General features: G+C 67.1%; 184 protein-coding genes, 1 tRNA gene, 4 pseudogenes and 2 riboswitches (2 of these 191 running past the window's edge). Of the genes and pseudogenes, 107 read left to right on the forward strand and 82 right to left on the reverse strand.

What is annotated here, in order from left to right; translation table 11 throughout:
* A protein-coding gene (locus RND78_RS03830) for a glucan biosynthesis protein D (protein WP_312726211.1) crosses the window boundary here: on the reverse strand, positions 1 to 949 show its 5' portion. Its footprint begins 686 nt before the window's first position; 949 of the gene's 1,635 nt are visible here — the first part of the coding sequence; its start codon is at positions 947 to 949; its stop codon lies off the left edge, out of view.
* 230 nt (positions 950 to 1,179) lie between these two features.
* Between RND78_RS03830 and RND78_RS03835 the strand changes: the two genes are divergently transcribed.
* The gene (locus RND78_RS03835; RefSeq protein WP_312726213.1) at positions 1,180 to 1,563 is read left to right on the forward strand and encodes a glyoxalase superfamily protein; all 384 of its coding nucleotides are present in this window, start codon (positions 1,180 to 1,182) and stop codon (positions 1,561 to 1,563) included.
* 84 nt (positions 1,564 to 1,647) lie between these two features.
* Here RND78_RS03835 and RND78_RS03840 read toward each other — a convergent pair whose 3' ends face one another.
* Both RND78_RS03840 and RND78_RS03845 read right to left on the reverse strand, forming a co-directional pair.
* Positions 1,648 to 3,921, reverse strand: a complete 2,274-nt coding sequence (locus tag RND78_RS03840; protein ID WP_312726214.1) for an ATP-dependent DNA helicase — start codon at positions 3,919 to 3,921, stop codon at positions 1,648 to 1,650.
* Positions 3,918 to 5,579, reverse strand: a complete 1,662-nt coding sequence (locus RND78_RS03845; RefSeq protein WP_312726215.1) for a VRR-NUC domain-containing protein — start codon at positions 5,577 to 5,579, stop codon at positions 3,918 to 3,920. Before RND78_RS03845 ends, RND78_RS03840 begins: the two co-directional genes overlap by 4 nt.
* Before the next feature lie 182 nt (positions 5,580 to 5,761).
* On the opposite strand from RND78_RS03845, the gene RND78_RS03850 reads away from it, so the two are divergent.
* The 5 genes and pseudogenes from RND78_RS03850 to RND78_RS28165 all read left to right on the forward strand — a co-directional run.
* Positions 5,762 to 7,039: a glucarate dehydratase family protein gene (locus tag RND78_RS03850; RefSeq protein WP_312726217.1), complete on the forward strand. Its 1,278-nt coding sequence runs from the start codon at positions 5,762 to 5,764 to the stop codon at positions 7,037 to 7,039.
* A 144-nt stretch (positions 7,040 to 7,183) separates the two neighbouring features.
* Positions 7,184 to 9,463 (forward strand): beta-glucosidase BglX, encoded by a 2,280-nt coding sequence (bglX, locus tag RND78_RS03855; RefSeq protein WP_312726219.1) that lies wholly within the window; start codon positions 7,184 to 7,186, stop codon positions 9,461 to 9,463.
* A 280-nt stretch (positions 9,464 to 9,743) separates the two neighbouring features.
* A complete protein-coding gene (locus RND78_RS03860) occupies positions 9,744 to 10,493 on the forward strand; it encodes a carbon-nitrogen hydrolase family protein (protein ID WP_312726221.1) in 750 nt (249 codons plus the stop codon).
* A 198-nt stretch (positions 10,494 to 10,691) separates the two neighbouring features.
* A pseudogene (locus tag RND78_RS28160) lies at positions 10,692 to 11,831 on the forward strand (cache domain-containing protein); the annotation flags it as partial.
* A gap of 312 nt (positions 11,832 to 12,143) precedes the next feature.
* Positions 12,144 to 12,692: pseudogene (locus RND78_RS28165) on the forward strand (methyl-accepting chemotaxis protein); the annotation flags it as partial.
* A 266-nt stretch (positions 12,693 to 12,958) separates the two neighbouring features.
* Here RND78_RS28165 and RND78_RS03870 read toward each other — a convergent pair.
* From RND78_RS03870 to RND78_RS03880, 3 genes are all read right to left on the reverse strand, one after another.
* Entirely contained in the window at positions 12,959 to 14,932 is a 1,974-nt protein-coding gene (locus RND78_RS03870) for a choline BCCT transporter BetT (RefSeq protein WP_312726223.1), read from the reverse strand.
* 120 nt (positions 14,933 to 15,052) lie between these two features.
* On the reverse strand, positions 15,053 to 15,910 hold the full coding sequence (locus RND78_RS03875) for an AraC family transcriptional regulator (protein ID WP_312726225.1): 858 nt from the start codon (positions 15,908 to 15,910) through the stop codon (positions 15,053 to 15,055).
* A gap of 19 nt (positions 15,911 to 15,929) precedes the next feature.
* Positions 15,930 to 16,532: a LysE family translocator gene (locus RND78_RS03880; protein ID WP_312726227.1), complete on the reverse strand. Its 603-nt coding sequence runs from the start codon at positions 16,530 to 16,532 to the stop codon at positions 15,930 to 15,932.
* Between the two features lie 143 nt (positions 16,533 to 16,675).
* On the opposite strand from RND78_RS03880, the gene RND78_RS03885 reads away from it, so the two are divergent.
* The 6 genes from RND78_RS03885 to RND78_RS03910 all read left to right on the forward strand — a co-directional run bounded on the left by RND78_RS03885 (position 16,676) and on the right by RND78_RS03910 (position 24,093).
* Positions 16,676 to 17,713, forward strand: a complete 1,038-nt coding sequence (locus RND78_RS03885) for a LacI family DNA-binding transcriptional regulator (RefSeq protein WP_312726228.1) — start codon at positions 16,676 to 16,678, stop codon at positions 17,711 to 17,713.
* Between the two features lie 87 nt (positions 17,714 to 17,800).
* Positions 17,801 to 19,159: an MFS transporter gene (locus tag RND78_RS03890; RefSeq protein WP_312726230.1), complete on the forward strand. Its 1,359-nt coding sequence runs from the start codon at positions 17,801 to 17,803 to the stop codon at positions 19,157 to 19,159.
* 24 nt (positions 19,160 to 19,183) lie between these two features.
* Complete coding sequence (locus RND78_RS03895) at positions 19,184 to 20,335, forward strand: L-talarate/galactarate dehydratase (protein WP_312726232.1); 1,152 nt, start codon at positions 19,184 to 19,186, stop codon at positions 20,333 to 20,335.
* Between the two features lie 72 nt (positions 20,336 to 20,407).
* Complete coding sequence (locus tag RND78_RS03900) at positions 20,408 to 21,853, forward strand: HAMP domain-containing sensor histidine kinase (protein WP_312726233.1); 1,446 nt, start codon at positions 20,408 to 20,410, stop codon at positions 21,851 to 21,853.
* Positions 21,838 to 23,175 (forward strand): sigma-54 dependent transcriptional regulator, encoded by a 1,338-nt coding sequence (locus RND78_RS03905; RefSeq protein WP_312726235.1) that lies wholly within the window; start codon positions 21,838 to 21,840, stop codon positions 23,173 to 23,175. Before RND78_RS03900 ends, RND78_RS03905 begins: the two co-directional genes overlap by 16 nt.
* A gap of 153 nt (positions 23,176 to 23,328) precedes the next feature.
* Positions 23,329 to 24,093, forward strand: a complete 765-nt coding sequence (locus tag RND78_RS03910) for a hypothetical protein (RefSeq protein ID WP_312726236.1) — start codon at positions 23,329 to 23,331, stop codon at positions 24,091 to 24,093.
* On the opposite strand, the gene RND78_RS03915 is transcribed toward RND78_RS03910, so the two are convergent.
* Positions 24,094 to 25,314: a pyridoxal phosphate-dependent aminotransferase gene (locus RND78_RS03915; RefSeq protein WP_312726238.1), complete on the reverse strand. Its 1,221-nt coding sequence runs from the start codon at positions 25,312 to 25,314 to the stop codon at positions 24,094 to 24,096. It abuts the gene before it with no gap.
* Between the two features lie 160 nt (positions 25,315 to 25,474).
* Here RND78_RS03915 and zapE point away from each other — a divergent pair, with 160 nt between their 5' ends.
* A complete protein-coding gene (gene zapE / locus RND78_RS03920; RefSeq protein ID WP_312726239.1) occupies positions 25,475 to 26,575 on the forward strand; it encodes a cell division protein ZapE in 1,101 nt (366 codons plus the stop codon).
* Between the two features lie 46 nt (positions 26,576 to 26,621).
* Here the strand turns inward: zapE and RND78_RS03925 are convergent, their stop codons facing one another.
* Together RND78_RS03925 and RND78_RS03930 are read right to left on the reverse strand one after the other, a co-directional pair.
* Positions 26,622 to 27,551: a glycosyltransferase family 2 protein gene (locus tag RND78_RS03925; protein ID WP_312726551.1), complete on the reverse strand. Its 930-nt coding sequence runs from the start codon at positions 27,549 to 27,551 to the stop codon at positions 26,622 to 26,624.
* Positions 27,552 to 27,559: 8 nt separating this feature from the next.
* The gene (locus tag RND78_RS03930; RefSeq protein ID WP_312726240.1) at positions 27,560 to 27,940 is read right to left on the reverse strand and encodes a GtrA family protein; all 381 of its coding nucleotides are present in this window, start codon (positions 27,938 to 27,940) and stop codon (positions 27,560 to 27,562) included.
* A 209-nt stretch (positions 27,941 to 28,149) separates the two neighbouring features.
* On the opposite strand from RND78_RS03930, the gene RND78_RS03935 reads away from it, so the two are divergent.
* From RND78_RS03935 to RND78_RS03945, 3 genes and pseudogenes are all read left to right on the forward strand, one after another.
* Entirely contained in the window at positions 28,150 to 29,013 is an 864-nt protein-coding gene (locus RND78_RS03935) for an MBL fold metallo-hydrolase (RefSeq protein WP_312726242.1), read from the forward strand.
* Positions 29,014 to 29,402: 389 nt separating this feature from the next.
* Positions 29,403 to 29,534: pseudogene (locus RND78_RS03940) on the forward strand (general stress protein); the annotation flags it as partial.
* A 310-nt stretch (positions 29,535 to 29,844) separates the two neighbouring features.
* Complete coding sequence (locus tag RND78_RS03945; RefSeq protein ID WP_312726553.1) at positions 29,845 to 30,294, forward strand: DMT family transporter; 450 nt, start codon at positions 29,845 to 29,847, stop codon at positions 30,292 to 30,294.
* Positions 30,295 to 30,296: 2 nt separating this feature from the next.
* Here RND78_RS03945 and RND78_RS03950 read toward each other — a convergent pair whose 3' ends face one another.
* The 7 genes from RND78_RS03950 to RND78_RS03980 form a co-directional block, all read right to left on the reverse strand.
* Complete coding sequence (locus RND78_RS03950) at positions 30,297 to 32,783, reverse strand: sulfite reductase flavoprotein subunit alpha (RefSeq protein WP_312726554.1); 2,487 nt, start codon at positions 32,781 to 32,783, stop codon at positions 30,297 to 30,299.
* Positions 32,783 to 33,466, reverse strand: a complete 684-nt coding sequence (locus tag RND78_RS03955) for a Fe2+-dependent dioxygenase (RefSeq protein WP_312726244.1) — start codon at positions 33,464 to 33,466, stop codon at positions 32,783 to 32,785. Before RND78_RS03955 ends, RND78_RS03950 begins: the two co-directional genes overlap by 1 nt.
* Before the next feature lie 62 nt (positions 33,467 to 33,528).
* Positions 33,529 to 35,757 carry a TonB-dependent siderophore receptor gene (locus RND78_RS03960; protein ID WP_312726245.1) on the reverse strand — a complete coding sequence of 743 codons (2,229 nt, stop codon included), beginning with the start codon at positions 35,755 to 35,757 and terminating at the stop codon, positions 33,529 to 33,531.
* A gap of 179 nt (positions 35,758 to 35,936) precedes the next feature.
* Positions 35,937 to 37,100, reverse strand: a complete 1,164-nt coding sequence (locus RND78_RS03965) for a type III PLP-dependent enzyme (protein ID WP_295463322.1) — start codon at positions 37,098 to 37,100, stop codon at positions 35,937 to 35,939.
* An 826-nt stretch (positions 37,101 to 37,926) separates the two neighbouring features.
* The gene (gene amn / locus RND78_RS03970) at positions 37,927 to 39,399 is read right to left on the reverse strand and encodes an AMP nucleosidase (RefSeq protein WP_312726253.1); all 1,473 of its coding nucleotides are present in this window, start codon (positions 39,397 to 39,399) and stop codon (positions 37,927 to 37,929) included.
* Positions 39,400 to 39,470: 71 nt separating this feature from the next.
* Complete coding sequence (locus tag RND78_RS03975) at positions 39,471 to 41,216, reverse strand: ABC transporter transmembrane domain-containing protein (protein WP_312726255.1); 1,746 nt, start codon at positions 41,214 to 41,216, stop codon at positions 39,471 to 39,473.
* Positions 41,213 to 42,946: an ABC transporter transmembrane domain-containing protein gene (locus RND78_RS03980; protein WP_312726257.1), complete on the reverse strand. Its 1,734-nt coding sequence runs from the start codon at positions 42,944 to 42,946 to the stop codon at positions 41,213 to 41,215. Before RND78_RS03980 ends, RND78_RS03975 begins: the two co-directional genes overlap by 4 nt.
* A gap of 180 nt (positions 42,947 to 43,126) precedes the next feature.
* On the opposite strand from RND78_RS03980, the gene RND78_RS03985 reads away from it, so the two are divergent.
* The 4 genes from RND78_RS03985 (at position 43,127) to RND78_RS04000 (ending at position 46,602) form a co-directional block, all read left to right on the forward strand.
* Positions 43,127 to 43,924 carry a hydroxymethylpyrimidine/phosphomethylpyrimidine kinase gene (locus tag RND78_RS03985; RefSeq protein ID WP_312726259.1) on the forward strand — a complete coding sequence of 266 codons (798 nt, stop codon included), beginning with the start codon at positions 43,127 to 43,129 and terminating at the stop codon, positions 43,922 to 43,924.
* Positions 43,921 to 44,550 carry a thiamine phosphate synthase gene (thiE, locus tag RND78_RS03990; RefSeq protein WP_312726260.1) on the forward strand — a complete coding sequence of 210 codons (630 nt, stop codon included), beginning with the start codon at positions 43,921 to 43,923 and terminating at the stop codon, positions 44,548 to 44,550. The genes RND78_RS03985 and thiE overlap by 4 nt, the downstream gene beginning before the upstream one ends.
* 22 nt (positions 44,551 to 44,572) lie before the next feature.
* Positions 44,573 to 45,859, forward strand: coding sequence for a glutamate-1-semialdehyde 2,1-aminomutase (hemL, locus tag RND78_RS03995; RefSeq protein WP_312726263.1), 1,287 nt, complete (start codon positions 44,573 to 44,575; stop codon positions 45,857 to 45,859).
* A 197-nt stretch (positions 45,860 to 46,056) separates the two neighbouring features.
* Positions 46,057 to 46,602, forward strand: a complete 546-nt coding sequence (locus tag RND78_RS04000) for a tetratricopeptide repeat protein (RefSeq protein WP_312726265.1) — start codon at positions 46,057 to 46,059, stop codon at positions 46,600 to 46,602.
* A 43-nt stretch (positions 46,603 to 46,645) separates the two neighbouring features.
* Here the strand turns inward: RND78_RS04000 and RND78_RS04005 are convergent, their stop codons facing one another.
* Positions 46,646 to 46,981 (reverse strand): DUF1820 family protein, encoded by a 336-nt coding sequence (locus RND78_RS04005; RefSeq protein ID WP_058762196.1) that lies wholly within the window; start codon positions 46,979 to 46,981, stop codon positions 46,646 to 46,648.
* 204 nt (positions 46,982 to 47,185) lie between these two features.
* On the opposite strand from RND78_RS04005, the gene miaB reads away from it, so the two are divergent.
* The 5 genes from miaB (at position 47,186) to lnt (ending at position 52,757) form a co-directional block, all read left to right on the forward strand.
* Entirely contained in the window at positions 47,186 to 48,559 is a 1,374-nt protein-coding gene (miaB, locus tag RND78_RS04010; protein ID WP_312726556.1) for a tRNA (N6-isopentenyl adenosine(37)-C2)-methylthiotransferase MiaB, read from the forward strand.
* Positions 48,560 to 48,658: 99 nt separating this feature from the next.
* Positions 48,659 to 49,672: a PhoH family protein gene (locus RND78_RS04015; protein WP_312726267.1), complete on the forward strand. Its 1,014-nt coding sequence runs from the start codon at positions 48,659 to 48,661 to the stop codon at positions 49,670 to 49,672.
* Positions 49,662 to 50,117: an rRNA maturation RNase YbeY gene (ybeY, locus tag RND78_RS04020; protein ID WP_312726268.1), complete on the forward strand. Its 456-nt coding sequence runs from the start codon at positions 49,662 to 49,664 to the stop codon at positions 50,115 to 50,117. Before RND78_RS04015 ends, ybeY begins: the two co-directional genes overlap by 11 nt.
* 7 nt (positions 50,118 to 50,124) lie before the next feature.
* The gene (locus RND78_RS04025) at positions 50,125 to 50,961 is read left to right on the forward strand and encodes a transporter associated domain-containing protein (protein WP_312726270.1); all 837 of its coding nucleotides are present in this window, start codon (positions 50,125 to 50,127) and stop codon (positions 50,959 to 50,961) included.
* A gap of 248 nt (positions 50,962 to 51,209) precedes the next feature.
* A complete protein-coding gene (gene lnt / locus RND78_RS04030) occupies positions 51,210 to 52,757 on the forward strand; it encodes an apolipoprotein N-acyltransferase (protein ID WP_312726271.1) in 1,548 nt (515 codons plus the stop codon).
* Here lnt and RND78_RS04035 read toward each other — a convergent pair.
* Complete coding sequence (locus RND78_RS04035; protein WP_312726272.1) at positions 52,748 to 53,509, reverse strand: YdcF family protein; 762 nt, start codon at positions 53,507 to 53,509, stop codon at positions 52,748 to 52,750. The two genes, lnt and RND78_RS04035, sit on opposite strands and share 10 nt — an antisense overlap.
* A 478-nt stretch (positions 53,510 to 53,987) precedes the next feature.
* Here RND78_RS04035 and leuS point away from each other — a divergent pair, with 478 nt between their 5' ends.
* The 5 genes from leuS (at position 53,988) to RND78_RS04060 (ending at position 60,007) form a co-directional block, all read left to right on the forward strand.
* Entirely contained in the window at positions 53,988 to 56,651 is a 2,664-nt protein-coding gene (leuS, locus tag RND78_RS04040; RefSeq protein WP_312726274.1) for a leucine--tRNA ligase, read from the forward strand.
* A 25-nt stretch (positions 56,652 to 56,676) separates the two neighbouring features.
* Positions 56,677 to 57,291, forward strand: a complete 615-nt coding sequence (gene lptE / locus RND78_RS04045; protein ID WP_312726276.1) for an LPS assembly lipoprotein LptE — start codon at positions 56,677 to 56,679, stop codon at positions 57,289 to 57,291.
* Between the two features lie 48 nt (positions 57,292 to 57,339).
* Positions 57,340 to 58,380, forward strand: coding sequence for a DNA polymerase III subunit delta (gene holA, locus RND78_RS04050; RefSeq protein WP_312726278.1), 1,041 nt, complete (start codon positions 57,340 to 57,342; stop codon positions 58,378 to 58,380).
* 67 nt (positions 58,381 to 58,447) lie between these two features.
* A complete protein-coding gene (arfA, locus tag RND78_RS04055; protein ID WP_312726280.1) occupies positions 58,448 to 58,609 on the forward strand; it encodes an alternative ribosome rescue factor ArfA in 162 nt (53 codons plus the stop codon).
* Positions 58,610 to 58,684: 75 nt separating this feature from the next.
* On the forward strand, positions 58,685 to 60,007 hold the full coding sequence (locus RND78_RS04060) for a lytic murein transglycosylase (protein ID WP_312726282.1): 1,323 nt from the start codon (positions 58,685 to 58,687) through the stop codon (positions 60,005 to 60,007).
* 42 nt (positions 60,008 to 60,049) lie between these two features.
* Here the strand turns inward: RND78_RS04060 and RND78_RS04065 are convergent, their stop codons facing one another.
* On the reverse strand, positions 60,050 to 60,952 hold the full coding sequence (locus tag RND78_RS04065) for a LysR family transcriptional regulator (protein WP_312726283.1): 903 nt from the start codon (positions 60,950 to 60,952) through the stop codon (positions 60,050 to 60,052).
* A gap of 102 nt (positions 60,953 to 61,054) precedes the next feature.
* Between RND78_RS04065 and RND78_RS04070 the strand changes: the two genes are divergently transcribed.
* Together RND78_RS04070 and pgm are read left to right on the forward strand one after the other, a co-directional pair.
* The gene (locus RND78_RS04070; RefSeq protein WP_312726285.1) at positions 61,055 to 61,804 is read left to right on the forward strand and encodes a sulfite exporter TauE/SafE family protein; all 750 of its coding nucleotides are present in this window, start codon (positions 61,055 to 61,057) and stop codon (positions 61,802 to 61,804) included.
* Between the two features lie 163 nt (positions 61,805 to 61,967).
* Positions 61,968 to 63,632, forward strand: coding sequence for a phosphoglucomutase (alpha-D-glucose-1,6-bisphosphate-dependent) (pgm, locus tag RND78_RS04075; RefSeq protein ID WP_312726286.1), 1,665 nt, complete (start codon positions 61,968 to 61,970; stop codon positions 63,630 to 63,632).
* Between the two features lie 448 nt (positions 63,633 to 64,080).
* Here pgm and lipA read toward each other — a convergent pair whose 3' ends face one another.
* The 12 genes from lipA to RND78_RS04135 all read right to left on the reverse strand — a co-directional run bounded on the left by lipA (position 64,081) and on the right by RND78_RS04135 (position 75,240).
* The gene (gene lipA, locus RND78_RS04080) at positions 64,081 to 65,082 is read right to left on the reverse strand and encodes a lipoyl synthase (RefSeq protein WP_059229857.1); all 1,002 of its coding nucleotides are present in this window, start codon (positions 65,080 to 65,082) and stop codon (positions 64,081 to 64,083) included.
* A 1-nt stretch (position 65,083) separates the two neighbouring features.
* Positions 65,084 to 65,740 carry a lipoyl(octanoyl) transferase LipB gene (lipB, locus tag RND78_RS04085; protein WP_312726291.1) on the reverse strand — a complete coding sequence of 219 codons (657 nt, stop codon included), beginning with the start codon at positions 65,738 to 65,740 and terminating at the stop codon, positions 65,084 to 65,086.
* Positions 65,740 to 66,015 carry a DUF493 domain-containing protein gene (locus RND78_RS04090; protein ID WP_312726292.1) on the reverse strand — a complete coding sequence of 92 codons (276 nt, stop codon included), beginning with the start codon at positions 66,013 to 66,015 and terminating at the stop codon, positions 65,740 to 65,742. Before RND78_RS04090 ends, lipB begins: the two co-directional genes overlap by 1 nt.
* 72 nt (positions 66,016 to 66,087) lie before the next feature.
* Complete coding sequence (locus RND78_RS04095; protein ID WP_059229859.1) at positions 66,088 to 67,248, reverse strand: D-alanyl-D-alanine carboxypeptidase family protein; 1,161 nt, start codon at positions 67,246 to 67,248, stop codon at positions 66,088 to 66,090.
* Positions 67,249 to 67,374: 126 nt separating this feature from the next.
* A complete protein-coding gene (locus tag RND78_RS04100; RefSeq protein WP_312726557.1) occupies positions 67,375 to 68,367 on the reverse strand; it encodes a septal ring lytic transglycosylase RlpA family protein in 993 nt (330 codons plus the stop codon).
* Positions 68,367 to 69,389, reverse strand: coding sequence for a lytic murein transglycosylase B (gene mltB, locus RND78_RS04105; RefSeq protein ID WP_409457013.1), 1,023 nt, complete (start codon positions 69,387 to 69,389; stop codon positions 68,367 to 68,369). Before mltB ends, RND78_RS04100 begins: the two co-directional genes overlap by 1 nt.
* Positions 69,390 to 69,410: 21 nt before the next feature.
* Complete coding sequence (rodA, locus tag RND78_RS04110) at positions 69,411 to 70,514, reverse strand: rod shape-determining protein RodA (protein WP_312726560.1); 1,104 nt, start codon at positions 70,512 to 70,514, stop codon at positions 69,411 to 69,413.
* Between the two features lie 44 nt (positions 70,515 to 70,558).
* Positions 70,559 to 72,466, reverse strand: coding sequence for a penicillin-binding protein 2 (gene mrdA / locus RND78_RS04115; protein WP_312726294.1), 1,908 nt, complete (start codon positions 72,464 to 72,466; stop codon positions 70,559 to 70,561).
* A gap of 12 nt (positions 72,467 to 72,478) precedes the next feature.
* Complete coding sequence (gene rlmH, locus RND78_RS04120) at positions 72,479 to 72,946, reverse strand: 23S rRNA (pseudouridine(1915)-N(3))-methyltransferase RlmH (RefSeq protein ID WP_007159668.1); 468 nt, start codon at positions 72,944 to 72,946, stop codon at positions 72,479 to 72,481.
* A 5-nt stretch (positions 72,947 to 72,951) separates the two neighbouring features.
* Complete coding sequence (gene rsfS / locus RND78_RS04125) at positions 72,952 to 73,302, reverse strand: ribosome silencing factor (RefSeq protein ID WP_007159669.1); 351 nt, start codon at positions 73,300 to 73,302, stop codon at positions 72,952 to 72,954.
* Positions 73,303 to 73,312: 10 nt separating this feature from the next.
* On the reverse strand, positions 73,313 to 73,975 hold the full coding sequence (gene nadD / locus RND78_RS04130) for a nicotinate-nucleotide adenylyltransferase (protein WP_059229864.1): 663 nt from the start codon (positions 73,973 to 73,975) through the stop codon (positions 73,313 to 73,315).
* A complete protein-coding gene (locus RND78_RS04135; RefSeq protein WP_312726295.1) occupies positions 73,975 to 75,240 on the reverse strand; it encodes a glutamate-5-semialdehyde dehydrogenase in 1,266 nt (421 codons plus the stop codon). Before RND78_RS04135 ends, nadD begins: the two co-directional genes overlap by 1 nt.
* Positions 75,241 to 75,495: 255 nt before the next feature.
* On the opposite strand from RND78_RS04135, the gene RND78_RS04140 reads away from it, so the two are divergent.
* From RND78_RS04140 to RND78_RS04190, 11 genes are all read left to right on the forward strand, one after another.
* Complete coding sequence (locus tag RND78_RS04140; RefSeq protein ID WP_312726296.1) at positions 75,496 to 78,513, forward strand: cellulose synthase subunit BcsC-related outer membrane protein; 3,018 nt, start codon at positions 75,496 to 75,498, stop codon at positions 78,511 to 78,513.
* 365 nt (positions 78,514 to 78,878) lie between these two features.
* Complete coding sequence (locus tag RND78_RS04145) at positions 78,879 to 79,925, forward strand: cellulose synthase operon protein YhjQ/BcsQ (protein ID WP_312726297.1); 1,047 nt, start codon at positions 78,879 to 78,881, stop codon at positions 79,923 to 79,925.
* Positions 79,926 to 79,927: 2 nt separating this feature from the next.
* A complete protein-coding gene (gene bcsA / locus RND78_RS04150; protein WP_312726298.1) occupies positions 79,928 to 82,126 on the forward strand; it encodes a UDP-forming cellulose synthase catalytic subunit in 2,199 nt (732 codons plus the stop codon).
* Positions 82,123 to 84,351: a cellulose biosynthesis cyclic di-GMP-binding regulatory protein BcsB gene (bcsB, locus tag RND78_RS04155; protein WP_312726300.1), complete on the forward strand. Its 2,229-nt coding sequence runs from the start codon at positions 82,123 to 82,125 to the stop codon at positions 84,349 to 84,351. Before bcsA ends, bcsB begins: the two co-directional genes overlap by 4 nt.
* 3 nt (positions 84,352 to 84,354) lie before the next feature.
* Positions 84,355 to 88,137, forward strand: a complete 3,783-nt coding sequence (locus tag RND78_RS04160) for a cellulose synthase subunit BcsC-related outer membrane protein (RefSeq protein ID WP_312726302.1) — start codon at positions 84,355 to 84,357, stop codon at positions 88,135 to 88,137.
* A 14-nt stretch (positions 88,138 to 88,151) separates the two neighbouring features.
* Positions 88,152 to 88,817: an SGNH/GDSL hydrolase family protein gene (locus tag RND78_RS04165; protein WP_312726303.1), complete on the forward strand. Its 666-nt coding sequence runs from the start codon at positions 88,152 to 88,154 to the stop codon at positions 88,815 to 88,817.
* A complete protein-coding gene (locus RND78_RS04170) occupies positions 88,814 to 89,464 on the forward strand; it encodes an alginate O-acetyltransferase AlgF (protein ID WP_312726305.1) in 651 nt (216 codons plus the stop codon). The genes RND78_RS04165 and RND78_RS04170 overlap by 4 nt, the downstream gene beginning before the upstream one ends.
* A 13-nt stretch (positions 89,465 to 89,477) precedes the next feature.
* Positions 89,478 to 90,893 carry an MBOAT family O-acyltransferase gene (locus RND78_RS04175; protein WP_312726306.1) on the forward strand — a complete coding sequence of 472 codons (1,416 nt, stop codon included), beginning with the start codon at positions 89,478 to 89,480 and terminating at the stop codon, positions 90,891 to 90,893.
* A gap of 10 nt (positions 90,894 to 90,903) precedes the next feature.
* Entirely contained in the window at positions 90,904 to 92,049 is a 1,146-nt protein-coding gene (locus RND78_RS04180) for an alginate O-acetyltransferase AlgX-related protein (RefSeq protein ID WP_312726308.1), read from the forward strand.
* Positions 92,050 to 92,112: 63 nt separating this feature from the next.
* Positions 92,113 to 93,441 (forward strand): bifunctional DedA family/phosphatase PAP2 family protein, encoded by a 1,329-nt coding sequence (locus RND78_RS04185; RefSeq protein ID WP_312726310.1) that lies wholly within the window; start codon positions 92,113 to 92,115, stop codon positions 93,439 to 93,441.
* 101 nt (positions 93,442 to 93,542) lie between these two features.
* A complete protein-coding gene (locus tag RND78_RS04190) occupies positions 93,543 to 96,098 on the forward strand; it encodes an ATP-binding protein (RefSeq protein WP_312726311.1) in 2,556 nt (851 codons plus the stop codon).
* Between the two features lie 31 nt (positions 96,099 to 96,129).
* On the opposite strand, the gene bfr is transcribed toward RND78_RS04190, so the two are convergent.
* The 6 genes from bfr to RND78_RS04220 all read right to left on the reverse strand — a co-directional run bounded on the left by bfr (position 96,130) and on the right by RND78_RS04220 (position 101,076).
* A complete protein-coding gene (bfr, locus tag RND78_RS04195; protein ID WP_059229870.1) occupies positions 96,130 to 96,627 on the reverse strand; it encodes a bacterioferritin in 498 nt (165 codons plus the stop codon).
* 120 nt (positions 96,628 to 96,747) lie between these two features.
* Positions 96,748 to 97,638 (reverse strand): PA4780 family RIO1-like protein kinase, encoded by an 891-nt coding sequence (locus RND78_RS04200; protein WP_312726312.1) that lies wholly within the window; start codon positions 97,636 to 97,638, stop codon positions 96,748 to 96,750.
* A 149-nt stretch (positions 97,639 to 97,787) separates the two neighbouring features.
* On the reverse strand, positions 97,788 to 98,720 hold the full coding sequence (locus RND78_RS04205; protein ID WP_312726315.1) for a biotin-dependent carboxyltransferase family protein: 933 nt from the start codon (positions 98,718 to 98,720) through the stop codon (positions 97,788 to 97,790).
* A complete protein-coding gene (pxpB, locus tag RND78_RS04210) occupies positions 98,717 to 99,394 on the reverse strand; it encodes a 5-oxoprolinase subunit PxpB (protein WP_312726317.1) in 678 nt (225 codons plus the stop codon). Before pxpB ends, RND78_RS04205 begins: the two co-directional genes overlap by 4 nt.
* Positions 99,391 to 100,137 carry a 5-oxoprolinase subunit PxpA gene (locus RND78_RS04215; protein WP_312726318.1) on the reverse strand — a complete coding sequence of 249 codons (747 nt, stop codon included), beginning with the start codon at positions 100,135 to 100,137 and terminating at the stop codon, positions 99,391 to 99,393. The genes pxpB and RND78_RS04215 overlap by 4 nt, the downstream gene beginning before the upstream one ends.
* Positions 100,138 to 100,224: 87 nt before the next feature.
* The gene (locus tag RND78_RS04220) at positions 100,225 to 101,076 is read right to left on the reverse strand and encodes an urea carboxylase-associated family protein (RefSeq protein ID WP_312726320.1); all 852 of its coding nucleotides are present in this window, start codon (positions 101,074 to 101,076) and stop codon (positions 100,225 to 100,227) included.
* 104 nt (positions 101,077 to 101,180) lie between these two features.
* On the opposite strand from RND78_RS04220, the gene RND78_RS04225 reads away from it, so the two are divergent.
* The 4 genes from RND78_RS04225 to RND78_RS04240 all read left to right on the forward strand — a co-directional run bounded on the left by RND78_RS04225 (position 101,181) and on the right by RND78_RS04240 (position 104,734).
* Positions 101,181 to 102,533 carry an MATE family efflux transporter gene (locus RND78_RS04225; RefSeq protein WP_312726323.1) on the forward strand — a complete coding sequence of 451 codons (1,353 nt, stop codon included), beginning with the start codon at positions 101,181 to 101,183 and terminating at the stop codon, positions 102,531 to 102,533.
* Between the two features lie 64 nt (positions 102,534 to 102,597).
* Positions 102,598 to 102,735: a hypothetical protein gene (locus RND78_RS04230; RefSeq protein WP_312726325.1), complete on the forward strand. Its 138-nt coding sequence runs from the start codon at positions 102,598 to 102,600 to the stop codon at positions 102,733 to 102,735.
* Positions 102,736 to 102,855: 120 nt separating this feature from the next.
* Positions 102,856 to 103,404 (forward strand): hypothetical protein, encoded by a 549-nt coding sequence (locus RND78_RS04235; RefSeq protein WP_312726327.1) that lies wholly within the window; start codon positions 102,856 to 102,858, stop codon positions 103,402 to 103,404.
* 286 nt (positions 103,405 to 103,690) lie between these two features.
* A complete protein-coding gene (locus RND78_RS04240; protein WP_312726329.1) occupies positions 103,691 to 104,734 on the forward strand; it encodes an acyltransferase in 1,044 nt (347 codons plus the stop codon).
* 152 nt (positions 104,735 to 104,886) lie between these two features.
* On the opposite strand, the gene RND78_RS04245 is transcribed toward RND78_RS04240, so the two are convergent.
* The 6 genes from RND78_RS04245 to queA form a co-directional block, all read right to left on the reverse strand.
* Positions 104,887 to 105,414 carry a glycine zipper 2TM domain-containing protein gene (locus RND78_RS04245; protein ID WP_059229879.1) on the reverse strand — a complete coding sequence of 176 codons (528 nt, stop codon included), beginning with the start codon at positions 105,412 to 105,414 and terminating at the stop codon, positions 104,887 to 104,889.
* A gap of 59 nt (positions 105,415 to 105,473) precedes the next feature.
* Entirely contained in the window at positions 105,474 to 106,379 is a 906-nt protein-coding gene (gene secF / locus RND78_RS04250; RefSeq protein WP_312726333.1) for a protein translocase subunit SecF, read from the reverse strand.
* 10 nt (positions 106,380 to 106,389) lie between these two features.
* Complete coding sequence (secD, locus tag RND78_RS04255; protein WP_312726334.1) at positions 106,390 to 108,258, reverse strand: protein translocase subunit SecD; 1,869 nt, start codon at positions 108,256 to 108,258, stop codon at positions 106,390 to 106,392.
* 64 nt (positions 108,259 to 108,322) lie between these two features.
* Positions 108,323 to 108,667: a preprotein translocase subunit YajC gene (gene yajC, locus RND78_RS04260; protein ID WP_058762149.1), complete on the reverse strand. Its 345-nt coding sequence runs from the start codon at positions 108,665 to 108,667 to the stop codon at positions 108,323 to 108,325.
* Positions 108,668 to 108,815: 148 nt separating this feature from the next.
* A complete protein-coding gene (tgt, locus tag RND78_RS04265; RefSeq protein WP_312726561.1) occupies positions 108,816 to 109,934 on the reverse strand; it encodes a tRNA guanosine(34) transglycosylase Tgt in 1,119 nt (372 codons plus the stop codon).
* Between the two features lie 10 nt (positions 109,935 to 109,944).
* On the reverse strand, positions 109,945 to 110,988 hold the full coding sequence (gene queA, locus RND78_RS04270; RefSeq protein WP_312726336.1) for a tRNA preQ1(34) S-adenosylmethionine ribosyltransferase-isomerase QueA: 1,044 nt from the start codon (positions 110,986 to 110,988) through the stop codon (positions 109,945 to 109,947).
* A 106-nt stretch (positions 110,989 to 111,094) separates the two neighbouring features.
* On the opposite strand from queA, the gene RND78_RS04275 reads away from it, so the two are divergent.
* The 5 genes from RND78_RS04275 (at position 111,095) to RND78_RS04295 (ending at position 114,363) form a co-directional block, all read left to right on the forward strand.
* Positions 111,095 to 111,179 (forward strand) — tRNA-Leu (locus tag RND78_RS04275).
* A 91-nt stretch (positions 111,180 to 111,270) separates the two neighbouring features.
* Complete coding sequence (locus RND78_RS04280) at positions 111,271 to 112,335, forward strand: hypothetical protein (protein WP_312726338.1); 1,065 nt, start codon at positions 111,271 to 111,273, stop codon at positions 112,333 to 112,335.
* Between the two features lie 144 nt (positions 112,336 to 112,479).
* On the forward strand, positions 112,480 to 112,986 hold the full coding sequence (locus RND78_RS04285; RefSeq protein ID WP_312726340.1) for a helix-turn-helix domain-containing protein: 507 nt from the start codon (positions 112,480 to 112,482) through the stop codon (positions 112,984 to 112,986).
* 491 nt (positions 112,987 to 113,477) lie between these two features.
* Positions 113,478 to 113,945 (forward strand): hypothetical protein, encoded by a 468-nt coding sequence (locus RND78_RS04290; RefSeq protein ID WP_312726341.1) that lies wholly within the window; start codon positions 113,478 to 113,480, stop codon positions 113,943 to 113,945.
* A 100-nt stretch (positions 113,946 to 114,045) separates the two neighbouring features.
* Positions 114,046 to 114,363, forward strand: a complete 318-nt coding sequence (locus tag RND78_RS04295; protein WP_312726342.1) for a hypothetical protein — start codon at positions 114,046 to 114,048, stop codon at positions 114,361 to 114,363.
* A 154-nt stretch (positions 114,364 to 114,517) separates the two neighbouring features.
* Here RND78_RS04295 and lptG read toward each other — a convergent pair whose 3' ends face one another.
* On the reverse strand, positions 114,518 to 115,579 hold the full coding sequence (lptG, locus tag RND78_RS04300) for an LPS export ABC transporter permease LptG (RefSeq protein ID WP_312726343.1): 1,062 nt from the start codon (positions 115,577 to 115,579) through the stop codon (positions 114,518 to 114,520).
* Entirely contained in the window at positions 115,576 to 116,688 is a 1,113-nt protein-coding gene (lptF, locus tag RND78_RS04305) for an LPS export ABC transporter permease LptF (RefSeq protein WP_312726346.1), read from the reverse strand. Before lptF ends, lptG begins: the two co-directional genes overlap by 4 nt.
* Before the next feature lie 172 nt (positions 116,689 to 116,860).
* On the opposite strand from lptF, the gene RND78_RS04310 reads away from it, so the two are divergent.
* The 5 genes from RND78_RS04310 (at position 116,861) to RND78_RS04330 (ending at position 122,494) form a co-directional block, all read left to right on the forward strand.
* Positions 116,861 to 118,360, forward strand: a complete 1,500-nt coding sequence (locus tag RND78_RS04310; RefSeq protein ID WP_312726347.1) for a leucyl aminopeptidase — start codon at positions 116,861 to 116,863, stop codon at positions 118,358 to 118,360.
* Positions 118,361 to 118,430: 70 nt separating this feature from the next.
* Complete coding sequence (locus RND78_RS04315) at positions 118,431 to 118,859, forward strand: DNA polymerase III subunit chi (RefSeq protein ID WP_312726348.1); 429 nt, start codon at positions 118,431 to 118,433, stop codon at positions 118,857 to 118,859.
* A gap of 4 nt (positions 118,860 to 118,863) precedes the next feature.
* The gene (locus RND78_RS04320) at positions 118,864 to 119,226 is read left to right on the forward strand and encodes a hypothetical protein (RefSeq protein ID WP_058777833.1); all 363 of its coding nucleotides are present in this window, start codon (positions 118,864 to 118,866) and stop codon (positions 119,224 to 119,226) included.
* A gap of 86 nt (positions 119,227 to 119,312) precedes the next feature.
* Positions 119,313 to 122,144, forward strand: coding sequence for a valine--tRNA ligase (locus tag RND78_RS04325; protein ID WP_312726350.1), 2,832 nt, complete (start codon positions 119,313 to 119,315; stop codon positions 122,142 to 122,144).
* A gap of 53 nt (positions 122,145 to 122,197) precedes the next feature.
* Positions 122,198 to 122,494, forward strand: coding sequence for a winged helix-turn-helix domain-containing protein (locus RND78_RS04330; RefSeq protein ID WP_312726352.1), 297 nt, complete (start codon positions 122,198 to 122,200; stop codon positions 122,492 to 122,494).
* A gap of 3 nt (positions 122,495 to 122,497) precedes the next feature.
* Here RND78_RS04330 and RND78_RS04335 read toward each other — a convergent pair whose 3' ends face one another.
* Together RND78_RS04335 and purL are read right to left on the reverse strand one after the other, a co-directional pair.
* Positions 122,498 to 122,812: an NGG1p interacting factor NIF3 gene (locus RND78_RS04335; protein WP_312726354.1), complete on the reverse strand. Its 315-nt coding sequence runs from the start codon at positions 122,810 to 122,812 to the stop codon at positions 122,498 to 122,500.
* 167 nt (positions 122,813 to 122,979) lie between these two features.
* A complete protein-coding gene (purL, locus tag RND78_RS04340) occupies positions 122,980 to 126,879 on the reverse strand; it encodes a phosphoribosylformylglycinamidine synthase (protein WP_312726355.1) in 3,900 nt (1,299 codons plus the stop codon).
* Positions 126,880 to 127,194: 315 nt separating this feature from the next.
* Between purL and mltF the strand changes: the two genes are divergently transcribed.
* Complete coding sequence (gene mltF / locus RND78_RS04345) at positions 127,195 to 128,679, forward strand: membrane-bound lytic murein transglycosylase MltF (protein WP_312726357.1); 1,485 nt, start codon at positions 127,195 to 127,197, stop codon at positions 128,677 to 128,679.
* Positions 128,680 to 129,154: 475 nt separating this feature from the next.
* Here the strand turns inward: mltF and tcdA are convergent, their stop codons facing one another.
* Positions 129,155 to 129,940 (reverse strand): tRNA cyclic N6-threonylcarbamoyladenosine(37) synthase TcdA, encoded by a 786-nt coding sequence (gene tcdA, locus RND78_RS04350; RefSeq protein WP_058785050.1) that lies wholly within the window; start codon positions 129,938 to 129,940, stop codon positions 129,155 to 129,157.
* An 85-nt stretch (positions 129,941 to 130,025) separates the two neighbouring features.
* Here tcdA and dapE point away from each other — a divergent pair, with 85 nt between their 5' ends.
* The 3 genes from dapE to RND78_RS04365 are packed head-to-tail and all read left to right on the forward strand — an operon-like array spanning position 130,026 to position 132,366.
* Positions 130,026 to 131,168, forward strand: a complete 1,143-nt coding sequence (dapE, locus tag RND78_RS04355; protein WP_312726363.1) for a succinyl-diaminopimelate desuccinylase — start codon at positions 130,026 to 130,028, stop codon at positions 131,166 to 131,168.
* Positions 131,165 to 131,977, forward strand: a complete 813-nt coding sequence (locus RND78_RS04360) for a putative RNA methyltransferase (RefSeq protein ID WP_312726365.1) — start codon at positions 131,165 to 131,167, stop codon at positions 131,975 to 131,977. The genes dapE and RND78_RS04360 overlap by 4 nt, the downstream gene beginning before the upstream one ends.
* Positions 131,978 to 131,982: 5 nt before the next feature.
* Entirely contained in the window at positions 131,983 to 132,366 is a 384-nt protein-coding gene (locus RND78_RS04365) for a hypothetical protein (protein ID WP_312726367.1), read from the forward strand.
* Positions 132,367 to 132,607: 241 nt separating this feature from the next.
* Here RND78_RS04365 and RND78_RS04370 read toward each other — a convergent pair whose 3' ends face one another.
* On the reverse strand, positions 132,608 to 132,820 hold the full coding sequence (locus tag RND78_RS04370; RefSeq protein ID WP_312726369.1) for a cold-shock protein: 213 nt from the start codon (positions 132,818 to 132,820) through the stop codon (positions 132,608 to 132,610).
* Between the two features lie 368 nt (positions 132,821 to 133,188).
* Between RND78_RS04370 and plsB the strand changes: the two genes are divergently transcribed.
* On the forward strand, positions 133,189 to 135,699 hold the full coding sequence (gene plsB / locus RND78_RS04375) for a glycerol-3-phosphate 1-O-acyltransferase PlsB (protein WP_312726370.1): 2,511 nt from the start codon (positions 133,189 to 133,191) through the stop codon (positions 135,697 to 135,699).
* Between the two features lie 48 nt (positions 135,700 to 135,747).
* Entirely contained in the window at positions 135,748 to 136,227 is a 480-nt protein-coding gene (locus tag RND78_RS04380; protein WP_312726371.1) for a YbaY family lipoprotein, read from the forward strand.
* 117 nt (positions 136,228 to 136,344) lie between these two features.
* Here RND78_RS04380 and RND78_RS04385 read toward each other — a convergent pair whose 3' ends face one another.
* Complete coding sequence (locus tag RND78_RS04385; RefSeq protein ID WP_312726372.1) at positions 136,345 to 136,854, reverse strand: MarR family winged helix-turn-helix transcriptional regulator; 510 nt, start codon at positions 136,852 to 136,854, stop codon at positions 136,345 to 136,347.
* Positions 136,855 to 136,963: 109 nt separating this feature from the next.
* Here RND78_RS04385 and RND78_RS04390 point away from each other — a divergent pair, with 109 nt between their 5' ends.
* From RND78_RS04390 to RND78_RS04400, 3 genes are all read left to right on the forward strand, one after another.
* Entirely contained in the window at positions 136,964 to 137,878 is a 915-nt protein-coding gene (locus RND78_RS04390) for a DMT family transporter (protein ID WP_312726374.1), read from the forward strand.
* Between the two features lie 80 nt (positions 137,879 to 137,958).
* Positions 137,959 to 138,684, forward strand: coding sequence for an AraC family transcriptional regulator (locus RND78_RS04395; RefSeq protein WP_312726376.1), 726 nt, complete (start codon positions 137,959 to 137,961; stop codon positions 138,682 to 138,684).
* An 89-nt stretch (positions 138,685 to 138,773) separates the two neighbouring features.
* Positions 138,774 to 139,724, forward strand: a complete 951-nt coding sequence (locus tag RND78_RS04400) for a DMT family transporter (RefSeq protein ID WP_312726378.1) — start codon at positions 138,774 to 138,776, stop codon at positions 139,722 to 139,724.
* A gap of 10 nt (positions 139,725 to 139,734) precedes the next feature.
* Here the strand turns inward: RND78_RS04400 and RND78_RS04405 are convergent, their stop codons facing one another.
* The 3 genes from RND78_RS04405 to RND78_RS04415 form a co-directional block, all read right to left on the reverse strand.
* Entirely contained in the window at positions 139,735 to 141,024 is a 1,290-nt protein-coding gene (locus RND78_RS04405) for an Nramp family divalent metal transporter (RefSeq protein ID WP_312726380.1), read from the reverse strand.
* A 347-nt stretch (positions 141,025 to 141,371) separates the two neighbouring features.
* Complete coding sequence (gene ung, locus RND78_RS04410) at positions 141,372 to 142,064, reverse strand: uracil-DNA glycosylase (protein ID WP_312726382.1); 693 nt, start codon at positions 142,062 to 142,064, stop codon at positions 141,372 to 141,374.
* 65 nt (positions 142,065 to 142,129) lie between these two features.
* Positions 142,130 to 142,429 (reverse strand): hypothetical protein, encoded by a 300-nt coding sequence (locus RND78_RS04415; protein WP_312726383.1) that lies wholly within the window; start codon positions 142,427 to 142,429, stop codon positions 142,130 to 142,132.
* Positions 142,430 to 142,731: 302 nt separating this feature from the next.
* Positions 142,732 to 142,830: riboswitch (guanidine-I (ykkC/yxkD leader) on the forward strand.
* A 128-nt stretch (positions 142,831 to 142,958) separates the two neighbouring features.
* Between RND78_RS04415 and RND78_RS04420 the strand changes: the two genes are divergently transcribed.
* Both RND78_RS04420 and RND78_RS04425 read left to right on the forward strand, forming a co-directional pair.
* On the forward strand, positions 142,959 to 143,774 hold the full coding sequence (locus tag RND78_RS04420; protein WP_312726385.1) for an ABC transporter permease: 816 nt from the start codon (positions 142,959 to 142,961) through the stop codon (positions 143,772 to 143,774).
* Positions 143,771 to 144,580, forward strand: coding sequence for an ATP-binding cassette domain-containing protein (locus tag RND78_RS04425; RefSeq protein WP_312726386.1), 810 nt, complete (start codon positions 143,771 to 143,773; stop codon positions 144,578 to 144,580). The genes RND78_RS04420 and RND78_RS04425 overlap by 4 nt, the downstream gene beginning before the upstream one ends.
* A gap of 175 nt (positions 144,581 to 144,755) precedes the next feature.
* On the opposite strand, the gene RND78_RS04430 is transcribed toward RND78_RS04425, so the two are convergent.
* Entirely contained in the window at positions 144,756 to 145,688 is a 933-nt protein-coding gene (locus RND78_RS04430) for a hypothetical protein (protein WP_312726388.1), read from the reverse strand.
* Positions 145,685 to 146,707 carry an isopenicillin N synthase family dioxygenase gene (locus tag RND78_RS04435; protein ID WP_312726390.1) on the reverse strand — a complete coding sequence of 341 codons (1,023 nt, stop codon included), beginning with the start codon at positions 146,705 to 146,707 and terminating at the stop codon, positions 145,685 to 145,687. Before RND78_RS04435 ends, RND78_RS04430 begins: the two co-directional genes overlap by 4 nt.
* Positions 146,708 to 147,032: 325 nt before the next feature.
* Positions 147,033 to 147,132: riboswitch (guanidine-I (ykkC/yxkD leader) on the forward strand.
* Between the two features lie 71 nt (positions 147,133 to 147,203).
* Between RND78_RS04435 and RND78_RS04440 the strand changes: the two genes are divergently transcribed.
* The 5 genes from RND78_RS04440 to atzF all read left to right on the forward strand — a co-directional run bounded on the left by RND78_RS04440 (position 147,204) and on the right by atzF (position 155,306).
* Positions 147,204 to 148,268 carry a putative urea ABC transporter substrate-binding protein gene (locus RND78_RS04440; RefSeq protein WP_312726392.1) on the forward strand — a complete coding sequence of 355 codons (1,065 nt, stop codon included), beginning with the start codon at positions 147,204 to 147,206 and terminating at the stop codon, positions 148,266 to 148,268.
* A gap of 70 nt (positions 148,269 to 148,338) precedes the next feature.
* Positions 148,339 to 149,067: an urea amidolyase associated protein UAAP1 gene (locus RND78_RS04445; protein WP_312726393.1), complete on the forward strand. Its 729-nt coding sequence runs from the start codon at positions 148,339 to 148,341 to the stop codon at positions 149,065 to 149,067.
* A gap of 10 nt (positions 149,068 to 149,077) precedes the next feature.
* A complete protein-coding gene (locus RND78_RS04450) occupies positions 149,078 to 149,713 on the forward strand; it encodes an urea amidolyase associated protein UAAP2 (RefSeq protein ID WP_295517606.1) in 636 nt (211 codons plus the stop codon).
* 179 nt (positions 149,714 to 149,892) lie between these two features.
* Positions 149,893 to 153,492, forward strand: a complete 3,600-nt coding sequence (uca, locus tag RND78_RS04455; protein ID WP_312726399.1) for an urea carboxylase — start codon at positions 149,893 to 149,895, stop codon at positions 153,490 to 153,492.
* An 11-nt stretch (positions 153,493 to 153,503) separates the two neighbouring features.
* A complete protein-coding gene (atzF, locus tag RND78_RS04460; protein WP_312726401.1) occupies positions 153,504 to 155,306 on the forward strand; it encodes an allophanate hydrolase in 1,803 nt (600 codons plus the stop codon).
* Here the strand turns inward: atzF and RND78_RS04465 are convergent.
* Entirely contained in the window at positions 155,303 to 155,731 is a 429-nt protein-coding gene (locus RND78_RS04465) for an NUDIX hydrolase (RefSeq protein ID WP_312726403.1), read from the reverse strand. The genes atzF and RND78_RS04465 overlap by 4 nt on opposite strands.
* 253 nt (positions 155,732 to 155,984) lie before the next feature.
* Positions 155,985 to 157,106 carry a glycerophosphodiester phosphodiesterase gene (locus RND78_RS04470; RefSeq protein ID WP_059229917.1) on the reverse strand — a complete coding sequence of 374 codons (1,122 nt, stop codon included), beginning with the start codon at positions 157,104 to 157,106 and terminating at the stop codon, positions 155,985 to 155,987.
* Between the two features lie 285 nt (positions 157,107 to 157,391).
* On the opposite strand from RND78_RS04470, the gene RND78_RS04475 reads away from it, so the two are divergent.
* The 10 genes from RND78_RS04475 to RND78_RS04520 all read left to right on the forward strand — a co-directional run bounded on the left by RND78_RS04475 (position 157,392) and on the right by RND78_RS04520 (position 170,129).
* Positions 157,392 to 157,607, forward strand: coding sequence for a cysteine-rich CWC family protein (locus tag RND78_RS04475; protein ID WP_059229918.1), 216 nt, complete (start codon positions 157,392 to 157,394; stop codon positions 157,605 to 157,607).
* Positions 157,607 to 158,311 carry a 16S rRNA pseudouridine(516) synthase gene (locus RND78_RS04480; RefSeq protein ID WP_312726405.1) on the forward strand — a complete coding sequence of 235 codons (705 nt, stop codon included), beginning with the start codon at positions 157,607 to 157,609 and terminating at the stop codon, positions 158,309 to 158,311. Before RND78_RS04475 ends, RND78_RS04480 begins: the two co-directional genes overlap by 1 nt.
* A gap of 60 nt (positions 158,312 to 158,371) precedes the next feature.
* Positions 158,372 to 159,343 carry an aldo/keto reductase gene (locus RND78_RS04485; protein WP_312726407.1) on the forward strand — a complete coding sequence of 324 codons (972 nt, stop codon included), beginning with the start codon at positions 158,372 to 158,374 and terminating at the stop codon, positions 159,341 to 159,343.
* A gap of 68 nt (positions 159,344 to 159,411) precedes the next feature.
* The gene (rlmF, locus tag RND78_RS04490; protein WP_312726409.1) at positions 159,412 to 160,338 is read left to right on the forward strand and encodes a 23S rRNA (adenine(1618)-N(6))-methyltransferase RlmF; all 927 of its coding nucleotides are present in this window, start codon (positions 159,412 to 159,414) and stop codon (positions 160,336 to 160,338) included.
* 537 nt (positions 160,339 to 160,875) lie between these two features.
* Positions 160,876 to 162,522, forward strand: coding sequence for a malate dehydrogenase (quinone) (gene mqo / locus RND78_RS04495; RefSeq protein ID WP_059229922.1), 1,647 nt, complete (start codon positions 160,876 to 160,878; stop codon positions 162,520 to 162,522).
* Between the two features lie 256 nt (positions 162,523 to 162,778).
* The gene (locus RND78_RS04500; protein ID WP_312726412.1) at positions 162,779 to 165,418 is read left to right on the forward strand and encodes an MGH1-like glycoside hydrolase domain-containing protein; all 2,640 of its coding nucleotides are present in this window, start codon (positions 162,779 to 162,781) and stop codon (positions 165,416 to 165,418) included.
* Positions 165,419 to 165,536: 118 nt separating this feature from the next.
* Positions 165,537 to 166,919, forward strand: coding sequence for a diguanylate cyclase (locus tag RND78_RS04505; RefSeq protein WP_312726415.1), 1,383 nt, complete (start codon positions 165,537 to 165,539; stop codon positions 166,917 to 166,919).
* A gap of 175 nt (positions 166,920 to 167,094) precedes the next feature.
* Positions 167,095 to 167,514, forward strand: coding sequence for a hypothetical protein (locus RND78_RS04510; protein WP_312726416.1), 420 nt, complete (start codon positions 167,095 to 167,097; stop codon positions 167,512 to 167,514).
* Positions 167,515 to 168,099: 585 nt separating this feature from the next.
* Positions 168,100 to 169,911, forward strand: coding sequence for an ABC transporter ATP-binding protein (locus RND78_RS04515; RefSeq protein WP_312726417.1), 1,812 nt, complete (start codon positions 168,100 to 168,102; stop codon positions 169,909 to 169,911).
* A 65-nt stretch (positions 169,912 to 169,976) separates the two neighbouring features.
* The gene (locus RND78_RS04520; protein WP_312726418.1) at positions 169,977 to 170,129 is read left to right on the forward strand and encodes a hypothetical protein; all 153 of its coding nucleotides are present in this window, start codon (positions 169,977 to 169,979) and stop codon (positions 170,127 to 170,129) included.
* Between the two features lie 326 nt (positions 170,130 to 170,455).
* Here RND78_RS04520 and treA read toward each other — a convergent pair whose 3' ends face one another.
* The 3 genes from treA to RND78_RS04535 all read right to left on the reverse strand — a co-directional run bounded on the left by treA (position 170,456) and on the right by RND78_RS04535 (position 177,667).
* Complete coding sequence (gene treA, locus RND78_RS04525) at positions 170,456 to 172,102, reverse strand: alpha,alpha-trehalase TreA (RefSeq protein WP_312726419.1); 1,647 nt, start codon at positions 172,100 to 172,102, stop codon at positions 170,456 to 170,458.
* Between the two features lie 99 nt (positions 172,103 to 172,201).
* A complete protein-coding gene (locus tag RND78_RS04530; protein WP_312726420.1) occupies positions 172,202 to 174,115 on the reverse strand; it encodes a PAS domain-containing sensor histidine kinase in 1,914 nt (637 codons plus the stop codon).
* Positions 174,116 to 174,241: 126 nt separating this feature from the next.
* Positions 174,242 to 177,667: an AAA family ATPase gene (locus RND78_RS04535; RefSeq protein ID WP_312726421.1), complete on the reverse strand. Its 3,426-nt coding sequence runs from the start codon at positions 177,665 to 177,667 to the stop codon at positions 174,242 to 174,244.
* A gap of 172 nt (positions 177,668 to 177,839) precedes the next feature.
* Between RND78_RS04535 and RND78_RS04540 the strand changes: the two genes are divergently transcribed.
* Positions 177,840 to 177,977 carry a hypothetical protein gene (locus tag RND78_RS04540; RefSeq protein WP_312726423.1) on the forward strand — a complete coding sequence of 46 codons (138 nt, stop codon included), beginning with the start codon at positions 177,840 to 177,842 and terminating at the stop codon, positions 177,975 to 177,977.
* A 7-nt stretch (positions 177,978 to 177,984) separates the two neighbouring features.
* On the opposite strand, the gene RND78_RS04545 is transcribed toward RND78_RS04540, so the two are convergent.
* A complete protein-coding gene (locus RND78_RS04545) occupies positions 177,985 to 178,938 on the reverse strand; it encodes an SDR family NAD(P)-dependent oxidoreductase (RefSeq protein ID WP_312726424.1) in 954 nt (317 codons plus the stop codon).
* Between the two features lie 106 nt (positions 178,939 to 179,044).
* Between RND78_RS04545 and RND78_RS04550 the strand changes: the two genes are divergently transcribed.
* Positions 179,045 to 179,974, forward strand: a complete 930-nt coding sequence (locus tag RND78_RS04550; RefSeq protein WP_312726426.1) for an AraC family transcriptional regulator — start codon at positions 179,045 to 179,047, stop codon at positions 179,972 to 179,974.
* Here the strand turns inward: RND78_RS04550 and RND78_RS04555 are convergent.
* The 3 genes from RND78_RS04555 to RND78_RS04565 all read right to left on the reverse strand — a co-directional run bounded on the left by RND78_RS04555 (position 179,964) and on the right by RND78_RS04565 (position 183,338).
* Positions 179,964 to 181,139: a zinc-dependent alcohol dehydrogenase gene (locus RND78_RS04555; RefSeq protein WP_312726428.1), complete on the reverse strand. Its 1,176-nt coding sequence runs from the start codon at positions 181,137 to 181,139 to the stop codon at positions 179,964 to 179,966. The genes RND78_RS04550 and RND78_RS04555 overlap by 11 nt on opposite strands.
* Positions 181,139 to 181,978, reverse strand: coding sequence for an SRPBCC family protein (locus tag RND78_RS04560; protein WP_312726430.1), 840 nt, complete (start codon positions 181,976 to 181,978; stop codon positions 181,139 to 181,141). The genes RND78_RS04555 and RND78_RS04560 overlap by 1 nt, the downstream gene beginning before the upstream one ends.
* Before the next feature lie 154 nt (positions 181,979 to 182,132).
* Positions 182,133 to 183,338: an MFS transporter gene (locus RND78_RS04565; protein WP_312726431.1), complete on the reverse strand. Its 1,206-nt coding sequence runs from the start codon at positions 183,336 to 183,338 to the stop codon at positions 182,133 to 182,135.
* Between the two features lie 107 nt (positions 183,339 to 183,445).
* On the opposite strand from RND78_RS04565, the gene RND78_RS04570 reads away from it, so the two are divergent.
* On the forward strand, positions 183,446 to 184,360 hold the full coding sequence (locus tag RND78_RS04570; protein ID WP_312726433.1) for a LysR family transcriptional regulator: 915 nt from the start codon (positions 183,446 to 183,448) through the stop codon (positions 184,358 to 184,360).
* Positions 184,361 to 184,380: 20 nt separating this feature from the next.
* Here the strand turns inward: RND78_RS04570 and sbcD are convergent, their stop codons facing one another.
* The 3 genes from sbcD to RND78_RS04585 all read right to left on the reverse strand — a co-directional run bounded on the left by sbcD (position 184,381) and on the right by RND78_RS04585 (position 188,626).
* Entirely contained in the window at positions 184,381 to 185,679 is a 1,299-nt protein-coding gene (sbcD, locus tag RND78_RS04575; RefSeq protein WP_312726435.1) for an exonuclease subunit SbcD, read from the reverse strand.
* Between the two features lie 548 nt (positions 185,680 to 186,227).
* Positions 186,228 to 187,436, reverse strand: coding sequence for an MFS transporter (locus RND78_RS04580; protein WP_312726437.1), 1,209 nt, complete (start codon positions 187,434 to 187,436; stop codon positions 186,228 to 186,230).
* Positions 187,433 to 188,626, reverse strand: a complete 1,194-nt coding sequence (locus RND78_RS04585) for a serine hydrolase domain-containing protein (RefSeq protein ID WP_312726438.1) — start codon at positions 188,624 to 188,626, stop codon at positions 187,433 to 187,435. Before RND78_RS04585 ends, RND78_RS04580 begins: the two co-directional genes overlap by 4 nt.
* 121 nt (positions 188,627 to 188,747) lie before the next feature.
* On the opposite strand from RND78_RS04585, the gene RND78_RS04590 reads away from it, so the two are divergent.
* On the forward strand, positions 188,748 to 189,650 hold the full coding sequence (locus tag RND78_RS04590) for a LysR family transcriptional regulator (protein ID WP_312726440.1): 903 nt from the start codon (positions 188,748 to 188,750) through the stop codon (positions 189,648 to 189,650).
* Between the two features lie 22 nt (positions 189,651 to 189,672).
* Here the strand turns inward: RND78_RS04590 and RND78_RS04595 are convergent, their stop codons facing one another.
* Entirely contained in the window at positions 189,673 to 190,533 is an 861-nt protein-coding gene (locus tag RND78_RS04595) for a LysR family transcriptional regulator (protein WP_312726441.1), read from the reverse strand.
* A 97-nt stretch (positions 190,534 to 190,630) separates the two neighbouring features.
* On the opposite strand from RND78_RS04595, the gene RND78_RS04600 reads away from it, so the two are divergent.
* A complete protein-coding gene (locus tag RND78_RS04600; RefSeq protein ID WP_312726442.1) occupies positions 190,631 to 191,548 on the forward strand; it encodes a DMT family transporter in 918 nt (305 codons plus the stop codon).
* On the opposite strand, the gene RND78_RS04605 is transcribed toward RND78_RS04600, so the two are convergent.
* From RND78_RS04605 to RND78_RS04620, 4 genes are all read right to left on the reverse strand, one after another.
* On the reverse strand, positions 191,545 to 192,558 hold the full coding sequence (locus tag RND78_RS04605; RefSeq protein ID WP_312726444.1) for a GlxA family transcriptional regulator: 1,014 nt from the start codon (positions 192,556 to 192,558) through the stop codon (positions 191,545 to 191,547). The genes RND78_RS04600 and RND78_RS04605 overlap by 4 nt on opposite strands.
* Before the next feature lie 140 nt (positions 192,559 to 192,698).
* A complete protein-coding gene (locus tag RND78_RS04610) occupies positions 192,699 to 193,934 on the reverse strand; it encodes an aromatic ring-hydroxylating dioxygenase subunit alpha (protein ID WP_312726445.1) in 1,236 nt (411 codons plus the stop codon).
* A gap of 215 nt (positions 193,935 to 194,149) precedes the next feature.
* Positions 194,150 to 195,493 carry an MmgE/PrpD family protein gene (locus tag RND78_RS04615; RefSeq protein ID WP_312726446.1) on the reverse strand — a complete coding sequence of 448 codons (1,344 nt, stop codon included), beginning with the start codon at positions 195,491 to 195,493 and terminating at the stop codon, positions 194,150 to 194,152.
* Positions 195,494 to 195,603: 110 nt separating this feature from the next.
* The gene (locus RND78_RS04620) at positions 195,604 to 196,569 is read right to left on the reverse strand and encodes a LysR substrate-binding domain-containing protein (protein ID WP_312726448.1); all 966 of its coding nucleotides are present in this window, start codon (positions 196,567 to 196,569) and stop codon (positions 195,604 to 195,606) included.
* A 343-nt stretch (positions 196,570 to 196,912) separates the two neighbouring features.
* On the opposite strand from RND78_RS04620, the gene RND78_RS04625 reads away from it, so the two are divergent.
* From RND78_RS04625 to RND78_RS04670, 10 genes are all read left to right on the forward strand, one after another.
* Positions 196,913 to 197,947: a glycine betaine/L-proline ABC transporter ATP-binding protein gene (locus RND78_RS04625; RefSeq protein ID WP_312726449.1), complete on the forward strand. Its 1,035-nt coding sequence runs from the start codon at positions 196,913 to 196,915 to the stop codon at positions 197,945 to 197,947.
* A gap of 51 nt (positions 197,948 to 197,998) precedes the next feature.
* On the forward strand, positions 197,999 to 198,955 hold the full coding sequence (gene proW / locus RND78_RS04630; RefSeq protein ID WP_312726450.1) for a glycine betaine/L-proline ABC transporter permease ProW: 957 nt from the start codon (positions 197,999 to 198,001) through the stop codon (positions 198,953 to 198,955).
* Positions 198,956 to 199,002: 47 nt separating this feature from the next.
* Positions 199,003 to 200,028, forward strand: a complete 1,026-nt coding sequence (gene proX / locus RND78_RS04635; RefSeq protein ID WP_312726451.1) for a glycine betaine/L-proline ABC transporter substrate-binding protein ProX — start codon at positions 199,003 to 199,005, stop codon at positions 200,026 to 200,028.
* A gap of 188 nt (positions 200,029 to 200,216) precedes the next feature.
* Positions 200,217 to 201,533 (forward strand): FAD-binding oxidoreductase, encoded by a 1,317-nt coding sequence (locus RND78_RS04640; RefSeq protein ID WP_312726452.1) that lies wholly within the window; start codon positions 200,217 to 200,219, stop codon positions 201,531 to 201,533.
* 47 nt (positions 201,534 to 201,580) lie between these two features.
* Positions 201,581 to 202,483, forward strand: coding sequence for a dihydrodipicolinate synthase family protein (locus RND78_RS04645; protein WP_312726454.1), 903 nt, complete (start codon positions 201,581 to 201,583; stop codon positions 202,481 to 202,483).
* Positions 202,484 to 202,485: 2 nt separating this feature from the next.
* Positions 202,486 to 203,976, forward strand: a complete 1,491-nt coding sequence (locus RND78_RS04650) for an aldehyde dehydrogenase (RefSeq protein ID WP_312726456.1) — start codon at positions 202,486 to 202,488, stop codon at positions 203,974 to 203,976.
* A 515-nt stretch (positions 203,977 to 204,491) separates the two neighbouring features.
* Complete coding sequence (locus RND78_RS04655) at positions 204,492 to 205,946, forward strand: amino acid permease (RefSeq protein ID WP_312726457.1); 1,455 nt, start codon at positions 204,492 to 204,494, stop codon at positions 205,944 to 205,946.
* A gap of 45 nt (positions 205,947 to 205,991) precedes the next feature.
* Positions 205,992 to 206,912, forward strand: coding sequence for a GntR family transcriptional regulator (locus RND78_RS04660; RefSeq protein WP_312726458.1), 921 nt, complete (start codon positions 205,992 to 205,994; stop codon positions 206,910 to 206,912).
* 253 nt (positions 206,913 to 207,165) lie between these two features.
* Positions 207,166 to 208,173: a nucleoid-associated protein YejK gene (gene yejK, locus RND78_RS04665; protein ID WP_312726459.1), complete on the forward strand. Its 1,008-nt coding sequence runs from the start codon at positions 207,166 to 207,168 to the stop codon at positions 208,171 to 208,173.
* Positions 208,174 to 208,301: 128 nt separating this feature from the next.
* Positions 208,302 to 208,739, forward strand: coding sequence for a hypothetical protein (locus RND78_RS04670; RefSeq protein WP_312726460.1), 438 nt, complete (start codon positions 208,302 to 208,304; stop codon positions 208,737 to 208,739).
* Positions 208,740 to 208,774: 35 nt separating this feature from the next.
* Here RND78_RS04670 and RND78_RS04675 read toward each other — a convergent pair whose 3' ends face one another.
* Both RND78_RS04675 and RND78_RS04680 read right to left on the reverse strand, forming a co-directional pair.
* The gene (locus RND78_RS04675; RefSeq protein WP_312726462.1) at positions 208,775 to 209,737 is read right to left on the reverse strand and encodes a hypothetical protein; all 963 of its coding nucleotides are present in this window, start codon (positions 209,735 to 209,737) and stop codon (positions 208,775 to 208,777) included.
* 434 nt (positions 209,738 to 210,171) lie between these two features.
* On the reverse strand, positions 210,172 to 210,702 hold the full coding sequence (locus tag RND78_RS04680; RefSeq protein ID WP_312726463.1) for a dihydrofolate reductase: 531 nt from the start codon (positions 210,700 to 210,702) through the stop codon (positions 210,172 to 210,174).
* Between the two features lie 81 nt (positions 210,703 to 210,783).
* Between RND78_RS04680 and RND78_RS04685 the strand changes: the two genes are divergently transcribed.
* Both RND78_RS04685 and RND78_RS04690 read left to right on the forward strand, forming a co-directional pair.
* Positions 210,784 to 212,169, forward strand: a complete 1,386-nt coding sequence (locus tag RND78_RS04685) for a DUF2868 domain-containing protein (RefSeq protein WP_312726464.1) — start codon at positions 210,784 to 210,786, stop codon at positions 212,167 to 212,169.
* Entirely contained in the window at positions 212,166 to 213,542 is a 1,377-nt protein-coding gene (locus tag RND78_RS04690; protein ID WP_312726465.1) for a GTPase/DUF3482 domain-containing protein, read from the forward strand. The genes RND78_RS04685 and RND78_RS04690 overlap by 4 nt, the downstream gene beginning before the upstream one ends.
* Here RND78_RS04690 and RND78_RS04695 read toward each other — a convergent pair.
* The 4 genes from RND78_RS04695 to RND78_RS04710 form a co-directional block, all read right to left on the reverse strand.
* Positions 213,539 to 214,432 (reverse strand): proline iminopeptidase-family hydrolase, encoded by an 894-nt coding sequence (locus RND78_RS04695; protein ID WP_312726466.1) that lies wholly within the window; start codon positions 214,430 to 214,432, stop codon positions 213,539 to 213,541. The genes RND78_RS04690 and RND78_RS04695 overlap by 4 nt on opposite strands.
* A 928-nt stretch (positions 214,433 to 215,360) precedes the next feature.
* Positions 215,361 to 215,522, reverse strand: a complete 162-nt coding sequence (locus RND78_RS04700; protein WP_017640936.1) for a DUF2474 domain-containing protein — start codon at positions 215,520 to 215,522, stop codon at positions 215,361 to 215,363.
* The gene (gene cydB / locus RND78_RS04705) at positions 215,522 to 216,544 is read right to left on the reverse strand and encodes a cytochrome d ubiquinol oxidase subunit II (RefSeq protein ID WP_312726468.1); all 1,023 of its coding nucleotides are present in this window, start codon (positions 216,542 to 216,544) and stop codon (positions 215,522 to 215,524) included. The genes RND78_RS04700 and cydB overlap by 1 nt, the downstream gene beginning before the upstream one ends.
* Complete coding sequence (locus RND78_RS04710; RefSeq protein WP_312726470.1) at positions 216,541 to 217,986, reverse strand: cytochrome ubiquinol oxidase subunit I; 1,446 nt, start codon at positions 217,984 to 217,986, stop codon at positions 216,541 to 216,543. Before RND78_RS04710 ends, cydB begins: the two co-directional genes overlap by 4 nt.
* 295 nt (positions 217,987 to 218,281) lie before the next feature.
* On the opposite strand from RND78_RS04710, the gene RND78_RS04715 reads away from it, so the two are divergent.
* The 4 genes from RND78_RS04715 (at position 218,282) to RND78_RS04730 (ending at position 223,999) form a co-directional block, all read left to right on the forward strand.
* Positions 218,282 to 219,511: an MFS transporter gene (locus RND78_RS04715; protein ID WP_312726472.1), complete on the forward strand. Its 1,230-nt coding sequence runs from the start codon at positions 218,282 to 218,284 to the stop codon at positions 219,509 to 219,511.
* 132 nt (positions 219,512 to 219,643) lie between these two features.
* Positions 219,644 to 221,284 carry a methyl-accepting chemotaxis protein gene (locus RND78_RS04720; protein ID WP_312726474.1) on the forward strand — a complete coding sequence of 547 codons (1,641 nt, stop codon included), beginning with the start codon at positions 219,644 to 219,646 and terminating at the stop codon, positions 221,282 to 221,284.
* A gap of 89 nt (positions 221,285 to 221,373) precedes the next feature.
* The gene (locus RND78_RS04725) at positions 221,374 to 222,177 is read left to right on the forward strand and encodes an SDR family oxidoreductase (RefSeq protein WP_312726476.1); all 804 of its coding nucleotides are present in this window, start codon (positions 221,374 to 221,376) and stop codon (positions 222,175 to 222,177) included.
* Positions 222,170 to 223,999 (forward strand): glycoside hydrolase family 15 protein, encoded by a 1,830-nt coding sequence (locus RND78_RS04730; RefSeq protein WP_312726478.1) that lies wholly within the window; start codon positions 222,170 to 222,172, stop codon positions 223,997 to 223,999. Before RND78_RS04725 ends, RND78_RS04730 begins: the two co-directional genes overlap by 8 nt.
* Before the next feature lie 160 nt (positions 224,000 to 224,159).
* Here the strand turns inward: RND78_RS04730 and RND78_RS04735 are convergent.
* The 3 genes and pseudogenes from RND78_RS04735 to RND78_RS04745 form a co-directional block, all read right to left on the reverse strand.
* Positions 224,160 to 224,474: pseudogene (locus RND78_RS04735) on the reverse strand (DUF86 domain-containing protein); the annotation flags it as partial.
* A 25-nt stretch (positions 224,475 to 224,499) separates the two neighbouring features.
* Positions 224,500 to 224,790 (reverse strand): nucleotidyltransferase family protein, encoded by a 291-nt coding sequence (locus RND78_RS04740; RefSeq protein WP_312726480.1) that lies wholly within the window; start codon positions 224,788 to 224,790, stop codon positions 224,500 to 224,502.
* 90 nt (positions 224,791 to 224,880) lie between these two features.
* Positions 224,881 to 225,312 carry a response regulator gene (locus RND78_RS04745; protein WP_312726482.1) on the reverse strand — a complete coding sequence of 144 codons (432 nt, stop codon included), beginning with the start codon at positions 225,310 to 225,312 and terminating at the stop codon, positions 224,881 to 224,883.
* Between the two features lie 222 nt (positions 225,313 to 225,534).
* Here RND78_RS04745 and betT point away from each other — a divergent pair, with 222 nt between their 5' ends.
* Positions 225,535 to 227,499, forward strand: coding sequence for a choline BCCT transporter BetT (betT, locus tag RND78_RS04750; RefSeq protein WP_312726564.1), 1,965 nt, complete (start codon positions 225,535 to 225,537; stop codon positions 227,497 to 227,499).
* 128 nt (positions 227,500 to 227,627) lie between these two features.
* Positions 227,628 to 228,698, forward strand: a complete 1,071-nt coding sequence (locus RND78_RS04755) for an AbrB family transcriptional regulator (RefSeq protein ID WP_409457014.1) — start codon at positions 227,628 to 227,630, stop codon at positions 228,696 to 228,698.
* Positions 228,699 to 228,720: 22 nt separating this feature from the next.
* Here the strand turns inward: RND78_RS04755 and RND78_RS04760 are convergent, their stop codons facing one another.
* Positions 228,721 to 228,981, reverse strand: coding sequence for a hypothetical protein (locus RND78_RS04760; protein WP_312726484.1), 261 nt, complete (start codon positions 228,979 to 228,981; stop codon positions 228,721 to 228,723).
* A 199-nt stretch (positions 228,982 to 229,180) separates the two neighbouring features.
* On the opposite strand from RND78_RS04760, the gene RND78_RS04765 reads away from it, so the two are divergent.
* On the forward strand, positions 229,181 to 230,686 hold the 5' portion of the coding sequence (locus RND78_RS04765; protein ID WP_312726485.1) for a sensor domain-containing diguanylate cyclase. 24 nt of this gene lie beyond the right edge of the window; only the first 1,506 of its 1,530 coding nucleotides appear in the window; it begins with the start codon at positions 229,181 to 229,183; its stop codon lies beyond the right edge, outside the window.

Consider the following 230,686-nt stretch of genomic DNA (forward strand, 5'->3'; position numbering starts at 1 on the left):
GCTTGGGCGGGTTGTTCAGCGGACGGCAGATCCACTCGCCGTTGCCCTTCCACATGGACAGGCGATCCGAGTCGTGGATCTGCGGGTGGTAGGTGGTGCAGGTCTGGCGCTCGTAGGTGCCGCAACTGAACATGCTGGTCATGGGCGCGATGCCCAGCTGCTTGATGTCGCGGCGGGCGTTGACGTTGGCGTCCACTTCCATCACCACCCGGTCGTTCAGGCAGTCGATGTCGAAGCGATAGGCGCCGGTGGCGCTGGGCGAGTCCAGCAGCGCATAGACCACGAAGCGGGTGCTGTTCTTGTTCGGGGTGACGAACCAGAACTTGGTGAAGTCGGGGAATTCCTCGGGACGATCGGCATAGGTGTCGATCGCCAGGCCGCGGGCCGACAGGCCGTACTGGCGGGTCTTGTCCACCGCGCGGAAGTAACTGGCGCCGAGGAAGGAGACGATGTCGTACTGCGCCAGGTGCGGCGCCTTGAACAGCTTGAAGCCGGCGAAGCCCAGGTCGCCCTTGAGCTGGCTCTGGTCGACGTTGCTGTTGTTGTAGCTGAACAGCTCGGGACGAAAGTGGACTTCCTTGGCCTGCTTGGTCTTGGGGTCCACCGAGTACATGCGTACCGGCGTCTTGAAGCCCATGCCGACGTGGAAGAACTGCACGTCCAACTGCCCTTTGACGTCATGCCAGAGCGAATGCTGGGCATCGTAGCCAATGGCGTTGAACTGCTGGGGCGTCATGTTCGCCAGGGTGTCGGGCAGTTTCTGGGCGGTCGGCTGGTAGGCCTGGCCGGCCAGGTCCTTGGCGTGCTGCTTGAGCCAGTCGTAATCGAAGGCCTGGCCTTCGCCATCGGCCGGATTGGCGAAGGCCTGGAGGGCGAACAGCCCGGTGGAGGGAATGCCGGTGTAGGCCGCCAGGGCCAGGGACGCTTTGAGCAGGTGTCTACGCTGCATGGATCAACCTTGGTCACTAAGGATGAAAGATTCGGCCCAGCCGAACCGCCAGAGAGAAAAAAGAATGCACGATACCCCGATAGGTTCGCCATCGCACCGGTGAACTGCAGCCCAGCGCACGCTCTGAGCCGCCAGGACGGTAACCAAAGCTTTCCGGTTCACAGTTCGGCTTGCCGGCGGGCGTGAAACGCGGATGCTGGGCGCTTAGCAAACCCGCAGCGAGCCCTGCCATGTCCAGCACCACCATCGCCTTCGGGCAACCCAGCCCCATCCTGCGCATTTTCGATGACGAAAAGGCGCGCGAATTCTACTGCCGTTTCCTGGGTTTCCGCCTGGTCTGGGAGCATAGATTCGAGCCGGGGCTGCCGCTCTACGCCGAAGTCGAACGCCAGGGCCTGCGCCTGCACCTGTCTGGCCACCACGGCGACGCCTGCCCCGGGTCGACGGTCTTCGTCCGCATGACCGGCATCCGCGCCTTCCAGGCCGAACTGCTCGCCCAGAACTACGGCTTCGCCCGTCCCGGCCTCGAGGAGGTGCCCTGGGGTCTGGTGATGGAGGTCGCCGATCCCTTTGGCAATCGGCTGAGGTTTTGTGAGCAGGCCTCGGAGGCGTGAGCGGCTCCTCTGCGGATCGCGGCCATGGGCCGCTCCTACGGGTACGGACACCACCGTAGGAGCGGCCCATGGCCGCGATAGCCTTCAAGCCGGCGCAGGCTCGACCGTGGGCACCGCCCCCTCCTCCACCTGCCACCAGCTCGGCAGCAGCGCACGTACCTCGGGTTGGCTGAAGCGGTCGTCGATGAGATAGAGGCAGCCGCGGTCCTGCACGGTGCGGATCACCCGGCCGGCGGCCTGGATGACCTTTTGCAGGCCCGGATAGAGATAGGCGTAGCGATAGCCGTCGCCGAAGCGCTGTTGCAGGCGCTGGCGCAGCTGTTCGTTGACCGGATTGAGCTGGGGCAGCCCCAGGGTGGCGACGAAGGCGCCGATCAGGCGGTCGCCCGGCAGGTCGATGCCCTCGCCGAAGCTGCCGCCGAGCACGGCGAAACCGATGCCGCGGCCGTGGGCCTGGAAACGCTCGAGAAAGGCCTGGCGGGCGGCTTCGCCCATGCCGCGGGACTGACGCCACTGGGGGACGTCGGGCGCCAGCTCGGCGAGAGCCTCGGCCACTTGGTCGAGGTAATCGAAGCTGCTGAAGAAGGCCAGGTAGTTGCCCGGCCGCTGGCGATAGCGCGCCGCGATCAAGGCGGCGATGGGCGCGCGGGAGGCAGCGCGGTCGGCGTAGCGGGTGGAGAGTCGCACCAGGCGCACCTCCAACTGCTCGGCGGCGAAAGGCGAAGCCACGTCGACCCAGGCACTGCCGGCCGGCACCCCGAGCAGGTCGCGATGGAAATGCGCCGGCGTCAGGGTGGCGGAAAACAGGGTGCAGCTATGGGCCGCGGCCAGGCGCGGGCCAACGAAGGGCGCCGGCACCAGGTTGCGCAGGTTGAGTTGCGACTGCGCCTTGCCGCGGCCCTTGAGCAGGGTGACGTCGAACAGCGAGTGATCGCCGAAGGCCTCGCCCAGGCGCATGAATTGCAGCAGGTCGAAGAACAGCGTCTGCAGGTCCGGCGACGGCGGCTGGCCGGGTTCGCCGAAGTGCTCGGTGAGCAGACCCACCACCCGCTGCAGGGCGCTCAGGAAGGCCGCGGGCAATTCCGGCTGCACCTGGTAGTCGACCTGCTGCTCCTTGTGCAGGCAATTCCATTCGCGATTGAGCGCCTGCAGGCCCCTGACGATGGCCGGGGGCGCCACGGCCTTGCCGGCGGCCAGGCGACGCTGGTCGAGGCTGGCGCTGTACATGCCGCGGGCGCGGTCGAGCAGGTTGTGGGCCTCGTCCACCAGCACCCCGATCCGCCACTCCTGGGTCTGGGCCAGGGCGTGGAGCATGGCGCTGCCGTCGAAATAGTAGTTGTAGTCGCCCACCACCACGTCGCTCCAGCGCGCCAGCTCCTGGGCCAGGTAGTAGGGACAGACCTCGTGGGCCAGGGCCGTTTCCCGCACCCGCGCCCGGGTCAACTGAGCAGGCTCGGCCAGGGCGGCGGCACGAGCGGCCGGTAAGCGGTCGTAGAAGCCGCGGGCCAGCGGACAGGACTCGCCATGGCAGGCCAGCTCCGGGTGCTCGCAGGCCTTGTCCCGCGCCACCAGTTCCAGCACCCGCACCGGCGCGGCCAGGGATTCCAGGCCATGCAGGGCCAGGGCGCGGCCGGGAGTCTTGGCGGCCAGGAAGAACAGTCGGTCCAGCTTCTGCCGCGGCATGGCCTTGAGCAGCGGGAACAGGGTGCCCACCGTCTTGCCGATGCCGGTGGGCGCCTGGGCCAGCAGGCAGCAACCGACGCTGGCGGCCTTGTAGACGGCTTCGGCCAGCGGCCGCTGGCCGTGGCGAAAATCGGGATGGGGAAAGGCCAGGGTCGCCAGCGCCTGGTCCCGCGCGGCGCGATGGGCCAGTTCCTGGCGCGCCCAGGCGAGAAAGCGCGAGCACTGCAAGGTGAAGTGCGCGGCCAGATCCGCTGCCGTCCATTCCTCGGTGAAGACGGTTTCGGCGCCACTGCCAATGTCGAAATAGACCAGTGCCAGGGTCAGCCCGGGCAGCTCGCGGGTCTGGCAGAGCAGATGGCCATAGACCTTGGCCTGGGCCCAGTGCAACTGGCGATGGTTGCCCGGCTGGCGTTCCAGGCTGCCCCTGTGGGTCTTGATCTCTTCCAGGCGCGTGGCGGCGGCGTCGAAGCCATCGGCGCGGCCACGCACCTGCAGGTCCTCGAACTCGCCTTGCAGGCTGATCTCGCACTCGTAATCGGGTCCGCGCCGCGCCACCACCCGCTGGTGGCCCTCGATGCCTTCCAGGGCGGTGGGCGACGGGGTGAACCTGAGGTCCAGGTCCCCGGCCTTGGCAGTGAATTCGCAGAGGGCGCGAACGGCGATGCGATAGCTCATGCGAGGGTCGTGGCCGCCTGCCACTGCACGTGGCAGACGCTGACGGGGATGGCATGGGCGGCGAAGAAGTCCAGCCAGCGGCGCTGGTTGTCCTGCAGGCGGTCACCCGGCCCCTTGACCTCAATCATCCGGTAGCGCCCTTCCGCCGGCCAGAACTGGATCAGGTCGGGCAGGCCGCTGCGGTTGTTGTCCGGATCTTCCAGCAGCCGCTCGAAGCACAGGCGCAGATGCTGCGCCGGCAGGCAGGCCAGCGCCTGGTCGAGCAGCTCCGCACTCAGGATGCCCCAGGCGACGAAGGGCGAGGCCAGGCCACGCTTGCCGGCGAAGCGCTCGCGGATCACCGCCGGATAGGAGCCGTCGTCGAGCCGCGCCAGGCAGTCGGCGAAGGCCTCGGCGCGCCGCTCGCGAAAGCCCGGCAGGCGCAGGTCGGCTGGTTCGCGTTGATAGGGGTGGAAGAAGGCGCCGGGGATGGCCAGGAAGACCGCGTCCCAGCACAGCAGGCCGAACAGGCTGGTGAGCAGGGTGTTTTCCACGTAGTGCACCGGCGCCTCGTCGCGGCCCAGGTGCTCGCGCACCAGCCACTCGACGCGGCGCAGGCCATCGTTGACCAATTGGAAATCGAGGCGCTCCACCGGGCTGGCCGGGCGCCGCCGATTGGGCGGGCCACCCTGCTTGCGCACCAGTCGCGGCAGGATGCGCGCCACCTGCTGGCGCTCGGCGTCGTGTGCGGGAGCGGCAGCGATGGCTTCCGCCAGCGCCTGGGCGGCGGCCCAGTCCTCCAGCCGTTCCAGCATGCGCAGGGCGCGGATGCGCGACTCGGGGTGCGCCGAGGCGGCATAGAGGGCCTGAGCCTGGGCCAGCTCGCCCAGGCGCTCGTGGTGCTGCGCCAGTTCATGGAGCAGCTTGCCGCGGCGCAATTCCAGCCAGGTGTTGGCGAAGCGTTCGGCAGGCAGTAGCGGCAGCAACTCGGCGGCCGGCAGTCCATCGCGCAGGGCCTGGCGGCAGCGCTGGATATGCAGATAGGCATCCACCTCCTGGCGCTGGCCGAAGGCGCGGGATTCGGCGCTGAAGGCCACCGTCTCGTACTGGAAGATGCCCAGGTCGGCCAGCACGAAATCGGTCCAGTCCTGGTGCAGGTTGCCGAAGAACAGCAGGCGCAGACGGTCGCAGAGGTCCATCAGCGTCAGCCGCCAGACGCCCTCCGCCACCAACTCGGGCACCGGGCCGGCCCAGCCGCTGAAGGCCAGAGGGGTGGTCTGTTCAGCATCCAGGAGGGCCAGCCAGTCTTCCTTGCGACCGGCCTTGGGCAGGCGGTTGCCGAAACAGCCAAGCAGTTCCTCCTTGCGCAGCAGGGCGAAGAGTTCGATCAGGTGCAATTCGGGATCGGCCAGTAGCCAACCGAGGTCCACCAGGGGCAACGCGGCGGCACGCGGGCAGCCGATCTCGTTGTAGACCAGCTTGCTGGCACGGAACACCTCGCCCTTGCGCATCACCAGGCGCACCAGCAGCGCCCGGGAGGGCTGCGGCAGTTTGGCGAAGGCGGCGATGAAGCCTTGCTCGCGGTCGTCGAGCAGATCGGGATAGCGCAGGGCCACCCAGTCCAGTACCCGCTGGAAGTTGTGCAGATAGTAGAGCGGATCTTCGAGCGGAGCTTTCATGCGAAACGGGCAAGCAGGTAGGCGGCTGGCTATTTATCCAGCCCTGGCCGGAGCGAGCAAGTCCGATGCGATGCGCGGTCGTCCGCCTGGAACCGTGGCACTTCTTATGGTTGAAGATCCCGACCACTAGTCATACGATGACTGACAAAGACCACCACAACTATAAGTCCAGGAGTCTGAGCGTGAAGATCAAACGTATCACCGTCACCCCCATCGCCTTCCGCGATGCCCCGCTGCTCAACGCCAGCGGTATCCACGAACCCTATGCGCTGAGATCCATCATCGAGGTGGAAGGCGACAACGGCCACATCGGCCTCGGCGAGAGCTACGGCGACGCCCCCGTGCTGGCGGTGCTGAAGGCCATGGAAAGCAGCCTGGTCGGCCTCTCCGCCTGGGACCTCAACGGCCTGCGCGCCCGGGTAGTGGAAACCGTCGCGGGGCTCGCCGGTGGCGTGGTGGCCGGCGCCGAGCTGGCGCCCGGCTCCCATCCGAGCAAGCAGGTGGCCAATGCCTATTCCGCCTTCGAGGTAGCCTTTCTCGACCTGCAGGCGCGCTCCCTGGGCATTCCCCTGGTCGAACTACTCGGCGGCGCGGTCCGCCGCGAGGTGCCCTTCAGCGCCTACCTGTTCCTCAAGTACGCCGAACACATCGAGGCGCCCTACCCGCCTGACAGCTGGGGCGAAGCCATCAGCCCCGAGCAGGTGGTGGCCCAGGCGGCGCGGATGATCGAGGAGAACGGCTTCCAGAGCATCAAGCTCAAGGCCGGTACCCTGCTCGGCCCGGACCACGAAGCGGCCTGCATCAAGGCGCTGCGCCGGGCCTTCCCGGAAGCGCCGCTGCGCATCGACCCCAACGGCAACTGGTCGCTGGAGACGTCCCTGCGCATCGCCGAGGTGCTGAAGGACGATCTGCAGTACTACGAGGATCCGACCCCGGGCCTGGACGGCATGGCCGAATTGCACCGGCGCACCGGCATTCCCCTGGCCACCAACATGGTGGTCACCGATTTCGACGAATTCCGCCGCAGCGTGGCGCAGAACAGCGTGCAGATCGTGCTGGCCGACCACCACTACTGGGGCGGCCTCCGGGACACCCAGATCCTGGCGCGGATGTGCGATACCTTCGGTCTGGGCGTGTCCATGCATTCCAATTCGCACCTGGGCATCAGCCTCATGGCCATGACCCATGTAGCCGCCGCGGTGCCCAACCTCGCCTACGCCTGCGACACCCACTACCCCTGGCAGGAAGCGGACGAAGAAGTCATCCAGGGCGGCAAGCTACCGATCCGCAATGGCTGCGTGGCGATCAGCGATGCGCCCGGCCTGGGCGTGGAGCTGGATCAGGACCAGCTCGCCAAGCTGCACGAGCAGTTCCTCGCCATCGACATCCGCAGCCGCGACGACGTGCGCCAGATGCGCAAGTACCAGCCGGACTGGGAGACTCGCAAGCCACGCTTCTAGAGCGACTTCGCTACCCGCCCGGCCCCTAACGACCGGCCCCGCGCCGGCCGTCGACGGCTCTGGTGCCCCACCCTTCGCCCTGTACAATCGGCGGCGCACGCCGTGCCAAGACAACGAGAAAGACCTACAGGGAATCGGGGGAAGATGTTGAACGCACCACGCCTCACCGCACTCATGCTCGGCCTGGGACTGGCCGCCACCGTCACCTTCGTCGCGGCGCAGGACGCCGATCCGGCGCGCGCCTACGTCGACGCCCTGCTGGCGAAGATGACCCTGGAAGAGAAGATCGGCCAGCTCAACCTGGTGAGCGTCGGGCCGGACTATCCCAAGGAAGCCATCATGACGGACATCCGCGCCGGCAAGGTGGGCGCCATGTTCAACACCGTGACCCGTCCCGACATCCGCCAGATGCAGGACCAGGTCGCCCACAGCCGGCTGAAGATCCCGCTGTTCTATGCCTATGACGTCATCCACGGCATGCGCACCATCTTCCCCATCAACCTGGGTCTGGCCAGCACCTGGAATCTCGATGCCATCGCCACCAGTGCGCGCATCTCCGCGATCGAGGCGGCGGCCGATGGCCTCGACCTGACCTTTTCCCCTACCGTCGACGTCACCCGCGAACCCCGCTGGGGCCGTGCCTCGGAAACCTTCGGCGAAGACACCTGGCTGACCTCGCGCATCGGCGCCACCCTGGTGCACGCCTACCAGGGCAAGGACCTGCGCGCCCCTGACAGTCTCATGGCCAGCATCAAGCACTTCGGTGGCTACGGCGCCGTGGAAGCCGGCCGCGACTACAGCAACGTCGACATGAGTCCGCAGCGACTCATGCAGGACTACCTGCCGCCCTATCGCGCCGCCGCCGAGGCCGGTGCCGGGGCGGTGATGGTGGCGCTCAACAGCATCAACGGCGTCCCGGCCACGGCCAACCGCTGGCTGCTGCAGGATCTGCTGCGCAAGGACTGGAACTACCAGGGCCTGCTGATCAGCGACCATGGCGCCATCAACGAACTGGTGCTGCACGGCGTGGCCAAGGACACCCGCGACGCCGCCGAGCAGGCGCTCAAGGCCGGTGTCGAGCTGAACATGCACGACGACGTCTATGGCAAGCAGCTGCCCGCCCTGCTGGCGGCCGGCAAGGTGACCCAGGCGGAGATCGACCAGGCCGTGCGCGACATGCTGCTGACCAAGTACCGCCTGGGCCTGTTCGACGATCCCTATCGCCGGCTGCAGGGCCAGGACCCGGCGGACACCAACGCCGAATCGCGCCTGCACCGCGCCGAGGCACGCCAGGTGGCCCGCGAGAGCCTGGTGCTGCTGAAGAACGAGAAAGGCGTGCTGCCACTGCGCAAGGGCGCCACCCTGGCGGTGGTCGGTCCGCTGGCCGACAGCCCGCGCGACGTCATGGGCAACTGGTCTGCTGCCGGCGTGGCCGCCCAGGCCGTGTCCATCCGCCGCGGCCTGGAGAACGCCGTGGCCGGCAACGGCAAGGTGCTCTATGCCAAGGGCGCCAATCTGCTGGCCGATCGCGATGTGCTGGCCTATCTCAACTCCTATGAACCGGCGGTGGCGGTGGACGAACGCCGCCCGGCCGAGATGATCGCCGAGGCGGTGGCCGCCGCGCGCCAGGCCGACGTGGTGGTGGCCGTGGTCGGCGAGTCCCAGGGCATGGCTCACGAGGCTTCCAGTCGCGCCCGCATCAGCGTGCCCGACACCCAGCGCGAGCTGATCAAGGCGCTCAAGGCCACCGGCAAGCCGCTGGTGCTGGTCTTGATGAACGGCCGCCCGCTGGCCCTGGAATGGGAACAGGAGCAGGCCGATGCCCTGCTGGAAGCCTGGTTCCCCGGCACCGAAGGCGGCAACGCCGTGGCCGATGTCCTGTTCGGCGACTACAACCCCTCGGGCAAGCTGACCATGACCTTCCCCCGCGAAGTGGGCCAGGTGCCGCTGTACTACAACCACCTGAGCAGCGGTCGGCCCTTCGATGCGGCCAAGCCGAACAAGTACACCTCGCGCTACTTCGACATCGTCAACGGCCCGCTCTACCCCTTCGGCTACGGCCTGAGCTATACCTCCTTCGAGGTCTCGGCGCCGCAGCTGTCCAGCGCCACCCTGAAGAAGGGCGAGACCCTCACCGCCAAGGTCACGGTGAAGAACACCGGCGACCGCGCCGGCGCCACCGTCGTGCAGCTCTACCTGCACGACGTGACCGCCTCCCTGGCGCGACCGGTCAAGGAGCTCAAGGGCTTCCAGAAGGTGATGCTGCAACCGGGCGAGAGTCGCGAACTGGACTTCCCCATCACCGAGACGGACCTGCGCTTCTACAACAACGACCTCAAGCTGGTCTCGGAGCCGGGCGAGTTCAAGGTGATGGTCGGCCTGGATTCGGAGCGGGTACGTGAGGGGAGCTTCACGCTGTTGTAAGAACCTGTTCACGATCTGCTGCGCGTCGGCCAAACGGCGTTGAAAACGGCCTGGAAAGCCAGCCCCACCTGGGCGGCCCCGTCGCAATGCTCATTTACCACTCGTAAACCCGAGCGCGGGTCCGATCCGCTTCCTCAGCTGTTTTCGTGGGGCCGCCTAGGCCTTGTTTGTCTCCAGCTCGCGAGATCGTGAACAGGCTCTAAGCGGCAGGCCCAGCGCTTTTCCCCCTCTCCCTCAGGGAGAGGGCCGGGGTGAGGGAAGCCCGACCAGAGGAACCAAGATGCCCAGCCTCACCCTTGCCGCCGCCCAGTCCACCTCGGTTCCGGGCGATCTCGTTGCCAATCTACGCATTCACCGGGACTTCATCGCCGCGGCCGCGGAAGCCGGGGTCGACCTGTTGCTGTTTCCCGAGTTGTCGCTGACCGGCTACGAGCCAAGCTTGGCAACGGCGCTAGCGCTGGACCTCGCCGATGCCCGCCTGCTACCGCTGCGCGAGGCCTGCCGGCAGGCCGGGCTTACCGCCGTGGTCGGCGCGCCTGTCCAGGGCGAGGCGGGCCTGCACATCGGCGCCTTGATCCTGGGCGCCGATGGCAGTTGCCAGGTTCACACCAAGCAGTACCTGCATCCCGGCGAGTCACCGCCGTTCACGGCTGGTTCCGGTGGTGCCCTGCTGGAGCTGGGCGACCTGAAGGCCGCCCTGGCCATCTGCGCCGACAGCAACCATCGGGCCCATGCCGATGCCGCCCGCGCCCAGGGCGCCGACCTCTATCTGGCCTCGGCGGTGATCGGCCCGACCGGCTATCCCGCCGACAGCGCGCTGTTGGCCGGCCATGCCCGACGGCTGGGCATGCCCGTGCTCATGGCCAACCACGGCGCGCCCACCGGCGGCTATGCCTGTGTGGGCCGCAGTGCCTTCTGGCAGGCCGATGGCCAGTGTCTGGTCGCGGCGCCGGGAGATGGCACCTGCCTGGTGATCGTCCGCCGGGCAGCGGGTGACTGGCAGGGTGAAATCCGCGCCTTGCCGGCCTGATCGGCGCAGGAAAACCTCCTGACTGCAAAGCGGCCAGCTGGTCACGTCGCGACCGTCATGGCGATCTGATATCCCAATCCTTTCTGCGACTAAAGGTCACACATCGGACGCCGATAAGCCTCTAACATCCTCGTTTCAGACAATTCCAAAGGATGCTTCTCGCAGCGTGGACGACGCTGTATTCGAAGGAGCGGCACCATGGCCCTGGCCACTATCCGGACTCGTTACACACTGATCTTCCTCGGCTTCATCGGCGCGACCGTGCTCGCCACCATCGTCGGCATTCGCCTCTGGGTCACCCCGGACCTGGTCGCCGCGGGCGAGTCCGCCGTGCTGACGCGGGTCAATGAGATAGGGACGCGCATCTATCGCGAACTCAACCAGATCCAGGCGCAGCAGCGTGCCATCACCGAGACGGTCCCGCTGCTGGACAGCGCCACCATCGACAAGGTCCTGCCCGGCCTGGTGAACCAGTACGGCGACGCCAAGGTATTCGGCGGCGGCATCTGGCCGCTACCCAATCAGCGCGAGCAGGGCCGCGACAAGTTCAGCACCTTCTACCACCGCGATGCCAGCGGCAAGCTGATCGTCAATACCCATTGGAACTCGGCCGAGTCGCTCAACTACTGGGAACAGCCCTGGTTCCAGGCCGGTCTCAAGGCCACCGCCGGCCAGTGCGTCTGGGCCGCCGCCTACAAGGACGCCGCCAGCGCCCAGCCGCGCACCAACTGCGCCATGGCCATCCAGCGCGATGGCAAGGCCTACGGCGTGTCCACCATCGACCTCACCCTGGGCTTCTTCAACCCGCTGGTGGATGGGCTGCGCAAGGAGCTCGACGACACCGACATGATGATCGTCGAGGCCGATGGCAAGATCCTCAGCAACCTCACCGAGCTGGGCGATTCGCAGGTCCTGAACAACGTCTCGGCCTACGCCGCCCGTTCGCCTTTCGTCGCCGCCATCCAGCAGAATCTCGGCAAGCTGCGCGGCGATGCCCTGGTCCGGGACGCCTACATCGACGAGCATGGCACCCCGCACACCTTCTTCCTGCAACCCCTGGCCGGTACGCCCTGGCTGTTGGCCACGGCGCTGCCGACCGCCCTGCTGGGCGCCACCAACACCAGCATCCTCAAGACCCTGGCGGCCATCCAGCTGCCTCTGGTCCTGCTGCTGGTGGCGATCATGGTGCTGGCCCTGGGCAAGCTGATGGGCCGCCTGGGCGTATTGCAGCGCAACATCGAATCGCTGTCCGCCGGCGACGCCGACCTGACCCGCCGCGTGCCGGTGAACGGCAAGGACGAAGTGGATGCGGTGGCCAGTGCGGTGAATGGCTTCATCGCCTACCTGCAGCGGCTGATCGGTGAGGTCGGTGACGCCACCGATCGCATCGATACCGGCCTCAAGCAGCTCCATGGCCAGGCCCAGCAGAACGGGGCCATCCTCGCGCGCCACGCCAGCGAGACCGACCAGGCGGTGACCGCCATCACCGAGATGAGCGCCACCTCCGATTCCGTGGCGCGTAGCGCCGGCGATACCGCCGCCCTCACCCAGTCCGCCACCGGTCAAGCCGAGCGTTCCCGCGCGGTGGTGCAGCAGGCGTCCACCAGCGTGCTGGCCCTGGTCGAGCAGGTGGAAGATGCCACCCTCAAGGTGCAGGCCATGCAAAGCGATGCCCAACGCATCAATGACGTACTCGGCGTGATCGGCGAAATCGCCGGTCAGACCAACCTGCTGGCGCTCAACGCGGCCATCGAGGCGGCGCGCGCCGGCGAGCAGGGCCGTGGCTTCGCGGTGGTGGCCGACGAGGTCCGCGCCCTGGCCGGTCGTACCCAGCAGAGCACTGCCGAGATCAACGAGATGCTCAACCGGCTGCAGCAAGGGGTGAGTTCCGCCGTAGCAGCCATGGAAGTGACCAAGGCCAGCTGCCAGAGCACCGCCGAGCGGACCCGTGAGGTCACCAGCGGCCTGGACGAGATGACCGGTTCGGTGGTGCGCATCAGCGATCTCTCGACCCAGATCGCCGCGGCCGCCGAGGAGCAGAGCGCGGTGGCCGGCGAGATCAACCAGAACATGGTCGCCGTGCGCCATATCGTCGATGATCTGGTCACCAGCGGCCAGCGTACCGCTGAAAGCACCGCCGCGGTCCAGTCCTCCAACGAACAGCTGATCGCGGTTGTGCGGCGCTTCCGGGTGAAGTAACCCACCCTCCGCAACACGAGAAAGCCGGGCACTGCGCCCGGCTTTCTCGTTTCAGAACCTGTTCACGATCTCGCGAGCTAGAGACAAACAAGGCGCAACGACCAACGGCTGGCCCGTAGGGTGAGCGCCAGCGAATCAAATGCCTGAGGAAGCGGACCGGGCTCGCAAACGAGTTTACGAGTGGTAAATGAGCATTCCGACAGGGCTGGCCTCCAGGGCATTTTCAACGCAGTTTGACCGACGCGCAGTAGATCGTGGACAGGTTCTCAGCCCACCAGATGCAGGAAGTGCATATGGCGCTCGTACTGGTCGAGGATGTCGCCGATGACGTCCTCCCGCGACCAGCCCATGACGTCATGGTCCTGACCGCCCTCGCGCAGGTGTACCTGGGCGCGGAAGTACTTGCGCTCTTCCCCCGGTTCGCTGCCCATGACGAAACTGGGCATGGCGTAGGCGTGGGGGCGTACCTCGTAGACGAACTCCGGCTGCTCGGCTGGCCCGACGTGCAGCCGCACCCCGCCATCGTCACGGTCTTCCACGCCGCACTCATAACCCTGCTTGCGCCATTCCTCGGCCACCGCCAGGCACGCCGGCTTGGCCACCTCGCCGATGAAGCGCACCACGTGGCTGCGTCGTGGGAACATGGCCAGGCCGCGCAGCCGACGCTGCCAGCCACCGGGCGATCTCATGGTCGGGGGCGAGATGCTCAGCGCCTGATGACGAAGACCGCGCTTGGTGGCATCCAGCTTCAAGGCCTTGAGCAGGCCACGCATGCTGAACAACAGGGCGATGGTGAACGGCAGGGCGCTGGCGATGGTGGCGGTCTGTAGCGCCTTGAGGCCACCGGCCAAGAGCAATGCGATGGCCACCAGGCCCATACTGGATGCCCAGAACACCCGCTGCCAGACCGGCGTCTGGTCCTGGCCGCCCGAGGCCAGCATGTCCACGACCATGGCGCCCGAGTCGGCGGAGGTGACAAAGAACACCACCACCATGACGATGGCCACCATGGAGATCACGCTGTGCAACGGGAAGTGCTCCAGGAAGGCGAACAGCGCCAGGGAGCTGTCCTTGTTCACCGCGGCGGCGAGATCGGTGAGGCCATCGGTGAGGATCATGTGGATCGCCGTGTTGCCGAACACCGTCATCCACAGCAGGGTGAACCCGGCCGGCACCAGCAGTACGCCGGAGACGAATTCGCGGATGGTCCGCCCGCGGGAGATACGCGCGATGAACAGCCCGACGAAGGGCGACCAGGCCAGCCACCAGCCCCAGTAGAACAGCGTCCAGCCGCCGATCCAGTCGGTGGGTTGGTAGGCATTGAGGTTGAGGGTGCGGCTGACGATCTCGCTCAGGTAACCGCCGGTGTTCTGCACGAAGGTCTGCAGGATCAGCACGGTCGGGCCGAGCACGATCACCGAGACCATCAGCAACAGCGCCAACCCCAGGTTCAGCTCGGATAGACGGCGGACGCCTTTGTCCAGACCGGTCGCCACCGACAGGGTAGCCAAGGCGGTGGTCACGATGATCAGGCTGATCTGCACCGGCACCGAGATGGGCACACCGAACAGCGCATTGAGTCCGGTATTGATCTGGGCCACGCCAAAGCCAAGGGATGTCGCGACCCCCAGCACGGTACCGATGATGGCGAAGATGTCTACCGCATGGCCGATGGGGCCATGGATGCGTTCCCCGATCAATGGATAGAGCGCCGATCTCAGGGTCAGTGGCAGGCCATGTCGATAGCTGAAATAGGCCAGGATCAGGGCGACGATGGCGTAGATGGCCCAGGCGTGCAGCCCCCAGTGGAAGAAGGTGATGCGCATGGCCTCGCGCGCGGCGTCCACCGTCTGGCCGTCGGCATAGGGCGGATTGAGGAAGTGCATCACCGGCTCGGCGACGCCGAAGAACATCAGGCCGATGCCCATGCCGGCGGAAAACAGCATGGCGAACCAGGTGGTGTTGGCGTAGTCCGGCTCGCTGTGGTCCGGGCCCAGCTTGATGTCACCGTAGCGGCTGATGCCGAGGAAGACCACGGTGCCGAGGATGATGGCCACGGCGAGAATGTAGAACCAGCTGAGGTTGGTGATGATCCAGCCCTGGATGGCGGCGAACAACCACTGGGCGTTGGCCTGGAACAGGCTGGCGTAGAGCACCAGCGCCAAGAGCAGCAGGGTCGAGGTCCAGAACACGGGGGGACTGAAGGTGGGACGGGCGGCGGATTCTCCCTGGCCGGTCATGAAAAGGGCTCCTGTTCGTTAAGTGCGCACAGGTGGACTGCCCTCGGCCGTGATCGTTTCGCTGGCGACGCCGATTGAATGGCGCCTGTCGTTCTGCGCCCGCCGCTCGGAGAGCTGGCGCTAATCCCGGAGCGGCGCCTTCGCGCCAGAGAAGCCGGGGGCTGCGGCCAAGCCACGCAACCAGCGCGCCGGGGCGATGCCGAAGGCCTGGCGGAAATGTCTGGTCATATGACTCTGGTCATAGAAGCCCGCCGCCACGGCCGCCTGGGCCAAGTCCACGCCCAGGCGCACCTGCAGCCGGACCCGGTCGAGCCGGCGCAGGGTCAGGTAGCGGTGCGGACTGGTGCCGAAGTAGGCGCGGAAGTCGCGACTCAGGCTCCAGCGGTCGCGTCCGGCACAGCGGGCCAGGTCGTCGAGGGTAACGGGCTGGTCGAGGTGGTCCTCCAGGTATTCGCGGGCGCGCAGGGCGGCGGCGAAGTCGACCCGCCCGCGACTGGGCCAGGCCTGGCAGACCTCGGCCAGGGTACTCACCAGATCGAACAGCGCCGCATCACGCCCCAGGGCATCGGGACGTTCGTCCAACGCGGCGAACACCGCATCGGTGGCCCGGGCCAGGCGTGGATCCAGGGAGACTCCCTCGCGGTGGAAAGGCAAGGGCCGCCCGCCGAGGACGTCTTGCACCAGCGCCGGTGGCACATAGAGCATGCGATAGCGAAAGCCGCAGGCGGCGCCGGCGCGGCCGTCATGGACCTCATCCGGGTGGAAGACCATGGTCTCGCCCGGCAGGCTGTGGGTCTGGGCGCCACGATAGGAAAAGCTCTGTACCCCGGCCAGGGTGCGGCCGATGGCATAGGTAGCGTGGCGATGCGGGTCGAAGGCATGACCGCTGAAGAAGGCCTCGATGGATTCCAGCTCGGCGAACGCCGGGGCGTGGCGCACCCAGTCCGTGGCATAGGGCAGCTCGGTCGTGGTACTCATGGCATCTCCCTGTCGGCGCTCAGCCTAGCAGACCGCGCCAGGCATCGTGGAACAACAACAGGGCGCAGCCGACCAGGCTCAGCCCCAGCAGCCGATTCACCCAGCGCAGCCCGCGCCCCCGCACCAGGTAGCGTCCCAGTCCGGCGCCGAGCAGGGCATAACCGGCCGGCGCACCACAGGCCGCCACGGCCAGCGGCACCGAGCAGAGGGCGATCTTCATCCCGGTTATCTGGGCCGCCGGGAACATCACCGTGGCGATGGGCAGCACCGCCAGCCAGCCTTTGGGATTGAGCCCCTGGATCAGCAGGCCACGGGTGAAGGTCAGGCGCTCCGCCGATTCGCCCCGCCCTTCCGCGGCCGGCGGTGGAGCCTGGGCGATGCGATACCCCAGGTAGAGGCTGTAGCCGCCACCGAGCAGCGCCAACCAGGGCAGCAGCGCCCCGGAGATCAGCGCCGCGCCGGCATAGCCGAGCGCCAGGAACATCAGCAGCATGGCGCAGCCTACCCCGGCATAGAAACCCAGTGCCCGCCGAGCCTGGCCGCGCAGGCCGGCATCGAGGCCCAGGGCGTTGACCGGGCCAGGGCTGTACATGACGCTCAAGGCATAGAGAAAGATTTCCACGGGGCACCTGCCAGCAGTCGAAAGGAGTGCCCAGGCTAGCTAGGAGCCCCGGCCCTGGCTTGTACGTTCGTGGCTCCACTGCCTTGAGAGTCATCGTACGACTCGGCAGAATCGCGCTTCAGCCCCTGCCGTGGAGACCGTCCTTGTCCAGCGATGCTCGCAGTGCCCCGCCCTGGCGTGGCCGACCGGACGGCAAGCCGCCGACCCTGAAGGACGTGGCTCGCCTGGCCGGGGTCTCGCCGATCACCGTCTCGCGCACCCTCAACCAGCCGGAGATCGTCCGGCCGGCGCTGCGCCAGAAGGTCTTTCGCGCGGTGCGCGAGAGCGGCTACCAACCGGCCATGCTCACCACCGGCGCCGCGCCCCAGGACAGCCGGCTGGTCGCCATCCTGGTGCCCACCATCGTCAATTCTATCTTCGCCGACACCGTGCAGGCGCTCATGCAGACCCTGACCGAGGCCGGCCACCAGACCCTGCTGGGCCTGACCGACTATTCCGCCGAGCGCGAAGAGCGCTTGCTGGATGCCCTGCTGCGCCGCCGTCCCGACGCCATGGTGCTCACCGGCACCCTGCACACGGCCGCCAGCCGGCTGCGCCTGACCCAGGCCGGCATTCCACTGGTGGAGTGCTGGGACCAGGGCGAACGGCCGCTGGACATGCTGGTGGGCTTTTCCCACATGAAGGTCGGCGAGGCCATCGCCCGAGCGCTGCTGGCGCGCGGCTATCGCCACTTCGCCAGCCTGACCCTGGACGATCCCCGCGGGCGGCTGCGCCGCGATGCCTTGCGTGACGAACTGGCCCGCCAGGGAATAGCCGCGCCAGCCGACGTCAGCCTGCCGCCGCCAGCCACCCCGGCGCTGGGGCGCCAGGGCCTGGCCCGCCTGCTCGACGCCGGCGTCCGCCCCGAGGTGGTGGTCTGCAGCTCCGACACCCTCGCCCATGGGGTGCTTGCCGAAGCCCATGCCCGCGGCCTGCGGGTACCGGAGGAACTGGCCGTGATGGGCTTCGGCAACCTGGCCAGCGCCGCCCATCTGATCCCGGCGCTGAGCACCGTGGACGTGCGCGGCGCCGCGATGGGCGCCCAGGCCGCGGAGGCCCTGCTCGCCCGGCTGGCAGGCGCGGAGACCCAGCTGCGAAGGGATACCGGCTTCGAGCTGGTCATGCGCGAGAGCACGCGCTGACGCTTGAATGATTGCGTAATCAGCTTAGCGTCCTCCTGCAGGTGCCGGCCTCGCCGCCGGTCTTGCCCGCTGAAAAGGACAATAACAATGCGCACTCCTACCGACCCGTCGCGGCGTACCCACGTCCGCTATCTCGTCCTGGCGATGATCTTTCTGGTCACGGTATTCAACTACGTCGACCGCGCCACCCTCTCCATCGCCGCACCGGCCATGCGCCACGACCTCGGCTTCGACGCCGTGGCCATGGGCCTGGCCTTCTCGGCCTTCGGCTGGGCCTACACCGCCATGCAGATTCCCGGCGGCATCGTGCTCGACCGCTTCGGCTCGCAGCTGGTGCTGGGCGCCAGCCTCATCCTCTGGTCGGCGTTGACCTTCCTGCAGGGCTACGTCGGGCTGTTCTCCTCGGCCCTGCTGGCGCTGTTCGTGCTGCGCTTTCTGATGGGCGTGGCCGAGTCGCCGGCCTTCCCGGCCAACAACCGCCTCACGGTGATGTGGTTCCCGCGCCAGGAGCGTGGCCTGGCCACCGCCATCTTGCAGTCGGCGCAGTACTTCGCCCTGGCGGTGTTCACCCCGCTGATGGTGATCCTGCTCAACCAGTTCGGCTGGGAGCACGTGTTCTTCTGGACCGGCGGCGCCGGCATCCTCATCGGCCTGCTGTGGTTCGTCACCGTGCGGGAGCCCAGGCACGACAGGCGTGTCAGCCAGAGCGAGCTGGACCATATCGAGGCCGGCGGCGGCCTGCCCGACCTGGGCGACACCCGGGCGCCCTTCAGCTGGCGCACCCTCAAGGCCATCAGCGGCAACCGCATGATGCTCGGCATCTACCTGGGCCAGTTCTGCCTGACCACCATCACCTGGTTCTTTCTCACCTGGTTTCCCACCTACCTGGTCGAGGCCAAGGGGCTGACCCTGCTCAAGGTTGGCCTGATCGCCGCCATCCCGCCGGTGGCCGGCTGCCTGGGCGGCGTTCTCGGCGGACTCTGGTCGGACGGCATGCTGCGCCGCGGCTACAGCCTCACCGCCGCACGCAAGACGCCGATCATCGTCGGCCTGCTGCTCTCCAGCAGCATCGTGGTGGCCAACTACACCCAGTCCATCGCCCTGGTCACCCTGGTGATGTCCATCGCCTTCTTCGCCAAGGGCGTGGGCAACCTCGGCTGGTGCATCGTCGGTGACGTCTCGCCCAAGCGCGCCATGGGCGTGAGCGGCGCCCTCTTCAACTTCTGCGGCAACCTCGCCAGCATCGTCACCCCACTGGCCATCGGCCTGATGATCAACCAGCTCGGCTCCTTCGACGTGGCCCTCACCTACGTCGCCGCCATGGGCCTGCTCGGCGCCTTCTCCTACCTGGTCATCGTCGGCCCGCTCAAGCGCCTGGACCTGGGCGAGCTCAACGACGAGCCGCCCGCCCCCGCCGACGCCGCCCTGACCGCCACCCGTCCCTGATCCCGCACCCCGGAGACTCCCGCCATGACCGACACCTCCTACAGCGCCGACCAGGACCGCATCGCCTGGGTCCGCCTGGCTTCCGTGTTCCTGCCGCTGGCCACCCCCATCAGCGACGCCAAGGTGCTCACCGGCCGGCAGAAGCCGATGACCGAGATCGCCATCCTCTTCGTCGAGATCGAGACCCGCGACGGCCAGCGCGGCCTGGGCTTCAGCTACTCCAAGCGCGCCGGTGGCCCGGGCCAGTTCGCCCACGCCCAGGAAATCGCCCCGGTGCTGCTCGACGAGAATCCCAGCGACATCCAGAAGCTCTGGACCAAACTCTGCTGGGCCGGCGCCTCGGTGGGTCGCAGCGGCCTCGCCACCCAGGCCATCGGCGCCTTCGACGTGGCCCTCTGGGACCTCAAGGCGCGCCGCGCCAACCTCTCCCTGGCGCGCCTGCTGGGCGCCCAGCGCGACTCGGTGCGCTGCTACAACACCTCCGGCGGTTTCCTGCACACGCCACTGGAGCAGTTGCTGGTGAACACCGATCTTTCCCGCGAGAAAGGCATCGGCGGCATCAAGCTCAAGGTCGGCCAGCCCGACTGCGCCCTGGACCTGGAACGCGTCGCCCGCGTGCGCCGCCACCTGGGCGACAGCTTCCCGCTGATGGTCGACGCCAACCAGCAATGGGACAGACCCACCGCCCAGCGGATGTGCCGGCGCTTCGAGGAGTTCAACCTGATCTGGATCGAGGAGCCGCTGGACTGCTATGACGCCGAGGGCCACGCCGCCCTGGCCGCGGCCTTCGACACCCCCATCGCCACCGGCGAGATGCTCACCAGCATCGCCGAGCACCAGGAATTCATCCGCCTGCGCGGCGCCGATTTCCTGATGCCCGACGCGCCCCGGGTCGGTGGCATTACCCCCTTCCTCAAGGTGGCTGCCCTGGCCGAGCAGGCCGGCGTGATGCTGGCACCGCACTTCGCCATGGAGTTGCACGTTCACCTGGCCGCCACCTATCCCACCGAGCCCTGGGTGGAACACTTCGAATGGCTGGAGCCGCTGTTCAACGAACGCCTGGAAACCCGTGACGGGCGAATGCAGGTGCCGACCTGTCCGGGGCTCGGGCTATCCCTGAGCGAGCGGGTGCCCGGCTGGACGGCGCAGGAGGCGGAATTCGGCCGCCGCGCCTGACGTCCGCTCTGGCCCGCGAACTCCGCCCGGGTGTGGCACTCTATCCAGGCCAAGGCCTGGAAGAGAAACCCCATGTTCGGATCGCTGCGCAGTCGCCTGCTGGCCGTGTTGCTGTTGCTCGGCGGCATGGCCATCGGGGTCGGCTGGTTGATGATCCTGCTGCTGCGCCAGTCGGAAAGCGCCCAGCTCGGCCAGGCCAGGGTGGAAGCCGAGCAGGCCTGCCAGGCCATCGCCAGCAGCTATCGCTTCTACAGCAACGGCTGGTCCGGCCCCACCGCGGGTCTCAAGGAGCCGACGCTACGCCAAGGCCTGACCGGCGTGGCCGCCACCGCCCTGCTGCGCTATCGCGGCATGGCCGGCGGCCTCTGGCAGGAGCAAGCCGGCCCCCTGGCCGAAGCCAGTGCCTTCGAACTGTCCAGCGCCGAGCGCCAGCGCCTGGCCAGCCTCATCGCGGCGACCCTCGCCGACACGCGCAGCCTGACCGACCGCTTCAGCAGCGGCGGCACCACGACCCTGCTCGCCGCCTGTCCGCTGCCTGGCCCCATCGTCGATCTCGCCGCCTGGACCCTCACCCGCCTGACCTTTGCCGAGAGCAGTGGTCAGCGCCAACTCAAGCTGGGCCTTGGCCTGCTCCTGCTGGCCATGCTGGCGACCACCCTGCTGCTCGGCCGCCTCACCTGGCAGTGGTCGCGCCACGTCGCCCGCGTCGAGCGCGATCTCGGCGCCGCCGCCAGTCATGACCTGCCTACCCTCGCCCTCACCGGCGAACGGGAGCTGGACCGGGTGCTGGCCGCGCTCAACCAGGCCGGCCAGCGCCTGGCCCAGGCCCGCGACGAGGCCCAGCGGCTGACCACCCAGGTCCACGCCAGCGAGCGGCTGGCCGCCCTGGGCCGGGTGGCCGCCGGGGTCGCCCACGAGATCCGCAATCCCCTGGCCGCCATGCGCCTCAAGGCCGAGAACGCCCTGGCCGGCGATGGCGGGCGCCAGCAAAGAGCGCTGGACGCTATCCTCGCGCAGATCGCCCGGCTGGACGTCCTGCTGCGGCGCCTGCTCGACCTCACCCAGCCGCCGCAGCTACAGCCAACCACTGTCGAGCTGCCAGCCTTCTGCCACGAAGTCCTGGCCGACCATGAAGACCAGGCCAGCCAGCGCGGCCTTCGTCTGACCGCCCAGGTGGCGGTCGAGCAGGGCTATTTCGACCGCGACGCCCTGGCGCGTGCCTTGGACAACCTGCTGCTTAACGCTCTCCAGGCCGCCCCGGCCGACAGCGAGATCCGCCTCGACGCCAGCCGGCGCGGCGACTGGCTGGTGCTGGCGGTGGAAGACCAGGGCCAGGGCCCGCCTGCCGAGCTGCGCGCCCAGCTGTTCGAACCCTTCGTCACCGGCCGCGCCGAAGGTACCGGCCTGGGCCTGGCCCTGGTCCGCGAGACCGCCCGCGCCCACGGCGGCGAGGCGCGCCTGGCCGAACAACCCGCCCCCACCCGCTTCGAGATCCTGCTGCCATGCCAACCCTGCTGATCATCGACGACGACGCCGGCCTGCGCGACGCCCTGGCGGAAACCGCTGTGGACCAGGGCTACCGGGTGCTCCAGGCCGACCAGGGCGAGGCCGGACTGCGGCTGCTGCAGCAGGAAGCCGTCGACGCCGTGCTACTCGACCTGCGCATGCCCGGGCTGGATGGCCTGGAAGTGCTGGCGCGCATCCGCGAGCGGCCCGAACCGCCGCCGGTCACGGTACTCACCGCCTTCGCCAGCGCTGGCAACACCATCGAGGCCATGCGCCTGGGCGCCTTCGACCACCTCACCAAGCCCATCGGCCGCGAGGAACTGATCCGGGTGCTGGCCGGCATGGCCGCCCAGCGCGGCCCGGCCCCGGCGCCACCGGCGGCGGTCGAGGGCCATACCCTGGTGGGCGGCAGCGACGCCCTGCGCCAGGTGCAGAAGACCATCGGCCGCCTGGTGGACAGCGAGGCGACGGTACTGGTCACCGGCGAGACCGGCACCGGCAAGGAACTGGTGGCCCGCGCCATCCACGAGCACGGCAAGAGACGCGGCGCGCCCTTCGTGGCGGTCAACTGCGCGGCCATCCCGCCGGACCTGCTGGAAAGCGAACTCTTCGGCCATGTGCGCGGCGCCTTCAGTGGAGCAACCGCCAATCGTCTCGGTGCCTTTCGCGAGGCCCAGGGCGGGACCCTCTTCCTCGACGAGATCGGCGACATGCCGCTGCCGATGCAGGCCAAGATCCTGCGTGCCCTGCAGGAGCGCGAGGTGACCCCGGTGGGCGGCGCGCCGGTGCGCCTGGACGTGCGCCTGGTGGCCGCCACCCACCGCGACCTGGCGCAGCGTGTCGCCAGCGGCGACTTTCGCGAGGATCTCTTCTATCGCCTGCACGTGGTACCCATCCACCTGCCAGCCCTGCGTGAGCGCCGTGCCGACATCCTGCCGCTGGCCGAGCACTTCCTCGCGCCCAGCGGCCGGGTGTTGGCCGACGATGCCGCCGCCCTGCTGCTGCGCCACGCCTGGCCCGGCAACGTGCGCGAACTGCGCAACGTCATGCAGCGCGCCGCGGTCATGGCCCAGGGCGAGCGCATCGCCGCCGCCGACCTGGCCTTCCTGCAGGTCGAGGACCCGGAGGCCCCGGTCATCGACGCCAGCTGGCCCGAGGAAACCCTGGCCGAGGCCACGGCGCGCCTGGAGCGGCTGCTGATCGAGCGCGCCCTGCAGCGCAGTGGCGGCAACCGCGCCGAGGCGGCGCGCCGGCTGGGGATTCACCGCCAGTTGCTCTACACCAAGCTGAGCCGCCTGGGACTGGGTGGCGGTGAAGAAGACAGCCCCGCCTAGAGTGTCCGCTTTACCGACAGGGGTGTCCGCACGCCGGACGCAATGGCCGGTCAGCGCGGTCCATAAAAACAACAAGCCATTGATTTATAAGCAATAAAAAACTTGGCACAGGCCCTGCAATATCTTCAGCGTCAACCACCGCAGGAGTCATCCATGCCTACCAAGACCCAAACCCTTATGCTCGGGACCTTCGCCCTGCTGTCCGTCAGCGGCCTCGTCCTGGCCCAAACCGCACCCGCCGGCAGCACCGCCACCACCACCGCTGCCAGCGCCCAGATTCCCACCCAGCAGGGCCAGCTCAAGCAGTTCCTGCTCAATCCCCGGGGCGACATCGACGGCCTGATCCTGGCCGACGGCACCGAGGTCAACACCCCGCCGCACCTGTCCGAGCAACTGGCCGCCACCTTCAAGCCGGGTGACAGCATCAACGTCGCCGGCCTGCGCGCCGCCAGCCTGCCGTTGGTCCAGGCGGTGTCCCTGACCAACGTCCAGAGCGGCAAGACCGTTACCGACGAAGGCCCCGACCGTGCTGGCGGCCGCCGTCCGCCGGCTCCCCCGGCACCTGGCACCGAACGCGACGGCGATAGCCTTCAGGGCCAGATCGTCCAGCTGTTGCACGGCCCCCGTGGCGATGTGAACGGTGCCCTGCTGCAGGACGGCACCGCCCTGCGCCTGCCGCCCCACGAAGCGCTGCGCCTGCAAGCCCTGCTCAAGCCCGGCGCCAACATAGCCGCCCGTGGCGAGCTGGTCGCCAATGCCCAGGGGCGTGCCTTCCGGGTCAGCGCCCTCGGCGCCGACGCCAACTCGCTGCAGACCCTGGACACCCCGCCGCCCCCGCGTGGTCCCGGTCGCCTGCCGCCGCCCCCGCCCCCCGGCGTCCAGCCGGTCGCGCCGGGTGTGCAGCCGCCGGCCGGCTGATCAGGCCAGCAGCCGCTGGGTCGCCTGGGCGATCCGGTGGCAGGCCTCCTCCAGCACCTCACGCGAGGTGGCGTAGGACACCCGGAAGTAAGGCGCCAGGCCGAAGGCCGAGCCTGGCACCACCGCCACCCCGCCCTCGTCCATGAGGTAGCGGGCAAAGGCCGTATCGCTGTCGATCACCGCCCCGCCCGGCGTCCGCCGACCCAATATCCCCGCGCAACTGGCGTAGACATAGAAGGCCCCCTCGGGCCGCCGCGCCGACAGACCCGGCACCACATTCAAGGCATCCACCACCAGATCCCGCCGCTCACGGAACGACTCGCAGCGCGCGCGCACGATGTCCTGCGGCCCATCCAGGGCGGCGATGGCCGCCGCCTGGCTCACCGAGCAGGGGCAGGAGGTCACCTGGCTCTGCACGCTGGCCATGGCCTGGATCAGCGCCCGCGGCCCACCGGCATAGCCCAGCCGCCAACCGGTCATGGCATAGGCCTTGGAAACGCCGTTGATGGTCAAGGTCCGCTCGCGCAGCCGCGGCTCCAACGCCGCCGGGGTAACGAAGCGGAAGCCGTCGTAAAGGATGTGTTCGTACATGTCGTCCACCATCAGCCAGACCTGCGGATGGCGCAGCAGCACCTCCAGCAGCGGGCGATAGTGTTCCTCGCCATAGGCCGCCCCCGAGGGGTTGGACGGCGAGTTGAGCATCACCCAGCGGGTGCGCGGGGTGATGGCCGCCTCCAGGGCCGCGGCGGTCAGGCGGAAGCCGTCTTCCTCACGGCACGGCAGCACCACCGGCGTGCCGCCGAGGATGGTGACGATGTCGGCATAGGTCACCCAGAACGGCGCCGGGATGATCACCTCGTCGCCCGCGTTCAGGGTCGCCATCATGGCGTTGAAGATCACCTGCTTGGCACCGGCCGAGGCGGTCACCTCGTCCTGGGCGAATACCAGGTCGTTCTCCCGGGCGAACTTGCGGCGGATGGCCTCCTTGAGCGCCGGGCTGCCGTCGAGCACCGTGTACTTGGTCTGCCCGGCACGAATGGCCTGGATCGCCGCCTCCTTGATGTGCTCCGGCGTATCGAAATCCGGCTCGCCCGCGCCCAGCACCAGCAGGTCGGCGCCCTGGCGGCGCAGGGCATTGGCGCGCTCGGTGATCTTGAGGATCTCGGAGACGCCCACGGAGGCGAGGCATTGGGCGAGGTGCAGGGTGGAAGCGGCGGTCATGACGGGCTCCAGTCGGGATAGCGGAGGGCTGCCGGGCGCGTCCGGCAGCGGTCGCTTGGTACTATCGAACCGTCGCGGCTGGCCTTCAAACGCTATAAAGGACTCACATCATTCCGCCGAGGCATGGTCTGGGGTCAGCACGGACGCTAGAGTGGCGGCCATGTCGACTGCCCTTTCCCCCCTCGCTGCCTATCACCAGGCCCTGGCCCGTGGCGACCGGCTGCCCGATAGCGCCCAGGAAGCCGCCGCCCTGCAGCTGGAAGCCTGCCACGCCGCCCTGCTGGCGGGCCGTCCGGCACGCGGTCTCTATCTATGGGGGCCGGTCGGCCGTGGCAAGACCTGGCTGCTGGATCTGTTCCACGCCAGCCTGCCGGTCCCCGCCCGCCGCCAGCATTTCCACCACTTCATGCGTTGGGTGCACCAACGCCAGTTCCAGCTCACCGGCACCCGCGATCCCCTGCAGGTACTGGCCCGGGAACTGGCCGCCGAGGTGCGGGTACTGTGCTTCGACGAACTCTTCGTCAGCGACATCGGCGACGCCATCCTGGTGGGCGGCCTGTTGCGTGCCCTGCTCGACCAGGGCCTGGTGCTGGTGGTCACCTCCAACCAGCCGCCGGAGCAGCTCTATGCCGGCGGCTTCAACCGCGAACGCCTGCTGCCGGCCATCGCCGCGCTCCAGGCGCAGCTGGACGTACTGGAAGTGGACGGCGGCCAGGATCACCGCCTGCACGAGGGCGCAGCCGAACCGCGTTACTGGGTGGACGATCCCGCCGCCCTCGCCACGACCTTCTCCCGGCTCACCGCCGGAGAATCCGTCACCAGCGACCCCTTGCTGCTCGGCGGTCGTCCACTGCCGGTGATCGAGCGCGCACCTGGCGCGATCTGGCTGGACTTCGTCACCCTCTGCCAGGGCGCCTGGGCGACCACCGACTACATCGACCTCTGTACGGGCTTCCCCGCCCTGCTGCTGGACAGCGTGCCCTGCCTGTCGGGCGCCCCTCGCGACGGACGCATCGCCCGCGGCACCGAGGACGGCGTGGAACGGGTGGTCGCCGGTGACCGCGAACTGCCGCGCCTGGCGCCGCACGATGACGCCGTGCGCCGCTTCATCGCCCTGGTGGACGAAGCCTACGACCGCCGTCGACCGCTCTACCTGAACGCCGCCGTGCCGCTGGAGCGGCTGTACACCTGTGGCTTTCTGGAATTCCCCTTTCGCCGCACTCTGAGTCGGCTACGGGAGATGCAGCAGGCACGCTACTAGGTTCTGTACGAAAGGTGCCTGCGCTCGGCAACCTTTCGTACAGAACCTAAACATCACGCTTCCCGGAACGCTTGAGCACATAGCGCGGGCGGCGCTTGGTCTCGATGTAGATGCGGCCGATGTATTCGCCCAGCACCCCGATGCCGATCAGTTGCACGCCGCCGAAGAAGAGGATGGCGGTCATCAGCGAGGGATAGCCCGGCACCGGGTTGCCGAATACCAGCTTGCGGAACACCATGACCCCGGCATAGGCCAGGGACAGCAGGGCGACGCCGCCACCGAGATAGGTCCACAGCCTGAGCGGCACGGTACTGAAGGAGGTGAAGCCTTCCAAGGCCAGATTCCACAGCTTCCAGCCGTTGAACTTGCTGCTGCCGGCGCTGCGCGGGGCACGCTCGTACTCGACCACCCGGGTGTCGAAGCCGACCCAGGAGAGGATGCCCTTCATGAACAGGTTGCGCTCGGGCAGGTCCTTGATGGCGTCCACCACCTCGCGACTCATCAGCCGGAAATCACCGACGTTCTCTTCGATGGGGGTCTGGGCGATGCGATTGTGCAGGCGGTAGAAGCCCTCGGCGGTCAGCCGCTTGAGCGGGCTGTCGCTGCGCCGGTCGACGCGCTTGGCCAGTACCACGTCGGCGCCCTGCCGCCACTGCTCGAGCAGCCGCGGGATGACGTCCAGCGGGTCCTGCAGGTCGACGTCCAGGGGCACCACCACCTCGCCGCTGGCGTGCTCGATACCGGCGAACAGCGCAGCCTCCTTGCCGAAGTTGCGCGACAGCTGCAACACCACCACCCGCGGGTCTTCCCGGCGCAGGCGTTCCAAGATCCGCGCACTGCCGTCGCGGCTGCCATCGTCGACGAACAGCAGCTCCAGATCGTAGCGGGTCAGCTCGGGATGGTCGCAGACCGCCTGGTGGAAGAGCCCTATGGCCTGCTCTTCGTTGAACACCGGTACCACCAGGGACAGCTTCACGGTATCGCTCATCGGAACACCCACAGGGACGACAGCAGATAACTGAACACCGGTACCAAGGCCGTGGCGACCAGCAGCGCCCCGAGCGCCGGCAGGCCACAGGCGAGCAGCCCGGTCAGCAACAGGTTGTTGAGGCCGAAGCCGGCCAACGCCACCAGCAGGAAGCGCCAGAGCGAGCCGGTACGGGCGAAGGTCAGGTAGCGGTGCCCCAGGTAGGACGCGCAGAAGGCGATCGGAAAGGCGCCCAGGTTGGCGGAATAGGCCGGCCAACCCCAAAACCCTAGCAGTAAGCTAGCGACGGCCATGTGCACCCCGGTAGCCGCCGCACCGACCAAGACGAAACGCAAAGGCCTGGCCGCGGAGCTGGCCAGGGAACCGGATGAAGACACGCTCGACCTCTGGGCAGCGGCAATCGACCGGGGCACGTTACCGCGCAGTCGCCGAAACATCCTGTCGCATCCGTTGCAATTCCGTCATCTGGCGACGAACGGTCACGCGTGCTCAGCCACGCGGCCCTCGGGTGCGGCGACGGCGTATGCCAGCCTGGGCTGGGCCTCGTGGTAAGGTAGGCCATCCCCTTCGTCCACGAGGCCCGGTCATGACTCCGCGCATCGAACCCTTCTTCGACGCCACCACGTCCACCTTCACCTATGTGGTCTACGAGTCGCCTGGCAGCCGTTGCGCCATCGTCGACTCGGTGCTGGACTACGATCCGCATTCGGGCCGAACCGCCACCCTGTCGGCGGATCGCATCGCCCGCTTCGTCCGCGACCAGGGACTGACCGTGGAGTGGCTGCTGGAAACCCATGCCCATGCCGATCACCTTTCCGCCGCGCCCTACCTGCGTCGGCAACTGGGTGGCCGCATCGCCATCGGCGAAGGCATCCGCCGTGTCCAGGGCGCCTTCAAGGATGTCTTCAACCTGGAGCCGGAATTCCGCCTCGACGGCTCCCAGTTCGACCACCTGTTCCAGCCCGACGAGGTCTTCCACATCGGTGCGCTTGCCGCCCGCGCCCTGCACGTGCCCGGTCACACCCCGGCCGACATGGCCTACCAGGTGGAAGAAGACCACGTCTTCGTCGGCGACACCCTGTTCATGCCCGACGTCGGCTCGGCCCGCTGCGACTTCCCCGGTGGCAGCGCCCGCGACCTCTATCGCTCGATCCGCCGGCTGCTGGCGCTGCCGGAAGCCACGCGGCTCTATCTGTGCCACGACTATCCACCCGCCGGTCGCGAACCGCGCTACGAAACCACGGTGGGCGAAGAACGGACGCTCAACGTCCATGTCCGCGACGGGGTGGACGAAGAAGCCTTCGTCGCCCTGCGTACCCGCCGCGACGCCACCCTGGCCATGCCGACGCTGATCCTGCCAGCGATCCAGGTGAACATCCGCGCCGGCATCCTGCCGCCGGCCGAAGCCAATGGGCGGCGCTACCTGAAGATCCCCATCGACGGCTTCTGAGTTCTATACGTAAAGTGCCTGCGCTCGGTGATGCTTCGTTGAAAAACGCTTCGCCTGACCTTCGCTCGGCGACTTTTCGTAAGGAACTTCGCCCGCCACCCGTCGTACAAGGTAAAAGCCACAGGAGTTGGACGCAGCGGCGCCGCTGCGTCCAGGTTTCGTGGACCCGGACAGCCACCACGCGCCGTCCAGCCCAGCGGCCGGCTTGGACCGCCATTCGGACAAATCTAGATACGGGTCCGGCAGTGGCGGATGGCCAGCGACCACCCATCCCATCGCCGGGAAACCTTGCCGCGCTCGCCCCTCAATACCCAGGCAGGCAATGAGTTCTGCACTACATTCCCACCAGAGGTAGAGCGACCATGACCACCAAGCAATCGAATTCCAATCCCGGCAACTTCGCCAATGACCGCGAAAAGGCTTCCGAGACCGGGCGCAAGGGCGGCCAGAACAGCGGTGGCAATTTCGCCAATGATCGCGAGAAGGCGTCCGAAGCCGGTCGCAAGGGCGGCAGCCGCTAGCGGCTTGCCTACTCCGCTATGACGAAGGGCAGGATCATCCTGCCCTTCTTGCGTTTCCAGTCCCGATTACCGAGCTCCAGGCTCGGGAATCACCGAGATCAACAGCCCCAATAGCGCCCAGCCCAGGCGCTCGCAACGCCAGATCCAGCGTTGTAGCCGCAGATCCTAGCGGATCGGCCGGGCTTCGTGCGTCGGTGGCGCCATATTGGTCTCTCCCTGCCGACAGGGCTTGGAGCCTGACCGGGAGTCGCCGGTTCGACCGCTTCGCCGCCATCCGGGGCATACTGCGCGCCCTTTTTTAGCTGGAGTCCTGCCGATGCCCGTCTGGTGGCTACTCGTCCTGCCCTTCGTCGCCGGTGCCTGCCTGCCGCTGCAGGCCGGCATCAACGGTCAATTGGCCCGGCACCTCGGCAGCGTCTTCGCCGCGGCGTCCATTTCCTTCATGGTCGGCCTGCTCGCCCTGCTGGGCCTGACCTTCTGGCAGCGCGGCGTCCCCACCCTGGATGCCTTGCGCGAATTGCACTGGTGGCATTGGTGCGGCGGTCTGCTGGGCATGTTCTTCATCGCCATGGCCGCCTTCGCCGGTCCGCGCATCGGCGCCACCCTGTTCATGGCCCTGGTCATCGCCGGTCAGTTGGCCATGTCGCTGAGCCTGGATCACTTCGGCTGGGCCGGCTTTCGCCAGGACCCGGTCACCCTCGGCAAGCTGGCCGGTGTGGTGCTGATCGGCGCCGGCGTCTGGTGCATCGCCCGGGCCTAGACCTAGTACAGGTCGCGCCGGTAGCGATCTTCTTCTATCAATCGCTGGACCTCGGCCTCGCCGAGCAGCTCCTGCAGGATGGCATGGACGCTGTGCCCCAGGCCCGGCAGGCTGCCACAGACCATGATCACGGCATCGGCCGCCAGCCAGTCCAGTAGCAAGGTGCGCTGCGCCTGCAGTCGGTCCTGCACGTAGCCGTCGCCGTCCCGCGAGAACACCCGGTCCAGCCGGGCCAGCTCGCCCCGCGCCTGCCAGGCGGCCAGTTCCGCCCCATAGAAATCATCGTGCGCCGCCGTGCGCTCGCCGAACAGCAACCAGTTGCGCCGGTACCCGGCCGCGATGCGTGCGGCCAGCAGCGGGCGCACTCCGGCGAGTCCGGTACCCGCGGCGATCAGGATCAGGGGGCGCTCATCCAGCGGTGGTCTGAAGCCCGCATGAGCGCGCAGCCGCGCCTGCACCCGATCACCGGGCTGCAGTGTCGTGGTCAGCCAGCCGGAGGCGATGCCCAGGCGACCATCCGCCTTGCGCTCCTGACGCACCAATAGCCGCAGGTCACCTTCGTCGGGTAGCGAGGCGATGGAGTACTGGCGCAGGGCGAGCGGCACCAGGGCGTCGAGCAGTGCCTGGGCGTCCAGGCCAGACACTGCGGTCTGATCTTCCGGCAACAGGCGGGTTTCCAGGGCCGTCGCCAATCTGAGCGTCACACCGTCGCTCTCCACACCGCTGTCGGCGGCCAGGCCCAGGGGCTGCAGCCAGGCCGCCACGCGCTCGGCGCGCTGGCGTGGCGCGATCTCGAGGATATCGCCCGGTGCCCAGCTGCTCCCGGGCGGCGGCAGCAGCCGCAGCTCGAAGACCGGGTCAGCGGGGCTGCCGGCATTGAGCGGCTGCACCGCTGCCAGCTGCCAGGCCTGCAGTGGCCGCTCGACCGGTGGCTCGCCGGCTGCGGCGCCCAGGGCCTGGAGCTGACCCTGCCAGCCCGCAAGCGCCCGGGCATCGCCGTTGTCCACCTCCACGGCGGCGAACAGTGCCCGGGCGCCCTGCCCAGCGAGCCAGGCATCCAGGCGCCGGGCGAAGGCGCAGTAGGCCGGATAGCGGCGGTCGCCCAGGGCCAGCACGCCATAGTTCAAGTTCGGCAGCGCCACCTGGGTCAGCATGCGTCGCTCGAAGCCGCGCGCGGCATCCGGTGCCTCGCCGTCGCCGTGGGTGGCGACGACGAACAGCGCCCAGGTGGCCTCCTGCAGCCGCTCGACCGAGAGCCGCCCCAGCGCGATCACCTCGGCGCTCAGTCCCGCCGCCTGCAACTGGGTGGCGGCCTGCCAGGCCAGCGCCTCGCCCTGGCCACTCTGGCTGGCGTAGCCGATCAGCCAGTCGGCGGCGCCCGCCGGGGCGGGTGTCAGCCCGCTTTGCGCCTGGCGCGCCTGGCGGCGTTTGCGCCGGCGATCCAGATAGAGCCAGAGCCCGGTCACCATGAACAGCGGCATGGCCAGGCTGGCGAGCAGCAGGGCCACCCGTCCCGCCAGGCCGAAGTATTCGCCCGAATGCAGGGCATAGACGCTGAGCAGCAACCGAGCGCCCAGCGGCTGCTCGCGATAGCGGCGATGATCGAGCACCCGCCCCGCGCCGTCGAAGACGATGCGATTGAGGGCACGAACATGCTCGGCATCGTCGGGCAGGTACCAGAGGGTGGGATGGCTGACCTTGCGCGCCGGATTGGGCAGCAGCAGGCCGTAGCCCTCCACCCGTCCGCCGGTCTCCTGCCGAAAGCTCCGCCAGAGCGCGTCCAGGTCCACGTCCTGGCGCGCCACCACGCCGCTGATCTCGGGCTCCGGCGCCGCCCCCAGCAGCCGCTCGCTGGCCTGTCGATACCAGTCATAGGACCAGTAGAGACCGGTCAGCGCCGCCAGCAGATAGAGCAGCAGGCACCAGGTGCCGACCACGGCGTGCAGGTCCCAATAAAAACTGCGCCCACGGCGCGCCCAGTCCAGGGTCAGCCAGGTGCGCCAGCGCCTGACCTGGCGCGGCCAGCGCAGGTAGAGCCCCGACAGGCAGAGCACCAGCAGGATCAGGGTGGCGGCGCCGGTCAGGGCCTTGCCCACCGGCCCCAGGGCCAGGGAGCGGTGCAGGTCCAGGACCAGGCGAAAGAAGGCCTGGCCACGGGGCGAACTCAGCACCTCGCCCGTATAGCGATCGAACAGCTGCACCTCGCCACGACCCTGGCCACCCGCCGGCGCCAGGCCGAGCAGACCGTAGCCCTCCCCCGCCATGCTGGAGACGAAGCTCAGCTCACGGTCTGGAGGAACGAGGCGCTGACGCACCTCCGGCAGCGTCAGGGGGCGGCGGTCCGGAGTGGCGACGGTCGGCGGCGGATTGAGCAGTTGCAGCAGCTCCAGCTGAAAGCTGTAGAGCGCACCCGTCACGCCCAGCACGACCAGCACCAGGCCCGCCGCCAGCCCGAGCAGACTGTGCAGCTGGAACAGGCCGCGGCGGATCAGGGTTGGGCCCACTGACGCAGCAGGTTGTGATAGACGCCGGTCAGTTGCAGGCAAGCCTCGTGGCCCTGCCCCAGCTCGGCAGCGGCGCGCTGGATGCCCTGGTCGAGCTCGAACAGCTGGCTGCGCTGGCCCTCGTCGCGTACCAGGCTCTGGACCCAGAAGAAGGAACACAGCCGGGCACCACGGGTTACCGGCAGTACCCGGTGCAGGCTGCTGGCTGGATAAAGGATCAGATCGCCGGCCGCCAGCTTGACGCGATGGGCGCCATAGGTGTCTTCCACCACCAGCTCGCCACCGTCGTATTCATCCGGCTCGCAAAAGAACAGGGTGGCGGAGAGATCGGTACGCAGGTAGCCGCTGCCATCCGGCAGCGCACGCAGGGCATTGTCCACGTGCAGGCCGAAGGACTGGCCGCCACGGTAGAGATTGAACAGCGGCGGAAACACCCGTGCCGGCAGCGCCGCGGCGACGAACAGCGGATGCCGCGCCAGGGCCTGCTGGATCAGCTCGCCTACCACGCGCGCCGCCGGCTCGTCCGCCGGCAGTTGCAGGTTGTCCTTGGCCATGGCCGACTGGAAGCCGGCGGTATGCTTGCCATCGGCCCAGGCCGCAGCCTCCAGCCGCTCCCGGCAATCCCTTACCTGCTCGGGCGTCAGCACACCTGGAACGCTGATCATCATCGGTGGTTTTCTCCTCAAAGCCGAAAGCCCTGCGGCGGCAGGGCTTCGGAATACGCGTACGATTAAAAGCTGTAGGTCGCGGTCAGGATGGCGGCGCGGGCATCGCCGTATTCGATGAAGGAGGAGGAAGCCGCGGTCGTCCCGGTGGCGCTCGTCCCCAGCGAAGAACGCACCCGCTCCACGTACTCCTTGTCGAAGAGGTTGTTGACGTTGAGCTGCAGGTCCAGGTTGCGATTCACCCGATAGCCCAGCATCGCATTGTGCAGCCAGTACTGGTCGAGCTTGATCCCGTCGTCGTTCGAGGTGAGGTTACGCTCGCTGACATAGCGCGTGCCATAACCTACCCGCCAGCCGGCCGGCAACTCGTAGGTGGTCCACAGATTGAACGAGCGCGGCGGCGTGTTCGCCAGCGCCTGGCCTTCCCGCGCACGCCCGGCCGCGGTATCCGCCGCCTTGAGGGTTTCGCTGTCGAGGAAGGTGAAGTTGGCGTAGACGTTCCACTGCTGGGTGAGGCGCCCGGTCGCGCCCAGCTCGATGCCCTGCACCCGCTGCTCGCCCACCAGGGCGATGCTGTTGTCCGCCAGCGTTTCGCGGGCGTTGGTCTTCTCCACGCGGAACAGGGCGCCATCCAGCTCCAGGCGCCTGTCGAGGAATTCCCACTTGGTGCCCAGCTCCCAGGTCTTGTTCTTCTCCGGCTCGAGATCCTGGTTGGTCGCGCTCAGGCCGGCCCCCGTGGTGGTCAGGTTTTCCGCCGAGGGGTTGAAGGAGGTCCCGTAGGCGACATAGATCCGCCCGTTCGGTGCCGGCTTGAACACCAGGCCGGCGCGACCGCTCAGCTTGCCGTCGTCGGAACTCAGCTGGGTCTTGGCACCGCGCACGCCATTGCTGACCGGGGTGGAGTCGCTGTCGCCATCGAACCAGTCGTAGCGCAGGCCCAGGTTCACGTCCCAGTGGTCGTTCAGGGCGATGGTATCGAAGGCATAGACGGCCTTGTCGACCAAGGTGTTGCTGACCAGGGCGGTGGTCTGCTGGTTGGTGGGGCCAGCGTAGCGGCCCGGCGGATTGCTCAGCGAATAGCCACTGGCCGGGAACACCAGATTTTCGGTGTAGGTATCGCGATCGTAGTCCTCACGGGAGAACTCGGCGCCCAGCACGAAGGCGTGGCCCAGGCCGAGGGTATCGAAGTTGCCGGTCAGGTTGGTCTGGTTGGTCCACATCTCGGAGGTGATGTCCCGACCATAACCTTGTGGGCCGCCCGGAAGGTAGCGACCGCCGCCGATGAGTCTGAGCTGCGGGGCCGAAATCACGGTGTCCCGCTGGATGCGGCTGTAACGGGTCAGGTTCTGCAGACTCAGGTTGTCGTTGAAACGGTGCTCCAACTCCACGGTGAAGACATTGTTGTTGATGTCTTCGTGGTCGATGTTCGAGTAGCCGAAGTAGTCTTCATGGTCGACGCCAGCCAGGCGCTTGCCATTGAGCACCGGCACCCCATAGTCGGGCAGGTTGTTGTCGGTCTGGTGGAAATAGCTCAGGGTCAGGCGGGTATCGTCCGACAGGCCCAGGGCCAGCGACGGCGCGATGCCCCAGCGCTCGCGGTCGACCTTGTCGCGGCTGGGCACATCGTTCTCGTGGGCCATCAGGTTCAGGCGGAAGGCGCTGTCGGTCCCCACGCCCTGCAGCGGCTGGTTGGTATCCAGGGTCAGCCGGCGATAGCTGTCGGTGCCCAGACCCGCACCGATGCGGGTGAACTGGCGCTCCTGGGGCTTCTTGCTGATCAGGTTGATGGAGCCGCCGGTGGTGCCGGCGCCGCCGAACACCGAGTTGGGGCCCTTGATGACCTCCACCGACTCCAGGTTGAAGGTGTCGGTGCGGTTGTTCTGGGTGCTGTCGCGCAGGCCGTCGATCTGGATGTTCGAGTTGGCACTGAAGCCGCGGATGTTGATGCTGTCGCCGGAGCCACCGCCGCCCTCGCCGGCGTTGAAGGTGATGCCGGAGACGTTGGACAGCACCGATCTCAGGCTCAGCGCCTGCTGGTCCTGGATGACCTGCGCCGGCACCGTGTTAACCGTCTGCGGGGTGTCCAGCAGCGGCGCCGTGTACTTGCGCGAGGCCGACTGCTCCGTCTTGAAGCCCTCCTGCTGCGCCTGCCCCTCGATGGTCAGGCTCTCCAATTTGGTCACCGGTTCCTGGGCCTCCTGGGCCAGGGCCCCCAGGGAGAGGGACGCCACCGCGACACTGAAAGTGGAAACCAGCAAACGGCGCTGGGACAGCGAGGAAAGTTCCTTGGACATGATGGCGAGCCGCCTCCTTTTATGAATGCGGCGCGATTCTATTTGCAAATGATTATCAAATCTATAGCGAATGTAAATTATTCCTGACAGCGCCTGACGTACCGGATACGACCCTGCCAGGCGGGCATGAAAAAGCCCGCCTTCCTTGCGGGAGGCGGGCTTGGGTAAGACGCTCGGGCTTACAGGTAGAAGGACTTCAGCGGCGGGAAGCCGTTGAATTCCACCGCACTGTAGCTGGTGGTGTAGGCACCGGTGGACAGCCAGTAGAGGCGATCACCGCTGGCCAGGTTCAGCGGCAGGCCGTACTTGTACTGCTCGTACATGATGTCGGCGCTGTCGCAGGTCGGGCCGGCGATCACCACCTCTTCCATCTCGCCCTTCTTCTCGGTCCAGATGGGGAACTTGATGGACTCGTCCATGGTTTCGATCAGGCCGGAGAACTTGCCGACGTCGGTGTAGACCCAGCGCTCCACGGAGGTGCGCGACTTGCGCGCCACCAGCACCACTTCGCTGACCAGGATGCCAGCGTTGGCGATCAGCGAACGGCCCGGCTCCAGGATGATTTCCGGCAACTCGTCACCGAAGTCTTCCTTGAGGAAGCGGATGATCTCCTCGGCATAGGTCTCCAGGCTGTTGGTGCGCTGGATGTAGTTGGCCGGGAAGCCGCCGCCCATGTTGATCATCTTCAGGGTGATGCCGTCTTCTTCCTTGAGGCGCTGGAAGATCACCTTGACCTTGGCGATGGCGGCGTCCCAGACGTCGATGTCACGCTGCTGGCTGCCCACGTGGAAGGAGATGCCATAGGGATCCAAGCCCAGCTGCTTGGCCAGGATCAACAGGTCCAGGGCCATGTCCGGGTTGCAGCCGAACTTGCGCGACAGCGGCCAGTCGGCGGAATCGGAACCCTCGGTGAGGATACGCACATAGACCTTGGCGCCCGGGGCGGCCTTGGCGATGTTGCGCAGATCGGCCTCGGAGTCGGTGGCGAACAGCCGAATGCCCTTCTCGTAGAAGTAGCGGACGTCGCGGGCCTTCTTGATGGTGTTGCCGTAGCTGATGCGCTCCGGACCGACCCCGGCGGACATCACCTTGTCCAGCTCGTAGCGCGAGGCGATGTCGAAGTTCGAGCCCTTGTCGCGCAGCAACTCGGTGATCTCGATGGCCGGGTTGGCCTTGACCGCGTAGTAGATCTTGGCGAAGGGGAAGTTGTTCACCAGATCGTCATAGGCCCGCGAAATGGTGGCGGTATCGATGACGACGAAGGGGGTTTCCTGCTGGTCGGCGAAGGCCTTCATCTTCTGGAAGGTTTCGCGAGAATAGTAATCTTCGACCTTGATGGACATGCGTCGGACTCCCGATGGGCAGAACAAATTGAATGAGGGGGTGTTCTGAACGCCTAATCCGTTTCCCCACTTTGGTTCGCCTACTTCCCAAGGCACATCGCCGAAAGCAAAAAGGTCAACGCGTACTGGCGTTGACCTCGCTGTCTCGTCGTCGGTACTTGAGCCGGATGGATCGTTTCCAGCATGGACGTTCGGGCGCGAACTTTAGGGCCAGACGCCTCAGAGATCAATGTTAAATCCATGATCTTTACCGAACGGTGACGCCTGCGGACTCACCCCCCTCCTGCAACCGACCGGAGCAGGCGACAAGATGTTCCGATGGGTCGATGACAGGGGGTTTCCAAGCGGAGAATCAAGATGCCGGACAACGCCATCGGTGGGTCTTGACGGTGGAGTTGTGCTATCGCGGCCATGGGCCGCTCCTACAAAAGCATCACCCCCTGTAGGAGCGGCCCGTGGCCGCGATCAACAAAGTCCCCGGGAGTGCTGTGGGAGCGGCCGCACCGGCGGACCGCCATGGCCGCGATCAGTCCCTTGGCACCGTAGCATGGAAAACGGCGCAGTTTTTCCATGGAAGCATGGCTGCAAGGACGATCTTACTCCAGGGCCATCCGAGCGACGCTCGGCCTCCATTAGCACCGTAGCGTGGAAAACGGCGCAGCCTTTTCCACTGGGCATTCGTTGCCGGGGGCACCCTCACCCCCAGCCCTCTCCCAGAGGGAGAGGGGGTCATCCCAGCGACTATCGGCTTCCGTCGGTCCTGAATCATCGCTGTCCGTACGTAGGGTTGAGCACAGCGAAGCCCGACACGCCCACTATCGACGCCCTAGCGGAACGGCGGCTCGTCGAAGCTGCGCAGCTTGCGCGAGTGCAGGGAGTCGAGCTGGGTGCGCAACTGGTCCAGGGCAGCGATGCCAATGGCCAGGTGCTGGCTCACCGCACGCGCATAGAAGGCGTTGGCCGAGCCCGGCAGCTTGATCTCGCTGTGCAGGGGCTTGTCGGACACGCACAGCAAGGTGCCATAGGGCACCCGCAGGCGATAGCCCTGGGCGGCGATGGTGCCGCTCTCCATGTCCACCGCCACGGCGCGGGCCAGGTTGATCAGCGGGCGCTCCTGGGCCCAGCGCAGCTCCCAGTTGCGGTCGTCGTAGGTCAGCACGGTGCCGGTACGCAGGCGTCGCTTGAGCGCTTCGCCACGTTCGCCGGTCACGCTGGCGGCGGCTTCCTGCAGCGCCACCTGCACTTCGGCCAGGGCCGGGATGGGGATGTGCGGCGGTACCACGCGGTCGAGGATGCCGTCGCGCCTCATGTAGGCGTGGGCCAGCACGTAGTCGCCGATGGTCTGCGACTGCCGCAGGCCGCCACAGTGGCCGATCATCAGCCAGCAGTGCGGGCGCAGCACCGCCAGGTGGTCGGTGATGTTCTTGGCGTTGGACGGCCCGACGCCGATGTTGACCAGGGTGATGCCATGGCCATCGCTGGCGATCAGGTGGTAGGCCGGCATCTGGAAGCGGTGCCAGGCGATGGCGGCGATGACCGCCTGGGCCTCGCTGGGGTCCATATCGCGCTCGATGACCACGTTGCCCGGCAACACCAGGCGCACGAAGCGCGGATCGCTGCGCAGCTGCTCCAGGCCATGCTGGATGAACTGGTCGACGTAGCGATGATAGTTGGTCAGCAGGATCCAGGGCTGCACGTGGCGCCAGTCGCTGCCGGTGTAGTGGACGATGCGGCGCAGCGAGAAATCGGTGCGGGCGGCGTCGAACAGCGCCAGCGGCAGTGGATCGATACGCTCCCAGTCGTAGTGGCCGTCGGCGATGTCGTCGTGGGCGGCGGAGAGATCGGTGCTGGGAAAGACCCGCGCCAGCTCGGCGGCGGTCACGCCACTGCCGGCCAGTTCGTCGCCCTGCTCCACTACATAGGGATAGGGGATGTCCTGGCGACTGCGACCGATCTCGACCTGGACGTCGTAGTCGCGCATCAGGGGTTCGAGCTGCTCCAGCAGATAGCCGCGGAAGGCCGCCGGATGGGTGACCGTGGCCACGTAGGTACCGGGCAGCTGGATCTTGGCATAGGCGCGGGTGGTGGCCGGCGGCACGCCGGGTGCGCGATAGCGGATGCGGATCTCGGGATAGCGGAACAGCTCCCGCTCGGCCACGCTGGGTTCGACGCGATCCTTGAGATAGCGCTTGAGGGCCGCACCCAGGGCCTGGGTAGCTTCCTGGTGCAGCGCCGCGAGACGGTCGACCGCCTCGCTGGCCGTGGCAACGGTGGTGAAATCCTCGGGTACGGAGGTCATGCGGGTTTCCTTGTTGGGACGCAGGCTATAGCTGACACCCTAACACCCCCACGTGACAACGACTTAGGCCGCTAAAGGATCTTTTCCCCCTGGGCGTGCTGCTCCCACAGTCGGCGATAGTGCCCCTCGGGGCGTTGCAACAAATCCTCGTGACTGCCCTCCTCCACCTTGCGCCCATCGCGCAGCACCAGGATGCGGTCGGCGTGGCGGATGGTGGAGAGCCGGTGCGCCACCACGATCAGCGTGACCTGGCCGCGCAACTCGTCCAGCGCGCCCTGCAACCGCGCCTCGGTGGCGCTGTCGATGCTGGCGGTGGCCTCGTCGAGCAACAGCACCTTGGGTTCGCGCAGCAGCGCCCGGGCCAGGGCCAGCAGTTGCCGCTCGCCGGTGGACAGGGTGAAGCCGCGTTCGCCCAGCAGGGTGTCCAGGCCCTCGGGCAGGCGCGACACCAGATCGTCCAGGTGGGCGGCGGCCAGGGCCTCGCGCAAGCGCTCATCCGATACCTGGCTGCCCAGCAGGAGGTTGTCCCTCAGGCTGCTGGAGCGGATGAAGGGCTCCTGGGGCACGCTGGCCAGGGCCGCGCCCAGCACCTCCGGGGTCAGGCTGCCCAGTTCGCGACCGTCCAGGCAGAGGAGACCGCCAGTGACCGGCTGCAGCCCGGCGAGCAGATCGAGCAGGGTCGACTTGCCGCTGCCGGTGGGGCCGACGATGCCGAGGAAGGTAGCTGGAGGGATGTCCAGGTCGATGCCGTGCAGGGTGTCATGACCGGCACCCGCATGGCGGAAGCGCACGCCGTCGAGGTGGAAGTGCGCGGTCTCTATGGGCCGGTCGTCTTCGCCGCGCAGCGCCGGCTTTTCTTCCAGCAGGTGCAGCAAGCGGGTGCCGGCTACGGTGGCCTGCTGGAACAGGTTGAATCTCTGGGTGATGTCCATCAGCGGCTCGGTCACCCGCCCCAGGTAGGTGACGAAGGCATAGAGCACGCCGATCTGGGCGCCGCCCTCCAGATGCCCCATCCCGTAGACCAGCAGCAGTATCCCCAGCACCGCCACGCTGACCAGGTCCAGCGCCGAGCGCAACAACAGCCCGGAGACGCGGATGGTGCGCATGCGGGCGCCGTATTGGGCCTGGTTCAGCCGCTGGAAATCCGCGCGGAAGCGGTCGGTCTGGTTGAAGGCCTGCAGCAGGCCCATGCCGCCAATCGCCTCGCCCAACCGGGCGCTCTGCTCGGCGCGCAGCATCCTGACCTCCATGGCGGCGGCGCCGCTGTATCTCTGGTAGGCCCAGACGATCAGCATGGCCGCCGGGATGAGCAGCACGGCAATGGCCATCAGCCGCACGTCCAGCAATGCCATGGCCACCAGGATGCCGATCAGCAGCACGATGTTGCCGACCATGTTGCCGAGAAAGGCCACATAGAGTTCGCGCAGGGCATCGGTGTCGTTGGTCACCCGCGCCACCAGCTCGCCGGTGGCAGTGCGGTCATGGAAACTCTGCGGCAGGCTCAGCACATGGCGGAACAGCCGCCGCCGCTGCAAGAGCACCACGTCCATGGCGATCTCGGCGAATCTCAGCGATTGCAGGTAGCGGCCATAGGCGGCCAGGCCCTGGGAGACCACATAGGCCGCCACCAGGCCCACCAGCGGCCAGAGACGCAGGTCGTGGGGCACCAGGTAGTTGTCCAGATAGTGCTTGGTCAGCCAGGGCCCCAGCACATCGAACAGCGTCGCCAGGACCAGGATCGCCAGGGTACCGGCGAGCTTGCGTGGATTGGCCAGTACCGGCTTGAGCAGCAGCGAGAGCACACGCGTCCTGGTCATTGGCCGGCCTCCTCTGCCTGCTGCAGATTCCACAGTCGGGCATAGAGGCCGCCCGCGGCGAGCAATTCGGCATGGCGACCCCGCTCGACCAGGCTGCCCTGGTCGAGCACGATGATCTCGTCGGCCTGCTGGACGGCCGAGAGGCGGTGGCTGACGATCAGGGTGGTACGCCCCTGCAAGCCAGCGAGGGTGCGCAGCAGCCGGACTTCGGTGGCGGTATCCACCGCCGAGAGGGTGTCGTCCAGCAGCAGGATGGGCGCTGGCGACAGCAGCGCCCGGGCCAGGGCCACCCGCTGGCGCTGGCCACCCGAGAGGGTCAGGCCGCGCTCGCCCACCGGGGTGTCCAGGCCTTGCGGCAGGGCCGCCAGGTCCGTACCGAAGGCGGCGGCATCCAGGGCCTCGCGGATTTCGCCAGCGGTGGCATCGGGTCGGCTGAGGGCGACGTTCTCGCCCAGGGTGCGGGCGAAGAGGAAGGGGTCCTGGGGCACATAGGCGAACTGGGCGCGCAGGTCGGCCAGTCGATAGTCCTCCAGCGGCACCCCGCCCAGGCGGATGCAGCCCTGCTCCAGCGGGAACTGGCGCAGCAGCAGGCGCAGCAGGGTGCTCTTGCCGCTGCCGGTGGCGCCGACGATGCCCAGGGTATCGCCCGCGGGCAGGTCGATGACCACGTCCTGCAAGGCTGGCTGGCGTGCCTGGGGATAGGTGAAGGCCGGGATATAGACCGACAGATCGGCCTGGTCCGGCGGCGTCTGGGTACCCTCGTCGCGGATGCGCTCGGGCACCGCGAACACCTCTTCCAGTCGCCGCGCCCCGGCTTCGCCGCGTTGCAGCAGGTTGAAGCACCAGCCGATGGCGAACATCGGCCAGATCAGCTGCACCAGGTAGAGGCTGAAGCTGGTCAGCTGGCCGAGGGTGATGTGACCATCCAGATAGCGCCAGCTGCCCATGACCAGGGTCAGCAGGGTAGCGCAGCTCAGAGCGACGAAGATGATCGGCTCGTAGCGTGCCTCGGTGCGCTGCACCTGGTAGTCGGCCCTGGCCACGCTGCGGGCGCGGGCGTCGAAGTCGTCCAGTTCGGCCTCGATCAACGCGTGCTGGCGCAGCATGCGCAGGCCGCTGAGGGCCTCCTGGGTGCGGTCGTTGAGGGCGGAAAAGCCGGCCAGCGCCAGGCCGAAGCGCTGCTGCACCCGCCGCGCCACTCTATAGAAGCCCCAGGCCATGAAGGGAAAGGGCAACAGCGCCAGGGCCGCCAGAGGCGCATCGATGCCGATGAACATGGCCAGCAGCACCAGCAGCAGGGTCAGCATGCCGTCGAAACTGGCCAGCACTCCTTCGCCCGCGGCGGTTTCCACGGCGTCGATGTCCTGGGTAGCGCGGGCCAGCAGGTCACCGGTGCGACTGGACTGGAAGAAGCCGGGATCGAGACGTGCCAGCTTGGCGAAGAAGGCGTCACGCAGTTCCACGCCGACCTGGTAGGAGGTGCCGAACAACCGCACCCGCCATTGATAGCGGAGCACATAGAGGCCACAGCCGACCGCCACGATCAGGGCGACGCGCCAGAGCAGGCCGGTCTGATCCAGCTCGCCCGCGCGCAAGGCATCGATGGCCTTGCCGATCCACCAGGGCAGGGTCAGGTTGAGCAGGCCGACGCCCAGCAGGCAGAGGATGGCGGTCCCGTAGGCACGCCGTTGGCGGAGGAAGAAATCACGCAACAACCGCCACAACGCCATGAGAACCGCCTTTCCCGAGCAAAGCTGCAGTATATCGGCTACCCAACCGGCCGCGGAGTTCCTTCGTCCCGCGCCGGGTCCCATGTCAACGGGTGGCGCGGGGCGCAAGGTCGTTGTAGGGTGCCACTCCCTGCGCCGCCCGGCCGCTGCGCCTCCTTTCCTTTTGCTAGGCTGACGTCCATGACCCTCGAACCCCAACGTCCCGTCGTCCTCTGCCTGTCCGGCCACGATCCGAGTGGCGGCGCCGGGCTGCAGGCCGATATCGAAGCCCTGCTCGCCCAGGGTTGCCACGCGGCCCCGGCGGTCACTGCCCTGACCGTGCAGGACACCGTCGACGTCCAGGACTTCCGGGTACTGGATCGCGAGTGGGTACTGGCCCAGGCCCGGGCGATCATCGCCGATCTGCCGGTGGCGGCGGTCAAGCTGGGCATGCTCGGCTCGGTGGAGATGGTCGAGACGGTGCTGGAGATCATGGAAGCCCTGCCTGGCGTACCTCTGGTCTGCGATCCGGTGCTGCGTGCCGGCGGTGGCGGCGCCCTGGGCAAGGACGAAGTCGGCTACGCCATCCGCGAACGGCTGCTGCCGCGCGCCACCATCGCCACCCCCAATCTGCCGGAGGCGCGCATCCTCGCCGAGCTGCCCGAGGGCACCCCGGAGCAATGCGCCAAGCGCCTGCTCCCCTTCTGCGCGAATCTGCTGATCACTGGCGGCCACGGTGAAGAACACGAGGTGCACAACCGTCTCTATGACCGCGACGGTCGCTGCGAGACCCACGTCTGCCAGCGGCTGCCCGGCAGCTACCACGGCTCCGGCTGTACCCTGGCCAGTACCCTGGCCGGGCGCCTGGCCCTGGGCGAAGCCCTGCCCAGCGCCGTGCGCAGCGCCCTGGACTATACCTGGCGGACCCTGAGGGACGCCGAACGCCCCGGCCGCGGCCAATACGTGCCGCGCCGGCTGCCGCTGGATTTCTGCTCATGAGCACCTTGCGCGGCCTCTATGCCATCACCGACAGCGCCATGCTCGCCGAGGGTCGCCTGTTGCCCTATGTCGAAGCCGCCCTGCAAGGCGGAGCCCGGCTGGTGCAGTATCGCGACAAGTCGCAGGACGCCAGCCGCCGCCAGGACGAGGCCGCCGCCCTGGCCGCACTCTGCCGGCAGCATGGCGCCAGCCTGATCATCAATGACGACCTCGCCCTGGCCCGCCAGCTGGGCGTCGGCCTGCACCTGGGCCAGGGAGACGGCTCCCTGGCCGCGGCCCGCGCCGACCTGGGTGTGGACGCCATCATCGGCGGCACCTGTCACGCCAGCCTGGAACTCGCCGAGGGCGCGGCCCAGGCCGGTGCCAGCTACCTGGCCTTCGGCCGCTTCTTCGCCTCCAGCACCAAGCCGAATGCACCCCCGGCGCCCCTGGAATTGCTCGACCAGGCGCGCAGTCGCTTCACCTTGCCGCTCTGCGCCATCGGCGGCGTCACCCTGGACAACGCCCCGCGCCTGCTCGAGCGCGGCGTCGATCTGCTCGCCGTCGTCCACACCCTGTTCTCCGCCGCCAGCGCCGGCGAAGTGGAGCGCCGCGCGCGCGCCTTCGCCCAGCTGTTCACGGCCTGATCCCTCTTTCAAGGAGACCCCTATGTCCCGCTCCGCCCAACTCTTCGACCAAGCCCAGCGCCACATTCCCGGTGGCGTCAACTCACCAGTCCGCGCCTTCAAGAGCGTCGGCGGCACGCCGCTGTTCTTCAAGCACGCCCAGGGCGCCTACATCGTCGACGAGGATGACAAGCGCTATGTCGACTACGTCGGCTCCTGGGGACCGATGATCCTCGGCCACAGCCATCCGGACGTGCTCGACGCCGTGCGTCGGCAGCTGGAACACGGCCTCTCCTACGGCGCGCCGACCGCCCTGGAAACCACCATGGCCGAGCTCATCTGCGAGATCGTGCCGTCCATGGACATGGTGCGCATGGTCAGCTCCGGTACCGAGGCCACCATGAGCGCCATCCGCCTGGCGCGCGGCTACACCGGGCGCGACACCATCATCAAGTTCGAGGGCTGCTACCACGGCCACTCCGACAGCCTGCTGGTCAAGGCCGGCTCCGGCGCCCTGACCCTGGGCGTGCCCAGCTCCCCCGGCGTGCCGGCGGCCTTCGCCCAGCACACCCTGACCCTGGCCTACAACGACCTGGCCGAGGTCGAAGAGACACTGGCGAAGGTCGGCGACGAGATCGCCTGCATCATCGTCGAGCCGGTGGCCGGCAACATGAACTGCGTACCGCCCGCGCCGGGCTTTCTGGAAGGCCTGCGCCGCCTCTGCGACCAGTACGGCGCGGTATTGATCTTCGACGAGGTCATGACCGGCTTCCGTGTCGCCCTCGGCGGTGCCCAGGAGCACTACGGCATCCGCCCGGATATCTCCACCTTCGGCAAGATCGTCGGCGGCGGCATGCCGGTCGGCTGCTTCGGTGGCAAGCGCGAGATCATGGAAAAGATCGCCCCGCTCGGCCCGGTCTACCAGGCCGGCACCCTGTCGGGCAATCCACTGGCCATGGCCGCAGGTCTCACCACCCTGCAACTGATCCGCCGCCCCGGCTTCCACGCCGAGCTGACCGACTACACCACGCGCCTGCTGCAGGGCCTGCAGGATCGCGCCGATGCCGCCGGCGTGCCCTTCGTCACCACCCAGGCGGGCGGCATGTTCGGCCTGTACTTCAGCGGCGCCGAGGACATCGTCACCTTCAGCGACGTCATGGCCAGCGACAGCGACAGGTTCAAGCGCTTCTTCCACCTGATGCTGGACGGCGGCGTGTACCTGGCACCCAGCGCCTTCGAAGCCGGCTTCACCTCCATCGCCCATGGCGACGAGGAGCTGCGCATCACCCTGGATGCTGCCGAGCGTGCCTTCGCCACCTTCAAGGACTAGGTACCATCCGTCTCGGTTACGGAACCTCTCTGCTGCGCCGGCCTCACAATTAGTTGATAGGCCGGCGTCACAGATGAAAAAGTTCCACCGCAACGCGTAAAGGTTTTGAAAGCGTGCGGCGGCTTGACCCATAATGAGACGTCGGCGCGTTTCGCCGGCCGGGTTCTTAGAACCTGCCTCGATTGTGGAGGCGCTTCATGCACCGCGCTGGTCGTATCCTCTGCGCAGCCCTGTTTTTGCTGCCCCTGGCCTCCTGGGCCGGTGGCAACTCCCTGCTCGTCCCCAGCACCAGCCGGTGCAACCTGAATCTGGCCAACGAAGCCTTGGCGCAGGCGATCGCCCGTTGCCAACAGATCGCCCATGATGGTGACGCCCAGGCGCAGTACGAGCTCGGTGACTTCTACTACGAAGGCAAGCAGACGCCCAAGGATCTCAACCAGGCCCGCCAGTGGTTCGAACAGGCGTCGCTCAAGGGCAATGCCGATGCGCAGAATCGACTCGGCAACATGTTCTTCCGCGGCGAAGGCGTACCGCCGAACAACATCCAGGCCTATATCGTGCTGAAGATGGCTGCCATCAACGGCAACGACGAAGCCATGGACACCGCCGACCTGGTCAGTGCCCAGATGCGTCGCGACGAACTGGAGATGGCCACCCAGGTGCTGGGCCAGATCTTCCGCGACTACCTGCAGGACATGCAGACCGCCGGCAACCTGAATCCCTTCCAGCCGCCGCCGAACTAGCCTTCCTACGTAGCTCAGCCGACCCAGGCGGCCTCAGCAATCCCTAGCTCTTGTCGGGCATTGGCATGGGGAACGGCATGACGTTGGTGCCGCCCTTGGCCTCGCTGATCTTGGGCTGCCCCAGGCGCTCCACTTCATCGATGCGGATGATCGAGTGCATGGGCACGAAGCTGCGCACCACCCCTTCGAATTGCGCCTTGAGCTTTTCCTCGCTCGGGTCCACCACCACCTGGGTGCGCTCGCCGAACACCAATTCCTCGATTTCCAGGAAGCCCCAGAGATCGCTCTGGAAGATCTGCTTGGCGTAGATCTCGAAGACCTGGCCCTGGTTGACGAAGATGACCTTGTAGATGGCCGGCTTGCTGGGGGATGAGCTCATGGACGGGTGCAGGATTCACGAAAGAAAAGGGGCGGCGAGCATAGCACGGGCCTGCCCGGACGACAGCCGGGACGACCAGTTGCCGCGCGCCCTGCCCTCCCGCAATGCAGGCCAGCACCGCTGCACCCTTCCGGGCGGCTCTTCCCCGTCCGGAAGGCCATCATTATAATGCGCGGTCCACTCGCCACCGACTCCTCGCCGCGCATGTCCAAGAAGCTCTACATCGAAACCCATGGCTGCCAGATGAACGAATACGATTCGTCGCGCATGGTCGACCTGCTCGGCGAGCGTGAGCCTCTGGAAGTCACCCAGAATCCGGCCGAGGCCGACGTCATCCTGCTCAACACCTGCTCGATCCGTGAGAAGGCCCAGGAGAAGGTGTTCTCCCAGCTCGGCCGCTGGCGCGAACTCAAGCTGGAGAATCCCGACCTGGTGATCGGTGTCGGTGGCTGCGTGGCCAGTCAGGAAGGCGCTGCCATTCGCGACCGCGCGCCCTATGTCGACGTGGTCTTCGGGCCCCAGACCCTGCACCGGCTGCCGGAGATGATCGACGCCGCGCGCACCACCCGCGCGCCCCAGGTGGACATCTCCTTCCCCGAGATCGAGAAGTTCGACCGCCTGCCCGAGCCGCGCATCGACGGCCCCAGCGCCTTCGTCTCCATCATGGAAGGCTGCAGCAAGTACTGCACCTTCTGCGTGGTGCCCTACACCCGTGGCGAGGAAGTCAGCCGGCCACTGGACGACGTCCTGGCCGAGATCATCCACCTCGCCGAGCACGGCGTGCGCGAGGTGACCCTGCTGGGCCAGAACGTCAACGGCTATCGCGGCGCCACCGGCGACGGCCGCATCGCCGACTTCGCCGAACTGCTCTACGTGGTGGCCGCGGTGGACGGCATCGACCGCATCCGCTACACCACCTCGCACCCGCTGGAATTCTCCGACGCCCTGATCCAGGCCCACGCCGAGATCCCGGAACTGGTGAAATTCGTCCACCTGCCGGTGCAGGCCGGCTCGGATCGCATCCTGGCGGCCATGAAGCGCAACCACACGGCGCTGGAATACAAGTCGCGCATCCGCAAGCTCAAGGCGGCGGTGCCCGACATCTGCATCAGCTCGGACTTCATCGTCGGCTTCCCCGGCGAGACCGCGAAGGACTTCGAACAGACCATGAAGCTGATCGAGGACGTCGGTTTCGACTTCTCCTTCTCCTTCATCTACAGCGCCCGCCCCGGTACCCCGGCGGCAGACCTGGTCGACGACACCCCCGACGAGGTCAAGAAGCAGCGCCTGCAGATCCTGCAGACGCGCATCCACCAACAGGGCTTCGAGATCAGCCGGCGCATGGCCGGCAGCGTCCAGACCATCCTGGTCAGCGACTTCTCCAAGCGCGACCCGGGCATGCTGCAGGGCCGCACCGAGAACAACCGCATCGTCAACTTCCGTTGCAGCGATGCCAGCCTGATCGGCCAGTTCGTCCAGGTACACATCGACGAGGCCCTGCCGCACTCCCTGCGCGGCACCCTGCTGGCCCCTGTCGCCAGCGGTGCACGTCCGCCGGTCGCCGCCGCGCTGGCCTGATGGATGGTCGCACGCGCCCTTTGCCAAGGGCGCGACCCAGGTTACTCTCAAGCTACGTCAAGTTTTCGTAAAGCCAAGCCAAAGGGCCCCCAGCTCACCTTGAATACCCCCCAGACGCTCCAGCACTTCACCCTCGAACCCTTCGATGCCGACCGCTTCGCCAACCTGTGCGGCCAGCTCGACGAAAATCTGCGCCAGCTCGAAGGCCGTCTCGGCATCGAGATCCGCAACCGCGGCAACCAGTTCGAACTGGTCGGCGATCCCGAGCGCACCCGCGCCGCCCAGAACCTCCTGCAGCGCCTCTATCGCGAGACCGCCAGCGGCACCCCGGTGGCCCCGGAACTGGTGCACCTCTATCTGCAGGAATCCGGCCTGGAAGTCCTGCAGCAGGAGCATCGCGGCGGCGACACCAGCGTGGCCCTGCGCACCAAGAAGGGCATGATCCGCCCCCGCGGTGCCAACCAGCAGCGCTACGTCAAGTCGATCCTCGATCACGACATCAACTTCGGCATAGGCCCGGCCGGTACCGGCAAGACCTACCTGGCCGTGGCCTGTGCCGTGGACGCCCTGGAGCGCGAGCAGATCCGTCGCATCCTGCTGGTGCGCCCGGCGGTGGAGGCCGGCGAGAAGCTCGGCTTCCTGCCCGGCGACCTGGCGCAGAAGATCGACCCCTACCTGAGACCGCTGTACGACGCCCTCTACGAGATGCTGGGTTTCGAGCAGGTGGCCAAGCTCATCGAGCGCCAGGTCATCGAGGTCGCGCCGCTGGCCTACATGCGTGGCCGTACCCTCAACAATAGCTTCATCATTCTCGACGAAAGTCAGAACACCACCCTCGAGCAGATGAAGATGTTCCTGACCCGTATCGGTTTCGGCTCCACCGCCGTGATCACCGGTGACGTCACCCAGGTCGACCTGCCGCGCGGCACCAAGTCGGGCCTCAAGCACGTCATCGAGGTCCTGCGCGACGTCCCCGGCATCGGCTTCACCCACTTCGAGTCCAAGGACGTGGTGCGCCACCCGCTGGTGCAGCGCATCGTCGAGGCCTACGACCGCTTCGAGGCGCTGCAGGCTCAGCCGCGCGGCAACGCAGAGGATCGCCATGGCGATTGAACTGGACGTCCAGGTCGCCAGCGAGGCGGCCGACCTCCCCGAGGAGCCGGACTTACGCCGCTGGTGCGAACTGGCCCTGCGCGCCCGCCAGGGTGACTCGGAACTCACCATCCGCCTGGTGGACGAAGACGAGGGCCGCGAGCTGAACCGAACCTGGCGGCACAAGGACTACGCCACCAACGTGCTGTCCTTCCCGGCCGACGTGCCGGACGAATTTCTCGACATCCCCCTGCTCGGCGACCTGGTGATCTGCGCTCCCGTGGTCGCCCGCGAGGCCGCCGAGCAAGGCAAGCCTGCCGAAGCGCACTGGGCGCACCTGGTCATCCACGGCTGTCTGCACCTGCTCGGCTACGATCATCTGGAAGATGACGAAGCCGAGGAGATGGAAGAACTGGAACGCCAATTGCTCGCAGAACTGGGCTACCCCGATCCCTACGGTGAATGACACACACATGAACGAAGATCGATCAGGCAATGGGCATCGTTCCTGGCTGGAACGCATCGTCCAGGCCTTTGCCCATGAACCCAAGAGCCGCCAGGAACTGCTGGAACTGCTGCGCGAAGCCCACGAGAACAAGGTGCTCGACAGCGAGGCGCTATCCATCGTCGAGGGCGCCATCTCGGTGGCCGACCTGCAGGTGCGCGACATCATGGTGCCGCGCTCGCAGATCATCAGTATCCGCGCCCACCAGACCCCGGCGGAATTCCTGCCGGCAGTGATCGAGGCCGCCCACTCCCGCTACCCGGTGATCGGCGACGGCCCCGACGATGTGCTCGGCCTGCTGCTGGCCAAGGATCTGTTGCCGCTGCTGCTGGATCCGGAGCGCACCTTCGATCTCAAGGAAGTGCTGCGCCCGGCCACCTTCGTCCCCGAGTCCAAGCGCCTCAACGTGCTGCTGCGCGAATTCCGCTCCACCCACAGCCACATGGCCATCGTGGTGGACGAATACGGCGGCGTCGCCGGCCTGGTGACCATCGAGGACGTACTGGAGCAGATCGTCGGCGAGATCGAGGACGAGCACGACGTGGAGGAAGAGAGCTTCATCAAGTCGCTGCCCAATGGCGACTTCGTGGTCAAGGCGCTCACCCCCATCGAGACCCTCAACGAAACCCTGGAAACCCGCTTCGCCGACCCGGAGGCCGACACCGCTGGTGGCCTGGTGATGAATCGCCTGGGCCATCTGCCCAAGCGCAACGAGGAAACGGTGATCGACGACTTCCGCTTCCGCGTGCTCAACGCCGACGGCCGCCGCATCCATCTGCTGCGGGTCACCCCGGTCAATCGCTAGCACGGCGCCTACCCCCTCTCCCCTGGGGCGAGGGCAACACGCTATCGATCGCATCGCGGCCATGGGCCGCTCCTACAGGCACGGACATTACTGCAGGAGCGGCCGCATCGGCGGACCGCCATGGCCGCGATCGCTTTTCTCCCCCTCCCCCAACTGCGACCTGCCTCGCTCTCTCCCTCACGCGCCTTTGGCACTCCCCCGCGCCGACGAGTAAGCTTGCGCAGCCTCGATCGGACCAAGGATTTTCGATGCGCTGGATCTCTCAACCTGGCTGGAAGGGCAACCTTCTGGCGCTGTTCGCCGGTGCCCTCACGCCCCTGGCGCTGGCCCCCTTCAATATCTGGCCGCTGGCGCTGCTGTCCGCCGGTCTCTTTTACCTTGGCCTCAAGGGCCTCGGCGCCTGGCGCGCCTTCCTGCGGGGTTGGTGCTACGGGTTCGGCGCCTTCCTCGCCGGCACCAGCTGGATCTACGTCAGCATCCACACCTACGGCGCCGCCTCGACGCCCCTGGCACTGTTTCTCACCCTGGGCTTCAGCGCCGGCATCGCACTGTTCTTCGCCCTGCCCGCCTGGCTCTGGGCCCTGTGCCTGAGACGCAACCAGGCACCGCTGGGCGATGCCCTCACCTTCGCCGGTTTCTGGTTCGCCCTGGAACTGTTCCGCAGTTGGGCGCTGACCGGCTTCCCCTGGCTGTTCCTTGGCTACAGCCAGCTGACCGGTCCGCTGCAGGGCCTGGCCCCCCTCGGTGGCGTCTGGCTGATCTCGGCAGTGCTGGCCTTCACCGCAGCGCTGCTGGTCAACGCGCCCCGACTGATCCTGCGCCCGCTGGCCTTGATCGCAGCCCTGGTACTGGTCGCCCTGCCCTGGGTGGCCGGTGATGTCTTCAAAGGGCAGGTCTGGACGCACCCGGCCGGTGCACCGCTCAAGGTCGCCGGAGTCCAGGGCAACATCGCCCAGGAACTCAAGTGGAATCCCGACCATGCCCGCGCCACCCTGGCGCTCTATCGTGACCATACAGCCGAGCAGACCGATGCCGACCTGGTGGTCTGGCCGGAAAACGCCATCCCCGTGCTGCGTGAATACGTCGGTGACTTCCTCGCCGCCGAAGGCGCCCAGGTGGCGGCCCATGGCGGGGCCCTGGTGACCGGCCTGCCTGACCGCGAGCGCGATGCCAATGGTGATTCGCGCTACTTCAACAGCATCACCGCGGTCGGCAATGGCTCAGGTACCTACTACAAGCAGAAGCTGGTGCCCTTCGGCGAGTACGTACCCCTGCAGGACTACCTGCGCGGCCTGATCGGCTTCTTCGATCTGCCCATGTCCGACTTCGTCCGAGGCCCCGAGCACCAGCAGCCACTGCTGGTGAAGGGCTACCGCGTGGCGCCCTACATCTGCTACGAGGTGGTCTATCCGGAATTCGTCGCCGACCTGGCGACCCAGAGTCAGTTGCTGCTCACCATCAGCAACGACACCTGGTTCGGCAAGTCCATCGGTCCCAAGCAGCACCTACAGATGGCGCAGATGCGTGCACTGGAAAGCGGTCGCTGGCTGGTACGGGTCACCAACGACGGCATCACCGCCCTGGTCGACCCCTTCGGTCGGATCAGCCAGCAGATCCCGGCCTACCAGGTCGGCGTGCTGCAGGGCACCGTGGTGCCCATGGACGGCCTGACCCCCTACCTGCACTACCGCCTCTGGCCGCTGGCGATCTTCTCCGCCCTGGTGCTGCTGTGGGGTCTGGTGCTGCGTCGGCAGGACAGGGCCGAGCCGACGCCGCGGGTAGTCACTCAACGATAGGCCAGCGGATAGAGTAGTAGGCCGGCGGCTTCTTTGAGTAGTTTGTTGACCTGCTCAAGCGTACTGGCCTCCGGAAGCCACCCACCAAATGGCAGCGTTTCAGCCCCGGAGGTAAAGCCTATAGGAGCGGCCACAACCTCAAAACCTTGACGTTCGAAGCACCAGCGAGCACGTGCCATGTGGTACGCCTGAGTCACCAACACCACTTTTTGTACTCCGGCTGAATGCAACAGAGGAGCACTGAACGTGGCATTCTCCCAAGTAGTGCGACTGCTCCCCTCTTGCCAGCGAACCGGCACACCTAGGTCATGCTCCATTACCTCTACCATCAAAGTTGCCTCGCTTAGCGGCCGCCCATAGGGTGAGCCACCACTGATTAGCACTGGCAGGCCGCTAGCTTTGGACATTCGCGCTGCGTAGCGCAGTCGCTCTACAGCTTGAGGGCTGGCCGCATCCCCCTCCCACCCTGGATCTTCCGCCTCTCTTCCTCCACCAAGTACTACGATAGCTTGGACATTTTGAGACAGCTCTGGCCAGCGCGTCTGGGCCAACGGCGGATCACTCTCCAGTAGTCGCGCGAGTCCTTCTGCGACTACCGGAAGGCTACTACACCAGAAGCCAAGCAAACCAAGCAGGAAAAAGCTCAACCCTAAGCGGGGATAGCGTCGACGTAGCCACCAGCCCAACAAGATCAGCAAAAGCAAGCCAGCAGGTGGCAACAATAGATGCTTGAACAAATAGCGCAGTCCCATCAGGCCTCCACAAGTCATACGACCCGATAAGGCCGATAGGGCTCTAGTTTAGTGAAGGCACCTTACGGACAGAAGAAATCTCTTTCGGAGGGAACACGCTACCTAAGGCGCGTTGATGCCTAGTAAGCCATAGTTGTAGCAAGCGGTATTCATCCGTAGTGAGACCACTCAGCTCTACATCAACACATATCTCATCATAGAGACTTTCCTGGGTCGCGGCTTCATCCAGGGCCAGGGCCAGCCGTCGCTGCAGGCGTACGTCGACGGGCAGCTTTTCGGACTCGCGTCGAAACTTTCCCATGATGGCGATCATCCTCCCGGATAATTGAACGGACGTTTGATCAGCCTAGTACGGCCCTTCCAACCCTGCCTCCCCCGGAGTGCGAAGCAAGCGGCGGACTAGGACATTTCCCCGCGCTCGGGGGGTCATGTATGCTTGGCGGCTTGATCAAACGCCTCTGCAGCCCTCGACACGCCCATGCACGAACACTATCAGCCCCGCGAAATAGAAGCCGCCGCCCAGTCCTTCTGGGACCAGAATCTGTCCTTCAAGGCCACCATGCGCCCGGGCCAGGAGAAGTTCTACTGCCTGTCGATGTTCCCCTACCCCAGCGGCAAGCTGCACATGGGGCACGTGCGCAACTACACCATCGGCGACGTCATCGCGCGCTACCAGCGGATGCTGGGCAAGAACGTGCTGCAGCCCATGGGCTGGGATGCCTTCGGCATGCCCGCCGAGAACGCCGCCATGAAGAACGGCGTGGCCCCGGCCAAGTGGACCTACGAGAACATCGCCTACATGAAGTCCCAGCTGCAGAGCCTGGGCCTGGCGATCGACTGGTCCCGTGAGGTCACCACCTGCAAGCCCGACTACTATCGCTGGGAGCAGTGGCTGTTCACCCAGCTGTTCGAGAAGGGCATCATCTACCGCAAGAACGGCACGGTGAACTGGGATCCGGTGGACCAGACCGTACTGGCCAACGAGCAGGTCATCGACGGCCGCGGTTGGCGCAGTGGCGCGCTGATCGAGAAGCGCGAGATCCCCATGTACTACTTCCGCATCACCGACTATGCGGAAGAGCTGCTGAACTCCCTGGACCAGTTGCCCGGCTGGCCCGAGCAGGTCAAGACCATGCAGCGCAACTGGATCGGCAAGTCCCGCGGCATGGAGGTCCAGTTCCCCTATGACCAGGCGAGCATCGGCGCCGAAGGCACCCTGAAGGTCTTCACCACCCGCCCCGACACCCTGCTCGGCGCCACCTACGTCGCCGTGGCCGCGGAACATCCGCTGGCCACCCAGGCCGCCCAGGGCAATGCCGAGCTACAGGCCTTCATCGACGAGTGCAAGCGCGGCGGCGTCGCCGAAGCCGACATCGCCACGCAGGAGAAGAAGGGCCTGGATACCGGCCTGTTCGTCCGTCACCCGCTGACCGACGCTCAACTGCCGGTGTGGGTCGCCAACTATGTGCTGATGCACTACGGCGATGGCGCGGTCATGGCCGTGCCCGGTCACGACGAGCGTGATTTCGAATTCGCCAACAAGTACAACCTGCCCATCGTCCAGGTGGTGGATACCGCCGAGGCCACCCAGGTGCTGGCCAACCCGGACGACTTCAGCCCCGAGGAATACGAGCGCTACCAGTTCGACCCGGTGCAATGGAAGGACTGGTACGGCAGCAAGGACGGCTTCCTGATCAATTCCGGCGCCTACGACAGTCTCAGCTACGACGCCGCCTTCGACGCCATCGGCGCGGCCCTGCAGGCCAAGGGCCTGGGCCAGCCGCGTACCCAGTTCCGCCTGCGCGACTGGGGCATCAGCCGCCAGCGCTACTGGGGTTGCCCGATTCCGATCATCCACGGCGACGACGGCGTCGACATCCCGGTGCCGGCCGACCTATTGCCGGTGGTGCTGCCCGAGGACGTGGTGCCCGACGGCGCCGGCTCGCCCCTGGCGCGCATGCCGGAATTCTACGAGACCGTCGATCCGCGCAACGGCCAGCCGGCCCGCCGCGAGACCGACACCATGGACACCTTCGTCGAGAGTTCCTGGTACTTCGCCCGCTACGCCTCGCCGAACTTCACCGGTGGCATGCTGGACAAGGAAGAAGCCAACTATTGGCTGCCGGTCGACCAGTACATCGGTGGCATCGAGCATGCCATCCTGCACCTGCTCTACTCGCGCTTCTTCCACAAGCTGATGCGCGACCAGGGCCTGATCGACTCTGACGAGCCCTTCGAGAACCTGCTGACCCAGGGCATGGTGGTGGCCGAGACCTACTACCGGACCAACCCCAACGGCAGCAAGGACTGGTTCAACCCGGCCGATGTCGAGGTGGAACGCGATGCCAAGGCCAAGGTGATCGGCGCGCGGCTGAAGAGCGACGGCCAGCCGGTGGAAATCGGCGGCGTCGAGAAGATGTCCAAGTCGAAGAACAACGGCGTCGACCCCCAGGCGATGATCGACCAGTACGGCGCCGACACCTGCCGCCTGTTCATGATGTTCGCCTCGCCGCCCGACATGAGCCTGGAATGGTCCGATTCCGGTGTCGAGGGCGCCAGCCGCTTCCTGCGCCGCGTCTGGCGCCTGGCCCAGGCCCACGTCGCCCAGGGCCTGCCGAGCGCTGGCACCCTTGGCGAGCTGTCGCCGACCCAGAAGGAGGTGCGTCGCGCCATCCACCTGGCCATCCGTCAGGCCAGCCAGGATATCGGTCAGCACCACAAGTTCAACACCGCCATCGCCGCGGTCATGACCCTGATGAACGTGCTGGAAAAGGCCGCCCAGGACAGCGACACCGATCGCCGTCTGCTGCAGGAGGGCCTGGAGGCCGTCACCCTGCTGCTGGCCCCCATCACCCCGCACATCGCCCACGGTCTCTGGCAGCAGCTGGGCCACAGCGATGCGGTCATCGACGCCCGCTGGCCGCAGGTGGACGAAAGCGCCCTGGTGCAGGACAGCCTGCAGATCGTCATCCAGGTGAACGGCAAGCTGCGCGGCCAGATCGAAGTACCGGCCGACGCCAGCCGCGAGGCCATCGAGGCCGCCGCCCGTGCCAACGAGAACGTGGCACGCTTCACCGAGGGTCTGACCATCCGCAAGGTCGTCGTGGTCCCGGGTAAACTGGTCAACATCGTCGCCAACTAAGACACGCGAACGGAGCAGACAACAGATGAAGAAACGGATTCTCCCCGGCCTTGCGGTAGTCGGCCTGGCGACCCTACTGACTGCCTGCGGCTTCCAGCTGCGCGGCACCGGCGAAACGCGCCTGAGCATTACCGAACTGAACCTGACGGCCCGCGACGCCTATGGCCAGACCGTCAAGGAAGTACGCGACATGCTCGAGGATGCCCACGTCCGGGTCTCCTCCGGTGCACCCTACACCCTGGACCTGGGTGGCGAAGGCCAGAGCGAGCGTACCGCCAGCTACACCAGCGGCGCGCGTAGCGCCGAGGTCGAGCTGACCACCCGCCAGCCCTACACCATCGTTGGCAAGAACCAGGCCGTGCTGGTCAGTGACTACCTGGAAACCCAGCGCTACTACGTGACCGACCAGAACAACATCGTCGGTTCCGAGCAGCAGAAGGACCAGTTGCGCCGCGAGATGCGTCGCGAACTGGTACAGCAGCTGGCCGCTCGCCTGCAGGCCCTGACGCCGGAGCACCTGGACAAGCTGCAGCGCGATGCCGACGCCCGCGCTGCCGCCCAGGCCGAAGCCGAGCGCCGCGCCCGCGAATCCGCGCCGCCGCAGCAGTCGCCCATCGATATCCCCACCCCCGCGCGCTAAGCGCCGCGCCCGGAGCCGCCAGGCTCCGGGCTGCCGTCACGGCCCATCATGAAACTCAACGCCAACCAGCTGGGCAAGCAGCTCCAGGGCTCCCTGGCCGCCGTCTATGCCGTCAGCGGTGACGAACCCCTGCTCTGCCAGGAAGCCAGCGACGCCATCCGCGGTGCCGCTCGTGCCCAGGGCTTCGACGAGCGTGAGGTCTTCGACGTCGACGCCAGTTTCGACTGGGGCCGCCTCTACGAAGCCGGGGCCAGCCTGTCGCTGTTCGCCCAGAAACGCATCCTCGAACTGCGCCTGCCCACCGGCAAGCCGGGCGACAAGGGTTCCGCTGCCTTGCTCGACTACCTGGCCCGTCCCGCCGAGGACACCCTGCTGCTCATCAGCCTGCCGCGGCTCGATGCCGCCGCCCAGAAGACCAAATGGGCCAAGGCCCTGCTGGAGCACGACCAGGCGCAATTCGTGCAGATCTGGCCGGTGGAACTGGCGCAGTTGCCCCAGTGGATCAACCAGCGCCTGTCGCGCCTGGGCCTGGCCGCCACCCCCGAGGCCGTCGACCTGATCACCGAACGGGTAGAGGGCAACCTGCTGGCCGCCGCCCAGGAGATCGAGAAGCTGCGCCTGCTCACCGAGGGCTCCCAGGTGGATGCCGAGACGGTGCGCGCCTCGGTGGCCGACAGCGCCCGCTACGACGTCTTCGGCCTGCTGGACGCCGCCCTCGCCGGTGACGCGGCCCACGCCCTGCGCATTCTCGAAGGGCTGCGCGGCGAAGGCGTGGAAGCGGCCGTGGTGCTCTGGGCCCTGGCCCGAGAGATACGGCTGCTGGCCAACCTGGCGCAATTGCAGGAAAGCGGCACGCCGCTGGAGCGCGCCTTCACCCAGGTCAAGCCGCCGGTATGGGACAAGCGTCGTCCCCTGATGACCCGCGCCCTGCAGCGCCACGGCGCCCGCCGCCTGGAAGCCCTGCTGCGCGATGCCCAGGTCGCCGACGAACAGATCAAGGGCCAGGCGCCCGGTGACGTCTGGCTGACCCTGACCAGCCTCGCCCTGCAACTCGCCGGCAAGCGACTGGCCCTGGGCAAGCCCTTGTAACGGCTGGCCCTTGCACTACACTGGCGTGCCCCTAGGGGTAGTATCCATCCCACCGGAGCACGCATCCATGGCCAAGAAATACAGTCGCGGCCCCAACAAGGCCAAGGTCCTCGTCAGCGATCCCCGTTATCGCCCCCGCCAGGAAAAGCCCGCCAAGGGCAAAGGCAGCTACCGCCGCGAAGCCTTCTCGTTCAACGACGAGAAGGCTTCGGTCTTTCTGGCGGCCTGAAAAGGCGGCTACCAGACGCCGTGAGCCGGGGCGTGCTAAGGTGCCCCTTCCTGCCTAGACGTCCGGTGGAGACAGATGCAACTCGGGAAATCCCGCGGATTCAAGACTGGCGGCCTGCTCGCCGGTACCCTGGTCACCCTGCTGACCGCCGCCCTGGCCGCCTGCGCCCAGAACCAGTCCACGCCAGCTGCGACGCCCTCCTCTCCCGCTTCGCCCGCTCCTGCATCCGCCACGACGGCACCGGCCACGGCCGCCGAAGCCATGCCGCAGCCGGACGAAAGCTTCGAGCAATGGCGTAACCGCTTTCGCGCCCTGGCCCTAAGCCGGGGGATCTCGGCGAACATCTTCGACCAGGCCTTCGTCGGCGTCGAACCCGATCCGGCGGTGATCGCTGCCGATCGCAGCCAGCCGGAATTCACCAAGCCGGTGTGGGAATACCTGAACACCGCCGTCTCGCCGCTGCGGGTACGCAACGGCAAGAGCCTGATCATCCAGCAGGCTGGCCTGCTGGCTGCCCTGGAAGCCCGCTACGGCATCGAACCGGCGCGGCTGGTGGCCTTCTGGGGCATGGAAAGCAACTACGGCAACAACATGGGCAACAAGGGGGTGATCCGTTCGCTGGCCACCCTCGCCTACGAAGGTCGCCGTCCGGACTTCGCCCAGGATCAACTGATCGCCGCCCTCGGCATCCTGCAGCACGGCGACGTCACCGCCGACCGCATGATCGGCTCCTGGGCCGGCGCCATGGGCCAGACCCAGTTCATTCCCACCACCTACGACCAGTACGCGGTGGACTTCGATGGCGACGGTCGCCGCGACATCTGGGGCTCCACCGCCGACGCCCTGGCCTCCACCGCCAACTACCTCAAGGCCTCCGGCTGGCAGGATGGCAAGCCCTGGGGCTACGAGGTCCGGGTGCCGGCCAATTTCGACTACAGCCTGGCCGACATGAGCGTGCGCAAGACCCTGGCCGAATGGACCGCCCTCGGTATCCAGGGGCTCGACCTGCCGCAACCAGCCGCCCAACCGAGCGACAGCGCCTCGCTGCTGCTTCCTGCCGGGTATCGCGGCCCAGCCTTCCTGGTCTTCAACAACTTCCGTACCATCCTCAAGTACAACAACTCGACGTCCTACGCCCTGGGCGTGGCGCTGCTCTCGGAGCGCTATCGCGATGCCGGGCAGATCGCCGCCAGCTGGCCCACCGACGACCTGCCGTTGAGTCGCAGCGAGCGAGTCGAACTGCAACAACGCCTGGCTGCCCTCGGCCTGGATCCGGGCAGCGCCGACGGCATCATCGGCGCCAACACCCGCAAGGCCATCCGCGCCTACCAGCAATCCCAGGGCTGGCCTGCCGACGGCTATCCCAACCATCAGCTGCTGGAAAAATTGCGCGGCTGATACGTGGCGACGACCCGTCCTCGACCGAAGCCGGGTCGTCGCTCAGCCGTATCGCTCCGCCTCCCCCACCAGTACCTCCAGCAAGGCTTTCGCCGCTGGCGACAACTCGGCGAAATCCCGACAGCCCACCACCAGTTCGCGACGGGCCCAGCCATCGCCCAGCGGATGACTGGCCAACGCCAACCCCCGTCCTGCCCGGGCCAGGCTCGCAGCCGGCAGGATGGCGATGCCTAGCCCGCGGGCGACCAGGGTACAGGCCTGGACCGGACTCGGCACCCGAATACGGATCGCCAGCTCCCGCCCCCACTGGGCCGCCTGGGCTTCCACGTGCAACTGCAAGGCATTGCCGCGGGACAGGCCGACGAAGGGCTGCTCGAGCAGTCCGGCGAAGTCGACCGCCTCGCCGTCCGTGAACGGCAAGCTGCCCGGTGCCGCGACCAGCACCAGAGGATCATCCCGGAACGGCCGGACCTGCAGCCCTTCCACACCCGGCGCCGCAACGAAGATCCCCAGATCGGCACGACCTTCACGCAACGCCAGCACGATGCGCGGGCTGGGCAACTCCTCGACGTCCACGTCTACCCTGGGCTGCGCCTGGAGGAAACTGGCCAGGGGGTCATCGAGGTGCTCCATTACCGCCGCGCCGTTGCCCAGCAGGCGCACCCGCGTACGGCTGCCCGCCATCGCGCCGGCGAGATCCTGGTCCATCTCGTCCAAGCGCTGCAGGATCGCCCGGGCGTGGCGCTCCAGGGTCCGGGCGGCTGGCGTGGGGCGCACGCCCCGGGCATGCCGGATCAGCAGGGGCGTGCCCAGGCTATCTTCCAGAGCCCTGATGCGGGCACTGGCCGAGGGCAGTGCCAGGTGGGTCCGCTCGGCGCCCAGGGTGATGCTGCGCGCCTCCACGACATGGAGAAACAGACGCAGGTCGAGCAGGTCGTAGCGCATCGTTGGAAGCCTCTGTGCCGACCGTAGGCAGCCTTCGCCAATCCCGGCTTCTCACCCTTGGTCCCGGGCCGCATGGTAACGCCTCCAGCGAAGGAGAGGCTCATGACCCTGCTGCTCTGTATCCTGATCTTCGTGCTCGCGGGATTGACCAAGGGCGTGCTCGGCCTGGGCCTGCCCACCGTCGCCATGAGCCTGCTGGCGCTGCTGATGACGCCAGCCGAGGCCGCTGCCCTGCTGTTGATCCCCTCCTTGCTGACCAACGTCTGGCAGTTCTGTGCCGGTCCCTCCCCCTGGCAGACACTCAAGCGCTTGCTGCCGCTGCAACTGGCGCTGGTGCCGGGCACCCTGCTCAGCATCCCGCTGCTGACCCGGGGTGATGGCGCCGGACTCGCCGCCGGGCTGGGCGCGGTGCTGGTCGCCTATGGCCTGATCGGCTGGACGGGCTGGCGCCTGCCCGTACCGGGTCGCCATGAGGGCAGGCTCGGCCCGTTGGTAGGCTTCGTCACCGGCCTGATCACCGGCATGACCGGGGTCTTCGTACTGCCGGCGGTGCCCTATCTGCAAAGCCTGGCGCTGGCCAAGGAGCACCTGATCGAAGCCCTTGGCCTGACCTTCACCGTCGCCACCCTGGCCCTGCTGGTGGGCCTCTGGTGGCAGAACGGACTGGCGGTCGAGCAACTGGATGCCTCAAGCCTGTTGCTGCTACCGGCCCTCGCGGGCATGGATCTGGGCCAGCGCGTGCGCCAGCGACTCGACGAGCGCCTGTTCCGCCGCCTGTTCTTCGGGGGGTTGCTGCTGTTGGGCGCCTACGCCGTCCTGCACTATCTGCTGCGCTTGGGCTATCTTGGCTGAGCCCGTCATCACAGTGCGACCTGGCTCAGCCGGTGTAGGCTGCACCTTCGACGGGCACCACGGTCTATGGGCGTGGCTGACACCGTCACCGCACCGCGGTGACCACTCAGATCCGGCCCCGTGCCCGACCGCTGCCTCTTTCCGACGTATACAGGACGCTTTCATGACGCTCGCTCCCAATGCAGGACGCCTCCCCGACGAGAACACCCTGACCCACCTGCCGCGCCTGGTGGCGCGCTACTACAGCGATCGTCCCGATCCCAGCGATCCGGGTCAGCAGGTCGCCTTCGGCACCTCCGGGCATCGCGGCTCCTCGCTCAAGGGCAGCTTCAACGAGTGGCACATCCTCGCCATCACCCAGGCCATCTGCGAATACCGCCAGGCCCAGGGCGTCGACGGCCCGCTGTTCATGGGCATGGATACCCATGCCCTGTCCGAACCGGCCTTCATCTCCGCCCTGGAAGTCCTCGCCGCCAATGGCGTGGCAGTCCGCATCGACGCCGGTTGCGCCGAGACCCAGGGCGAACCGGGCTACACCCCCACCCCGGCGCTGTCCAACGCCATCCTCGAATACAACGCCGGCCGCCGCTCGGGCCTGGCCGACGGCATCGTCATCACCCCGTCGCACAACCCGCCGGCCGACGGTGGCTTCAAGTACAACCCCACCAACGGCGGCCCGGCCGATACCAACGTCACCAAGAGTATCCAGGATCGCGCCAATGCCCTGCTGGTGGCCGGACTGGAAGGCGTCAAGCGGATGGATTACCGCCAGGCACTCAAGGCGGCCACCACCCAGAGATTCGATTTCCTCGACAGCTACGTCGGCGGCCTGGGCCAGGTCATCGATCTGGACGCCATCCGCGGGTCCGGCCTGACCTTCGGCGTCGATCCCCTGGGCGGCGCCGGGGTGCACTACTGGCCGCGCATCGCCGAGCGCTACGGCCTGCCGCTGCAGGTGCTGTCGACCCGCGTCGACCCCACCTTCCGCTTCATGCGTCTGGACTGGGACGGCAAGATCCGCATGGACTGCAGCTCGCCCCATGCCATGGCCGGCCTGATCGAGAACAAGGACAGATTCGACGTCTCCTTCGCCTGCGACACCGACCATGACCGCCACGGCATCGTCGCCCGCTCCGTGGGCCTGCTCAATCCCAACCACTACCTGGCAGTAGCCATCGAATACCTCTTCACCCACCGTCCGCAGTGGAACCCACAGGCCGGCATCGGCAAGACCCTGGTGTCCTCCTCGATGATCGACCGTGTGGCCCAGGGCATCGGCCGCCAGGTGGTGGAGGTGCCGGTGGGCTTCAAGTGGTTCGTCGACGGCCTGCTGGACGGCAGCCTGGGTTTTGGCGGCGAGGAATCCGCAGGTGCCTCCTTCCTGCGCAAGGCCGGCGGCGCCTGGTCCACCGACAAGGACGGCCTCATCCTCGGCCTGCTGGCCGCGGAGATCACCGCCGTGACCGGCAAGGACCCGGGTGAGCGCTACCAGGCGCTGACCGAGCGCTTCGGTGCGCCGGTCTACCAGCGCATCGACGCCGCTGCCGACCGCGAGCAGAAGGCTCGGCTGAGCAAACTCTCCGCGGCCCAGGTCACGGCCAAGGAATTGGCCGGCCAGCCGATCACCGCCATCCTCACCGAGGCCCCCGGCAACGGCGCCGCCATCGGTGGCCTCAAGGTGGTCACCGAAAACGGCTGGTTCGCCGCCCGCCCCTCCGGCACCGAGGACGTCTACAAGATCTACGCCGAGAGCTTCGAGGGTGAAGCCCACCTGGGGCGTATCCAGGAAGAGGCCAAGGCGCTGGTGGACGGCGTGCTGCGCGGCTGATGGCGCGCACCCTCACCCCAACCCTCTCCCCAGGGAGAGGGAGCTGAAAGCAGATCGGTGGGGGCTTGCCGGCTTTGGAGCCTCCATGGAAAAAGGCAGCCATTGGGCTAATGCCAGTCAGGTTAAGCCTTGATCGCAGTCCACACTGAGCTTCCCGCTACCCTGATGACCACAAAAACGCCGTGTCCTCTTCGCAAGAACACGGCGTTTTTGTAACTGATCGGCATTGAGCCCATGCCAAGGAGCTCTACCTATCGCGGCCATGGGCCGCTCCTACAGGTTATCCGGCTGCTGTAGAAGCGGCCCATGGCCGCGATAGAAGGCCTAAAGCCAGATCCAGGCCCCACCCGCTAGCGCGCAGCCGCCAATGTCTTTCCAACCCGCTAAGCGAAGGCTTAACTGACTGGCATTAGCCACCAGGCTGCCCTTTTTCATGACGACGCGAGGATCAGCCGATCTTCTTCGCGCCATGCGCCTGCTGGTCGGCATGGTAGGACGACCGCACCAGCGGACCCGAGGCCACGTTCTTGAAGCCCATTCTGGCACCTTCCTCGGCAAACCAGGCGAAGGTATCCGGGTGGACGAAACGCTGCACCGGCAGGTGGTTGCGCGAGGGCTGCAGGTACTGGCCAAGGGTCAGCATGTCGATCTCGTGCTCGCGCATGCGCTGCATGACCTCGATGACTTCCTCGTCGGTCTCGCCCAGGCCCAGCATCAGGCCGGACTTGGTCGGCACGTGGGGCACGCGCTTCTTGAAGTTCTGCAGTAGGTCCAGCGACCACTCGAAGTCCGACCCCGGGCGGGCGGCCTTGTACAGGCGCGGCACGGTCTCCAGATTGTGGTTGAAGACATCCGGCGGCTCCTGCTCGGTGATGGCCAGGGCCACGTCCATGCGCCCGCGATAGTCCGGCACCAGGGTCTCCAGCTGGATGCCGGGGGTCAGCTTGCGGATCTCGCGCAGGCAGTCGACGAAGTGCTGGGCACCGCCGTCGCGCAGGTCGTCGCGGTCCACCGAGGTGATGACCACGTACTTCAGACCCAGGTCGGCGATGGCCACCGCCAGGTTCTTCGGCTCGTCCACGTCCAGCGGCTTCGGTCGGCCATGGCCGACGTCGCAGAAGGGGCAGCGGCGGGTGCAGATGTCACCCATGATCATGAAGGTGGCGGTGCCACCGGAGAAGCACTCGCCCAGGTTCGGGCAGGAGGCCTCTTCGCAGACACTGTGCAGCTTGTGCTTGCGCAGCAACTGCTTGATGCGCTCGACCTCGGGGGTGACCGGGATGCGCACGCGGATCCAGTCCGGCTTGCGCGGCAGCTCCTCGGTGGGAATGATCTTCACCGGGATGCGTGCGACCTTCTCGGCGCCACGCAACTTGACGCCGGCTTCCACCTTGTTCGGGCGGGCGGGCGGGGTGAGGGTCTGGACGCTGTCTTGTACTGTCGTGGTCATGTCAATCCGATTCCAGGGTGATCGGTTCGGGGTAGCCCAGGCGGACGCTCAGGTGACGCACCAGAGCCTCGCGGACCTCGTCGAAAGCTAGTGGCCCGGTCACCAGATCGCGTAGCTGGGTCATGGCCAGGCCGGCATAACCGCAGGGGTTGATCCGGCGGAACGGCGCCAGATCCATGTCAACGTTGAGCGCCAGGCCGTGGAAGGACCGGCCATTGCGAATGCGCAGCCCGAGGGAGGCGATCTTGGCGCCGTCCACGTAGACGCCCGGCGCATCGGCCCGGGCCTCCGCGCGCACGCCCCAGTCGGCGAGCAGGGCGATCAGGCTGTCTTCCATGGCGCTGACCAATTCTCGCACGCCCAGGCCCTTGCGGCGAACGTCCAGCAACACATAGGCGATGAGCTGACCCGGACCATGGTAGGTCACCTGGCCGCCGCGATCGACCTGTACCACCGGAATGTCACCCACGGCGAGCAGGTGCTCGGGCTTGCCAGCCTGGCCCTGGGTGAAGACCGCCGGGTGCTGCAGCAACCAGAGTTCGTCGGGCGTCTGAGTGCCGCGCTCGTCGGTGAAGCGCCGCATGGCCTCAAGGGTCGCCTCGTAGGGTCTCAGGCCCCAGCGGCGCACGCCCAGGCTCACCGGGGCGGGAGTCGTCATCAGATCACCATGTGCACGCGGCCGGTGGCGCGCAGATCCTGGTGGATGGCCTGCAACTGTTCCACGCCGGTGGCGGTGATGAGCACCTGCACGGACAGGAAGCGGCCATTGCGGCTGTCGCGGGTCACCAGGGTGCCGCGGTCGAGATCCGGCGCGTGGCGCTGCACGGTATCGAGCACCAGCTCGGCGAAATCGGCACCGGCATCGCCGATCACCTTGATCGGATAGCGCGGGCAGGGAAATTCGATCTTGGGGGGTTGAACGTCTTCGGTCATGCGGACTTCCAGGCCGACCGCTGTCGGCGGGGGTGAAAGGCCCGCGAGCGCGGGCCTTTCCAGGACGACGGATCAGTTGAACAATCCGTAGAAGAACAGGCGAATGCTATCCCACAGGCGACGGAAGAGGCCACCCTCCTCGACCGGCTGCAGGGCGACCAGGTCGGCGGTGTGCACCACCTTGTCATCCAGCTTCACCTCGACCTTGCCGATCACCTGGCCCTGGGCGATGGGCGCGATCAGCTGCGGATTGAGCACCATCTCGGCATGCAGCTTCTTGGCCTGGCCGCGCGGCAGGGTCATGGTCAGGTCGTTGGCCAGACCGGCCTGGACTTCCCGGGCGTCGCCCTTCCACACCGGTGCCTTGGCCAGTTCGGTGCCCTTCTTGTAGAAGGACTGGGTTTCGAAGAAGCGGAAGCCATAGGTCAGCAGCTTCTGGGTCTCGGCGGCGCGCGCCTGCTCGCTGTTGGTGCCGAACACCACGGCCACCAGGCGCATGCCGTCGCGCACGGCGGAAGCCACCAGGCAGTAGCCGGCTTCGTCGGTGTGGCCGGTCTTCAGGCCGTCCACGGTCTTGTCGCGCCACAGCAGCAGGTTGCGGTTGGGCTGCTTGATGTTGTTCCAGAAGAATTCCTTCTGGGAGTAGATGGCGTAGTGCTGGGCATCGGCGTTGATGATGGCGCGCGCCAGGATGGCCATGTCATGGGCCGAGGAATAGTGGTTCGGGTCCGGCAGGCCGGTGGCGTCCATGAAGTGGGTGTTCTGCATGCCCAGCTTCTGCGCGGTAGTGTTCATCATGTCGGCGAAGGCGTCTTCGCTGCCGGCGATGTGCTCGGCCAGGGCGACGCTGGCGTCGTTGCCGGACTGGATGATGATGCCATGCAGCAGGTCACCGACCGACACCTGGGTGCCGACCTTGATGAACATCCGCGAACCGCCGGTACGCCAGGCGTGCTCGCTGACGGTGACCATGTCGGATTCCTTGATGCGACCCCGGTTGATTTCCAGGGTGGCGATGTAGGCGGTCATCAGCTTGGTCAGGCTGGCCGGCGGCAGGCGCTGGTCGGAGTTGGATTCGGTGAGCACGGCGCCGCTGTTGGCGTCCATGAGAATCCAGGCCTTGGCTGCCAGCTGGGGCGCCGCCGGAATCATTGTCTCGGCCGCCCAGACGGCCGGGACACAGGCGATCGTTACGAGGAAGAGCAGGCGTCGAGCGAGTTTTGCGATTGTCATCCGAATCTCTGAAAGGTTGGAGTATGGCAGGAGCAGCGGACCCAGACCGCGCGACCCACGGCGATCCGCGCTAGGCGGATCACGCTGGCAGGGGCCGGCGACTGGGCGTCATGAAGCATCCTTGCTTCAATCCGGTTGCACGACAGATGCCTGGCCCAGGCGGGCCACGCGTACGCTGTTCTGGAGCTGGGCGACCTCAGCCGGCTGGACCGGTCCGAGCCGGACCCGATGCAAGGTCTGCTGATTGCGCACCGTCGAGCTGATGAACACCGGGGCACCGGTCAGGTCGCTGAGCTTGTCCTTGAGCAATTCCGCAGCGTCCGGATTGGCGAAGGCCGCCACCTGCAGATAGAGCCCAGCGGCTGGGGCAGAAACGTTTTTTTTTGCGTCGACGGCGGCCGGCGTCACCGGCTCGGCGTGCTGGTTGACCGGCGGGGTGTAGGTCTCGATGGCGCCGAAGGTCTGCACCTCGGTGGTCTTCTGGGCCACCGGCGCCTGGCGCGGCTGCGCCAGCACCATGGGTACCGCCTGGCCGCGCTGGGCCCAGTACTGTTGCGGATCTATGCCCTCGACGCTGACCCGCGCGGTGCCGATCTCGGCGTAGCCGAGCTTCTTGGCGGCGGCGAAGGACAGGTCGATGACCCGGTCGGAATAGAAGGGACCGCGGTCGTTGACGCGCAGGATCACGCTGCGGCCGTTGTCCAGGTTGGTGACCCGCACGTAGCTGGGCAGCGGCAGCGTCTTGTGCGCCGCGGTCATGCCGTAGAGGTCGTAGGTCTCGCCGTTGGCGGTGGCCTGGCCGTGGAACTTGGTGCCATACCAGGACGCGGTACCGGTCACGCGATAGTTGCGCGCATCGGTCAGCGGGAAATAGGTCTTGCCCAGCACGGTGTAGGGATTGTTCTTCAACGGCCCGTTGTACGGCATGGGCACGGCGTCGGGAATCTTGCTGACGTCCACGTCCCACCAGGGCGCGCCGTCACGATGGGGGCGCAGGTAGCCACCCGGCCCGGCGACGCCCTTGCTGGTTGGCTTGGGGGCCTGGCTGGAGCAGCTCACCAGCAGCAGGCCGAGCCCCAGGCAGCCGGCCAGGCGTGCCAGGACGACGGTCAGGCGCATCACGGCTTGGCACCCTCGGCGGCATGCCGCTCGGCGATGGCATTGGCCAGATCGGTCACGGCCATGGCGTACATGACGCTGCGGTTGTAACGGGTAATGGCGTAGAAATTGGGCAGGCCCATCCAGTACTCCGGTCCCTTGTCTCCGTCGAGGCGGAACGAGGTTACACGCAAATCGTCGCGCAGGGCAGGGTCCTGGGCATTCCAGCCCAGGGCACGCAGCTCGGCGACGCTCTTGACCGGCTCGATCCCGGGCACTACGCCCTCCTCCACCCGGCTGCCGCTGACCTGGGCACGGATCGCGGTGGGACCGCCGCCGGACCAGCCGTGGCGCTTGAAGTAGTTGGCCACGCTGCCGATGGCGTCGGTGGGATCGGACCAGATATTGATGTGGCCGTCGCCGTCGAAGTCCACTGCATAGGCGCGGAAGCTGCCGGGCATGAATTGCGGCAACCCCATGGCCCCGGCGTAGGAACCGGTCAGGCTGAGCGGGTCGACCTGCTGCTCACGGGCCAGCAGCAGGAACTCGCGCAGCTGGCTGCGAAAGAAGGGCGCACGGGGCGGATAGTCGAAGGCCAGGGTGGAGAGCGCATCCAGCACCCGATAGTTACCGGTGTTGCGGCCGTAGAAGGTTTCCACGCCGATGATGGCGACGATGAACTGGGCCGGCACGCCGAATTCGCGCTCGGCGCGCGCCAGGGCTTCCTCGTGGGCCTTCCAGAACTCCACACCCTGGGCGATGCGGCGATCGGTGATGAAGATGGGACGGTATTCGCTCCACGGCTTGACCCGCTCAGCCGGACGCGAGATGGCGTCGAGGATGGCCTGCTTGCGCTCGACCTCGCCAAACAGCGCCTGCAGCTGTTCCGGGGCGAAACCATAGCTCTGACTCATCTCGGCGATGAAGTCGCGCGCCAGCGGTGCCGTGTCGTAGTCTCCCGCGACGACGCCGGTCGTCACGCCCATCGCACCCGCCAGGCCGAAGCCCTGCAGGCAGCGACGCATCCATCCCATTATCGGCATCTAACCCTTCTTCATTACCTGTTAAACCTGGGCGATCCACTTGCGGTGCGTGTGGATCGACATCAAAACTCCGAACCCGGTGAGCAAGGTGACCACCGAGGTACCGCCATAACTGATGAACGGCAGCGGCACGCCCACGACGGGCAAGAGGCCGCTGACCATGCCGATGTTGACGAAGACATAGACGAAGAAGGTCATGGTCACGCCGCCGGCGAGCAACTTGCCGAACAACGTCTGGGCCTGCACCGTGATGGTGAGGCCGCGACCGATGAGCAGCAGATAGAGCACCAGCAGCAGGCAGACGCCGACCATGCCGAACTCTTCGCCGAGGACGGCAATGATAAAGTCCGTGTGACTTTCCGGCAAAAAATCCAGATGAGACTGGGTACCCAGCAGCCAACCCTTGCCGAACACCCCGCCCGAGCCGATGGCCGCCTTGGACTGGATGATGTTCCAACCGGCGCCCAGCGGGTCCATCTCCGGATCGAGGAAGGTCAGCACCCGGCGCTTCTGGTAGTCGTGCAGCACGAAGAACCACATGGCCACCGCCATGGGCACCGCGGCGCTCACCGCACCGATCAGCCAGCGCCACTGCAGGCCGCCGACGAACAGCACGAAGCCGCCCGAGGCCAGCACCAGCATGGCGGTACCGAGGTCGGGCTGGTCGAGGATCAGCACGAAGGGCACCACCACCAGCGACAGGCTGATCAGGCTGTGCTTGAAGTTCGGCGGCAGGCTGCGCTTGGACAGGTACCAGGCCATCATCATGGGCATCAGCAGCTTCATGAATTCCGACGGCTGGAAGCGGATCACCCCGGGGATGTTGATCCAGCGGGTCGCGCCCATGGCGTTGTGGCCCATGACGTCCACCACCACCAGCAGGGCCACGCCGACCACGTAGCCCAGCGGCACCCAGCGGGCCATGAAACGGGGTTCGAGCTGGGCGACGATGGCCATGGCCACCAGGCCGAGGCCGAAGGAGCTGGCCTGCTTGAACAGCAGGTCGAGGTTGCGGCCGCCCGCCGAATAGAGCACGAACAGCCCGGTCGCCCCCAACATCAGCAGCAGGATCAGCAAGGGGCCATCGATGTGCAGGCGTTGCAGCAGCGTGGCGCGCCGCTTCATCACGTCCCCTTCGGGGATGGTGCGATCGAAGTTGGGAGCGAGACTCATGGCTGCACCTTGGTCGCGGAGGCGGTGGCACCGGCGGTGCCGGGCTTGGCGTACTCGGCCTTGAGGTGACCCTGCTCGTCCAGCAACCAGGCGTCGAGCACCTGGCGCGCGACCGGGCCGGCCACGGCGCCACCCGATTCGCCGTTCTCCACCATGACCGCCACGGCGATCTGCGGATTGTCCACCGGGGCGAAAGCGACGAACAGGGCGTGGTCGCGGTGGCGTTCCTTGAGCGCGGCCGAGTTGTACTTCTCGTTCTGGCGAATGGCGACCACCTGAGCGGTACCACTCTTGCCGGCGATGCGGTACTGGGCGCCGACGTTGAGCTTGTGGGCGGTGCCGCGGGGATTCTGCACCACCATTTCCATGCCGTGGATGGCCCTATCCCAGTAGCTCGGGTCCTTGAGGTCGATGTCGGGCATGGGATTGCTGTCCACCGGCGGCTGGCCGTCCAGGGTCTTGGCCAGGTGCGGACGTATCCATTGGCCATGGTTGGCGATCAACGAGGTGACCTGGGCCAGTTGCAGCGGAGTCACCTGCATGTAGCCCTGGCCGATACCGAGGATCAGCGTCTCGCCGGGAAACCAGGCCTGGCGGCGGGTGGCGCGCTTCCACTGCCGGGAAGGCATGAGGCCCGGCGCCTCCTCGAACATGTCCAGGGCGACCTTCTGCCCGAGGCCGAACTTGCCCATGTATTCCGACAGGCGATCGATGCCGATCTTGTGGGCGAGGTCGTAGAAGTAGGTGTCGTTGGACCTCATCAAGGCCATGTCCATGTCCACGTAGCCGTCGCCGCCGTGGTTCCAGTTGCGGTACTTGTGATCGTAGTTGGGCAGCTCGTAGTAGCCCGGGTCGAAGACCTTCGCCTGGGGCGTAGTGGCGCCACTGTCCAGGCCGGCGATGGCCACCGCCGGCTTGATGGTCGAGCCGGGCGGATAGAGGCCGCGCAGCACCCGGTTGTAGAGCGGGCGATCAATGGAGTCGCGCAGCTCGGAATATTCCTTGAAGCTGATGCCGGTGACGAAGGGATTGGGGTCGTAGCTCGGCTGGCTGACCATGGCCAGCACCTCGCCGGTCCTGGGCTGGATGGCGACGATGGCGCCCCGGCGGCCGCCCAGGGCGGCCTCGGCGGCGGCCTGCAGGCGCGAATCTATGGTCAGGACGATGTCCTTGCCCGGCTTGGGATCGGTGCGGTTGAGCACCCGCAGCACCCGCCCACGGGCGTTGGTCTCGACCTCTTCGTAGCCCACCTCGCCGTGCAGCTCGGGCTCGTAGAAGCGCTCCACGCCGGTCTTGCCGATGTGGTGGGTGCCGCTGTAGTTCACCGGATCCAGGCGCTTGAGTTCCTGCTCGTTGATCCGGCCGACGTAGCCCACCGAATGGGCGAAGTGCTCGCCCATGGGATAGTGGCGCACCAGCTGCGCGGTCACCTCGACCCCGGGCAGGCGGAACTGGTTGACGGCGATCTTGGCGATCTGCTCCTCGGTCAGTTCGAACAGCACCGGCACCGGCTCGAAGGGGCGCCGGCCCTGCTTCATGCGCTTCTCGAACAGCTCGCGGTCTTCCTCGGTCAGCCCCAGCACCTGCACCAGGGTGTCCAGGGTCTGGCGCCAGTCGTCGGCGCGCTCGCGGGTGATGGTCAGGCTGAAGCTGGGCCGGTTGTCGGCGATGATGATGCCGTTGCGGTCGTAGATCAGCCCGCGGGTGGGCGGGATCGGCTGAACGTGGACGCGGTTGTTTTCCGACAGGGTCGAATGGTAGTCGTGCTGGATGACCTGCAGGTAGTACATGCGCGCCACCAATACGCAGGCGAGCACGAGAAACACCGCCGCACCGACCGTCACGCGGGCGCGGACGAGCTGGGCGTCTTTCTCGTGGTCCTTGAGGCGTATGGGTTGCGACATCGCAGGTATGGACTATTTGTGATACGGATGGCCGGCCAGCACGGTCCAGGCGCGATAGAGCTGCTCGCCGACGAGGATGCGCACCAGCGGATGCGGCAGGGTCAACGGCGACAGCGACCAGCGCTGCTCACTGCGCGCCTGCACCTCGGGGGCGAGACCCTCGGGGCCGCCGACCATGAGGTTGACGGTGCGGGCTTCCAGGCGCCACTGCTGGAGTGTTTCAGCCAGTTGCTCGGTGCTCCAGGGCTTGCCGGTGACCTCCAGGGTCACCACGCGCTCGCCCGGCTGCACCTTGGCCAGCATGGCCTCACCCTCCTGGCGGATCAGCCGGGCGACGTCGGCGTTCTTGCCGCGGGTCTGCAACGGGATCTCGACGAGCTCCAGCGGCAGCTCCGGCGGCAGGCGCTTGACGTACTCGTGCCAGCCCTCCTCGACCCAGCGCGGCATGCGCGAGCCGACGGCGATGAGACGCAGGCGCACGGGCGTTATTCGCCGTGAGCGGCGCGGCTCTGCTCGGCACCGCGCCAGAGGCGCTCGAGGTCATAGAACTCGCGGGTGGTCGGCAGCATGACATGGACGACCACGTCGCCCAGATCCAGCAGGGCCCATTCGCCGCCTTCCAGGCCTTCGCTGCCCAGCGGGCGCACGCCCTGCTGCTTGACCTTCTCCAGCACGTTGTCGGCCAGCGACTTGACGTGGCGGCTGGAAGTGCCGCTGGCGATGACCATGATGTCGGTCACGCTGGTCTTCTCGCGCACGTCCAGGGAGATGATGTCCTGGGCCTTCATGTCTTCCAGGGCGGCGATGGCCACCTGGACGAGTTGTTCGCTTTGCATGGTGTAGCTCTTACCTCGGTTCGGAGGACGCCGGATAGAGTCCGTGCGTCCGGATGTAGTCAAGCACGGCATCGGGCACCAGGAAGCGGATGGACTTCCCGGTGGCCAGGAGGCCGCGGATCTGGGTAGCGGACACCGCGAGCGGGTTCTGCCAGATGAAGGTGATCTGCCCGCCCGGCCCCTTGAGGGCCTGGGGATCGGGCTGACTGCGCGCCGCCAGGAAATCTCGCAGTTCCTGACAGGGCTCGCTGTCGGCATCGGGCCGTTGCAGGACCAGGATGTGACACAGCTCCAGCAGCTCACGCCAGCGATGCCAGGTCGGCAAGCCGCAAAAGGCATCCCAACCGAGCATGAGCAGCAGCTGCACCTCATCGCCGAGTTCGGCGCGCAGGCTTTCCAGGGTCTCTATGGTATAGGAGTGGCGCGTCCGGCGCAGTTCCCGGTCATCGACCACCAGCGGCGCGCTGTCCGCCACCGCCAGCCGGACCATCGCCAGCCGGTCCTCGGCCGCGACGCTGGGCGCCTCGCGATGCGGCGGCCGGGCACTGGGAATCAGCCGCAGTTCGTCCAGCGCCAGAGCCTCGGCCACCTCCAGCGCAGCGCGCAGGTGGCCGATGTGCACGGGATCGAAGGTACCGCCGAACAGACCGATGCGGGTGGGCAGGCTGCTCATCAGCTACGGACGTGACCGTCGCCGAAGACCACGTACTTCTCGCTGGTCAGCCCTTCCAGGCCCACCGGCCCACGGGCGTGCAGCTTGTCGGTGGAGATGCCGATCTCGGCGCCGAGGCCGTATTCGAAGCCGTCGGCGAAGCGGGTAGAGGCATTGACCATCACCGACGCCGAGTCGACCTCGGTGAGGAAGCGTCGGGCATCGCTGAAGTTCTCGGTGACGATGGCGTCGGTGTGCTGCGAGCCATAGGCGTTGATGTGCTCGATGGCCGCCTCGAGGCCATCCACTACCCGGATGGACAGGATCGGCGCGTTGTACTCGGTGCGCCAATCCTCCTCGGTGGCGAGCAGGACGTCAGCACCGAGCAGCGCCCGGGTCCGTTCGCAACCGCGCAGTTCCACCTGCTTGTCGCGATAGATGGCGGCCAGGGGCGGCAGCACCCGCTCGGCGATGGCGGCATGCACCAGCAACGTCTCCATGGTGTTGCAGGGTGCGTAGCGCTGGGTCTTGGCGTTGTCGGCGATGCGGATGGCCTTGTCGACGTCGGCGGCGCGGTCGATATAGACGTGGCAGATACCGTCCAGGTGCTTGATCACCGGGACGCGGGCATCGCGGCTGATGCGTTCGATCAGGCTCTTGCCACCGCGCGGCACGATGACGTCCACGTATTCCGGCATGGTGATCAGCGCACCGACAGCGGCCCGGTCGGTGGTCTCCACCACCTGGACCAGTTCGGCCGGCAGATCGGCTTCGGCCAGGCCAGCCTGGATGCAGGCCGCGATGGCCTGGTTGGAATGGATGGCCTCGGAGCCGCCGCGCAGGATGGTGGCGTTGCCGGATTTCAGGCAGAGGCTGGCGGCATCGATGGTCACGTTGGGCCGCGACTCGTAGATGATGCCGATGACGCCCAGCGGTACGCGCATCTTGCCCAGCTGGATGCCCGAGGGCACGTATCTCATGTCGCGGATCTCGCCGATGGGATCGGGCAGCGTCGCGACCTGGCGCAGGCCCTCGATCATGTCGTCGATACGCTTGGGCGTCAGCGCCAGGCGATCGAGCATGGCCGGCTCCAGGCCATTGGCCCGGGCGGCACTCAGATCCTGCTCGTTGGCGGCGCTCAATTCGGCGCGACGGGCGTCCAGGGCAGCGGCGGCGGCCAGCAGGGCACGGTTCTTCTGGGCGGTGCTGGCCCGGGCGGCAACCCGCGACGCGGCACGCGCTGCCTGGCCAAGACGGGTCATGTAGGCGGAGACGGACTCGGTCATGGTCGGCGGCCTGCGAAAGACGATGGGAAAGCTGTGCAGTATAGCGTCGCCACGTCCCGGGCGGCCAGCGCGGAGGGCCCTTGGATATGGTATTGCGATTTCGATTCGGTTGACTCGCCACGGCCTGTCGGGAATCATCCGCGGCTAGATTTGCCGTTCAGCTTGCGTTCAGCTATTCCCCAGTAGCCGGAACCGTTCCAGCCCTGCGTCGACCGGGCGCTGCAGCGACGCCCAATAGCCTTCACGGAAAGAACCATGCCCAAGCACCTCACACTGTCCCTCGGCTTGCTCGCCCTGCTGATCCACGCCGAAGCCACCTGGGCAGCCGCTGCCGATGTGCCGCCGACCGCCGCTGCCGTGCAGGCCCTGGAAGCCCAGTTGAAGAAGACGCCCCAGGACCCGGATGCCCTGGGCAAGTTGGGCAGCGCCCGCCTGGCGCAGAAGCGCTATGCCGATGCCGAGCGCCTGCTCACCCAGGCCGTCCAGAAAGGCGGCAAGACCTGGCAGCCGGCCCTGGACGAGGCCCGCTACCACCACCTGCTGGAGCGCGCCCATGCCGCCGAGGCCAAGCGCGACCTGGACGAGGCACGCGACTTCAGCGTCGAGGCCATTCGCCTCAAGCCCGAGGCGGTCGAGGCGCAGCTGTTCCTCGCCGGGATCCAGAGCCAGAAGCGCCAATGGGACCTGGCCGAGGCCACCTATCGCCAGGTGCTGATGCGCGAACCGGCCAACGTCGACGCCTACTACGGTCGCATCGCCGCGCTCAACGAGTTGGGTCGCACCGAAGAGGCCATGCAGCTGACCAAGAACCTGCAGCCGAGCGCCCAGACCCAGGTCAAGGGCCTGGATCGCCTGCGCGCCGGCCAGGCCATGCAGGAGGCCGAGGCCGCCGAGGCCCGCGGCGACCTGCAGGGCGCCTCGCGCCTACTGGAACAGGCACGCAAGGAAGCGCCGGACGACCCCTGGCTGCGCCTCGCCCAGGCCCGCCTGGAGGTTCGCCAGGGCCGTCCGCGCGCTGCGCGCGACCTGGTGGACAGCCTGGTCAAGGATGGCGCCCAGCGCCCCGAGGTACTCTACGCCAGCGCCCTGCTGTCCAACGAGCTGGGTGAATACCAGCGGGCCATGCAGACCCTGATGCGCATCCCCCAGGCGCAGCGTTCGCCCGACATGAACGCCCTAGCCGCGCGCATCACCTTCAACGAACAGCTGGCCGAAACCTTGGCCCTGGCCAAGCAGGGTCGGCGCGAAGAGGCCCGCAGCCTGATGCAGCGTCTGGAAGCCCGCGCCGGTCGCAACCCCGACCTGATCGGCGACCTGGCCGAGGCCTTCGCCACCGCTGGCGATCCCGAACACGGCCTGGAACTGCTCAAGCCGCTGATCAGCGGCGATACCCGTCCGGCTCCGGCCATGCAGCTGCACTACGCCAGCATCCAGCTGCAGATGAATCAGGACCAGACCGTGGGCAACGTGCTGCGCGACCTGCAGGGCGTGGTCCTCGACAGCGGCGAGAAGCAGCAGTACGACGACCTGCTCGCCCGCTACCGCATCCGCCAGGCCGACCGCCTCACCGATCAGGGCAAACTGGCCGCCGCCTACGACACCCTGGCCCCGGCACTCAAGGCCCGGCCCGACGACAAGGCCGCCCAGGCGGCGCTGGCGCGCATGTACCTGGCCAGCGGCGACACCCAGAAGGCCCGTCAGCTCTATCGCGACGTCTTGAGCGACAACCCCAAGGACGCCGAACTCTACCTGGGTGCCGCCGAGATCGCCGCCAAGTCGCAGGACAGCGTCACCGCGCGCCAGTACCTGGACCGGGCGGTCAAGCTCGGCCAGAGCGATCCGCAGGTGCTGCGCCGCGCCGCTCTGCTCTATCGCGACATCGGCATGGCCGGCACCGCGACCAGCCTGCTGGAGCAGGTGGTCCAGGTGGAGCGCAAGGATCGTGAGTCCGCCGCCCGTGCCGCCGGCGCCAGCGACAACCCCTTTGCCGCCCTGCCCGGCCAGACCCGCAGCGATGACGCCCTGACCGCCGTCCCGGCCGCCGTTGGTGGCAATGCAGGTAGCGCCGACTACGCCTGGAGCGATCCGCTGCAGGCCCAGAAGGCCGCCGACAACCCCTTCAGCGATCTGTCCGTGGTGCCCACCAGCAGCCTGTCGAGCAGCCTGGCCACCGAGCAGATCCTCGGCCAGCTGCAGCGCGAGCGCAGCATCCGCATCACCCAGGGCCTGAACGTGCGCAGCTACGACCCCAGTGGCAGCTCGCGCCAGACCACCGTCAGCGCGCCCCTGGAAATTTCCTTCCCGGCTGGCGACCAGCGCCTGGCCGTGCGCGTCACCCCGACCCGCATCAACGACAGCAGCAGCGACGGCAGCCAGAAGGAAAACGGCGTAGCGGCGTCCATCGCCGTGGAAGACGCCGGTCGCGGCCTGAAGGGCGACATCGGCGTCTCGCCGGTGGGCCTGAGATACAGCACCGTGGTCGGCGGCGCGACCCTGGAGCGGCCGCTCGGCAGCCTGAGCGAGAACCTGCTCTATGCCCTGAGCGTATCGCGTCGTTCGGTGACGGATTCGCTGGCCTCCTACGGCGGCATCCGCGATCCACGCACCGGCCAGGAGTGGGGTGGCGTCACCGCCAACGGCGGCCTGGCCCGCCTGCGTTATGATGACGGCCGCTACGGCTCCTACATCTACGGCGCGGCCCATCGCCTGACCGGCCACGACGTCAAGGACAACGACCGCTTCGAGATCGGCACCGGCGTCTACTACTACCTGCGCAACGGTCCGGACAGCCTGTTCACCGTGGGCCTGTCGGCCACGGCGATCGGCTACGACAACAACCAGAACCACCTGACCTACGGCCACGGCGGCTACTTCAGCCCGCAGCGCTACTTCGCCATCGGCGTACCCCTGGTGTGGGCGCAGCGCGGCGATCTCTGGGCCTACCAAGTGCAGGGCATGCTGGGCGTGCAGACCATTCGCCAGGACGCTGCCGATCGCTACCCCGACGATGCGGCGCTGCAGGCCGCGGCGGAAGCCGCGGGCGAAGGCCAGTACGGCAGCAAGAGCAAGACCGGTGTGGCCTACAGCCTTTCGGCCAATGGCGAGTACCGCCTCAGCGGGCAGTTCGCCCTGGGCGGACGCCTGGGCATGGACAACGCCCAGGACGAGCGCGACGTCAACGGCAACCTCTACCTGCGCTACTTCTTCGAAGAGCAGGAGGGCCGACCGCAACTCTTGCGTCCGCAACCCTACCGGTCGCGCGACGAAGAGTAAGGACAAAGGCCCGCGCAAGCGGGCTTTTTTCTTACCCCTTGGCACCGCACCTATCGCTGCGGAAACGACCGCCCATCCCCGCGTTCGTCGCCCCTGCAACCGCCGCCTCTGCAAACCGCGCCTTTCGTCCGAACCGCAGCGGTGGTGGCGTTGACGCCCCCGCTATGCCCACTAACCATTCCTATCGAAACGGCTGAACGAGGCGTTGTTCCGTTCGCTCCGCTTCGATGCCCGTATAAGCATATTTCATTGGTAGGTCACGAAGTCCGCGTGACAGTATTCGCAAAAATGACACCTAGTGGCGTTTAGCCATTAATTTGACGCCAAACAGCTGCCCCAGACCCCTCGACCTTCCGGAATCAGCCATGGTCCGTTCGCTGGATATTGCCAATCTGTTCCGCTCCTTCGGCGGTGATCCGCAGCGCTACCAGGAGTTCGAGGCGCCGGAAGCGCAGCTGCATGAGACGGTCCCGCCGGCTGCACCGCTGCCGCAGCTGGCCGCACGCGCACCGGTCATCGCGATTGCCGAGCCGGCCATTCAGGCGGAGCCGGGCGAATTACCACCGCTGTCGCGGGAGCTGGCGCAGTTGCACAACAGCCGCCAGGCCAGCCAGGCCGTCGCCGCCCTGGATCAGGCCCTGCATCGGACCCTGCCAGCGCTGAGCGGTCCAGTGCTGGCGCTGACCTCGGCCCGGGGCGGGACCGGAAAGACAGTCATCGCGGCCGGCTTGGCCCAGGCGCTGAGCCGCAGCGGCCAGCCGGTGCTGCTGGTGGAGCTGGACAGTCAGAACGTACTCTCTTCGCTGTTGCTGCAGGAAGCCTCGTCCACCACCGGCTCGACCAGGGCACCGCTCTCCATCTGTCTGGCGGTGGACGACCGCCTGCGCCTGACGCCCTTCGGCACCCCCGACGACCTCGACCTGCAGGCCCTGGAGCAGGCGCTGACCACCGACGGCCAGTGGCTGAGCCGACGCCTGCAGGCGCTCGAGGTGCCGGCCGACACCCTGGTGATCCTCGATTGCCCCACGGGCTCGACGCCCCTGAGTCGCCAGGCCCTGGCCCTGGCCACCCGGGTTCTCGGGGTGACGACCGCGGATGCGACCGGCTATGCCAGTCTGCCGCGTCTCGAACGCCAATGGCAGCGTTGCGCCGCTCAGGTCAAGCCGCTGCATCTGCTCAACCGGGTCGACCCTGACCGCCCCCTGAGTCAAGACATCGCCGCCATCGTGGCACACGCCTGGGGCGAGCGCCTGCTGGGCGTATTGCCGGAAAGTCCCGAACTGGAGCAGGCCCTGGCGCTAGGCCAGGGCCTGGCCAGCGTCCAGGACGCCTGGGCGCGCAGCCTCGCCGAACTGGGTCAGGAGTTGCTCGACGAGCTTCGACCGGCCGTCCGTCACGCAGCGCATTCCTAATTATGAGCTTTCTCGACCGGCTGGAGCAGGTTCGCCAGCGCCGCACGGCGCGCGGTGCCGACGCCCCGTACGAGCTGCCCGCGGCGCCGCTGTGGCTGCAACTGCTGGCCTGGACCGCCGCCGCGCTGCTGGGCGCCCTGCTGGTGAGCGTGCCCCTGGCGCTGGCAGAGCAGGCGCTGTTCGCCAGCGGCTGCTTCGTCGCCGCCCTGCTGCTGCGCCGGCTACCCGGACGCCTGCCGGTGATCCTGCTGGTGATGCTGTCGCTGCTGGCCTCGCTGCGTTATCTCTACTGGCGCCTTACGTCCACCCTGGGCTTCGAGACGCCGCTGGAGATGCTGCTCGGCTACGGACTGGTGGCCGCCGAACTCTATGCCCTGGCAGTGCTGGTGTTCGGCTATCTGCAGACAATCTGGCCGTTGCGGCGGTCACCGCTGCCGATGCCGGACGACCCCGCGCAATGGCCGACGGTGGATGTCTTCATCCCCACCTACAACGAAGCCCTGAGCATCGTGAAGCTGTCGATCCTGGCGGCCCAGGCCATCGACTGGCCGCGCGACAAACTACGCGTGCACGTGCTCGACGACGGCCGCCGCGAGGACTTTCGCCACTTCTGCGCCACTGCCGGCGTCTCCTACCTGGTGCGCGAGAACAATGAGCATGCCAAAGCTGGCAATCTCAATGCGGCGCTCAAGGTGACCGACGGCGAATACATCGCCATCTTCGATGCCGACCACGTGCCGACCCGCTCCTTCCTGCAGGTCTGCCTGGGCTGGTTCCTGCGGGATCCGCAGCTGGCCATGCTGCAGACCCCACACTTCTTCTTTTCCCCGGATCCCTTCGAGAAGAACCTCAAGACCTTCCGTACCGTGCCCAACGAGGGGGAGCTGTTCTACGGCCTGGTGCAGGACGGCAACGACCTGTGGAACGCCACCTTCTTCTGCGGCTCCTGCGCGGTGATCCGGCGCTCGATGCTGGAGGAGATCGGCGGGGTGGCCACCGAGACGGTGACCGAGGACGCCCATACCGCGCTCAAGCTCAATCGGCTGGGCTACAACACCGCCTATCTCGGCATTCCGCAGGCGGCCGGCCTCGCCACCGAGAGCCTGTCGCGCCACATCGCCCAGCGCATTCGCTGGGCCCGCGGCATGGCGCAGATCTTCCGCACGGACAACCCGCTGCTGGGCAAGGGCCTCACCTTCGGCCAGCGCCTCTGTTACCTGAATGCCATGCTGCACTTCTTCTACGGGCTGCCACGGCTGGTGTTCCTCACCGCGCCGCTGGCCTACCTGCTGTTCAGCGCCCAGATCTTCCACGCCTCGGCGCTGCTGATCACCTGCTACGTACTGCCCCATGTGCTGCACTCGAACCTGACCAACTCGCGCATCCAGGGCCAGTTCCGCTATTCGTTCTGGAACGAGGTGTACGAGACGGTACTGGCCTGGTACATCCTGCGACCCACGTTGCTGGCGCTGATCAACCCGCGGCTGGGCACGTTCAACGTGACCGACAAGGGCGGCATCATCGCCCGCGACTACTTCGACTGGGAGCTGGGGCGGCCCTACATCGTCCTGCTGCTGCTCAACCTGCTCGGCCTGGTGGTCGGTATCGGGCGGCTGTTCCTCGGCGACCCCGAGGCGGTGACCACGGTCGCCATCAACCTGGCCTGGACGCTGTACAACCTGGTGATCGCCAGCGCCGCCGTGGCGGTGGCCAGCGAGACCCGCCAGGTGCGCGCCGAGCCCCGGGTGAGCGCGACCCTGCCGGTCGAGCTGATCCTCGCCGACGGTACCCGCCTGCCCTGCACCACCCAGGACTTTTCCCAGAGCGGTCTGGGCCTGCGCCTGCCCGAGGGCGTCCAGGTCGCCGAAGGCAGTCCGGTGCACATCGAGCTCACCCGCAACGGCCAGGCGCGCCGCTTCCCCGCCATCGTGGTCTTCAGCCGCAACAACACCGTGGGTACCCGTTTCGCCGACCTCAGCGTCACCGAGCAGCGCGAGCTGGTCCGCATGACCTTTTCCCGTGCCGACCTCTGGGCCGAGGCCTGGGGTAACCACCAGCCGGATTCGCTGCTGGGCTCCTTGCGCGGCGTCGGCCTGATCGGCCTGCGTGGCGTTACCGAACTCAATCGCAACCTCTGGCGCACGAGCCGACGCCTCTGGCGCCAGACGCCCTCCTCTTCCGCCCCCTTGGACCGCCCATGACCGTGTCGCTTCGTCTCCTTCCGCTCCTGCTCACCGCCCTGGGCGCCGCGCCCGCCGTCGCCCTGGACCAGGCCACGCCGCCGGTGGCCATGGCCGGCACCGGTTACGACAACAGCTTCAAGCAACTGGGCGCCGTCTATCCCTTCAACCTGCGGGGGATCGACGGTCGCGACGGGGTCAGCTTCGATATCCGCGCCGACGAAATCGTCAGCGCAGCCAAGGTGACGCTGAACTACACCTATTCGCCGGCGCTGCTGCCGGATCTGTCCCAGCTCAACGTCCTGGTCAACGACGAGGTGGCCGCCAGCATCCCGCTGCCGAAGGAGACCGCCGGCATCCCGCAGACGCGCACGGTGGACATTCCGCCGCGCCTGATCACCGAATTCAATCGCCTGAGCATCCAGCTGGTCGGCCACTACACCATGCAGTGCGAGGATCCGCTGCACTCCAGCCTGTGGGCCAAGGTGAGCAATGCCAGCCGCCTGGAAGTCCAGGTCACCCGCCTGGATCTGACACCGGACCTGGCGCGCCTGCCGCAACCCTTCTTCGACCGCCGCGATGCCCGCCCCCTGGAGTTGCCCTTCGTGATCGCCGGGACGCCGGACGATGGCACCCTGGAAGCCGCCGGCACCCTGTCCTCCTGGTTCAGCGCCCTGGCCAGCTATCGCGGCGCCCGCTTCCCCAGCAGCCAGACCGCGCTGCCGGCCAAGGGTAATGCGGTGGTACTGGTGACCAGCGAAGAACGCGCCAAGACCCTCGGCCTGAGCCTGCCGGCCCCGACGGGGGCGCGGGTGGACATCCTGGTCAACCCCTTCGATCCCCAGGGCCAGTTGCTGGTGATCTCCGGTCGCGACGCCGGCGAACTCAAGCGCGCGGCGGCCGCCGTGGCCCTCGGCCACCAGACGCTGTCCGGTCCGGGCATGGCCATCGATGGCCTGCAGACCCTGCAGCCGCGCCAGCCCTACGATGCCCCCAACTGGCTGCCGAGCGATCGTCCGGTGCGCCTGGGCGAACTGGCGACGCCCAAGCAGCTGGCCGTCTCCGGCTACGATCCGGGTACCGTGACCGTCCCGCTGCGCCTGCCGCCGGACCTGTTCCTCTGGCGCAACGACGGCCTGCCGCTGCACCTCAAGTACCGCTATACGCCGCAGCCGGTGTCGACCAATTCCTCGCTGCTGGTGAGTTTCAACGACCGGTTCGTCCAATCCATCCCGCTGCCCGGCCAAGAGCGCCTGGACAGCGGCCTGCTGGCGCTGATCAAGAACGAGGAACTGCCCCGCGAGGCCGACATTCGCCTGCCCCTGGACGGCGAAGCGCTACAGGCTCGACTACAGTTCCGCTTCATGTACGACTACCTCAAGCAAGGCGAATGCCGCGACGTCATCATCGACAACATGCGCGGCACCCTCGAACCGGACTCCACCCTGGACCTGTCCGGCTATCGACATTTCATCGCCCTGCCCAACCTCGGCGTGTTCAAGGACAGTGGCTTCCCCTTCACCCGCCTGGCGGACCTCAGCGAGACCGCGGTGATCCTGCCGGATGCGCCCACGCCGGCGGAGATCGATGCCTATCTGAACGTGCTCGGTCGCTTCGGCACCTCCACCGGCTATCCCGCCACCGCTGTCACGGTGGCGCGTGCCGCGGCGGTCGATCGACTGGCGGACAAGGACCTGCTGCTGATCGCCAGCGGCACCGACCAGCCGTTGCTGCAACGCTGGGCCGCTCAGTTGCCCGCTGGCTTCGACGGCACCCAGCAACGCTTCGAGGTATCCGATCTGGCCTTCCGCCTGCGCCAATGGTTCAGCTCCGACCGCGAGGCCAGCCTGCAGCGCAGCCGCGCGGCGCTGAGCGCCAGCGGTGGCCTGGCCGGTGCCTACGTGGCCGGCTTCGAATCGCCACTCAAGAGCGGTCGCAGCGTCGTCGCCCTGGTCGCCGCACGCCCCGAGGGGCTGGCGGACATCAGCCGCGCCCTCACCACCCGGGAGGACTACGCCCAGGCCCTGCAAGGCAGTCTGGCCACGGTACGCGGCGAGCAGGTGGAAAGCCTGGTGGCCGACGAGACCTATCACGTCGGCAGTCTCGGCCCGCTGCTCTATGCCCGCTGGCAACTGGCACGCCATCCGCTGCTGATGCTGCTGCTGAGCGCCGTGGGCGTGGCCCTGCTCGCCGGACTGGTCTACGCCGCCCTGCGCGCCCGTGCCCGCCGCCGTCTGGAGCGCTAGCGCATGACCCGCGTACCGCTGCTCGCCACCCTCCTGACCGGCGCCCTGACCCCGGCGCTGGCCCTGGCGCTCGACGAGCCCCAGGCCCTGCTCATCGAACAGGGCCACTTCTGGCAGGCGCGCAAGAACGCATCCCGTGCCCAGGAGACCTGGAACAAGCTGCTTGAGCTGGACGCCCGGCAACCCGAGGCGCTCTACGGTCTCGGGCTGATCGAGGTGCAGGCCGGGCGACTGCCGGCGGCCCAGGGCTATCTGCGCCGCCTTCAGGCCATCACGCCCCTGCCGCAACAGGCCTTGCAACTGGAGCAGGACATCGCCCTGGCCAGCGGCGACAACCCGCAGCGCCTGGTGGACGCACGCCAGTTCGTCAGTGAAGAGAAACCGGTGCAGGCGCTGCCGCTGTACCGTCAGCTGTTCGGCGGGCGGCTGCCCCAGGGCGATCTGGCCAAGGAGTACTACGACATCCTCGCCTACACGCCCAACGGCTGGCAGGAGGCCGGACCGGGCATTGAGCGGTTGCGCAAGCTCGACCCCGACGATCCGGCGCTGATGCTGATCCAGGCCAAGCACCTGGCCCGTTTCCCGGCCAGTCGCAGCCAGGGCATCCAGGCCCTGGCCAGGCTGAGCACGCGCAAGGACGTCGGCGGCGAGGCCAGCGAGTACTGGCGCCAGGCGCTGGTCTGGAGCGGTCCGCCGGGGCCGGCGGAGGCACCGCTGTTCGAAGCCTATCTGCGCCAGCATCCGGATGACGCCGAGTTGCGCGCACAACTGGAGAAGGGGCGCGCCCTGAGCCGCAGCGGCGGACTGGACCCGACACTGGCGCGCGGCATCGAAGCCCTGCGCCGCGGCGATCTGGGCGCAGCCGAGAGTGCCTTCCAGGCGCGTCTCAAGCTGGCGCCGAACGATCCCAACGCCCTCGGTGGCCTGGGTATCGTCCGCCAGCGGCAGGAGCGCTTCGGTGACGCCCAGGAGCTGCTGACCCGTGCCAGTCGCCAGCCCGGGGGTACACGCTGGCAGGCCCCCCTGGCGGAAGTCCGCTACTGGGCACTGCTCGCCCAGGCCCGTAGCGCCCAGCAGGCCAATGACTTCAGCACCGCGCGAGAACGCGCGGAGCAGGCCCTGCGCCTCGATACCAAGCGACCGGAAGCGCCCCTGGCCCTGGCCGGCGTGCAGGCCCAGACCGGCCAATTGGCCGCTGCCGAAGCCGGCTATCGCCGCGTGCTGCAGCAGGACCCCCGCAATCTCGAAGCCCGGCGCGGTTTCATCGACCTGCTCGCCGACAGCGATCGCCCGGCTGAAGCCTTGCGGTTGCTGGACGGCCTCACCCCGGCCGAGCAGGCCAAGCTCGGCAACCTCGAGCGCCTGCAGGCCATCCGCGCCCTGCAGGAAGCTAAGCTGGCCGAGGGTCGTGGCGATCTTGCCGGCGCCCGTCGCGCCCTGGAGAACGCCCGCCGCGCCAACCCGGACGACGTCTGGACCCTGCTCGCCCTGGCTCGGCTCCAGCAGCGCCAGGGCCAGACCCTGGCCGCGCGCCAGACCCTGGACAGCGGGCTGGCCAAGGACCCACAGCGCCCCGAGGCGCTCTATATACGAGCGCTGTTCGCCCTGGAGCAGAACGATCCGGCAGCCGCCCGCGACTATCTGCGCCGTATTCCACCGGCTCAGCGCAGCGCAGCCATGAACACCCTGGCGGCCGATCTCGACTTCGACGCCCAGGTCAGTGCCGCCCGCGACCTGGCCCGCCGGGGCCAGCAGCACGCCGCACGCCGTCAGTTGGCGGAACTGGAATCCCGCGCCGGTCAGCGCGCCGGGGCCCTGGGCGGGCTGGCCGCTGCCTACGCGGAAGCCGGTGACGCCGAGCATGGCCTGCGCCTGCTGCGCGATGTCCTGGCCCGCGAGCGCACGCCCGATCCGGCCCTGCGACTGCAGTATGGCGAGGTGCTGCTGCGCAGCGGCGCCGACGACGAGGTGAACGCCCTGCTGCACGATCTGCAGGACCAGCGCCTCAGCGCAGCCCAGCGCCAGCTCTACGATGACCTACTCTACCGCTACCGCGTCCGCCAGGCCGATCGCCTGCGCGAACGCGGTGACCTGGTCACCGCTTACGACACCCTGGCCCCGGCCCTGGCCCAGCGGCCGGACGATGCGCTGGTCAACACCGCCCTGGCCCGCCTGTACCTGGCCAATGGCGACGCCGCCAAGGCCCTGCAACTCTATGAACCGCTGCTGCGTCGCGATCCCGCCAATCCCCGGCTGCAGCTGGGCGCAGCCGACGCGGCGATCCGCGCGCACCAGGCGGCCTACGCCAAACGCGCGCTCGACCAGGCGGTGAGGCTGGCCGCCGACGATGTCGGGGTGCTGACCGACGCCGCCGGCCTCTACCGGGCGCTCGGTCGCGACGGTCGCGCCACCGAACTGCTGCGCCAGGTGGTCGCCGTGCAGCGTCGTGATGCCGAAACCGCGCGGCCGCTGGCCAGCGCCCCGGCCAACCCCTTCGGTCCGCGGCGCGGCAGCGCCACCTTGGCCAGCCAGGCCATCCCGCCGACCGCCGATCAGTTGCTGGCGGCGGCCAAGGCGGCCCCGGCGGCGGACGTTGCGGTCACGACGAACGATAGCGCCGCCGAGCGTGCCCTCGACGACCTGCTGCAGACCCGTAGCGCCCGGGTCACTCAGGGCCTGACCGTGCGCAGCAACGACAACGAAAGCGGCCTCGGCAAGCTCACCGACGTGGAGGCACCGCTGGAGATCGACTTCCCGCTGGGCGACGTACGCCTGGCGGTCCGGGTGACCCCGGTCAGCCTGACCGCCGGCAGTGTCGGCAGCGCTGCCCGCAATCGCTTCGGCGGCGGTCCGGCGGCCAGCGCGGCGGCGCCCTCGGCCTCACCCGGTAGCCAGAGCGACAGCGGCGTGGGCCTGGCGGTGGCCTTCAGCGATCCGCAACGCGGGCTCAAGGCCGACGTCGGCACCACCCCGCTGGGGTTCCTCCATTCCACCCCGGTGGGCGGGGTGAGCCTGGAGCGGCCCCTGACCGACAACACCCGCTACACCCTGTCGGCCTCGCGGCGCGCGGTGATCGACAGCCTGACCTCCTTCGCCGGCAGCGAAGACGCCCGCACCGGCCAGCAATGGGGCGGCGTGACCGCCAACGGCTTCCGCGGCCAGCTCGGCTACGACGACAGTCAGTTCGGCGCCTATGCGTATGCCTCCTGGTATCGCCTGCTGGGCAACGAGGTCGCCGACAACAGCCGTACCGAGTTGGGCACCGGGCTGTACCGCTATCTGATCAACAGCGAAGACAGCCGCCTGACCCTGGGCCTGTCCCTCACCGGCATCGCCTACGACAACAACCAGGCCTTCTTCACCTACGGCCATGGCGGCTACTTCAGCCCGCAGCGCTTCTATGCCCTGGGCGTGCCCCTGACCTGGTCGCAGCGGACCGACCGCTGGACCTGGCAACTGCGGGGTGCGGTGGGCGTGCAGCGCATCGCCCAGGATGGCGCCGACTTCTACCCGACCGATGCCCGCCTGCAGGCGGCCGCGAGCCAGGCCCTGGGCGCTCCGGCGGTCTACGGCGGCCAGAGCAAGACCAGCCTCGGCTACAGCCTCTATGGCGCCACCGAGTACCAGCTCGGCCGCCAGCTGTTCGTCGGCGGCAACCTCGGCGTCGACAACGGCCGCGACTACCAGCAGCTCAATGGCGGCGTCTATCTGCGCTACACGCTCGAACCCCAGGACCGGTCACTCGCCCTGCCGGTCAGCCCCTATCGTTCCCCCTACGACAACTGATTCACGGAGCTCCCATGGCAGCCAGCCTCCTTACCGGCCTCACCATTCTCATGATCGGCGACAGCCATCTGGCCACCCCCGACTACCTGATCGGCGCCCTGCAGGACAGCCTGGTGCAGCAGGGTGCCAAGGTGCACACCCTGGGTATCTGCGGCACCAACGCCGGCGACTGGCTCAAGGTCACCCCGGGCACCTGCGGCGGTGCCGAGCGGCGCAACGGCGACAAGGCCGTGGTGCTCGGTGGCAAGGCCGCCACCCAGCCGATCAACGAACTGATCGCCGCCGACAAGCCCGACCTGGTGCTGATCGTCATGGGTGACACCATGGCCAGCTACACCAATCCCAGCTTTCCCAAGACCTGGGTCTGGCAGCAGACCACCAGCCTGACCAAAGCCATCGCCGCGACCAAGACCCACTGCGCCTGGGTCGGTCCGGCCTGGGGCACCGAGGGTGGCAAGTACGGCAAGACCTTCGAGCGGGTCAAGCTGATGTCGAGTTTTCTCGCCAGCAACGTCGCCCCTTGCAGCTACATCGATTCCCTGAGCTTCGCCAAACCCGGCCAGTGGGCCACCATCGACGGCCAGCACCTCACCGGTCCGGGCTACAAGGCCTGGAGCGCGTCCATCGTCGACGCCCTGAACAAGCTGTCCGCCGACAAGCTCAAGGGAGCCGCCCAGTGAAGGCCCTGCTGCTGTTCGGCCTGTTGGCGACCGGGTTCGCCCAAGCCGAGGTATCCCTTTACCCCACCGGCCCCAGCGAAGACTCCGCCTTCCTCAGATTCGTCAACGCCGGCAGCGAGCCCCTGACCCTGCTGGCCTCCGGCTCTGCCGCGCGGCTGCAGGTGGAGGCCGCCAAGCCAGTGTCCGACTACCTGACCGTCCCGGCCACCAAGGCCATCAAGGGCGAACTGGTCCAGGGCACGGCCAAGGTCCCGCTGGAGCTGACCGTCGCTGCCGGCGAATTCGCCACCCTGGTGGTACTGCCCGGCTCGCCGCTGGTGCAGCGCGTAGTGCGAGAGCAGCCCGACGACTTCAATGCGCTCAAGGCCTCGCTGGCCTTCTACAGCCTGGACCCGCACTGCGCGACACCCGGGCTACAGGCCGCCGGTCGTAATGCCGACATCTTCAAGGACGTGGCCGACGGCACCCTGCAGCGCCGCAGCCTCAACGCCGTGGCGCTCAAGGTGCAGCTGACCTGCGCCGGCCAGGCCACGGGTGAACCCCTGGACCTGGGCGAACTCAAGGCCGGCGAGCGCTACAGCGTGCTGCTGTTGCCCGGTGCCAAGGGCCCACGACTGCTCGCCGCCCAGGACAGCATCGCCCGCTAAGGACAGCTTCTCGATGGTCTTCGCCTCTCTGGAATTCCTCACCCTCTTCCTGCCGCTGTTTCTGCTGGTCTACGCCCTGGCGCGGCCCGGCGGGCGCAACGGGGTACTGCTGGTAGGCAGCTGGCTGTTCTATGGCTGGCTGAGTCCACTGTTCCTGCTGCTGCACATGGCCCTGGCGCTGCTGGCCTGGGTCGGCGGCTTGCTGGTGGACCGGGCGCAAGAGAGCTCGAAGACCCGGCTACGACTGCTCGCCGGGTTGATCGTGATCAACCTGGCAGTGCTGTGCTGGTACAAGTACGCCAACATCGTCGCCGCCACCTGGAGCCAGGTGCTGGTAACCGCCGGCGCCCTGCCGCTGGACTGGCAGAAGGTCGCCTTGCCGGCCGGGCTGTCCTTCATCGTGCTGCAGGCCATCTCCTACTTGGTGGACGTCCATCGCCACGTGGTGCCGGTGGAGCGCAGCTTCGTCAACTACGCCACCTACATCTCCATGTTCGGCCACTCCATCGCCGGACCGATCATCCGCTACGACTGGGTCCGCCGCGAACTCAACCAGCGCTGGTTCAATCGCGAGAACTTCGCCCTCGGCGCCCGCCGCTTCATGATCGGCCTGTGCATGAAGGTGCTGGTGGCCGACACCCTGTCGCCGCTGGTGGACGTCGCCTTCCATCTCGACCAGCCGTCCTTCGTCGACGCCTGGATCGGCTGCCTGGCCTATTCGCTGCAGCTGTTCTTCGACTTCGCCGGCTACAGCGCCATGGCCATCGGCCTGGGCCTGATGCTGGGCTTCCACTTCCCGGCGAACTTCAACCGGCCCTATCTGGCCCGCAGCATCCAGGACTTCTGGCGGCGCTGGCACCTGTCGCTGTCCAGTTGGCTGCGCGACTACCTCTATATCTCCCTGGGCGGCAACCGCGGCGGTCGCTGGCGGACCTATCGCAATCTCTTCCTGACCATGGCCATCGCCGGCCTCTGGCACGGTGGCGACAGCTGGAACTACCTGCTCTGGGGCATGCTGCACGGCCTGGCGTTGTGCCTGGACCGGCTCTGGGACGAACTTGGCGGCCGCCCGCTGCCGCGCCCCCTGGCCCACGGCCTGACGCTGCTGTTCGTGGCGCTGGCCTGGACGCTGTTCCGCGCGCCGGACTTCGCCACGGCGCTGACGATGTACGCCGGCCAGTTCGGCCTGCACGGTTTCGCCCTGGGCGATGCCCTGGCGGCCACCTTGAGACCGGTGCACGGCCTGGCCGCCCTCCTCGGCGTGGTCTGCGTCGTCGCCCCGCTGTGGCAGCCGCGGATCGAAGCGCGATTGCCCGGCAGTGCCCTGCTCCGCGGCCTCGGCGCCGGCTGGCCGGTGGCCGGCTTCCTGCTCTGCTTCGCGCTGATCGCCAGCCGCGAAGCCGTGCCCTTCCTCTACTTCCAATTCTGAGGCCGCCGTCATGAGCGCTCCCGCCCTGCCGCCCTCGCCCGCGCCCAAGCCGCCCAGCGCCACCAGCACCCGCCTGGCGCCCCTGGCAGGGATGGTCTTCGCCCTGTTCCTGGCCATCGGCCTCGCCTCCTGCGCCTGGGCCCTGTTCACCGACCGGCTCTCGCTGTGGCCCGAGCACCTGGATCGCCACGCCCTGCTCGAAGGCGAGATCACCCACCACATCGCCAAGGAACTGGCCAAGGCACCGCTGCCCGAGGTCGCTGCCCGCCTGGAACGGGGCGCCAGTTGGCTGCTGCTCGGCGACACCGGTCCGCGGGTGCGCCAGGGCTGCCCTGGCTGGTTGTTCCTCGCCGAGGAATTCGAAGTCCACCGTCATGCCCAGGCCAACGCCCAGGCGCGCGCCCGGACCGTGACCGAGCTGCAGCGTCAGCTCGCCGCCCGCCACATTCGCCTGCTGGTCGCCGTGGTGCCGGACAAGAGCCGCATCGCCGCCGACCAGCTGTGCGGCCTGCGCCGGCCGGCCGCCTTCGCCAGCCGCATCAGCGACTGGACCCGCCTGCTCGCCGCAGCCCAGGTGCCGGTGCTCGACCTCACCCCGGTGCTCACGCCGCTCGGCAGCGGCGCCTTCCTGCGCACCGACACCCACTGGAACGAAGCGGGTGCCGACGCCGCTGCCCACGCCTTGGCTGCGCAGATACAGGCCCTACCCTTCCAGGCCACGCCGGCCCGGGAGTTCAGCCGCACCCCCTTGCCTCCGGCACCGCGCCCCGGCGACCTGGTGCGGCTGGCCGGATTGGACTGGCTACCACCCCGCCTGCAGCCGCTGCCCGAGTTGCTGTCCCTGACCCAGGTGGACAGCCGCGCCGCGGCCACCGCCAGCGACGACCTCTTCGGCGATGGCGACCTGCCCAACCTGGCGCTGGTCGGCACCTCCTTCTCGCGCAATTCCAATTTCCTGCCCTTCCTCGAACAGGCCCTGGGCGCCAGTATCGGCCGCTTCGCCAAGGACGGCGGGCACTTCGCCGGTGCCGCCCGCGACTACTTCGCCAGTCCCGCGTTTCGACAAACCCCGCCACAGTTATTGGTCTGGGAAATTCCCGAACGCGATTTACAATCCCCCGGCCCCGAGGCGTTACGTCTCGATCCGCGTCCTTGAGGCAACCAAAGGCAACTCCTGCCGGTCTGAGGACGCGAACCCCGGACCCCAGGAAGCCTTTCGATGACGGAACTGCTCGCCGGCCTGACCCAGTGGATCAACCAGCATCATCAATGGCTGGGCACGGCCATCTTCATCATCTCCTTTCTCGAGTGCCTGGCCCTGGCCGGCCTGGTGGTGCCCGGCACGGTGGTGCTCTTCGCCGTGGCCATCGCCGCCGGTAATGGTGCGCTGGGGCTGTTCGACACCCTGCTGCTGGGCTTCCTCGGCGGTATCCTCGGCGATGCCGTCTCCTATTTCATCGGCCGCCGCTTCCACCAGGGCATCCGCGCCCTGCCGGGCCTACGCACCCATCCGGAGTGGATCGGCTCGGCCGAAGGCTTCATCCACAGGTATGGCGTGGCCAGCCTGCTGGTCGGGCGTTTCATCGGTCCGCTACGGCCGCTGCTGCCGCTGATCGCCGGCATGCTCGACATGCCGCTGGTGAAGTTCGTCAGCGTCAGCCTGGTGGCTGCCGCCGGCTGGTCCATCGCCTACCTCGGCCCGGGCTGGGTGACCGGCGCCGCCTTCCGCCTGCCCCTGCCGGACGGCTTCTGGCAGCAGGCGGGCATCATCCTCGGCGGCGTCGCGGTGCTGGTGGCGGTCATCGCCCACGGCGCCTGGCGCGAGCGCGCCGGCACCACCCTGCTCAGCGGTGCCCTCTGCCTGGCCGGCCTGCTGGCGCTGCTGTTCGGCTGGCACCAGTTGCGCGCCTTCGACGAAGGCCTGATGGCACTGGTCCAGGAGCACCGCGAGAGCTGGCTCAATGGGGTCGCCGTGGTCATCACCCGGCTGGGCGACTTCCGTACCCAACTGATCGCCGCCGCGCTGCTGATCCTGGTGCTCGCCGCCTTCCGCCAGTGGCGCCCGCTGCTGTTCGCCCTGGGCACCACCCTGGGGACCGCGCTGGCCAACGGTCAGTTGAAGAACCTGCTGGCCCGCGCCCGACCGGACGTCCTCGCCGAGCCCCTGACCACCTACAGCCTGCCCAGCGGCCACAGTTCGGCCTCCTTCGCCTTCTTCCTCACCCTGGGCATCCTCGTCGGCCGTCGCTACGGACCGCGCGGGCGCCTGGCCTGGCTGGTGATCGTCACCCTGCCAGCGGTGCTCATCGCCCTGAGCCGTGTCTATCTGGGCGTGCACTGGCCCACCGACATCCTCGCCGGGGCCCTGCTCGCCGGTGGTTTCTGCGGTCTGAGCCTGGCGGTGCTGCAGAAGACCGGCGGCAATCGCCTGGAGCCCGTGCCCTCCCGTTTCTGGCTGGTGCTGCTGCCATTGATCCTGCTGCTCTTCGTGTTCGCCGCCGGCTGGGCGCTGCCGGACGCCATCGAGCGCTACGCCCCGAGAGCCTGAACACGCCCGGGCCGCTAAAAAAATGCGGACCGCTGCTGCAGTTGCGCTGCGCCCGTGGTCAGAACGCCTGGAAAGAGAGCCGTATCAGGGGAGTGGGAGAGATGGCAACGCAGCTTGCCGACTGGAACGAGGTGGACTTTCTCGCCGGAGGCGGCGAGATGGGCGCACGACTGCGCACCTACGACTGGTCCGAATCGCCCCTGGGACCGCCGTCCCTGTGGCCGCAATCCCTCAGGTCCGCGCTGAGCATCTGCCTCAACTCGAGCTTTCCCACGGCCATCTACTGGGGCCCCGACCTCCTACTGCTGTACAACGATGCCTGGGCACCCATCCCCGCCGAGCGCCACCCCTGGGCGCTCGGTCGTCCGGCGCGAGAGGTCTGGCAGGATATCTGGCCAGTGGTCGGGCCGCAGTTCGCCCAGGTGATGACCACAGGCCAAGGCTTTTCCGTCTTCGACCAGATGTTGCCGATGGCGCGCCAAGGTGTGGTCAGCGAGACCTACTGGAACTACAGCTTCACCGCGATCCGTGGCGAAGGGGGCGAGATCGCCGGCATCTTCAACCAGGGCCACGAGACCACCCAACGGATCCTCGACGAACGCCACCGCGCTGCCGAGGCCGCACGCCAGCGACGCATGTTCGAGCAGGCACCCGGCTTCGTCGCCATCGTCCGCGGTCCGGAACATGTCTTCGACTTCGTCAACGTCGCCTATCGCCGGCTGTTCGGCGAACGTACCTTCGAAGGGCATGCGGTCCGCCAGGTCTTTCCCGAATTGCGTGACCAGGGTTACTTCGAGTGGCTCGATCAGGTCTACCGTAGCGGTCGACGCTTCGTCGCCGAGCGCACCCCGCTGCGGCTGGAGCGCGTAGGCGAACCGGCGCGGACCCTCTACTTGGATTTCATCTACGAGCCCCTGACAGACGAGGCCGGCCAGGTGATCGGCATCTTCTGCCAGGGACAGGACGTCACCGAGGCCCACCTGGCCCAGGCCGCGCTGGAGGCCAGCGAGCGGCGGTTCCGCACCGCCCTGGAGATCGAGACGGTGGGCGCCCTCTGCTTCGATCCCGCCGGCCGCCTGATCGATGCCAACGACGCCTTCCTGCGCATGAGCGGTCACGATCACGACGACCTGCGCGCCGGCCGCATCGCCTGGCCCGCCCCCTACCTGCGCCGCGATGGTGACCAGCTGCCACCCGCGGAGCGTAGTTACCAACGACGCGACGGCACCACCGGCTGGGCACTGGTCGCGGCCAAGCGCCTGCCCGATGGCAGCGCCTTCGAATTCATCGTCGACATCAGTGATCGCAAGCACGCCGAGGCGGAGCTGCGCGAAGAGACCCGGACCCTAGAAGCGCTCAAGCGCATCGATACCGAACTGGCCGCGCAACTCGATCTCGCCCACCTGGTGCAGACGGTGACCGACGCGGGCGTCGAACTCACCGGGGCGGGTGTCGGCGCCTATTTCAACCACCAGGCCGATGAGAACTGCAGCGGCCTGCAACGTCTCACCCTGTCGGGTGCCGAACGCGCGTCTTTCGAACGTCTCGATCAGTCCCATGCCAGGGCACTGTTCGCACCTACGGTGCGTGACGAGGGCGTGGTGCGCTGCGACGACCTCGCCAGCGACTCCTACCGTGCAGCATCGGCACCCCCGCCCGGCTTGCCGCCCGTGCGCAGCTACCTCGCGGTCGCCGTGGTGGCACGCAACGGCAACGTGCTCGGCGGACTGTTCTTCGGCCATCCCGAACCGGCGCGCTTCACGCCGCGTCATGAACGCCTGATGGCGGCGCTCGCCGCCCGCGCGGCCATCGCCATCGAGCAGGCGCAACTGTTCCAGGCGGTGCGCACCGCCAACGAGACCCTCGAACAGCGGGTCGCCGAGCGCACCGCCGAGTTGACCCAGGCCCAACAAGCCCTGCACCAGGCCCAGAAGATGGAAGCCATCGGCCAATTGACCGGCGGCATCGCCCATGACTTCAACAACCTGCTGGCCGGCATCATCGGCAGCCTGGAGCTGATTGAGCGTCGCCTGCAGCAGCATCGCACCGATCAGCTCGACCGTCTGCTCAGCGGTGCCCAGGCCTACGCCGAACGCGCCGCCTCCCTGACCCAGCGCCTGCTGGCCTTCTCCCGACGGCAGACGCTGGAGGCCAGGTCCACCGACGTCAACGAGCTGATGCTGGCCATGGAGGAGCTGATCCGCCGTAGCGTCGGGCCGGCCATAGATGTCCAGGCACTTCCGGCGTCCGACCTGTGGCCTTCGGTGATCGATGCGGTGCAATTGGAGAGCGCTCTGCTCAACCTGGCGATCAACGCCCGGGATGCCATGCCCCAGGGCGGGCAGCTACTGCTGGCCACGGCCAACCTGCCGCAGAGCGCCCCGGAACGGCCAGAGGGCTTGCCAGCAGGGGATTATGTAAGGGTACAGGTGAGAGATACCGGTACGGGCATACCAGCGGAAATCCGCGAAAGGATCTTCGACCCCTTCTTCACCACCAAGCCGCCGGGTCAGGGCACGGGGCTGGGGTTATCGATGGTGCACGGCTTCGTGCACCAGTCGGGCGGCCAGATCCAGGTGGACACCACACCCGGCGTCGGCACCTGCATCTCGCTCTATCTGCCGCGGGCTCCCGAAGAAGCCGGCAACGAGGCCTGACCGACGTCCACTGGACGCCGGTGAGCCGGTCTCACAGACCGGTGCCGTGGGGCGTGGAGCCGCCCTTCATCTGCGACTGCAGGTAGTTCTGCAGACCGATCTTGTCGATCAGGCCGAGTTGCTGTTCCAGCCAGTAGGCGTGGTCTTCCTCGGTGTCCTCCAGCTGGACGACCAGGATCTCGCGGGTCACGAAGTCCTTGTGCTGATTGCACAGCGCCACGCCCTGGGCCAGGGCCTCGCGCACCTCGTACTCCAGCGCCAGGTCCGCGCGCAGCATGTCGGGCACGGTCTGGCCGACGGTGATGGCGTTGGGCCGCATGTCCGGGGTGCCCTCGAGGAAGAGGATACGGCGCAGCAGGGCATCGGCGTGCTGGGTTTCCTCCTCCATCTCGTGGCCGATCCGTTCGTACAGCCGCATCAGGCCCCAGTCCTCGTACATCCGCGAGTGGATGAAGTACTGGTCACGCGCTGCCAGCTCGCCACGCAGCAGCTGGTTGAGGTAGTTGATGACGTCCGGATGGCCTTGCATGAAAAGAGTCCTGTGCTGTTCAGTCGCCAGTTTAGCGCGCCACTCCCGAACAGGCGCCGTTCATCGCCCGACCACTGGGGCCGTTCGTCTCATCGCAGCGCTAATCGTTCTGCTTAACGCTCAGCTTAACCAGGGTGGCGGCGGCTCCTCACGCCCGCTGGGCTCATCCTGTTCGCGGCGTGCGGCCTGGCGGCGTTCCTCGTCACGCCGGGCGGCCTCGATCTCGCGCATCACCGCGCGGACATCGGCCTGGCCTTCGCGCTCGGCGAATTCACCGGTCAGTTGCGAATGGACGAACAACTCACCCTTCTCGTAGAGCGCCCACATCTCCGGTGCATAGCGCGTCTCGCGCAATTCAGGGGCGAAGCGGCCGAAGTACTGCGCCATGTTCTCCACGTCACGGGCCAGCAGGCGAAAGGCGTGGTTGTTGCCGGCCGCATCCACCGCCTGGGGCAGGTCGATGATCACCGGGCCGTCCTCGGCCAGCAGCACGTTGAATTCGGACAGGTCGCCGTGGACCAGGCCGGCGCAGAGCATGCGCACGATCTGGCCAATCATGAGGTCATGGTAGCGGCGCGCTTCCTCGGCGCTCAGGGTCACGTCGTTGAGGCGCGGCGCGGCTTCGCCATTGCCGTCGGTGACCAGGTCCATCAGCAGCACGCCGTCGAGGAAATCGTGGGGCTTGGGCACCCGTACACCGGCATCGGCCAGCCGATAGAGCGCCGTCACCTCGGCGTTCTGCCAATTGTCCTCGCGCTCGCGGCGACCGAACTTGGAGCCCTTGGCCATGGCGCGGTTTTCCCGGCTGCCACGGACCTTGCGTCCCTCCTGATATTGCGCGGCCTGGCGGAAGCTGCGCTTGTCGGCTTCCTTGTAGACCTTGGCGCAGCGTACCTGGCTGCCACAACGCACGACGTAGACCGCCGCTTCCTTGCCACTCATCAGGGGCCGTATCACCTCATCGACCAAGCCATCCTCGATCAACGGCTCGATGCGTTTGGGAGTTTTCATTACCGGTTCCAGCTCCTTCTTTTCGGTCGTCACAGGGGACGTGTGAGGCAAGTTTCAAGCCAGCCGCCGAGAAAGGGAAGTTCGGCGTCGCCTTGAGCGTGCGACTCACCGTAGCGGCCAAGATTCCTCGGGCATGACCGACTGCCCCCTCAACCCGCGAAGAAGAGGAGAAACCGACGCCATTCGGCCTGGGCCTCGGCCAGTTCCACCGGGGCGAAACGCACCTCCTGGTGGGCCGGACACTGCGCCAGGCGCCCGAGGTCCAGCGGATGGACGAAGCCCAACAGCGGATAGCCGCCCATGGTCTGCCGATCGGCCATGAGCACGATGGGCTGGCCATCGGGCGGCACCTGAATGGCGCCGCTCACCACGCCCAGCGACCACTGCCGGCGCGGCGGGGACAGGGGCGTGGCGCCGGCCAGACGGATGCCCATGCGGTCGGACTGGGGGCTGAGCCGCCAAGGCTGCGCGCAGAACGCCTCCCGCTGCGCCGCGCCGAAGGCCTCGGCATCACCGCCGAAGATCACCCGCAACGTCGGGCTCTGCCGGTAGTCCGGCACGAAGCGCCAGGCCGGCCCGCAACGACGCTCATGCAGGTCGCTCATCGCGGCGCACGCCAGCCGCTGCCCCGCTACCAGCGGCGTGCCCCGGCCATCCAGGCCGCCCAGGCCCTCACGCCGGTTGCTTGCCACGCTGCCAAGGGTCGGCGGCGCCTGGAAGCCGCCGCCCGCGGCGGCCAGGTAGGCCCGTTGGCCGGCTTGCGCGAAACCCAGGTGCAGGCGCGCTCCGGCACGGACCGGAAAGCACGACCAGGGCGGCAAGGACTCGTCGTCCAGCCGGGCGTCCAGGAGCGCGCCGGTGAGGGCTAGCCAGGTGTCGGTCCGGATCTCGAATTCCGCACCGCCCAGGGCGATCTCCAGCAGCGGTGCGGCGACCGGATTACCCACCAGGCGATTGGCCCAGCGCGCGGCCTGGCCGTCCATGGGCCCCGACGGTGCCACGCCCAGGTGCTGCCAGCCCTGGCGACCCAGGTCCTGCAGCAGGGTCAGGGGACCGGGCTTGATGACCTGCAGGCCGCTCATGGCTGGCCTCCCTGGGCACGAAAGGTCGCTTCATCGACCGGCACGAAACGTACCCGGTCACCGGGAGCCAGCAGACAGGGCGGCTCGGCCTGGGCGTCGAAGACGGTCCATAGGCAGCGGCCGATGAGATTCCAGCCACCCGGCGAGGCCTGGGGATAGACGGCGGTCTGGCGCTCGGCGATGGCCAGGCTGCCGGCCGGTACGGCGGTACGCGGCGTACTCCGCCGGGGCAGCGCCAGGCGTTCGTCCAGCTCGCCGAGAAAGGCGAAGCCCGGCATGAAGCCGATGGCCCCCACCTGGTAGTCGCGCCCACTGTGCCGGGCGATGACGTCGGCTTCGCTCAGGCCGCAACGCTCGGCTACCTCGGCCAGGTCAGGACCGGCGTAGAGGGTCGGCACCTGGTGCAGACGTCCACCCGCGGCGGTATCCACCACACCTGGCCAGTCGGCCAGCAGCGGCTGCAACCCGGCCTGCAACTCGTCCAGGGTCAGGCGCAGCGGGTCGTAGTGCACCAGCAGGCTGGTCCAACCCGCTACCAGGTCGGTCACCGCCGCACCGAAAACGCTACGGATACCCGCGCCGAGGCGGGCGATGCGCAACGGCAGCTCGGCATCCGGGCGCTCCGCGAGTTCGATCAGCAGGGCCGCCACGCCGAAGGGCTTGAGGACGATCATAGGGCGTCCAGCGCCACGCGCAGGCGCCGCAGGACCGCCAGGGACTCGGCGTTGTCGCCGTGCACACAGAGACTATCGGCCTGCAGGCGCATGGGCTGGCCGTCGAAGCCGGGGAAGTCGTCGCCACGGGCGATGGCGATGGCCTGGGCGAGGATACGTTCGGGATCGTGGTGGACGGCACCGACCTGGCCACGCGGCGCCAGGGAGCCGTCGGCCAGGTAGGCGCGGTCGGCGAAGGCCTCCAGCAACAGCGGCACACCGGCCGCCTCGGCGAGGCGGTGCTCACGGGCATTGTCGGCCTTGGCCAGCACCATCAGCGGCAGGCCCTGGCGGTAGCGGGCGCAGGCGCGCAGTGCGGCGGCGAGCAGGGCATCGTCCTTGACCAGGGCGTTGTAGAGGGCGCCATGGGGCTTGACGTATTCGACCCGCACGCCAGCGGCACGGCAGAAGGCATCCAGCGCGCCGATCTGGTAGAGGATCATGGCCTCCACCTCGTCAGGGGTGCAGGCCATGGGGCGGCGACCGAAACCCACCAGATCGGGATAGGCCGGATGGGCGCCGATCTGCACGCCATTGGCCACCGCCAGGGTCACGGCGCGCTGCATGGTCAGGGGATCGGCGGCGTGAAAACCGCAGGCCAGGTTGGCCTGGTCGACCAGGGGAATGGCATGGGCATCGTCGCCCAGGGTCCAGGCACCGTAACTTTCACCGGAATCGCAATTGAGCAGCAGGCGAGCGGGCATGACAGGGTCCTCGAAGGCAGTGGCCTGAGTGTCGGAAAGAACGACCACCGCTGTCCAACGAAAAACGCCTGCCCGCGCCGATAGCCGCTATCGCTCCCAGGCCGGCTTGACCACCTCCAGCCCATGGTTGCCCCGATAGGGTGCCCGCTCCGGCGAGCGCCAGCCGTCGAGCAACTCGGGCGCGAGGCGATAGACCTCCACCCCGAGCGGCCGGCAGACCGACAACGGGTCCTGTTTTTCCGGTCCCCAGAGCGCCACCGACAGATCGCCGCCCGGACAGGTGGAGAGCGCGCAGAGCACGTCGATCTCGGCGAAGAATTCCAGGTAGTCGCCGACCTGGGCCGGACAGGCCTTCATGAAGTACATGCCGTCCTCGTTCAACCCGGTGACCTGGAAGATGTTCAGCACATCGTGCACATCGAACTCGGTCAGCCCATGAGGCAGCACCGCACGGGTCAGATTGGAATGGCAGTGGTGGTGGAAGTCCTCGCCGGTCAGCAGCTTGTTGACGTAGGGATCGCAGCGGGTGCCCAGCAGATCGTGGATGCGCCCGCCGTGCTCGTCGGTACCATAGTTGGCCAGGGTGTCGTCGGTGATGGTCAACAGCGGCCGCAGGAACGGCAGGTTGGACCACAGCCGGTCGTGGGTGGAGACGTGCGCGCCTTGCAGCTGCCGGGTGCGCGCCGCCCAGAAGCGCTCGCGGGGATCCAGGGCATTCCAGACGTTGAAATCGCCCACCTGGGGCCCGTGCGGCGCAGTGACGCGGAACACGTGGCCGGCCGGGACCTGCCAGGCGCGCCCGGTACGGATCGGCACCTCGAACGCCTCGACCAGGGTGCGGCCTTCCGGCTGGTTGCGGATGCGATCATAGAAGGCCTTGTCGACATCGAAGGCGGTACCGGGTGATGGCTGATAGGCGGCGGGGTAGTGCTTGAACATGGCAGAGCTCCGGCTGGGGTAACGAATCTTTCCAGTATGCAAGGAGAGGACCGCCCGTGGCGCCTGCCCTACAATGACGGCTTTGCGGCCGCTGCGAATCGCCCATGACCACCCTGCTCGCCGACTGGCGCCACCCCGTCCTGCACCGTCGCGTCTGGGCGCTGGCCGCACCGATGATCCTGTCCAACCTCAGCGTGCCGCTGGTTACCCTGGTCGACAGCGCCATCGCCGGCCACCTGCCGGAAGCCCGCCAGCTAGCCGCGGTGGCCATGGGTGGAGCCTTCTACACCGCGCTGCTGGGCATCCTCGGTTTCCTGCGCATGGGTACCACCGGCTTCGCCGCCCAGGCCAGCGGCCGGCGCGATGGCGCCGCCCTGCGCCAGATCCTCCTGCAGGCCGGCCTGCTGGGCCTGGGCTTGTCGCTGGTCCTGCTGCTGGTCGCCAGCCTCGCACTCGATCCCCTGCTCGCCTGGCTCGGCCTGGATCCCGCCTTCGCCGAACTGGCCGCGCGCTTCCTGCACCTGCGCCTGCTCGGCCTGCCCGCCGCCCTGCTCAGCTACGCCGTGATCGGCTGGCTGCTCGGCACCCAGGATGCACGCACGCCGCTGGTGCTGCTGCTCACCACCAACGCCCTGAATCTGCTGCTGGTGACCGCCTTCGTGCTCGGTCTCGGCGCCGGGGTGCAGGGCATCGCCCTGGCCTCGGTCCTGGCGGAATGGAGCGGCGTGCTGCTCGGCCTCTGGCTGGTGCTCCGCCGCCTGCGCCTGTGGCCGGGCCGGATCGACCGCCCGGCGCTGCGTCGCCTCTCCAGCTGGCGCCCGCTACTGGCGGTCAATCGCGACATTTTCATCCGCTCCCTGGCGCTGCAAGCGGTGTTCCTGCTGTTCGCCGCTCAAGGGGCCCAGCTGGGCGAGACCACCGTCGCCGCCAATGCCCTGCTGCTGAACGGCCTGCTGGTCACTGCCTTCGCCCTGGACGGCCTCGCCCATGCGGTGGAGGCCCTGGCCGGTCATGCCCTGGGGGCGCGCGAGGGTGCCACCCTGCGCCGGGTGCTGGTGATCGCCGGTGGCTGGTCGCTGCTGGCCAGCCTGGTGTTCGCCGTCGCCTTCGCCCTCGGCGGCGATCTGTTCGTCGCCCTGCAGAGCGACATCGCCGCGGTGCGCCAGGAAGCCCATCACTACCTACCCTATCTGGCCCTGCTGCCGCTGATCGCCATGGTCAGCTACCTGCTGGACGGTCTTTTCATCGGTGCCACCCGCGCCCGGGAGATGCGCAACTCGATGCTGCTGGCGCTGCTGCTCGCCCTCCCCCTCGGCTGGCTGCTGCGCGGACTCGGCAATCATGGCCTGTGGCTGGCCTTCCTTACCTTCATGGCCTTGCGCGGCGTGATCTCGGCGCTCCTGGCCTGGCGCCTGGCCCGGCGCGAAGGCTGGTTGACCGATGCCCCCGGCAACTGAACTGGCGGAACCGACCGGGTAGCGCGCCCCTCAAAGCCGGGAACCCCCTGCCGAGAGTCCTGCCATGAGCGAAGACACCCAAGACCAGCAGCCGCTGGACACCCCGGTCGAGCCGGACGACGTCCCCGAGCACCAGAAGCCGGAGAACCTGGACAAGCTCAAGGATTATGGCCGGGAGCAGATCCCGCCCGGCGTCGCCTGACGCCAACCCTGAACCTCTCGACAAAAGCCACCTACGAGGGTGGCAAAGCCTTGGCGGAGCTTCTAGCATCGGCCGGGATAAGTCGGCCCCTGGGCCTTCGTGAAGGGAATCGAAGTCACCATGCCCGTCAGGTCCAGCCTGTCGCCCCTCCTTGCGCTCGTCACAGTCACTCTGCTGATGCTCGTCGCGCCCTGCGTGCGGGCCGTCGACGGCTACGCGGGCATCGCCTTCGGCACCGATCAGAAGACTTTCCTCGCCAAGCGCCTGTGCAACTTCCAGCCACGCAAGAGCGACGTGAATGGCGTCGACTACCTCGGCTGCGACGACCTTGCCTTCGCGGGCGAGAAGGTCGAGGCCGGTGCCTTCTTCATCGATGGCAAGTTCCTGCGCTTCTCCATCGTCACGCCGCTGGCCCAGTCCTTCCTGATCGCCGAGGGCCTCACCCAGAAGTACGGCAAGCCTTCGTCCCAGTCATCCGCCGAGGCTTTCGAGCAGCTGTCCCACGATGCCGACGCCCAGGCCTACCTGGCCTTCGATCACGACACTGTCTTCTACAAGTTCAGCGCCCGTGCCGCCCGCAAGAAACAGGTCCTGCTGATCTATACCTCGCCTCGCTACGAACAACTGCTCAAGGAGAAGCAACTGCAGTTGCTCAAGCAATCTCTCTAAACATTCGGTAACAGCTCGTCGGACAATGGGGCTCTTAGCCATCAAAGTGTCGTCCGGTTCACGTCCAGCAGGAAACAAGCCATGAACAATGGCAGATAGCCACGGTCAGAACGCGGGCAAGGAGCCCCATCCTGTCACCGGCTACTTACGGACGTCGTTCCTCCGGGAGTCCTACCATGATCGAACCTGTCGCAATGCGCGCCCCTGGCGCCGCAGCGATCACGCTTTCGTTTGCACCAGCGCTTGGCTCCAGCGGCACAGGTTCTCTTTTGAAAAGGATCATTCAATGAACACTCGCAATCTCTGGGTCGACTATGCCAAGGCCATTGGCATCATCCTGGTGGTCTATGGCCACGTCGTGCGCGGTCTGCTCAACGCCGGCATCCTGCAGGATGCCGAATTCCACGGTCTGGTGGACAGTGTCATCTACAGTTTCCACATGCCGCTGTTCTTCTTCCTGTCCGGACTGTTCTTCTACAACTCCTTCGTCAAGCGCGGTACCGGCGGACTGCTGGTGAACAAGATCGACACCATCGTCTATCCGTTCTTGGTCTGGTCGCTGCTGCAAGGCTCGGTGGAAGCGCTGATGTCGCGCTACACCAATGGCGGCGGCGTGAGCTTCAGCGAGGTGCTGACGGTCTGGGAGCCCCGCCAGCAGTTCTGGTTCCTCTATGCGCTGTTCCTGGTGTTCTGCCTGGCCATGCTCGCCTACCGCTGGGCCAAGCCCATGGCCTTCTTCGCCGTGTTCGCCTTCGGTGCCCTGGTCTATCTGTTCCAGAACGCCGGCCCGGAAGACTTCTTCTTCACCTTCACCGCGCAGAACTTCGTCTTCTTCGCCTTCGGTGTCTGGTTCAACAACTTCAAGCAGGCCATCGAGGAACAGGCGGGCCGCGTGATGCTGGGCTCGGGCCTGCTGTTCGTCGTGCTGGAATACTGGTTCCACGGCCTGCTGGGCCTGGTCTATACCGACCGTGGTCTGGCGACCCTGGTACTGGCGCTCAACGGCATCATCTTCGTCTGCGCCACCTGCATGGTGTTGGCGCAGCGTCCGATGCAGTGGCTGCTGACCCTGGGTACCCTGTCCATGCCCATCTACGTCATGCACGTACTCAGCGGCAGCGGGGCGCGCATCATCCTGAGCAAGGGCCTGCACATCAACGACGGCATGCTGCACATCGTGGCCGGCTGCGCCTTCGGCATCCTGGTGCCGGTCGCCGTCGCCAAGTTCCTGGAAGCGCGCCACATCAACGGGCTGTTCGAGGCGCCGGCGTGGATCTCCGCCCGGCGGTGGCTTCGGCCCAAAGCTGAAACGCCCCGTCCCGCCGTCTGAATGAGGGACCCGGCCAGGGCGCCCTGCGCTCCTGGCCAGAGCCGAGAACCTCTCCGGTCACTGCGCAAGACCCAATAAAAAACCCGCTACCAGTCACCTGGTAGCGGGTTTTTTATTGGCTGAAGCCCTGGAGCTTCAGCCGCCAAGGCGAATCACTGGCTGGCGAGTACCTGACCGTTCTTGACTTCCAGTTGCTTGCCGGGCTCGTGGTCCATGCGGACCTGGCCGATCTTGCCATCCAGCAGATACTTCACGTCATAGCCAACCACCTTGTCGCTGCTGTCGGTGACCGTGTTGCAGCGGGTCTGGGTGGTGGTATAGGTATCGCGGTTCTGCATGTATTCCTGACCCTTGTTGCCAGCGTAACCACCGCCGACCGCACCGGCGATGGTTGCCAGGGTCTTGCCGCTGCCGTTGCCGACCTGGTTGCCCAGCAGGCCACCCACTACCGCACCTACGGCGGTACCGGCGATCTGGTGCTGGTCCTGGACCGGGCGACGGTGGGTCACCGTCACGTCCTTGCAGACCTCGCGGGGCGTCTTGACCGTTTCCTTCACCGGCTGGACGGCGACGACCTCGGCGTACTGAGGCCCGCGGTCGACGAAACTGTAAGCCACCGCGCCACCCGCAGTGGCGACGACGACACCCAGAACCGTACCTACGAGCATCGACTTGTTCACTACAACCTCCTGACTACTCTGTCATAGCGGGCACCTGGCCCTTTGCCATGCCTTGGACATCAGGGACGCTCGTCGAGTTCCTTGGCTTGCGGCGGGATCAGGTCTTCGCTCTTCAAGTCCAGCCAGATCAGCACCACGTTGGCGATATAGATCGACGAGTAGGTACCGGCCAGTACGCCGATGAACAACGCCAGGGAGAAGCCGAACAGGTTGTCGCCGCCAAAGAACAGCAGCGCCGCCACGGCCAGCAGGGTCGAGATCGAGGTCGCCAGGGTGCGCAGCAGGGTCTGGGTGGTCGAGACGTTGATGTTCTCGATCAGACTGGCCTTGCGCAGCACCCGGAAGTTTTCCCGCACCCGGTCGAACACCACGATGGTGTCGTTGAGCGAGTAGCCGATGATGGCCAGGACCGCCGCCAGCACCGTCAGGTCGAAGGTGATCTGGAAGAACGACAGCAGACCCAGGGTCACCACCACGTCGTGCACCAGCGAAACGATGGCGCCCACGGCGAACTTCCACTGGAAGCGGAAGGCCACGTAGACCAGCACACCGCCCAGGGCCAGCAGCATGCCCAGGCCGCCCTGGTCACGCAGCTCCGCGCCCACCTGCGGACCGACGAACTCGGTACGGGTCAGGGAGAAGCCATCGGTGCTCGCCTGCTTCAGCGCGGTGGTCACCTTCTGGCCCAGCTGGGGATCGTCGCCGGGCATCCGCACCAGGACATCGGTGGTGGCGCCGAAGCTCTGCACCACGGCCTCTTCGAAGCCGGCACCCTGCAGTTCCTGGCGGATCTTGCCGAGATCGGCGGGCTGCTCGTAGCGCAGCTCGATCAGGGTACCGCCGGTGAAGTCCAGGCCGAAGTTAAGCCCCTTGTAGAACCAGCTGAACAATGCCAGGACGGTCAGGAGCGCGGTGATGGCGAACGCGATGTTGCGTACGCCCATGAAGTTGATGGTCTTTTTCATCGCCGCGTCCTCAAATCCACAGCTTCTTGACGTTCCGGCCGCCATAAATCAGGTTGACCATGGCACGGGTCACGAAGATGGCGGTGAACAGGGAGGTGAAGATACCCAGCGACATGGTCACGGCGAAGCCCTTGACCGGCCCGGTACCCATGGCGAACAGGATGGCGCCCACCAGCAGGGTCGTCAGGTTGGAGTCCAGGATCGCCGTGAAGGCGCGACTGAAGCCCTCATGGATGGCGCGCTGGATCGGCATGCCGTTGGCGATCTCTTCGCGGATCCGCGAGAAGATCAGCACGTTGGCGTCCACCGCCTGGCCCATGGTCAGGACGATACCGGCGATACCCGGCAGGGTCAGGGTGGCATGCAGGATGGACATCAAGGCCATCAGCAAGACCATGTTGAAGCCCAGGGCGATGGTCGCCAGCAGCCCGAAGAAGCGGTAGATGGCGATCAGGAACAGCGAGACGAAGGCCATGCCCCACAGCGAGGCATCAATGCCCTTCTCGATGTTGTCGGCGCCCAGGCTCGGGCCGAGGGTGCGTTCTTCGGCGAAGTACATGGGTGCGGCCAGGCCACCGGCACGCAGCAGCAGCGCCAGTTCCGAGGCCTCGCCCGAGCCGTTCAGGCCGGTGATGCGGAAGCTGTTGCCCAGGGCCGACTGAATGGTCGCCAGGCTGATGATGCGCCGCTCCTCCTCGAAGCCGGGTACCGCCACTTCCTTCTGTACGCCATCGACAGTCTGGGTGGTGTAGCGGGTGACCGGACGCTGCTCGATGAACACCACGGCCATGCTGCGGCCGACGTTGCTGCGGGTAGCGCGGTTGATCAGATCGCCACCGTGACCATCCAGGCGGATGTTGACCTGGGGCCGGCCGTTCTCGTCGAAGCTGGCCGAGGCGTCGGTGACCTGGTCACCGGTGATGATGACGTTACGCTCCAGTGGCACCGCCGGACGACCCGGCTCGCGGAACTCGAAGCTCTCGGTGGAGGCCCGCGGGGTGTCGGCCGTGGCGGCCAGGCGGAACTCCAGGTTGGCGGTCTTGCCGAGGATGCGCTTGGCTTCGGCGGTGTCCTGCACGCCCGGCAGCTCGACCACGATGCGGTCGGCGCCCTGGCGCTGCACCAGTGGCTCGGCCACGCCCAGTTCGTTGACCCGGTTGCGCACCGTGGTCAGGTTCTGGGTGACGGCATAGTTGCGGATCTCGCGCAGCTTGGCCTCGGTCAGCTGCAGGCGCAGCACCTGCAGGTCACCACGGGTGTCGGTGGTCAGGTCGAAATCGGTGTAGTTCTTGCGGATCAGGCTCTGCGCCTGCTGCAGGTCGGCGGCGTCGGTGAAGCCGAGCTGCAGGGCACCGTTCTGGTCGGGCATGCTGCGATAGCGCACCTTCTCGCGACGCAGCAGGGTCTTGACCTCGTTGTCATAGACCTTCAACCGTGCATCCACGGCCTTGTCCATGTCCACCGCCAGCAGGAAGTGCACCCCGCCGGAAAGGTCCAGGCCCAGCTTCATCGGGCTGGCGCCCAGCTTGCGTAGCCACTGCGGCGTGGTGGGGGCCAGGTTCAGCGCCACCACGAAGTCGTCGCCGAGGGTGCGGCGGACCACTTCCTGGGCCGGCAACTGGTCGTCGGCACGCATCAGGCGGACCAGCAAGCGGCTGCCGTTCTCGTTGACGTCACTGGCCTTCACGGCGAGTTGCGCCTGCGCCAGGGCCGCGTTCACCCGCTGCACATCGGCAGGGGTGACCGCACGTTCGGTGCTGGAAGCGCTGATCTGCAGGGCCGGATCGTCGGGGTACAGATTAGGGACCGAGTAGATGAAGCCCACGACCAGTACGGCCAGGATCAGCAGGTACTTCCAGAGGGGATATTTATTGAGCATGACACCGCCCGAGATAAAGGCGGGGCGCCTTGCGCGCCCCGGTGTTAGCTAGAGTGAGGAAGGCTCAGAGTGCCTTCAGGGTGCCCTTGGGCAGGGTCGCGGCGATGGCGCCCTTCTGGAACTTGAGTTCGACGTTGTCGGACACTTCCAGCACCACGAAATCGTCGGTGACCTTGTTGATGCGGCCGGCAATGCCACCGGTGGTCACCACTTCGTCGCCCTTCTGCAGGCCGCCGAGCAGGTTCTTGTGATCCTTGGTGCGTTTGGCCTGGGGACGCCAGATCAGGAAATAGAAGATCACCACGAAGCCGATCAGGAAGATGAACTGAATGTATTCACCCCCCGGTGCGGCGTTGGCGGCCGGCGCGGCAGCTTCCTGGGCCTGGGCCGTGGAAATCAGAAAACTCATTGCACTACTCCTTGCAGAGTTGGATGACGGAAAGAGAAGACATGCCGGCGGTCGCTCGCGACCACCTCGACGAGCCTGGGGCCGCGGTTCACGACCGCGGCAGACGGCGGACTAGCGCCGTCTCGCTGCAACGATCGGACAGGGGCTTTCAGCTGCCGAGCGGCGGTGTAGGCAGGCCGCGCCGAGCATAGAAGGCGTCCACAAAGTCGGCCAATTTACCCTCTTGGATAGCCTGGCGCAAACCGGCCATCACGCGCTGGTAATACCGCAGGTTGTGGATCGTATTCAGCATACTCCCCAGCATTTCCCCGCATTTATCCAGATGGTGCAGATAGGCCCGGGAGAAATGTTTGCAGGTGTAACAGTCGCAGGTCGGATCCAGCGCCGTCTCGTCGTGGCGATGCACGGCGTTGCGGATCTTCAGCACGCCGGTATCGATGAACAGGTGGCCGTTGCGCGCATTGCGGGTGGGCATCACGCAGTCGAACATGTCGACGCCACGGCGTACCCCTTCCACCAGGTCTTCCGGCTTGCCGACGCCCATCAGATAGCGCGGCTTGTCGGCGGGCAGGTGCGGCGGCAAGAAGTCCAGCACCCGAATCATCTCTTCCTTGGGCTCGCCCACCGACAGCCCGCCAATGGCGTAGCCGTCGAAGCCGATTTGCTCCAGACCGTCCAGGGATCTCAGGCGCAGTTCCTCGTGCATGCCGCCCTGGACGATGCCGAACAGCGCCGAGGGATTGTCGCCGTGGGCTTCGCGGGAGCGCTTGGCCCAGCGCAGCGACAGCTCCATGGAACGACGCGCGGTATCGAAGTCGGCCGGGTAGGGGGTGCATTCGTCGAAGATCATCACGATGTCCGAGCCCAGGGCGCGCTGCACGGCCATGGATTCCTCGGGCCCCATGAAGACCTTGGCGCCGTGCACCGGCGAGGCAAAGTAGACACCCTCCTCCTTGATCTTGCGCAGCGCACCCAGGCTGAACACCTGGAAGCCGCCGGAATCGGTGAGGATCGGCCCCTGCCACTGCATGAAGTCGTGCAGGTCGCCGTGGCGCTGGATCACCTCGGTCCCCGGCCGCAGCCAGAGGTGGAAGGTGTTGCCGAGGATGATCTGGGCGCCGATGTCGGCGACGCTGTCCGGCAGCATGCCCTTGACCGTGCCGTAGGTACCGACCGGCATGAAGGCCGGGGTCTCGACCACGCCGCGCGGGAAGGTCAGGCGACCGCGACGGGCCTTGCCCTCGGTGGCCAGCAATTCGAAATTCATGAAACTCATATCAGCTCTCCGGGCCCTGGGCCCCGGGATTGCGGGTGATGAACATGGCGTCGCCATAACTGAAGAAACGGTAGCCCTCGGCCACGGCGGTCGCATAGGCGGCCATGGTCTCGCGGTAACCGGCGAAGGCCGACACCAGCATCAGCAGGGTCGATTCGGGCAGGTGGAAATTAGTCACCAGCGCATCGACCACATGGAAGGGTCGACCGGGATAGAGAAAGATGTCCGTCTCGCCGGCGAAGGCCTTGAGCTCGCCGGTGCGGGCCGCGCTTTCCAGCGACCGCACGCTGGTGGTGCCAACGGCGATCACCCGGCCGCCGCGTGCCCGGCAGCCAGCCACGGCGTCGACCACGGACTGATCGACCTGCAGCCATTCGCGATGCATGTGGTGGTCTTCGATGCGTTCCACCCGTACTGGCTGGAAGGTGCCGGCGCCCACGTGCAGGGTGACGAAAGCGGTAGCCACGCCCTTGGCGCGGATGGCGTCCAACAGCGGCTCGTCGAAGTGCAGCCCGGCAGTGGGCGCCGCCACGGCGCCGGCATTGCGCGCATAGACGGTCTGATAGCGCTCGCGATCCTCGGCCTCGTCGGGCCGGTCGATGTAGGGCGGCAGCGGCATGTGGCCGACCCGCTCCAGCAGCGGCAGCACCGCTTCGGCGAATTTCAACTCGAACAAGGCATCGTGCCGCGCGACCATCTCGGCCTCGGCACCGCCGTCGATGAGAATCCGGCTGCCCGGTTTGGGCGACTTGCTGGAACGCACATGGGCCAGCACCCGCTCCTCGTCCAGCACCCGCTCCACCAGGATCTCCAGCTTGCCGCCACTGGCCTTCTGGCCAAACAGCCGCGCCGGAATCACCCGGGTGTCGTTGAACACCATCAGGTCGCCCGGCTGCAGATAGCCCAGCAGATCGGAGAAGTGGCGATGACCTAACTCACCGCTGGGGCCGTCGAGCACCAGCAATCGACTGCCGCGGCGCTCGGCCAGCGGATGACGGGCGATGAGGGATTCGGGAAGGTCGAAATGGAAGTCGGCGACGTGCATGGCAGGTAGATCTCGAAAGGCCGCACAGCTTACCGGAAGCGGCCTTTTTCACCAACGCACTTTGGATTGACCGGGCCTCCCCGCGTCCCTATACTCCGCCGCCATTGCCCCGGTGGCGGAACCGGTAGACGCGGCGGATTCAAAATCCGTTTCCGAAAGGAGTGGGAGTTCGAGTCTCCCCCGGGGCACCAAGCGTTATCTTCCGTGATCATCATGGAAGCCAAGAAACCGCCCTTCGAGGCGGTTTTTTTGTGTCTAGCTAATCCCGGAAATGCCTAGGCGTTGCCATTTGTGCTGGTAGAATGCCCTCACTGGATATTCAAACAGCTTGGGGCCGCGCAGTCGATGGTAAGCGACCGAGAAGAACAATCACTGACCCGATTCGGGCGTATAGCGCTGAGCCAAGTCCTATGTGACTGGTCAGAGAGCAACCCGTATAACCCGCGCCTGCTCGGTGAACAGGTTTCAAAGGTTATTAGGAGTCTCGGATTAGCCGAACACCATCTCAATACGGCCCTCCTCACCGCCTTCGCAGAAGGCAAAGCACTACCCGACGTTCAATTCACTTACGGCGCATTAGCTGACTACTTCGCATCATCTAGCGTAAGTAGTGGCGCTTCTATCCTCGACTCACGTGGGCAAGCTTACGAACCTGCCAATGCCTTGATATCTAGGAAATGGATAGATCGCATAACCGAGGAAGCTACAAACCGGGCTAGCTTCGCAGTTGGGCTTGCCACCGCTGCTGGAGCCAGCACTGTAGCGACCACAGTAAACGCCCCCTACCCAACCCTCTTGCAAAGACAAAGTACGCCGTCAGGAAGCGAGGATGGCTTTCTCTATATCGGGCAGCAACTAGGACGTCAGCAGGGCGAAAAGTCCGCTGCAGAACAGCTCGATGATGCACGGATCGAGGCTTCTCGGTTACGCGAAGAATTGGCAAGAGAACGCGCAAGGAAAGTCACCTATGAGGCTACATTGCAACAAGCAAGGCACGATGTAGACGAGGCGAGACATGAAGCACAGGAGGCACGTAGGGCACAGCAAAAGGCTGAAGAAGTCGTTGCCGAGCATGCGGGGGTCATTGCGTTCATGGACGAGAACAATCCGCTATCTCCACCGGAAGGTCGGCGGATAGTCAACCTATGGGACGATGAAACTGAAGGCGGCACTCGTGATCCGGTTTATGAAAGCGGGATAGGCGTTAGAGAGATCGTTGCCAGGTGGTTCAAACGTAATTATCCAGACGCGCCTGATATCGCGATAAAACGATGCACCTGGGCGCTCACATGGCCTGCTCGGAAAAGAGGAGGCGCAGTCTCCAAGCTTTCAAAAGAAAAGGGGTAACACCTTCCACGCCAAGCACCGCAAGGCATCTGGCTCTTATCCACAGCCTGGTGTCACACCTTTCTTGCAACGTGCCACCTATTATAACTTTGTCCGTCCTACGACCATCTAGCCATACCCAAAGCGCCCATGGAGGCAAACGGCATGGCCACAAAACAATCTCACCGCTTCATCCGCCTTCCCCAGGTCCAGAAGCTGACTAGCCTCAGCCAAGCTGAGATCTACGAGCGCATGAAAATGCGTACCTTTCCTGCCACCGTTAGGCCTAACCACGGGCGTACCGTATGGTCGGAGTCTGAGGTGACCAAGTGGGTAGAAGCCTGCATCGCCGAAGCAGGGGAAGTCGCTGTCTTAATGGACAAAATGAAGGGCTGTCCCCAAGAGAGCAACCTACAAGATAGTAGCGTTCAGATTACCGCTGCCCAGGCTCAGCGGGCGAGGCTCTACGCTCAGCTACAGCTTGGGCCCGTGAGTACCATTGAGGCGCGACGCGACCTCAACATCATGGCGCCCGCCGCTCGGATCAAAGAGCTGCGTGAGTCTGGTGTACCTGTACTAACCCACCTGCAACCTTTGCACGACGAGCAGGGACGCCACCATAGGCGCGTAGCAATCTACTACTTGGCCGATAGTGGCCAGGAGGTTGCGTGATTCCCTTGCAGCCCTTCGAATTCCTCGCCGCTTTTTATCCGCTATTACAGTCGCCAGACCTAATGGCTACCCACCACCCGCCCAACCACTTTTCACGGCCGCAAAATTAAAAGCTTTGTGATCGCAATCCGCGAAATAAAAATGACCAGCGAGGCCAGAGAGAAGAACCAAATGAGCACCGTAGCAACACACTGGCAACAGTCATTAAACTTTCTGGCCCGCTGGTCCAATTTTTCAGGCGTATTCTTGGTCATTACGCCTGTTTCATCACGAGGAAAAAAGCTTTTTGAAATCGCTACTGCTTGGCCTCGCGCTACTGCTGGCGGGTTGCAGCCATTAAAGCGATGCCGGCCCGATCTGCGAGCCCAGTCCGCTGAGCGGTGAGGACTGCAAGAATCGGCAGCCGGTCGGCAACTATCTGATGGACGAGTATCGGGAATGGGAACGCTACCAGTAGGCTGGTGCTTTCGATCCCCTATCGAGAGCTGGGTATGAGGCGAACCGCGCCGCTGTTGATCGTCCTGCTGCTTGGGCTACAGGGCTGTGCCGGGCAGAGACCGGTCGGCTTGGCCGATCAGGGTGGCGAGTGGGGCCGCTCGCCCAGCTGGCTGCTGCAAGCGCGACTACACAGTGCACTCTACGGTTGCGAATTGCTGGTACTGAACGGCAACAACGCCCGGCTCGCTGGCGAACAGGCACGGCTGCCAGGCTTTCGCCAGCAACTGAGCGACTGCCAGGTCAACGCCAACGGGGCTGGGCGGGAAGCGGTCGAGAAATTGCCCCAGGGCCAGGATCGCGTGCTGCGCAATGCGCAAAAGCGCTATCTGCTGACTTGGCAGACTTATCTCGACAGTCTCACCATCGAGCACCCCGCCGACCTGCAGCTCAAGCAGACCTACCAGGCCGCGCGGGCGCAGCTGCTGGAGACGGCGACAGACGAGGGATGGCGCTCGCCCTGAATGCCGGAGTCGACCGTGAACTCAGCTGACAATCGGCAGCTGAATATCCGGGGCAAAGCGTGCAATAGTAAGGTTTCGCTACGGACGTGAGACATTGCGCATGGAAACGCTTGCCCCCTGCTCCCAGGTTGCGGTCAATGACCTGGAAACCGCTCAGTCTCCCGCCCGCTTTTCCCCGGACTTCATCGATCGCCTGCTCTCGCGCTGCGAGACGCGCATAGGCGAGATGGAGGACTTTCCCGACATGAGCCCCGACCTGCGCCTGATTCACATGCAGAATGTCGATCTGCTGGTGCGTACGGTGACGGGTGAGTGCCGCCACCGAGACCAGATCCGCCGGGTCCAGCGGATCCTGGCCTTCTGCGCGGAGCATGCCAACTGGCTGCAGCCCACGTCAGGGGCCCAGGGTGCCGCCTAGCGCACGACATCAGACGGCCTGGAGCACGCCCTACACCACTGGAAGATGGGTGCTCCAGGGACCGCGGGACGCGTGCCATACCTGCCCATGATCGGAGCCTTCCGCACACTGCACGCGCCCGCCTGAAGGCCACGTGCAGTGTCGTCGTGCGCGCTTAGCCGGCCCTGCGCAGCAAGAACAGCCCGGCCAGGGCGCAGAGCAGCGCCGGCGCCAGCACGGCTACCAGCGGCGAGAAGCCGAACACCAGGCTGGAGGGGCCCAGCAGGTCCTGGAAGATACGCAGGGCGAAACCGATGATCACCCCGGTGAAGATGCGCTGCCCCAGGGTCACCGAACGCAACGGGCCGAAGATGAAGGAGATGGCCATCAGCACCAGGGCGGCGGTCACCAGCGGCTGGAAGATCTTCGACCAGAAGGCCAGCCAGTAGCTCTTGTTGCTCAAGCCCTGATCGGCCAGGTAGTGGATGTACCACCACAGCCCGGAGATCGACAGCGCATCCGGCTCCATGATCACGGTGTCGAGCACCTGCGGGGTCAGCTCGACGTTCCAGATCACCGTGGGTTCCTGGCGGACGCTGGTCTGGCGGTCACCGAAGTCGGTGATGCTGACGTTCTCCAGCTCCCAGTGATCGCCGCGATAGATACCGCGCTGGGCGAAGCTGGATTGCAGCAGGTGGCGCTTGTCGTCGAATTCGTAGCGCGTCACGCCCAGCAGCAGGCCGTTGGGCTGCACGGCGTTGATGTGGATGTATTCGTGCCCCTGGCGGTGCCACAAACCGTGACGAGAGCTCTGCGCCTTGCCGGCGCCCTGGGCCAGGGCGCGACCGCTCTGGGCCAGGTTTTCCGACCAGGGCGCCACGTACTCGCCGATGAGGATGCCGGCGATGAGCAGCACGAACATCGGCTTCATCACCGCCCAGACGATGCGACCGAGGGAAACGCCGGCGGCCCGCATCACGATCAGCTCGCTGCTGCTGGCCAGGGTGCCCAGGCCGATCAGGCAGCCGATCAATGCGGCCATCGGCAGCATCTCGTAGGCCCGGCGCGGCGTGGTGAGAAGGACGAACTTGAGCGCCTCGGCGACACCGTAGTTGTCATCGAAGTCGCCGAGCTGGTCGATGAAGGCGAACAGCAGGGCCAGGCCGACGATCACCCCCAGCACCGCGAGGATGCTGACGAAGACGGTCCGCCCTATGTAGCCGTCGAGCTTGTTCATGCCGGCACCCCCACCTTGTTACCACGCAACCGCGCCTTGAGCGGTTCCCAGAAGGACAGCAGCAGGCCGAGCACCAGGAACAGCAGGTGCACGCCCCAGAGGCCGATGGCCGGCGGCAGACGCCCCTTGTCCAGGGCGCCACGGGCAGCGATCAGCAGCGACAGATAGGCCATGTACAGCAGGATCGCCGGCAGCAGCTTGAGGAAACGACCCTGGCGCGGATTGACCTTGGCCAGGGGCACGGCGATGAGGGTGACGATGAACACCAGGATCGGCAGGGACAGTCGCCATTGCAGCTCGCCGCGGTATTGCAGGTCGTTGCTGCGCAGGAGTTCACCGGTGGTGACGGCATCCCGCTCGCTGATGTCCTCGCTCACCGCGGGCTTGGGCAGCAGCACCCCGTAGGTGTCGTACTGCACCGCCCGGTAGTCGGCCTGCCCGGGCACGCCGTCGTAGCGGAAGCCATTCTGCAGGATCAGGTAGCGACTGCCGTCGGGGTGGATTTCCTGACGCCCGGTGTCGGCTACCAGCACGCCCACGCCACGGTCCTTGCCACCCACGGTGGAGGTGTTGCGCTCGGAAATGAAGACGCCGCCCAACTGGCTGCGATCCGCCGACAGGCGCTCGGTGTAGGTGACCCGGGAGTTGTCCCGCAGCGACTGGAAGCGCCCGGGCTCCAGGGTATCGAATTCGGTCATGGCATCCTGCTGGTTGAGGATGGCGGTGACCTTCTGCACGCCCAGGGGCGCCAGCGACAGGCTCAGCCAGGCCACCACCAGGGCGACCACCGCGGCCGGTGCCATGCTGTAGGCCAGCAGCCGCCGCGGACTCAGGCCAGTGGCGGTGAGCACGGTCATCTCGCTGTCCAGGTACAGCCGCCCATAGGCCAGCAGGAAGCCAAGGAACAGGCCCAGCGGCAGGATCAGCTGGAGGAAGCCGGGAATACGGTAGGCCATGATCAGCAGCAGCACCCCGGGGTCCAGCAGGCCTTGTGCCGCCTGGGCCAGGTACTTAATGAAACGGCCGCTCATGATGATCACCAGCAGCACGGCACTGACCGCACCGAGGGTGGTGAGAACTTCTCGAGACAGATAGCGGAAGACGATCAAACAGGATTCTCCAGGGTTGTCAGGCTCTGGCGCGAACGCTCACACTAGCTCGGCTACACGGCTTGCGTTGCAAGGCCCACCCGTTGAAGGCCGATCGCCGGGAAAAGGCCCTGGCGAAAGCCCCGCATTATATCCTGCGAACTCATGTGTTTGTCTTGGGGAGCTTCTCCTAATGGAATTCGTCGTCAAAAACGCTCGTCCGGAAACCCTGAAAACCGCCACCCTGGTCGTGGCCGTCGGTGAAGGCGGCGCGCTCGACGCTGCGGCCAGCGCCGTCGACGCTGCCACCTCCGGCGCCCTGAGCGCGGCGGTCAAGCGCGGCGACATCGCCGGCAAGGCCGGCCAGACCCTGCTGCTCACCAATCTGCCCGGCATCAAGGCCGAGCGTGTGCTGCTGGTCGGCAGCGGGGCCGCCGAAGGGCTGTCCGACCGTCAGTACCGCAAGCTGGCCAGCGGCGCCCTGGGCGTGCTCAAGAGCCTCGGCGGCAGCGACGCCGCCCTCGCCCTGGGCGATGTGCCGGTGAAGAACCGCGACGGCTACGGTCGCCTGCGCCTGCTGGCCGAGACCCTGGCCGATGGTGACTACGTCTTCGACCGCTTCAAGAGCAAGAAGGCCGATCCGCGGCCGCTGAAGAAGCTGACCCTGGTCACCACCAAGGCCTCCCAGGCAGACGCCGAGCGCGCCCTGGCCCACGCCCTGGCGATCACCCACGGCACCGCCTACGCCAAGGACTTCGGCAACCTGCCGCCGAACGTCTGCAACCCCATCTACGTGGCCGATCAGGCCAAGGCCCTGGGCAAGCAGTTCAAGGACGCCGGTCTCTCCGTCGAGGTACTCGACGAGAAGAAGATGCGCGAATTGGGCATGGGCTCCTTCCTCGCCGTGGCCCAGGGCAGCGCCCAGCCGCCGCGCCTGGTGGTACTGCAGTACAAGGGCGGCGCCAAGAATGCCCAGCCCTACACCCTGGTCGGCAAGGGCATCACCTTCGACACCGGCGGCATCAGCATCAAGCCGGCCGCCGGCATGGACGAGATGAAGTACGACATGTGCGGCGCTGCCAGCGTCCTGGGCACCTTCCGCGCCCTGGTCGAACTCAAGCCGGCGATCAACGTGGTGGGCCTGCTGGCCCTGGCCGAGAACATGCCCAGCGGCACCGCCACCCGTCCGGGTGACATCGTCACCAGCATGAGCGGCCAGACCATCGAGATCCTCAACACCGACGCCGAAGGCCGTCTGGTGCTGTGCGACACCCTGACCTATGCCGAGCGCTTCCAGCCCAAGGCGGTGATCGACATCGCCACCCTCACCGGCGCCTGTATCACCGCCCTGGGTTCGCTGGTCTCCGGTCTGATGGGCAACGACGAGGCCCTGATCGCCCAGGTGAAGAGCGCCGGTGACCAGGCCGACGACCGCGTCTGGCAACTGCCGCTGCACGACGAGTACCAGGAGCAGTTGGACAGCCCCTTCGCCGACATGGCCAACATCGGCGGGCCCAAGGCGGGCACCATCACCGCCGGTTGCTTCCTGGCGCGCTATGCCAAGGCCTATCCCTGGGTGCACCTGGACGTGGCCGGCACCGCCTGGATCAGCGGCGGCAAGGACAAGGCCGCCACCGGTCGTCCTGTCCCGCTGCTGGTGCAGTATCTGCTCGACCGCAGTAACGAGGCCTAAGCCTCCGTCCAAGGCCGCGACGCCCCTATGTCGCGGCCTTGCCGTTTTCCTCTCCTCCGCGTGACCCTCCATGACCCGTGTCGATTTCTACGTCCTGCCTTCCACCGATCCCGCGGCGCGGCTGGCCTTCGCTTGCCGGCTGGTGGACAAGGCCTGGAAACAGGGGATGCCGGTCTATGTGCACTGCGCCGACGCCGAGCAGCGCCAGCGCCTGGACGAGCAACTGTGGGCCTTCCGCCCGGACAGCTTCGTTCCCCACGATCTGGCGGAGAACGCCAGCGACAGCCCAGTAGTGCTCGGCCTGGACACGCCCGCGGCTCAGACTGGCGAGCTGCTGATCAACCTCAGCCTGGCCCCACCGCCCTGCCATGCGGGTTTCGCCCGGATCGCCGAAGTGGTCGTCGAAGCCCCCGAAGTCCGCCAGGCGATGCGCGAAGGTTTTCGCTTCTACCGCAAGCTTGGCTATGCTCTACAGGACCATCAGCTGTCACGTGTCTGATTTCATGACCAGCACCAAGCCCCCCGCGCACGTCCTGCAAGACCTCGAAGCCATCCGCCAGGTGCTCGACAAGAGCCGCAACGCGGTCACCCCGAGCAGCGCCGACGGCATTCCCATCCTTTCCGACGTCATCGCCCCCAGCGCCGAACGCCTCAAGGCCATCCCGCCCCTGCTCGACCAGATCGTGCCGGACGCCATCGAGGACGTGATCCCCCAGGAACCGCGGGACGACCTGGCCCGCGTCCGGCTGCGCCAGGAGGCACCGGCCATTCTCCAGGAACTGCTGGACGAAGAGCTGCCGCGCCTGGAGGCCGAACTTCAGCGCCGACTGGCGCAGCGCCTGGACGAACTGCTGCAGCGTCCCTGACCCGGGGCGCCAAGGCGCCCTGCCGTCGGCGGGCGGGAATCGCTATACTCGGAGGCTTTCCTCTTCCAGCGACAAAAGCCCCCTCCATGGACAAGACCTACCAGCCGCACGCCATCGAAACCTCCTGGTACCAGACCTGGGAACGCCAGGGCTACTTCGCGCCCCAGGGGTCGGGCGAGCCCTACACCATCATGATCCCGCCGCCGAACGTCACCGGCAGCCTGCACATGGGCCATGGCTTCAACAACGCCATCATGGATGCGCTGATCCGTTTCCGCCGCATGCAGGGTCGCAATACCCTCTGGCAACCGGGCACCGACCACGCCGGCATCGCCACCCAGATGCTGGTGGAGCGCCGCATCGGTGCCGAGGGGCTGTCGCGCCACGACCTGGGCAGGGAGAAATTCCTGGAGAAGGTCTGGGAATGGAAGAACGAATCCGGTGGCAACATCAGCCGGCAGATCCGCCGCCTGGGCTCCTCGGTGGACTGGTCGCGCGAGCGCTTCACCATGGACGACGGCCTCTCCGAGGCGGTCAAGGAAGCCTTCGTGCGCCTGCACGAGGACGGCCTGATCTATCGCGGCAAGCGCCTGGTCAACTGGGACACCAAGTTGCATACCGCCATTTCCGACCTGGAAGTGGAAAGCCATGACGAGAAGGGCCACCTCTGGCACCTGCGCTATCCGCTGGCGGACGGCGCCCGTACCGCCGAGGGCGCGGATCACCTGGTGGTCGCCACCACCCGTCCCGAGACCCTGCTGGGCGACGCCGCCGTGGCCGTGCATCCGGAAGACCCGCGCTACAAGGACCTGATCGGCCAGTACGTCGAGCTGCCCCTGGTAGGCCGTCGCATTCCCATCGTCGGCGACGACTACTGCGACCCCGAATTCGGCACCGGTTGCGTCAAGATCACCCCGGCCCACGATTTCAACGACTATGAAGTCGGCAAGCGGCACAACCTGCCGCTGATCAATGTCTTCGATGCCGACGCGGCCATCCTGCCCGGTGCCCAGGTGTTCAACCTGGACGGCAGCGTCAACGGCATGTTCGACGCCACCCTCCCCGCCGCCTACGCCGGCCTGGACCGCTTCGAGGCGCGCAAGCGCATCGTCGCCGACCTGGAAGCCGCGGGCCGCCTGGAAAAGATCGACGACCACGCCCTCAAGGTGCCCAAGGGCGACCGTTCCGGCACCGTGATCGAGCCCTGGCTAACCGACCAGTGGTACGTCTCCACCAAGCCCCTGGCCGAGAAGGCCATCGCCGTGGTCGAGAGCGGCGAGGTGCAGTTCGTGCCCAAGCAGTACGAGAACATGTACTTCAGCTGGATGCGCGACATCCAGGACTGGTGCATCAGCCGCCAGCTCTGGTGGGGCCATCGCATTCCGGCTTGGTACGACCAGGCCGGCAACGTCTATGTCGGCCGTGACGAGGCCGAGGTGCGCGCCAAGCACCACCTGGGTGACATCGCCCTGCGCCAGGACGATGACGTGCTGGACACCTGGTTCAGCTCCGGGCTGTGGACCTTCTCCACCCTGGGCTGGCCCGAGCAGACCGAGGCCCTGAAGACCTTCCACCCCACCGACGTGCTGGTCACCGGCTTCGACATCATCTTCTTCTGGGTCGCCCGGATGATCATGCTGTCCACCCATCTGACCGGGCAGATCCCGTTCAAGACCGTCTACGTCCACGGCCTGGTGCGTGACGGCCAGGGCCAGAAGATGTCCAAGTCCAAGGGCAACGTGCTCGATCCGCTGGACATCGTCGACGGCATCGACCTGGACACCCTGCTGCAGAAGCGCACCAGCGGCCTGATGCAGCCCAAGCTGGCCGAGAAGATCGCCAAGCAGACCCGCGCCGAGTTTCCGGACGGTATCGCCAGCTACGGCACCGACGCCCTGAGATTCACCTTCTGCTCCCTGGCCACCACCGGCCGCGACATCAAGTTCGACATGGGTCGCGTCGAGGGCTATCGCAACTTCTGCAACAAGCTGTGGAACGCGGCGAACTTCGTCATGGAGAACGTCGAGGGCCAGGACACCGGGGTCAACGACGAACCCGTCGAGCTGTCCTCGGTGGATCGCTGGATCATCTCCCAACTGCAGCGCACCGAGGCCGAGGTGACCCGCCAGCTCGACGCCTTCCGCTTCGACCTGGCCACCCAGGCGCTCTATGAATTCGTCTGGGACGAGTACTGCGCCTGGTACCTGGAACTGGTCAAGCCGGTGCTGTGGGACGAGAACGCTTCCCTGGAGCGTCAGCGCGGCACCCGTCGGACCCTGGCGCGCGTGCTGGAAGTGGTGCTGCGCCTGGCGCATCCCTTCATGCCCTTCATCACCGAGGAAATCTGGCAGCGCCTCAAGGCACCGGCCGGCGTCCAGGGCGAGACCCTGATGCTGCAACCCTGGCCGGTGGCCAACGAGGCGCGCATCGACGCCGCCGCCGAAGGCGACATCGAGTGGGTCAAGGCACTGATGCTGGGCGTGCGGCAGATCCGCGGCGAGATGAAGATCTCCATGGCCAAGCGCATCGATATCATCGTCGCCAACGCCAGTGCCGAGGACCAGCGCCGCCTGGCCGACTTCGAGCCGCTGTTGAACAAGCTGGCCAAGCTGGAATCGGTCCGCGTCCTGACCGCCGGCGAGGAAGCGCCGATGTCCGCCACCACCCTGGTCGGCGAGATGGAAGTGCTGGTACCCATGGCCGGCCTGATCGACAAGGACGCGGAGCTTACGCGCCTGGACAAGGAGATCGGCCGCCTGGAAGGCGAGGTCAAGCGCGTCGGTGGCAAGCTGGCCAATGAAGGCTTCGTCGCCAAGGCCCCGGCCGAGGTGCTGGAGAAGGAGCGTGCCAAACTGGCAGAGGCCGAACAGGCCCTGGCCAAGCTGGTGGAGCAGCGGCAGCGCATCGCCACCCTCTGATGCCCCTAAAGCCCACCCTCGCGGTGGGCTTTTTATTACCCAGGACGACTCTCATGGATGTGAGCAAGACCAAGACCAGCTTCTATCGCCGTCTCTATGTGGCCTGGCTGGTGGCCAGCGGCACCGCCACCAGCGTGCCGGCTTTGATGGCTGCCACCGGCATGCCGCGGCGTACCGCCCAGGACACCCTGCTGGCCCTGGCCGATCTGGATATCGACTGCCAGTTCGTGCAGGGCGAAGGCGCCCGCAACAACGCCGGTGGCTACGAGATCCGTGACTGGGGCGCGGTGGATCCGCGCTGGGTCGAGCGTGAGTTGCCGCGGATCAGGACGGTTCTGGGTTATCCCTGACGACTAGAAATCCAGCACCTGCACCACGTCATAGGCCGGCGTCTCATAGGGATGCGCGCCCTTGAGCGCCGCCACCGCCTGGCGGGCGATCTGTTCGTCGGCCAGCACCAGCTCCACACGCCATTCCTCCAGCTGTTCGAGACTGCCCTGCTCGCCCAGGTGCGGCTGGCTGCCAGGCAAAGGGCGGAACTGGCCGACGCCCTGGACCTGCCAACAACAGCTGTCGTACAGACCGATGCGACCGCCGCCCACGGCGAAGATCGCCTGCTTGACGGCTTCCAGGTGGGAGTCGGGGACGTAGAAACAGAGTTTGAGCATGGTGACGCTCTCCGGCTGGGCGGCCCTCACCCCAGCCCTCTCCCTGAGGGAGAGGGGGTAAGAGCGCAGCGGCGGATGCCGGGTGGCTCGCCGTCGGTTTGGAAGAGAGCCTATGAGCCAGGCTCACCCGACCGCAGGTCGAGCCAGCCTGGCCAGACGCCGAACCCTCAGTCCACCCAGACCCGCGCATTGCGGAACAGGCGCATCCAGCCGCCATCCTCCCCCTGCCAGTCGGCGGGGATCCAGGAGTTCTGCACGGCGCGGAAGCAGCGCTCGGGGTGCGGCATCATCAGCAGCACGCGACCGTCCTGGCTGGACAGCCCGGTGATGCCCAGCGGCGAGCCGTTAGGGTTGGCCGGGTAGGTCTCGGTGACCTTGCTGTGGCCGTCGACGTAGCGCAGCGCCACGGTGCCGGAGACATCGGCGGCGATCAGCGCTTCCTGGCTCGGGTACTCGGCGAAGCCTTCGCCGTGGGCGATGGCGATGGGCAGCCGCGATCCGGCCATGCCGGCCAGGAACAGCGAAGGCGAATCCTGCACCTGGACCATGGCCACCCGCGCCTCGAACTGCTCGGAGCGGTTGCGCACGAAACGCGGCCAGAATTCGCTGCCGGGCACCAGCTCGCGCAGGTTGGCGACCATCTGGCAACCGTTGCACACACCCAGGGTGAAGGTGTCGGTGCGCTCGAAGAACTGCTGGAAGCCATCGCGGGCACGGGCGTTGAACAGGATGGACTTGGCCCAGCCACCGCCAGCGCCGAGAACGTCGCCATAGGAGAAGCCGCCACAGGCCACCACGCCCTTGAAGTCCGCCAGGTCGATGCGGCCGGAGAGGATGTCGCTCATGTGCACATCGATGGCGGCGAAGCCGGCGCGATCGAAGGCCGCGCCCATCTCGACCTGGCCGTTGACGCCCTGCTCGCGCAGGATGGCGACCTGGGGCCGCACGCCTTTCTTGATGTAGGGCGCGCAGATGTCCTCGTTGGGATCGTAGGACAGCTTGGCCGACAGGCCCGGATGATCCTCCTCCAGCAGGGCGTCGAATTCCTGCTGGGCGCACTCGGCGTTGTCACGCAGGCGCTGGATCTGGAAGCTGGTCTCGCTCCAGACGCGCTGCAGCAGGCGCCGCTCGGCCCGGTAGAGGTGCTCGTCGTGGTAGTGGATGTTGATCTCGTAGCCGTTGACCGGGTTGCCGATCACCGCCACGCAGTCTTCCAGGCCGGCGGCGCTGAACTGGGCCAGCACCTCGTGGGTGAAGTCCTGGGGCACCTGGATGACGGCACCCAGCTCTTCGGCGAACAGGGCACGGGTCAGCTCGTCACGGTCGGCGGCCAGGGCGTCCAGGCGCAGGGCCAGGCCGCAGTGACCGGCGAAGGCCATTTCCACCAGGGTGGTGATGAGGCCGCCGTCGGAGCGGTCGTGGTAGGCCAGCAGCAGGCCGTCCTGGTTGAGGCCCTGGATCACGGCGAAGAAGGCCTTGAGGTCTTCGGCTTCGTCGACATCGGGAGCCGCCTGGCCGAGCTTGCCGTGGGTCTGGGCGAGGATGGAGCCGCCGAGGCGATTCTGGCCGCGGCCCAGGTCGACGAGGATCAGGTCGGTCTGGCCCTTGTCCAGGCGCAGCTGGGGGGTCAGGGTGCGGCGGATATCCTGCACCGGAGCGAAGCCGGTGATCACCAGCGACAGCGGTGCGGTGACGCTCTTGTCTTCGCCGCCGTCCTGCCAGCGGGTCTTCATGGACATGGAGTCCTTGCCCACCGGGATGGTGATGCCCAGCTGCGGGCACAGTTCCATGCCCACCGCCTTGACGGTCTCATAGAGCCGCGCGTCTTCGCCCGGGTGCCCGGCGGCGGCCATCCAGTTGGCGGAGAGCTTGATGTCGCCGAGCGTCTCGATGCGCGCGGCGGCCAGGTTGGTGATGGTCTCGCCGATGGCCATGCGGCCGGAAGCGGGTGCGTCGAGCAGCGCCAGCGGGGTGCGCTCGCCCATGGCCATGGCTTCGCCGGTATAGACGTCGAAGCTGGTGGCGGTGACGGCGCAGTCCGCCACCGGGACCTGCCAGGGACCGACCATCTGGTCGCGGGCCACCAGGCCGGTGATGGTGCGGTCGCCGATGGTGATCAGGAAGCTCTTGCTGGCCACGGCCGGGTGACGCAGGACGCGTTCCACCGACTCGGTCAGGTCGAGGCCGGCGCCGTCGAAGGTATCGCCCAGCTCGGCTTCACGGGTCACGCTGCGGTGCATGCGCGGCGGCTTGCCCAGCAGGACGTCCAGCGGCATGTCCACGGCGTTGTTGCCGAAGTGGCTGTCGGCCACGGTCAGCTGGCGCTCCTCAATGGCCTCGCCGACCACGGCGAAGGGGCAGCGCTCGCGTTCGCAGATGGCCTTGAAGGTCTCGAAGTTCTCGGCGTCCACCGAGAGCACGTAGCGCTCCTGGGACTCGTTGCACCAGATCTCCAGCGGGCTCATGCCCGGCTCGTCGTTGGGCACGTTGCGCAATTCGAAACGGCCACCGCGCCCGGCATCGTTGACCAGCTCGGGGAAGGCGTTGGACAGGCCACCCGCACCCACGTCGTGGATGAAGGTGATGGGATTGTGCTCACCCAGTTGCCAGCAGCGGTCGATGACTTCCTGGCAGCGGCGCTCCATTTCCGGGTTCTCGCGCTGCACCGAGGCGAAATCCAGGTCGGCGGAGCTGGCGCCGGTGGACATGGACGAGGCCGCGCCACCGCCCAGGCCAATCAGCATGGCCGGGCCGCCCAGCACGATGAGCTTGCCACCCACCGAGATGTCGCCCTTCTGTACGTGGTCGGCGCGGATGTTGCCCAGGCCGCCGGCGAGCATGATCGGCTTGTGGTAGCCGCGCACCTCGGGACCACGGGGGGTCTCGACCTGCTGCTCGAAGGTACGGAAGTAACCGGCCAGGGCCGGACGGCCGAATTCGTTGTTGAAGGCGGCGCCGCCCAGCGGGCCCTCGATCATGATGTCCAGCGGGGTGACGATGCGCTCGGGCTTGCCGTAGGGCTGCTCCCAGGGCTGTTCGAAACCGGGGATGTTCAGGTTGGAGACGGTGAAGCCGGTCAGACCCGCCTTGGGCTTGGAACCGCGACCGGTGGCACCTTCGTCGCGGATCTCGCCGCCGGAACCGGTGGAGGCGCCGGGGAAGGGGGCGATGGCGGTCGGGTGGTTGTGGGTCTCCACCTTCATCAGGATATGCACGGGCTGGCTATGCGCGCCGTACTCGCGGGACTCGGCGTCGGGGTAGAAGCGCCCGGCGGTGAAGCCTTCCATGACCGCGGCGTTGTCCTTGTAGGCGGACAGCACGCCCGTACGGGTCATCTCGTAGGTGTTCTTGATCATGCCGAACAGGGACTTCTCCTGGCTTTCGCCGTCGATGTCCCAGCTGGCATTGAAGATCTTGTGTCGGCAGTGCTCGGAGTTGGCCTGGGCGAACATCATGAGCTCGATGTCATGGGGATTGCGCCCCAGGGCGGTGAAGCTCTGCACCAAATAGTCGATCTCGTCCTCGGCCAGGGCCAGGCCCAGCGCCAGGTTGGCCTGTTCCAAGGCAGCGTGACCGCCGCCGAGCACGTCCACCGCGGTGAGCGGCTTGGGCGTGGCATGGCTGAAGATGTCGGCGGCGGCGTCCAGGGTCGGCAGCACCCGCTGGGTCATGCGGTCGTGCAGGGCCGCGGCCAGCTGCCCGTGGGCAGCGGCGTCCAGCTCGCCGGCGACGTAGTAGGCCACACCGCGCTCCAGGCGCTCGATCGACGCCAGGCCACAGTTGTGGGCGATGTCGGTGGCCTTGCTCGACCAGGGCGAAATGGTGCCCAGGCGCGGGACGATAAGGAATAGCGCGCCGCTGGGTTCCTGCTGGGGGACGCTGGGGCCGTATTGCAGCAGTCGGCCGAGGATGCCCTCTTCCTCCGCGCTCAGGGTGCCGGCGACTTCGGCGAAATGAACGAACTCGGCATAGAGCCCGGAAACACCGGGAACCAGGCGAGTCAGCTGGTCGAGAAGTTTGCCGTGACGGAACGAAGAAAGAGCGGGAGCGCCGCGCAGGATCAGCATCGGGGACAGCCTCGGGGCCAAGTCACTTTGGGGCCGTGCATTCTAGCCTAAAGGCGCGCTCGGGACACCTTCCGGCGACGAGGGTTCATCCAGCCTTACCACCAGTCTTGTATGTATAAAATGGGCGCTTTGCCAGTTCTCGCGTATACTGCGCGCCGATACGGCCTGCCGCGCCCATGGACGCGGCCTCCCATTGGGCTCAGGATAGAGCCTTTGGCCGGACCGGTGGCGCGGAGCGTCCCGACGATAACGAAAGGCCCCAGGAGGGCCGAACGATAGCGCGTCAGCAAGGCGCCAGTGCCGTTTTGATGCCGTATGGCCGAGCTAGCCCATTTGAATAGAGCCTTCAAGCGATTCGCCTGGCTTACCCTGCCCTTCCTCGCCCTGCTCATGAGTTGCGGGGAAGCGGACGTGCCCGCGCCGCCCAAGCCGACCGCCCTCGAGCAGGTCCAGCAGGCGGGCGTGCTGCGCGTGGTGACGCGCAACAGTCCGGCGACCTACTTCCAGGACCGTAACGGCGAGACCGGCTTCGAGTACGAACTGGTCAAGGGCTTCGCCGAATCGCTCAAAGTGCGCCTGGAAATCAGCACCGCCGACAACCTCGATGACCTCTTCAACCGCCTGACCGCACCGGACGGCCCGGTCATCGCCGCCGCCGGCCTCACGCCCTCCACCAATCGCCAGGGCCTGAAATTCTCCCGCAGCTATCTCGACGTGGTGCCCCAGGTCATCTACCGCAACGGCACCGTCCGCCCCAGCACGCCCAAGGACTTGGTCGGCAAGCGCATCCTGGTGCTCAAGGGCAGCAGCCAGGCACAGCAGCTCAGGGCGCTGCAGGCCCAGGTGCCGGAGCTCACCTTCGACGAATCCGACCAGGTGGAGGTCAGCGACCTGCTGCGCATGGTCGATGAAGGCCAGATCGACCTGACCCTGGTGGATTCCAACGAACTGGCCATGAACCAGGTGTACTTCCCCAACGTGCGGGTGGCCTTCGACCTGGGCGACAACCAGGGCCAGGCCTGGGCGCTGCAACCCGGGGAGGACAACAGCCTGCTCGATGCGGTCAACGCCTACCTCGACAAGGTCCGCCGCGACGGTACCCTGCAGCAGCTCAAGGAGCGCTACTACGGTCACGTCGACGTACTCGGCTACGTGGGTGCCTACACCTTCGCCCAGCACCTGCAGGAGCGCCTGCCCAAGTACGAGAAGCACTTCCGCAAGGTGGCACAGAAGCACCAGTTGGACTGGCGCCTGCTCGCCGCCATGGGCTACCAGGAATCGCTGTGGACGCCGGACGCCACCTCCAAGACCGGGGTGCGCGGGCTGATGATGCTGACCAACAACACCGCCCAGGCGATGGGTGTGTCCAACCGCCTGGACCCCGAGCAGAGCATCACCGGCGGCGCCAAGTATTTCGACCAGATCCGCGACGAGTTGCCCGACAGCATCCACGAACCGGATCGCACCTGGTTCGCCCTGGCTACCTACAACATCGGCATCGCCCACATCCTCGATGCCCGCCGGCTGGCCGAATCCCAGGGCCTGGACCCGGATCGCTGGCTGGACGTGAAGAAGATGCTGCCGCGCCTGGCGCAGAAGCAGTGGTACAGCAAGACCCGCTACGGCTACGCCCGCGGCGGCGAGACGGTGGAGTTCGTGCAGAACGTGCGCCGTTATTACGACATCCTCACTTGGACCACCCAGCCGCAGATGGAAGGCCAGCAACTGGCCAAGACGGGCCTGCACGTTCCCGCCGTGTCCGACGCCCGCCCTGTCCAGGAAGCGCCGCAGGACATGTAGCCTGAGGCGTGCCGTTGTTCAGCCGATGCGCCAGTACCACCCCCTATCCCTCGGAGAGAGGGCTGGGGTGAGGGTCGGGCCAAGCCTCGTAGCGTGGAAAACCGCGCCAGCGTTTTCCACTGGCACTCCGACACCTTCCCGCGTGGACAAGGCTGCGCCGTTGTCCACCCTACACACCATGCGGCCCCCTCTCCCCACGGGAGAGGGCTGGGGTGAGGGTCGAGCCAAGCCCCGTAGCGTGGAAAACCGCGCCAGCGTTTTCCACTGGCACCCGGCACCCGCCCGCGCGGACAAGGCTGCGCCGTTGTCCACCCTACACACCATGCGGCCCCCTCTCCCCACGGGAGAGGGCTGGGGTGAGGGTCGAGCCAAGCCTCGTAGCGTGGAAAACCACGGCAGCGTTTTCCACTGGCACCCGGCACCCGCCCGCGCGGACAAGGCTGCGCCGTTGTCCACCCTACAGGTACCTTGAGCGCTAGCCCTTGGGCTTCTGGATCAGCTTGTCCACGGCGCGCGCCGCAGCCACCATGCCGAAGGTGGCGGTGACCATCATCACCGCGCCGAAACCACCGGCGCAGTCCAGACGGACACCTTCGCCGACGAAGCTCTTCTGCTGGCAGACGCTGCCGTCCGGCTTGGGATAGCGCAGCTGTTCGGTGGAGAAGACGCAGGGCACGCTGTAGTGGCGACTGGGATTGCGCGAGAAGCCGTAGTCGCGGCGCAGCAGCGAGCGTACCCGCGAGGCCAGGGGGTCGTTGTAGGTGCGATTGAGGTCCACCACCTGGATCTGGGTAGGATCGATCTGCCCACCGGCGCCGCCGGTGGTGACGATGGCGATCTTGCGCCTCTTGCACCAGGCGATCAGCGCCGCCTTGGAGGCCACGCTGTCGATGCAGTCCAGCACCAGGTCGAGCTCTTCGGTGATGTAGTCGGCCATGGTCTCGCGGGTAACGAAGTCCGCCACCGCCTTGACCGCGCAGGCCGGGTTGATGGCCTGGATGCGCTCGGCCATCACCGTGACCTTGGGCCTCCCCACCTGGCCCTCCAAAGCATGCACCTGGCGATTGGTGTTGCTGACGCAGACATCGTCCAGATCGAACAGGCTGATGCGGCCGACGCCACTGCGGGCCAGGGCCTCGGCGGCCCAGGAACCCACCCCGCCGATGCCGACCACGGCGACGTGGCTGGCGGCCAGGCGCTCGACGGCCTCCTGCCCATAGAGCCGGGCGATCCCGCCGAAGCGTTGTTCATCGAACGTCATGAAGGCTTTCCACAAAAGCCACAGTATAGGTTTTCCTTTACCATACCGCTCCCCCTTGAACCCTAGCCGCCTCCCGGGACCCGCCATGACCACCGTCCTTACCCCCACCCTGGAACTCGCCTGCGACCTCATCGGCCGAGCCTCGGTCACGCCGCTGGACGAAGGCTGCCAGGCGCTGATGATGCAGCGCCTGGAGCGGCTGGGCTTCGCCCTCGAGCCCCTGCGTATCGAAGAGGTCGACAATTTCTGGGCACGCCGTGGCGGCGAGGGTCCGGTGCTGTGCTTCGCCGGCCATACCGACGTGGTACCCACCGGCCCGCTGGAGGCCTGGCAGCAGGCGCCCTTCAATGCCCACGTGGATGCCGACGGCATGCTGCGCGGCCGCGGCGCCGCCGACATGAAGGGCAGCCTGGCGAGCATGATCATCGCCGTGGAGCGCTTCGTCGCCGACCATCCCGACCACCGTGGCGCCATCGCCTTCCTCATCACCAGCGACGAGGAAGGCCCGGCCCTGCACGGCACTCGCGCCGTGGTGGAGCGCCTGCGCGAACGGGGCGAGCGGCTGGACTGGTGCATCGTCGGCGAACCCTCCAGCACCCGGCTGCTGGGTGACGTGGTCAAGAACGGGCGTCGCGGCTCGCTCAACGGCCGCCTGACCGTACGCGGCAAGCAGGGGCACGTGGCCTATCCGCACCTGGCGCGCAACCCCATCCACCTGGCGGCCCAGGCCCTGGCGGATCTCGCCGCCGAGCAATGGGATGAGGGCAATGCCTTCTTCCCGCCCACCAGCTTCCAGATTTCCAACCTCAATTCCGGCACCGGCGCCGGCAATGTGGTGCCGGGCGAGTTGCAGGCGCTGTTCAACTTCCGTTTCTCCACCGAATCCACCGTGGAAGGCCTGCAGGCACGCGTAGAGGCCATCCTCGACCGCCACGGGCTTGATTGGCACCTCGACTGGTCGCTCTCCGGCCTGCCCTTCCTCACCGAGCCGGGTGACCTGCTCGACGCCGTCGCGGCCAGCGTGGAAGCCGTCACCGGCTATCGTCCCGAGGCCTCCACCAGCGGCGGCACCTCGGACGGCCGCTTCATCGCCACCCTGGGCGCTCAGGTGGTGGAGCTGGGACCAGTCAACGCCACCATTCACCAGGTGGACGAACACGTCCTGGCCAGCGACCTGGATCTGCTGACCGAGGTGTACTACGGCACCCTGGTGCGGTTGCTGGCATGAAGCTGATCTGTCCGCTCTGCCAGGCGCCGCTGGCCGACGTCGACGGCGGCGTCGGCTGCCCCGCCGGCCATCGTTTCGACCGCGCCCGCCAGGGCTATCTGAACCTGCTGCCAGTGCAGCACAAGAAAAGCCTGGACCCGGGTGACAACGCCGCCATGGTCGAGGCGCGCCGACGCTTCCTCGACGCCGGCCACTACGCGCCGCTGGCCGAGCGCCTGGCGCAACTGGCCGCCGAGCGCGCGCCCCAGCGCTGGATCGACGTGGGCTGCGGCGAAGGCTTCTATACCGAACGCCTGGCCCAGGCCCTGCCTGCGGCCGACGGCTACGCCCTGGACATCTCCCGCGAGGCGGTGCGCCGCGCCTGCCGGCGTACCCCGGCGCTGACCTGGCTGGTGGCGAGCATGGCGCGTCTGCCGCTGGCGGACGCCAGTTGCCAGTTGCTGGCCAGTGTCTTCAGCCCCATCGACTGGCGCGAGGCCCAGCGCGTGCTGGCACCGGGTGGCGGTATCCTGCGACTGGGCCCCGCCAGTGCCCATCTGCTGGAGTTGCGCCAGCGGCTCTACGACGAGGTGCGCGACTATGCCGAGGACAAGCACCTCCAGGATCTGCCACCGGGGCTGGAACTGGCCCACAGCGAGGGGCTCGAATTCGTGCTGCCGCTAGCCGAGCGCCAGACCCGCGAAGACCTCCTGGCCATGACGCCCCACGGCTGGCGGGTCAATGCCGAGCGCCGCGAGCGCGTGCTGGCTGAGCCCTTCGAGGTGCGAGTAGCCGTGCGTTACGATTGGATCGTCAAATCCGGAGCCTAAGTCCCATGCGCCAGCCCGATATCGAAATCTACCTCAAGGACGTCGACCGGGACGCCGTCTCGACCTGGCTCGAACAGGTGTTCGCCATGCCCTGCGAATGGCAGGCCCGCGGGCAGACCTTCAAGTGCACCCTGCGCTATGGCGGCGAGTCCATTCCAGTCACCTGGCTGCCGAAGGCGGTGGGCAAGTGGCACAGCCTGCTGCTGGAAAGCGACGTCTCGCCCTGGGTGGACGATCTGGCTTGCGCGCGCGATGCCCAGGCGGCGCTGCAGGTGCAGGTGCGTTGCGCCCCGAGTGGCTGGAGCGAAGAGGAAGACGAGGAAGCCGCGGATCATTGGCTGAAGGTCACGGACGCCGGTGTCGAGGAGATCGTCTGGCGGACCGAATGACCAGAGTCCATTCAAAGTCTGCTGCGCGTCGGCCAAACGGCGTTGAAAAGACCTTGGAAGGCCAGCCCCACCTGAGCGGCCTGTCGCAATGCTCATTTACCACTCGTAAACTCGAGCGCGAGCCCGGTCCGCTTCCTCAGGTCTTTTCGTGGGGCCGCCTAGGCATTGTTTGGCTCTAGCTCGCGAGACCTTGAACAGACTCTAAAATCGCGAGGAGTCTGGCGCTCATCGCGAGACGGGCTCAGAGTCGGGCGACGTCTTCGGCCTGCAAGCCCTTCTGGCCCTCGACCACCGAGAATTCCACCTGCTGGCCTTCGGTCAAGGAGCGATGTCCTTCTCCGCGGATGGCGCGGTAGTGGACGAACACATCCGCACCGCCCTCGCGCTGAATGAATCCGTAGCCCTTGGCGTCATTGAACCACTTGACGGTCCCGGTTTCGCGTTGCTCACCCATCACATCTCTCCGAAGCTTTCTGGATTTCCTATCCCTGGTCGCCCAAGTGCGGGCAACCGGGTTGCCTTGTTGTGTCGGTACGGACTGCGTGCCGGCAACGCCACCCGCGGGCAGCCCTGCCAAGCATCGGCAAAAACCTGCCGATGCCTTATGAAGCATGGCTTGCCCGGCAAAAGCAACGTTCTTTACGCAAAGTGCCATCATGGCTGGAAGCCGCGCCAGTGCCGGGTTTCCGTCGACTCGCAAGGCAATTTCCCAGCACGGGTGACAAGATCGCGGCTGGCAGGTCGAAGTCTGCACAAGACGGGTGGTTTTACGCCCGCCAGGCCTTCCGGCACACTGCCGCCTCGTCAATCCGGTAGCCCTTCATGACTCGTTCGCCGCTGCGTCTCCTGGCCTTTTCGCTGCTCAAGCGCCTGCTCTACCTCTGGGTTCGCTCCGAGACCACCCAGGCCGCCAGCCTGCTCAGCCGCATCGATCCGACCAAACCGGTGCTCTATGTGCTGCCCGAAGCCTCGCTGAGCGACCTGGCGGTGCTCGACCGGGAGTGCCGCAAGGCCGGCCTGCCCCGCCCGCTACGGCCGCTGGTGTTGGGCGCCCGTACCGAACCCCTCGCCTACTTCAATGCCGTCGGCAAGCCGGACTGGCGCGGACGGCCGGCGCGACGCTCGGTGCCGCCCACCCTGCGCCGGGTGGTGGCGGCAGTGACCGAGCAGCAGCTGGACGACGTCCAGCTGGTTCCGGTCAGCGTCTTCTGGGGCCAGTCGCCGGATCGCGAGACCAGCCCCTGGAAGCTGCTCTGGGCGGACAACTGGGTGGTGACCGGACGGCTGCGCAAGGCCGCGCGCATCCTGGTGCTGGGCCGGCTGACCCGGGTGCAGTTCTCCAAGCCGCTGTCGCTCGGCGAACTGGCCGCGCAACGCCCCGACCCGCAGCGCCTGGAGCGGCTGGTGATGCGCCGCCTGCGCATCCACTTCCGCAACGTGCGCCAGGCGGTGATCGGCCCCGACCTCTCGCACCGGCGTACCCTGTTGCGCGGCCTGCTGCGGGCGCCCCAGGTCCGCGCGACCATCGCCCGGGAGATCGCCCAGCGCAAGGCCACACCCGGGCGCATCGAAGACGAGGCGGCGCACTATGCCCGGGAAATCGCCTCGGACTTCTCCTATCCGGTGGTGCGCTGCCTGGACGTCGGCCTGCGCTGGTTCTGGAACAGCATCTACCAGGGCGTGACGGTCAGCCACATCGAGCGCATCCAGGAGATGGCGCCAGGCCATACCGTGGTGTACGTGCCCTGCCACCGCAGCCACATCGACTACCTGCTGCTGTCCTACCTGCTGTTCCAGAATGGCCTGACCCCGCCGCACATCGCCGCCGGCATCAACCTGGACATGCCCGTGGTGGGCAACATCCTCAGACGTGGCGGTGCCTTCTTCATGAGGCGCAGCTTCAAGGGCAACGCCCTCTATGCAGCGGTGTTCAACGAATACCTGCATAGCCTGTTCAGCCGCGGCTTCTCCACCGAGTACTTCGTCGAAGGTGGCCGTTCGCGTACCGGGCGGACCCTGCAACCCCGTACCGGCATGCTGGCCATGACCCTGCGCAGCTTCCTGCGCGATTCGCGCCGCCCCATCGTCTTCGTCCCGGTGTACATCGGCTACGAGAAGGTCTTCGAGGGCCGTACCTACCTGGGCGAGTTGCGTGGCGCCGCCAAGAAGAAGGAGTCCATCTTCGATCTGGTCAAGGTCTTCGGTGCCCTGCGCCAGCGCTTCGGCCGGGTCTGGGTCAACTTCGGCGAACCCATCCCGCTGCAGAGCTTTCTCGATGCCCGTCGCCCCGGCTGGCGCGACGAACCTCTCGACGAAGATCTGAAACCCAGCTGGTTCAACCCGGTCACCCATGAACTGGGCGAGCGGATCGTCCGGCGCATCAATGCCGCCGCGGCCGTCACCCCGGTCAACCTGGTGGCCCTGGCGCTGCTGTCGACCAACCGCCAGGCGCTGGACGAAGGCGCCCTGGTGCGCGCCATCGACCTCTACCTGGACCTGTTGAGGCGGGTGCCCTACTCCACCAGCGTCACCCTGCCGGAGGGCGACGGCCAGTCGATGATCGAAGAGGTCCGCGCCCTGGGCTTCCTTTCCGAGCAGCAGGACGCCCTGGGCCGCATCCTCTACCTGGACGAGCAGAACGCGGTCCTGATGACCTACTACCGCAACAACGTCCTGCACCTCTTCGCCATTCCGGCGCTGATCGCCAGCTTCTTCCAGAATACCGGGCGGATGACCCGCGAGCTGATCCATAGATTCGCCCTGGCGCTCTATCCCTACCTGCAGGCCGAGCTGTTCATCCACTGGGAGCGCGAGGAGCTGCCCCTGGTGGTGGACGGCTGGCTGGAAGCCATGGTGGAGCGCGGTCTGCTGCGCCTGGAGGATGACGTCTTCGTGCGTGCGGCGCCCAGTTCGCGGCAGTTCGTCCGTCTCACCCTGTTGGCGCGGGCCATCCTACAGACCCTGCAGCGCTACTACATGACCACCGCGCTGATCCTCAACCATGGCCAGAACAGCCTGACCGCGCCGCAACTGGAAGAACTCTGTACGGTGATGGCCCAACGGCTGTCGGTGCTGCATGGCCTCAATGCACCGGAGTTCTTCGACAAGTCGCTGTTCCGCCACTTCATCCAGACGCTGCTGGCCGAAGGGGTGTTGCGCAAGGCCGACGACGGCACCCTGGGCCATCATGAGCTGCTCGGCGAACTGGCCGAGGGCGCGGGCAAACGGGTGCTGCCGGCGGAGATCCGCCTGTCGATCCGCCAGGTGGCGCTGGATCGCCCCGACGCCCCGGACTTGCCGGAGAGTGAATCGCCGCCCGCGGCGGGCAACTAAGCCGGCGCGGATGGGTCACAGCAGTCGATTTCAGTCCAGGATCTACCCATGAAAAGAATCGCCACCCTGCTCGCCACCTCGCTGCTGCTCAGCGCCTGTAGCGGGCTGCGCCCCGGCCCTTCCACGCCGCCGCCAGCCGGCCAGCCGCTGCCGCCCACCGAGCAGCCGCAGACCACCACCCCTGGCACGCCGGCCCAGCCGAGCATGACCAGCCTCAGCGGCCAGGCCACCTTCACTGCCAACGAGCCGGTACCGCCTACCGCCAAGCTCACCGTCAGCCTCTACGGCGCCAGCGCGGGCGACACCCCAGCCGGTCGCCTGGCCCAGCGCACCCTGTTCGTCAAACAGCCCGGCCAGGTGCCCTTCCGCCTCGACTACGCGCCCTCGCGGGTCAAGAGTGGCGAGCGCTACCTGCTCAGCGGCCGTATCCTACTCGGCGGTCGCCCGCTGTACCTGACCCAGGAGCCGGTGGTGGTCGACCTGAACGACGCGGGCGAGGTGGAGTTGCCGCTGCAGCCGGTGCGTTAGGACTGCCTCCATCGCTCATGGGCGGCATGGCCAACGGATTGGCATCGCTCTGGACGGTCAGCCGCTGTAGTAGAACGTACCGACAACCCCGAGCGGTGTGCTTGCCGCACTGTCGGATTAGGTTTCTCTGGCAGCCAAGTGCTCGACCTCGGCTGCCACCGGACACCTCGAGCCACAGGCGGACTCATCGCAGAAGCGGCAGAGATGATCGGCCTGCTGCGCGCCGGTCGTCAGCGCGGCCAGCATGGCTGCCAAGGCCTGTTGCAAGGCGTCCCGCTGGGTCTTGGGTACGGCATCCAGCGCCCGCGTCAATACCGCCGTTCGCGCCGCGACCAGCCGCTCGCGTTGCGCCTCGCCCGCCGAAGTCAGGCTTGCCTGGACTTCACGACGATCTTGCCCAGGTTGGCGACTGACCAAGCCCGCGCCGACCAGGGCATCGAGCGTCCTCACCATGACCGAATGACTGAGACCGGCAATGGCCGCCAGCTCACGGATCGTCAGGCCGGGATACTGAGCCAGGGCATTAAGCACGGTACAGCCGGCGCTGCTGACGCCACCGGCCCGCTGTAAAGCCTCTGTCTGGGCATCGGCCAAGGCTAGGGCGCAGGCGCCCAGAAGATTTTCCAATTGCACTTCGTTCATGATTTTAATATATGCATTCTGAATACATTTAAAAATGAGTGATTACCCAGCAGATTCACCCCTATGACGCTTCAGCTTGCGGAGCCTAGCCTAAATGACAACTACCCAAGCGATCCCCTTCGGGCGCGACCGCAGCCTGGCGATCCTAGCCATGATAGGTTCGGCAGCCTGCTGGGGGCTGGCCACCGTCGCCAGCCGCGACCTGCTGGAACAGGTGCCCTCCTCGACCCTGCTACCGATCCAATTGGTAGCCAGTCTGCTCTTTCTGGCCATTCTCGCATCGCGCGAGAGCCGCCAACCGGCATCATGGCCGCTCTTGCTGCGTACCGCCTGGCCAGGCGTGCTCGAACCAGGGCTGGCTTATGGGATAGGGCTCGCCGGTCTCTCCCTGACCAGCGCCGGCCATGCCGCGGTGATAGGTTCGGCCGAACCCATGTTCATCGTCCTGCTGGGCTGGCTGCTGCTGGGGCAGCGTCCTCGGCGACGCCTGCTCGCTTGCCTGCTGGCCACCGTGATCGGCTTGTTGCTGATCGGCATCTGCGGTAACGAGACCGGGAACTCGGCGACCTCGCTCCAGGGCGATCTGCTGATCGTGCTGGGAACGCTGTTCGCCGCCGGCTACGTCATCGCCTCGTCGCGCCTGGCAAGCCACTATCCACCCGCCAGCCTGGCGTTGGTGCAACAAGGCGCTGGGCTGTTGTTCATCCTGACGCTGCAGGGGGGCATGGTTGCCGCGGGGTTGGCTACCCCACACTGGGAAGCGCTGGACAAGGCCGTGATCGCCGAGGCGGCGCTGTCCGGGGTGCTGCAATACGCCCTGCCCTTCTGGCTCTACCTCCTGGGCCTGCGCCACCTGAGCGCCGCCAGCGCCGGTCTCTATCTTGCCCTCATTCCGGTATTCGGCCTGGTCGCCGCCTTTCTCTGGCTGGATGAACGACCAACGATGGGCATGCTCCTTGGTGCCGTCCTCATCCTGGCATCCATCGCGGTCGCGAGGCGACATACCTGATTCCCCTGCTACGCCTCGCCCTGGGTTCCGTGCGAAGATCCCGGCTCTTGTGCCCCCGTACCCTTCTCCCGAGGTGACTCGTGACTCCACGCCTCGCCATCAAGCGCTATGAGGGCGACCACCAGCCCCACGCCCATGCCTTCGCCCAGTTGGTGCTGCCCATTCAGGGTGGCATGGAGCTGGAGTTGGAAGGCCGCAACGGGGCACGGCTGCATACCGGGCTGGCCGCCCTGGTGGCGCCCGACTGCGGTCATGCGCAGCGCTCAGCGCCGGACAGCCGTTTTCTGGTGATCGACTGCTCCGCCGACTGGCTGCCGGCCCAGACCCTGGACCAGGCGCTGCGCCAACCCGGCCTGCCGATTCCACCGGCGGCGCGGCAGCTGATCGCCTTTGCCGAGCTGACGCCAGCGCAGACTCTGGCCCAGCAGGCCCATGAACTCACCCGGCTACTGCTGACCACCCTCACCGCGCCCACCGAGGCCTCAGCCTTCGCGCGCCTGCTAGCGCGGGTGGAAGCCCAACCGGCCGGTGACTGGAGCAATGCGGACATGGCCCGCCTGGCTGGGGTCGGTCTGACGCGACTGCACCTGCTGTTCCACGAGCGCTTCGGCCAGACACCCCAGGCCTGGCTGACCGATCTGCGCCTGCGCCAGGCCCAGCGCTGGCTGGGAGACAGTCGCCTGCCCATCGCCGAGATCGCCCTGCGCGTCGGCTTTTCCGATCAGGCCGCCCTCACCAGGGCCATGACTCGCCGACAGGGCATCAGCCCCGCCGCCTGGCGGCGCAGCCAGCGCACGCTGGGGTGACGCACGCCGGGTAAAAAGCGCCGTAGCCTCAGGCAAGACCCGTCAGCACCTCCGTCGTCAGACTGATCGCGAATCGGTGGAGGCGACAGATGAACGAACGAGCGCTATCGGCAACGGGAATCGGCTATGGGGTCGCGGCAGGCCTGTGCTGGGGGGTGATCTTTCTCGCCCCGGCGCTGGTGCCCGATCTCAGCGGCGCCCAGTTCGCCGTGCTGCGCTTTCTCTGCTACGGCGGGGTCTCCCTGGTGCTGCTCCTGCCGCGCTGGCAGCGGCTGCGAAGCCGGCTCACCCGCGCGGACGGACGACGCCTGTTCTGGCTGAGCCTGATCGGCAACCTGGGCTACTACGCCCTGGTCGGCGCCGGGGTGCAGCAGGCTGGCATCGCCGCGACCACCCTGATCGTCGGCCTGATTCCGCTGCTGGTGGCCCTGGCTGGGCGCGCTGACGCCGGGGCCGTGGGTGTCGATCGCCTCTGGCCATCGTTGGCCTGCGCCCTGCTCGGGGTGGGGCTGATCAGCTACGAGGCGCTGACCGCCACGGCCCTGGGTGCCCAACCGGTCCTGGGTCTGCTCTGCGCCTGCGGCGCCCTGCTGGCCTGGAGTTGGTTCGCGGTAGTCAATACCCGTCACCTGACCGTGACCGCCATCGGCAGCCACGACTGGGCCCTGCTGCTGGGCGGAGTGACCGGCCTCCAGGCGCTGCTGGCCGCGCCCTTCCTGCTGGGGCCGGACCTGCTGGTACGGGCGCCGCAGGACTGGGTGCAGCCGCTGGTGGTAGCCGCCGGCGTGGCGCTGCTCGCCTCGGTGGTCGGTGGCTTCTGCTGGAACCAGGCCAGTCGCCGCCTGCCGCTGACCCTGAGCGGCCAGGCCATCGTCATCGAAACGCTGTCTTCGCTACTCTACGGCTTTCTCTGGCAGTGGCGGTTGCCGACGCTGCTGGAAGCCCTGGCCATCGGTCTGCTGGTCGTGGGGGTGGTCTGGTGCCTGAGGTGCCACCAGCAGCCTGTCCCGGCCAGCGCGCCAGCCGGGTCGGCCTGCTAGCAGCGCAGCCCTAGAACAGCCGGGCGATCTCGTTCAGGCTGAGGACGATGAACAGCGCCGCGGCCAGGCCCAACAGGCCATTGGACAACCAACCCGAACGCCACTCCCGGGGTACCCGCTTGGAGTTGAGCAGCCAGATCAGGGTCAGCGCCAGGAAGGGCATGAAGAAGGCGCCGAAGGCCCCGTAGGCGATGATCAATCCAAAGGGCCGGCCGAGCAGCAGCAGGACCATCGGCGGAAAGGTCAGCCAGAGCACATAGAAGCGGAAGGCAGGGGTCTTCTCCAGGTCGTCCCGGCTGCCGTTGCCGCCAGTGGCCTGGCGGACGAAGTCGGCGAACAGCAGGGACACGCCGTGCCACACCCCCAGGATCGAGGAGAAGGTGGTCGCCGCGAAGCCGATCAGGAAGACGGTTGAGACCACCGGGCCGAAGCGCTGCTCCAGCACCTCGTCCAGGTCGAGCAGGCCGCGATCACCGCTGGAAAGGGTGATCTGTGCGGTGTACAGCAACTCGGCGCCGACGATCAGCATGGAGATGACGAAGATGCCGGTGGCGATGTAGGCCACCTGGTTGTCCAGGCGCATCACGCCCATCCAGGCCGGGGTGCGCCAGCCCTTGGCGTTCACCCAGTAGCCATAGGCGGCCATGGTGATGGTGCCGCCGACCCCGCCGATGAGGCCCAGGGTGTAGATCGCCGAGCCCTCGGGGATGGTCGGCACCAGACCGGTGACGGCATGGCCGAGGTTGGGCACCACCAGGATGGCCAGGCCCACCACCACCACGAACATCACGCCGATGAAGAACTTCATCGCCGCCTCGAACACGGCATAGCGATTGAGCAGCACGAAGACCGCCCCGGCGACCCCCGACAGCGCGCCCCAGGCCCAGAACGGCAGCACATCGGGGAACAAGGCGGCCAGCGGCAGGGCGGTGGCGCTCATGGCGGTGCCGCCGTAGACGAAGCCCCACAGCACGATGTAGATGCCGAAGTACCAGTAGGTCCAGATGCCCAGGGAGCGCCAGCCTTCGAGCATGGTCGAGCCGGTGGCCAGGTGGTAGCGCGCGGAGCCCTCGGCCAGGGCGATCTTGACGATGCAGCCCACCACCGCGGCCCAGAGCAGCGCATAGCCGAAGCGCGAGCCGGCGATGAGGGTGGCCACCAGGTCGCCGGCACCCACGCCGGTCACGGCGACCACGATGCCGGGGCCGACCAGCTTCCAGCGTGCCAGGGTGCCGCTCGGCGGCTGGGCGGAATCGGTCGCCGAGGGGGCGGGCGCGACCTTGTTGTTGTTCTCGGCCATGAGCTCTCTCCGGTGCGGGGACATGCCCCTCGACTGTCCCGGATGACCGGTCGGTCAACAAGCACCAGAGGATTACAAGGTGTAAGAGCCTGTTCAAAGTCTGCTGCGCGTCGGCCAAACGGCGTTGAAAATGCCCTGGCTCGCCAGCCCTACCTAGGCGGCCCCGTCGGAGTGCTCATTTACCACTCGTAAACCCGAGCGCGGGTCCGATCCGCTTCCTCAGATGTTTGATTCGCTAGCGCTCACCCTTCGGGCCAGCCGTTGGCTGTTACTCCCGATGGTCGTTGCGCCTTGTTTGGCTCTAGCTCGCGAGATTCTTAACCGGCTGTAAGCACTCTAGGGCGCTCCTAGGCGAGCGGCGGCAGCGCCCAGTCGATGGGCGTGAGGCCAGCGTTGCGCAGGAATTCGTTGGTCCGGCCGAAATGGCCGTTGCCGAGGAAGCCGCGGTGGGCCGACAGCGGCGACGGATGCGCCGACTTGAGGATCAGGTGCTTCTGCGGATCGATGAGATTCTGCTTGCTCTGGGCGTGACTGCCCCAGAGCAGGAATACCAGGTTCTCCCGTTCGGTGCTGACCACCTCGATGATGCGGTCGGTGAAACGCTGCCAGCCGGCCTTGGCGTGGGAACCGGCGTTGGCCTGCTCCACGGTCAGCGAGGTGTTGAGCAGCAGCACGCCCTGTTCCGCCCAGTGCTGCAGATAGCCATGGTTGGGGATGGGCAGGTTCAGGTCGCGCTTGAGTTCCTTGAAGATGTTCTGCAGCGAGGGCGGCGCCGGTACGCCGGGCTGCACCGAGAAGCACAGGCCATGGGCCTGGCCCGGACCGTGATAGGGGTCCTGGCCGAGGATGACCACCTTCACCTGGTCCAGCGGCGTGGTGTTGAGGGCGTTGAAGATCAGCGGACCGGGCGGATAGATGACCTTGCCGGCCGCCTTCTCGCGCCGCAGGAAATCCCCCAGCTGGCGCATGTAGGGCTGCTCGAATTCGTCGCGCAACGCGGCTTTCCATTGGGGGTCGAGCTTGATGCGATCGTCGTCCACGCTTCGGCTTCCTGTTCAAGACCAGGGCAGCACCCTAGAAAAGCCGGATGCCCCTGTCAAACCCGCTACCAGCGCGGACCGGGGCGCGGCCCCCAGCCAGGCGGACCATAGCCCGGACGCGGTCCCCAGCCCGGCGGACCCCAACCGGGGCCGGGCCCCCAGTGCGGCGGGGGTAGCGGTACCGGGCGATAGTAGTAGCCGTAGCCATAGGGCCGCACGATGACCGCTGGCGGCGGATAGGCCGGCGTGCCGTAGAAGACCGCCGCGGGCGGTGCCGGACGGGCGTAATAGCGGGGGGACGTGTCGTAGACGGTGCAGCCGGTGAGGGTCAGGGCACAGAGCGACGCCAAGAGGAAATGGCGCATGGGAGATCTCCAGAACGGCCCGGATGGGCCTGGGGAAAGCTTAAGCGGTGCCCACCGCTCGCGCTCGATTATCGCGCGTTCATTCAGCCGGGATTAAGAGACGCCAGGCGCCCTCACGGCGCTCCATTCGACCCGCACCCCTTACGCCCTCTAGCGGTGCACGCAGCGCTCGGGTCGCACTAAAGTCAGGCTCGCTCGACCCGGGCAACGGCGGGAATCCAGGCCTGGCGCCCTGGCACGTATCTGGCTAGCCCCTTGGCGTGCAGGAGCGCCGGCTCGACCGGTTTGGTGCACCACAATCGGCAATGGACGACTAGGGTTCCGGCTCGCCTGGCGAGTGACTGGTCCGAGAGTCGTCGACCTCCAGCGAGGTTACACGGCGGGACAAAAGCCCGGGAGACGCAGCGTCAGACGCTGGCTCCTGTCTTTCGTCTCTCACCTCCCGGAGGCCTGTCATGTATCCATCCTCGCTCCTGATCCTCCCTACCGACTCGGCGCCCCCGCTCTGGCGATCCAGCGAGGTTCGCCCATGCGCCTGATCAATCGCCAGCCCGGTCGCGGCGGTCGCCTGTTCCTGGTGCTGCTGCCCTTCGCCCTGCTCCTGCTGCTGTACCTGACCAGCTCGGCCGAACGCCTGGTAGAGAATCCCAACGACAAGCTGCTGCCCAGCTTCGGCCAGATGGCCGAGGCCGTCGACCGCCTGGCCTTCACCGCGGACAAGCGCTCGGGCGACTACCTGTTCTGGCAGGACACTCTCTCCAGCTTGCAACGCCTGGGCCTCGGCCTGGGTATCGCCGCCCTGGTGGGCCTGGCCCTGGGCATCGCCGCGGGCAGCGTGCCCCTGCTGGGCGCGCCGCTGTCGCCGCTGCTGACGGTGCTGGCGATGATCCCGCCGCTGGCGATCCTGCCGATCCTGTTCATCGTGCTCGGCCTGGGCGAGTTGTCCAAGGTGCTGCTGATCGCCATCGGCGTCACCCCCTGCATCGCCCGCGACCTGGAGCAGCGCGCCCGGGAGATCCCCCGCGAACTGCTGATCAAGGCCCAGACCCTGGGCGCCAACTCCTGGACGCTGATCCTGCGCCTGGTGCTGCCGCAGCTGTTGCCGCGGCTGCTGACCTCCCTGCGGCTGATGCTCGGCTCGGCCTGGCTGTTCCTGATCGCCGCCGAGGCCATCGCCAGCACCGACGGCCTTGGCTATCGCATCTTCCTGGTGCGCCGCTATCTGGCGATGGACGTCATCCTGCCCTACGTGGCCTGGATCACCCTGCTGGCCTGGCTGATGGACCTAAGTCTGCGCAGCCTGACCCGGCGCGCCTTTCCCTGGCACGAAGGAGGCAAGGCATGAACGGCGTCCCGGCTGTTCCCATCGCCGCCCCGGCCTTCATCGAGGCCCGCAACGTCTGGCAGGAATACGGCGACCAGGTGGTGCTCGAACGCCTCGACCTGCAGGTGGCCGAGGGCGAGTTCTGCACCCTGGTCGGCGCCTCCGGCTGCGGCAAGTCCACCTTCCTGCGGCTGCTGCTGGGCCAGGAGCGCCCCAGTCGCGGCAGCCTGCGCCTGGCCGGTGAGGCGCTGCCGGCCGAGCCCGACCCGAGCCGCGGGGTGGTGTTCCAGCGCTACTCGGTGTTCCCCCACCTGAGCGTGCTGGACAACGTCGCCCTCGGCCTGGAACTGCCCCGCTCACCGCTGCTGGGCCGGCTGTTCGGCCAGGCGCGGCGCGAGGCGCGCGAGCGCGCGGCGGCGCTGCTGGTCAAGGTCGGTCTCGGTCATGCCCTGGAGCGCTATCCCAGCGCCCTCTCCGGCGGCATGCAGCAACGCCTGGCCATCGCCCAGGCACTGATCATGCAGCCACGGATGCTGCTGCTCGACGAACCCTTCGGCGCCCTCGACCCGGGCATCCGCAAGGACATGCACGCCCTGCTGCTGGAGTTGTGGCAGGAAACGCGGCTGACGGTGTTCATGGTGACCCATGATCTCGCCGAGGGCTTCAGCCTCGGCACCCGGCTGCTGGTGTTCGACAAGATCCGCCACGATCCCCAGGCGCCCGGCGCCTATGGCGCGCGGATCACCTACGACATCCCGCTCAACGCCGAACGCCGGGCGGCGCGCCCGGAGTTGCCGGCGCACCTGGCGGAGCGACTGGCGCGCTGAGAACCTGTTCACGATCTGCTGCGCGTCGGCCAAACGGCGTTGAAAATGCCTTCGGAATGCTCATTTACCACTCGTAAATTCCGCTTCCTCAGGCATTTTCGCCTTGTTTGGCTCTAGCTCGCGAGATCGTGAAGAGGTTCTGAGGACGCCGGGGCGCCAGGCCCCGGCGTTCGCCTCAGGTGAGGATCTCCAGATCCCGGGCCAGGGTTTCCCGCTCGGCCACGAACCAGACCTGCGCCGCCGCGGAACAGGGCGTAGCGACCTCGGCGTGCCAGTCCGGCTCCAGGGTGTCGACTTCGAAGGTGCGCTCGATCAGGCACCCTTCGGTGTTGATCAGCCGCTGCCGCAGGTGGCCGGCGGCGTCCCAGGCGAAGCCGTCCAGCGCCACCGACCGCCCCAGTCGCGCCGGCAGGGTGGACAGAGCCACCCGATAGCCGCCCTGCCCATCGGCCAGCGCCAGGGAGGTCTCGACATCGAACAGTCGGGCCAGCTCGGCGGGGTCGCCCTGGGCCTGGGCCACCCGCTCGCGCAGGCCGAGGGGCGACTCGGCCAGTGGCTGGGGGCGTCCGCGGACCCAGCCGAGCCGGTCGCCGCAGAGGATCAGACCGCCGCCCCGGCCCAGCAGGCGACCGCTCTCGACCTCCCGCTCTTCCCACAGGCGCAGGCCGATCAGCGGGCCACCCCCGGCCTGCAGGCGCCAGTCTTCGACGTAGGCGCCACTGGGGGCGAATTCCATCAGGCAGTTACCGATGCGCTGCAGCCGCGCCGGCTCCGGCCAGCGGTTGTGGACGTGCAGGGAGACACCTCCGTGCCAGCTGAGCTGACCGTCCACCCAATGGCTGTCGGCCATCCAGCCTTCCTGGTTGGCCAACTGGCGCAGCTCCTCGGTACGGTAGTCCGCCCAGGCTTTCAGCGGCGGCGATGGCGCATCCGGCAGGCGCAGGTCGAGGGTGAAGCTGCGACTCTGCAGCCAATGCACCTGGGTGCGCGTATCGCTGCGGCCGTCGGCGAAGGTGATGCTGCGCCGGCGGAAGTGGCCGAGTATCCAGGCGGGCACGCCGTCTGCGGGCTGCTGCGGATGACGGCGGGCCAGTTCGAGCAGGTTCATGCGGGCACCTCCTGCCCGGGGCCGAAGCTGGCCAGGCCCAGGCTGCCCTCGGGAAGCGTCAGGCTGCCCTCGGCCAGACGCCGTTGCAGGTAGGCGAAGGTCTGGGCGGTCTGGGCGAACAGGTGGTCGCCGCAGATCACCGGCTCATAGTGGCGCCCCTGCCGAGCCGGCAGGCCCGGCAGGGGCGCGATGCGGGTGGGATAGTCGCAGGCGCAGAACAGCGGAAAGGCATAGCGCTCCTCGCTGACCTTGCGCACCCGGTGGGCGGTGGCCAGGAACTGGCCGTTGCTGAGCACCTCCAGCATGTCGCCGATGTTGACCACCAGGGCGTCGGCGATCAGCGGCACCTCGATCCAGTCGCCCTCGCCATTGCGCACCTGCAGGCCCGGCGCGGTGGGCAGCAGCAAGGTGAAGCATTCGTAGTCGGTATGGGCACCGATGCCGGGTCGATCCGCCTGGGGATCGGGGTCCAGCGGATAGTGGATCAGCCGCAACTGGCTGGTGGGCTGGCGGGTGACGGCGGCGAAGGTGTCCTCGGCGAGCCCCAGCGCCAGGGCGAAGCCGCGGAACAATCGATCGCCCAGGGCCAGGGCGGCGCGGTAGTAGGCGCCCACCGCCTGGCGGAACGCCGGGTCGTCCGGCCAGAGCGTCGGTCCGAGCAGCGGATAGCGCTGCGGCCCGTCGGTGTAGTCGTAGTTGACGTCGTAGGCTTCCTTGAGATCGCGACTGCCCCCGGCGAAGCGCTCTTCGCCTTCGGGGACGTAGCCGCTGTGGTTGCTCGACTGGCCGATATAGAAGCGTAGCTTTTCTTCCAGCGGGCGGGCGAAGAAGTGTTGCGCCTGCTCGATCAGCCCGGCGCGCAACTCGGTCGAAAGGCCGTGACCGACGATCTGCAGGAAGCCCACCTCGCGGGCGGCGCGGCCGAGTTCGACGGCCACGCGCTGGCGCTCGGCCAGGTCGCGGGAGGCAAGGCCAGCGATATCGATGAGGGGAATGGACGTGAACGGGGTATGCGCCATGGCAACCCTCCCGGGCTGACGAGGTTACCTGGTCGTCCAGACGAGCAGCGCGGCGGGTCGTCCCGCGAGCGACCGCCAGGCCGCCCCTGCCCACATAGTGCAGCGATTTCCATGCCAGGCGTCGAGCGGCCTGCCGTGGGCCCTTTCCGCCCCGCATCGGTGCAACGGGCGCCCAATGCGCGCCAAGACAAGACATCCCTGTCCCTGCTTGTGGCGCTATGGCCCAGGGACAGCGCGACTCGGGCGGCTGGCACGCTATTCGCTTCGGTCAGCCTCGTGCAGGACCTGACCGGGCCCATCCCGGTAAAGCGGCACCACAATCAGGTAAATGGATGGCTAGGGTTCCGATCCGCGCGAGCGGGTGTCTGGTCCGAGAGCCATCGACCTCCAGCGAGGTTACACGGCGGGACAAAAGCCCGGGAGAACGCGACTTGCGAAGTAGTTCGTCAAGTGCCGCGGCTCCTGTGCCTCATCCGACCCTGAACTGGAGGTTTCCATGCGTAAGCCCCTGCTCTCCCTCGCTGTCGCCGGCCTCGCCCTGGCCCTGAGCTGCTCCGCCCTGGCGGAGAAGAAAGACAAATTCAGCGTCTGCTGGACGCTCTACGCCGGCTGGATGCCCTGGGGCTACGCCAGCTCCGCCGGCATCATCGACAAATGGGCGAAGAAGTACGGCATCGACGTCGAGGTCGTGCAGCTCAACGACTACGTCGAATCCATCAACCAGTACACCGCCGGCCAGTTCGATGGCTGCGCCATGACCAACATGGACGCCCTGACCATTCCCGCCGCCGGTGGGGTGGACTCCACGGCGCTGATCGTCGGCGACTACTCCAACGGCAACGACGGCCTGCTGATCAAGGGTGAAGGCAAGACCCTGGCCGACCTCAAGGGGCAGACGGTCAACCTGGTGGAGCTCTCGGTCTCCCACTATTTCCTCGCCCGCGCCCTGGAAAAGGCCGGTCTCAGCGAGCGTGACGTCAAGGTGGTCAACACCTCGGACGCCGACATCGTCGCCGCCTACGCCACGCCCGATGTGAAGGCCGCGGCCACCTGGAATCCGATGCTGGCGGAGATCCGCAGCCAGCCGGGCAGCACCCAGGTGTTCGATTCCTCGCAGATTCCCGGCGAGATCCTCGACATGCTGGTGGTCAACACCCAGACCCTCAAGGACAACCCGGCGCTGGGCAAGGTACTGGTCGGCGCCTGGTTCGAGATCCTCGGCCTGATGCAGTCCGGCACCCCCGCGGCCACCGAGGCCCTGACCAGCATGGCCAAGGCCTCCGGCACCGATCTCGCCGGCTATCAAGCGCAGCTGGCCACTACCAAGCTGTTCTATACGCCCCAGGAGGCGCTGGCCTTCGCCACCAGCCCCAGCCTGCCGGAGACCATGACCCGGGTCGCCCGCTTCAGCTTCGAGCACGGCATCCTCGGCGAAGGCGCGCGCAGCCCCGAGGCCATCGGCATGAGCTTCGCCAAGGGCGTGGTCACCGGCGACAGCGGCAATCTCAAGCTGCGCTTCGACCCCAGCTACGTCCAGCTGGCCGCCGACGGCAAGCTCTGACCCCTCCCTTCCCGAGTCGCGCGGACCGCAGCGGGCGGTCCGCGCCCCGCCACGAGCCGCGAGACCTGCCATGACCGCTTCTCTGAACCTGAGCCCCACCCTCTACGACGAAATCCTCCCCGGCGGCGGCCACACCTCCTTCGTGCTGCGCCGTGGCCAGTTGCTGCGCCTGACCGACCTGGAGGGTGGCGCCAACGTCAGCCTGCTGCTGTTCAACGCCCTGGACAAGAGCGAGCGCCTGAACCTGCCGGACACCCTCAAGTGCCAGCACACCGCCCGCCTCACCGCCGGCCACTGCCTCTATTCGGACATGGGCCGCGTGCTCGCCGCCCTCACCGCCGACACCTGCGGCTGGCACGACAGCTTCGGCGGCGTCCTCGATGCCGCCGAAGTCCGGGAAAAATACGGCCAGGGCCGCTACCAGGAGTTGCGCAACGGCTTCTTCCGCAACGGCACCGACAACCTGCTGGTGGAGCTGGGCAAGCATGACCTGGGCCTGGCCGACCTGCTGATGACCGTCAACCTGTTCAGCCGGGTCGACGTGGACGCCACCGGCGCCTTCCGCTTCCACCCGGAGAATTCCCAGGCCGGCGACTACGTCGAGCTCTATGCGCCCATGGACACCCTGGTGGTGCTCACCGCCCTGCAGCACCCGCTGGACCCCAATCCGGTCTATGCACCCAAGCCGGTGCGCCTGAGCTGGCAGAAGGTCGCCAGCGACGGCATCACCCTGCTCTGCCGCAGCTCGCGCCCGGAGAACGGCCGCGGCTTCCACAACACCGAACGCCAGTACCTCTGAGGGCCGCGCCATGAGCCTGATCGAAAGCGAGCTGCATCCCGACACCGCCGTCTTCCGCCACACCATCCCGGCCGGCGAGCCCTACCTGTTCGAGGTCAAGGCCGGCCAGACCCTGCGCCTGCACGACCTGGAGGGCAACCAGGCCATCGACACCCTGTTCTTCGCCGCCCAGGACCCGCGCGAGCGCTTCGACCCCCAGCGCACCCTGCGCCGGCAGAATCGCGTCTACCTCACCACCGGCACGGTGCTCTACTCCAACCGCGGCAATGCCCTGCTGACCATCGTCGCCGACACCTGCGGGCGCCACGACACCCTCGGCGGCGCCTGTGCCCAGGAGAGCAACACGGTGCGCTATGCCCTGGACAAGCGCCACATGCACAGCTGCCGCGACAACTTCCTGCGCGCCGCCCTGCACGATGGCCGGCTCGGCAAGCGCGACCTGGGCGCCAACATCAACTTCTTCATGAACGTGCCGGTCACCCCCGAGGGCGGCCTGACCTTCGAGGACGGCCTCTCCGCCCCCGGCAAGTACGTGGAGCTGCGCGCCGAGACCGACGTCATCGTGCTGATCTCCAACTGCCCGCAACTCAACAACCCCTGCAACGGCTGGAATCCCACCCCGGCGGAGGTGCTGATATGGAACTGAACCGCGCCCAGCGTCTCTGGCGGTGGCTGCGGCCGTGGCTGTATCGCTTCTGCGAACTGCGCGCCGCGCGCTATCCCACGCCGCGCAAGCCCTAGTCCGCCGCCATCGCACGCCTCCCGGGGACGACCTCGGGAGCCTTCATCCGGCGGGACGGCCCGTCACCTTCGAGGACGCCTCGAATGTTCACCACCTTGCTCATCGCCAACCGTGGCGCCATCGGCTGCCGTATCCAGCGCACCCTGCGCGAACTGGGCGTCGCTTCCGTCGCCGTCTACAGCGAGGCCGACCGCGCCAGCCGCCACGTCAGCGGCGCCGACCAGGCCTTCAGCCTCGGCGAAGGCGCGGCCACCGCCACCTACCTGGACACCGCCAAGCTGCTCGACGTGGCCCGCCAAAGCGGCGCCCAGGCCATCCACCCCGGCTATGGCTTTCTCTCCGAGAACGCCGCCTTCGCCGAGGCCTGCGAAGCCGCCGGCATCGCCTTCGTCGGCCCCACCCCGGAGCAGTTGCGGACTTTCGGCCTCAAGCACACCGCCCGCGCCCTGGCCCGTGCCCAGGGCGTACCCTTGCTGGAAGGTACCGAGTTGATGGAAGACCTGGCCGCGGCGCTCAATGCCGCCGAGCGGATCGGCTATCCGGTGATGCTCAAGAGCACCGCGGGTGGCGGTGGCATCGGCATGCGCGTCTGCCGCTCGGCCAGCGACCTGACCGAGGCCTTCGAGACGGTGCGCCGCCTGGGTCAGAACAACTTCAGCGACGCCGGCGTCTTCCTCGAGAAGTACATCGAGCGGGCGCGACACTTGGAGGTGCAGGTGTTCGGCGATGGCCAGGGCGAGGTGCTCGCCCTGGGCGTGCGCGACTGCTCGGTGCAGCGGCGCAACCAGAAGGTGCTGGAGGAAACCCCCGCGCCCAACCTGCCCGCCGGCATGGCCGAGGCCCTCTGCGCCGCCGCCCTGGACCTTGCCCGCGCGGTGCGCTATCGCAGCGCCGGTACCGTGGAATTCGTCTACGACAGCGGCGCCGACCGCTTTTATTTCCTGGAAGTGAACACCCGCCTGCAGGTCGAGCATGGCGTCACCGAGCAGGTCTGGGGCGTCGACCTGGTGCGCTGGATGATCGAACTGGCCGCCGGCGACCTGCCGCCGCTGGCCGATCTCGCCCACACTCTGGTGCCACAAGGGCATGCCATCCAGGCGCGGCTCTACGCCGAAGACCCGGGCCGCGATTTCCAGCCCAGTCCCGGTCTGCTCACCCAGGTCGACTTCCCACCGGCGGATGGCCGCGCGCTGCGCCTGGACACCTGGGTCGAAGCCGGCTGCGAGATCCCGCCCTATTTCGATCCCCTGGTGGCCAAGCTGATCGCCTGGGCTCCGGACCGTGAGAACGCCCGCCAGCGCCTCGACCAGGCACTGGCCGAGACCCGCCTCTACGGCGTGGAAACCAATCGCGACTACCTACGGCAGATTCTCGCCGCCGCGCCCTTCGCCGCGGGCCAGCCCTGGACCCGCTGCCTGGAGGACCTCGTCTACCAGGCCACCACTCTGGAGGTGCTCAGCGCCGGCACCCAGACCACGGTACAGGACGCTCCCGGGCGGCTCGGCTACTGGTCGGTGGGCATTCCCCCTTCCGGCCCAATGGACGACCGCGCCCTGCGCCTGGGCAATCGCCTATTGGGCAATGACGAGCGTGCCGCCGCCCTGGAAATCACCCTGGTCGGCCCGATCCTCAAATTCAACACCGACGCCGTGGTGGCGATCACCGGAGCGCCCCTGGCGATCCTGCTGGATGACCAGCCCCAGGCCATGGATAGCGTCTTCCGCGTGCCGGCCGGCGCCGTACTGCAACTGGGCGCCGTCACCGGTGCCGGCGCGCGCAGTTACCTCTGCCTCAGAGGCGGGCTGGACCTGCCCGCCTACCTGGGCAGCCGCAGCACCTTCACCCTCGGCCAGTTCGGCGGCCACGGCGGCCGCGCCCTGCGCGCCGGCGACGTGCTGCACCTACATCCTCTAAGCGATCCGGCGGTCGGGGCCCGCCTGCCGAAGGCCCTGGCCACCCGGCTGCCCGCTACCCGCACGCTGCGCGTCATCTACGGCCCCCATGGCGCTCCGGATTACTTCAGCCGGGCCTATCTGGAACTGTTCCTCGCCACCGACTGGGAGGTGCACTTCAATTCCAGCCGCACTGGCGTGCGCCTGATCGGTCCCAAGCCGGAATGGACCCGTGAAGACGGCGGCGAAGCCGGTCTGCACCCCTCCAACATTCACGACAATCCCTATGCGGTCGGCGCCGTGGACTTCACCGGCGACATGCCGGTCATCCTTGGTCCGGACGGGCCCAGCCTGGGCGGCTTCGTCTGCCCGGTCACGGTGATCGAGGCCGACCTCTGGCAGTTGGGCCAGCTCAAGGCCGGCGACCGGGTGCGCTTCCTGCCGGTTGACCCGGCGACCGCCCGCCGCCTGCAGCAGGACCGCCTGGTCGAGGAACGCACGCTGCAACCTGTGGCGGCGACCACCGTGATCCCGCACCTGGGCGACCCGGTGGTGCTGGACCTCGGCAGCGGCGCCGAGCGGCTGGTGGCCCGGCTCTCCGGCGACACCCACCTGCTGCTGGAAATCGGCCCACCCGAGCTGGACCTGGCCCTGCGCTTTCGCGGCCACGGCCTGATGCAGGCCCTGGCCGCCCTGGCGCTGCCCGGCCTGTGCGAACTCACCCCCGGCATCCGCTCGCTGCAGGTGCACTACCAGCCCGAGGCGCTGCCCCTGGCCGAGCTGCTGGCGGCGGTCACCCGCTGCTGGCAGGCGCTGGGCGATGCCCAGGATCTGCGGGTGCCCTCGCGCATCGTCCACCTGCCGCTGTCCTGGGACGATCCGGCCTGTCGCCTGGCCATCGAGAAGTACGCCACCACGGTGCGCAAGGATGCCCCCTGGTGCCCGAGCAACCTGGAGTTCATCCGTCGCGTGAACGACCTGGACTCCCTGGAGGCGGTCAAGCGCATCGTCTTCGACGCCAGCTACCTGGTGATGGGCCTGGGCGACGTCTACCTCGGCGCCCCGGTGGCTACCCCCCTCGATCCGCGCCATCGCCTGGTCACCACCAAGTACAACCCGGCGCGCACCTGGACCGCGGAAAACTCGGTGGGCATCGGCGGCGCCTACCTCTGCGTCTATGGCATGGAGGGTCCGGGCGGCTACCAATTCGTCGGGCGCACCCTGCAGATGTGGAATCGCTATCGCGAGGTGGCCGCCTTCCACGGCCAGCCCTATCTGCTGCGCTTCTTCGACCAGATCCGTTTTTATGAGGTCTCGGCGGACGAACTGCTGCGCATCCGCGCCGACTTCCCCCTCGGCCGCGTGCCCCTGCGCATCGAAGAGAGCGAGCTGTCGCTGGCCGACTACCAGGCCTTCCTGGCCCGCGAAGCCGAGGGTATCGCCAGCTTCCGCACACGCCAGCAAAGCGCCTTCGCTGCCGAGCGGCAACGCTGGATCGACTCCGGCCAGGCGCATTTCGACAGCCAGGAGGCTCCGGTCGAGCCTACCGCGGAAGCGCCCCTCGCCACCGGCCAGTTGGCACTGGAAAGCCCGGTGGCCGGCAATCTCTGGCAGGCCCAGGTCCGGCCTGGCGATCTCGTCGAAGCCGGCCAGCCACTGCTCATCCTGGAATCCATGAAGATGGAAATTCCGCTGCTCGCCCCTTGCCGCGGGCGCATCGCCGACCTCCACGTCCAGCCCGGCTCGCCGGTCCGCGCCGGCCAGCGCCTGCTGGTGATCGACAAGCCTTGAAGGAAGCCACCATGACATTCGATCTGCGTCTCGACACCCTGCGCGCGGCCTACGCCGCCGGCACCCTCACCCCACGCGCCCTCATCGCCGCGCTGCGCGACAAGGCCGCCCAGCTCGACCCTGAGTACCACCTGTTCATCCATCTGCTGACGGCAGCCGAGCTGGAGCCCTACCTGGCCGCCCTGGACGACCGCGATCCAGCCGGGCTGCCACTCTACGGCATCCCCTTCGCGCTCAAGGACAACATCGACCTGGCCGGCATCCCCACCACGGCCGCCTGCCCGGCCTATGCCTATGTGCCCGAGCGCTCCGCGACCCTGGTGGAGCAACTGGTAGCGCTGGGCGCCGTGCCCCTGGGCAAGTGCAATCTCGACCAATTCGCCACCGGCCTCAACGGCACCCGCTCGCCCTATGGCGCCTGCCGCAATAGCGTCCATCCGGACTACCCGTCCGGCGGTTCCAGCGCCGGTTCGGCCCTGGCCGTGGCCCTGGGCGTCGCCAGCTTCGCCCTCGGCACCGACACCGCCGGCTCCGGGCGCGTTCCGGCGGCGCTGAACAACCTGGTCGGTCTCAAGGGCAGCAAGGGCCTGCTCTCCATCGCCGGGGTGGTGCCCGCCTGCCAGACCCTGGACTGCGTGACCTTCTTCACCGCCACCGCCGCCGAGGCCAGCGAGCTGCTGGCCCTCACCGCCCGCCTCGATCCGCGCGATCCCTATAGCCGCGCCAATCCACAGTGGAACGACGCCAGCGCCTTCGGCCGTCCGCGGCCTTTCCGCTTCGGCGTACCGACCCAGTTGGAATTCCTCGGCTGCCCGGAAAGCCCGGCGCTATTCGCGGCGGCCCAGGCGCGCCTGGAAGCCCTGGGTGGCGAAGCCGTGCCGCTGGATCTCGCCCCCTTCCTGGAGGCCGCCCGCCTGCTCTACGAAGGCCCCTGGGTGGCCGAGCGCTACAGCGTGGCCGGCGCCCTGATCGAGGCCGACCCGGACGCGGTGCTGCCGGTGATCCGCGCCGTGCTGGAAAAGGCTCCCAGCGCCACGGCAGTGGATGCCTTCCGCGCCGGCTATCGCCTACAGGCCTTGAAAGCCCAATGCGACGCCCTGCTGGCCGAGCTGGATTGCGTCCTCACCCCCACCTATCCGCGCCCGGTCACCCTGGCTGAACTGGCCGCCGAACCGGTCGCCCGCAACGCCGACCTGGGCTACTACACCAACTTCATGAATCTGCTGGACTACGCCGCCGTGGCCGTGCCGGCGGGCGTCATGGCCAACGGCCTGCCCTGGGGCGTGACGCTGTTCGGCCGGGTCTTCACCGATCAGTACCTGCTGAGCCTGGCGGCGGCGCTGCAGGAGGCCCAAGGACTGCCCCTGGTGGGCGGTACACTGCCAAGCGCCACCCTGCCGACCCGCTCCGCCCGCCATGACCGCGCGCGCCTGGTGGTCTGCGGCGCCCATCTGCAAGGCTTGCCGCTCAACGGCCAGCTCCTCGCCCGCGGCGCCCGGCGCCTGGCCCTGACCCGGAGCGCTCCGCGCTATCGCCTCTACGCCCTGGCCGGCGGACCGCCGCTACGCCCGGGCATGGTCCGGGTCGCCGAAGATGGCGCGGCCATCGAGGTGGAGGTCTGGGAATTACCCAGCAGCGAGCTGGGCAGCTTCCTCACCGGCATCCCCGCCCCGCTCGGCCTGGGCAAGGTGGAACTGGCCGACGGCAGCTGGGAAACCGGCTTCATCTGCGAGCCCTATGGCCTAGAAGGCGCCGAAGACATCACCGCCCATGGCGGCTGGCGCCGCTGGCTCGCGGCGCGGGCGAAGGTCTAGAACAGCTCACGCTCGGCGAGGTAGTCCCGCAGTCGCGTCTGCAGATGGGGCACACCCTGGGGATGGGCGAGGAAGTCGGCGAGACTCATCAGCCGCCAGTGCTGGCCCTCATCGCCGAAGCGAATGGCGGCGATGTCGGCCGGGTACAGCTCACCGGCGAATAGCCAGCTGGGCAGGTAGCCAGGCAGACGCGGTGGATAACAGCGGCCCCAGGTCAACCGTGACTCCTCCAGCACCAGGCCGAATTCCTCTTCCAGCTCGCGCAGGACGCAGGCCTCCGGGGTCTCGCCGTCTTCGCGACCGCCCCCGGGCAGGTCCCAGAGGCCCGGCCAGGGAATGTCCGGCTTGTCGTCGCGCTGATAGACCAGTACCTGGTCGTCGCAGAGCAGCGCCAGCTTGGCACCATTGAAAGGTTCGATGGGCATGGCAGAACATCCAATGAAGACGGAAAGACCTTAGAGCCTGTTCAAAGTCTGCTGCGCGTCGGCCAAACTGCGTTAAAAATGGCTTGGAAGGCCAGCCCCGCCTGGGCAGCCCCGTCGCAATGCTCATTTACCACGCATAAACCCGAGCGCGGGCCCGATCCGCTTCCTCAGCTATTTTCGCGGGCCCGCCTAGGCCTTGTTTGTCTCTAGCTCGCGAGACTCTGAACAGGCTCTTGGACATCCCCGTCCGGGCTCAATAACCGAGTTGCTTGAGCAGCGCACCCGGCTCCTGCTTGACCGGCCGCTGGTAGAACTTCAGCAGTTCGGCACTGCGGTTGGTGAAGAAGCCATCCACACCACGCGGCGCCAGGCGGGCGTAGTCCACCGCCGAATCCACGGTATAGGCGTGCACCAGCAGGCCGCGCTCGTGAGCCACGTCGTTCATCCAGGGCTTGACCAGGTCAGCGTAGCTCTGGTCGCCGCCTTCCTCCAGCGCCGCCGACGGGCCGATGCCGATGGCGCCATGGGCCTTGGCCCATTCCACCCAGGCGGTGAAGTCACCCTCGGAGCGTACCTGCTGCTTGGCATAGTAGGCCGCCTTGCTAGCCTCGCCCGACTCGGCGTAGCTCGGCCCGGGCTTGGCCGGGATGTAGTCGTCGCCCAGCCACAGCAGCAGGATCTTCGGCGTCGTCGGCATCTCCTTCTGCAACAGCTCAAGGCTGCTCTTCTCGAAGGTCTGCAGGATCACCCGCCCAGGCATGGCCGCTACGCCCGTGGCGCCGGCCTTGGGTTGGCCGAGCCAGCCGCGCTGTGCCAGCTTGGCCTTGAGATCGCGCTCGATACCGGGGAACAGCTTGGGCTGCTTGGTCTCGATGTAGAGACCCGGCTTGTTGCGCCCGCCCTCGGCGATATCGATGACCTCGTCGAGGGTGAGGATCTTGAGTCCGGCGAATGTCGGGCGGGCACGGTCCGGATGGGCCTGGTTGAACCAGCTGCCGGCATCCAGCGACTTGAGCTCGGCCAGGGTGAATTGGCTGACCGGCGCCTTGGCGCGATCCGGGAAGCGCTTGGCGACGTCCGTGGTGCGCTCGAGGGTGTCGTCGTGCAGGGCGATGAGCTGGCCGTCCTTGGTGCGCTGCAGATCGAGTTCGAGATAGTCCGCGCCCAGTTCCCGCGCCACCAGGTAGGCCGGAGCGGTGGACTCGGGGGCATCGAAGGACGCGCCGCGATGGGCGATCACCGCCGGCCAGGGAATGCCGGCCTGGCGGGCCAGGGTCTGGCCGACGTCGGCCTCGGTGGCCAGGGCCAGTTGGCTGACCAGCAGGGTGCCGGGAATGAGGGTACGGATCAGGGTGCGCAGTGCCGTTATTGTCATGGGTTCCTCAGTGGTCCGATGATCGGAGCTAGGTCCTGTACGAAAACTGCCTGCGCTCGGTGATGCTTCGTTGAAAAAGGCCTCGGAATGCTCATTTACCACTCGTAAACTCCGCTTCCTCAGCCTTTTTCGCCTCGCCTGACCTTCGCTCGGCGACTTTTCGTACAGAACCTTGGATGCAGCTTGCACTCCGGATGCGACAGTACGCAGACATCCGGCGCAGGAGACGTTATCCAGGTCGCAATTTCCGGTACTCTGCCGCCCGCTTCGCCCGACGAGATCACCATGACTGCAGCGCCCACGCCCTTCGATCCCACCCGCTGCCCCCTGTGCGGCGGTACGAATCGCTGCGTGCTGGCCGCGGGCGGCGAGATCCAGGATTGCTGGTGCCTGCAGGCACCGGTCGATCCGGCGGCCTTGGCGCGCCTGCCCGACGACGAGCGCCATCAACGCTGCCTGTGCCCGGCCTGCGCGGCGGGAGTCAGGCCCGAGAACGGCTGATGCGCCTGGATCGCTGGCTGGGCAATAGACCCGAGCTGGGTCGCCAACTGGCCCGCCGCCTGCTCGCGGAAGGCCGGATAAGGATCAACGGCGCCACCACCCTGCAGGCCGCGCGCGAGGTGTTCGCCTTCGACCGCATCGAGGCCGACGACCGCCTGCTGCAGGACGGCCCCGGCGGTCGCTACCTGATGCTGCACAAGCCGCGCGGCTGCGTCAGCGCCACCGTCGACGCCCGCCATGCCACGGTATTGGACTGCCTAGCGGCGGAGGAGCGCGCCGACCTGCACCTGGCCGGCCGGCTGGACTTCAACACCACCGGCCTGCTGCTGCTGACCAACGACGGCCAGTGGTCGCGTGGCCTGAGTCATCCGCGCCACAAGCAGACCAAGCGCTATCTCGTCACCACCGCCGAGGTTATCCCGCCGCAGCTGGTCGCGGCCTTCGCCGAAGGGCTGTACTTCGCCTACGAAGACCTCACCACCCAGCCCGCCCAGCTGGAGCTGCTGGGCGAGCGCAGCGCCTACCTGACCCTGGTCGAGGGCCGCTATCACCAGGTCAAGCGCATGTTCGGCCGCTTCGGCATCGAGGTCATCGCCCTGCACCGCGACCGTATCGGCGCCCTGGCCCTGGATCCGGCGCTGGCCGAAGGCAGCTATCGCTCTCTGACGGCCGACGAGGTGGCCCTGCTACGTCCGGCGGACTAGGGGAACAGGACCTCGGGAGCGTCGGTCGGGATGCAGACACGCACCATCCGGAGACTTCCCATGCGTATCGACATCCCCTCCCTGGGTTTCGGCGGCGCCCCCCTGGGCAACATGTTCCGCGAGGTGAGCGAGGCCGACGCCCGAGCGACCCTCGCAGCCGCCTGGGACGCCGGCATCCGCCTCTATGACACCTCGCCGCACTATGGCGCCGGCCTGTCCGAGCGCCGTTTCGCCGAAGTGCTGGCCGACAAGCCACGCGACGACTTCGTCCTCTGCAGCAAGGTCGGCCGCCTGCTGGAACCCGCCGATCAGCCGGAAAACGCCCCGCCGTTCGTCAACGAACTGCCCTTCAAGCGCGTGCTCGACTATTCCGCCGACGGCGCCCGCCGCTCCATCGAAGCCAGTCTGGAACGGCTCAAGACCGACCGCCTCGACCTGGTCTGGATTCACGATCTCTCGGAAGACCAGCACGGTCCGGCCTGGCGCGACTACTTCGCCCAGGCCATGCAGGGCGCGGCCAAGGCCCTCACCGAAATGCGCGAAGAAGGCCTGATCATGGGCTGGGGCCTGGGCGTCAACCTGGTGGAGCCTTGCCGCCTCGCCCTGGAGCAAAGCGATCCCGACGCCTTCCTGTTGGCTGGTCGCTATTCGCTGCTGGACCACCGCGAAGCCCTGGACACCCTCTTCCCGGAATGCGAGCGCCGCGGCGTGGGCATCGTGGTGGGCGGGCCCTTCAATTCCGGCCTGCTCGCCGGCGGCAAGCACTACAACTATGCCGAAGCGGAGCCGGCATTGCGCCGCAAGGTCGAGCTGATCGAGGGTGTCTGTCGCGATCACGGGGTGGACATCCGCGCCGCGGCCCTGCAGTTCTGCCTCGCCCATCCCACTGTGGCCGCCACCATCCCTGGCAGCAGCAAGCCGGAGCGGGCGCGGCAGAACGCCGAACTGCTACGCGCGCCCATTCCCGCCGCCTTCTGGCGTAACCTGCGCGAGATCGGTGTGCTGCCGGAAGATGCCCCGACGCCGGCGTGAGTCCCCCCGTGAGTCCAGGGGCGCGGCTGTGCTAGGCTGCCGCCCCCTTTTCCACCCTGCCCGTCGCCATGACCTCGCCCCGTCGTCCCCTGCCTGGCCGCACCGCGCCCCTGCATCCCCGCAATCGCCATCAGGGCAGCTACGACTTTCCGGCGCTGATGCGGGAGAGTCCCGCGCTCAAGCCGTTCGTGGCGCCGACGCCACGGGGCAATCTGTCCATCGACTTCACCGATCCCCAGGCAGTTCGCGCGCTCAATCGGGCGCTGCTGGCACTGCATCATGGCGTGCGTGACTGGGACATCCCTGCCGACTTCCTCTGCCCGCCGATTCCCGGCCGGGCGGACTACCTGCACCACCTGGCCGACCTGCTGGCCGAGGGCAATGGCGGCCAGCTTCCGCGCGGCGCAGCGGTCCGGCTGCTGGATGTGGGCACCGGTGCCAATGGCGTCTATCCGCTGATCGGCTTCAAGGAATACGGCTGGCACTTCGTTGGCAGCGACATCGCCCCTGCGGCGCTGGCCGCCTTCGGGCGCACCCTCGCTGCCAATCCGGATTGCGCTGCCGCCATCGAATTGCGCCTGCAGCCCGATCCCCAGGCGATCTTCGCTGGCATCCTGCAGCCCGGCGAGCGCTACGCCGCCACCCTGTGCAATCCGCCCTTCCACGCCAGCCCCGACGATGCCGTGCGCGGTAGCAAACGCAAATGGAAGAACCTCGGCAAGACCACCGGCAAGCAGGCGCCCCTGCTCAACTTCGGCGGCCAGGCGGCCGAACTCTGGTGCCCCGGTGGCGAGGCGGCCTTCATCGAGCGGATGATCCACGAGAGTCGCACCTTCGCCAGCCAGGTCGGCTGGTTCACCTGCCTGGTCTCCAGGGCCAGCAACCTGCCCCTGCTACAGGCGGCGCTGCGGCGCGAGCAGGCCAGTCAGATTCGGGTGGTGTCCATGGCCCAGGGCCAGAAGCAAAGCCGTTTCCTGGCCTGGCGCTTCGTCTGAAGCGCCCCTTGGATCCTTCGAGCGGAGGCCCGCTGACGGATATCAATACCCTGAAAAGACCGGGAAGCGACCCTTCGGCGGCTTTCCGGCCAGTTTCGTCGGCGTGCGGCGGCCCAGGAAAGGCCAGGCATCCAGCCAGCGAAGCGCCAGCATCGGCCGTGCGAACGCCCTTGGAAAGCGCCCTTCGGATCGGAAGCGATCCGGATTAGACCAAAGGCTAATAGCCAAATACGATTTATTCCGGGCTAGGCACGCGACACCCTTCCCTTTAAAATACCCGGCAACAAAAACGCATGCGCACGCAGCCGCTCCCGAGACCTTCGTCTTCGGTAAGCCGCCGCCTGAGCGCGTATCGCGTTTTTGCTCCGACCCTTCCGGTGACTCACGAGAGAAGGGCGGGGGGAGGGACAAGAACCTGCCCTTGCGTGTTCCGGCTGCATTCTGCCTTGCCCAGCGCACATCCACCCATGTGCCATGGTGCCGCACCGCACCGAAACTCGATAAGCAGACCCCAGCTTCTATCGATTGAGAGACCACATGTTGAAGAAAATGACTGGCGCGCTGCTCGGCGTGGCTATCGCTTCCGCCCTGGGCACCGCCCACGCGGACGACGTCAAGAAAGTCGACGTCCTGCTGATCGGCGGCGGCATCATGAGCAACACCCTGGGCATCTGGCTGAACGAGCTGGAGCCGAGCTGGACCATGGAAATGGTCGAGCGCCTGGACCAGGTCGCCGAAGAAAGCTCCAACGGCTGGAACAACGCCGGTACTGGCCACTCCGCCCTGGCCGAGCTGAACTACACCCCCGAAGACAAGGACGGCAAGGTCAGCATCTCCAAGGCCATCGAGATCAACGAGGCCTTCCAGGTGTCCCGCCAGTTCTGGTCCTGGCAGGTGAAGAACGGCGTCCTCAAGGACCCGAAGAGCTTCATCAACAGCACCCCGCATATGAGCTTCGTCTGGGGTGACGACAACATCGCCTTCCTCAAGAAGCGCTACGAAGCCCTCAAGGCCAGCCCGCTGTTCTCCGGCATGCAGTATTCCGAGGACCCGGCGCAGATCAAGCAGTGGGTCCCGCTGATGATGGAAGGCCGTGATCCCCAGCAGAAGGTCGCCGCCACCTGGAGCCCGCTGGGCACCGACGTGAACTTTGGCGAGATCACCCGCCAGTTCGCCGGCTACCTGCAGACCAAGCCCAACTTCAAGCTGAACCTGTCCAGCGAAGTCGAGAACATCACCCGCAATGCCGATGGCAGCTGGCGCGTTGAGTACAAGAACCTCAAGGACGGCAAGAAGACCGAGACCGACGCCAAGTTCGTCTTCATCGGCGCCGGCGGCGGTGCCCTGCACCTGCTGCAGAAGTCCGGCATCCCCGAAGCCAACGACTACGCCGGCTTCCCGGTGGGCGGTTCCTTCCTGGTCACCGACAATCCCGCGATCGCCCAGCAGCACCTGGCCAAGGCCTATGGCAAGGCCTCGGTCGGCGCGCCGCCGATGTCGGTCCCGCACCTGGACACCCGCATGCTCGATGGCAAGCGTGTGATCCTGTTCGGGCCCTTCGCCACCTTCTCCACCAAGTTCCTCAAGCAGGGCTCCTACCTCGACCTGCTGACCAGCACCAACACCCACAACGCCTGGCCGATGGTCCGCGTGGGCGTGGCCGAGTACCCGCTGGTGGAATACCTCGCCGGCCAGCTGATGCTGTCTGATGACGACCGCCTGGCGGCGCTGCGCGAATACTTCCCCAATGCCAAGAAGGAAGACTGGCGCCTGTGGCAGGCCGGTCAGCGTGTGCAGATCATCAAGCGTGACGCCGACAAGGGTGGCGTGCTGAAGCTGGGCACCGAGATCGTCGCGGCCAAGGACGGCAGCATCGCCGGCCTGCTGGGCGCCTCCCCGGGTGCCTCGACCGCCGCGCCCATCATGCTGAGCGTGCTGGAGAAGGTGTTCAAGGACAAGGTCGCCACACCCGAGTGGCAGGCCAAGCTGCACCAGATCGTGCCCAGCTACGGCACCAAGCTGAACAGCGATCCCGCGCGCGTGCAGCAGGAGTGGAACTACACCGCCGAGGTGCTGCAACTGGCTACCCCGCCGGTCGCCACCGCTGCCCAGAACGCCGATGCCAAGGCCACTGCCGGTGCCGCTCCGCGCGCGGAAAAGGCCGCCAACGACATGGCCCTCTGATCGCCTGTCGACCCGGCTCCCCCGCCGGGTCGCGTCGGACGCACGAGCCTCACCCCGATCCGGGCGTGGGGCTTTTTTTCGCCCCGGATCGGTCGCTGGGTACGCCAGGCGCAGTGCTGTGACGGAAACCGCAAGGACGTGAATTTTTCAGCGCCATCAGGCACTAAAAGTGCAACGACGCGCCAGCGAGAGCCTTTGCACGCCACAATGGTGTTCTATTCTCGAGCCCTAACCGTTACCTGACTCTGGAGACACGATGACGGCACATCCCGCCCCGGGCATCCTGCATACCCGTGAAGGCCAGCGCCTGGCCGACAGCGACGCCGCCGCCTGGCGCCAATGGGGGCCCTACCTGAGCGAACGCCAGTGGGCCACGGTCCGTGAAGACTACAGCGCCGACGGCGATGCCTGGCGCTACTTTCCCCACGATCATGCCCGCAGCCGTGCCTATCGCTGGGGCGAGGACGGTCTCGCCGGCTTCTGCGATCAGGCCCAACAATGGTGCCTGGGCATCGCCCTATGGAACGAACGCGACCCCTTCCTCAAGGAACGCCTGTTCGGCCTGACCAACGCCGAAGGCAACCACGGCGAGGACGTCAAGGAGCTCTACTTCTACCTCGACGGCGTGCCGAGCCATGCCTACCAGAAGATGCTCTACAAGTATCCCCATGCGGCCTTCCCCTATGCCCAACTGGTGGAAGAGAACGCCCGGCGCGGCCTGGAGGATCGCGAATACGAGATCCTCGATACCGGCGTCTTCGAGCAGGACCGCTACTTCGACGTCACCGTCGAGTACGCCAAGCACACCCCCGACGATATCCTCATGCGGGTGACGGTGGAGAACCGCGGCGCCGAACGGGCCCGCCTCCATGTGCTGCCGCAGGTTTGGTCGCGCAACACCTGGACCTGGACCGGCACCCCGCCGCGCTCCATGCTCAGCCTGGAAGGCGAGCAGGTCCGCGCCAGCTACTTCGACCGGCCCGATCTGGTCATCAGCGCCTGGGGCCCGCAGGACGTCGAGTGGCTGTTCTGCAACAACGAAACCAACCTGCCCCGCCTCACCGGCGAGCCCGCCGAGGGCCCCTTCAAGGACGGCATCAACGACTACGTGGTCAAGGGCGCCCGGGAAGCGGTCCGCCGTGACTTCGGCAGCAAGGCCGCAGCCCATTTCGCCGTGGAACTGGACGGCGGCGCCACGGCGGTGGTCTACCTGCGCCTGGCGCCCACCAGCGCCCTCGCGGTGGATGCCGAGGCGATCTTCGCCGAGCGCATCGCCGAGGCCGATGCCTTCTACGCCGCCCTGCAGGAAAAGATCGCCGACGCCGATGCCCGCCTGGTGCAGCGCCAGGCCCTGGCCGGCCTGCTGTGGTCCAAGCAGCTCTACTATTTCGAGGTCAACCGCTGGCTCAACGGCGATCCCGCACAGCCCACCCCGCCGAAGCAGCGCGAGAGCATCCGCAACGGCCATTGGCGGCACCTGCTCAACTTCGACATCGTCTCCATGCCGGACAAATGGGAATACCCCTGGTACGCCTCCTGGGACCTGGCCTTCCAGGCGGTGGCCTATGCCCTGATCGATCCCGGCTTCGCCAAGCAGCAACTGCTGCTGCTGGTGAAGGACAGGTTCATGCACCCCAACGGCCAGTTGCCGGCCTACGAGTGGAATTTCGAGGACGCCAACCCCCCCGTACACGCCTGGGCCACCTGGCACGTCTACCTGCAGGACAAATCCCTCACCGGCGTCGGCGACCGCGTCTTCCTCGAGCGGGTCTTCCATAAGCTACTGCTGAACTTTTCCTGGTGGATCAACCGCAAGGACGCCGAAGGTCGCAACATCTTCCAGGGCGGCTTCCTCGGCCTGGACAACATCGCCCTCTTCGACCGTTCCGCACCGCTGCCCCCGGGCTATCACCTGGACCAAGCCGACGGCACCGCCTGGATGGCCGCCTATGCCCTCGACCTGATGCGCATCGCCCTGGAGCTGGCCAAGGAAAACCCGGTCTACGTCGACCTCGGCATCAAGTTCTTCGAGCACTTCCTGCACATCGCCAACGCCATCAACCACAGCGACAACCGTGAGGACGGCCTCTGGGACGAGCAAGACGAATTCTTCTACGACGTCCTGCACAAGCCGGATGGCAGCGCCGAACCACTGCGCCTGAGGTCCATCGTCGGTCTCATCCCCCTGTTCGCCGTGCAGGTCCTGGAACAGCGCGAACACGAGGGCCTGCCCGGCCTGGGCGGGCGCCTGCGCGGCTTCCTGCGGCAGCGCCCGGATCTCGCCCGCCTGGTCTCCCGCTGGACCGAGCCCGGCCAGGGCAATAGATTCCTGCTGTCGCTGCTGCGCGGCCATCGCACCAAGCTGCTGCTCAAGCGCATGCTGGACGACGATGAATTCCTCTCGGACTACGGCATCCGCTCCCTGTCCAAGGCCCATGAGCAGCAGCCCTTCGAGATGCGCCAGGCCGACGGCAACCTGCTCAGCGCCCGTTACCAGCCGGCCGAGTCGGATTCGCGCCTGTACGGCGGCAACTCCAACTGGCGCGGTCCGCTGTGGATGCCGATCAACTACATGCTCATCGAGTCGCTGCACGAGTTCCACCGCTACTACGCCGACAACTTCTCGGTGGAGTACCCCAGCGGCTCGGGCTATCTGGCCAATCTGGAAGAGGTCGCCGAGGGTCTCAGCGGGCGCCTGACCCGACTCTTCCTCAAGGAGGCCGACGGCAAGCGGCCGAGCATGGTGGACTATCCGCAGTTGCAGAACGACCCGCGCGACCGTGACCTGGTCCTGTTCCACGAATACTTCCATGGAGAGAACGGGCGAGGCCTGGGCGCCTCGCACCAGACCGGCTGGAGCGCCCTGGTCGCGCTCCTGCTGCAACCGCGGCGATAGAAGGGCCCGGCGGGCTCGCCGTTGCGCAGATCTCGCTACGATTTGCGCAACGGGTGCGGCTTTCCTGGCCGGGCATGGGTACTATGCTCCAGACAGGACACCGTTCTCGCGAGCTCGCATGACCCCATTCGACGACGCCCGACGTCTCCACGCCCTGAGTGAGCTGCGGATTCTCGACAGTGGCGCGGAGTCCGCCTACGAGGATCTCGTGGCCTTGGCTTGCCAGCTCACCCGGGCACCGGTGGCCTTCGTCACCCTGGCCGATCGGGAACGGCTCTGGTTCAAGGCCTGCCAGGGCCTGGTGATGAACGAGGTTCCAGCCGAGTCTTCACTGTGTCACCTGGCGATCCTCACGCCTCGCCAGCCCTTCATCGTGGAAGACCTGCGCAGCGATCCCCGTGTCGCCCACCTCGCGGTGGCGCCAGGGATGGAGAGGATGCGGGCCTACCTGGGGGTACCCCTGCTCGCCCCCCAGGGCATCGCCCTCGGCACGCTCTGCGTACTGGACGACCGGGTACGGCGCTTCGAGACCGACCAGATCGAGAGCCTGCAGCGCCTGGCACGGCAAATCATGCTATTGCTGCAGCAGCGGGAAACCCTGAATCGGCTGGAAGAGCTGGATATCAATTTTTCCGCCTTCATGAACAATGGCCCCTTCGTCGCCTACATCAAGGATCGCGACTGGCACTACTCCTATGTCAACGAACCTTGCCTGCAACAGCTGGGGCTGACGCGCGACGACATTCTCGGCAAGGACGACTTCGCCCTCTGGCCGGAGGCCGCGCCCCGCCTGCGCGAGATGGACGAACAGGTGATGCGCGAACTCAAGCCGAGCCGGCAGATCGAGCGCCTCGTCACCCCGGATGGCCGCTGCTTCTTCTGGCAGTCCTACAAGTTTCCTCTGGCAACGCGCCACGGCATCGCCCTGGCCGGCCTCTCGGTGGACGTCACCGAACATATCGAGCAGCAGCACCTGCTGGAAGCCTCCCAGCAGCAATTGCTAGACATGATGCAGGCCGCCGAGCAGCGGAGCGTCACGGATGCCTTGACCGGCCTTTACAATCGTCGCGCCTTCGACCTGCACCTGGCGGAACAGCTCCAGCGCGCTGAGGAAGGTGCCCTGCCCCTGTCCATGCTGTTGATCGACGTGGATCACTTCAAGGCCTACAACGACGCCCATGGGCACCAGGCAGGTGACACTGCCCTGCAGGACATCAGCCGCCTGCTGCTGCAGAGTTGCCGGGATGGCGACGCCAGCTTCCGCTACGGCGGCGAGGAATTCGCCATCCTGCTACCGGGTGCCGATGGCGTGGCTGCCCAGCAGGTGGCCGAGCGTTGTCGCCTGGTGGTGGCTCAGCATCCCTGGCCACGCCGCCCGATCACTCTGAGTCTTGGCGTGGCGACCCATCAACCTGGCATGACCGCCTACGACCTCACCGAGGCAGCCGACCAGGCGCTTTACGCGGCCAAGGCCGCGGGGCGCAATCGAGTGGCTGGCTGAGTGTCACGGCACCCCTTGGTAGTGATTCTGTACCGCGCCAGTCTTGCCATCCAAAAACCAGAGGCCCTCCGGTGACTGCTTGACCACGTCGCATTCCCGCGCATATCCAGGCGAATCTATGCAGACTTGTCCGTCGGCTACCTGCCAACGCTCAACGAACCGCCGTGCGCCCAGGATGAAGACATTGGTGCCATCGGCATTGAAGGTCTGGGTGACGGTTTCTCCCCGCTGGTTTCGCCTACTCAGGGTTTTCCCGATGATGGCGGCCCGAATGCCCGCATCGTCCAGCGTCCCGGCGTTAGGCGGCGGTTACTGCGCTGGGCGCGCATTGACGGCGCAGGCCGCAGTCAACAGGAGAGCCAGGACGAGCGAAAGGGTCGATAGCGGGCGCCTGGCGAAGATCTCCAAGGAAGAGTCCGCACTGTGCTGCCTGGTCCAGGCATCGCGCATCCTCCAAATGAAGGATGCGCGACAGCAGAAAACAAAAAACCCGCCGAAGCGGGTTCTCTGTTGCGACCATCCCAACGTCCTGTCAGGCGCCATCCTGGCCTGGTCATCATCCTTGACCTCTGAGCTGCACATCCTGCGCGGCTGATGGAGGTAGATTACGCAGTCCACGCCGGAGCGAATAGGGCCAGGTGACACCACCTCGTGTAAGCCTTTCGCTATTCCATCGCGCAAGCCAAGGAACGGCGGAACGCCAGGCAACAAAAAACCCGCCGAAGCGGGTTCTCTGTTGCGACCATCCCAACGTCCTGTCAGGCGCCATCCTGGCCTGGTCATCGTCCTTGACCTCTGAGCTGCGCGTCCTGCGCGGCTGATGGAGGTAGACTACGCAGTCCGCACCGGAGCGAATAGGGTCAGGTGACAGCACCTCGTGTAAGCCTTTCGCTATTCCATCGTGCAAGCCAAGGAACGGCGGAACGCCAGGCAACAAAAAACCCGCCGAAGCGGGTTCTCTGTTGACCATCCCAACATCCTGTCAGGAGCCGTCCTGGCCTGGTCATCGTCCTTGACCTCTGAGCTGCGCTTCCTGCGCGGCTGATGGGAGTAGATTACGCAGCCCGCTCCGGGGCGAATAGGGCCAGGTGATAGCAGTCCATGTAAGCCTTTTGCCATACCGCCGGGAACGTCGTGCCCGGCACCCCCACTAACGCTGACCTCCTTCGAAGATCTCCGCATGGCCCTGTCCACCTCCTTCGCCATCGTCCAACTGCAGATGCGCCGCGCGGCCCGCCTGGTCTGGAGCACCTCGCCCGTCCTGCTGATCGGGCTGGTACTGGCCACCCTGGTGGCGGGTCTGCTGCCGGCGCTGGCGGCCTGGCTGGGGCAGCGCATCGTCGATGCGGTAGTGGCGGCCATGCGGCTACACGCCGAGCAAGGCCAGGCTCCGCTCTGGCCAGTACTGAAGTTCGTCCTGGCCGAGGCCGGGGTGCTGGCGGCCCTCGCCGCGGCGCAACGACTCCTGTCGGTGCAGCAATCCTTGTTGCGGGTGCGCCTGGGGCAAACGGTCAACCTGCTGATCCTGGAAAAGGCCCAGACCCTGTCGCTGGCGCAGTTCGAGGATGCCGACTTCTACGACAAGCTGGTGCGGGCGCGGCGCGAGGCCTCGGTACGGCCACTGGCCCTGGTGACCAAGTCCCTGACCTTGCTGCAGAACCTCATCTCCCTGGTGAGCTTCGCCGTGCTGCTGGTGCACTTCTCGCCGTGGGCCTTGCTCCTGCTGGTGGTGGGTGCCCTGCCGGTGTTCCTCGCCGAGGCGCGCTTCTCGGGTGATGCCTTCCGCCTGTTCAGTCGCCGCGCGCCCGAGACCCGCCGCCAGACCTACCTGGAAACGCTGCTCTCCCATGAAGCCTATATCAAGGAGGTCAAGCTGTTCGGCCTCGCACCGCTGCTGCTGGAGCGCTATCGCAGCACCTTCGCCAAGCTCTATGCCGAGGACCGGCGTCTCACCCTGAGGCGCGACGGCTGGGGCTTCGTCTTCGGCCTGCTGGGCACCCTGGCCTTCTACGTCGCCTATGCCTGGGTGGTGCTGGACACCGTGCGCGGTCGCCTGAGCCTGGGCCAGATGACCCTCTACCTCACCCTGTTCCGCCAGGGCCAGGCAGCGGTCAGCGCCAGCCTTACCGCCCTCGGCGGGCTCTACGAGGATAGCCTCTACCTGAGCAATCTCTACGACTACCTTGGCCAGCCGACTACCGCCGAGGGAGGCAGCCTGACCGCGGGCAGCCAGCCCGGCGACGGCCTAAGATTCGAGGGGGTCGGCTTCACCTACCCGGGCGCCACGACAGCGACTCTGAAGGACATCAGCTTTCACCTGGCACCGGGCCAGAGCCTGGCGCTGGTGGGCGCCAACGGCTCGGGCAAGACCACCCTGATCAAGCTGCTGACTCGCCTCCATGCGCCGACCCAGGGGCGCATCCTGCTCGATGGCAGCGACCTGCAGGACTGGCAGCCGGCGGCCCTGCACCGGCGCATCGGGGTGATCTTCCAGGACTTCATCCGCTACCAGCTGACCGCCGGGGAAAACCTGGGCGTGGGTGATACGGCCGCCTTCGCCGACGAGGCACGCTGGCACAAGGCGGCGGCCCAGGGGCTGGCCGACGAGGTCATCGCCGGCTTGCGCGAGGGCTACCAGACGCAACTCGGCCGCTGGTTCATGGGTGGGCAGGAGCTGTCCGGCGGGCAGTGGCAGAAGATTGCCCTGTCGCGGGCCTATATGCGTGAGGAGGCCGACATCCTGGTGCTGGACGAACCCACCGCCGCGCTGGATGCCGCCGCCGAAGCGGTGATCTTCGAACGCTTCCGCGCCCAGGCGCAGCAGCGCATGACCCTGCTGATCTCACACCGTTTCTCCAGCGTGCGCAACGCCGACCAGATCCTGGTACTGGAAGACGGCGAGATCCGCGAGCGAGGGGATCACGAGCAGTTGCTGGCCGGTGGTGGCCGCTATGCCCAGCTGTTCGACCTGCAGGCGCGGGGCTATCGCTGATCGCCGGTGGCGAACTTCGCATGGAGGTCCCTGCCCAACGCTTAACAACCATTCGCGGAGGCCACATGAACGATCAGATCAAGGAAAACCCCGACGACCTGGACATCGATCCGGACATCGCACCCGATCCCGAAGAGCCCGTAGGCGAGGATCCGGCAGACAAGCCGGTCGAGGAGCGCCTGCCGCAGAAGAATCCACGCAATCCGGAGTACAGCTGATGAACGTCATCATGCCGCTGCCAGAGGATGAAGATCCCGACGGCCTGCACCCGGCGGAGCTGCCCGCCGACGAAGACGATGCGCCACCGGTGGATCCGCTGTGATCCAGGGATACCCAGTTCGATCTGCACGCAGCTTGGTTTCCCTCACCCCAGCCCTCTCCCAAGGGGAGAAGGGGCGGATTCTGTGGCAGCAATGACCCTGCACCCAGGGTCAGCTACGAAAAGCTGATCGGTGGGTTACGGGACAAGACTGAGCACCGCAGAACCAACCGTACTCACCACCCCCTCACGAAAAGGTCCGCCATAGCGGACCTTTTCCTTGGCTCACTGCGCGCCGGATTGCGGCTTGCCGTAGAGTTCGAGCAGCTTGAGCGTCACGCCATTGGTCCAGCCGAAGCCGTCCTGCAGTTCGTACTCGCCGCCGCCACCGCCTGAGCCACCGGTAAGGTCGTACTTCTCCACCAGCTTCTGCTCGCGGGCATAGAGGTTCTGCACCTGGGTGAGGAAGCGGGTGCCGATGTCCTCGGCCAGCTTGTTCTGCCGGTAGCGACGCAGGCCGTCGACGGCAACCCATTGCAGCGGTGCCCAGCCGTTGGGTTCGTCCCACTGCTGGCCGGTCTTGACCGTGGTGGTGGCGATGCCGCCCGGACGCAGCAACTGGTTCGCGACCGTGGCCGCGGTCTGGTCGGCGCTGCTCTGGCTGGCGAGACCGACGAACAGCGGGAACAGGGCGGCAGCGGTGACCTTGTCGGTACGGCGTTTGGCCTGCCAGTCGAAGTCGGTGTAGTAGCCGGCCGGATTCCACAGGTAGCGGTCGATGGCCTGTTGGCGGGTCCTGGCCTTCTGGCTGTAGGCCTGGACGCAGCTGGCTTCGCCGGTCTTCTCGCAGGCCTTGGCGATGGTCTGTTCCAGGTGATACAGCAGGCTGTTCAGGTCCACCGGGGCGATGGCGGTGGTGCGGATGGTCGCCAGGGTCTTGCCGTCGCCGAGCCAGCGCGAGGAGAAGTCCCAGCCGCTCTCGGCGCCGGCGCGCAGGTCGCGATAGACCTCGCCAGCGGGACGGCCCCTGGCCTGGGCAGCGGTGGCCAGGTCTTCCATGTAGGACTCCTGGCGCGGCGTGTCGCTGGCGTCCCAGTAGCGATTGAGCAGGGTGCCATCGGCCAGCTTGACCACGTGGGCATTGGCCTGGCCAGCCTGGAGCCCCTGGGCGCCGGCCATCCAGTAGGCGTATTCCTTCTGTAGCTGCGGCAGGTAGCGGCGATAGGCCGAGTCACCTTCCAGGCTGGCCTGGAGGTCGACCATGTAGGCGAAGAACGGCGGTTGCGAGCGGCTCAGGTAGTAGCTGCGATTGCCGTTGGGGATGTGGCCGTACACATCGATCTCGTTGGCGAAGTTGTCCACCATGTCGCGGACCAGGTCGGTGCGACCATCCTTGGCCAGGCCCAGCAGGGTGAAGTAGGAATCCCAGTAGTAGACCTCGCGGAAGCGACCGCCAGGGACCACGTAGGGTTTGGGCAACGGCAGCAGGCTGCTGTAGGCCGGCACCTCTTCGTAGTGGCGGGTGAGCACCGGCCAGAGGTCCTTCACGTGGGTGGGCAGGTCCGCGCCGGCCTTGGGTGGGTCGGCCTTGATCGGCGCGGATTCCTCGAAGTTGGCGGCGACGAAGGCCTTGAGGTCGAAGCCGGGCTGGTCGCGTTGCGCCAGGAAGTCGCGGCGGATGTCCGCAGGGTTGCGCTTGGGCAGGGCGTCGACGAAATGCTTCTGGTCGCTGAACAGCTTGCCCTGTTGCACCGCGACGAACAGCTCGGGATAGGCCTGGTCCGGCGGCACGGCGCGGGCGCTGCTGGCGTCGCGCCAACTCCAGGTCGGGGTTTCCGGCTTGCCGGCCTCGTGGGCGCAGGCGGCGAGGAAGGCGATGGACAGGGACAGGACGAGCATCCGCGCGGGCGGCGCAGGTGGCAGGCGTTTCATGAAGCGCTCCTTTTCTTGTCGACACGACAGCAGTCGCAACGGGCGTTGCGACACGAAAGGATCGACCCTGGAGGGCCGCGACAGTTCGCCGCGTGCGGCTCAGACGCCTGGGCGCAGTCGCTTCACGCAGCGCGCCAGTTCGTCCAGGCCGAAGGGCTTGCCGATGAGTTCGACGCCCTCCTCGGCCAGCTCCGGCAGCATCGCCGGATCGGCCTGACCGGACAGGTAGAGCACCGGCAAGCCGGGGGTGGTGGCGCGCGCCTGTTCGGCCAGTTGCCGGCCATCCAGCCCGGACAGGCCGAGGCTGGTCACCAGCAGGTCGATGCGCAGGCTGCCCGAGGCGATGAGGGCGACGGCCGTGGTGCTGTCGCTCACCGCCAGGGGGGTGTAGCCCAGCTCGGCGAGGGCCTCGCTGATGATCACCCGCACCTCCCGCTCCTCCTCGACGATCAGGGCGCAGTCACCGGACACCTCGAGCAGCTCCGAGCCTTCGGTAGCGTGGGGAGCGATGGTCACGATGGGCTCTGCCAGCAGGCGCGGCAGATAGAGACCGATGCAGGTACCCTCGCCCAGCACCGAATGGATTTCCACCTGGCCACCCGACTGCCGGACGAAACCATAGATCATCGACAGCCCGAGGCCGGTACCGCGACCACTGGGCTTGGTGGTGAAGAAGGGCTCGCAGGCGCGCTTGAGGGTGTCGGCGTCCATCCCGGTGCCGGTGTCGCAGACCTGGATACGGACGAAGTCGCCCTCCAGCGTCTCGCCCGACAGGCCGACGCTCAGGGGGCCTTGGACGTTTTCCACGCGAATGCTCAGGCTGCCACCCTCGGACATGGCGTCCCGGGCATTGATGGCGAGGTTGAGGATGGCGTTTTCCAGCTGGTGCGGATCGCAGTGCAACAGCCAGAGATCCTGTTCCAGTTGGACCTCCTTGCGGATCTTGCGGCCCAGGCTGTGGCGCAGCAGTTCGTGCATGCCCTGGACCAGCTGGCCGGCGTCCACCGGCCGGGGCTCCAGCACCTGGCGCCGGGCGAAGGCCAAGAGGCGCTGGGTCAGGGCCGCCGCGTTCTCCGCCGAGCGGGTGGCGGTATCCAGGTAGCGCTCCAGCTCCTGGATACGCCCCTGCTGCACCCGCCGCCGCATCAGGTCGAGCGAGCCGACGATGCCGGTGAGCAGGTTGTTGAAGTCGTGGGCGATGCCACCGGTGAGTTGGCCGATGGCCTCCATCTTCTGCGCCTGGCGCAGCTCTTCCTCCAGCGCCACCAGCTCCTGGCTGCGCACCTCGATGCGGTCTTCGAGGTTGCGATTGAGTTCGTCCAGCGCCTCGCGGGCCTGCACGGTTTCGGTGACGTCGCGGGAGATGGAGAGGAACTGCAGGGGGTTGCCGTCATCGTCGAGAATCGGCGTGACCACCACGTCCCACCAGCGGCGCGTGCCCTTGGCGGTGGGGGCCAGCCCGGTGAAGCGCCCGGTGCCGCCCTGGCGCGCCGCCTCGATGGAGGCGAACACCTCATGACGCTGCGCCTCGGGCCAGAGTTCGGCCCACAGGCGACCCTGGAACGGCAGGAAGTCGTCGATCTCCATCACCACCAGACCACCCGGGTTCATGTATTCCAGGCGCCCTTCGAGGTCGATCAGCTTGATGCAGTCGACGCTGCAGACCATGACACTGCGCTTGAAGGCCTCCCCCTGCCAGAGCTCGGCTTCGTGACGGCGCTGCGCGGTGACGTCGAGCAGCACGCCGCCGCCCTCGCGCCGTTGGAACTGCAGGTAGCGCACCTGGCCATCCCGCCCCAGGCGCCGGGCCTCCCAGCAGTCGCCCGGTGCGGGCAACAAGCCTGCAGGAGCCTCGTTCCCGCTCCGCAGTTCCGCCAGCAGTTCGGCCAGCGGTATGCCCTGGGCGAGCCGTTCGACATCCCGCTCCAGCATGGCCGCACAGGCCGCGTCGCCGCGCCATTCGGCACGGGTGGAGTCATATTCGAACAGTCCGACGGCAAGGAACTGGGGCATGGTAGCTAAGAGGCCGGTAGGGGAAAGAGACGTCACCGAGAAGCGACGTGCGGGCCAAACCTGTCTAAGTTAACAGTTTCGACGTTTCGCTTCGCTGGCCTTCGACCACGGTGCTGGAAAAAATACTCATTCGTCGGTGTTTTTCTCCACCGCGTAGCGCCGGTCCAGGCCGCTGTGCCCCAGGCCGACGCCCTTGCGCACCCTGAGCTGCACCGGGATCCGTTCCTTGAGCGCCTCCACGTGGCTGATGATGCCGATGGTCTTGCCGCCGGCATTGAGCTGGTCCAGGGCATCGAGGGCGACCTCCAGGGTCTCGCCGTCGAGGGTGCCGAAGCCTTCGTCGAGGAACAGCGAATCGATGCCGGTGCGCTGGCTGACCAGGTCCGACAGCGCCAGGGCCAGGGCCAGGCTGACCAGGAAGCTCTCGCCGCCCGACAGGGTGCGGATGTCGCGCAGGGCATCGGCCTGCCAGGTGTCGAGGATCTGCAGCTCCAGTTCCGCCGCCTGCCGACGGATCAGCTGGTAACGACCGTGCAGGCGCTGGAGCTGCCCATTGGCCAGGTGCACCAGGTGATCCAGGGTCAGCCCCTGGGCGAACTTGCGGAACTTGGCGCCATCGGCCGAGCCGATCAGGCCGTTGAGGTGCTGCCAGAGATCATGGTCGCGCTCCTGGGCAGCGATCTCCGCCAGCAGCGCCTGCAGGCCCTCGCGACGGCGTTCGTCATCGCGCAGCACGGCACCCACCTCCCCCAGGCGTTGGCCCAGGGTGCGCAATTCGGCGCTGGCGGCGGCCAGCTCGGCATCCAGTTCGGCGGCGGATGTTTCGGTGAGCGGCTGCGCGCCCAGGGCGGCATGGTGCTGCCGGGCGGCACCGGCAAGGGCGCGGGCCTCGGTCAGGGTGGTATCCAGGCGCGCCAGTTCGGTGCCCAGGGCGTCGCGCTCCGCTTCGTCCAGTTGCGCGGCGCTCCAGGCGTCGACATCGGTGAAGGCGCTGGCGGCCAGGGCCGTCTCCCAGCGGGCGCCGGCTTCCTCGGCCAGCCGCGCTTCCCGGTCCAGTCGCTCGGCCAGCGACAGCCGCGTGCCCTGCAGCGCCGCGCCCTGCTCGCGACAGTCCTCCCAGGCCGTGGTGGCCTCGGCCAGCACGGTCGCCGCCGCGCTCGGGTCGACCGGCGCCGCGGTGATCCCCGCCGCCCGTTCGCGCCAGGTCTCCAGCAGCGGCGCCAGGGCCGCCAGGCGCTGCTCTCCGTCGCGCAGGCCCTGCTGCAGTTCCTGGGCGCGCTGGCGGTCGGCCTGCCAGGTACGCCATTCCTGGTCACGTTGGGCCAGCCACTCGGCGGCGCGACTGGGCAGCTCGTAGCCGGCGGCGGCGAGGTCCGCGGTAAGCTGCCGCTCGGCCTCGGTCTGCTGGCGCTGCGCCTCCTGCAGTTCCTGCGTACCTTCAGCCAGGCCCTGGCGGGCACGTTCCCAGGCCGCCTCGGCCAGGGCCAGGCGCTGTTCGGCATCGGCCTGTTGGCGCGCCGCGCGCTGGGCTTCGTGACGGCTCTCCTCACCCTGCTGGCGCAGGCCGTCCAGGGTGGCCAACACCTGCTGGATGCGGGCCAACTCGGCGTCCTGCCGACGGCGCAGCTCGGCCACCGCACCGGGTGCCTCGGGATCGGCGCCCAGGGCCACGCAGCGCTGGCGCCAGAGTTCGCCCAGTTGCTCCAGCTGCTGGCCGGCATCGGCCTGCTGTTCGCTGGTCTGGTCGAGTTGCGTCTTGAGTGCCACCAGGGTTTCGCCCAGTTCCCTGCCCTCCTGGGTCAGGCGCTCCAGCTCGGTCTTGGCGTCCTGCAGGGCGGTCTGGGTGGCCGAGACGTCCAGGGCGGCGTAGTCGGCCACCGCCGGATGCTCGCGCGAGCCGCACAGCGGGCAGGGTTCATGCGGGCGCAGTTCGGCGCGCTGGGCCTCCAGGCTGCGGATGACCCGCTCCTGTTCAAGCAGCTTCTCCCGCTCGCGAACCTGCTGGGCCACCTCGCGATAGCGACCGCGCAAGGCGTCCAACCGCACCTGCTGCTCGCCATGCTGGCGCTGGCGCTCGCCCTGGCTGCGCGCCAGGCGCTCCAGCTGCGTCTGCAACTGACGGCGGCGCTCGACCAGTTGGTCCAATTGGTCGACTTCGTTGACCCGCCCGAGCGCCGCCTGCCAGAGACCGCGCCAGGCCTTTTCGTCGCGGCCGTCCAGGGCGGCCTGCCAGCGCTCGACCTGGGCCTGCTCCGCGGCCTGGGCCTGGGCCGCCTGGTCGCGCGCCCGATGCACCGCTACCTGCTGGGCCTCGCGCTCCTCGGCCAGCAGTTGCAGTTGGCGCGTCTGTTCCTCCTGGCGCCGGGTGAGCCGCGCGAGGGTGTCGGCGCGCTCGTCACGCAGAGCCAGCCGGCTGCGCCAGTCACCCAGGCGCTCGCCCAGCTCGGCATGGCGGGTCCGCTCGGCCAGGCTGGCGGCCAGGCGTTGCTGCTCGTCGAGTGTATGTGCCTGCTGCGTCTCGGCCTGGCGCCACTGTTCAAGGCTGGCACCCAGCGCCTGGCCCAGGGCGGCTTCGCGGCGAGCGGTCAGGGCCTGGAGGCGCTGGTCGAGTTGCGTCAGTTCGTCACGACTCTGGCGCTCGCGCGCCTGGGCCTCGCGCCAGGCCTGCTCGACCGGCAACAGGCGCGCCGCCGGCTCGGCCGCCGCCAGGCGCTGGCGCCGGGGCTCGGCGGCGTCCCAGATCTGCTGGGCCTCGGCCAGGCGAGACTCGGCCGTCTGCGCCGCGGTCGCCGCCTGCTCCAGCGCAGCGAGCCACTGGCGTTGCGCCTGCCAGGTCGCCAGTTGCTCGCCCAGCTGCACCTCGCGTGCCGCCAGGCTGGCGCCCTCGGCGGTCAGCGCCTGGCGGCGCTCGTCATCCAGGACCTCGACCCCGGCGACGCGCTGGCGCAAGCCTTCCAACACCACCTTGGCTTCCCGCGCCCGCTCGAACACCCGCTGGGAGATCTGCCCGTACACCGCCGTACCGGTCAGCTCCTCCAGCAATTCCGCGCGCTGGCTGGCGCTGGCCTCCAGGAAGGCGGCGAAACCGCCCTGGGCCAGCAGCATGGAACGGGTGAAGCGTTCGAAATCCAGGCCGGTCAGCTCTTCGGTCAGGCGCAGCTTGTCGCCGGTCTTCTCGGCGAGGATGCTGCCGTCCAGCTTGGCCAGCTCGACCTTGGGCGGTTGCAGGGCGCCATTGGCCTGGTCACGGGCCCGGCGCTGGCTCCAGAAGGCCCGATAGCGCTCGCCACGCACGGCGAATTCCACCTCGGCGAGGCAGTCGCCGGTATGGCGAGTCATGAGTTCGTTGCTCTCGCCGCCCACCTTGCTCATGCGCGGGGTGCGGTGATAGAGCGCCAGGCAGATGGCATCCAGCAGGGTGGTCTTGCCCGCCCCGGTGGGCCCGGTGATGGCGAACAGGCCGCTGCTGGCGAAGGGTTCGGCGGTGAAGTCGATCTTCCACTCACCCTTGAGGGAATTGAGGTTCTTCAGGCGCAGGGTGAGGATCTTCATCGGGCTTTTCCAGGACGACTCGGCGAACCGCCAATTCTGGCATTGTTGCGCCCGCTCGCCCATGGCAACCGACCACTCGACCTATGGGGGTGCCCGCCGCTGAACTTGCCTCCGCTGCGGCTCTCAACTGCAAGGTATAGCTCTGCAACCTCGTATCCCGGGAGGATTCGTCGTGCGCTCGCCTCTTTCCCCCTTCGATTTTCTCGGTATGCCCCTCCTGATCGGCCTGGGTATCTTGGCGTTGGTCAGTTGCAGCGGCGGGCACCGGGTCGCCGCGCTGGTGCAGCCGCTGACTACCTGGTTGGTATAGGTTTGGCTCAGGCGAAAGCATTCACACCCGTGCGCCGGGCCGACAGCTCCCACAGCCATGCCGCCGCCTCGGCATCCAGCGCATGGGGCATCACGCCGGTGGCGTCCGCGGTCGGGGCGTCCACCACCGGGGCCAGGTTGCAATCCTCGCAGTAGAGGCCGCCCAGGCCAGCCAACAGCGTCGAGGTAGCCGCCCAGACCTGGGTGGCAGCGCCCTGCGCGGGGGATTTGAACGAGGGATCGGCCGGTCGGCCGTTCGTGTCCAGCCAGCCGGCGGCGATCATTTCCTCTCGCGTCAGGTGCCGCTGCAAGGGCGTGAAGATCTTGCCCGGATGCAGGGAGAAGGCGCGAATGCCCGCCGACCGGGCCAAGCGATCCAGCTCCGCGGCGAACAGGGCATTGGCCGTCTTCGACTGACCGTAAGCCTGCCATTTGTCATAGCCCTGGGTGAAGTCGACATCCTCCCAGCGCATGGCGGAGAGCTGGTGCCCGGCCGAAGACACCTGGATCACCCGGGCACCCGCCGCCAGGTGCGGCAAGAGCAGATTGACCAGTGCGTAATGGCCCAGGTGATTGGTGGCGAACTGGGCTTCCCAGCCCGGCCCGACGCGGGTTTCTGCGCAGGCCATGATCCCGGCGCTACCGATGAGGATGTCCAGCGACGCTATCCGTGCGGAGCAGCGGGCGGCACAGTCGCGCACGCTGCCCAGGTCGCTCAGATCGAGTCGCTCGAACTCGACCGACGGCAGCTCGCCGAGGCTCGCCCGCGCGCGCTCCGGATCGCGGGCCGCGACGATGACCCGGGCGCCGGCCGCAGCCAGGGCGCGGGTGGTTTCCAGCCCAAGCCCCGAGTGGCCACCCGTCACCAAGGCAGTCGCGCCGGACAGGTCCAGGCCACTGACGACGTCCTGGGCCGTGGAGTGGGCGCCGAAGGGAGAATTCAGGGGAGATTGGTTGAGCATGGAGGGACTCCTGTGGTCGGTTGCGACAGGCCCCTAGTGTCTCGGGTGCAGGAACGGCGTTGAATGCGGAATAATCCGCTTTTCTGTCGAGAGCGTCCGGCTTTCCATGGACCCCCTGTCTTCGGTACTCAGCACCCTACAGCCCCAAAGCGCCCTCTTCGCCGGTTTGCAGGCCGGTCGCAACTGGGCGCTGAGCTTTCCGCCACCCGAGGGGATCAAGTTCAACGCCGTCATCGAGGGCCGTTGCTGGCTGAACGTCGCGGGCTTGGCCGATGCCGTCTCCCTGGACGCCGGCGACTGCTTTCTGCTGACCCAACCCCTGGCCTTCGCCCTGGCCAGCGATCCGAACCTGCCCACGACACCTGCAGCACCCTTGTACGCCGTCGCGCCCGCCGGCATTGCCCGCCACGGCAGTGCCGATGCATTCTTCCTGGTGGGTGGCCGGTTCACCTTCGCCACGAATGCGCGCCTGTTGTTCGAGGGCCTGCCCCCGGTCATCGTCATCCGCCACGACTCGGAACCCGCCTCGCTGTTGCGCTGGACCTTGCCCCTGCTGGCACGGGAACTGGCACAACCCGCCCCGGGCAGTGAACTGACCGTCCGGCAACTGGGCCAGCTGATGCTGGTACAGGCGTTGCGCCTGCACCTGAGTGATACCCGGCAATCCTTTCCCAATTGGTTACGGGCGCTGGCCGATGGCCAACTGGCACCGGCGATCCGGGCCATCCACGCCGATCCTGCGCGCCGCTGGACGGTCGCCGAATTGGCGGCGACCGCGCGGGTGTCCCGCTCGACCCTGGCCCTCAAGTTTAAGCTCAGTGCCGGCCTGGGCCCCCTGGAATACCTCACCCGCTGGCGTATGCTGCTGGCTACCACCGCCCTCACCCACGGACAGCAGACCGTCTCGGCCATCGCGGCGCAGCTCGGCTATCTCTCGGACAGTGCCTTCAGCCACGCCTTTCGCCGGGTCCTGGGCCAGTCGCCACGGGAGTACCGGACGCTGACCCAGGGCGAGCGAACCACTCCTAGGGCATGAACACCGCCCTCATGCAATTCTTGTCCTTGGTCTTGAACAGCTCGTAGCCGTAGGGCGACTCCTCCAGGCTCATCGGATGGGTGAGCAGGTAGGACGGGTCCAGTTCACCCTTGCGGATGTGCTCGAACAGCCGCTCCACATAGCGCTGCCCCGGCTGCTGACCGGACTTCAGGGTCAGGGCCTTGTTGACGATGGCGCCCATGGGGAATTTGTCGATCACCCCGCCATAGACCCCGATCACCGACACCGTGCCGCCCTTGCGGCAGGCGCGGATGGCCTGGCGCAGGGCCGAGCCGCGCTCGGTGTGCAGGCGCAGCAGTTGCTTGGTCTTGTCGTAGGCGTAGTCGACCTGGGTGCCATGGGCCTCCATGCCGACGCAATCCAGGCAGCGATCCGGGCCACGGCCGCCGGTCAGTTCCAGCAGGGCTTCGTGGATATTGGTGGTCTCGTAGTCGAGGGTGATGGCGCCGGCCTTTTGCGCCGCCAGTTGCAGGCGATCGCTGAAGCGGTCGATGGCGATGACCCGCTCGGCACCCAGCAGGTAGGCGCTGCGGATGGCCATCTGCCCGACCCCGCCACAGCCCCAGACCGCCACGGTATCGCCGGGCTGGATGTCGGCCAGGTCAGCCGCGTAGTAGCCGGTGGGCACGGCATCGGAGACGAATACCGCCTGGGCGTCGCTGACGCCATCGGGCACCTTGAACAGGTTGACGTCGGCATAGGGCACCCGCACGTAGGTGGCGTGGCTGCCGGCATAGCCGCCGAAGGCGTGGCTGTAGCCGAAGATGCCGGTGCAGGGCTGACCATAGGCCAGGTCGGTCAGCTCGGGCTTGGGATTGCTGTTGTCGCAGCAGTTGTAGTCCTCGCGCTGGCAGTGTTCGCAGTCACCGCAGCCGATGATGGAGATGGTGATCACCCGGTCGCCGATGGCCAGGTCCCCATTGCGCAGGCCGCTGCCGAGTTCGACTACCTCGGCGAGGAATTCGTGGCCGATGATGTCGCCGGGCTTCATGGCGGGGACGTAGCCGCCGAGCAGGTGCAGGTCCGAGCCGCATACCGAGGACATGATGACGCGCACGATGGCGTCACGCGGATTGAGGATTTCCGGGTCGGGAACGGTTTCCACTTGCAGACGGTTGGGCGCTTGCCAGGTCAGAGCGCGCATCATTCGGTCCTCGCGGGGGTGCCCAGGCCGGCATCGAGATCAGCCCGGGGTTCGTCGGCCGGCCGGGTGACCGGTGGATGGGAGGGCGCCAGCGGGCGACCGCTGCGGGTGACTTCGGGGGTGGCGATCTCGCCGGTCTCCAGCTGTTGCTTGAGCCGACGCAGGCCGAGGTTGACCGCCTTGCCGGTGAAGCGGCTGATGCCCTCGGTGACGGCATGGCCGAGCAGGCCGGCGGGCGCCTCGCAGGCCAGGACGGCCTGGACCAGGGTGCCACGGCCCTGAGGCGCATCGCTGAAGGTCAGGCTGGCCTTGTGCGCCATGATCGTGCCGGGCACGGTGCTCCAGAGCAGGAATTCGTTGTCGCGCCGCTCGCTCTGCTCCAGGGTCCAGCTGAGGGTACGGCCCAGGGGACCGGAGGCGTGCCAATGGCTGTCACCGTCGGCGCCCAGCTCGATACGGTCGACGAAAGGCAGCAGCTCGCGCAGGTGTTGCAGGTCGGTGCAGTAGGCGAACACCTCTTCGCGCGGCCGGGCGATGGTCACGCTGCGCTGGATAGCGGTGGGATTGCGCCAGCCCCAACGTTCGCCCAGGGCCTGCTCGAAGGGTGACGGCTGCAGCGCGGCCTTGAGTTCGCAACGCTGCCGTACTCCCCGGCTGAGCGCCATGGCGCCCAGCACCATCTTCACGCAGCCGGTCAGGCCGCCGCGGCGCAAACCGCCAAGGATCAGCAGGCCACCACCTACCAGGGAAATGACGCGCTCACTGCCCTGGACGTTGGGTACGAGGTTGTCGGAGCGCTCATGGCGTGTAGCGGCAAGGGGTTGCGATAGATCGTGCATGGGGGTCTCCTATGGCGGGTACGTAGGAGGGTGACCCCGGGGAAACGGACGTTGTTCCAGCTGGGAAAATCTGTCCGATGGAAGCGTTTCGCTGCGATCAGGCGGGCAATTCGCCGAGAACCTCGCGGGAAAGCCCTTCCAGGCGCGTGCGAGCTCAATCGAGTTGCCGCAGTGCACCCGTCTCCCGCCGGTCGAGCCAGCCGCTCACCAGGGTCAACACCAACCCCACCGCGACGAGGCAGGCTCCTACCCAGGGAGTGGCACCCAAGCCCAGGCGAGAATCGGCTACCCACCCGCCCATGAGCGCGCCCAGGGCGATGCCGGCATTGGCGGCCGAGACATTGAGTGTAGAGGCGACGTCCACACCGCCCGGCCGATAACGCTGAGCCAGTTGCACCACATACAGCGCCAGGCCCGGGACGTTACAGAACATCAGCGCGCCGAGGATAGCGAGGGTGAGCATGGCCCCAGGTATGGACACCGCCGTGAAGGAAAACAACCAGAGCACCAACGCCTGAGCGGCGAACATCAGCGCCAACGCCGGTAGTACGGCATCCTCGCTCACCCGTCCGCCCAGGACATTGCCAAGGATCAGGGAAACCCCGTAGAGCGCCAGCATCCAAGCAACGCCCGTCGCACTGAAGCCACTGATGTCGGTCAGGATGTTGGGCAGATAGGCGAAGGTGACGAAGGTGCCACCCCAGGCGCAAAAATTCATGCCGAACGCCACTAGCAGGCGACCGCTATTGAGCACCCTGAATTGTTCGCGCAGAGCGCTGGCGGGGGCGAGCTCGATCCGCCGCGGCAAGCTGACGGCCATCGCCAGCAAAGAAACCAGGCCGAGCGTCGCGACGAACCAGTAAGCCTGGGGCCACCCCAGGCGCTGGCCGATCAGGGTGGCCAGGGGGACACCTACGGCCACCGCTCCCGTCAGCCCGGCGAACACCAGAGCCACCGCCCAGGCACGGCGGTCAGGGGGCACGAAACTCGCGGCAATGGCCGCGCCGACACCGAAGAACACCCCATGGGGTAACGCCGACAGAACGCGAGCCAGCAGGAGAACTTCATAGCTGTCACTGAGAGCCGCCATGACATTGGCCAGCACGAACAGCGCCATGATCGCCAGCATCAGCGTCTTGCGCGATAGCCCGCCGGTCAGGGCTGCCAAAACGGGGGACCCCAGACTGACGCCCAGCGCATAGCCGCTGACCACCAAGCCGGCACGGGCCAGGCTGATCTCGAACTCGGCAGCGATCTGCGGTAGCACGCCGACACTGGCGTATTCGGTGGTGCCTATGGCGAAGCCGCCCACCATCATGGACAACAACGCCGGCAAGGCACGCCGTGGAATGGCGGACATGACGACCTCCTGGGAAAGCGCTCGGACGATGCGTGCCAGCCTAGGTAGAAAGAGCTTGGTGAAATAGCTAGGGTGGGTTCCATTCATTGTTGAAATGGATTCACAGGATGTCCCGCCAGAACATCAACCGGGCCTTCGACATGGAGGTTTTCAAGACCGTCGTCGCCAGCGAGGGGTTTACCCCGGCCGCCCGGACCCTGGGCCTGACCACATCGGCCGTCAGCAAGCTCGTCAGCCGTCTGGAGGCTCGCCTGGGCGTGAAGCTCCTGCATCGCACCACGCGCAGGCTCCAGCCCACGCCGGAAGGCCTCCTCTTCCACGAGCGCTGTCTCCGCATTCTCGATGACATCGACTGCGCGGAGCACGAAGCCGCCCAACGCGGTTCCCCCCGTGGTCGTGTACGCATCAACTGCCAGGTTGCCTTCGGCACCCATTACCTACTGCCCCAGTTGCCCGTCTTCCTCGCCCGTTATCCCGAGGTACAACTCGATGTGGTGCTGAGCGATCAGGTCGTGGACCTGCTGACCGAGCGTTGCGACGTCGCCATCCGCACCGGCCCCCTGCCGGACTCGCGCCTGAGCCAGCGCCGGATCGGTGCCAGCGATCTGGCACTGGTGGCCTCCCCTGCCTATCTCGAAAGTGCCGGCATACCGCAGCATCCCGAGGAGCTACGCGAACATCGGGGACTGGCCCTGACCTACGCACGGCATCTGGACGCCTGGCCGTTCGTCGACGCCCAAGGCAGCAGGCAGCTCATCACCCCGCGAGGCCCATTACGCCTGGGCGATGGCGAAAGTCTGCGGCAGATGGCCTTGGCAGGCTTGGGCATAGCCCGGCTCGCGCGCTATCACATAGCCGCAGACCTGGCAGAGGGCAGGCTAGTGGCGCTTCTGGAAAGGTGGAATCCCCGCGACCGCGAAGAGATCCGGGCCATCTTCGTCGGTCCGGGGCGGCACCTGCCCGCCCGTGTGCGGGTGTTGCTCGACTTCCTGGCGGAACAGTTGGCGCCAGAGCTGGCCTGAGCCTGGGATCTACAAGGCGATCAGGCGGGCAACTCGCCGAGAACCTCGCGGTAAAGGCCTTCCAGCCGGGTGCGCAGCTCGTCGTCCAGGCTCTCCTCAGCGAGGCGCTGCTGGAAGACGTCCAGCGGGCTGAGTTCCTCCAGCGTCTCGCGCTGGGTGCCCTGCAAGGTCGGCGCCGCTGCGCTGCGCGCCCGGCGTACCCGCAGCACCTCCAATGGCAATTCGGCCACCAGGGAGGAGATGCGCGGTTGCAGGTCAGCCAGGTAGTCGCCGCCGGCCACCACCACCTCGGCCCAGACCGGGCACTCGGCGCTGCCGTCGGCCGCCGCCCGCGTCAAAACCTCGCCCAGCGTGTCGAGCGTACCCTGCACCACCGCCAGGGGCTGGAAGCAAGGCACCGCCAGGGGCGTCACCCGCTCCAGCGCCGCGCCAAACTCCACCAGCAAGACTTCCTTGGCGCGCTCCTCGTCGAAGCTCAGGCACAGCGGCGAACCGCTGTAGCGGACGTGTTCCAGGCCACCGACCCGCTGGGGTCTATGGATGTGGCCGAGGGCGATGTAGTCCGCCGGCGGGAAGGCGCTGGTGGGGAAGGCATCCAGGCTACCGACGTAGATCTCCCGCACCGACTCGCTGGCGCTGGCGCCCACGGTGGTCAGGTGGCCGGTGGCGATGATCGGCAGGCCGCCGCCCAGCTCGGCGCGACGGGCCTCGGCCAGGCCATGGAGTTCTGCGTAGTGACCCTGGATGGCCTGTTGCAGCGCCTGGCGCTTGTCATCGGCGCTCTGCCCCGCCTGGCTCTGCACCACGTCGCGCGGGCGGACGAAGGGAATGCCGCAGAGCAGCGCAGCGATCTCGCCATCGCGGCGGCGCAGTTCCAGCAACTGATCGGCCGGCGTCGCGCTGACGCAGGGGATCACCCGGGTATCCAGACAGGCCAGCAACTCGCGTGACTCGGCCAGCACCGCGGCGGAATCATGGTTGCCACCCAGCACCACCAGGCTGGCACCCGTGCCGCGCAGGGCGACGATGAAGCCGTTGTACAGCTCGCGGGCATAGCTCGGCGGTGTAGCGGTATCGAAGATGTCCCCCGCCACCAGCACCACGTCCACCTGCTGCTCTTCCACCTGGCCCACCAACCAGGTCAGAAACGCCCGATGCTCGGCCTCGCGGGTGCGGCCAAGGAAATGCTGCCCCAGATGCCAATCGGAGGTGTGCAGCAGCCGTAGGCCGCCTGCTGGCGACGCCTTGCGCGCGCGCTTGGGCTTGGGTTTTTCCACAGGAACGGCAGGGGGCAGATCGAAGAGCGGGAGGTTTTCCATGGTCAGGCGGGTCGAAGCGGCAAAGACGAGCAGTATCCTCCTCCCATCGCACCGAAGGAAACCCACACCGGGACACCCGGCGGATTGATCATCTCGCGTATGCCGCCAGATGTCGCCGCAACCCCAGGGGACGAGACTGAGCAGCCCCAACACCGCCAAGGCCAGCCCGACCCACAGCAGGGCGCACAGGCCCTGACCGGCGTCGATGGCCGCACCGCCGGCCCAGGCGCGCCTTCGCGGGGTTAGCCTTCAGTTCCCGTCAGGGTCGAGTGGGTGCCGCTGGCTGCCCAAATGCACAACCCCAGGACTCGTTGAACAAGCACAAATCCCGCACCGCTAACGCTTGACTGCCTGCTCTAGCGTCGTCTCCCCTTCCCCATCGGCGCCCTTAGAGCCTGTTCACGATCTCGCGAGTTAGAGACAATTAAGGCCTAGGCGGCCCCACGAAAACAACTGAGGAAGCGGATCGGACCCGCGCTCGGGTTTACGAGTGGTAAATGAGCATTGCGACGGGGCCGCCTAGGTGGGGCTGGCCTTCCAGGCCGTTTTCAACGCCGTTTGGCCGACGCGCAGCAGATCGTGAACAGGCTCTTAGGCTGCGGAAAGCCATGCCGCCTCGCACGCCCTACCACTACCAGCGTCACCCCGAGCAGACCCAGCAAGACCGGGGCGAAGGCGCTGACGCCCAGGCGTTCGAGCAATACGCCGCCGAGCAGGCCACCACCGGCGATCGCCAGGTTCCAGGTGGTGACCAACATGGACTGGGCGATATCCGCCGCCTGGCCGGCGGCCTTGGCCAAGGCGGTCTGGAACAGGGTTGCAGCACCACCGAAGGCCAGGCCCCAGACGGCGAGCGCGGCATAGACCAAGGCAGGCGTAGTTCCCGCCAGGTTGAGCGTAAGGACGGCAAGGCCGAACAGCAGGGTGCTGACCAGGGTCAGGGCGCGCAGGTGGCGGTCGATCAGCACACCGACGATCCAGATGCCAAGCAGCGAGGCCAAGCCGAAGACCAGCAGCGCTAGATCCGTGCGCTCGGCCAGGTCGGCAGCCGCCAGGAAGGGCGCGATGTAGGTGAAGAGCAGGTTGTGCGCCAGCACGAAGGTCAACACCACCAGCAGCACCGGGCGTACGCCAGGCACCTCGAATACCGCACGCAGGGTCAGTCGCCGGTCCGCCGGCTGGCCCGGGAAGTCCGGCAAGCCGAGGCGGACCCAGAGCATGAGCGCCAGGGCGAGTACGCTCATGCTGCCGAAGCACCAGCGCCAGCCCACCAGGCTGCCGAGCCAGGTGCCCGCCGGTACGCCAAGGGAAAGCGCCAGGGGCGTTCCCAGCATGGCGATGGCAATGGCGCGGCCGCGCTGCTGCTCAGGAACCAGGCGGGCGGTATAGCCTGCCAGCAGGGCCCACAACAATCCGGCCGCCATGCCGGCCAGGAAACGCGCCGCCAGCGTCAGCGGATAGCAGGTGGACAGCGCGGTCAGGGTATTGGCGATGACGAAACCGGCGAGGGCGACCAGCAGGAGCCCACGGCGGCACCGGCCCTGGGTAGCGGTGGTGAGGGGAATCGCCGCCAGCAGCGAGCCTAAGGCGTAGATCGTCACGGTCTGGCCGATCCAACCCTCGCTGACCGCCAGGCCCTGGGCCATCTGCGGCAGCAAACCCGCGGGCAGTGCCTCGGTGAGGATGGTGACGAAGGCCGCCATGGCCAACGCCAGCAGTGCCCCCAGTGGTAGGCGGTCTTGGGCCGGGCGACTCATAGCCCGGACTCCACGCTGGCATAGACCGCATCGCGCAGATCGGTCACTAAAGGACCGGACATGCCTTCGTAAAGGGTATTGGTGAAGGCCACCACGCTCAGCCCCCGCTGGCGGTCGACGAACCAGGAATGGCCATAGGCCCCGCCCCAGCGCCAGGTCCCGGGGGATTCGGGTGAAGCGGCGAGCGACGGATCGCGCAGCACCGAGCCAAGCAAGCCGAAGCCGAAACCCGGCGCGCCGGGCAACGCCAGACCTCCGGTCTGATCGCGCCCCAGTTCCTCCACCAGCTCGCCCGTTAGCAAGGGCTCGCCACCGCGCCGCAGGGTTTCCAGCAGGCGCAGGAAGTCCCCGGCAGTCCCCGCCATGCCGGCGCCTCCGGAAGGAAAGGCCTGGGCGTCGAAGATGCGTGCCGGGCTGTAGGTGATACCGACGATTCCCTCGAACTCCGGGACCCGCTCACCCTCGACCAAGGGATGCGGACGCGGCCGGTCGCTGACGTAAGGGGTGGCCAGCCGCAGCGAATCGCGAGCGACGAAGTCGGTATCGGTCATGCCCAGGGGCCCGGTCACCAGATGTCTTATCGCCTCGGCCAAGGGAGCACCGTGAATACGCTCGACCAGGGCTCCCAGCACATCGGTTGCCAGGGAATAGCCCCAGGCGCTGCCCGGCGCGTACCGCAGCGGCACGCTGACCAGGCGGCGCAGGTTCTCCGCCAGGGTGATCCCGGCGGCATCCATCCCATCCGAGACGCCGGCCCGGGCATAGGGCCCCTCCCCGTCGGCCTCCAGGAAACGGTAACCCAGGCCGGCGGTGTGGCTGAGCAGCTGCCGCGCGGTAAGGGTGGCCGGGCTACCGTCGGCCAAGCGTGGGCGAAACTCGGGCAGCCAGGTTGCGATGGGCGCGTCGAGCGCCAGCAGGCCGCGCGCCACCAGCACCAGGGCGGCGGTGGCGACGATGGGTTTGCTCACTGACGCCAGGCGGAACAGCGTCGCAAGGGTCATCGGCCGGACGCTTTCACGATCGGCGAAACCGGCGGCCTGTCGATGGATGAGCTCGCCGTGCCGGGCGACGAGGACGACGGCACCGACCAGGCGCTGCTCATCCAGGGCTCGCTGGACGACCGCCTGGATAGGAGCGGACAGGGGAAGGTCGGGGACGGCGCTATCTTGGGGTTCCTGGAGAGTCGTCATGGCAAGGCCTCGCTGTGGGGGTCAAAGCCGCGACGATAAAAAGCCTGGGATTGGAGAAAAAGTAGGCTAGAGTTCCTCGATGTGCGGAGCTGGATGTCCGCAATCTGCAACAGAGGGCGTCATGGACAGCCTCAACGGTTTCGTGGTGTTCGTACAGGTCGCCGAGACACGCAGCTTCGTCGCCGCTGGCCGCCTGTTGGGCGTATCCGCCTCGGCCATCGGCAAGAGCGTGGCGCGCCTGGAAGATAAGCTGGGCGTGCGCCTGTTCCATCGCAGCACGCGCAGCGTCACCCTGACGGCCGAGGGCACCCTCTTCCTGGAGCGCAGTCGGCGCATCCTCGCCGAGATCGAGGCGGCGGAGCTGGAGTTGTCGCAAGCCACCGGCACCCCGCGTGGACGCCTGCGAGTGAGCCTGCCCCTGGTCAGCAGCCTGGTGTTGCCGGTGCTTGGCGACTTCATGCGCGAGTATCCGCAGATCGAGCTGGATCTGGATTTCACCGATCGCCTGGTCGATGTCATCGAGGAGGGGTTCGACGCCGTGGTCCGTACCGGCGAACCCTCAGATTCACGCTTGGCAGCCCATCGACTGGGCAGCTTTCGGATGCACCTGGTCGCTTCGCCCGGCTATCTGGCCCAGCGGGGCACGCCGCAGACACCAGCCGACCTGCTGCACCATACCTGCCTGCATTACCGCTTTCCCAACAGCGGCAAGCTGGAAGCCTGGGCGCTGCGGCGTTTACCCGGCGAAGCGGAGGTGGTCCTGCCCACCTCGATGATCTGCAACAACATCGAGACCCGCCTGTGCTTCGCCCTGCGCGGCTTGGGCATCGCCTACCTGCCGGATTTCGCAGTGGCGGAGGCCCTGGCCGAGGGCAGGCTGCGTACCATGCTGGCCGAGCGGCTGGAGTACAACGGGGTCTTCCACGTGCTCTGGCCGGTCAGCAAGCAACCGGCGCCCAAGGTCCGCGCCCTGGTGGATTTTCTCTGCGCGCGTCTGCTGCCGGCGAACGCAGGTCGGGAGTGATCGGCTGATCTGGGCCGCCAGGCTACAACCGAAAATCCTCGGCGATCAGGGCCGCCAGGTGGGCGCAGGCCGGGCTGCGTTCGCCGGGCGGAGAGGCCAGGCGCAATTCGTGCACCGGCAACTGGGGAAAGCCCTCTTCCGGCGTGAGTTCGCGCATCAGGGGCGTCATCCGCACCCGGTCGATGATGGCCACCGCCTGGCCCAACTCCACCGCTGCTTCCAGCGCCGAGGCCGCGGCGCTGGTGACCACCGCCTGCCAGTTACGGCCTTGCCCGGTCAGCAGGTCGATGCCCAGCTCGCGATAGCTGCAGCCCTCGCCGTGCAGCGCCAGGGGCACACTGGATTCCGGAGATAGCGGCAGGCCGGGCCCGGCGACCCAGACCGGCTGGGTATGGCCGAACACCTGGCCATCCGCCTGACCGTCGCGCGGCGGTCCCACCAGCAGCGCCAGGTCCAGCAGGCCCTGGCCGAGCCAGCGTCTGAGCTGGCCGCTGTTGCCGGTGAGCACCTCGAGCACGATGCCCGGATGTTCGCTGCGCAGCCGGGGCAGCACCTCCTTGAGCAGTCGGGCCGCATAATCCTCGGCCACCCCGAAACGCACCTCGCCCATCACCGGCTGGCCGGTGAACCCGGCGAGTATCCGGTCGTGGGCCTGCAGCAGCTCGGCGGTCTCCAGCAGCACGCGGCGTCCGAGCGGAGTCAGGGTCACGGCCTGGTTGTCGCGCTCGAACAGTCGGCCACCGGTCTGCTCTTCCAGCCGGCGGATCTGGCTGCTCACCGCCGAGGGGCTACGATTGAGCTGCAGCGAGGCGGCGCGGAACTGGCCCAGGCGGACGATGGTGTGGAAGGTGCGCAGGACATCGATATCGAGGGGCAGAGGCATGATGCGCTTTTATCGAACCATAGATGCCAATAATGTCGTTTGAGTGTATTACTACTCTGAGCCAGGCTCAAGGCATCCCGTCACCTGGAGCCTGGTCATGTCCCCTGTACTGTCTTCGCCGTTGTTACGTCAATTCGCCCTGGTGCTGTGCTGGAGTGCCGGCTTCGTCGGCTATCGCTACGCCGCCGAACAGGCGCCCACGCTGCTGGTGACGCTCTGGCGCTTCGCCCTGGCCGCGCTGCTGCTGTTGCCCTTCGCCTGGGCCGAACTACGGCGGCTGCCGCTGCGGATCATCGGGCAGCAGGCGACCCTTGGCGTCCTCGCCTTCGCCGGCTGCATCGCGCCCTCGGCCAAGGCCATCGAGCTGGGGGTCTCGCCAGGGTTGGCTGCCCTGCTCTCGGACCTGTCGCCCTTGCTGGTGGCCCTGGGTTGCTGCCTGCTGCCCGGCCAGCGCACCAGCGGACGACAGTGGCTGGGGCTAGCCCTGGGCCTGACCGGGGTGCTGCTGGCCACCGGGGCTGGATTGGGCCTGGGTGTGGCACCAGGTTGGGCCTATGCCCTGCCCCTGGGCGGCGCCCTGGCGCTGGCCCTGGCGACCCTGGTGCAAAGCCGGCTGCCGGCGGTAAGTCTGGCCCTGCCGACCCAGCTGTTCATTCAGCTTACGGCTAGCAGCCTGCTGATGACGGTAGTCGCTGGCCTGGATGGCCCGCTGCGGCCGCCGCTGACGCCTGGCTTCGCCCTTGCGCTGCTCTGGCTGCTGATCCCGACGCTGCTCGGCTATGGCCTCTACTGGCTGTGCCTGCGCCAGGGCAGTCCCCAGGCGGTGAGCGGCGCCCTCTATCTCAGTCCGCCGGTGGCGCTGCTCTGGGCCTGGGCCTGCTTCGACGAACCCCTGGCACCCGGCATGCTGCTCGGCCTGCTGTTCGCCCTGGCCGGGTTGCTCTGCCTGAATGCAGCGGAGCGGCCAAAAACCGAACGGCCACCGCTGGCCAAGGGGGCCTGTCGCCAGGCCTAGTACTTCAACCGCCGCTCCTTGGAGGGCGGATAGCCGAAGTAGGCCGAATACCTCTTGCTGAAGTGGGTGACCGAGGTGAAGCCGCAGGCCACCGCCACTTCCAGTACCGACAGGGTGGAGTGCTGCAGCAGGCGTCGCCCTTCGGTGATGCGCAATTCCAGGTAGTAGCGCATGGGCGCGGTGTCGAGCTGCTCGCGGAACAGCCGCTCGACCTGGCGCCGCGAGCGGCCGGCGTAGTCGCAGAGTTGCTCGATGGTCAGGGGTTCTTCGATGTTGGCCTCCATCAGGGTCACCACCTCGCGCAGCGGCGGGGTCATCTGCACCTTGAGCGTCGGGTTGACCTGGCGGAAGCGCGACTCCTCGAAGGCGAGGATGTTGACCAGGCCGTCGGCCAGGGCGCTGCCGCATTGGGCGCCGATCCATTCGAGGAAGAGGTGGAAGGCGCCGCTGGGACTGGCGGCGGTCAGCCGGTCGCGATCCAGCACATGGCTTTCCGCCGAGGTCTTGCAGCCGCGGACCCGCTCGCTGAAGGCGCTGCGCTGCTCGGGATGGATGGCGCAGCGGTAGCCGTCCAGCATCCCGGCCTGACCCAATTGCCAGGCGCCGTTCCACAGGCCGCAGAGGGTGACCTGCTGCTTGGCCGCGCGCACCAGCAGGGCCTTGAGACGCGGATCGAGTTCCAATGGAGTGCGCAGGCCGCCGCAGACCACCAGCAGGTCGAAGCGGGCGCTCTCCGCGGCGCGGTAGTCGCCATCCGGACGGATGACGATGCCCAGGTCGCTGAGCACCTCGGCGCCGGTTGGGCTGTAGGTCTGGGTGGCGAAGGTGCCGGCCGCCAGCAGGTTGGCGGTGACCAGGGTGTCCAGCGCCTGGGTGAAGGACGGCAGGGAGAAGTGATCGAGCAGGAGGAAGCCGACCAGCCGGGAAAATTCCGGCTTTGGTCGCGTCGACTGCAACTGCAGGTAGTTCTTGCCCTGGATACCGCTGCCGAAGGTTCTCGAATCGATCACGTCGTACCGCCCTGCCTTGCGCCTGGGCCCATCCTAGCCCAAGCCCTCCCCTTGCTCGGCGAGAGAACCGCCGCCCACCAATTCGCCAACGACCAGGCCCCGCGACCCCGGTGACGGGACGGAACCTGGGTGGGGCGGAATCAACCCACGGATTGCAACGGCATCGGGCCTTGCAGACGCTCCAGCAGGGTGGCGCAGTACCAGTCGTCGAACTGGCAGACGCCATTCTCGGCGACTTCCGAGTAGGGACCGGGCTCGTAGGACGGTGAGTTGACCCCGGCCTGGGTACCTTCCACCAGCCGGCGATCCTGGTCGTTGGTGGCGATCCACACCTTGGTCAGGCGCTCCAGGTCGTAGTCCACCCCTTCCACGGCGGATTCCGGCACCAGCCACTTGGTGGTCACCAGGGTTTCGTTGGGGCCGAGGGGCAGCACGCGGAAGGTCAGGGCGTGATCGCCGAGGAAGTGGTTCCAGGTGGAGGGATAGTTGAAATAGAGCAGCGCGCCGATGTCGGGCTCACCACTACGGTCCAGGCGCCCCGCCACCGCCGGCTGGCCATCCATCGTGTAGCTCAGCGCGCCGGCGGAGAGCGGGATGCGGGTCATGCGGAAGCGGTCGTGAATATCCATCACCAGCTTGCTGGGCAGCCCGGCGCGCTCGCAGCGGGCCCAGTGGGCGGTCAGCTCCGGATCGTCCGCGTCGCTCACGCCGGCTACCGAGAGATTCTCGACGTAGGAGTTGAGCAGTTCGGGGTGGGTACCGTCGCAGTGGTAGCACTCGCGGTTGTTCTCGAACACCAGTTTCCAGTTGCCGCGCTCGATCAGGTTGGAGGTGAAGGCCACCTTGCAGTTGTCGAGGCAGTGCGGGGCGAGAAAGGGCTTGACCGCCGCGCGGAAGGCTTCGAAATCCGGCGCCTTGGCCGCCACGCAGACATAGATGCAGCTTTCCACCACTGCCAGGTGCACCGGCTTGAGGCCGTACTGGGTCTTGTCGAAATCGGCGCCCATGTTGCCAGCGAACAACAGGTTGCCGTCCAGCTCGTAGGTCCACTTGTGATAGGGACAGACCAACTTGGCGACCTTGCCCTGCTCGTGCTCGCAGATCCTGGCGCCGCGGTGGCGACAGGCGTTGTGGAAGGCGCGTAACTGGCCGTCCTTGCTGCGCACCACCGCCACCGGATAGTCGCCGACCTGCAGGATGAAGTACTGGCCGGGCTTGGCGATCTCGAAGGTATGACCGGCGAAGATCCAGTCGCGGTGCCAGAACTGTTCTAGGTCCTGGCGATAGACCGCGGGATCGCTGTACAGCTCGCGGGGCAGCGAATGCCGGGGTTTGCGTTTGGCGATCAGGTCGATGACGGCTTGCTGGGGATTCATGGTCACGGCTCCTCGGGCGGCTGGCAGCTTCGGTTAAGGCTGTCGTTGTTATTGGGGGTCCGCAGCGACGCGGAAATGCTTGGACGATCGTCACGCGCGGCGGGGCGACGAGGCAGCCGGAGCTGGCTGCGGGAATCAGGCTACTGGTCGCAGCCTAGGTCGCCGCTCGCCCGCGTCACAAACGACATTTCGGACGGGCAAAGCATGCGCTGGGGTTATCGGTGCCAGGGCGCGAAGATCGGCGCCAGGGTTTCGATGGCCACGGGGGCGCCCTCCAGCTCCAGCACCGCCCCCTTCACCGCCGCCCGAGCGGCGGGGCTCAGGTTGACGGCGGCGAACAGCTCGAACTTGGCCTCGATGTCGGCCAGGGTCAGCGGCTGGTGCGGATCGCCCAGGGCCGCGGTGATCGGCGAGGTGAAGGTGGTGCCGTCGTGCAGGCGCACCGTCACCCGCGAGAGGATTTCCTCCGGGAAGCGCGCCGACAGGTCCGCCGCCTCGACGATCTCGATGCGCTCGCTCACCGCCAGGATGTCCGCCGCGCCGATCGCCGCGCCGGTGACCTCCTCCGGCCCCACCCGCCCGCGGGCGATCAGCGCCGCCAGGGGGAAGGCCAGGGCGTACTGGGCTTCGTCGGCATCGGCCGGGCGATGCCCCTGCAGGCAACTGGATTCCCGGAAGGTCTCCACGCGAATGGCGGCGACGGACGCGGTGTCGATCTGCGGGTGCTCCGCGCTCAGGCGGGTCATGGCGGTGAGCGCCGGCTGTGCCCAACGGCATACCGGCCAGGGCTTGAAGTACTGAGCATCGATCTCCCAGCGGCTACCGAGGTCGCTCCAGTAGGGACTGGCGACCTCGGCCTCGAGGGTTTCCGCCGGCGCCCCGGTGACGCCCTCGCGGGCCAGCAGCAGGGTATTGAGGCCGTTGTAGGCACCGGCACCATGGGCATCGCGCAGCATGGTGGGATGCTCGATCACCCGCATCATCGGACAGCGGGCGGCGAAGTACTCGGCGATGCCCAGGGCATGGCGGAAGGTGGTCTCGTCCAGCCCCAGCAGGCGCGCACCGCCGCAGACCACCCCGCTGGCCGAGAAGCCGCCGGAGGCGTGGTAGGTCGGCGAGGTGGCCATCAGGGCGACGCCCGCGCGCAGGCCGGTCTCGTAACCCAGGCACAGGGCTTCGAGCAGTTCGCGGCCGCTGATGATCCGACCCTGGGCATGCAGGGCATCGGCCAGGGCCAGCAGCGCCGGGACCACGGTGGCGCCGGCGTGGCCCTTGGAGGTGAAGTGGCCTTCGTGGGCGTCCAGGCTGTCGGCGGTGAAGCCACCGGCCCAACCGGCGCCCAGCAGGTTCACCGGGGTGCCATCGAAGGGCAAGCGGGCGAGGAATTCACCACCGGGATAGTGCTTGCGTGCGTAGCGATAGAGAGTCTGGCTGGTGGCGTTGGACACCGCCCCGGCCATGGTGCCGAGGATGTCCAGCAGGCTCTTCTGCAGGATCGCCCGGGTATGGCGAGGTACTTGGTCCAGGGTGAAATCTCGGCAAAAGGCGTATAGCGACATCCTCGGGCTCCTCGTTCTGTTCTGACCGAACGCTGGGGGTCAACACACAATGAGCCAGGGTTGGGCGCCCCTTCTAACGACTTTTCCGCCGGGCAAAGGATAACGCCAGGTCAGGCAGGCGCCCGCCCGAGCCGCCCGAGCAGCCACTGCTGGAAGCGCCGCACCGCCTCGTGATCCTCGGCTTCCTCGCGGATCGACAGGTAGTGCCGGCTGTTGCGCAGCACCACCTGCTCCTGGATCGGCCGCACCAGCAGCCCCTGCTCAAGCAGGGCCGCCACCAAGTGGTTCCAGCCCAGGCTAATGCCCTGGTGGGTGAGCACCATGCCGATGATCAGGTTGTAGTCGTTGGCATTGAACAGCTGCGGACTGCCGGCCGGGCGCTCGTCCAGGTCCACCCCCTGGAAGGCCAGCCAGACGCCCCAGTCGACGTGCTCGGCCACCTGGGAGCGGCCATAGGGACTGAGGTTGAGCAGTGCCGCGTCGCGCACCCCTTCGAGGCTGCGGATCTGCGGATTGCGCTCCAGGTAGAGCGGCGAACACACCGGATAGATGATGTCGTGGAACAGCGCGGTGCTGTGATAGCCCTCGCGCACCTTGGGCATCTTGGTGATGAAGACGTCCGGCTGCACCCCCGGCTCCATGGCCAGGAAGTTCTGGGTGGTGACCAGGTTGAGTTCGATGTCGCCGTGCTGGGCGAAGAAGTCCGGCAGGTGGTGGGACAGCCACAGCGCCGAGAACGCCGGGGAGCAGCACAGGGTGAGCATGCGCTTGGCCGCCTGGTTGCTGCGGATGCGTTCGGCGGCCTGGGCGATGTTGACGAAGGATAACTGGGCCGCATCGAAGAACAGCTCGCCCGCCGGGGTCAGCGCCACCGCGCGACCGACCCGACTGAACAGCTGGGCACCGAGATAGCCCTCCAGCTCGCGAATCTGCCGGCTGATGGCCGCCTGGGAAACGCACAGCGCCTCGGCGGCGCGGGTGAAGCTTTCGTACTTGGCCGCCGCCACGAAGGCCTTGACGGCGCGCAGCGAGGGCATTTTCAGCAGCAGCGTATCGGGATCGACGGGTTTGGACATCGCGCTTCTCGACGAAGGGGACGGGTGGAAGACACGATTATTGGCCGCGCGTTGCCGACCTTAGAACCCCCGGCGCCACCTGGCATATCCCACGACGACAATCCTGGCGCGCCCAGCGAACTCATAACGGGACGTTATCAAATCGGGCGCGGAAATGTTGTTGGATTTGCCAGGGATGAGCTTATAGATTTGCTGTAAAGCCCCTGCCAAGAGGGCACGAACAACAATAAGAAGGGACCGCCCTCGTGAAAATAGAACCTCTTTGCTCCTGCCCAGTACCTTTCATCAACCCAATCGGCATGGTGGTGCCCAACCGCCATGCTGGGCACGCAGGAGACCTGGCATGACTCGCTCCGACGAAATCATCTCGGTCCGCAATATCTACAAGGTGTTCGGCGCCCAGGCGGACCAGGCCATGGCGCTGGTCCGTGGCGGTGCCTCCAAGGCCGAGGTGTTCGAGCGGACCGGCCAGGTCATCGGCGTGTTCGACGCCAACTTCTCGGTGCTGCGCGGCGAGATCTTCGTGATCATGGGCCTCTCCGGTTCGGGCAAGTCGACCATGGTGCGCCTGTTCAACCGCCTGATCGAGCCCACCGCCGGCTCCATCTTCCTCAACGGCAAGGAAATCACCGGCCTCTCCGACCGCGACCTGCTGCAGGTAAGGCGCAAGGACATGGGCATGGTGTTCCAGTCCTTCGCCCTGATGCCGCACATGACGGTGCTCGACAACGTCGGCTTCGGCCTGCAGATCAGTGGCGTGTCCGAGAAGGAGCGCAATGGCCGCGCCGTCACCGCGCTGCGCCAGGTGGGGCTGGCCGGCCAGGAATACTGCTATCCGCACCAGCTCTCCGGCGGCATGCAGCAGCGCGTGGGCCTGGCCCGGGCGCTGGCCAACGACCCGGCCATCCTGCTGATGGACGAAGCCTTCTCGGCCCTCGATCCGCTGATCCGCCACGAGATGCAGGGCGAGCTGATCAAGCTGCAACAGCAGCAGGACCGCACCATCATCTTCATCTCCCACGACATCGAGGAAGCGGTCCGTATCGGCCATCGCATCGCCATCATGGAAGGCGGGCGGGTGGTACAGATCGGCACCCCGCGCGAGTTGCTGTGCAACCCCGCCAACGACTACGTGCGCACCTTCTTCAACGGCTTCGACGCCAGCCGCATCCTCAAGGCCGGCGACATCGCCGAGCGCGAGGGCCAGATCCGCTACACCCCTGGCCGCGACACCCCGATCACGGCGGACACGCCGCTCAAGGAGATCTTCGGCACCCTGGCCCGCGCCTGCGCGCCGGTACCGGTGGTGGACGCCCAAGGTACCTATCAGGGCCACATTTCCCAGGGCCGCCTGCTGAGCTATCTCGGCGGCCACTGATCGCAGTTCTCATCTGTACGGGCGCGCCCGTTCGCGCCGGAGGTCCCGCTCATGTCCGATTTCAGCCTGCTCGATCCCTTCAAGACGCTCACGGTGCCGGTCGGCTCCTGGGTGGAAGGCGCGCTGCGCTTTCTGGTGCACAACTTCCGTGAGGTGTTCCGCTCCATCCGCTGGCCGGTGGACCAGGTGCTGGAGGGCATCCAGACGGCGCTGATGTCGGTCCCGCCCACCGTGTTCATCGTGCTGGCCGCGCTGATCGGCTGGCAGATCGGTGGCCGCCGCATCGGCCTGCTGACCCTGGCCACGCTCACCGCCCTGGGCCTGATCGGCGTCTGGAACGACGCCATGGTCACCCTCGCCCTGGTGCTGACCTCCCTGGTGTTCTGCGCGGTGATCGGCATTCCGCTGGGCATCATCAGCGCCCGCAGCGATCGCCTGGAACTGTGCATCCGCCCGCTGCTGGACGCCATGCAGACGCTGCCGGCCTTCGTCTACCTGGTGCCGGTGGTGATGCTGTTCGGCATCGGCAACGTGCCGGGGGTCATCGTCACCATCATCTTCTCCCTGGCGCCGCTGGTCCGGCTGACCAACCTGGGCATCCGCCAGGTACCGGAAGACAAGATCGAGGCCGCCCGTGCCTTCGGCTGCACGCCCTGGCAGATGCTGGTCAAGGTCCAGCTGCCGCTGGCCGCGCCGACCATCATGGCCGGGGTCAACCAGACCCTGATGCTGGCGCTGTCGATGGTGGTGGTGGCCTCGATGATTTCCGTCGGCGGGCTCGGCCTCATGGTCCTCAGCGGCATCGGTCGCCTGGACATGGGCCTGGCCAGCGTCGGCGGCATTGGCCTGGTGCTGCTGGCGATCTTCCTCGATCGCTTCACCCAGGCCATGGGCGAGCGCAGCGCCCACCTTGCCACCGGTCAACGCTGGTATCACAGCGGTCCGGTCGGTCTCGTGGTGCGACTGGTCGGCAAGAAGAAAGCGCTTCCCCAGCCGGTTACGCCTTGAACGTGCCTTTCCACCCAAAAAAATCACCAGACAGCGACAGGTGCTCCATGACTCTATCCGCATGCAAGAAGGCACTCCTGACCGGCTTCGCCGCCTCCTTCCTGGGCCTGGCGCTAAGCGGCGCGGTCCACGCCGCCAGCGCCGACCAACCGGGTGCCGGGGTGAAGGTCACGCCGATCTTCCCCACCATCGCCGAAGAACGCTTCCGCGGCGAAATCGCCATCGCCGGTCTCAAGGCGCTGGGCTACAACGTCCAGGCACCGAAGGAAACCGACTACCCCGCGCTGTTCCTGGCGCTGTCCTACGGTGACGCCGACTTCACCGTGCACATGTGGGAGCACCTGCACCAGGCCTTCTATGACAAGGCCGGTGGCGACGACACCATGGTCAAGGCCGGCTACGTGATGCCCGGCGTGATCCAGGGCTTCATGATCGACAAGAAGACCGCCGACCAGTACCACATCAAGGATCTCTCGGACTTCAAGAAACCGGAAATCGCCAAGCTGTTCGACAGCAATGGCGACGGCAAGGCCGACCTCACCGGCTGCAACCCCGGCTGGGGCTGCGAGCTGATCGTCGAGCACCAGCTCAAGGCCTATGGCCTGAACGACACCGTCACCGACAACCGCGGCTCCTACTTCGCGCTGATGGCCGACACCATCCAGCGCTACAAGGACGGCAAGCCGATCTTCTATTACACCTGGGTGCCGCAGTGGATCTCCAACGTGCTGGTGGAAGGGCGTGACGTGGTCTGGCTGCCGGTGCCCTACACCTCCCTTCCCGACGGCAAGAACGACGTGAACACCACCTTCGAGGGCAAGAATCTCGGCGCCCCCATCGACAACGTGGTGGCAGTGGTCAACAAGGACTTCGCCAAGAAGAATCCCGCTGCGGTCAAGTTCCTCTCGGAGCTGAAGATCGCCACCGCCGACGAGAGCGCCCAGAACCTCAAGATGCAGAACGGTGAGAAGTCGCTGGACGACATCAAGCGCCAGGCCGCCGAGTGGATCAAGGCGCACCAGAGCGAATGGGATGGCTGGCTGGCGGATGCCCGCGCCGCCGGTCAGAAGTGATCGCCTGGGCGCTGCGATCACGCAGTAGCCGAGCACAGCGCCGCCGCCACGACCTAGCGATCCCCTAGGCGCCCCGCGTGGCGCCGAACCACCCGAACCCCAGCGACATCCCGCCTCCCCAGGGAGGCGGGCAAGCCCTGTGCGCCCCGCGTCCAGGCCAGATACCCCCACCGAGACGGTTGCGCACCATGAAAGTCCAAGCCCTGCCCGCCGACGACAACAGCTGTGGCTGGTACCACACCAGTGCGCCGCGCACGCCGCGCCCCAGCCATCGCGGTCACAGCGAAGCGCCCTGGGTGGTGGTCGGTGCCGGCTTCACCGGTCTCGCCGCGGCCCGGCAACTGGCGCTGAACTTCCCGGACGACGAGGTGATCCTGGTGGAAGCCCAGGAGGTCGGCCTGGGGCCGGCCGGGCGCAATGCCGGCTTCGCCATCGACCTGCCCCACGACATCGGCGCCGAGGACTACATCGGCGACATCGGCATCGCCCGCAGCGTGCTGAAACTGAATCTGAGCGGCCAGGCCTATCTGCGCGAGCAGGTCGAGCGCTTCGCCATCGACTGCCAGCTCAAGGCCTGCGGCAAGTACCAGGCCGCCGTGGAAGACCGCGGCCTGGCGGTGCTGGACGCCTACCGGCGTGGCCTGGACAAGCTCGAGCAACCCTACCAGATGATCGAGCGGGAGGCCCTGCCCGAGCACCTGGGCACCGCCTTCTACCAGCGCGCGCTCTACACCCCGGGCGCGGTACTGATCCAACCCAGCGCCCTGGTCAAGGGCCTGGCCGACAGCCTGCCGGCCAACGTCACCCTCTTTGAGCGTACCCCGATCCAGGCCGTGGACTACGGTCCTCGCCCCGAGCTGCGCCACGCCGCCGGGCGCATCACCGCCGGCAAGCTGGTGCTGGCCAACAATTCCTTCGGTCAGCATTTCGGCTTCCTGCAGGGGCGCATGCTACCGATCTTCACCTACGGCAGCCTGACCCGGCCGCTGACCGCCGAGGAACAGGCATGCCTGGGCGGCAAGCCCTACTGGGGCGCCATCCCCGCCGATCCCTTCGGCACCACGGTGCGGCGCACCCCCGACCAGCGCCTGCTGATCCGCAACAGCTTCAGCTTCAACCCCGATGGCCGCAGCAATCCCAAGCACCTTCAGCGGGTATTACAGCGCCATCGGGCCTCCTTCGCCCGGCGCTTTCCCATGCTGCCGCAGGTCGACTTCGACTACACCTGGGGCGGCGCCCTGGCCATGACCCGTAACCACAACGGCTTCTTCGGCCAGTTGGCGCCCAATGTCTATGGCGCCCTGGGTTGCAACGGCCTGGGCGTCACCCGCGGCACCGCCACCGGCAAGTTGCTGGCCGACTGGCTGGCCGGCGAGCGCGACGAGCTGATCGATTTCCTGCTGGCCGCCCCCGGCCCCAATGCCAACCCGCCGCAGCCGTTCCTCTCGGCCGGCGTCAATTTCAACCTCCTGTGGGGGCAGTACCGCGCCGGCTGCGAAAGCTGACGGCCCACGCCCCACCGACCCTCGTGCAACCTCTGGAGACTCCACCCATGAACTTCGACGGCATCTATACCCCGGCCATCACCCCGCTCACCGCGGACGGCGCCATCGACCAGGCCGGCTTCGCCCAGGTCCTGGAACACCTGATCGAATCCAAGGTGCACGGCATCGTGGTCGGCGGCTCCACCGGCGAGTACTACGCCCACAGCGGCGAAGAGCGCCTGGCGCTGATCGCCCAGGCCTGCGACGTCGTGGGCAAGCGCCTGCCGCTGGTGATCGGCACCGGCGCCATCCGCACCGAGGATTCGGTGCTGTTCGCCCAAGCCGCTCGCCAGCAGGGCGCCGACGCCATCCTGGTCGGCACCCCGCCCTATGCCCTGCCGACCCAGCAGGAGATCGCCGAGCACGTGCTGACGGTGGATCGCGCCGCCGACCTGCCGATCATGCTCTACAACTATCCCGGCCGGATGAACGTGGCCATGGGCGAGGACTTCTACGCCGCCATCGCCGGCTGCCGCAATGTCCAGTCGATCAAGGAAAGCAGCGGCGACATGGCCGCCCTGCACCGCCACGCGGTCAAGCGCCCGGACCTGCAACTCTCCTGCGGCTGGGACGACCAGGCCCTGGAGTTCTTCGCCTGGGGCGCGCGTAGCTGGGTCTGCGCCGGCTCCAACTTCGTGCCGCGCGAGCACGTGGCGCTTTACGAGGCCTGCGTGCTGGAGCGCGACTTCGCCAAGGGCCGGCGGATCATGGCCGCCATGCTGCCGCTGATGGATTACCTCGAAGGCGGCAAGTTCGTGCAGTCGATCAAGTACGGCTGCGAACTGGCCGGCCTGCCCAACGGCGGCGTGCGCGCCCCGCTCAAGGGCATGACCGAGACCGAACAAGCCGAACTGGCGCAGGTGATCACCGCGCTGAAGAGCAACGTCAACCTCATCGTCCAAGGAGCCTGATCATGACCGATCTGCTGAGCAAAGCCGCCTACGCCGATCTTGCCGCCTCTCTCGAGTTGCGTACCCAGGCCTTCATCGATGGCGCCTTCGTCCCCGCCCAGGACGGCGCCACCTTCGTCACCAGCAACCCGGCCACCGGTGCCGAGCTGGCGCGGATGGCCGCCTGTGGCGCCGCCGACGTGGACCAGGCCGTGGCCGCCGCCAAGGCCGCCTTCGAGGATGGCCGCTGGAGCGGTCTGCATCCTTCCGCGCGCAAGGCCGTGCTGCAGAAGTTCGCTGCCCTGCTGGAAGAGCACGCCCATGAACTGGCGGTGGTCGAGAGCCTCGACAGCGGCAAGCCGGTGCGCGAGTGCCAGACCATCGACGTGCCCGAGACCATCAACACCCTGCGCTGGCACGCCGAGCTGATCGACAAGATCTACGACGCCACCGCCCCCACCGGGGCCGGCGCCCTGGCGATGGTGGTGCGCGAGCCCATCGGCGTGGTCGGCCTGGTGCTGCCGTGGAACTTCCCGCTGCTGATGCTGGCCTGGAAGATCGGTCCCTCGCTGGCCGCCGGCTGCTCCATCGTGGTCAAGCCGGCCCAGGAGACCACCCTCAGCGCCCTGCGCGTGGCCGAGCTGGCCCACCAGGCCGGGGTGCCGGCGGGCGTGTTCAACGTGGTGCCCGGCGGCGGCAAGGAGGCCGGCGAACCCCTGGGCCGCCACCCGGACGTCGCCGCGGTCAGCTTCACCGGTTCCACCGCCACCGGCCGGCTGTTCCTCAAGTATGCCGCCGAATCCAACCTCAAGCGCATCGTGCTGGAGCTGGGTGGCAAGAACCCCGCGGTGGTGATGAACGATGTCGAGGACCTCGACGTGGTCGCCCAGCACGTGGTCAACGGCGCCTTCTGGAACATGGGCGAGAACTGCTCGGCCACCTCCCGCCTGATCGTCCAGCGCGAGATCAAGGACGCCCTGCTGGAGCGGGTGCTGGTCCACCTGCAGGACTGGCAGCTGGGCGATCCGCTGGACCCGGACAACCGCCTCGGCTCCATGGTCAGCAAGGCGCACTTCGACAAGGTCCGCGCCTACCTGGAACATGCCCGCGCGCAGCAACTCAAGCTGGTGACCGGCGGCGCGACCCGCGACGGCGTCTACGTGGAGCCGACCATCGTCGACGGCGTGGCCCGCGACAGCAAACTGTTCCGCGAGGAGATCTTCGGCCCGGTGCTGAGCGTGACCCCCTTCGACGACATCGACGAAGCCCTGGCACTGGCCAACGACACTGCCTACGGCCTGGCCGCCTCGGCCTACACCGGCAACCTGCGCAACGCCATCAAGCTGGCCCGCGGCATCCGTGCCGGCATCGTCACCGTCAACTGCTTCGGCGAAGGCGATGCCTCCACTCCCTTCGGCGGCTACAAGGAGTCCGGCTTCGGCGGTCGCGACAAGTCGCTCTGGGCCCATGACCAGTACACCGAGATCAAGACCATCTGGATCGACGCGTCCTGAACACGGTCCCCACTGCACCGCCTAAGAACCTGCTCACGATCTGCTGCGCGTCGGCCAAACGGCGTTGAAAATGGCCTGGAAGGCCAGCCCCGTCGGAATGCTCGTTTACCACTCGTAAACCCGAGCGCGGGTCCGATCCGCTTCCTCAGCCATTTGATTCGCTAGCGCTCACCCTTCGGGCCAGCCGTTGGCTGTTACTCCCGGTGGTCGTTGCGCCTTGTTTGGCTCTAGCTCGCGAGATCGTGAACAGGTTCTAGGGGCGGCGCAGTGCTTTTCCCACCCAACAGCCGAGCGGCGCCGTATCGGTCATGTCGTGCCCGTCCGCCCTCCTCGCCCGAGCGCGCACCGACGACCGCCATCCCACCTGGCGCCCTTAGCCTGCTAAGCTTCGCCGCTTTTTTACCGTCCGCCCGCGCGGACCGGCCCTGCGGTCCCGTCACCGCCCCCGTCCGATCTCCGAAAAATGGCCGCCAGAGCCCTTGCCGGACCCCGTTCAACTGCCAGCTGGAATCCCCATGTCCACCGCTTCCCCGAGTCTGCAGCGCCGACTCAAGCCCCGCCACCTCAACATGATTGCCATCGGCGGCTCCATCGGCACCGGCCTGTTCGTCGCCTCCGGCGCCACCGTGGCCACCGCCGGCCCGGGCGGCGCCCTGGCGGCCTATGCGCTGATCGGCCTGATGGTCTACTTCCTCATGACCAGCCTCGGCGAGATGGCCGCCTATCAGCCGGTGTCGGGTTCCTTCTCCATCTATGGCAGTCGCTTCGTCGAGGACGGCTTCGGCTTCGCCCTCGGCTGGAACTACTGGTACAACTGGGCGGTGACCATCGCCGCCGAACTGGTGGCGGCGCAGCTGGTGATGGGCTTCTGGTTTCCCGAGGTACCGGGGCTGATCTGGAGCGCGCTGTTCCTCGGCCTGATGTTCCTGCTCAATGCCGTGTCGGTACGCGGCTTCGGCGAGAGCGAATTCTGGTTCGCGCTGATCAAGGTCACCACCGTGGTGGTCTTCATCGGCCTGGGACTGGCCGCCATCCTCGGCATCTTCAGCAGCATCGAGCCACCGGGACTGGCGGTTTTCACCCAGGGCGAGGCGCCCTTCGTCGGCGGTCTGCAGGCCATGGTCGGGGTGGCCATGATCGCCGGCTTCTCCTTCCAGGGCACCGAGCTGATCGGCATCGCCGCCGGGGAATCGGAGAATCCGCGCAAGAACGTGCCCATCGCCATCCGCCAGGTGTTCTGGCGCATCCTGATGTTCTATGTGCTGGCGATCTTCGTCATCGGCATGCTGATCCCCTACACCGATCCACGCCTCTTGCAGAACGACGCCACCGACGTCTCCGTCTCGCCGTTCACCCTGTTGTTCGAGCGCGCCGGCCTGGCCTTCGCCGCCAGCCTGATGAACGCGGTGATCCTCTCGGCGGTGCTCTCCGCCGGCACCTCCGGCATGTACGCCTCGACGCGGATGCTGCACAGCCTGGCCGAACAGGGCAAGGCGCCACGCGTGTTCGCCCGGATCGCGCGCAATGGCGTACCGCGCAACGCCCTGCTCGCCACCACCGCGGTGGGCGCGCTGTGCTTCTTCACCTCCCTGGTGGGCGACAAGGCGCTCTATGGCTGGCTGCTCAACACCTCGGGCATGTGCGGCTTCATCGCCTGGCTGGGCATCGCCGTGTCCCACTATCGCTTCCGCCAGGGCTACCTGGCCCAGGGTCGCCGCCTGGAAGACCTGCCCTATCGCGCCAAGCTGTTCCCCTTCGGCCCGCTGCTGGCCTTCGCTCTCTGCCTGGTGATCACCCTGGGGCAGAACTACGCGGCGCTGTTCGGCCCCCAAGGCGTCGACTGGCTGGGCCTGGCCGCCACCTACATCAGCCTGCCGCTGTTCCTCGCCGTCTGGCTGGGCTATAGATTCAAGCACCGCAGCCGGCTGGTGAAGCTCAAGGAGATGGACGTAACGCCGGGCGCCGACTGATAGCGCCACGCGGCAGTTGCCGGACCGGGGCGGCCGGTGGCTGCCGTGCTAGCATCCCGGCTCTTCCCGCCGATTCCCCACGCTGCCATGGGCAACACCCTCGCCTCCAAACTGATTCCCGACATCCTCACCTACATCGCCTCGCACCCGCTGGCGGTGGGCACGCGACTGCCCGAGCGCACCCTGGCCGAGCGCTTGCGAGTGTCGCGCTCGCCGGTGCGCAGCGCCCTGCAGCAGATGGCCGACCAGGGCCTGCTGGCGCGCCATCCCGAGGGTGGTTTCGCCGTGGCCGCCGCGGCCCTGGACGCCACGCCCCAGGCGCGGGAAGAGGTGTCCGCCAGCGAGCGCCTGTACCTGACCATCGCCCGTGATCGGATCGAAGGCGAATTGCCGCTGAAGGTCACGGAAAACGAGCTGATCCGCCGCTACCAGGTCACCCGCGGGCAATTGGCCGACATCTTGAGGCGCATCGTCCAGGAAGGCTGGGCCGAGCGCCTGCCGGGCTATGGCTGGAGTTTCGTCGAAGGCCTCACCTCGCCCGATGCCTATGTGCAGAGCTACAGCTTCCGCCTGTTGATCGAGCCGGCCGGCATCCGCGAACCAGGCTTCACCCTGGATGCCGACGCCCTGCGCCGCTGCCGCGACGAGCAGGCGCTGCTGGTCGAAGGTCGGGTGTTCGAGGCCTCGCCCGCGGAGATCTTCGATGCCAACACCCGCCTGCACGAAACCATCGCTCGCTGCTCGGGCAATGCCTTCATCCTCGACGCCCTGCGCCGCCTCAATCGTCTGCGCCGGCTGATCGAATACCGCAAGTCGGTGGATCGCGAGCAGGCCCTGCGCCGCTGCCAGGAACACCTGCAGCTCCTCGACCTGCTGCTGGCCGACCGCCGTGAGGCAGCGGCCGCCTTCCTCACCCAGCACCTGAACAACGCCGTCCAGGAAAAGCGCGACATCGCCGAGCCCTGACCCTGCGACGCCAGGGGCCTGCCGGACGCCGCGCATGAGCGTTAGACTGGCGGACTTTCCCAGAGCCTGTTCAACGTCTGCTGCGCGTCGGCCAAACGGCGTTGAAAATGGCCTGGGTCGCCAGCCCGGTCGGAATGCTCATTTACTACCTGTAAACTCGAGCGCGAGTCCGATCCGCTTCCTCAACCCTTTTCGCCTTGTTTGTCACTAGCTCGCTAGACGTTGAACAGGCTCTCAGCTACCCGAGTCCGCCATGCCGATCCGTCACGCCATCGTCCATCTGATCGACAAGAAGCCCGACGGCCAGCCCGCGACCCTGCACGCGCGGGACGCCACACTTACCGACTCCCAGGCCATCGAGAATCTGCTGGCCGATCTCAACGACAGCTACAACGCCAAGCCCAACAAGGCCTGGGGCCTGTTCCACGAGGAGTCCGGCGCCTATCCCTTCAGCGGCTGGCTCAGCGCCTATCTGGAAGGCGAGCAGGATTTCGTCGCCTTCAGTCGCCAGGCGGTGGAGCACCTCAAGGAGCTGATGGAGAGCAGCAACCTCTCCACCGGCGGCCATGTGCTGTTCGCCCAGTACCAGCAGGGCATGACCGATTACCTGAGCATCGCCCTGCTGCACCACAGCGAGGGGGTGACCGTCACCGAGGCCCTGGACGTCGCCCCGGCCAAGCACCTGGACCTGGGCCAGCTGCACCTGGCGGCGCGCATCAACCTCTCGGAATGGCGCAACAACAAGCAGTCGCGCCAGTACATCTCCTTCATCCGTGGCAAGGGCGGCAAGAAGGTCTCGGACTACTTCCGCGATTTCATCGGCTGCCAGGAAGGGGTCGACGCCAAGGGCGAGACCCGTACCCTGCTCAAGGCCTTCAGCGACTACGTGGAAAGCGAAGACCTGCCCGAGGACGCCGCCAAGGAAAAGACCGACACCCTGGTCGACTACGCCAGCAGCCAGGCCAAGCGCGGCGAGCCCATGGCCCTGGACGCCCTCTCCGAACTGATGGACGACCAGGCGCCACGGGCCTTCTATGACTACATCCGCAACAAGGACTATGGCCTGGCGCCGGAGATCCCGGCGGACAAGCGCACCCTCAACCAATTCCGTCGCTTCACCGGCCGCGCCGAGGGACTGTCGATCAGCTTCGAGGCGCACCTGCTGGGTTCACGCATCGAATACGACGAAGGCCAGGATGTGCTGATCATTCGCGAGGTGCCGACCCAGCTGAAGGATCAACTCAAGCGGCGCAAGGACTGACCGGCGGAGCGCCCGACACCCGGGGTTGCAAACGAAGTCACCGATCAGGCGCCCCTGGCTGGACAGCCGCCGGACAAGGGGGCACAAGATGTCCCTTATTTTCTTTATCTGCCGAAAAAGTCGAAACCATGAGCCAGTACCCCTTCGAACGCCGCATCGTCATCACCCTGCAATCGAACAACGAACTGACGCTGGACGCCGCTCTCGACCAGGCGGTGAGCCGTATCAAGCAGGGCGAGACCCACGGCGGCGACGAAGGTCTGGCTACCGCCTACAGCTTCCACGTGGACACCGTCGCCGAGGGCCCGGCCGGCCCGGTGGACCTGGGCGAATACCTGGGGCGCCCGGCGACCAAGGCCGAGCAGGCAGTGGTGGACAGTGGCGTCATCCCGCGTTTCCGCCTCGGGCAGGAGGTGGCCGTGCAACTGGCCAACGGCGCACTCAAGCCCAGCAGCATCCAGGAAGTGCGGCTGTTTCCCCAGGTGGAAGGCCCCTGCTGGCTGTACCTGGTGGAAGAGCGTGTCCATCGCGACTATCTGCCGGCGAAGAAGCTCAAGGCGCTCTAGGCGGCCCCTGCCCCAGGCGGCCTTCCAAGCGCAGCTCAAACGTCGCGGTAGGAGTCGATCAACTGGTACAGCGACAGTTGCAAGGCGACCTGTGCGGTCGGCGAGCTATTGCCCACCGCCTGGGCCAGCAGACTGTCATCCAGCTGCTCCCTGACACCCGCGCTCAACTCCTCGGGATCGAGTTGCTTGGCGGTGATCGACGACCACTCGGAGCTCCCCCCGGACTCCGGCACTATGCCGAAGGCCGAGTTCGGCAGTCCCAGGGCATTGCTCCCGGCGAAGGGTGAGGGCGCCACGGGGCTCAACTGGGCGAGGAGACGTGCGGTTTCGTCCCAGGGCTCGTCACTCCAGGTCGGCGCCCCTGTATCGTTCGAGGTCGAGTCGATGATGCCGGCGTTCTCCATGGAGTCCGGCACCCAATCCCAGGACGCCTGTTCGCCCAGGGGCGCACGGGCATTGAAGGGCTCCTGCGAGTCACGCGACGAGAGATCGAAGAAGGCCACCTGACGCTCGACGGGCGTGAAAGTCCCGGTCGTGTCGAGGGCGATGCGCGACAGGCTGTTGCCGTTCAGATTGGCGAAGGGATCCTGCGCCGAGGCATCGGCATACCGGCTCTGATCGCCATAGAAACCGGCCAGCAAATAATTGGCCGCCTGCTTGGCCAGGTTGGTGCGCGCCTCGCTGGCATCCGGCGGGAGCTCGGTCAACACCGTGGCATTCGTGCCTTGGTCGAGGATCTGTTGCTGCACGCCCTGCATGAGCGCCATGAAATCGCTGGACGAGGTATCGCCGCTCTCGGGCTGCGAGGACAACAAATTGGACGTCAGCTGCGCAGCGGGCGACAGGTCGACCACCACATCGCTGCTCGGCTTGGCGAACAGCCCGTCGATGACGGCCTGATTCGCTCGGGCCGGATCGTCCTGGGCGATCTGCGCGCTCTGCGCCAGACTCGACTGGTTGAAATTCAGCAGGGGTAGCATGGCATCGATGGACAACATCATCGGCTCCTCCCGGCATCGCCAAAGCGCATGACGTCTCGACTCTTGCCCGGGCGGCGGTCAAAACGCCTAGGCCTCGCTCAGCCAACCCGATACACCTGGCTTCGCGAGAGCCGTTGTGGGATGGCTATAGGAGCTGTTATGCCGCAACCCAGCTTAACTGTCGATTAACGCGAACCTTTGACGCGATGCTCTAGTGCGCGGTTTCTTGACTTCGACCAATCGCCCTATGGCGCTACCTTATTGCTTGAAGCGCCAGTACCGGGCGCCACTTTCTTCCACCAGTAAACGCTGTACCAGAACCAGGCGATCACCGCTCTCGCTTAGCGGCCGCTACTAGAAAACAGCGTCATTCGGGCGATAGAGCAGGTCTTCGCGAAGGTCCGCGCCGACGCCTGAGCCGTCGATCCGGACGTCCTCTGGAGCCACAAGCGCTAGGGGGCGTTCGCGCGCTCCCGCCGCTCCCACAGCTCGCAGGCATAGGCCGGGCGCCCGTCCTCGGCGGGATGCTCCTGGCGCGAGGCCAGTTGCCAGTCGCCTTCGTTCCAGGCGGGAAAGAACACGTCCCCCGTGGGCGCCAGGGCGACGCGGGTGAGATAGAGTCGCTGCGCCACCGGCAGCGCCTCGGCGAACAGCTGGGCCCCGCCGATGAGCATGATCTCGCTGGCGCCACGCTCCCGGGCCCAGGCCTCGGCGCGCTCCACGGCGGCAGCCAGCGAGGCGCGGACCTCGGCACCTTCGGCCACCAGATCAGTCTGACGGGAGACCACCAGGTTCAGGCGACCCGGCAGCGGACGACCGAGGGAATCCCAGGTCTTGCGGCCCATGACCAGCGGCTTGCCCAGGGTCACGGCCTTGAAGTACTGGAGCTCCGCCGGCAGATGCCAGGGGAGGCGATTTTCGATGCCGATGACGCCGTTGTCGGCCACGGCGACGATCAGGCTCAGGGGAAGAAAGTTTTTCATGGTGACAGAGCATAACAGAGCCGTTAACAGCGAGCGCGCCAGGGACTATCCTCGCCGTTTTCGCCGCACGGGCGCCGACGCGTGACCGCTACCCCTTTTCTTGCCCTCGACGATCTCTGGCTGACCGAGGCCCTGCGCCTGACCGAAGAGGACAGCGGTCCGCTGGAGGATGCCGAAGCCAATCGCCAGGCTCGCGCGGCCGGCGGTGGCTTCGAGGCACGCCTGGTAGCCCGGGCCCACCTGCTCGGCCAGCGCGACGGCCTGCTGGCGGCCCAGCGCCGCTGGCGCCAGGGCGCGCTGCTGGCCGCCTGGCTGCTGGGGATCGTAGCGCTGTTCTGCGGCGCCGGTCTCGCTGCGGGTGCCCTAGGTGACGGCAGTCGGCCGGTCAATGTGTTCTGGGCCCTGGGCAGCCTGCTCGGCCTCAATCTGCTCAGCCTGCTGGTCTGGGCCATCGGGCTGCTGGGTGGTGGTCGGCAACTGGCGTCGCCCCTGGCGCGCCTCTGGTTGTGGTTGTCAGGGCGGCTGGCCCGAGATGCCCGGGCCCTGCACCTGGGGCCGGCACTGGTCGGCCTGCTCGGTCGCGCCCGGCTGCTGCCCTGGGCGCTGGGCGGCCTGGTCCACGGCCTCTGGCTACTGATCCTCGGCAGTGCCCTGGCCACGCTGCTGGCGCTGCTTTCCGGGCGCAGCTATCTGTTCGTCTGGGAGACCACCCTGCTCGGCAGCGACACCTTCGTGCTGCTCACCCAAGGGCTTGGTGCCCTGCCCCAGTTGCTGGGCTTTCCGCTGCCCGATGCCGCCAGCATCGCCGCCAGTGGCGATGCTGCCACCCCCCTCGCCGCGGCGCGCCAGGCCTGGGCCGGCTGGCTGCTGGGCGTGGTGCTGGTCTATGGCCTGCTGCCGCGCTTGCTGCTCGCCCTGCTCTGCCTGTGGCGTTGGCGCAAGGGTCGCCAGCGGCTGCGGCTGGACGTGAAGCGCCCCGGCTATCTACGGTTGCGTGAGCGGCTGCTCCCCACCAGCGAACGGCTGGGCATCAACGACGCGGCCCCCGCCCGGCTACCACAGCAGGATGCCGGCGGCCTGGTGCGCAGCGGCGACGAGGCCCTGCTGGTGGGCATCGAACTCACCGACCATACCTGGCCACCCCCGCTGCCCGCCGGCGTCCGCGATGCCGGCGTGCTCGACGACGGCCAGGGGCGCCGCCACCTGCTCGAACAACTGACCCGCTATCCGGCACGACGCCTGCTGATCGCCTGCGATCCCCGCCGCTCGCCGGATCGCGGCACCCTGGCGCTGCTCGCGGAGCTGTCGCGCTGTGCCACCGCCAGCCGGGTCTGGCTGCTGCCCGCGCCCCTCGGTGGCAAGCTCGATCCGATCCGCCTGGACGATTGGCGCCAGGCCCTGGACGCCCTGCGCCTGGCCCACAGCGAAGGCGACGACGAACTGCGCTGGCTGGAGGCGAATCCATGAGCGGCCCCTTGCGCCTGGCCCTGGTCGGCCACACCAACGTCGGCAAGACCTCGCTGCTGCGGACCCTGACCCGCGACGTCGACTTCGGCGAGGTCTCCCATCGCCCGAGCACCACCAGGCACGTCGAGGGCGCACGCCTGTCGGTGGACGGCGAAGCCTTGCTGGAACTCTACGACACCCCCGGCCTGGAAGACGCCATCGCCCTGCGCGACTACCTGGAGCAGCTGGAAAGACCCGGCGAACGCCTGGACGCCGCCACCCTGCTCGACCGCTTCCTCGACAGCGTGGAGGCTCGCCAGCGCTTCGAGCAGGAAGCCAAGGTGATCCGCCAGTTGCGTGCCTCCGATGCGGGTCTCTATGTGATCGATGCCCGGGAGCCGGTGCTGGCCAAGTACCGTGACGAGCTGGCGGTGCTGGCGGGCTGCGGTCGGCCCCTGGTGCCGGTGCTCAACTTCGTCGCCGCCGACGGCCACCGGGCCGACGACTGGCGTGCCACCCTGGCCCGGCTCGGCCTGCACGCCCTGGTGCGCTTCGACAGCGTGGCGCCACCGGCGGACGGCGAGGCACGTCTTTACGAAAGCCTGGCGACCCTGCTGGAAAGCGGCCGCCCGGCCCTGCAGCGACTCATCACCGACCACGCCGAGCAGGCCCGGCGCCGCCACCAGGAAGGCGTGCGGCTGATCGCCGAGTTGCTGGTGGATGCCGCCGCCGCGCGGCGCAGCGTGGCCCCTGGCGATGCCGAGGTGGCCGCGGCGACGACCGAGTTGCGCGACGGCCTGCGTACCCGCGAACAGCGCTGTGTGGAAGACCTGCTGCGGCTGTTCGGCTTTCGGCCGGGCGATGCCCACGCCAGCGACCTGCCGCTGCTGGATGGTCGCTGGGGCGACGACCTGTTCAATCCGGAAACCTTGCGCCTGCTGGGCATTCGCCTGGGCGGCGGCGTGGCTGCCGGGGCCGCGGCGGGAGTGGGCCTGGACCTGCTCGCTGGCGGCCTGACCCTGGGCGCCGCCACGGTGCTGGGCGCCCTGGCCGGTGGCCTGGCCCAGACCGGCGGCCACTACGGCAAGCGGCTGTTCGGCAAGCTGCGCGGCGGGCGGGAGCTCTCCATCGACGATGCCGTGCTGCGCCTGCTGGCCGTGCGCCAGCGCCAGTTGCTGGCGGCGCTGGAAGCCCGCGGCCATGCCGCCCAGGGCGCCATAGAAGTGGCCGCCCCCGATGAGCAGCGCTGGCGCGAGGGCAAGCTGCCGGCTGCCCTGCAGGTAGCCCGCGCCCATCCCGAATGGTCGGCGCTCAATCCGCGTCCACGCCTGCAGGCCGACGACCGCCAGACCCGCATCGACGAGATCGCCGCCGCCCTGGACGCCGACGCCTAGCGGCCTTCCACCTCGGCCAGAAAATCGGCCACAACGGCCATGCAGGCCTCGCGCTCCTCCACGTGGGGCATATGGCTGGAGGCTTCGAAGATGCGCCACCGGGCGTTCGGGATGAGCTGCACGAAGGGCTCCACGCAGGCCGGCGTGGCCTCGTCGAAACGCCCGGAGAGCAGCAGCGTCGGCACCTGAATCCGTTCCAGCCGGTCGATCACGCTCCAGTCCTTGAGACTGCCGATCACATGGAACTCGGTAGGGCCGTTCATGGCGTGATAGACGGTGGGATCGTCATCGATGGCGGCGAAGGTCCGCGCCACCTCGGGCGGCATGGGCTGCACCCGACAGACGTGGCGCGCATAGAAGACGTCGCTGGCGGCGCGGTACTCGGGCGAGTCGGTGGTGCCGGCGGCCTCGTGGCGATCCAGGGTGGCCTGCACCTCGGGCGGCAACTCGGCTCGCAGCCCTGTCGCAGCTTCGCGCCAGAGCGCCATGGACGCCGGCGAGTTGGCGATGATCAGACCGCGCAGCCCGGCTGGTCGACGTACCCCGTGTTCGGCCCCCAGCATCCCACCCCAGGACTGGCCGAGCAGCACGTATTCGGCGATGCCCAGGTGGCGCAGCAGGTTGTTCAGTTCGTCGAGAAACAACGCCACCGTCCAGAAACCCGAATCGATGCCCCGCAGGTGGGTGGAGCGGCCGTTGCCGAGCTGGTCGTAATGGACCACCGGCCAGCCGTGCTCGGCCAGGTCCTTGAAGCTGTCGACGTAGTCGTGGGTGCAACCGGGCCCGCCATGGGCCACCACCAGCGGCAGCCGGCCCGTGGTCAGATCACCGGTGACCCGATACCAGGTCTGGTGGCCCTGGAAACCGGCGTAGCCTTCTTGAACCTGCATGGAAACCTTCCTCGTCACGATGGAAACGGGGTCAGGCTAACGGGCGGGTGGGCGGGGGATAACTGGGAAAAGTTGTAGGTTTGGAAAATTAGGCTGGCATGGCTGACCGAGTCAGGTGCTAGGCCGCGGTATCTGGGGGATCCTTCGCGCCGAACTGCTCCCTCTCCCACTTGCGGGGGAGGGTTGGGGTGGGGGCTAAGGTCGCCCAGCTGATTCGCGGTGTATTCGGAAGCTTTTTGTTCCGCCCTCGCCGGGCGGGTTACTTTTTTCAGTTGCCAAAAAAGTAACCAAAAAGGCTCGCCCCGACTGGCCGCTCCTGCGCCTTGCGCAGGATGCCCTCATGTCAGCGCCGCTCCAGCGGGTCGGGGCCGAAGGGCCGTCCTGGCCCTCGGCCCCTTTCGCGGCATCCATGCCGCTCACCCACTTCCACGACCCTGCCGTTCGGCCAGCCAGACGGGGCATTGGGGTGCCGAAAGTTGGGCGCTATAAGCCAGCCCTGCCGCCTTAACCCGCTGATTTACTGAGTTAGAGACGCTAAGAAACAGGGGAAGAGAAGAACTGACCAGCCTTTAAAAAGACACTTCCAGCCAGCACCCAGCGCCCTGTTCAGGAGGTCGAGCGCAGCCGTTCTGGAGGTGGGTGAGCAGCAGGGATGCCGCGAAAGGCGTCGAGGACCAGGACGGCCCTTCGACGCTGGCCCGCCGGAAGGGCGGCGGAGTGAGGGGACCCGCCCGGCGGGGGCGGAACGAGAGCTAACCGAGCACACCGTAAATCAGCTTGGCGACCAAGCTAACCGCCCCCACCCCAACCCTCCCCCGCCAGCGGGAGAGGGGGCAGTCCACCGTAAAGGGTAGATTTCCAGCACTGGATCAAGTCCCGCGTAGGGTGGATGACGGCGCAGCCTCATCCACCGAACACCCAAGTCAGGTCAGTGCGACTTGAGCCCAGCCGCCGTCAACACCAATCTCAGCACCCAGGCCACCACGCCCAGAGCCACCAGGCTGCAGGCCCAGATGCCGGCCATCCAGGCCAGCCGCTGCCAGAGCGGCTTGTTGTCCGCGGGGTTGGGTTCGCGCGAGCGGCCGACCATCAGTGGTAGCCCTCCCCCGCACGGACCTTGCCGCGGAACACGTAGTAGCCCCAGAAGGTGTACATCAGGGTGATGGGGATGATGAACAGGGTGCCGATGAGCAGGAACAGCTGGCTCTGCGGCGGCGACGAGGCCTCCCAGATGGAGACCGCTGGCGGGATAATGTTCGGCCAGAGGCTGATGCCCAGGCCGCTGTAGCCGAGGAATATCAGCGCCAGGGTCAGCAGGAAGGGCGCATGGTGCGAGTCCTCGCGCAGGATGGCGCGTAGCAGCGCCAGGGTCACCACGCCCACCAGGATCGGCACCGGCAGGAACCAGAACAGGTTGGGCATGCTGAACCAGCGGGCGGAAATAGCGGCCTGGCTAAGCGGGGTCCAGATGCTCACCACGGCGGTGAAGGCCAGCAGCAGGAACAGCAGCGGCCTGGTCAGGCGGCGCATGGTGGCCTGCAGCGGACCTTCGGTCTTCATGATCAGCCAGGTGCTGCCCAGCAGGGCGTAGGCGGCGATCACACCCAGGCCGCAGAACAGCGAGAAGGGCGTCAGCCAGTCCAGCGGACCGCCGGCGTACTGGCGATTTTCCACCGGGAAGCCTTCGATGAAGGCCCCCAGCGCCACGCCCTGGCAGAAGCTGGCCAGCAGCGAGCCGAAGATGAAGGACTTGTCCCACAGGGCCTCCTTGCCCTCCTGGACCTTGAAACGGAACTCGAAGGCCACGCCGCGGAAGATCAACCCGATCAGCATGAAGATCAGCGGCAGGTAGAGCGCCGGCAGGATCACCGAGTAGGCCAGCGGGAAGGCGCCGTAGAGCCCTGCCCCGCCCAGCACCAGCCAGGTTTCGTTGCCGTCCCAGATGGGCGCCACGGTGTTCATCATGACGTCGCGGTCTTCCTTGCCCTTGACGAAGGGAAAGAGGATGCCGATGCCCAGGTCGAAGCCGTCCATGACCACGTACATCATGAGACCGAAGATGATGATGATCGCCCAGATCAGCGGGAGGTCGATGCCAGGGATGCCGTTCATGCGCGGTCTCCGCTCAACTGGTCATTGGGATTGTGTTCTTCCAGGCCATCGTCGGCGCCCGACAGCGGTCGCTTGGGATGACGATCGGTACCCGGACCGCCGGAGGTGGGCAGGTCGCCTTCACCGGTGTGCGGGCCCTTGCCGATCATGCGCAGGGCATAGAGGGTGCCGATGCCGAACACGGCGAAGTAGACCACCACGAAGGCTACCAGGGTGATGCTCAGCTGGGTGACGCTGTGGTTGGACACCCCGTCCCTGGTGCGCAGCAAGCCGTAGACGATCCACGGCTGGCGGCCCACTTCGGTGGTGAACCAGCCGGCCAGCAGGGCGATCAGGCCAATGGGCCCGGTGCAGACCATGAATCTCAGGAAGGCGCGGGTCTCGAACAGCTTGCCGCGCCAGCGCAGCCAGGCGCTCCACAGGCCGGCGGCGATCATCAGCAGGCCGAGGGCGACCATGATGCGGAACGACCAGAACACCACGTAGGCCGGCGGCCGGTCTTCCTTGGGGAAGTCCTTGAGCGCCGGGATCGGCTCGGTGAAGCTGTGTTTGAGGATCAGGCTACCGAGCACCGGGATCTCCAGCTTGAAGCGGGTTTCCTCGCGCTCCATGTCCGGCCAGCCGAACAGGATCAGCGGGGTGGCCTCGCCGGGCGGATTCTCCCAGTGGCCCTCCATCGCGGCGATCTTGGCCGGCTGGTGCTCCAGGGTGTTGAGGCCGTGGGCGTCGCCGACCATGGCCTGGATCGGCGCCACCAGCAGGGCCATCCACAGCGCCATGGAGAACATCTTGCGCACCGCCGGATTGTCGTTGCCGCGCAGCAGGTGCCAGGCCGCCGAGGCGCCGACCAGGAAGGCCACCGACAGGTAGGCGGCGATGGTCATGTGTGCCCAGCGGAAGGGGAAGGACGGGTTGAAGATCACCGCCAGCCAGTCCACCGGCACGATGCGGCCGTCGACGATCTCGAAGCCGGTCGGGGTATGCATCCAGCTGTTGGAGGCAAGAATCCAGAAGGTCGACATCAGGGTGCCGATGGCCACCATCACCGTCGAAAAGAAGTGCAGGCCGCGGCCCACGCGATTCCAGCCGAACAGCATGACGCCGAGGAAGCCGGCCTCGATGAAGAAGGCGGTGAGTACCTCGTAGGTCAGCAGCGGCCCGGTCACGGCACCGGCGAAGTCGGAGAAGCCGCTCCAGTTGGTGCCGAACTCATAGGCCATCACCAGGCCGGACACCACGCCCATGCCGAAGAAGATGGCGAAGATCTTCAGCCAGAAGTGGTACAGGTCCTTGTAGACGTGGTCATCGGTCTTCAGCCAGAGGCCTTCGAGCACGGCGAGAAAGCTCGCGGTACCGATGGACAACGCCGGGAAGATGATGTGGAAGGAGACGGTGAAGGCGAACTGGATCCGCGCGAGATCCAGGGCTTCGAGGCCGAGCATGATGATTCCTCTCAGGCACGCCGGCCATCGAGGGTAGCCGGTCGAGTAAGACGCTGACCGAGGTTCGAACCCCTCGGCGACCGGACGGTTCTAGCGCAACGGGGAAAACCGCCGGCTAGCCCATCCAGTCGGCCGAAGGGCTGACGTAGATCAACGCCAGGCTTTAGAGTAGTCCTCCTGGATACATTTGCTTACGTGGTTCGATGTCGCACTGGGCAGGCTGTCGCACCCCCGCAGTTGTATGACGATAAGCCCCAGGTGGCTTAAGATGCCGCCTCCGCCCCGAGCCCCCGTCATGTCCGGCGATACCCTGCTGCTGCGTCACCATCGTCCCTTCGTCGCCTTCTGGTTCGCCCGCATCTGCACTGCCGGCAGCTTCCAGATGCTCACCGTGGCCATCGGCTGGCACCTCTACTCCCTCACCGGCAACGTGCTCGATCTCGGCCTGGTAGGCCTGGTGGAATTCCTGCCACGGGTGCTGTTCATGCTGCACACCGGCCACGTCGCCGACCGCTACGACCGCCGCCGGGTCGCGGCCCTCTGCCAGACCGGCCAGGGGCTGATCGCCCTGGTACTGCTGGTGGGCAGTCTGAACGACGCAGTGACCCGCGAGCTGATCTTCATCCTCGCCTTCTGCCTGGGCACTGCCCGCGCCTTCGAGCAGCCCACCACCCAGGCGCTGCTGCCCAACATCGTGCCGCCGGCGATCTTCCCGCGCGCCATCGCCGCCGCGGCCTCGGCCATGCAGGGGGCCACCATCATCGCCCCCGCGCTCGGTGGCCTGCTTTATGCCCTCGGCGCCGCCTGGGTCTATGGCCCGGCCCTGCTGTTCTACGGCGTGGCGGTATTGCTGGTCTCCAGCCTGCCGGCGCGGCAGACGCCCAGCCAGAAGGAAAAGCCGACCCTGGACAACCTGCTGGCCGGCATCCGCTTCATCCGGAGTCGCCCGGACGTGCTCGGCGCCATCTCCCTGGATCTCTTCGCCGTACTCCTGGGTGGCGCCACCGCCCTGCTCCCGGTGTTCGCCGCCGACATCCTGCTCACCGGCCCCTGGGGCCTGGGCCTGCTGCGCTCGGCGCCGGCGGTGGGCGCCCTGGGCATGTCCTTCCTGCTCGCCTACGTCAGTCTCGATCGCCACGTGGGACGCATCATGTTCGGCGCGGTGGGCCTCTTCGGCGTGGCCACCATCGCCTTCGGCCTGTCCACCTCGCTGTGGTTCTCGCTGTTCACCCTGGTGGTGCTGGGCGCCGCCGACATGGTCAGCGTGGTGATCCGCAGCTCCTTCGTCCAGCTGGCGACCCCCGATGCCATGCGCGGGCGGGTCAGCGCGGTCAACGGCTTGTTCATCGGCGCCTCCAACCAGCTCGGCGAGTTCGAGTCCGGGGTCACCGCGCATTTCTTCGGCACCGTGCCGGCAGTGGTGCTGGGCGGCGTCGGCACCCTGGTGATCACCGGGGTCTGGATGAAGCTGTTCCCGGGCCTGGCCAAGCGCGACCGGCTGACGGAGCCGCGCGGCGACGGTTGAATCCTAGACAGTCGCCCTGGCACGGCCATTCATCCCGAGGCCATGACCGCTCGCCCCGGAAAAGGCTTATCGCGCAAACCTTTACCACAAAATGTGATCCATATCACATTACGATAAATTTCTGAGGTTTCCATGCGCACCCCTCTTTCCATGGCCGCCCGCCTGGGCCTGGGCTTCGGCCTGATCCTGGTGCTGATGCTGCTGATCACCCTCGTCGGCGTCCAGCGGGTCGGCGTCATCGATGACACCCTGACCGCCGTCAGCCAGGGCGCCAGTGTCAAGCAGCGCTACGCCATCAACTTCCGCGGCAGCGTGCACGACCGCGCCATCGCCATTCGCGATACGGTACTGATCCACGACGCCGCGCCCCTGGCCAGTCGCCTGGCCGACATCGACCGCCTCAAGGCCTTCTATCGCCAGTCCGCCGAGCCCATGGATCAGCTGTATGCCAGCCAGGGCGCCACCGCCGAGGAACAGCGCCTGCTGGTGGCCATCAAGGACATCGAAGGCACCGCCCTGCCGCTGACCGATCGCCTGCTGCAACTGCGCCAGGCCGGTGATCTGGAGGGCGCCCGGGTGTTCCTGCTGGAGCGCGTCTCGCCGGCCTATGTCGAGTGGCTCAAGCGCATCAATGCGCTCATCGATCACGAGGAAGCCATCGCCAGCGGCCATCTGGCCGAGGTCCGCGGCATCGCCGGTGGCTTCCGCTGGCTGATGCTGGTGACCTGTGCCCTCGCCCTGCTGCTGAGCGTGACCGTCTCCATCCTCATCATCCGCCAGATGGGCGCGACCCTGGGCGGTGAACCCCATGTCGTAGCCTCCGCCATCCGCCGGCTGGCCGAAGGCCGCCTGGACGAGCGCCCGGCCACCCGCCATCCGGACAGCGTGATGGGGACCCTGGGCAGCGCCACCGCGCACCTGGGCGAAACCATCGTCCAGGTGCGCCATACCGCCAGCTCGGTCGCCGCCGCTGCCGCCCAGTTGCAGAGCACTGCCCAGACCAACCAGCGCCACACCGATGTGCAGTCCAACCAGGCCCAGCACATGGCCGCCGCCGTCACCGAGCTGGCCGCCACCATCGGCGAGGTCGCCGGCTACGCGGCCCAGGCCGCCCAGGCCACCGGCAATGCCAGTGCCCAGGTGGACACCGGCAACCGGCTGGTGGCCAGCTCCGGCCAGGCCATCGGTCAGCTGGTGCAGGCCCTGGAGCAGGCCAGCGTCACCGTGCAGCAGGTCTCCAGCGACAGCGCCAGCATCGAGAACATCGTCGCCGTCATCAACGGCATCGCCGAGCAGACCAACCTGCTGGCGCTGAATGCTGCCATCGAGGCCGCCCGCGCCGGAGAGCAGGGCCGCGGTTTCGCCGTGGTGGCCGATGAGGTCCGCAACCTGGCGACCCGTACCCAGGAATCGACCCGCGAGATCCGCGGCATGATCGCCACCCTGCAGGAAGGTGCCGGACGCGCCGCGGCGCAGATGGAAGAGAGTCGCGGCCAGGCCCACGAGACCGCCGAGCTGACCCAGCGCGCCGTCGCGGCCCTGGCAGCCATCCAGGCGGACGTCGGCTCGGTGAACGCCATGAATGCGCAGATCGCCACCGCCGCGGCGCAACAGACCGCCGTGGCCGAAGAGGTCAACGAAAACATCAATCGCATCCACGCGGCCACCCTGGAAACCGCCAGTGGGTCGCAGCAGATCGCCGGCGCCAGTCGTCAGCTGGCGGAGCTGGCCGAAGACCTGGAACGCCGCATGAGTCTGTTCCGCACCGCCTAGCCCGAACATCCGGCAACGCTCGCGGGCTGAACCTAGACGCGAGCGCAACGGTCAGCAGTCAGACACCTTTTCCGCGCAGGAGTCTGGACATGCAGCTTTCCCTCAACGGCCAGGTCGCCCTGGTCACCGGCGGTAGCTCCGGGATCGGCGCCGCCGTCGCCGAAGCTTTGGGCAAGGCCGGTGCCGCCGTCGCCATCAACTACCATTCCCACGCCGAGCCGGCCGAAGAACTGGCCCAGCGCATCCAGGCCGCCGGCGGCCGCGCCATTGCCGTAGGCGGCGACGTCGGCGACGAGGCCGCGGTCAAGGCCATGTTCGAGCGCACCCTGGAAGCCTTCGGCCGCCTGGACATCCTGGTCGCCAATTCCGGCCTGCAAAAGGACGCGGCGGTGGCCGACATGTCCCTCGATGAGTGGAACACGGTGATCAACACCAACCTCACCGGCCAGTTCCTTTGCGCTCGTGCCGCCATCCGCCAGTTCCGCCAGCAGGGCCGCGACGAGACCATCTCCCGCGCCCTGGGCAAGATCATCCACATGAGCTCGGTGCACGAGGTCATCCCCTGGGCCGGCCACATCAACTACGCCGCCTCCAAGGGCGGGGTCAACCTGCTGATGCGCAGCCTGGCCCAGGAAGTGGCCGCCGAGGGGATACGCGTCAACAGCATCGCCCCGGGCGCCATCGCCACCGCCATCAACGAAGAGGTGACCGGCGACGAGGCCAAGGCGCGCGAGCTGCTCAAGCTGATCCCCTACAAGCGCGTCGGCCATGTCGACGACGTGGGCAACGCGGCGGTCTTCCTCGCCAGCGACTTGGCCGACTACATCGTCGGCACCACCCTCTTCATCGACGGCGGCATGTGCCTCTACCCGGGATTCGAAGACAATGGCTGATTCCACCTCTGTGCACGCACGCCGCAGTATCGGCGCCCACGGTGTCATCGGCGACCTGCGCACCTGCGCCCTGGTCGCCACCGACGGCACCATCGACCACTTCTGCTGGCCGAACCTGGACAGTCCCTCGGTGTTCGCCGCCCTGCTGGATTCGGAAAAGGCCGGTTACTTCAGCCTGGCGCCGGTCTGGGAAGACGCCCGTGAACAACAGCTCTACCTGCCCGACACCAACATCCTGCAGACCCGCTGGTTGTCGGCGGAAGGGGTCGCCGAGGTCACTGACCTGATGCCGGTGTGCAGCGCCGAGGACACCAAGCCGCGCATCGTCCGCCGCGTGCAGATGGTCGCCGGGCGCGGCCGCATCCGCCTGGTCTGTGCCCCGGCCCATGACTATGCCCGCGCCCAGACCCGCGCGCGCCTGGTGGACGGGGGCGCCCTGTTCGAAGCCGACGGCCAGCCCACCCTGCGCCTGGCGTCCAGCATTGGGCTAAAGGTCGACGGCAACAGCGCCTTCGCCGAATTCGAGCTGGAGCAGGGCGAACAACTGGATTTCGTCTTTGGTTGCATGGAGGACGCCAAGGTCGTCACCGGGCAGAGCGATCTCTGCTTCGAGGAGACCCTCGCCTACTGGACCGGTTGGGCCGCCCAGAGCCATTACCAGGGCCGTTGGCGCGAGATGGTCACCCGTTCCGCCCTGGCGCTGAAGCTGCTCACCTCCTGCAAGCATGGCTCCATCGCCGCGGCTGCCACCTTCAGTCTGCCCGAGGCCCTGGGCGGCGAACGCAACTGGGACTACCGCGCCTCCTGGATCCGCGATTCATCCTTCACCGTCTATGCCTTCATGCGCCTGGGCTACACCCAGGAGGCCAAGGACTTCATCCACTGGGTCAGTCGCTGCATGAAGAGCAGCCATAACGAACCGGAGCGCCTGCAGATCATGTACCGCCTGGACGGCGGTCTGGACCTGCCCGAGGAGTCCCTCGAGCATCTGGCCGGCTACGCCGACTCCAGTCCGGTGCGCATCGGCAACGAGGCCTATAAACAAACGCAACTGGACATCTACGGTGAGCTGATGGACGCCGTCTATCTGTCCAACAAGTACGGTGAGGCCATCTCCCACGAAGGTTGGCGGCACCTGGTGCGGATGATCGATCACGTCTGTGAGGTGTGGAGTACCCCAGACGCCGGGATCTGGGAGATGCGCGGCGAACCCGAGCACTTCCTGCACTCACGACTGATGTGCTGGGTCGCCATCGACCGCGCCCTGCGCCTGGCGACGAAGCGCTCGTTGCCCATGCCATACGAGCGCTGGTACGCCGCGCGCTCGGCGATTCAGGACGATATCTGGGACAACTTCTGGAACGCCGAGCTGGGTCATTTCACTTCCACGCGCCACGGCAAGAGCCTGGATGCGGCCATGTTGCTGATGCCGCTGGTGCGCTTCGTCAGCGCCACCGATCCTCAGTGGCTGGCGACCCTCGACGCCATCAAGCAGCACCTGACCTACGATGGCATGATCCGCCGCTACGATCCGGTCGATACCCCGGCGGACAACCTCGATGGCGAAGAAGGCGCCTTCGTCGCCTGCTCCTTTTGGTATGTCGAGTGCCTGGCCCGCGCCGGACGGGTGGACGAAGCCCATCTGGAGTTCGAGAAGCTGCTGGGCTACGCCAACCCCCTGGGCCTCTACGCCGAGGAACTGGACAAACGCGGCTATCCCCTGGGCAACGTGCCCCAGGCGCTGTCGCACCTGGCACTGATCAGCACGGCCTTCTTCCTGGATCGCAAGCTGAGCGGCAAGGACCCGCAGTGGCAGCCGTAGATAAGCTTGGCTTATTCCTCTATGTATCGCCCTCTCGGCTTGAACCCAATCGCGGCCATGGCGGTCCGCCGATGCGGCCGCTCCTACAGGCTGCGATATCCTCGTAGGAGCGGCCCATGGCCGCGATGGACTCACGTAGCGCCTATAGCGGTACCAGCACCTACATTTCTGTTTTTCCGGGAAGCGATCGCAACTGCTCCAAAAGCTCGGGCAACGGCGTGACCACGGTTTCCCAGACAACTTCGAGGTTGATGTCGAAATAGCCATGGGCAATACGATTACGCATGCCTCTCATGTTCCGCCAGGGGATATGTGAGTGTTCATGGATGAAAGCCTCATCCGCAGCCATGATTTTGGTCGCCGCTTCACCAATGATGATCAAACTCATGACCACTGCCTGCTGCGTTCGACGGTCCTCGAGAAAGTCTTCCCGGGCCAACTCTTCGACGAAGATCAGGGCGTCGGTGGCTGCCTGCGCGTCAGATAATCCGCCACTCGCGTCATACGGGACGCGCCATCAGTAAAACCTGCGCACGAAACGTCTTGGGTAGATCGTTGGGCGTTACCAGATCGACAGGAACCCCCAGCAACTCTTCCAGCTCGTCCTGTAATCCCCCCAGGTCAAACAACGTTGCCCCCGGTAGTGCATCCACCAGCAGATCGAGGTCACTCCCGTCCTGGTCGGTACCGGTCAGCACCGAACCGAATACCCTAGGATTAGCTGCACGAAAACGTTCTGAAGCGGCCCGCACAGCGGCGCGTTTGAGGTCCAGGGCAAGTGAAGGTCGCATGGTGGTTTCCGGGCAAATGAACGCTAGGATAGTCGAACATCAACCTTGGCTTTTCAACCACTCAGCGTAGCCAGTGTCAGCCACTGCCCCTCACGCCACCCGACTCTGCCCCAGCGCCTCGTTGACGCAATTGGCCATGTCGTCGATATGCCAGGGCTTGGGCATGAAGCGGGTGCGGCCGGCGCCGCGGGGGACGGTCAGGCGATCGCCGGAGGTGAGAATCACCGGGATGTGCGGCCAGCGCTGAAAGACCAATTGGGCCAGGGCCTCGCCATCCAGGCGTCCCGGCATGCGCACGTCGGTGAAGAGCACGTCGATGCGGGCACCGTTCTGTTCCAGATAGCTCAGCGCCGCATCGGCGGTCGACACGGCCACCACCTGGAGGTCCACTAGAGACTCCAGGGCCTCGGTGGCCAACTCCCGCAGCAACGGTTCGTCCTCTACCAGAAGCAGTAGTGGACGATAGGAGCCGAAGGGAGAAGATGCCTGAGTCATACCCAACAGACTTTGCCAAGAGGTCACGGTTCTGACCTTTCGGCCCTGGATCGACCAAAGTCGACCACCGGCATAAGCAAGCCCTCTAAGCGGCAACTTTCAACGCCTCGCTGACTCGAAGCGTTCACCCCAGGGGCCTCCTGTGGTATTCTTTTTTAATCGAACGATCAATAAAAAAAGAATCCCTCCTCTTTCGGCAGCTCGCAAGGAGTCCCTATGAGTGCGACGCCCTCATCCGGCACCGTACGGCTGAATCCCCCCGCGTTCTACTGCGCGGCCGCGGTGATCCTGCTGTTTTCCCTGGTCGTCATCGGCCATCCCGAACAGGCGGGCGCCTGGTTGCTCCAGGCCCAGACCTGGGCCGCCAATACCGTCGGCTGGTACTACCTGCTGGCCATGACCCTCTATCTGGTGTTCGTGGTGGTCACCGCCCTTTCCGGCTACGGCAAGATCAAGCTCGGTGCCGACCACGACCAACCCGAGTTCAGCTATCTCTCCTGGGCCGGCATGTTGTTCGCCGCCGGCATCAGCATCACCCTGTTCTTCTTCTGCGTCTCCGAGCCGATGACCCACTTCACCCAGCCGCCGGCTGGCGAAGGCGGTACCCCCGCCGCGGCGCGTCAGGCCATGCAGATCCTCTTCCTGCACTGGGGCCTGCACGGCTGGGGGGTGTTCGCCCTGGTAGCCATGGCCCTGGCCTATTTCGCCTATCGCCACAACCTGCCGCTGGCCTTGCGCTCGGCGCTCTATCCGCTGATCGGCAAGCGCATCAACGGGCCCATCGGCCATGCCGTGGACGCCTTCGGCATCATCGCCACCATCTTCGGCCTCGGCGCCGACCTGGGCTTCGGCGTGCTGCACCTCAACGCCGGGCTCGACTACCTGTTCGGCATCAGCCATAGCCATTGGGTGCAGCTGGTGCTCATCGTGCTGATGATGGGCGCGGCCATCGCCGTGGCCGTCTCCGGCGTCGACAAGGGCGTGCGGATCATGTCCGACATCAACATGGTGCTGGCCGTCGCCCTGCTGCTGTTCGTGCTGTTCGCCGGCCCTACCCAGCACCTGCTCAACACCCTGGTCCAGAACATCGGCGACTATCTCGCCGCGCTACCGGGCAAGAGCTTCGACCTCTACGCCTACGACGAGCCCTCCGACTGGCTCGGCGGCTGGACGGTGTTCTACTGGGCCTGGTGGATCGCCTGGGCGCCCTTCGTCGGGCTGTTCATCGCCCGTATCTCCCGCGGTCGCACCATTCGCGAATTCGTCTTTGGCGTCCTCTTCATCCCGCTGGGCTTCACCCTGGCGTGGCTGTCGATCTTCGGCAACAGCGCCCTGGAGCTGGTCCTCAACCAGGGCATGAATGGCCTGGCGCAAACCGCCCTCACCGATCCGGCCATGGCCTTCTACCAGGTGCTGGAGACCTATCCGGCCAGCCGCGTGGTGATCAGCGTGGCGGTACTGGTGAGCTTCGTTTTCTTCGTCACTTCGGCCGATTCGGGCACCGTGGTGCTGTCCACCCTGTCCTCCACCGGTGGCGAGGCGGATGAGGATGGTCCCAAGTGGCTGCGCGTCTTCTGGGGCGCAGCGGTGGCCCTGGTGACCGGCGGCCTGCTGTTCGCCGGCAACATGGACGCCCTGAAGTCGGCGGTGGTCCTGACCTCGCTGCCCTTCTCGGTGGTGGTCCTGCTGATGATGTGGGGCCTGCACAAGGCGTTGCACCTGGAGTCCCAGCGCCAGCGCGCGCGGTTGCACTCCCTGGCGCCGGTGGCGACCAACGGCAAGGCGCGCCATGGCGGCTGGCGCCAGCGGCTGTCCCAGGCGGTGTACTTCCCCTCGCGGGACGAGGTCTATCGCTTCATGGACAGCACGGTGCGCCCGGCCATGGAGGAAATGGTGGAGGTCTCGCGGGAGAAAGGCCTGGTGGTGGATACCCAGTTCGACTCCACCAACGCCAACCTGCAACTGACCATCGGCCATGGCGAGGAACATCCCTTCATCTACCAGGTGATCATGCAGGGTTACTTCACGCCCTCCTTCGCCCGTGCCGGTATCGGCGGGCTGCATCTGAAGAATCGTCGCTACTACCGGGCCGAGGTGCACCTCACCGAAGGCAGCCAGGACTACGATCTGGTGGGCTACAGCCGTGAGCAGATCCTCAACGACATGCTCGACCAGTACGAACGCCACCTGCAGTTCCTGCATCTGGTGCGCTGATCTGCGGTTTTTTCTTCGCCTGAAAGGCCATTGAAAGCCCCAGAAGTCGTATAATCGCCCCAGGGCCGGCCCTGCGCCGGTCCCGGGGTCGGTACCCCTCGCCGGTCCCTCGTCGCTCGGAGACCGTCTTGCCCACCCCGCCCGCCGCCCCGCCTTACCCGCCCCTGCTGCAATGGCTCGCGCTGCTGCTCTGCTCCGCCCTGGTCGGCGGCCTGCTCACCTGGCTACAGGTCCCCGCCGCCCTGTTTCTCGGCCCCATGCTCACGGCCATCGCCTTCGGCGTGGGCGGCGCCAGCATCCGGGTGCCGAAACGCCTGTTCCAGTCCGGCCAGGGCATCGTCGGTTGCCTGATCGCCCACGCCATGACCGCCGCGGTCCTGCTGACCGTGGCCGAACACTGGCCGGTGATGTTGCTGGCCACGGCCCTGACCGTATTGCTCAGCCTACTCACCGGTGCCCTGCTGGTCCGCTTCGGTGGCCTGCCCGGCAGCACCGCCGCCTGGGGCACCACGCCCGGCGCAGCGGCCGCCATGGTCGCCATGGCCGAGGAATACGGCGCCGATCCGCGCATCGTCGCCACCATGCAGTACGTGCGGGTGGTCTGCGTGGTGGTGATCAGCGCCCTGGTCGGACGGCTGCTGGGGGCCGAGGGCAGTGGCACCGGGAACCAGGCCACGGTCATCAGCCTCTATGGCCATTTCGCCTTCAACCTGCTGCTGACCCTGGCGGTGGCCCTGGCCGGGAGCTGGCTGGGTGGCCGCCTGTTTTCCGCTGGCGCCCTGCTGGTGCCCATCGCCCTGGGCACCGTGCTGCAGCTCAATGGCTGGCTGGACATCACCCTCCCGCACGCCCTGCTGGCAGTGGCCTATGGCGCCATGGGCTGCTACGTCGGCCTCAGATTCGACCGGGCAACGGTGCGCTACGTCTGGCGGGCCCTACCGAAGATGATCGTCGCTTCGCTGCTGCTGATCGTGCTGTGCGCGCTCTCGGCACTGCTGATGGCGAAGCTGATGCACGTCGACTTTCTCACCGCCTACCTGGCCACCAGTCCGGGCGGACTGGACTCCATGGCCATCATCGCGGTGGATGCCCATGCCGACGTCGGGCTGGTGCTGGCCATGCAGGCCTTGCGCCTGATCGGGGTAGTCCTGACAGGGCCGTTGCTGGCCCGTCAGCTGGTCAAGCTCGCCCGCACCTAAACAGGCGCGGGCCTGGTGCGGCTCAGGCCGAGCGGCGCCGCTCCACCTGGGCCGTGATGTTGTAGCCATTGGCGGCATGGCCGCGCACCACTACCCGCGCATTGGGATAGAACCCCTTGAGGCGCTGCTGGAACAGAAAGTAGATTTCCGCGCCCGCACGGATCTCGGCGGGGTCGGTCAGGGTGAGAGAGAAGCTGCGCACGGGATCGCTGGCATGCTGCTGTTCGTCCTGTTCGATGCGCTGCATGGCATCGTCGACGACTTGTTCGGCAATCTGCGACATCTGGTGACCTCCTGGTCGGCTAGTATCAAGACGTCGTCCGCAGGGACGGCTGTACCGCTAGAGACCGCGGACGCCCCGCCAGGATTCGCCAGCGCAGCGAGATTCCGACGAAATTGTCGACCCGGTCGAGTCGTCGCGGTCCTAGGATGTCGCCACGGGCGACTCGCCCTGTCTTCCACCGCAAGGATCTTTCCATCCCATGGCCCAAGGCCCCACCGCTGCCACCTCTCGCAACCTGGCCACCCAACGCCTGGCGCTGGCCCTGCTGGTGTGCGCCGTCGCCGTCATCCTCGCCCTGGAATCCTGGCAGGTCTGGCGTAACTACCAGAACGCCTTCGCCAGCGCGCGCAGCGATGTCAGCAACATCACCCTGGCGGTGTCCCAGCACGCCAGCGATGCCCTCAAGGAGGCCAACTCCCTGCTGATCAGCATCCGTGATCGCCTGGACGACGCCCCGCTGGTGCAGTTGGACCGCCCCCGCATGCACCGGCTGCTCGCCCGGCAGGCCGCCCTGCTGCCGCAGCTGCACGGATTGTTCGTCTACGACCACGACGGCAACTGGCTGGTGACCGACCAGGGCGCCATCCCGCCCCAGGCCAACAATGCCGACCGCGAGTATTTCCAGTTCCACCGGCAGCATCCCGAAGACGTCCTGCACGTCGGCGCCGTCATCCGCAGCCGCAGTTCCGGCGAACTGATCATCCCGGTGTCGCGGCGCATCGACGACGCCGAGGGCCGCTTCGCCGGAGTCCTGCTTGCCACCATCCGCCTCAAGTACTTCGTCGACTACTACGCGCGCTTTCGGCTCGACGAGCGTGGCGCCATCACCCTGGCCCTGGACGACGGTACCCTGCTGGTGCGACGGCCCTTCCAGGCGGACTTCGTGGGTACCAACCTCGCCGCCGGCGAGCTGTTCCAGCGGCACCTCAAGCAGGCCGCCACCGGTACGGCCCTGGTCCGCGCGGTGGTCGACGGCCAGGAGCGGCTCTATGCCTTCGAACACCTGCCGGGCTATCCACTGGTGGCCCTGGCCGGCATCTCCCGGAGCGCCATCCTCGCCAGCTGGCGCCAGGACATGCTGCGCTCGGTCGTGGTCGTGGGCATCCTGGTCGTCGGCATGCTGGTCTTCGGTTTCGGCCTGCTGCGGCAGATCCGTGCCAACGTCCGTAGTGAAGCGGCGCTACGCCAGGCGCACGACGAGCTGCAGCTGCTGACGCTCAAGGACAGCCTCACCGGCCTGGGCAATCGCCGCCAGTTCGATACCCTGCTGCCACTGGAGCTGGCCCGGGCGCAACGCAGCGGCCAGCCGCTCAGCCTGCTGATGATCGACGTCGACCACTTCAAGGCCTACAACGACCATTACGGCCATCCCGCCGGGGATCGCTGCCTGCAAGCGGTCGCCGGGGTAGTGGCCAGCGCGGCGCGGCGCCCGGGAGATCTCGCCGCGCGCTATGGCGGCGAGGAGATGGCGCTGTTGCTGCCCAATTGCGATGAGGTCGGCGCCTATCGGGTGGCCTGCGCGCTGCAGGAGCGCCTGGAGCTACTGGATGTGACCCACGCGACCAGTCCCTTCGGTCGCATCACCGTCAGTCTCGGCTTTTCCGTCTACCGGCCCGAGCAGAACGCGCCACCGCACGCCGCCAGTCTGCTCGCCAGCGCCGACGAAGCCCTGTACGTAGCCAAGCATTCGGGCCGCAATCGCACC

The sequence above is a fragment of the Pseudomonas oryzihabitans genome (assembly GCF_032027545.1).
Classification (GTDB): Bacteria; Pseudomonadota; Gammaproteobacteria; order Pseudomonadales; family Pseudomonadaceae; genus Chryseomonas; species Chryseomonas oryzihabitans_F.

Coding starts and splice junctions, on each gene's coding strand:
- RND78_RS03835 (WP_312726213.1), top strand. CDS start 1,180: ATGTCCAGCACCACCATCGCCTTCGGGCAACCCAGCCCCATCCTGCGC.
- RND78_RS03840 (WP_312726214.1), bottom strand. CDS start 3,921: ATGAGCTATCGCATCGCCGTTCGCGCCCTCTGCGAATTCACTGCCAAG.
- RND78_RS03845 (WP_312726215.1), bottom strand. CDS start 5,579: ATGAAAGCTCCGCTCGAAGATCCGCTCTACTATCTGCACAACTTCCAG.
- bglX (WP_312726219.1), top strand. CDS start 7,184: ATGTTGAACGCACCACGCCTCACCGCACTCATGCTCGGCCTGGGACTG.
- RND78_RS03860 (WP_312726221.1), top strand. CDS start 9,744: ATGCCCAGCCTCACCCTTGCCGCCGCCCAGTCCACCTCGGTTCCGGGC.
- RND78_RS03870 (WP_312726223.1), bottom strand. CDS start 14,932: ATGACCGGCCAGGGAGAATCCGCCGCCCGTCCCACCTTCAGTCCCCCC.
- RND78_RS03875 (WP_312726225.1), bottom strand. CDS start 15,910: ATGAGTACCACGACCGAGCTGCCCTATGCCACGGACTGGGTGCGCCAC.
- RND78_RS03890 (WP_312726230.1), top strand. CDS start 17,801: ATGCGCACTCCTACCGACCCGTCGCGGCGTACCCACGTCCGCTATCTC.
- RND78_RS03895 (WP_312726232.1), top strand. CDS start 19,184: ATGACCGACACCTCCTACAGCGCCGACCAGGACCGCATCGCCTGGGTC.
- RND78_RS03900 (WP_312726233.1), top strand. CDS start 20,408: ATGTTCGGATCGCTGCGCAGTCGCCTGCTGGCCGTGTTGCTGTTGCTC.
- RND78_RS03905 (WP_312726235.1), top strand. CDS start 21,838: ATGCCAACCCTGCTGATCATCGACGACGACGCCGGCCTGCGCGACGCC.
- RND78_RS03910 (WP_312726236.1), top strand. CDS start 23,329: ATGCCTACCAAGACCCAAACCCTTATGCTCGGGACCTTCGCCCTGCTG.
- RND78_RS03915 (WP_312726238.1), bottom strand. CDS start 25,314: ATGACCGCCGCTTCCACCCTGCACCTCGCCCAATGCCTCGCCTCCGTG.
- zapE (WP_312726239.1), top strand. CDS start 25,475: ATGTCGACTGCCCTTTCCCCCCTCGCTGCCTATCACCAGGCCCTGGCC.
- RND78_RS03935 (WP_312726242.1), top strand. CDS start 28,150: ATGACTCCGCGCATCGAACCCTTCTTCGACGCCACCACGTCCACCTTC.
- RND78_RS03955 (WP_312726244.1), bottom strand. CDS start 33,466: ATGATGATCAGCGTTCCAGGTGTGCTGACGCCCGAGCAGGTAAGGGAT.
- RND78_RS03960 (WP_312726245.1), bottom strand. CDS start 35,757: ATGTCCAAGGAACTTTCCTCGCTGTCCCAGCGCCGTTTGCTGGTTTCC.
- RND78_RS03965 (WP_295463322.1), bottom strand. CDS start 37,100: ATGTCCATCAAGGTCGAAGATTACTATTCTCGCGAAACCTTCCAGAAG.
- amn (WP_312726253.1), bottom strand. CDS start 39,399: ATGACCTCCGTACCCGAGGATTTCACCACCGTTGCCACGGCCAGCGAG.
- RND78_RS03975 (WP_312726255.1), bottom strand. CDS start 41,216: ATGACCAGGACGCGTGTGCTCTCGCTGCTGCTCAAGCCGGTACTGGCC.
- RND78_RS03980 (WP_312726257.1), bottom strand. CDS start 42,946: ATGGCGTTGTGGCGGTTGTTGCGTGATTTCTTCCTCCGCCAACGGCGT.
- RND78_RS03985 (WP_312726259.1), top strand. CDS start 43,127: ATGACCCTCGAACCCCAACGTCCCGTCGTCCTCTGCCTGTCCGGCCAC.
- thiE (WP_312726260.1), top strand. CDS start 43,921: ATGAGCACCTTGCGCGGCCTCTATGCCATCACCGACAGCGCCATGCTC.
- hemL (WP_312726263.1), top strand. CDS start 44,573: ATGTCCCGCTCCGCCCAACTCTTCGACCAAGCCCAGCGCCACATTCCC.
- RND78_RS04000 (WP_312726265.1), top strand. CDS start 46,057: ATGCACCGCGCTGGTCGTATCCTCTGCGCAGCCCTGTTTTTGCTGCCC.
- RND78_RS04005 (WP_058762196.1), bottom strand. CDS start 46,981: ATGAGCTCATCCCCCAGCAAGCCGGCCATCTACAAGGTCATCTTCGTC.
- miaB (WP_312726556.1), top strand. CDS start 47,186: ATGTCCAAGAAGCTCTACATCGAAACCCATGGCTGCCAGATGAACGAA.
- ybeY (WP_312726268.1), top strand. CDS start 49,662: ATGGCGATTGAACTGGACGTCCAGGTCGCCAGCGAGGCGGCCGACCTC.
- RND78_RS04025 (WP_312726270.1), top strand. CDS start 50,125: ATGAACGAAGATCGATCAGGCAATGGGCATCGTTCCTGGCTGGAACGC.
- lnt (WP_312726271.1), top strand. CDS start 51,210: ATGCGCTGGATCTCTCAACCTGGCTGGAAGGGCAACCTTCTGGCGCTG.
- RND78_RS04035 (WP_312726272.1), bottom strand. CDS start 53,509: ATGGGACTGCGCTATTTGTTCAAGCATCTATTGTTGCCACCTGCTGGC.
- leuS (WP_312726274.1), top strand. CDS start 53,988: ATGCACGAACACTATCAGCCCCGCGAAATAGAAGCCGCCGCCCAGTCC.
- lptE (WP_312726276.1), top strand. CDS start 56,677: ATGAAGAAACGGATTCTCCCCGGCCTTGCGGTAGTCGGCCTGGCGACC.
- holA (WP_312726278.1), top strand. CDS start 57,340: ATGAAACTCAACGCCAACCAGCTGGGCAAGCAGCTCCAGGGCTCCCTG.
- arfA (WP_312726280.1), top strand. CDS start 58,448: ATGGCCAAGAAATACAGTCGCGGCCCCAACAAGGCCAAGGTCCTCGTC.
- RND78_RS04060 (WP_312726282.1), top strand. CDS start 58,685: ATGCAACTCGGGAAATCCCGCGGATTCAAGACTGGCGGCCTGCTCGCC.
- RND78_RS04065 (WP_312726283.1), bottom strand. CDS start 60,952: ATGCGCTACGACCTGCTCGACCTGCGTCTGTTTCTCCATGTCGTGGAG.
- RND78_RS04070 (WP_312726285.1), top strand. CDS start 61,055: ATGACCCTGCTGCTCTGTATCCTGATCTTCGTGCTCGCGGGATTGACC.
- pgm (WP_312726286.1), top strand. CDS start 61,968: ATGACGCTCGCTCCCAATGCAGGACGCCTCCCCGACGAGAACACCCTG.
- lipA (WP_059229857.1), bottom strand. CDS start 65,082: ATGACCACGACAGTACAAGACAGCGTCCAGACCCTCACCCCGCCCGCC.
- lipB (WP_312726291.1), bottom strand. CDS start 65,740: ATGACGACTCCCGCCCCGGTGAGCCTGGGCGTGCGCCGCTGGGGCCTG.
- RND78_RS04090 (WP_312726292.1), bottom strand. CDS start 66,015: ATGACCGAAGACGTTCAACCCCCCAAGATCGAATTTCCCTGCCCGCGC.
- RND78_RS04095 (WP_059229859.1), bottom strand. CDS start 67,248: ATGACAATCGCAAAACTCGCTCGACGCCTGCTCTTCCTCGTAACGATC.
- RND78_RS04100 (WP_312726557.1), bottom strand. CDS start 68,367: ATGCGCCTGACCGTCGTCCTGGCACGCCTGGCCGGCTGCCTGGGGCTC.
- mltB (WP_409457013.1), bottom strand. CDS start 69,389: ATGCCGATAATGGGATGGATGCGTCGCTGCCTGCAGGGCTTCGGCCTG.
- rodA (WP_312726560.1), bottom strand. CDS start 70,514: ATGAAGCGGCGCGCCACGCTGCTGCAACGCCTGCACATCGATGGCCCC.
- mrdA (WP_312726294.1), bottom strand. CDS start 72,466: ATGTCGCAACCCATACGCCTCAAGGACCACGAGAAAGACGCCCAGCTC.
- rsfS (WP_007159669.1), bottom strand. CDS start 73,302: ATGCAAAGCGAACAACTCGTCCAGGTGGCCATCGCCGCCCTGGAAGAC.
- nadD (WP_059229864.1), bottom strand. CDS start 73,975: ATGAGCAGCCTGCCCACCCGCATCGGTCTGTTCGGCGGTACCTTCGAT.
- RND78_RS04135 (WP_312726295.1), bottom strand. CDS start 75,240: ATGACCGAGTCCGTCTCCGCCTACATGACCCGTCTTGGCCAGGCAGCG.
- RND78_RS04140 (WP_312726296.1), top strand. CDS start 75,496: ATGCCCAAGCACCTCACACTGTCCCTCGGCTTGCTCGCCCTGCTGATC.
- RND78_RS04145 (WP_312726297.1), top strand. CDS start 78,879: ATGGTCCGTTCGCTGGATATTGCCAATCTGTTCCGCTCCTTCGGCGGT.
- bcsA (WP_312726298.1), top strand. CDS start 79,928: ATGAGCTTTCTCGACCGGCTGGAGCAGGTTCGCCAGCGCCGCACGGCG.
- bcsB (WP_312726300.1), top strand. CDS start 82,123: ATGACCGTGTCGCTTCGTCTCCTTCCGCTCCTGCTCACCGCCCTGGGC.
- RND78_RS04160 (WP_312726302.1), top strand. CDS start 84,355: ATGACCCGCGTACCGCTGCTCGCCACCCTCCTGACCGGCGCCCTGACC.
- RND78_RS04165 (WP_312726303.1), top strand. CDS start 88,152: ATGGCAGCCAGCCTCCTTACCGGCCTCACCATTCTCATGATCGGCGAC.
- RND78_RS04175 (WP_312726306.1), top strand. CDS start 89,478: ATGGTCTTCGCCTCTCTGGAATTCCTCACCCTCTTCCTGCCGCTGTTT.
- RND78_RS04180 (WP_312726308.1), top strand. CDS start 90,904: ATGAGCGCTCCCGCCCTGCCGCCCTCGCCCGCGCCCAAGCCGCCCAGC.
- RND78_RS04185 (WP_312726310.1), top strand. CDS start 92,113: ATGACGGAACTGCTCGCCGGCCTGACCCAGTGGATCAACCAGCATCAT.
- RND78_RS04190 (WP_312726311.1), top strand. CDS start 93,543: ATGGCAACGCAGCTTGCCGACTGGAACGAGGTGGACTTTCTCGCCGGA.
- bfr (WP_059229870.1), bottom strand. CDS start 96,627: ATGCAAGGCCATCCGGACGTCATCAACTACCTCAACCAGCTGCTGCGT.
- RND78_RS04200 (WP_312726312.1), bottom strand. CDS start 97,638: ATGAAAACTCCCAAACGCATCGAGCCGTTGATCGAGGATGGCTTGGTC.
- RND78_RS04205 (WP_312726315.1), bottom strand. CDS start 98,720: ATGAGCGGCCTGCAGGTCATCAAGCCCGGTCCCCTGACCCTGCTGCAG.
- pxpB (WP_312726317.1), bottom strand. CDS start 99,394: ATGATCGTCCTCAAGCCCTTCGGCGTGGCGGCCCTGCTGATCGAACTC.
- RND78_RS04215 (WP_312726318.1), bottom strand. CDS start 100,137: ATGCCCGCTCGCCTGCTGCTCAATTGCGATTCCGGTGAAAGTTACGGT.
- RND78_RS04220 (WP_312726320.1), bottom strand. CDS start 101,076: ATGTTCAAGCACTACCCCGCCGCCTATCAGCCATCACCCGGTACCGCC.
- RND78_RS04225 (WP_312726323.1), top strand. CDS start 101,181: ATGACCACCCTGCTCGCCGACTGGCGCCACCCCGTCCTGCACCGTCGC.
- RND78_RS04230 (WP_312726325.1), top strand. CDS start 102,598: ATGAGCGAAGACACCCAAGACCAGCAGCCGCTGGACACCCCGGTCGAG.
- RND78_RS04235 (WP_312726327.1), top strand. CDS start 102,856: ATGCCCGTCAGGTCCAGCCTGTCGCCCCTCCTTGCGCTCGTCACAGTC.
- RND78_RS04240 (WP_312726329.1), top strand. CDS start 103,691: ATGAACACTCGCAATCTCTGGGTCGACTATGCCAAGGCCATTGGCATC.
- secF (WP_312726333.1), bottom strand. CDS start 106,379: ATGAAAAAGACCATCAACTTCATGGGCGTACGCAACATCGCGTTCGCC.
- secD (WP_312726334.1), bottom strand. CDS start 108,258: ATGCTCAATAAATATCCCCTCTGGAAGTACCTGCTGATCCTGGCCGTA.
- yajC (WP_058762149.1), bottom strand. CDS start 108,667: ATGAGTTTTCTGATTTCCACGGCCCAGGCCCAGGAAGCTGCCGCGCCG.
- tgt (WP_312726561.1), bottom strand. CDS start 109,934: ATGAATTTCGAATTGCTGGCCACCGAGGGCAAGGCCCGTCGCGGTCGC.
- queA (WP_312726336.1), bottom strand. CDS start 110,988: ATGCACGTCGCCGACTTCCATTTCGACCTTCCCGAATCCCTCATCGCC.
- RND78_RS04285 (WP_312726340.1), top strand. CDS start 112,480: ATGGCCACAAAACAATCTCACCGCTTCATCCGCCTTCCCCAGGTCCAG.
- RND78_RS04290 (WP_312726341.1), top strand. CDS start 113,478: ATGAGGCGAACCGCGCCGCTGTTGATCGTCCTGCTGCTTGGGCTACAG.
- RND78_RS04295 (WP_312726342.1), top strand. CDS start 114,046: ATGGAAACGCTTGCCCCCTGCTCCCAGGTTGCGGTCAATGACCTGGAA.
- lptG (WP_312726343.1), bottom strand. CDS start 115,579: ATGAACAAGCTCGACGGCTACATAGGGCGGACCGTCTTCGTCAGCATC.
- RND78_RS04310 (WP_312726347.1), top strand. CDS start 116,861: ATGGAATTCGTCGTCAAAAACGCTCGTCCGGAAACCCTGAAAACCGCC.
- RND78_RS04315 (WP_312726348.1), top strand. CDS start 118,431: ATGACCCGTGTCGATTTCTACGTCCTGCCTTCCACCGATCCCGCGGCG.
- RND78_RS04320 (WP_058777833.1), top strand. CDS start 118,864: ATGACCAGCACCAAGCCCCCCGCGCACGTCCTGCAAGACCTCGAAGCC.
- RND78_RS04325 (WP_312726350.1), top strand. CDS start 119,313: ATGGACAAGACCTACCAGCCGCACGCCATCGAAACCTCCTGGTACCAG.
- RND78_RS04330 (WP_312726352.1), top strand. CDS start 122,198: ATGGATGTGAGCAAGACCAAGACCAGCTTCTATCGCCGTCTCTATGTG.
- RND78_RS04335 (WP_312726354.1), bottom strand. CDS start 122,812: ATGCTCAAACTCTGTTTCTACGTCCCCGACTCCCACCTGGAAGCCGTC.
- purL (WP_312726355.1), bottom strand. CDS start 126,879: ATGCTGATCCTGCGCGGCGCTCCCGCTCTTTCTTCGTTCCGTCACGGC.
- mltF (WP_312726357.1), top strand. CDS start 127,195: ATGGCCGAGCTAGCCCATTTGAATAGAGCCTTCAAGCGATTCGCCTGG.
- tcdA (WP_058785050.1), bottom strand. CDS start 129,940: ATGACGTTCGATGAACAACGCTTCGGCGGGATCGCCCGGCTCTATGGG.
- dapE (WP_312726363.1), top strand. CDS start 130,026: ATGACCACCGTCCTTACCCCCACCCTGGAACTCGCCTGCGACCTCATC.
- RND78_RS04360 (WP_312726365.1), top strand. CDS start 131,165: ATGAAGCTGATCTGTCCGCTCTGCCAGGCGCCGCTGGCCGACGTCGAC.
- RND78_RS04365 (WP_312726367.1), top strand. CDS start 131,983: ATGCGCCAGCCCGATATCGAAATCTACCTCAAGGACGTCGACCGGGAC.
- RND78_RS04370 (WP_312726369.1), bottom strand. CDS start 132,820: ATGGGTGAGCAACGCGAAACCGGGACCGTCAAGTGGTTCAATGACGCC.
- plsB (WP_312726370.1), top strand. CDS start 133,189: ATGACTCGTTCGCCGCTGCGTCTCCTGGCCTTTTCGCTGCTCAAGCGC.
- RND78_RS04380 (WP_312726371.1), top strand. CDS start 135,748: ATGAAAAGAATCGCCACCCTGCTCGCCACCTCGCTGCTGCTCAGCGCC.
- RND78_RS04390 (WP_312726374.1), top strand. CDS start 136,964: ATGACAACTACCCAAGCGATCCCCTTCGGGCGCGACCGCAGCCTGGCG.
- RND78_RS04400 (WP_312726378.1), top strand. CDS start 138,774: ATGAACGAACGAGCGCTATCGGCAACGGGAATCGGCTATGGGGTCGCG.
- RND78_RS04405 (WP_312726380.1), bottom strand. CDS start 141,024: ATGGCCGAGAACAACAACAAGGTCGCGCCCGCCCCCTCGGCGACCGAT.
- RND78_RS04415 (WP_312726383.1), bottom strand. CDS start 142,429: ATGCGCCATTTCCTCTTGGCGTCGCTCTGTGCCCTGACCCTCACCGGC.
- RND78_RS04420 (WP_312726385.1), top strand. CDS start 142,959: ATGCGCCTGATCAATCGCCAGCCCGGTCGCGGCGGTCGCCTGTTCCTG.
- RND78_RS04425 (WP_312726386.1), top strand. CDS start 143,771: ATGAACGGCGTCCCGGCTGTTCCCATCGCCGCCCCGGCCTTCATCGAG.
- RND78_RS04430 (WP_312726388.1), bottom strand. CDS start 145,688: ATGAACCTGCTCGAACTGGCCCGCCGTCATCCGCAGCAGCCCGCAGAC.
- RND78_RS04435 (WP_312726390.1), bottom strand. CDS start 146,707: ATGGCGCATACCCCGTTCACGTCCATTCCCCTCATCGATATCGCTGGC.
- RND78_RS04440 (WP_312726392.1), top strand. CDS start 147,204: ATGCGTAAGCCCCTGCTCTCCCTCGCTGTCGCCGGCCTCGCCCTGGCC.
- RND78_RS04445 (WP_312726393.1), top strand. CDS start 148,339: ATGACCGCTTCTCTGAACCTGAGCCCCACCCTCTACGACGAAATCCTC.
- RND78_RS04450 (WP_295517606.1), top strand. CDS start 149,078: ATGAGCCTGATCGAAAGCGAGCTGCATCCCGACACCGCCGTCTTCCGC.
- uca (WP_312726399.1), top strand. CDS start 149,893: ATGTTCACCACCTTGCTCATCGCCAACCGTGGCGCCATCGGCTGCCGT.
- atzF (WP_312726401.1), top strand. CDS start 153,504: ATGACATTCGATCTGCGTCTCGACACCCTGCGCGCGGCCTACGCCGCC.
- RND78_RS04465 (WP_312726403.1), bottom strand. CDS start 155,731: ATGCCCATCGAACCTTTCAATGGTGCCAAGCTGGCGCTGCTCTGCGAC.
- RND78_RS04470 (WP_059229917.1), bottom strand. CDS start 157,106: ATGACAATAACGGCACTGCGCACCCTGATCCGTACCCTCATTCCCGGC.
- RND78_RS04475 (WP_059229918.1), top strand. CDS start 157,392: ATGACTGCAGCGCCCACGCCCTTCGATCCCACCCGCTGCCCCCTGTGC.
- RND78_RS04480 (WP_312726405.1), top strand. CDS start 157,607: ATGCGCCTGGATCGCTGGCTGGGCAATAGACCCGAGCTGGGTCGCCAA.
- RND78_RS04485 (WP_312726407.1), top strand. CDS start 158,372: ATGCGTATCGACATCCCCTCCCTGGGTTTCGGCGGCGCCCCCCTGGGC.
- rlmF (WP_312726409.1), top strand. CDS start 159,412: ATGACCTCGCCCCGTCGTCCCCTGCCTGGCCGCACCGCGCCCCTGCAT.
- mqo (WP_059229922.1), top strand. CDS start 160,876: ATGTTGAAGAAAATGACTGGCGCGCTGCTCGGCGTGGCTATCGCTTCC.
- RND78_RS04500 (WP_312726412.1), top strand. CDS start 162,779: ATGACGGCACATCCCGCCCCGGGCATCCTGCATACCCGTGAAGGCCAG.
- RND78_RS04505 (WP_312726415.1), top strand. CDS start 165,537: ATGACCCCATTCGACGACGCCCGACGTCTCCACGCCCTGAGTGAGCTG.
- RND78_RS04510 (WP_312726416.1), top strand. CDS start 167,095: ATGAAGACATTGGTGCCATCGGCATTGAAGGTCTGGGTGACGGTTTCT.
- RND78_RS04515 (WP_312726417.1), top strand. CDS start 168,100: ATGGCCCTGTCCACCTCCTTCGCCATCGTCCAACTGCAGATGCGCCGC.
- RND78_RS04520 (WP_312726418.1), top strand. CDS start 169,977: ATGAACGATCAGATCAAGGAAAACCCCGACGACCTGGACATCGATCCG.
- treA (WP_312726419.1), bottom strand. CDS start 172,102: ATGAAACGCCTGCCACCTGCGCCGCCCGCGCGGATGCTCGTCCTGTCC.
- RND78_RS04530 (WP_312726420.1), bottom strand. CDS start 174,115: ATGCCCCAGTTCCTTGCCGTCGGACTGTTCGAATATGACTCCACCCGT.
- RND78_RS04535 (WP_312726421.1), bottom strand. CDS start 177,667: ATGAAGATCCTCACCCTGCGCCTGAAGAACCTCAATTCCCTCAAGGGT.
- RND78_RS04545 (WP_312726424.1), bottom strand. CDS start 178,938: ATGCTCAACCAATCTCCCCTGAATTCTCCCTTCGGCGCCCACTCCACG.
- RND78_RS04550 (WP_312726426.1), top strand. CDS start 179,045: ATGGACCCCCTGTCTTCGGTACTCAGCACCCTACAGCCCCAAAGCGCC.
- RND78_RS04555 (WP_312726428.1), bottom strand. CDS start 181,139: ATGCGCGCTCTGACCTGGCAAGCGCCCAACCGTCTGCAAGTGGAAACC.
- RND78_RS04560 (WP_312726430.1), bottom strand. CDS start 181,978: ATGCACGATCTATCGCAACCCCTTGCCGCTACACGCCATGAGCGCTCC.
- RND78_RS04565 (WP_312726431.1), bottom strand. CDS start 183,338: ATGTCCGCCATTCCACGGCGTGCCTTGCCGGCGTTGTTGTCCATGATG.
- RND78_RS04570 (WP_312726433.1), top strand. CDS start 183,446: ATGTCCCGCCAGAACATCAACCGGGCCTTCGACATGGAGGTTTTCAAG.
- sbcD (WP_312726435.1), bottom strand. CDS start 185,679: ATGGAAAACCTCCCGCTCTTCGATCTGCCCCCTGCCGTTCCTGTGGAA.
- RND78_RS04580 (WP_312726437.1), bottom strand. CDS start 187,436: ATGAGTCGCCCGGCCCAAGACCGCCTACCACTGGGGGCACTGCTGGCG.
- RND78_RS04585 (WP_312726438.1), bottom strand. CDS start 188,626: ATGACGACTCTCCAGGAACCCCAAGATAGCGCCGTCCCCGACCTTCCC.
- RND78_RS04590 (WP_312726440.1), top strand. CDS start 188,748: ATGGACAGCCTCAACGGTTTCGTGGTGTTCGTACAGGTCGCCGAGACA.
- RND78_RS04595 (WP_312726441.1), bottom strand. CDS start 190,533: ATGCCTCTGCCCCTCGATATCGATGTCCTGCGCACCTTCCACACCATC.
- RND78_RS04600 (WP_312726442.1), top strand. CDS start 190,631: ATGTCCCCTGTACTGTCTTCGCCGTTGTTACGTCAATTCGCCCTGGTG.
- RND78_RS04610 (WP_312726445.1), bottom strand. CDS start 193,934: ATGAATCCCCAGCAAGCCGTCATCGACCTGATCGCCAAACGCAAACCC.
- RND78_RS04615 (WP_312726446.1), bottom strand. CDS start 195,493: ATGTCGCTATACGCCTTTTGCCGAGATTTCACCCTGGACCAAGTACCT.
- RND78_RS04620 (WP_312726448.1), bottom strand. CDS start 196,569: ATGTCCAAACCCGTCGATCCCGATACGCTGCTGCTGAAAATGCCCTCG.
- RND78_RS04625 (WP_312726449.1), top strand. CDS start 196,913: ATGACTCGCTCCGACGAAATCATCTCGGTCCGCAATATCTACAAGGTG.
- proW (WP_312726450.1), top strand. CDS start 197,999: ATGTCCGATTTCAGCCTGCTCGATCCCTTCAAGACGCTCACGGTGCCG.
- proX (WP_312726451.1), top strand. CDS start 199,003: ATGACTCTATCCGCATGCAAGAAGGCACTCCTGACCGGCTTCGCCGCC.
- RND78_RS04640 (WP_312726452.1), top strand. CDS start 200,217: ATGAAAGTCCAAGCCCTGCCCGCCGACGACAACAGCTGTGGCTGGTAC.
- RND78_RS04645 (WP_312726454.1), top strand. CDS start 201,581: ATGAACTTCGACGGCATCTATACCCCGGCCATCACCCCGCTCACCGCG.
- RND78_RS04650 (WP_312726456.1), top strand. CDS start 202,486: ATGACCGATCTGCTGAGCAAAGCCGCCTACGCCGATCTTGCCGCCTCT.
- RND78_RS04655 (WP_312726457.1), top strand. CDS start 204,492: ATGTCCACCGCTTCCCCGAGTCTGCAGCGCCGACTCAAGCCCCGCCAC.
- yejK (WP_312726459.1), top strand. CDS start 207,166: ATGCCGATCCGTCACGCCATCGTCCATCTGATCGACAAGAAGCCCGAC.
- RND78_RS04670 (WP_312726460.1), top strand. CDS start 208,302: ATGAGCCAGTACCCCTTCGAACGCCGCATCGTCATCACCCTGCAATCG.
- RND78_RS04675 (WP_312726462.1), bottom strand. CDS start 209,737: ATGTTGTCCATCGATGCCATGCTACCCCTGCTGAATTTCAACCAGTCG.
- RND78_RS04680 (WP_312726463.1), bottom strand. CDS start 210,702: ATGAAAAACTTTCTTCCCCTGAGCCTGATCGTCGCCGTGGCCGACAAC.
- RND78_RS04690 (WP_312726465.1), top strand. CDS start 212,166: ATGAGCGGCCCCTTGCGCCTGGCCCTGGTCGGCCACACCAACGTCGGC.
- RND78_RS04695 (WP_312726466.1), bottom strand. CDS start 214,432: ATGCAGGTTCAAGAAGGCTACGCCGGTTTCCAGGGCCACCAGACCTGG.
- RND78_RS04700 (WP_017640936.1), bottom strand. CDS start 215,522: ATGGTCGGCCGCTCGCGCGAACCCAACCCCGCGGACAACAAGCCGCTC.
- cydB (WP_312726468.1), bottom strand. CDS start 216,544: ATGAACGGCATCCCTGGCATCGACCTCCCGCTGATCTGGGCGATCATC.
- RND78_RS04710 (WP_312726470.1), bottom strand. CDS start 217,986: ATGCTCGGCCTCGAAGCCCTGGATCTCGCGCGGATCCAGTTCGCCTTC.
- RND78_RS04715 (WP_312726472.1), top strand. CDS start 218,282: ATGTCCGGCGATACCCTGCTGCTGCGTCACCATCGTCCCTTCGTCGCC.
- RND78_RS04720 (WP_312726474.1), top strand. CDS start 219,644: ATGCGCACCCCTCTTTCCATGGCCGCCCGCCTGGGCCTGGGCTTCGGC.
- RND78_RS04725 (WP_312726476.1), top strand. CDS start 221,374: ATGCAGCTTTCCCTCAACGGCCAGGTCGCCCTGGTCACCGGCGGTAGC.
- RND78_RS04730 (WP_312726478.1), top strand. CDS start 222,170: ATGGCTGATTCCACCTCTGTGCACGCACGCCGCAGTATCGGCGCCCAC.
- RND78_RS04740 (WP_312726480.1), bottom strand. CDS start 224,790: ATGCGACCTTCACTTGCCCTGGACCTCAAACGCGCCGCTGTGCGGGCC.
- RND78_RS04760 (WP_312726484.1), bottom strand. CDS start 228,981: ATGTCGCAGATTGCCGAACAAGTCGTCGACGATGCCATGCAGCGCATC.